Here is a 230,686-nt window from a genome sequence, read left to right as displayed (position 1 = left end):
GTTGGCTAGCATTTTCCCCATTTTTTTCATGCGGCTCATTTTTCATGGCGTCCATTTGCTGCGCCACACAATACACAATGCGCTCGTCACCAAAGGCGTTTGCCAATACTTTTTCGCTGGCGATACCGTTTAGGGCAGAAACAATCAGCGTATTGGCGCCAAGTTGACTTTTGATGAGCGGTAATACCTCATGTAACTGATAAAATTTGGTACACACCATCACCAAATCGGCAGGACTTAGGTTTGAATGAGGGCTTTCATTTGGTGTGACATAGTTGAGTGTTAATGGCTCGCCATTTACCAATAAACCTTGCTGTTGGTAGCGGTTGACACGGTCTCTATCGGCGACGATACGCAAGTTCTCAAAAGGCATGTTTGGGGCTAATAGACTTGTAAATAACGCCCCTAATGAGCCAAATCCAACAATGGCAATAATCGGTGAATCGTTCATCTTTTTTCCTGTTATTTTGCGACATTGATTAGAGTTGTGATAAAGTTTAGCAGATTTTTGCACGTATTTTAAAAAAGGAATCACAATGAAATTATTAAAAATGGCTGTGTTCATGGGTTGTTTATAGACTGCTTATGAAAAATCAGCAACAAACTTTGCAAGAGCTAATGCCAGCATTTGAGCAAAAAATTGAAAAAATCACCCAATCAGCTCAAAAAACCACCCAAACCATTAACCATAAAGCAAGTAAGAAATAATGAATCTATCCAATGTTAACAATGCTTCATCTTCATTAAACGGCGCTTATTTTGTCACAGGTACCGACACCGAAATCGGTAAAACCACCACCACGGCGCAATTGGTCAAAAGTCTGGCTGAACAAGGCAAAAGTGTATATGCTATCAAGCCAGTCACCGCAGGTTTAGAAACCGATGACAACGGGCAAACATATAGCGATGATGCAAGGCGCATCAATCAATTTGCCAATGTCAAACCACCGCTGTCTGTCATTGCGCCTATCCAGCTAGCGACTCCTTGCTCACCGCATATCGCCGCGCAGCTTGATGGCGTGACACTCACCAACACCCAATTAGTCGATACCATCAATAACGCCATCGCAGCCTATCCTGCCGATGTGATTTTGGTTGAAGGGGCAGGCGGCTGGTTTACGCCTATTAATGAACAAGAAACGCTTGCTGATGTGGCAGCCGCGCTCAAATACCCTGTGATTATGGTCGTCGGTATCAAGCTTGGTAGCCTTAATCATGCCATGCTAACCCTACAAGCAATTTGGCAAGCAGGGCTAAAAGTCGCTGTGGTTATTTTTAATCAATTACAGACCGACACGCCTTTTGTCGATGCGCAAATTGACTGGTTGGGTCAGCAAATTTTACGCCAGTCTGTTGGGTATCAAAACAAGCCACCCTTGATGGTGAAACAAGGCGTTTTAACCCATTAAATTTTTATCCAATCACATTGCTTTTTGGCATAAGTTATGGTATAAATAGCGGCTTTAAATTTACTAGCGATTTTTTGACGCTTGCTTAAAATGGTTTTGATTGACGCAAGTCAAGTGACTAGCCGTGAGTAGCTAATTTTAAGTACGCCGCCAAAAGATTAATTATTGATTCAAACTGAGATACTCAACACTAGAATCGTTGAAACCCTAGCTTTTTTTAGCTTCAATGATATGCGAGATGTGCGAGTATCAGTTGTGACAGGCTTGAGCAGCCCTCAAGCACACCGATTAGGAGTAAGCCATGTCTCGAGTATGCCAAGTGACTGGAAAACGCCCAGCGGTAGGTAACAATGTTTCTCACGCAAACAACAAAACCCGCCGTCGTTTTCTACCAAATCTACACACCCATCGTTTTTGGGTAGAGAGCGAAAACCGCTTTGTTAAGCTTCGCTTGACTACCAAAGGTATGCGTATCATTGATAAAGTTGGTATTGACCAAGTTTTAACTGATATGCGTGCTCGTGGCGAAAAAATCTAATTTTTGCCTTTTCATATTCTTAGGGAGCAATTGCGATGCGTGATAAAATCAAATTAGTTTCAACTGCAGGTACGGGTTATTTTTACACCACGACCAAAAACAAACGTACCATGCCAAACAAAATGGAAATCAAAAAATTTGATCCAGTGGTACGTCAACATGTTGTATTCAAAGAAGCTAAAATCAAATAATTGACTGACACAGTCTATTTGACGCGCTATTTGATAAAAAAGTGGGTAACTCAGGTTAACCCACTTTTTTTATGTGCAAAAATTATAAAATCGCTAAAAAATTGGCAGAAAATATCAATTCTACCTAATCGCTACCGCGATGGATGGTAAGACGAGTTGCAAGGCATCTTGGCAGCTGAAACAGCTACAACGGTTTATGTTACTTGTGCAGTTGGTGGCTACTTAAGGTATGGGCATCGCTAGTAGCACTGGCGGCAGTCGATGGCGCTATTACAACCGCAGGTAAGGGTTTGAGACTGTTTTCAAATTCTGGCAATCTCGCTTTAATAGCCTCACCCATCACCAATTGCGGCTCAGACGGCTCAAAGCCCATCATTTTTTCCCGTTCAGCAATGCGTTTACTGGCGGCTTCAAACGCAGGTTGAAAACGGCGAAGCTTGGGTAAGCTTTCAGCAAAAAATGCTTGTCCAAAGTAAGTATATTCGGCTTCATTAGAACAGCCAAACGATGATTTGTTCGCCGCTGAGGCAGTAATGACGAGGGTGTCTGGCGATTTTAACTCATTGATAAACGAGCCAGAATAACAGGCGGATACCACAATGACGCGCCATTTAATGCCAGATTTATCCAATGATTGGCGTAGCCATTTGGCATCGACATTATCGAGCGCTAGCGGTGGGTTGGACATCTCAATCACCTTGTCACCCCCATGCGAGGTCAAGGTCAAAAATAGCACGTCTTCATTGACATCCATTTTTTTGGCGATACTTTGCAAGGCGCGTTCAATACTGGTTTTACTGGCAATCGGTAGCGCAGACAGGGTGTTGGCGTTGTTAATGAGTTCCACCGAGCGTCCTGCTGTGCCAAATTGATGGTCAAAGTAATCTTTGGTCAGCTCAATTTCTGACCGGAACACATCTTGCTCGCCATGACCTGCAACACCCATAAAGTACCAATCATGTATAGTCGGGCGTTGCGGCTGCACGTTATTTAGCATATCCGCCAGAAGCTCAGGCTGCGCATAAAACGCCGCTTCAGTGACCACAGGTTCGACGGGGTTAGATTGAAAAATCGGCTCAGATTGCACGTTTTTTTGCCAAACACTGAGTACGGCAAACGCACCTAGCATAATCAGGACACGCTCAATCCATGACCAGCGTAATTGATTGCCAAAAATCCATAGCAGCGATAACGACTGCCAGACAAACGCCAATACGAACACAATACCAATCGTATCAAACGTCCATTCAGGTAGCCAGCCCAAGTCTGATATAAACTGAATCAGACTTTGCACCAGCATCATGAAAGTATCAGCACATAGCCACAAAATCGCCGGCACAAAAATCAGCATGGCATTAAAATGCCGTTTGGCAAGAATCAATCCTACCACCAACATCACCATCGGCCATACCAAATAACTAATCAGCCCTTGTGGATTAAAATGGGTGGCATCTTCAGCCACCAACCACGAGAACAGCAAATTACTCGCCAGTGCCGTCAATCCAAACAACAAAAACTGCCATACAGTGGGCTTGACCCAATAAAACGCGCGTTTTGAACCTATTAGCATGTGACCCGTGGCACGGATATTGGCGATGACGTTATGTGAAAAACGTTTGAGCGGGGTTAAATCAAGATCGGTAAGAGAAGTTGGCAAAATATCCACACTATTGAAAGGCTGATTCTAAATCGGTAGGCAAGTAGCGATAAAATAATAATACAAAATAGCGATGGGGTGTTAACAACTTTCTCAATCATTCGGGTTTAGAATGTTAACTATCAACGCTAGCAAATCATACACCTAAAAATTAATTTATCTAAAAAAGCTAATAAATGAATAAAATTTTCTATTAAATTAAAATTATGAAATTATTTATCATAATAATAGATTATATGATATAATAAAATATATGGTATGATGGTATTGTAGGCTATTTTGCTTGGTTTAAGTGTGGTATATTTCATAAATAAAAGATGGTATTAAAAAGAGTTTTAGACAGATGATAGTATTTAACCAATTTAAAAAATTTTTGGCACACGATATGGCTGCGGGTATCGTGTTGGCGTTTGCCGCTGTGTTGGCGATGGTGGTAGCAAACTCTCCGATGAGTGACATATACGAGCACTTTTTGCATCTGACTATTTCGATAAAAATCGGCTCTTTTAGTATCGATCATCACTTATTACATTGGATTAACGATGGCTTGATGGTGGTGTTTTTCTTTTTAGTGGGGCTTGAGCTCAAGCGGGAAATGCTAGTGGGTGAGCTATCAGAGGTCAAAAAAGTCGTCTTGCCTGCGATTGCTGCGGTCGGTGGTATGATGGTACCTGCGATTTTTTATGCCGCATTCAATTATCAGCACGCAGATTTGATGAAAGGTTGGGCGATTCCGGCGGCGACAGATATCGCGTTTGCCTTAGGTGTGCTGACGTTACTGGGCAATCGCGTGCCCGCCGCGCTCAAAGTATTCTTGGCATCGATTGCTATTTTTGATGATATCGGTGCGATTATCATTATTGCGTTATTTTACTCATCGGGTTTGTCGATGGCGGCACTGGCTTGGGTTGGGGTATGTTTGGTGATATTGTGGCTGATGAATCGCTTTAACATCACACGCACCACCGCTTATATAATGATTGGCGTTTTGCTATGGGCGGCCATGTTAAAGTCGGGGCTACATGCGACGCTTGCTGGTGTGCTGCTTGCGCTATTTATCCCAATGACAGACAACAAGCACCCTGAGCATTCACCGCTCGAATCGGTTGAACATGATTTGCAGGACACAGTCAGCTTTATTATTTTACCGATTTTTGCGTTTGCCAATGCGGGCATTTATCTAGGTGGTACGGGGCTGTCCTCGCTGTTTCATACGGTACCGCTCGGTATCGCCCTAGGATTGCTGCTAGGCAAACCGATTGGGGTGATGTTATTTAGTTGGCTTGGCGTCAAGCTTGGGTTAGCTAGCTTGCCTACCAATGTTGACTGGCGACAAGTATTTGGCGTGGGGATTTTATGTGGTATTGGCTTTACCATGAGTTTGTTTATTGGTGGGCTTGCCTTTGCGGGACTTGAGGTCAAACCGTTTGACGAACGACTTGGCATTATTTTAGGGTCATTATTGGCAGGTATGCTAGGGTATTTTTATCTTAAGAAAGTCTTACCAACCCAAGCGCTGACACAGCCGGTGACTAATCCTGAAGACCATACCTATATTCGCTAAACTATTTACCCAAGGGTAGTGTAACGATAAATAAAATCTACAAATGATAGCAACGAATATTGCTATCATTTTTTTATATCAATAATAAGGAAAACACCATGCTAACTAACAAGATAATGGGTAAAAAAGCCGCATGGTTGGGCGGGGGTGTGGCGATAATTGGTCTATTGGCAAGTTGCGCCAGCGTGGCGTACCAATCGCTGCAAAATGGTAAGTTAAGCGATATCAAAGAAAGCATTGATAGTGTACCCAAAAAAACGCTGACGCTAAACGGCACCTTTACCCAAAGCTTAGAGCAATCTGAATTTAATGACGGTACCACCAAATACCATGTATTTGACCCAAACAACCTGTTAGCCGAGTATGCCAAAGCGCAAGGTCAAACGGGCGTGTCGATTAGTTTACCTGTCTGCATTGAAGGGCGAATAACTGAAAAAGGACGTTACGGACATTTAGGAAAATATCCGTATGAGCTGTGGGTGGATAAAATTTGCCAGTCCTAGACCAGGCCTAGATAAGCCGCTTGTCTGACCCTCAATTATTGACGATCAGGATCAATTTCAACCAAATCAATGGGCTGGGTATGCAGCGAACCATCTTGAATCGCAGTCTGTAGCGGATACTTGATGCGCTCTTCGGCGATGATTTGTCGCGACACATGTTGAATCAACTGACGTAACCAACGATGCGCAGGGTGATGCTGTAATAGCGGCGACCACGCCATCGTCAATTCAAACTCTGGAATAAAAAATGGCGGCTCTTTAATCACGATATCATCATTATTTGCTTGCATGCGCGCCACCCGAGTCGGTAGTGTAGCAATTAAGTCTTTATTGGCGGTGAGCATCGCAGGCATCTGATAATGACGGGTAAAGACACTGATTTGACGTTTCTGACCGAGACGTTGTAACGCCGCATCAATTGAGCCAAGTCCACCAGATTTTTCGGGATTCACCCCAAAACCCACACCCATGCCTGTTTTAGAAACCCAAACGTGCTGAGCTTTAAGATAATTTTTGAGGTTAAAGCGATTGACATACGGACTATCAGCCGACAACAAACAACTAAAAGTATCACGCCAAATCAGCACTTGGTGAAAGCTTTGCGGTACCTCGTTAAAACGATTAATCGCCAAATCAACACGCCCTTGTTCCATATCTCGATACGACACATCTGAAGGCGTCAAAAAGTCCAAAATCACGTTTGGGGCTTCACTGCGCAGCGCTTTGACCAATCTAGGCACCAGCGTCGCTTCGGCATAATCTGACGTCATAATCCGAAACACACGACTTGAGGTATAAGGACGAAACTCAGTACGCGGCTCTAATAACTGGGTTAAATCCGCTAACAATTCGCGAACGCGCGGCTGTAATTCAAGCGCTCGCTCCGTCGGCGTCATGCCTTCAGATGAGCGAATCAACAAGGGATCATTAAACAACTTACGCAAACGACGTAAGATATTACTCATGGCGGGCTGGGTAATGCCGAGTTGCTCAGAGGCTCTGGTGACGTTTTTTTCTCGAAGTAACACATCAAGATGCACCAAAAGGTTCAAATCCACACGTTGTAAATCCATAAATTACTGTTTGTCTAGTTAAAAGTTAAGAAAAAAAGGCTAAAACCGCTAGTTTTAATAGGACTAAAACCTAGCAATAAAATTTAAGTTATTGATTGTATTATACTATATTTTAAATAAATACTAAAGATACGAATCATTAAATAGCTAAATCATGAATTAAAGGGTATAGTGCATTCATTCCATTATTTAAGCCAACTTAAAGCTTTATTAGTGCCAAAATAGAATTCTTAATTTTAACAGACTATTTAATATCACTGTAAGAAATATCACGTATTTTGTTAAAAAAATTGTTAGACTATTTTGGATATGTGGCTTGTTTCTTAAACATTATGTATATTTTCGGTGTTTAACACTTGCTAAATATTGGCTTATTTAAGACTTTTGCTATTATCACAACAATCATCCTAAGTTTTTTTATCCCACCGTCCTCAACAGGAGACTGCTATGTCAACTTACGTTTCAGCGATTGACCATATCCGTGAACTAAAAGCCAAATATGGTAACTGGAAAAACATCAGCGAAAATGATGCTGCGCGTTTGGTTATCCAAAACCGTTTCAAAACAGGTTTAGAAATCGCTCAATACACTGCCGACATCATGCGTCGTGATATGGCAGCTTATGATGCTGACAAATCAAAATACACCCAGTCTCTTGGTGCATGGCATGGCTTTATCGGTCAACAAACCATGTATGCGGTAAAAAAATACTTCGGTACTACTGAACGTAAATATATCTACCTTTCAGGTTGGATGGTTGCTGCGCTTCGCTCAGAATTTGGTCCACTACCTGACCAATCTATGCACGAAAAAACCGCTGTGCCAAAATTAATCGAAGAAATCTACACTTTCTTACGTCAAGCGGACGAAAAAGTATTAAACGATTACTTCCGTGAATTAAATGCGGCGCAAGAAGCAGGTCAAGACACTAAAGCTATCTTAGACAAAATTAACAACTTTGAATCACACATCGTGCCAATCATCGCTGACATCGATGCAGGTTTTGGTAACGAAGAAGCGACTTACTTGCTCACCAAACAAATGATCCAAGCCGGTGCTTGTGCTATCCAAGTTGAAAACCAAGTATCAGACGCCAAACAATGTGGTCACCAAGATGGTAAAGTCACCGTACCACACGAAGACTTCATCTCAAAACTCAACGCGATTCGTTATGCGTTCTTAGAGCTTGGCATTGACAACGGTATCATCGTTGCCCGTACTGACTCTGAAGGTGCATCATTAACGCAAAAACTTCCTGTGTCACGTGAGCCAGGCGATCTTGCTTCACAATACTTAGACTTCTTAGAAGTTGAAGAAGTGACTTTAGAAAATGCAAGCGAGTACGATGTTCTATTAAAACGTGATGGCAAATTGGTTCGCCCAACTCGTATGCCAAACGGCTTGTACTCATTCCGCGAAGGCACCAACATTGACCGCGTGGTACTTGACTGTGTGACTGCCCTTGAGAACGGTGCTGATCTACTATGGATTGAAACACCAACACCAGACGTCGCGCACATCAAATCAATGACTGACCGTATCGTTGCGCAAGTGCCAGATGCTAAGCTTGTTTACAACAACAGCCCATCATTCAACTGGACGCTTAACTTCCGTAAACAAGTCATCGCAAAATGGGAAAAAGAAGGCAAAGACATCTCAGCTTACGACAAAGCGAACTTAATGTCTGCTGACTACGACAACACTGAGTTGAATACCGCTGCTGATGAACTAGCGCGTACCTTCCAAGCTGATGCATCACGTGAAGCCTGTGTATTCCACCACTTGATCACCCTGCCTACTTTCCACACTGCGGCATTAAGTACGCACCAGTTGGCAAAAGGTTACTTCGGTGATAAAGGTATGCTAGCTTACGTTGAAGAAGTACAACGTAAAGAACTTCGCGAAGGCGTTGCTGCGGTTAAGCACCAAGCCATGGCAGGTTCTGACATCGGTGATGATCACAAAGAAATCTTCTCAGGTGAAATGGCACTTAAAGCGGGCGGCGCCAAAAACACTGCCAACCAATTTGGTCACTAATGCTTCATTGGCTGATTGATTAATCAATTAACAAAAACACCTCACGGCATGTGGGGTGTTTTTTTATGAGCGGATAAAATTAAATGGTCTGCATAATTTCTTGATAGCGAAGTTGGAATTTTTTGATAAAATCAATGGTGGTCTGAATACCCATAAACAAAATAATATACGGGTTTAAACTATTTTCGTTCGACAGCTCAACCGCTTTATCACTTGGATATTCACTGATAAGTAACATGTCTTGCTGGCGCTGGGCTTGGATATCCGCAAGTTGTTGTTCAAAGTTTGGCTCTGCTAGTATATAACTACTGGAGTCATAGGATTTGATATCACTTAAATATTGAATACAAATCGACTCCAAATCTGCCCAGCGATAAGTTTCGGTTTCACGTACCAAATTTTCAATACTATTGACCAATTCATCCAAGGCTTGATAATAGTACCAAATCAACGGCTTGCGCGGGTCATCGGTCAAGCGCGCTGAGGCATTAAATAAGTGCTGTAAATTAGTAAATGCTAGCGTTTCGGGAATAGGCTCATGAATACCAATAAGCTGCTGGGGGACTTTGGCGTCAGGCGCCGCGGGCAAATCAGGCGAGCGGCTTAAATTAGCGCGACCCTCACGGTCAGATTGCGCCACGGGAGTTTGCTCTGATTCTATGCCCAGTAGTTGATTAACGCGGTTTAGATAAGTATTCATGTTAAGCGTAATCAAACTATCATGACTGTGCAGGCGCGCGAAGGCATAAGAGATTTCTTTTCTCGCTTCATAGGCGTCCATCAGGTTGCTCATGTTTTCTTCACGCTGATAGGTAATCGCATTTAAAAACAAACCTGCGGATACCACCCCAATGGTGGCTTCAATCATCACAAACGCCCGCGTAAAGGTGTTGGTTGGTGTGATATCGCCAAACCCGGTGGTGGTCACCGTGATGGTACTAAAATACATGGCTTCCAAAAAGCCCACGTTTTCATGGTTAAACTGCATATTTGGCAAGGTACTGTACAAAAAGCCAAATAGCGGAATCAGCGTCAAATAGATAGTGCCATACACAGCAGGCGGCAACGAAAAAATATCATCGCGCACGATAGGTTTAGCAAGCTTATTGAGGGTAAAGGTTTGTGGGGTGTTACGGGTTGATATGATTGGTTTAGTGGGCTTTTGCGCAAGTGGTTTCATAAGCTGCCTAAGTTTTTTTGCTTTAGACTAGCATACCCATTCAAAAAGAAACATAGTATTGTAGTAACCCTGATGGACCACAGGATAAAGGGCTCAAACCAAAAATGCCACTATTGGTAGAAAAATGAAAAAAGCCAACTTGCTTATTATCGAATCAAAGAAAGCTAGGCAGGTAAGAGATGAATACTGAGTTATTGTGGTGAATGACGCCAAACATATCAATAACGCCGCTATTCATCTTTAAAATAGGGTTGCAATAAATACAACCCTAGTAACACTAGTAAAAAAGTTACTGGCACTATCAATTGGCTAGATTCACTTCCCATGCTTGATGGGAAGTCTAAAAATATGGGAAGTGTAAAAATAAGCAGTGTAACATTAGTGCTGACCTAGCAAATCCTTTTTCATCTCAAGTGATATAGGATTATCGCCTAACCAAGCACGAAGAATAGCTTGGTCAAAGCCTTCTTCTTTGATATAAGGAAGATCGCCAACCTCATCATAATTTAAACGAACGCCATGCTCTGGCGAAAACTCAATCGTAAACATCGCCCCTTCTTTGATGGTGTTGGTTTTGAACAACTCACCAAACACGTCATCAATCACTGAGGCGATTTTCTGATATTCTTTTGCGCTACTATTCGCTCTGATGCCATCTTTGAAGGCATTTTCCAGTAACGAGCCTTTGATATTGCGGCGAGACACCATGCGCAATTGCTTGGCATAGCGTGAGGTAATGGCTGTTTCGGCATCTTCAGTCATTTCACCCAAGTATAGGGCAATATCATAGATACCAATCATAAATTTACTGCGAGCGCTAATACCATTTCGCACGCAGATTTGACCATCTAGTTTTAGGGTAGGGGGAAATAGGGTCTCAAGATCGTTGGTTTTTCCTTTAAATAAAATCATCCTAGCATCCTTATCGTTCCTTGACGTTTTTTTGTCCCTGGATAGTGTCGCAATATCCTTATCTCGCTTCATTGTGTAAATATTAGGGCGAAATGTAAAGTATTATCAATGAATAGCAAGTCATAGAGTGATGATTGGTTAAAAAAAGGGTTAGACGACAACGTACTAACCCTTACCGCTAAACTTAAGCTTGTAACAAACCTACGCTGGTAACAAACTTAGGCTTGCAACATCGGTTTTAAGAATCGCCCTGTGTGTGAGCGCGCGTTTTGCGCCACATCTTCTGGCGTGCCCTCAGCGATAATCTCACCACCGCCCGAACCGCCCTCAGGGCCCAAATCCACAATCCAGTCGGCTGTCTTAATCACATCGAGATTATGCTCAATCACCACCACGGTATTGCCTCGGTCACGTAGCGTATGCAAGATGTCTAAGAGCTTGGCGATATCATGGAAATGCAAACCTGTCGTCGGCTCATCGAGCACATACAAGGTCTGACCGGTATCGCGTTTGGACAGCTCTTTGGCAAGTTTCACCCGTTGCGCCTCACCACCTGAAAGCGTAGGCGCAGACTGACCCAAGCGAATATAACCCAAGCCGACTTCTTGTAAGGCTTGCAAACGGCGGTAAATTGCCGGAATCGCCTCAAAAAATTCTGCCGCATCTTCCACCGTCATATTGAGCACGTCATTGATATTTTTGCCCTTATAGGTGATTTCCAGGGTTTCACGGTTGTAGCGTTTGCCTTGACACGCATCGCAAGGCACATACATATCAGGCAAAAAGTGCATCTCAACCTTAATCAAACCATCGCCTTGGCAGGTTTCACAGCGCCCGCCTTTCACGTTGAAGCTAAAGCGCCCTGCTTGATAGCCACGAGCTTTGGACTCGGGTACTTGGGCGAATAGGTCACGAATCGGACTAAATACCCCCGTGTAAGTCGCAGGATTGGAGCGAGGGGTACGCCCAATCGGGCTTTGGTCGATATCGACGACTTTATCTAAATGTTCTAGCCCAGTGATACTGTCAAACTCTTCGGCAACATGCGTGGTAGCGTTATTGAGCTGTGTGGTCGCTAGTGGCAATAAGGTGCGGTTGATTAAGGTCGATTTGCCCGAACCCGACACGCCTGTGATGGCAGTAAACACACCAATCGGCAAGTTTAAAGTCACGTTTTTAAGGTTGTTACCTTTTGCCCCTGTCAAGGTCAGCATCAACGGTTTGGCTTCGACTTTACCTTTTTTGGCTTTTTCTTTCTTCTCGCTTTCCGCTTTTTTCGCTTGGTTTTTGGTTAACGGAATGGCGGAGTCGTGCATTTTTTCATATTTATCGTCATTGGCGACTTTGGCTCGGTGACGCACGGTTGGCACTGCGATTTTCTTTTTACCCGATAAATATTGCCCCGTCAATGAGTCAGGATTTTTGGCAATGTCTTTTGCCGTCCCTTCTGCAATGATACTGCCACCATGCACACCAGCACCCACACCCACATCGATGATATGGTCGGCTAGGCGAATGGCATCCTCGTCATGCTCGACGACAATCACGGTATTGCCCAAATCACGTAAGCGAGTCAACGTTTGCAGCAGTCGGTCATTGTCACGTTGGTGCAAGCCGATTGATGGCTCATCGAGTACATACATCACGCCCATCAAGCCTGCCCCGATTTGGCTAGCAAGGCGTATGCGCTGAGCTTCACCGCCCGATAGGGTTTCGGCAGAGCGGGCAAGGGTGAGATAATCCAAGCCCACACTCACCAAAAATTCCAACCGCTCACGGATCTCTTTGATGATTTTGGCGGCGATTTCGCCTTTTGCGCCCTCGAGTTTTAATTGCTCGTAATACGCCATTGCTTCGCCAATTGATAGCTTGACCATTTCGGCAATGGTACGGTCACTGACTTCGACATGGCGAGCGATTTCGTTTAAGCGTGAGCCGTGACAGGCATCGCAGGTAGCATCAGCAAGGTATTTGGCAAGCTCATCTCGCACGATATTGCTTTGCGTGGTGCGATAACGGCGCTCCATATACGGCAACACCCCTTCAAATGGCACGGTTTTGGTGGATTTGCGCCCCCGTTCATCGACAAAGTTAAAAGTCATTTTGTCTTTACCAGAGCCGTGTAAAATGACATCTTTGTGCTTTTTATCCAGTTGTTGCCAAGGCGCTTCCATATCAATGCCATAATGCTCGGCAACGGTGGTCAGCAAGCCAAAATAATAGGCGTGGCGTTTATCCCAGCCTTGAATCGCCCCTTGGTTAAGCGATTTTTCAGGATGTCCGATAATTTTTTCGGCAGCGAAATATTGGCGTTTGCCCAAGCCATCACACACGGGACACGCGCCATAGGGGTTGTTAAAACTAAACAATTTTGGTTCAAGCTCAGCAACCGAGCGATCGCAGACAGGGCAGCTATGTTTGGCGGACAAAATTTTATCCTCAAACTCAGCGTCCATGTCATGCAAGATAGCAATATCGCTACCGAGTCGCAAGGCAGTCTCCAAGCTTTCGGCAACCCGATTACCCAAGTCATCGCGCACTTTGAAGCGGTCAACCACCACATCAATGGTGTGTTTAAAGGTTTTGGCAAGCGGTGGCACATCGTCAATGTCATAAATTTCGCCATCGACCCGCAGCCGTACAAAGCCTTGCCCTTTTAGCTGTTCCATTAACTGGATATGCTCGCCTTTGCGGTCATCGACGACGCGCGCGAGAATCATCAACTTGGTGTCTTCAGGCAATGCCATGACGGTATCGACCATTTCGGTGACGGTTTGCGCGACCATCGGCAGGTGGTGTTCTGGGCACATGGGCGTGCCAACACGGGCGTACAGCAGACGCAAATAGTCATAAATCTCGGTAATCGTCCCCACCGTGGAGCGGGGATTATGGTTAGTGGATTTTTGCTCGATGGCGATGGCAGGTGACAGCCCTTCGATGCTATCGACTTCGGGCTTTTCCATTTGTGATAAAAACTGGCGTGCGTAAGCCGATAAGCTCTCGACGTAGCGGCGTTGTCCTTCGGCGTATAGGGTGTCAAAGGCTAGGCTAGACTTGCCCGAGCCTGATAAACCTGTGATGACGACGAGTTTGTCGCGGGGGATGTCGATGTCGATGTTTTTGAGATTGTGGGTGCGTGCGCCACGGATTTTGATTGCGTCGTGCTGTGCCATATTGAGCTTCTTATTGTGTGTTTTTGAGTGGGAAATTTGGGTAAAAAGATGGGGTTTTAATGGGGGAATTGGGTGGGGGTTTCAAGAAAAAGTTCGGAATAAAAAATGGAGGAGATAATTATAAAAAATGATTGTAAAGGCTATATAAATTAAATAGAATGATTGTTGCTACAATATATCTATAATGTTAAAAATTATTTAAAGGTATTTAAAATGAACAAGGGATTATTTGTCACAGCAGTTTCTTTACTACTTACAGCTTGCGGAGGAGGTTCTGATAGCGGTTCATCACCTTCTACCCACTCAAACACCACAATCAATAATCCAACCTTATCAAAACTACAAGTTAATAATCCTGAGATTGGTCAAATCTTACAATTAGGTTCAACCACTTCAACTGATATTAATTCAAGTATAGTAGATAAAAAATATTATGGAAAATATGCCTATTGTTATGATCTAGAATGTAACGAACTACGAGTTGGTGAGTTGAATTTCGTTATCAGACAGGATGGTTCGAACCTTAAGCTAGCAGATATAAACGTTGATATGCTAGGAAAAATTTATTTTGATAATCAAGAAGTTCCTCATTATCAAAAATTATCGACTGGGGGAGTCGGTTTAGCTAATTCTAGCTTAACGCTCAAGGATACTTTCACCAAGAGATATAATTTGAAACTAGCACCTGCAAACTCAACTGAAGATAAACTACCTACAGTAGATATTCAAGTGTATTTTAATAATGATGGAATGCATATGGCAGGAGCAGAGCATGATCACCTGTTTGTTGCTCAACAAATGCAGAGTGCGCCAATAGGATGGGGGCAGTTAGTGAATAAGCAACCAGTTTTAGGAACATGGAAATACTATGAAACCGATGTTAATCTCCGTGTGACAGACAAATCATCTGTAGAATTCTTGAATGATGAAATTTTGAAAATTGGTAATATTTCACCTTCATCATTGCTAGTATCAGATATGTATGGCAAGTGGAATGGATATTACGCCAATATTGGGGCTGGCTATTTACTAGGTTCTACTGATGATGGCAACAAATTAAAAAAAGATGGTTCTAACTACGATGGTATCGGCGCAATGATGATTACTGCTCCTGATAATCAGTTCGCTATTGGTTATGACGGTTTGTCAGATAGCTCATTCTTACTGTTTAGATAGTAATTAGCTTATTAAAAAATCGCTCAACCGAGCGATTTTTTATTTTTTATAAAAACCTTAAACCTTGCTATACTTGATTGAATTAAGGAAAAAGAAAATTTGAGACAATAACATGGCAACGTTAACCCAAGAACAAACCGACTTCTTAAAAAGCCACCATATCCCAATGGACAAAACCTTTGACGCCAGCGGACTATCGAGTAAAGAATACAAAGCCAAAATGAAAGAAAACGGCGCGCTCGTTGCCTACGGTGTACCGCCCTGCCCAAAAGGTCATACCCTCAAAAACAAACAAGCCAACTGCCTACAATGCAACCCCCAAGCCATCGCATCGCTCAAACGCCAAGCCACCCCAGGAGAGCTCTATATCGCCGTCTCACCCAGTCAGCTGCTTGTCAAAATCAGCCTCGTTGAAAACGCGAGCGATATCATCCAGCAACTAAATAGTGAAAATCATGCCGAAATCAACGATTGGGCATTAGCGATGACAGGTCGCACCGACTCCATCGGACAAATGGAAAATCACTTGCAGCAGCGCCTTGCCGACTACCAAGTACCCAGAAGACTCACTGCCGATGGCAAAACCACCAAAGCCTCTGGCGTGTACGACGTCGATGTGCATGACGCGCTTGAAGTAATTAATGAAATGCCTTTTACCCTAAGCGAAATTGATAACGCCGTGATGGACGATTTTCACGCACGCTATAGCGATAAACAGCTTCGCGAGCAGCAGCAAGCTGAGCAGTTAGCCATCGAAGAAGCAGCGCGTAAACAAGCAGAACTTGCCGAACAAGCGCGACAAAAACAGGCTAAGCTTGAACAGCAGCGCCAACTACAACAACAAGCCAAACAGCAAAAATTGGCACAAAAGCAACAACGCCAACAGCAACTTGACGCCAAAAAAGCGCAAAAACAGCAAAAAATCGCTACCCAAGTGAAGCATAGCCCGTTAGATGGCGTACTGGTGGCTACCCCAAAATCATCAGCTATCAAATCATCATCTATCAAGCAGTCACCGCAAGGATTTTTTGACAACCAAAAAAATGTGATGTGGCTGATGATTGCTATCGCGGTGATTTTAGCCATCATGGTAACCGCTTACGCAATGCTAAAATAATGGGGCTGAAACAATAAAGCCAAAGTAATGGGGCTAAAATAATTTTTATTGCCAATAAATTCTCCCTGATAAAAATTAGGCATATAATAAGCCGTTTTTGGCAAAATTTTGTGAGCCACAATGTCAGTGAAATCAACGTCAGTAAAATCCACGTCAGTAAAACCAACGTCGAGAAATATAAGTCACAACTCCGCCATGAATGCATCGGAAAAGAAAGCGATTGTGGGGTTGGGCGGTATCTTTGCTTTGCGAATGCTCGGACTATTTATGATTGTGCCTGTGTTTGCAGTGTATGGCACACAATATGCACACGCCACACCGTTTTTGATTGGATTGGCGATTGGTATCTATGGCTTAGGGCAGGCGATTTTTCAGATTCCCATGAGTTTTTTGGCGGACAAATATCCGCGTAAACCGATTATCATTGCAGGGTTATTGGTATTTGCGCTTGGGGGAGCGATTTGCGCCTTATCAACAGACATCTATATGGTGATACTGGGGCGTTTGATTGCAGGCAGTGGTGCGGTTTCAGCGGTAGTGATGGCACTACTCGCGGATGTGACCCGTGAAGAGCATCGTACCAAAGCGATGGCAACCATGGGGCTGACCATTGCCATGTCGGTGATGGTCGCATTTGGGCTCGGTCCGATTTTGACGCATGTGCTCGATATCTCAGGCTTGTTCTGGGTGACAGTGGCGTCCGCTATTTTCGCCATTGGCTTACTGTGGATCGTGCCCACCCCAAATCGGGTACTAAAGCACAATCTCAATAATCACTCAGTTAAAGCACAGTTTGCTGACGTATTAAAAATTGGTGATATTAACCGGTTGCACTTGGCGATTTTTGCGCTGCATCTGTCAATGACAGCGATGTTTACCTTATTGCCGCACCAGTTTCATGATGTGCTCGGCTTGACGGTGGCGCAGCAAGGTTTTGTGTATTTGCCGTTACTATTATTGGGCTTTATCATTGCGGTTCCATTGATTATCATTGCAGAAAAAAAACGGCAAATGCGCGCCGTGTTTTTGGCGTCTTTAGCAACCTTGGTGGCGGGATTGGTATTTTTGGCGGTGGCTAGTCAGACCATCGTGGGTTTAATTATTGGGCTTGCGGTTTATTACATCGGCTTTAATAGCCTTGAGGCGACTATTCCGTCTTGGATTTCCAAACGCGCGCCCGTTGCCAACAAAGCGACGGCAATGGGTATTAACTCATCTGCACAGTTTTTGGGTGCTTTTGTAGGCGGTGCCATGGGCGGTATTTTGCTGACCAAACCGATGTGGCTGTCATGGACGGTGCTCGCCATTGTGACTGTCATTGCGTTATTGTTTATCCTGCCGATTGCATCCCCACCGTATTTGACCAGCCTAACGATTACCCTGCCAACAGATATCGACACAACTGCATGGTCACAGCAAATTTTGGCGATTGACGGCGTGGATGAGATAGTGATGATGCCAAAAGAAAACATTGCTTATCTCAAACTGGATAAAGAAAAATTGACCGATGACACGCGACAGTATTTGTCACATCTTACCGGTCAGACGCTAGCAATTTGATGCAAAGTCTAGTAAAGTAATAGCATTGTACTTGCGCTAAATCTGCAAAGATTTGGCTAAAAACACTAGAAAACTATTAAGAACGGCATCAAGAAAGTTATCAAAAAATTCATCAAAAAAGTTATCAAGGAAATTCTATGCGCGGCGTAAATAAAGTAATTATTGTAGGCAACCTTGGTTCAGATCCTGAAGTCAAACAATTTGCCAATGGCGGTAGCGTGACGCGTATCGCCGTGGCAACAAGTGAGCAGTGGAATGACAAACAAACAGGTGAGCGCCGTGAGCAAACCGAATGGCACCGTATTTCATTGTTTAATAAACTCGGTGAAATTGCAGCGCAATACCTGCGTAAAGGTAGCCAAGTCTATATCGAAGGTAGCCTTCGCACCAATAAATACACCGACCAAAATGGCGTAGAGCGTTATGCCACAGAGATTCGTGCCGACCAAATGCAAATGCTTGGCACAGCAGGCGGCGTTCAAGGTGGTATTGCTAATAACAACAATGCCGGCACAACCTACCAAAACCAGCCCCAAGGTGGTCATAATCAAGTTGGCTACAACCAAGGTGGCAACCAAGCGCCCAATCATTTTGGCGGCTATCCAAACCAAAATAATGCCCAAGCTGCGCCACAAGCGGGTCAAAATGCAGGATTTGGCAATAACCCATTTATGAATGGTAACCAAGCGCCACAAGGGGCAAATACAGGAAATAATCCGCCTGCCCAAAATCCTCAACAAAACCCAGCCATGGCAATGCCAAAACCAGGCGCAGTTGATGATGATATCCCGTTCTAGACTCTAAATTTTACTAGGTTTAAAAAAATCCTTGCACAGTCACACTGTCGCAAGGATTTTTTATGCCGTTTTTTCTGATAGTAGCCTGCTAGTAAGGTGCAGCGTCTAAGATGCAGATTTAAGTTACAGGGTTTAAGGCGCAGGGTTCGGGTGTAAGGTCTGCACCGCTTCGATATCAGCCAATACCTCTTGGGACAATACCAAGTCTACGGACGCGATATTGCTGGCTAGTTGCTGAGTGGTGGTTGCCCCAATGATGTTGGCAGTCACAAACGAGCGGCTATTGACAAACGCCAGTGCCATTTGTGCCATATCTAGATTATGTTTTTTAGCGACTTCGGCATAGGCTTGGGTGGCTTGCTGCGCTTGCTCATTCAAATAACGGGTAAAATGGCTATAAAGGCTCAAACGACTATTGGCAGGCTTGTTACCGCCCAAATATTTGCCTGATAACACCCCAAAGGCTAGCGGTGAGTAGGCAAGTAGCCCAATTTGCTCGCGGTGACTAATTTCTGCCAGTCCCACTTCATACAAGCGATTGAGTAAACTATATGGATTTTGTATGGTGATAGGTCTAGCAAGCCCATGTTTATCGGCTTCTGCTAAGTAGCGCATGACCCCCCAAGGGGTGTCATTGGATAACCCATAAGCGCGGATTCGACCTTTGGTGATTTCATCATTGAGTGCTTCGATGGTTTCCAAAAATGGCGTCAATTCTTTGGTGTCTTGCTGCGCCATACTTTCTGTATAGCCACGTTGACCAAAAAAGTTGGTCTGACGCTCTGGCCAGTGTAGCTGATAAATATCGATATGGTCGGTTTGCAAACGCTGTAGATTGCTATCTAATGCCGCACGAATAGTTTCTTTATCAAACTTGGTATTGCCATCGCGCAAAAAGTCATTGCGAGAGATTTTACTCGCCAATACCACATCATTTCGCTTGCCTGTCTTGGCAAACCAGCTACCCATAAACCGCTCCGTATTACCCTGCTTGTCTTTATCAGGGGGTGATGGATACATCTCTGCGGTATCCCAAAAATTCACACCTTGGGCAAGGGCATAATCCATTTGTTCATGGGCATCCTGCTCGCTGTTTTGCTGTCCCCAGGTCATCGTGCCTAAGCAAATTTTGGAGACGCTATCGCCCAGTTGTGGCAATGTATCAAATTGCATGCTATTTTCCTTGTGTTTTGCATGATAGTTTTAACCAGCTTAGTGAGGTGATTGTAGCAAACTCATGGTGATAAAGTCGGTTGCAAATTGTAGTGAGTATGGCAGGTAGCCGCAATAAACAGTCTGCCCAAAACAAGCCTGACAAAATTTTGATTTTTTATGGATTGACATTACAACGCAATAAAAATCAGTTATGATAAAGCGTTTGATTTTAGTTAGAAAAATATTCGAGCGTTGGCGCAGAGTGGGTTCAAAATTTTGCGCTAATGGCAATTTTTATCCTGCATGAATTATTTGATTGTTGATTAATCTGCTTATGGATTGCGTCACTTTATTGATGTCAAAAATATTGGTGTCAAAAATCATTGTAAAAAGGTATTCAAGTTTGGCAAGTGTCAATTCATTACGTCCGACAAAACTATGGTGGCTGGTAGGTCTGGTTTTGCTTTGCTTAAGCTTGTTGATTCAGCTACCTGCAGCGTGGTTGCTGCAAAAATTTGCCCCAAACAACCCTTACTTGCAGCAAATATCCGGCAACCTTTGGCAAGGTCAAGCCAATTGGCAAATCAATGCGCGCCCCAATACGCCGCTGGCGGGTAGTGTCGATTGGCGCTGGCAACCGTGGCATTTATTGATGGGCAAACTGGGTATGGCAGTCGATATCCGCTCTGGCAAAACCGACTTGCAAGGGGTGGTCAAATTCAATAAAACCAGCTGGCAAGCCAATGATTTCAACGGCAAAATCAGCCATGACACATTGGCGCAGTTGGTCAGTTGGCAATTACCCGACACACCGATTACCATCAAAGAAGTGTCAATTGAAAAAAATAAGCAAGGTTATCAAACCGCCAAAGGCAGCATGAATTGGGCAGGCGGTGATTTGGGGTATCCCACAGGCGGCAAAACCTACCTCATCAAACTCCCCACCATGCAAGGCAACTTAAGCGCAGATAAAGCCAGTGTGCAGCCAGCAGACAACAATGGTGCCAATAGTAGCAACAAGGCAGCGCAAGGTAAAAGCTTGCATTTAGCCCTTACTACACCGCAAGCCGAGCGATTGGGGGATTTTTATCTTGACCAAGATAATATGATAGATGTGTCATTGACCCAGCGGCTGCTCAAAAATATGCCAGCGTACCAAGGCAAAGGGGCTGATGACAGTGTGGTGGTGTCCATTCGCCAACCTTTGACCAGTATGGGTAATTAGAGACTCAGCGATGATAGCAGATATGATAAAAGCCACCCAGCGCCCCTCGTTGAGCCGTAAAACAACGACTGGTAAATTTGTGCCGATGGCGGTGGTGGAAAAACTGTATCCTTGGTTGCTACTGGCAGCTATTTTTTGGTTGGTGTGGCAATTAAGCCAAGCAATTTGGCTGGTGGTTGCACCGCCCAAAGCACCCGCACTCACCCCAGTGCCCTTACAGCCGAACTTGGTCGCACAATCTGCCAATAGCAATGCGTTGGATTTTTTTGCGCAGCCAACTGCCCCGCAAGCACCGGCAGCGACACCCCCAGATATTAAAGTGGTGGGCGTGACCATTGCCACCCCGGAGAGTCAATCGTATGCAATTTTGACCGCCAATGGTAAAACCTTAAGCTATCGTATCAACGACATGATTGATGGCAGTGGTTATAAATTGGTTAAAGTCGCAGCCGATTTTGTAATAGTGGCAGATGCAAGCGGTCAAACCAGTAAAGTGCCATTTGGGCAACCGTTTTTTCTTGACCAAAGCGAGGCTATCAGAGCCAAAGCGCAAGCCAACGGTGCTGCAGGCGTGGGTAACAGCTCAAATATGGGACAATCCCCCACACCAAGCTTAGTCGGGGCTGCGCCACAAGCGATTGGCGGCGCGCCAGTGGCTACAGGCGATCCCCATGATCGAGAGGATTCTGCGCCCAATATGGCGACGTCGAATGGTGGCAGTACCTCGCCAAGCGGTGCAAGCTCAGCCATTGGCGGGGCGATTCAAGGGCTTCAGCAAAATGCCGCAGGGTATCTAAGCCAAATGGGTGTGGCAGCGACAGGACAAGGCTATTTGGTGACCGATGCGATGTCCGCAGGACTAAAAAACCGTCTGGGGCTACAAACAGGGGATAAAGTCCTCTCCGTCAATGGACAAAACGTGGGTCAAAACCCAACGCAAGATGCCCAGCTACTACGTCAAGTGCAACAAGCAGGACAAGCGCAAATCCAAGTTCAGCGCGGCGACCAAGTCGTGACAGTACGCCAGTCATTTTGATAAAAGATAGTAAAAAGCTACAGACGTCATCGCTACGTGAGACACAGTCGGTGATATGCGTTAAAAATTGATAAGGTAAATTATGAAATACCCAACCATGCTAAAGCCACTATTTTTGAGCACGACACTGGCTATGAGTATCAGTTTGCTTAGCAGTGGTCTGTCAGCTGCCCATGCAGCAACTGGCTATAAAGTGCATTTGCAAGACGCTGATATCAAGGCGTTTATCGACCAAATTGCCACCATTACGCAAAAGAACTTTGTGCTAGACCCACGCATTAATGGCAATGTGACGGTGATTTCAAACAAGCCCTTATCCCGTCAAGAAGTGTATGACTTGTTTTTAGCCGTGATGAAAGTCAATGGCATTGTAGCGATTGATCGCGGGCTGACCACAGAGCTGGTCCCTGATACCGTTGCCAAGCAAGCAGGGGTGGATGTGGACTTGCGGGGTAATACCGCAGGTAGCCAAATGGCGACCCGCATCTATTATCTCACCAATACCAATGCCAATGACATCTTAAACGTCATCCGTCCGATGATGCCGCCGTATGCCAATGCCGCTGTGGTGCCAAATGTCAATGCGATTATCCTCTCTGACCGCGCCGACAGCCTCAATCAATACGCAAAATTGATTAGCGATCTTGATAGCAATATGAATGACAAGCTGACCATTATTCCGCTGCGTCATGTAGATGCCAAGCGCATGATGGATTTATTAAGCTCACTGACAGGTACGGGCGGTGGTACAGCGCCAGCTGCTGCGGGTCAATCAGGGCAGCCTACTGTGGCATCAACCGGTGGTAGCCTGATCAATATCATTGCCGACCCGATTTCTGATAGGCTGCTAGTCAAAGGTAGTGCCGAGATGACAGCCAAAGTACAGCGGATGGTAGAGCAGTTAGACACCGTGCCGACGCAACGTCTCAGTGGGCTTCGTGTGTTTCGTCTAAAATATGCCAGTGCCACCCATATTGCAGAAATGCTACGCGGACTGCTTGCCTATCAATCCATCAATAGCTCAGGTGACCAAACCACTTTGCAAGCAAGCTCAATGTTTCAATCTAGTAGCGATACCAGTAATAATAGCGCAGCGACCACCAGCAATACCGCAGCGTCACCGACAGGCTCACCGCTAAATACCTCCTCCACTAGTAACACAACGACTACGCAAAACAACGGCTATCAAGGTAGACCTTTTAGCATTATCGCTGACCAAACCCAAAATTCCGTCATCGTCAATGCCAACCCAGAGTTAATGGTAGAAATCGAAAACGCTATTAATGAGCTAGATACCCGCCGTGACCAAGTGTTGATTCAAGCAGCGATCATGGAAATCTCAGGCAATGATACCCAGCAACTTGGCGTGCAATGGGCAATGGGCAACGCCAACAGCGGCGTAGGGGTGATTAACTTTAATAATATCGGTGCATCCGCAGTAGGTCTGGCATCTGAGATATTAAGCAAAACCCCAGGTACGGCGGCAGCATCGGTGGCAGGCGCGCTGTTGGGGATTGGTACGAGTAAAACCGATAGTAACGGGAATCGTGAGTTTTATGGCGCGATTTTGCAAGCCATCAATAAAACCAATAATGCCAATCTGTTATCCATGCCCTCTATTTTGACGTTGGATAATGAAAAAGCCAATATTTTGGTAGGGCAGAACGTGCCATTTGTGACCGGCTCTTATACCACGGCAAGTAACTCATCAACCACGCCGTTTCAAACCGTGAGCCGTCAAGATGTCGGTATCAATCTTAATGTCATTCCGCATATTGGTGATAATGGTTCAGTGCGACTTGAGATTTCGCAGGAAGTGTCCTCCATTGTCGACGGTACCCTCAATAACGTGAGCGGTGTCGTCACCAACAAGAATTTAATCAAAACCACTATTTTAGCGGATAACCAACAAACCGTGGCACTGGGTGGGTTGATGCGGGATAACAGCACCTATGGTCAGCAAAAAGTCCCAGGATTGGGTGATGCACCGATTATTGGTAATTTATTTCGCTCAAAAAGCAAAAACTCGGACAAAACCAATCTGATTGTATTTTTACAGCCGACCATTTTGCGAAATGGTAGCGCGGTGGCAAGTGTGACCGAAAAAAGCTTAGACGGTATTCGTACCATGCAACTGGTAATTGATAAAAACGGTACGCTCAAACAAATCCCACTTAATATCAATGCCATGTTCCCCAATACCAACAGGGTGCAAAATGGCGTCAAATTGCCAACAGACGACCTGGTTACCCCAGCCGAGCAAAGCTTATCAAACACGCCAAGAGTGTATGCCAATGGTGTCGATATCGTCACGCCCGTGTCATCAAACGTGCCTCGCCAAAGCAGTTCATCTACCACAACCGTGAGTCGCCCAGCGAACAGTACCGTTACTCAAGCGACCATCACCCAAGCACCCATTACCCAATCTACCGTCACCCAATCTACAGGGCAGACAGGGCAGAGCGCAAAAATAGCGCAAACGCCTGTGGTGATTGCGACCCCGCCTGTGGTGATTGCGACGCCGCCTGCGGTGCAGACCATTACCGTGACAAATCCCTAAAAATGTCCCATAATGCCAAGCATAATGATACTATTAAATACCCCTTAGGAGTAGGAGACTTGCATGGATAATCATCAAACTAATGCAGTAAATACGATGAACCTTACCGAAAACTCACAAGGCACTTCATGGCAACTCATTGGACTGTCACCAGCGTTGGCGGATTTAACCATAGATATTGATAAAAGCTTAAGCATAGGGCGTAGCGATAGCAATAATTTGGTGTTAGCAACCTCACAAATCTCTCGCCAACACGCCAAAATTAACCGTATTGGTGAGCAGCTGTATGTGCAAGACCTAGGCTCAAGCAATGGTACCTTTATCAATGGTGAGCGTATCGGTACAGAAGCCCATGCTTTGCAAGCCACCGATGAACTTGCCTTTGCTGACTTGGTATTTTTGGTGGTAAATGCCCCAGTCAATGCACTGGATGATGATAGTTTTCTCGATAGTTTACAAGACATTGAGAACTTCACACCCACCACTGACATTCATACCCAAACTGAATCGACTGCATCGGTTGAGCCATCATCACTGAACGCTGCAGCCAACACCGCGCCTGTGATAGATGTCGTTACCACGCAAGATTTTTTACCTAGCGAGCAGCTGACCAACACTCACGTCGAACAATCCGTACCTTCTACACCGACAACAACAGTCGATGTAGCAAGCGTTGATAACCCACCATCGCCGATAGTTAATACACCGTCTCAGACGCCTGTCGTCACTGAGGCAATACCATCACAACCCGTTGTCCCATCGGTTCAGGTCTCAGCCGTTCAGCCAGCGCAACCATTGCCTGTGAGCACAGTAGAAGCTGATGCAATCAAACCTGCGGCAAAGAAAAACGCCACAGTCGCGATAATAATCGTGGTGCTTATTGCGCTGATTATTGCATCCGTGTTGTTGATGTATTAGGGTTTAGGTAGCAAATAAGCGGCGCAAGGCACCTAACATGCGGATTTAAATCAGTAAATTCACGTTTTAGCAAAAAAAATGAAAAAAAACTAAAAAAACGCTTGCAAGATTAAAAATATTTGCTAAAATGCTCACCACTTTCAAGCGATACGCCGGCTTAGCTCAGTTGGTAGAGCAACTGACTTGTAATCAGTAGGTCGCCAGTTCGACTCCGGCAGCCGGCACCATCCTTTAACACATCGTGTTAAGCGTACCTTGAAAGACAACTATGGTGGGGTTCCCGAGCGGTCAAAGGGGACGGACTGTAAATCCGTTGCGAGAGCTTCGAAGGTTCGAATCCTTCCCCCACCACCATTTGCCTGCTATTGTTATCTGAATATTCCCTAATCACGTTAACAGTAAGTCCAGAATGCCTGGGCGGGTCGCATTGCGGGTGTAGTTTAGTGGTAGAACTTCAGCCTTCCAAGCTGATCGTGCGGGTTCGATTCCCGCCACCCGCTCCATTATTCTAAACCAAAGTTTTGCTCATATAGCTCAGAGGTAGAGCACTCCCTTGGTAAGGGAGAGGTCCCGAGTTCAACTCTCGGTATGAGCTCCAGTTTTATAGAAAATACATTGAGATAAACCAAAAAATAGTTGAGGCAGCACAGATGTGTTGCCTTTTATTTTAGCAATAACAAAAAAGTTTGACCATAAAGATGAAGGCTATGGAAAAAACTTGAAATTTATGTTAAATTTGCTATTTTAGTGACCTAGCAACACTCAAATTGGCAACACCAGCACTGGCAATACAGATACACCAGTTGGTTTATAGCTTTGAGCTAGGGTATTGCTAACAGTTTAACAATGATCAGAGGATTAAATTATGGCAAAGGCCAAGTTTGAACGTACTAAACCACACGTTAACGTAGGCACCATTGGACACGTTGACCATGGTAAAACAACCCTAACAGCTGCGATTGCGACTGTAGCAGCAAAACACAACGGTGGTGAAGCCAAAGACTATGCGTCAATTGACTCAGCCCCTGAAGAAAAAGCCCGTGGTATCACCATCAACACCTCACACATTGAATATGACACCCAAGCGCGTCACTACGCACACGTAGACTGTCCTGGCCATGCTGACTATGTTAAAAACATGATCACCGGTGCCGCACAGATGGACGGCGCCATCCTAGTCGTATCAGCCACTGACGGCCCAATGCCACAAACCCGTGAACACATCCTACTATCACGCCAAGTAGGTGTACCATACATCATGGTATTCATGAACAAATGTGACATGGTTGATGACGAAGAACTACTAGAACTTGTCGAAATGGAAGTACGTGAACTACTATCAAGCTACGACTTCCCTGGCGATGACACCCCAATCATCAAAGGTTCTGCCCTAGAAGCCCTAAACGGCGGCGAAGGCAAATACGGTGAACCAGCCGTACTAGAACTACTTGACACCCTAGACAGCTACATCCCAGAACCAGAACGTGCGATTGACAAACCATTCTTGATGCCAATCGAAGACGTATTCTCAATCTCTGGTCGTGGTACAGTCGTAACAGGTCGTGTAGAATCAGGCGTCATCAAAGTTGGTGAAGAAATTGAAATCGTTGGTATCAAACCAACCGCAAAAACCACCTGTACTGGCGTTGAAATGTTCCGTAAACTGCTAGACGAAGGTCGTGCAGGCGAGAACTGTGGTGTACTACTACGTGGTACCAAACGTGAAGACGTACAACGTGGTCAAGTATTGGCTAAACCAGGTTCAATCAAACCACACACCAAATTTGACGCAGAAGTATATGTACTATCAAAAGAAGAAGGTGGTCGTCACACTCCATTCTTAAATGGTTACCGTCCACAATTCTACTTCCGTACTACCGACGTAACTGGCGCAATCCAATTACCAGAAGGTACAGAGATGGTAATGCCTGGCGATAACGTTGAAATGAACGTAGAGTTAATCCACCCAATCGCAATGGACCAAGGCTTACGCTTTGCAATCCGTGAAGGTGGCCGTACTGTAGGTGCGGGTGTTGTTGCTAAAGTTAACGACTAATCGTTAATATGCATACAAAAGAGTCACTTCGGTGGCTCTTTTTTTATGGAAATAAATTATGACTGCAATACAGATATATAACTTAGATAAAACGAGTACACAAGATAATGCTTCGGAGCAGGTACTGGCGCAGCTGGCACAAATTGAATCCGAGCTGTTTGTCCACGATGCTTGGTCGGCCGCGCAAATCAATTCACTGCTCGCGCAGCCATTTAACCATATAATTTATGCAACAGACGAGCTGAATCAGCGATTGGTCGGCTATTGTTTTTACAGCCACATATTTGAAGATAGTGAAATTTTAAGAATCGGAACTTGTCTTGATTATCAACAGCAAGGTATTGCAAGCCAATTGTTAACAGCTATGGCGCAAATGTGCCAAGCAACGGGTGCCGAGCGGGTGCTGTTAGAGGTAAGAGAAGATAATCATGCTGCCATTGCATTTTATCAAAAACATGGATTTGAACAGATTGCCGTTCGCAAAAATTACTACGATAATCATGACATGACCAAAACCCATGCATTAATTATGCAGCGCAAATTAAATACTAAATTAAACGCTAAGTAGTATTCCACATATTTAGATAATGTGCTTTTATCGCCTGTTGAAGCAGTGGTTCAACTTGCGCGGCTGTGACAGCCTCATCGAAGCGATACCACTGTTGATTGATTAATAATTCAGTGGGATAAAAACGCGATTTATACGCCATCTTATCCGAATCTGGTACCCAAAAACCTAAATACAAATACGGTAATCCAAGACGTTTAACATAATCAATCTGGGTAAGTATCGCAAGGGTGCCTAAACTATTTATGGTTGCATCGGGATCATAGAAAGTATAGACCGCTGATATGCCGTCATCTAATTGGTCGCAAACTGCTACCATGACTAATTCATCATGAAGCCAAAACTCCATAAAAAATGACTGGGTAAAGCTATATTGTAAAAACTGTTTAAACCCTTGTAAATTGGGTGGATACATATCGCCGTCACTATGGCGAGCGCAGATATAGCGAGCATATAGCATAAAATGCGATTCATCGGCATCGTCACAAGCCGTAATTACCACATCCATCTCGTGCGATTTTTGCCATAGTTTGCGCTGGGTACGATTGGGTTCAAACTCGTTAACTACTACACGTGTAGAGATACAGCGTTGACAATGAAAGCATACAGGGCGATATAGATGTTGTCCACTACGCCGATACCCGAGCCGTGAAAACTGAGAAAAAATAGGCGTACTTAAACGTTCATCCTTTGCTAATTCAATCAGTTCTAAACGTGCGGCACGATCCGGCAAATAACTACATTGATGCAGCGGCGTCAATTGGCTGGTCAGTGCCAGACTGGTAGGAGGATGGGGTGGTTTTAACGTCATTAGTGCTTTTAAATACCCTTAACTTACCTAGGCTTGCGCAGTTGGAGGTAGGTAATAAGTCATCAAATCCTCATTTAACAGTTGATTAAGTGGCAATTTTTGACCGCAAATCGATGACCAATCAATACTCGGTAGCGATAATTGTTGCGCAAGCCCAGCTAAAAATTCCGCTCTGGGTAGGATGGATGCCCCTAAACGCAGCAAATGTGGGTTAGGCAACTGACAGTCCACCCAAGCAAATTGGGAATGCGCACACAGCTGCATTAACACAAAAAAAGCCGCTTTAGATGCATCTGTGACTCGGTGAAACATACTTTCACCAAAAAATGCTTGTCCTAGCTTTAGCCCATAGAGACCACCAATCAGCTCATCATCATCCCAAATCTCGACACTGTAAGCCACTTGCTCGGCATGTAGCGCCGTATACGCTTCAATCATAGCGGGACTGATCCAAGTGGCTGATGTAGAAGCTTGGGCATAGGCACGGGTGTCGGCACAGGCGGCAATAACCTTAGCAAAGGCAAGGTTGAGGGAAAACGTCCAACCTGCATTTTTGATTCGCCGTTTTAGGGTTTTACTGGCGCAAAAATCGCTAGGATAAATAATACAGCGCGGGTCAGGCGACCACCAAGCGATGGGCTCGCCTTCATTAAACCAAGGAAACATGCCTTGGCGATAAGCACACACTAAGGTATCAGCCGCCAAATCACCTCCCAGCGCAATTAACCCTTCACCGTCAGGGTCTGCCGCCATCGGGTCGGGAAATTGATAACGGCAAACGAAAGGGCGTTGTAAGGGGTGGTGATTTGGCAATGGCATCGTTCAAGACATTAGCTAAACAGCAGAGGTGTTGGCTGATACCGTGGTATTGGCATTCGCTAGATTAACGATATCTAAATATTTTTCTGCATCCAACGCCGCCATACAGCCCGTAGCTGCCGAGGTAATCGCTTGGCGATAGATATGGTCTGCCACATCCCCACAGGCAAACACGCCTTCGACACTTGTCGCTGTCGCATTGCCATCTAGACCGCTTTTGACCACGATATAACCATTATTCATCTCAAGCTGATCTTGGAAAATATCGGTGTTGGGTTTGTGCCCAATCGCCACGAACATACCAGGCGCGTTGATGGTTTTGGTAGACTGGTCTTGCAGGTTTTCAATCACCACACCTGTCACGCCTGCGTCATCGCCCACCACTTCTTTGACTTGGCTGTTCCATTCGATGGTCACATTGCCATTTTTTTGTTTTTCAAATAATTGGTCTTGCAGAATTTTTTCTGATTTTAATTTATCACGTCGATGCACTAGGGTGACGTGACTTGCGATATTTGATAGATATAAAGCTTCTTCAACCGCCGTGTTGCCACCGCCAATCACCACCACAGGTTTGCCGCGGTAGAAGAACCCATCACAGGTCGCACAGGCAGAGACGCCAAGCCCCATAAATTTTTGTTCAGAGGCGAGACCCAAGTATTGGGCTGATGCCCCTGTCGCTACAATGAGTGCATCACACGTGTAAGTGGCGCTATTGCCGACTAAGGTGAAAGGTCGCTGACTTAGGTTCACTTGGTGGATATGGTCATACACCAACTGGGTGCCAAAACGCTCGGCATGGGCTTGCATGCGTACCATCAAGTCAGGACCTGTCAAGCCTTGTGGATCGCCAGGCCAGTTATCAACTTCAGTGGTGGTAGTCAACTGACCGCCAGTCTGCATACCGGTGATAATGACCGGTTTTAAATTGGCGCGCGCTGCATACACGGCAGCAGAATAACCCGCTGGACCTGAACCTAAAATAATAAGCTGGTGATGGATAATTTCTGACATACGTCTTTCCTAACAATCGCTGAATAATAAACTAAATAATAAAATAGGCTAATTTTTGATTCATAAGTAAGATAGGGGCTAACATCGAAAATAGCAAGTAAATGTTATTTTTATAACAGATTCATCGCGCAATCAAAGCTCAAGCAACGCTCAAAAATGGCGTTAGCTTGTTATCAAAAAAATACCCTAACATTCGGCTTTGTTGGCTCAAACTGCATTTATCATAGGGCTTGAATTGGCTGATTTCACAAAGCAATTTTTCGCAAAAAAAGCTCAGCAACTCACCACTGAGATTTGATATGATAGTCGATTAAAAGGGTGATTTTAATCAACGTTTTTCCCAAAATCATTGTTTTTTCACAATCATTATCAGTCAGTCATGGCGCAGCAAAGCGTTGGCTTACGGCTTATCCAAAGCAGGTTCAAATTCAAAGGTAAATTGCGTTGTCTTATTATATTCGTCAAAGTGTGCTTACGATTATCTGGCTAATCGTGGCATTGTTGTTAGTCATGTCCCTCATCAGTTATTCTGCCAATGATCCCAGTTGGTCGCATATCAGTAGTGCGGCAAATGAAGTCAGTAACTTGGCAGGCACGGGTGGTGCTTGGCTGGCTGATATTTTGTATGCGTTTTTGGGCGCGGCAAGCTGGTGGCTCATTGTCATTGCCTGTTATGAAGCTTGGAATGTATGGCGCCATGATGTAGAGCCTAATGGCTTGTTACGTTTTTTGGGTTATATCTTTTTAATAATTGCCACCGCAGGTCTGACAGGGGTGTTATCGTTTGGCTGGTTGGCGCAAGGCATGATAGGGCAAATCGTGGGCAACGGGCTTAGTAGTTTATTAACCTACTGGGGGACTTTGCTGTTTTTATTGGTGTTTATTGCCATCACCGTGACGTTTACCTTTGATTTACATTGGCATGAGATTTTATCAGGTCAAGCTATTCGCAGTCGCCTACAGGCTGAAGCCGCAGATGAAGAAACCAATACTGAATTCAAACAAGAAGCACGCCAAGCAAAACCAAACGACACCGCGCAACTGCCTTTGCCTTTAGCCTCTCATGACACAGAACAAGCGGCTTATGACAGTAGTCATCTAGCGGATGATGAGGCGTTTGTCGGTAGTCCACTCGATGCGTTTTTGGATGAAACGGGTTTTAGTGAAATCAAAGATTATGAATGGCTCGAAGAAAACGATGCCACCAATCCATTTAAACCCGTCAGCTCAACCTATGTAGCAAACACCAAGCTGACCAAAAAACTCGATGAAAAACTGCAAAGTGAAATAATAAAAAAACCGTTTAAAATGCCTACCTTGAACAGACCCCATTTGATACAGGTAGATTCGCAAATCACTCAACCAACTCACACAAAGCAGCCTAGTGTAGATAGTGTAGATGTATCACCAGCTATGCCAACTATCGATGACGCATCTATGATATCTGCTATGTCTGCCGCAGGCACAGGGGAGCTAGCGGATAAACAAACCTCTGAGTCGATGACGGGTGTAGAGATGGCTGAACAGGACGCGGCTATTGGGTCGTCAGATTTGGATCATTTAGCGGATAGCGTAGATGCTAGATATGACTTATCACAAAATCCTGTGCTAGAGCCATCATTCGAGGGCATTCAGACAGAGGACATTGAAGCAGAAAGTATTGAAGCAGAAGGTGCAGAAGGTATTGAAACACCAACCCCCTCAGTCGCATCGTTATTGGGTATGCGACAAGTCCCAGCGCAAGCCGTCACCCAGATTACTGGCACCGATATTGCTGCCACCGAGATTGATGCCGCCGAGATTGATACCAATGAGATTACCCCTTCAATACCGACCCACAGCCGTTCGGTGGAGTCTGAGCTACTCGACCAAATTGAACAGCCTATAGCCACGCAGGTCAATCAGCCGCTTGATATCAATGATGATAGCCTGTTTAGTCAGAAATCGCGTGCCATGCAAACCGCAGCTTATCGTGCTAATTTAAGCCCGTTACCTGAGTTATCGCTGCTTGATTTGCCTGACCCTGACCGCAAGCCAAGCTACAGCCGCGAACAGTTGCAGCAGTTGTCAGCGCTGTTAGAAATCAAGCTACAAGAGTTTAATATCAAAGCAGAAGTGGTCAATGCGCAAATGGGTCCGGTGGTGACACGCTTTGAAGTGTCGCTGGCGCCAGGGCTTAAAGCAAGCAAGGTAACAGGTATTGCCAAAGACTTGGCTCGGTCGCTATCTATGGCATCGGTGCGTGTGGTGGAAGTCATTCCAGGTAAACCTTATATCGGTATCGAAGTGCCCAATCCGCAGCGCCAAATGGTACGACTCATCGAACTGCTGAAAACAGAGGCTTATCAAGACCCCGATGGCTTAATTAGCATGGCAATGGGCAAAGATATTGCAGGTAGACCGATTATTGCGGATTTGGCGAAAGCGCCACACATGCTAGTCGCAGGTACCACAGGTTCGGGTAAATCAGTGTTGGTGAATTCGCTGTTATTGTCAATGCTGCTCAAATACACACCAGCGCAGCTGCGATTGATTTTGATTGACCCCAAACAGCTTGAGCTTGCCAACTACGGCGATATTCCGCATCTGCTCACCCCCGTAGTCACCGATATGACCGAAGCAGCCAGTGCTTTGGCATGGAGTGTAGCGGAGATGGAGCGTCGTTATCAGCTAATGTCATTATTCAAAGTGCGTAAGCTTGATGAATTCAACAAAAAAATCATGGCAGCCGAACAAAATGGTGAGCCGTTACTAGATCCGCTTTGGCGACCCAATGACAGTGTCAGCCAAGATAGAGCGCCAAAATTAAAACCGTTACCACAAATTGTGATTGTAGCGGATGAGTTTGCCGACATGATTATGCAGGTGGGCAAACAAGCCGAGGAGTTGATTACCCGTTTGGCGCAAAAATCGCGTGCCGCAGGGATTCATTTGATTTTGGCGACCCAGCGCCCATCGGTGGATGTGATTACCGGCTTGATTAAAGCCAATATTCCCGTCCGTGCCGCACTTCGTGTCAACTCAAAAGTCGACTCGCGTACCATTTTGGATGCCGGTGGCGCAGAGGATATGCTTGGGCATGGGGATATGCTGTTTTTAGGACCTGGTCAAATCGAGCCTAACCGTGTACATGGTGCTTTTATCAGCGATGCGGAAGTCAACCGTGTATGTGATGCATGGCGCGAGCGTGGCGCACCTAATTATATTGATAATATGTTCGATAATTTTGAGCTAAGCTCTGCGCCAAGTGGTGGCGATGCTAGCGGATCTAGCAATGGCGAAGAAGACCCGCTGTATGATGACGTGGTGGCGTTTTTGCTCGAAACCCGTAAAGTCTCTGCATCAAGCATTCAGCGCAAATTTAGTATCGGCTATAACCGCGCAGCACGTATTGTTGATGCCATGGAAGAGGCGGGCTTGGTGAGCGGCATGACCAAAAGTGGTAAACGTGAGCTATTAATGTAGAGGTTAGACAAAATAAAAAAGGTGCGATTTATGCACCTTTTTTATTTAACGTTTTGAGCGGTTATGGGTTTATTTAGTCTATGGTATTTTGCGCTGCGACTACGACAATTTCTAATTTCCACAAAGGATTAACCAACTCAGCTTTGACTGTCGCACGGGTAGGCTTTGGGCAATCGGTTAGCCAGTCGCCCCACATGCTATTCACCACCTCAAAATCCGCCAAATCCTTGATAAAAATCTGAGCAGTTAGCAGACGTGATTTGTCGCTATTGGCTTTGGCGAGCATGGCGTCGATATTGTCTAGCACTTCTTTGGTTTGTGTGTGGATATCGGCAGTGTCGGTATTTGGCACTTGTCCTGCGAGGTACACCACGTGGTTAAAAATGGTAATTTCACTTAGATAGTCATTGCTATCGAATCGTTGAATGTGTGCGGTCATGGTGTTTTCCTTGTACTTGTAAATGGATAAATGTTATTTATGCATAGTCTTTTCAAATGCTATTTACAGGTATTTCTGAAAGAGAATAGATACTAGGCATAACGCTGTAACGATAAGCCATCAATGCGAATGTCAGGCGTTTTGCCGAGCACCAAATCGCTGATTAATTTGCCAGAGCCACACGCCATTGTCCAACCCAATGTGCCATGTCCTGTGTTTAAAAATAAATTGCGATACCGAGTCGCACCAATGATGGGCGTGCTATCGGGGGTCATCGGACGTAGCCCCGTCCAAAAACTTGCGTTTGGCAAATCACCGCCTGCGAATAAGTCCTGCGTGACCATTTCGAGTGTAGCACGGCGCTGGGGGTTTAGCGTTATATCAAAACCACTTAATTCTGCCATACCGCCCACGCGAATGCGGTTGTCAAAGCGAGTAATGGCGATTTTATAGGTTTCATCAAGCACCGTTGATTGGGGCGCTAAATCAGCATTGATAATCGGCACAGTCAGCGAATAGCCTTTGACAGGATATACAGGCAGATTAAGCTGTAGCGGTTGCAAAAGCGCCCGCGAATAACTGCCCAACGCCAATACATACTGGTCTGCGGTTAATAACTCACCATTTACTATCACCCCTTTAATCGCCCCAGCGTCGACTACCAGTTTTTCGATGGTTTGATTGTATAAAAAATTCACCCCTAGCGCTTTGGCTTGTTGCTCTAATGCTTGGCAAAACAAAAAGCAATCGCCTGTTTCATCATGCGGCAAATGCAATCCACCAACCAGCTTATCAGTGGCATTTGCCAACGCGGGCTCAATATCAGCCAACGCCTTGCTGTTGTCAATCAGCTTAAAAGGCACGCCTGAATCTTGCAACACCTTAATATCTTGCTGTACAGCCTCTAGTTGGGCGGGTTTACGAAAAACTTGTAAGGTACCTTGTGAGCGGTTTTCGTAGCTAATGCCGGTGTCTTGACGCAGCTGCTGCAGACAGTCGCGGCTGTATTCTGCCACTCGTACCATACGCTCTTTGTTGATGGCATAGCGCTTGGCATTACAGTTTTTGAGCATTTGTAGCATCCATTGTAACTGCCACAGACTACCATCTAATTTGATGGCTAAAGGGGCGTGTTGTTGAAATAACCATTTAACCGCCTTCAATGGGATACCAGGGGCTGCCCAAGGGGTAGAGTAGCCTGGGGAGATTTGCCCAGCATTGCCAAAACTGGTTTCTTGTGCGGCACCTGCTTGGCGGTCAATCACCGTGACTTCTACACCTTGCCTGGCTAAATAATAGGCACTTGTCACCCCAATCACGCCACTACCCAGTACCAATACGCGCATACCCACCCCCAATATCTGCTTAATTATCAGTTAATTTTGCTAGTATAAGTAAAGTTTTGCAGTGAATTTTGCTGTTTTTGTGCTAGAATTTTGCTGATATTATCGGTTTTATCATGTCAATCATCAAAAAACAGGGTTTTCATTTTGCTATGCGTACTTTAGACCGTACCGACCGTTTAATCCTTGAAATCTTGCAACAGCAAGCCCGAATTTCTATCAGCGAATTGGCTGCTAGAGTTAACCTATCAACCACGCCTTGCTCAGACCGAGTTAAACGGCTGGAGCGTGAAGGTATTATCACAGGTTATCATGCGCGGTTAAATCCCAATTTAATCAATAAAAGCTTGTTGGTATTTTTGGAGATAAAGTTATCCACCAAGTCAGGTGATGTCTTTGAGCAAGTGAGCAAAAAACTGTCAGAAATTCCAGAGATACTGGAATGTCATTTGATTTCGGGTGAGTTTGATTTTTTGGTCAAAGCGCGGCTAAAAGAGATGAGTTCTTACCGCAAGTTACTAGGCAATATCTTAAAACAATTGCCAGCGGCGGTAGAAACCCACAGCTTGATTGTGATGGAAGAGATTAAAGAAAGCTTGCATTTGGATGTGACAGTGACATAACTGTCGTGCAAGCTTTACGATATATGCTTTGTGATAAATGCTTTGCGACAGATAAAAAAAAGACTGCCAAATCGCAGTCCTTTTATGTTGTCCAACCTTAGAATCTTGGAAATTAGAGTTTTGGAAACTCTAGCGACCAGTGGTTGACGAGTGGATAGCGACGTTCACGCCCAAAGGCGCGGTGGGTAATCTTGGTGCCAATCGCTGCTTGACGACGTTTGTATTCATTGCGGTCTACCATGCTGAGTACTTTTTTCACCATGTCTTTATCATAACCGGCTTCTACAATCGCATCATACCCAAAGTCGCGATCGATATACAGCTCCAGCATTTTATCGAGGGTATCATAATCAGGCAGACTGTCTTGGTCTTTTTGGTCAGGGCGAAGCTCGGCAGAAGGCGGACGCGTAATCACACGCTCAGGAATCACCGGCGTTTCTTCTAGGCGGTTGCGATAGTTGGCGAGGGCGTATACTTGGGTTTTATACACATCTTTTAAGACATCAAATCCGCCTGCCATATCCCCATACAATGTCGCATAGCCCACGGCCATCTCTGATTTGTTGCCAGTGGTGATAACTAGATGACCAAATTTGTTGGACAATGCCATCAAAATCATGCCACGCGCACGGGCTTGGATATTTTCTTCCGTGGTGTCGGCGGTGGTATTGCTAAACATCGGCTCTAGCGTATGACGCATGCCTTCAACAGCGGCATGAATCGGGCACACGGTATAAGACACGTTGAGTCGGTGTGCCTGCGTCTGCGCATCTTGTAGGCTGATTTGCGAGGTGTACTCATAGGGCATCATGACCGCATAAACTTTATCCGCACCCAGTGCATCAACGGCGATACATAGCGTGAGCGCCGAGTCTATCCCGCCTGACAAACCAACCAATACGCCTTTAAAGCCAGAATGATTGACATAATCACGCAAGCCGACAACCAGCGCTTGATAAGTTTCAGCGATTTGGCTGAGCGCAAGCGGTGATTTGCGCTGTTCTGATAATATCACTTGACCGCTTTGGGCATCGTGACGAGCAACCACATACAGGGTATGCTGCAAAAATCTTGGTGCTTCTTGCACGATTTTACCTTGAGCGTTGACGACCATCGAGCCGCCATCAAACACCAAGTCATCCTGACCGCCCACGCTATTGGCATACACAATCGGGATATTGTGCTCAGTGGCACGACTTTTTAATAAAGCCTTACGTTGTTCTTGCTTGTTTTGCTCAAAGGGTGAGGCATTGAGGCTGATGATGATTTCCGCACCTTTTTCTTTGAGTGCGCGAATGGGAGCGTCTTGCCATAAGTCTTCGCAGATAAGTAGTCCGATGGTCAGCCCTTGATAGTCAAACAACACTTGGTTGTGACCGGTATTAAAATAGCGGCGTTCGTCAAACACGCCATAGTTTGGCAAACATTGTTTGTGATAAAAGCCTTTTTGCTGACCATTGTGAATGATAGCCACTGAGTTAAACGTGCCATTGGGGTCAATGTGCGGATAACCCACTAGCATCACGATGTCTTTTACTGTGTAGAGCACTTCAAAAGCAAGTTTCACACGTGAGGCAAGACTTGGACGTAATAACAAATCTTCCGGCGGATAACCCAGCAGTGACAACTCAGGAAAGACAATGATATTAGCCCCCTTGTCACGGGCATCTTTAGCCAGCTCTACCATTTTTTTGGCATTATTGATGACATCACCGACTATAAATTGCTGCTGTGCCACCGCAATTTTTAGCCCCACCATAGAATCTGCTTGGCTAATCTGTTGGCTAGCCGGTTGGCTTGATGGCTGAGAGGTTGACTGAGAAACTGATTGAGAAGTTGGCTGAGCAGGTTTTTGAGAAACTGGCTGTGGGTTTGCTGGTTGGTTTGGCGCATTGCTAGTATCAGCCGTGGGCGCATGGTTTGGCGTAGTAGCTTCGGTGGTCATTGACTCACTCGGCAGCTGCGTTGGTACGCTATCATCTGGGGTTAAATCAAGGTGTGACATGAAAAATCCTTCAGTAAAAATTTGTTATGGGGTCGTCCCTTTAGTCATATCCGTCTAAAACGGTATGCAAGCATCATGCCGCTATTATAATTATGGGTGGCAACAGCGATGGCATTACAAGATAAAATTATTCTACATTATATCGCTTTGTGATATGTTTACAATTGCAATCTTTAGACGCTACCACTGAAAAATGCTGCAACTGGTAAAATTAGCCTAAACATAGCATGAATAACCCATCAATGCGCGATTTTTTGCCGTATAATCAAACCTTACAATGCTAATTAACAGGCAGTCATAACTCTTAATTGGCAACGATGATTCGTTCATTAGACAATGAGGTGAAGCGATGTTTACCGCAATTTTTGTGGTTTTGGTGATTATGGGACTTAGCTGGGTTGGGATGAAATGGATGTATCCGCGACCACCACAAGGCTACTTGCGACCGCAGCCAGGCGAGAGTACCGAGCTGCGAGCGTGTGATTATTGCCATCATACCTTGGCAGAGTGGCGAGGGATTGTAGAAGGGGATAAGTTCTTTTGTAATCAACAACACCAAGCGGATTTTCATGCTGGCAAACACTACCAGCGCGCGCAAAATTAGTCGAATTTTATTTTACACTAAATACGTTAGGCAAAACGGGCAACGTCTGCTAACATTTTCCCCACCAGGTCTTGCGCTTGGCTTTCGTTTTCTTGATAGCGTTGTAAGTTTTCTGATTTTTCAAACAAGGTCAACGCGCACAGTACCAATAATTGTTCTTGGGGTAGCTGAGGCGCTTGGCGGCGTACCTCTTGCATAAACTGGTTAATATAGCTTGCCGCACGCTGCAACGCAGGCTCTTCCGATTCTGGGCAGTTGATGGTATAGCTACGACCATTGATCAGGATATCAACTTTTTTAATGCTTTGGGCAGATGCCATAAGATTTTCCTAACGTATTCAAATGTTTTAAACATCACTAAGGCTGGCTATGGGGGCGGGTTAGTTTTCGCTGTCAATTTTTGCCAAGCGCTCTAACACAAGCTTGGTATGCTCTGCCGCAACGCGATTTTTTTCAATCAGTTTTTGATTTTGTGCGGTAAAAATCTGTAATTGGTTTTGGGTTTGTTCGTATTCGGTACTTAGCATGTTGTGAGATTCGGCAAGTGACTGATAGCGCTGCTCAAGTGCTTGATACTCTTCGGCTTGTCTGGCAAGTTGTTGTTCCAAATTTTGCTGCAGTTGTTTGCGGCTATCAAGCTCAGCTTGTACCGCTTGCAATTGGTCTGCGGTAATGGTTGGCTGTGCTTTAATACGGGTTAGCTCGCTACTGGCGAATTGATATTTATCGCGAAGCTTAGTCAATGCGGTTTGTAGCTGGGTCAGTTGGTCAATTAGGGTGCTCATGATATGATGTCTAGCCAGTAATCGAGTGAATAATCGAGTGAATAATCAAGTAAATCATCAAGAGCGATATGATGGGCGCTCATTGACATGAATAGCAAAAGGTTTTTTTAGTATAACTATAGCGTGAAGGCTTAAAATTTGAGTGATACTTATATTATTTTACCACTTTAATAATGCCATAGTTGACCGCATTAAGGCTAGTATTATCTCAATGTTGATATAATTTTTTGTGAAAAAAGGGTAAAGCGATGGATGATTATATTTCGGGTTGGCAGGATTGGACACAAGCATTTGAGGATTGGCATGACGTCACCATTAGTGAGTTACATGGGCTAATTTCAGGGGTACTCAGTGTGTGTGATGCGCCAACCGAGCAAGAGTGGCAACTGCTACTGACTGAGCTGAGCTTTACCGAGCTTGAGCCAAAAGCGTTAGAGATAGTGACCGAAGAGGGCGAGGATATGGTGGCGGTGTTAACCGACGATGCCGATAGCTATCAGTTTATGCCGCTTTTGCCCGATGATGACCATCCACTGTATGAGCGTTTGATGGCACTTAAGAACTGGGCAAATGGCTTTTTGACAGGCTTTGGTGTCACCGATAGTGCGCTGCGCCCTGAAGAAAATAACCTATTTAATGACTTGGCAAAAATCGGCGCGCTGCGGATTGATGTGTATGATGAGGCGCTGCAAGGGACAGACAATGCTGAAGGCGAAGTTGAATATATGGAGCTACTTGAGTTTGTGCGCATGATTCCTGTGAGTGTGTCACAAGGGCGAGTGCGTAAATCAGTCGCCAAGTTGCCGCTCATCGCAGGATTTGCCATGAATCGCCCTGTGGGTAAAGCCCAAGAGATTGATGAGGCGCATTTGGATTTTATTGAGCAGCTACGGGATGATGAACTCGATTGGGAAGCAGAAAAAGAGACCAATGATGATTTTGTTACCCATATGGTTATAGATGCCATGACCGGTAAAAAGCCGAATTGATGCTAACACCCTATTTCGACTAGATTTACCCTGATAGGCTGTTTTAATGGTTTAAAATTTGAGAAAAATGGAACGACTATGGGCTATCCATCCAACGCCGTAGACTGGTTAACAAAACTGATTGGTTTTAATACTGTCAGTCGCTACTCCAATTTGCAATTGATTGAGTATGTGGCGGGCTATTGTGAGCAGTTGGGGTTGTCGCCACGTTTGACTTTTAATGCTGATAATACCAAAGCCAACCTCTTTGTGACTGTACCTGCGATGGGTAAGGGTGATACCGTAATGACAGGGGGTTTTGTGTTTTCGGGGCATACCGATGTGGTGCCCGTTGATGGGCAGGCATGGGATACTGATCCGTTTGTGGCGACCATTGTGGAAGATAAGCTATACGGGCGTGGGGCTTGTGATATGAAAGGCTTTATTGCTTGCGCCTTAACCCTGTTGCCCACTGTGGTGCAAGCAAGCCGCAATAGGATGCTCAACAAACCGATTCATCTGGCATTGTCGTATGATGAAGAAGTGGGTTGTTTGGGTGCGCCATTACTGCTTGCAGATTTAAAAGCGCAAAATATTAAGCCCGACTACTGTATCGTCGGTGAGCCGACCATGATGAGAATGGTCACCGCGCATAAAGGTATCCAAGTGTATCGCTGCCGCGTGCATGGCAAATCCGTGCATTCATCGCTGACCCCGCAAGGCGTCAATGCCATCAGCTATGCTAGCAAAATTATCAATTTTATTGATGAACTTGCCGAACAATTGCAACAACGTAACGACCAAGACATGGCGTTTGACGTACCATTTTCGACCTTGTCAGTGGGCACTATTACCGGCGGTACGGCAACAAATATCGTGCCCAACCTGTGCGAATTCACCTTTGATTACCGTAATTTGCCGCACATGAATGAAAGCCAAGTGATTGAGCCGATTCGCGCCTTTATCAAAACCCTTGAGCCTAAGATGCACGCCATTGACAGCGACACGGGCATTGAGCTAACTCGCAACGAAAATGTCCCTGCGATGACCGATAAAGATAGCCAAGCCTTGCAACAGCTTATAGAAAATTTGGTGGATGAACAGCAACGTCACAAAGTGGCGTATGCCACCGAAGGCGGGCAGTTTACCAATGCAGGTATTCCGACGGTGATTTGCGGACCTGGCGATATTGGCAATGCCCATAAAGCCAATGAGTTTGTCAGTCTAAACCAATTAGCAAAATGCGAAAGTTTCTTACAGCAAATTCTTCAACAATGCTGTGACAGCCATTAATTTTTTTGGAAATATCATGTCAAATCAATTAACCATACAGTTGTTGCCAAAGCTCCCCCAAAGCGAATTTGCCAAACGCCGTGCCAAACTTGCTGAAGCCTTGCCAAACAATAGCATTGCGATTTTGCAAACCGCACCCGCGCATATCCGCAACAACGATGCTGAGTACAAATACCGCGCCGACAGCAGTTTTTTCTACCTGACAGGCTTTGCCGAGCCAGAGTCCGTCATGGTTTTGGAAAAAACTGACCATAATATCAAATACACTTTATTTTTACGTGAAAAAGACAAACTACGTGAGATTTGGGATGGTAAAAGGGTGGGGCTTGAGGGTGCGACCGCAGATTTTGGCGCGGATAAAGCGATTGCCATTGGCAGAATTGATGAGGTGATGCCAACCCTGATTTTTGGTAAAAAACACGTGTTTGCCCGCTTTAATAATGAGCTGATTGGCTGGCTTAATCAAGCCAAGCAACTGCAGCGTGGCGAAGGTTTAGTCGATACCATCACCAATATTGACAGCCTTATCAATGAAATGCGGCTGATAAAAGATGAGTCTGAAATTGCGCGCATGAAAGTCGCCGCCCAAATCAGTGCTTACGGGCATATTCGCGCCATGCAAAGCGTGGCACCCATGATGCAAAAAAATCAGGGCAATGAAAGCAGACTGGAAGCTGAAGTTAATTATGCTTTTGCCCAATACGGCTGCGTACCCTCTTATAATAGTATCGTGGCTGGCGGGGACAATGCCAATATTTTGCATTATGTCGAAAACGACCAACCGCTGCACGATGGCGACTTGGTGATGATAGATGCGGGCGCCGAATATCAACATTATGCCGGCGATATCAGCCGTACTTTTCCTGTGAGTGGCAAGTTCAGCGACGTGCAAAAACAGGTGTATGATATTGTGCTAAATGCCAATATCGCCGCCATCAACAGCCTAAAAGCAGGTGAGCATGGCAAAATCCATCATGAAACTGCGCTCAAAGTACTGACCCAAGGCTTGATTGAGTTGGGGATTTTGACAGGTGATGTCGATGAGTTGATTGCTGATAAAGCCTACTTGCCGTTTTATATGCACGGCACAGGGCATTGGCTTGGCTTAGATGTCCACGATGCAGGGCGCTATACTGGCGACGACGGTAAACCCAGAAAGCTTGAAAAAGGCATGGTGATTACCGTAGAGCCAGGCTTGTATTTTGCCCATGACAATGCATTGGTACCCGAGAAATATCGGGGTATAGGGATTCGGATTGAGGATGATGTGGTCATTACCGAGGGTGAGCCGCTGGTTCTCACCCGTGACGTACCAAAGACAACGGCCGCGATTGAAGCGCTAATGCAGCAAAAAGTGGATTCATAGATAGATTGATAGAGGCAAAGAAAAAAAATAGAAAAAAGAAAAGCCCAAGACAGTTGGGCTTTTTTAGGGTCAATCGTTTACCGGGATGTTAGGCATCAGCTGGCGGATGTGCCAAATGTTCGATTTTATCTTCGGGCAAGTTTGTCAATAAATGGATGCGCTGAGAGAGTTGGCGTAATACTTGGCTAAAGGCGGCTTTTTCCACCTCACTATGGGCTGATACACTGTCCGTATCATTGATATGCCAATGTGCAGTCAGTGGGAATTTGCCATCAATGTCCGCATGTTGTTGTAAAGAATTGCACAGCCCAATCACCAAATCAATCTTTGGCGCGTTGTCTTGTAAAAACTGCTTGACGGATTTGGGCGCTAAGCCTGTGACGTCATAACCTTCTTGTTTTAATACCTCAAGCGTGAATGGATGCGCGCTAGGGGATGGCTCAACGCCTGCGCTATAGGCTACAAAACGGTCACCACCAATTTTATTCAAAATAGCTTCTGCCATTAGGCTACGGCTAGCATTGTGCTTGCACAAGAACAACACGTTATAAGGCTGCGTCATCAATAAATCCCTTGTCATCATTCTGCGAACGGTCAGCACGTTTGGGCGTGCAATTTTTGAAAATGAAATTTTACCGTTAATGGCAAAAAATTGCTATCAACATCCCCACAATTGTGCAAGTTTAAACCGTTGACATTAACCGCTAAGTTTTGCCAGCAATTCGCCATCAAATAGGTGAAAAAATTATTGATTCCAAAAAGTAATATTTAGGATAAAAATAATTTGCGTTTAATGAATTTTAAAAAAACCATTTTAAATATTTGATTTTATTATATTTTGTTTAACTGCAAAAAAATAATGACTTGCTTGTATAACTTTTGGTTGGGTTTTGTGAAAAGAAAGTTTGACATTAACTATTGATTCATGAAAAATCTACATACTGCAAGATTCTCGTTGCAATTTTTTCATTTATTTACATTCGATTAGGGAGGGATTATGAGCACTAATCACAAGTCGTCTCATTCCCAGTGGAGCTCAAAGATTGGGTTTTTAATGGCTGCCGTGGGTTCTGCGGTCGGTCTCGGTAGTATTTGGAAGTTTCCTTACATGACAGGCGATAGCGGTGGCTCGGCATTTGTTATCGTGTTTATCATCAGTATCGCGCTTATTGGTTTTCCAGTGTTGGTCACTGAATGGCTGATTGGTCGCCGTGGACAAAGTAACCCAGCGGCAAGTTTTCGCAAAGCGGCGATAGCCAATAACACGTCACCTGCTTGGAGTCTGCTTGGCTACTTTGGTATTTTAGCCGCTTTTATGATTTTGTCATTTTATAGTGTGATTGGCGGCTGGTCGCTTAATTACACCTTAAAAGCGGGTATCAATGCATTTGGTGGTCTCAATGCCGATGCCACTGGCAAAATTTTTGAGACGATGTTAGCCAATCCAACCGAAATGACGTTGTGGCACACGGCGTTTATGGGCTTGACGGCGCTAATTGTTGCAGGTGGTGTATCAGCAGGTATTGAGAAAGCATCAAAAATCATGATGCCTGCGTTAGCTTTTATCCTATTATTTATCGTGGGATATAATGCGATTAATATGGATTTTGCCAAAGGCGCAGAGTTTTTGTTTAAGTTTGACTTGCAGCGTATGCAGGAAGTTGGTGTGGGTAAAGTGCTGATGGCAGCGCTAGGACATGCGTTCTTCTGTCTGTCACTGGGTATGGCGATCATGGTGAGTTATGGTTCATACCTAAAACAAGATGTTGATTTATTGGCAACCGCGCGTACGGTGATTATTTGGGATATTATCTTCTCATTGGCGGCAGGTCTTGCGATTTTCCCAATTTTATTTAGCAATCATCTGGATCCAGCGGCAGGTCCCGGTTTGGTGTTTGTGACCTTGCCAATCGCCTTTGGTCAAATGAGCCTAGGTGTGGTGGTGGGTACTTTATTCTTCTTGTTATTGACTTTTGCGGCATTGACGTCGTCGATTTCAATTCTTGAACCCATTGTCGAGTTCTTGGAAGAAAAAACCCCAATGAGCCGTAAAATCTGCACGCTAGTAGGGGCAGTGGCAACGTGGGCAGTGGGTGTACTTGCGTTATTGTCATTCAATAAATTGTCTGATTTTGCGGTATTTACTATCCACAAAAACGGTAAAGACATCCCACAAGGTATCTTTGACGCGCTAGATTATACGTCCAGTAAAATCATGCTACCTTTGATTGGTTTGGGTACCATTATCCTCATCGGCTGGTTTATCAACCAAGAATCGGTAAAACGTGAATTGGGGCTAGATGGCATGAAATGGACTATTTGGCAAATTGTGGTAAAATTTGTCGCACCGATTGGTATCATCGCTGTATTTTTAACGGAGTTACTGGGTTAATCCCAATAGCTTTATCCCCATCGTTTTATGTAGTTAATTGCTCACAATAAAAAACCCCGGATCATCGGGGTTTTTTTCTTTCACTGAAACATTAATCAGTGCCATATTCTTGGCGTTTTGTGGCAAAAAAGCGCTCAAGTCGATCCATCGCTTCATGCAAATCTGATGCATTGGGCAAAAATACCACGCGAAAATGGTCAGGTGCATGCCAGTTAAAACCCGTACCTTGTACCATCAAGACTTTTTCTTGTAGTAATAATTCCATCATAAACTGCATGTCATCTTCGATTGGATAAATGTCACGGTCAATTTTTGGGAAACAATAAAATGCCCCTTGTGGCATGGTACATGAGATACCTTTAATGGCATTTAAGCGCTCGATAGCGATGTTGCGCTGCTGATACAGGCGACCGGTTGGTGCGGTCAAGGCTTGCATACTTTGATAACCACCCATCGCCGTTTGAATCGCGTATTGTGAGGGCACGTTGGCACACAGCCGCATCGATGATAGCATGGTTAACCCTTCAATAAAATCAGCCGCATGGTGTTTTTTACCCGATAACATCATCCAGCCTGAGCGAAAACCTGCGATACGGTGCGACTTTGACAAGCCATTGTACGAGATAACCAAGCAGTTTTTGGCAAGGGTGCACAACGGTACATGCACGGCATCATCATACAGCACGCGGTCATAAATCTCATCCGCCATCAGTACAAGCCCGTGTTTTTCTGCCAGTGCCACGATTTTTTTTAAATTTTCGGTAGAGTAAAGCGCGCCTGTTGGGTTGTTTGGGTTGATGACCACAATGCCTTTGGTGCGCTCATTGATTTTGCTTTCGATATCAGCAATATCTGGCTGCCAGTTGTCTGCTTCATTACACAAATAATGAACCGCTTTACCCCCTGCCAAATTCGTCGCCGCTGTCCAAAGCGGGTAGTCAGGCATTGGAATCAGCACTTCATCGCCATCATCCAGTAACGCTTGCATGGTCATCACAATCAGTTCAGAGACGCCGTTGCCCAAATACACATCGGCAACGTCTACGGCTTCTAACAATCCTTTGGCTTGGTAATACTGCAAAATCGCTTTACGCGCGGCAAAAATCCCTTGAGAGTCTGAATAGCCAATCGCATTGGGCAAATTCATCGCCACATCTGATAAAATCTCTTGCGGTGCTTCAAACCCAAATGGGGCAGGGTTGCCGACATTGAGTTTGATGATTTTATGACCTTGTGTCTCCATGCGGTTGGCAGTTTGTAGCAAAGGACCGCGAATGTCATAGCACACGTTTTGCAGTTTGTTGGATTTGTTCAAAGTTTTCATGGTAGATACATCACTACTAGGTTTGGGATTGGGTTTGGGATTGGGTTTGGGATTAGGGTTGGGAGGGTTGGGTTGAAAATTGGTAGCAGCAGGCGTCGTCGGTTGAGCCGTTTGACCCTGCCACGAGTTCGCTTGATTGGCATCGCTTGATGCTTGTGCTACAGTAGTATCATTGAGCGTATGCGCTGCGAACGCTTGGGTGTTGACGTTATGACTTTCCACCCCAGTACCCGATAGCAAATAGCTTTCGCTGCAGCCCAACAAACTGGCAAGCACAGGCAGTTTATTGGACACGATGCCATTGGAACCGCGCTCCCAATTAGAAATCGCGGCACGGCTAACTTTAGCACCAGCTTGGGTCATTAAATCGGCAAGTTCAGCAGTGGTCAAACCTTTGCTTTTACGCAGCTGCGTCAAGCGTTGTCCAGCCGATAGTTTAGCATCAGTGAGCATAGCGGGGGATTCCGGTTGAATATCAATGAATTTTATCGATATTTTGTCAGAAATACTGACAAAGTTAAAGGGTAAATATTGGCGGATAACTGCCAATAGATAAACTACGCTTGTCAGCATAATAATGCAAGAAAAACTTACAATTTTTTAACTAACAACTTTTTAACTAACAACAAGGAGATTTGCTATGGAAGATTTTTACCAATTGTCCGCGACCGATATTCGAGGTCAGCTATTTGATTTTGACACCCTTAGAGGTAAAGTCGTATTGATTGTGAATACCGCGAGCAAATGTGGTTTTACCCCACAGTTTGAGGGCTTAGAAAAGCTATACCAAGCTTACAAAGACCAAGGATTGGTGGTGTTGGGTTTTCCCTGCAACCAATTTGGTCAGCAAGATCCTGGCAATGAAGCGCAAATTAGTGAGTTTTGCCAAATCAATTATGGCGTGACCTTTCCGATGATGGCGAAAGTTGACGTCAATGGTAAAGATACCCATCCTGTGTATCAGTTTTTAAAATCACAGCCACAGGGTAAGGGTATGTTGGGCGACGCCATCAAATGGAACTTTACCAAGTTTTTAGTTGACGCACATGGTAGAGTCGTAGATCGTTTTGCACCGACCAAAGCCCCCCAAGACCTTGAGACGGATATCAAAGCACTACTGGCGCAACCGTGAGAAAAGGCGGAAGAGAAAAAATAAAAAGGATTTAATTGGGGGAATTAAATCCTTTGGGTGACAAGCGATAGAGACATTGTTATTATTGTTATCTTATTATTCTTATTGTTAGCTATGACCTTGCTGGCCATGTAGGTATGATAAGGTTTTTATGTGACAACCACATGACATGCTCAGCAAAATTTTTTAAAAATTTTAATATTTGCCAAAAAAAATCGTTGACAGCAAAAATAAATTCTCTATAATACCCACCACAGACGATGGGTCGTTAGCTCAGTTGGTAGAGCGTCTGCCTTACACGCAGAATGTCGGCGGTTCGAATCCGTCACGACCCACCAATTTGACAAGTTTGGGTCATCGTCGCCAACTACCGTGCAGTGGTAGTTCAGTTGGTTAGAATACCGGCCTGTCACGCCGGGGGTCGCGGGTTCGAGTCCCGTCCGCTGCGCCACTTATTTTAGTGGATTTAAAAACGAAATTTTTAAAGTTTTATGCCTCAAATCTCCCCTGATTTGAGGTTTTTTTTGGCTTAAATTTTACACCAAGCTATTGATTTTAAAAAATATATTGTTTTATAAATTTTTATCTTGATGTGATTAGGAAAATTGATTTTGATTGTTAAGTTGAAAAGATATCTATTTTTAATATTTAAATAAAACTAACGTGACCAAACGCTTGTGACTAAAACTGACCATTTTGTGACCAAAAATTTTGGCTTACGGTCTGTAGGGTCACCCGCCAACTATTAAAACCAATTGTTAAAATATAAAAAGTACAGTAAAAATTCAAAGGCAGATTTCATTACAAGCTGTCAGGCAACCAAAATTCATGCAATCGAACAACCAAGTCTCGCATTTTATGGCATGATCTATACCGCAATATCCCCATCGCCCACTACCAAATTGTCAATGCGTTTTCCCCTAACCCAGTCATTGAAAGCATCCGATTATCCAACGGGGTCATAGCCCAGACGAGGCGTCAGTTAGTTAAATTAAACCAGATAGATAGGTAACAAATGTTGAATTATAAACTTTATAATTATAGTAAATTATTAAATAAAATTAATTAATCCTATTTTGTATATTCTATTAAAATGTTACAGTATGTTAATATATATATCCTTTATAATCAAAAACTTAGTTTTGTTTTTATAGTATATAAGCCTTGTGAAATCTTGCTGTAATTTGAAATATTGTAAATAATTTGTTAAGGTTGCTTTCCAGTTAATCTAATGAAAAGATATCTTTATGAGTTCTGTGAAAGTCGAAAAATTCGGCCCTTTCCCTCGGGTTAATCGTCCTGTTTTTATTGCCTCCGCATTGCTGATTGTCGGATTTATTATTTTTGGTTCGTTATTTGGTGAGTTGGCAGGTGAAGTTTTTAACCAACTGCAGTCTTTTATTACCCACCGTTTTCGTTGGCTTTTTATCATTTTGATGAATGTCGCGGTGGTGTTTAGCCTATATATTGCCTTGAGTCGTTATGGCGATATTCGGCTTGGGCATCAAACAGAGCATCCTGAGTATAGCTTACTGTCATGGTTTGGGATGCTGTTTAGTGCGGGGATTGGGATTGGTCTGTTGTATTGGGGGACGGCAGAGCCGTTATATCATTTTATGTCGCCTCCGATGGGGCAAGCCGAAACCGTAGAAGCGGCTAAACAAGCGATGAGTATTTCGTTTTTGCATTGGGGGATTCATGCGTGGGCGTTGTATTGTGTCGTAGCATTGTCATTGGCGTATTTTCATTATCGCCGTGGCTTGCCGTTGTCGATTCGCTCGGTACTGTACCCATTGATTGGTCAAAAAATCTATGGCAAATGGGGGCATGTGGTTGATACCCTTGCGGTGTTTGGCACGATGTTTGGGGTGGTGACATCTTTGGGGCTAGGGGCGATGCAAATCAACGCAGGCTTTAGCAATGTGTTTGGTATTCCCAACAACGTCCCGGTACAGCTTTGTTTGATTGCAATTATTACCGCGATGGCGACCTTATCAGTGATGATGGGACTGGATAAAGGGATTAAACGCTTAAGCGATATCAATATTGTGCTGACTGTGTTGCTGCTTGGGTTTATGTTATTGTTTGGTCCGACTCAGTTTATCATCGATAGTTTTATTGAAAATATCGGCAATTATGTCAGTCAACTTATTCCGCTAGGATTTTGGAGTGAGGCGTATAGCAATACGGATTGGCAGGCAAATTGGACGATTTTTTATTGGGCATGGTGGGTGAGTTGGTCGCCATTTGTGGGAATTTTTGTGGCGCGTATTTCTCGGGGTCGTACTATTAGAGAGTTTATTTTTGGGGTGTTATTTATCCCGATGCTGTTGTTGTTCTTTTGGTTTACCACTTTTGGCGGTAGCGCGGTACACATGGAATTGATGGGCAATTATGGGCTGATAGAAGCAGTCAAAGCCGATTATGGTAGTGCGATTTTTAAACTGATTGAATATTATCCTTTAACCAAGCCTTTGACGCTGGTGATTGTGGTGATGATTATGTTGTGGTTTGTCACTTCGTCAGATTCGGCAAGTCTTGTGATTGATATGCTCACGGCAGGCGGCGATACCAATCCGCCAAAAATCCAGCGGTTATTTTGGGCATTGAGCCAAGGGGTGATTGCTGCGGTGCTATTGGTAGCAGGGGGGTTATCTGCGTTGCAAGCGGTCGCGATTATTGCAGGCTTTCCGTTTGCCATCGTGGTGTTTGTGATGATGTATTGTCTATGGCGAGGGCTAACACGCGATAGATTGACCTTGTACCGTAATCAACAGTGGTATATCACGGCAGAGTCTGCTGAGCATAATTCAGCAAATGAGTTTATTGATGAGCATTTATTGTTAGGTCCGCCCGTGGTAGTTAAAGATGAGTGATATTGTTTTTCTTGATTAACATAAATAGACGGGTGCAAGCATCGCAAAGCTGATGCCTGTCTAGGCAGTCAAGCAATGGGCGTTAATTGACAGATTGACAGCCTAGACATGCGTTACAAACAAAAACGCTATAATAAATGCCTAATCTATGGCAATATTTGATATGCCCATAAAATTGTATACCCATAAAATAATGAGGAAACCCCAATGAGCAAGCCTGAAAAACCTTTTATTGCGCTTAATATCGCAATCTTAACTGTATCAGACACCCGCAGTTTAGAAGAAGATACCTCTGGTAAATACCTAGCCGATAGCCTTGTCGAATCAGGGCATACCCTAGCGGAGCGAGCCATACGCACCGATGATATTTATCAAATCCGTGCTATCGTGAGTCAATGGATTGCCGACCCTGAGATTCACGCTATCATTACCACAGGCGGGACAGGTTTTTATATCCGTGACCAAATCCCTGAAGCCCTAAGCCCGCTGTTTGATAAAGAAGTACAAGGTTTTGGTGAGATGTTTCGCGCGTTATCTCGTGATGAAATCGGCATGTCAACCTTGCAATCTCGTGCGCTAGCAGGCATGGCGAATAATACGGTGATTTTTTGTTTACCTGGCTCCTCGGGTGCCTGTCGCACGGGCTGGGAAGGCATCATCAAAGAACAGCTCGACAACCGTACCCGTCCGTGTAACTTTGTGCCGCATCTGATGCGTGAAAATCCAAAACATGACCATTAAATTGGCAGGGGTGGTGATTTTGGCGGGGGGTGAATCATCTCGGATGGGTTCACCCAAGGCGCTATTAAGCTTGCCAAATGGCGAGACTTTGCTTGATTTTCATATTCGTCATGCCAAACGCTTAAATGTCCCTGTGATGGTGGCGGATAATGGTAAGCGTTTATGCCATGATACAACCGTCAAAATCATTGATGATTATCTGCCAAATCAACAAAATGGCAAAGGGGCAGGGGCGTTATCCGCCATGGCAAGTGCCATGAATCAGGTCATGTCTCCTTACCATTATTTACTGGTGATAAGCTGTGATAGTTTGGTTCATGCCCATCAAGTTTTTGATAAATTGCGTTATGCGGTAACCGATAATGAAGCGGTGATTTATTTAAAAGCTGAAAAGGATTATCCATTGTTGGGTTTGTATCGTACGGATTTATTAATAAAATTAAACGATTATTTGGATAAGGGTCAGCGCGCAGTGATGAAATTTTTGGCGGATAAAAAAATACAAACCGCTGCACTGCCGAATGAATGGATAACTTTAGCAAATTTTAATACCAAAAATGAATTTGATTTGGCGTTGAACTCACTCAATGAAATAGGATAAATAGGTCAAATTTTGGGAAATTACTCGCCTTAACAGGATATAAAATAATTTTAACAATTAAGGGTATGAGTTAAAATTTAGGCATGGTAATTGCATTTTTAAATTACCTTGTTTGATTATGTTGGAAAACTGCTATGCCGTCAATCAGTAGCCCTGTGAGTGTTGAATTTTTTCCCCATGACAGCGTGAAAGAAAATCGTTTTGACCTTCTTACAACCCCCAAACATGCAAAACCTGTACAAAATCAGGGCAAAGTGTATCTGGTTGGTGCAGGTACAGGCGACCCTGAACTCTTGACCATCAAAGCTTATAAAACCATCTTGCAAGCGGATGTGATTTGTTATGACAATCTGGTGAGTGATGAGATTTTGGCACTTAACACAACGGCAGAAAAAATCTATGTGGGTAAAAAATGCCACAAGCACAGCATGTCCCAGCAAGACATCAATGGCTTATTGGTCACCCTAGCGCAACAAGGCAAAACTATTGTACGCTTAAAGTCGGGTGACCCGTTTATCTTTGGGCGTGGCGGTGAAGAAATGCAAACCGTGATTGGTGCAGGGGTGGCGTGTGAATCGATTGCTGGCATTACCACCGCGCTAGCAGTCGCCAATAGCATCAATATTCCGCTCACCCATCGCGACTATGCGCAATCCGTCAAATTTGTGACAGGATTCTTGAAGGCCGACACGCCAAATGAACAATATGCAGAGCTGCTTGCCGATAATCAAACCGTGGTGTTTTATATGGGATTAAATACCTTGCCAAATTTAACCCAAGGTCTGTTACAAGCGGGTAAATCAGCCGATACACCATTTGCGATTATTGCCAATGTTAGTCGTCCTAACGAGCAAGTTTTGGTGGGTACGCTAAGCACTATTCAAGCATTGCAAAATGACGCTAAACTGCCATCGCCTGCGGTGATGATTATGGGCGAAGTCGTATCACTATATAATGAGTTAAATGCCAGTCGGCAATATTATCAACAATTAGTGGTGTAGTTTGATTGGGGTAAAGATAAAGGGGCATGATTTCTATACCCCTTTATATATTGTCGGCATTTAGTTAAATAAACACAGCGCCATGATTGACCTTAACTGGATACGATCTTAACGAAACTCGCTCATCATCAAGACACTTACCTGTTGCCAAGTCAAAGCGTTGTTTGTACATGGGTGATGCGACATATCGTACCTTTTTTCCGTCAATTTCACAGCTACCGAGTAGTCCACGAGAGATAACATTGGCTTGGCTAAAAGGGTCAAAGTTGTGCATGGCAAAAACGTCATCATTTTGGGTACGAAAGATGGCAACTTGTTCGCCGCCCACTAATGCACATACGCCTGTTTCGGGAATGATATCGTCAATTTTACAGATTTCGTTCATCGTAATTTTCCATTGTTTTGATTGAAAATGGCATGCTAAATTAGCGCCATTTTGCTATGGTTGACCATTAAGCAAGCTCGATGTCCGCTTGGGCGGCAATAGCGTTGTAAGCCAATCCTTGCTTTTCCTCAGCCGTTGCAGGACGAATTTGGCTCCGTTCTTCGACAAATACCACGTTGTCATCGACTTTGTCACTGTTGATAAAGTGCTTAAAGCGTTTTAAACGTTCTGGGTCAGACAGGGTGGTTTTCCATTCGCATTGGTACGCGTCAATGTCCGCTTGCATTTGGGCTTCGAGCTCTTCGGCAATACCCAGGCTATCATTGATGACCACCTGTTGAATGTACTCAAGCCCGCCTTCCATTTTCTCACGCCATACCGATGTGCGTTGTAAGCGGTCGCCTGTTTTTATGTAGAACATTAAGAAACGATCGATATATTTAATTAACGTTGCTTTGTCCAAGTCACTGGCAAATAGTTCAGCATGTCTAGGACGCATGCCGCCATTGCCACAGACATATAGATTCCAGCCATTTTCAGTGGCAATAATACCAACGTCTTTGCCCTGGGCTTCAGCACATTCACGGGTACAGCCTGATACGCCAAATTTGATTTTATGCGGGGCACGTAAGCCTTTATAGCGGTTTTCCAGTTCGATCGCCAAGCCAACGCTATCATCCACCCCATAGCGACACCATGTGCTACCGACGCAAGATTTGACGGTACGCAAAGACTTGCCATAGGCATGCCCTGTTTCAAAACCTGCATTTATTAAACGTTCCCAAATATCGGGCAATTGGTCACTACGAGCACCAAATAAATCCACACGTTGCCCACCAGTGATTTTGGTGTAAAGTCCAAAATCTCGAGCCACTTCGCCCAGTACGATGAGTTTTTCGGCGGTAATTTCACCGCCCGCAATACGCGGTACGACTGAGTAAGTACCATCTTTTTGGATATTCCCCAAGAAAGCGTCATTGGTGTCTTGCAGCGCAACCAGTGGTTTATCAAGAATATAGTCATTCCAGCAAGACGCCAAAATCGAGCCAATCGTTGGTTTACAAATTTCACAGCCATCGCCGTGTCCGTGTCTTTCAATCATCTCTTCAAAGGTGTGGATATTGCTGACGCGCACCAAGTGATACAACTCTTGGCGAGAGTAAGCGAAATGCCCGCAGATGTGATTTTTGACTTCAATACCACGTTTTTTGAGTTCTGACACTAAGGTATCTTTGACAATTTGGGCGCAGCCGCCACAGCCTGTGCTGGCTTTGGTACAGACTTTAATGTCTTCATACGTGAGGGCGCCATTGTCCACTGCTGCGCAGATTTGACCTTTACTGACGTTATAACATGAGCATAGGGTAGCGGTATCGGGCAGATTCTCCACCCCCATAACGGGTTTTTCGACATTTGGTAAAATCAAGCTTTCAGGTTGTAGGGGTAAATCAATACCATTTAAAAATAACTGGAGCAAGTTGCTGTAATCTTCCGTATCACCCACAAGTACCGCACCGAGCAAGCGTTTGCCATCGTCCGAGGTGACTAACTTTTTATACACGCCTGTTTTTGGGTTTTGGTAGACAAAGCTTAAACTGTCTTTGATTTTGCCATGGGCATCGCCAATACTGCCGACATCGACGCCCATGAGTTTAAGTTTGGTACTCATGTCCGCACCGTCAAATAGGCTGTCATGCTCACCTGCTATTTGTGAGGCACATACGCTTGCCATGGTGTAGCCTGGAGCAACCAGCCCGTAGATTTTGTTATCCCATAATGCACATTCTCCAATCGCATAAATATCTGGCTCGCTTGTTTGACATCTGTCATCAATGACGATACCGCCACGTTCGCCAAGTTTTAGCCCAGAATCTCGTGCCATAGTATCTTCAGGGCGAATCCCAGCACTAAATAGAATCAAATCGGTATCAAGCAAGCTACCATCAGCAAATTGCATGGTTAAAAAACTGGCGTCATCGTCATGGTTATCGATGATTTGCTGAGTATTTTTACCGGTTAGTACCGTAACGCCCAAGTCTTCGATTTTTTTCTTCAGTAGTTCACCCCCTGCCGCATCAAGCTGAACGCCCATCAATTGTGGGGCAAACTCGACTACATAGGTGGTTAAACCCAGTGTTACCAAGGCTTTGGCGGCTTCTAATCCCAATAAGCCACCGCCAACCACTACACCACGTTGAACACGTGGATTGTCCGCAGTTGCTAAAATAGCATCTAAGTCTTCAATGGTGCGATAGACATGACAGTGCGCATGTTGATTGCCTTTAACAGGCGGGACAAAAGGATAAGAGCCAGTGGCGAGTACCAATTTATCAAACTCAAGCGTATTGCCCTTGATTGTTGTGACGATTTTACTTTGCGCATCAATGTGGTTAACCGCTTCACCTAAATGCAAAGTGATGCCTGCTTGCTCATAGTGCGCTAAATCGACCAAGTTTAATTGACTGGCATCTTTATGTTCAAAATAACTGGATAAATAGACACGGTCATAGGCAGGGCGTTTTTCTGCACTAAATACATGAATCTGATAAATTTGGTGCAAGTTTTTTTCAATCGCTTTTTCGATAAAGTGATGACCGACCATACCGTTACCGATGACAATGAGATTTTTCATGTATTTATCCCTTCTAACGAAACATTGGCTTTTTGACTAGGATAATGACTGGCTTTTGGCGTGTATTATCCCAAGTTTTTCTATACTGTTATATAAGCAAACTTTATGCCAATATTTAAATTAACTATAAATTTCAATGGGTTAAAAAATATAGGTTAATTGTCTATCAAGCATAACCTAAATTACATTGTTAGTGATTTAACGCAACCATTAGCCAAGTGATGAGCAACAGCACCGTTAATATGCCACTGACCAGTTGCCAAAATAGTACAGGATGTTTGTCAATCAGCGGCTGCTTGGCTTTATCGTCGGCATGGCTTTTGGGGTCAAGGTCGGTGAGAAAATCGCCAATGCTCTGATAGCGGCGGTTGCTATCTGCTTGCAGCGCACGAATCAGCACGTCATTGACCCAAAATGGTAAATCCGTGCGCAATTGTCGCACGTTTTTGAACGCCAGTTTTTGGGTAGTTTGGGCGGTCATCGTAGTGGTCAAGGTATCGACATCAAACGGCTGTAGCCCCGTCAGCATCTCATAAGTCACCACCCCCAGCGAGAAAATATCGGAATACACCCCTTTTGGTGCATCGCTAAAATATTCGGGGGCAATATAATGCAAATCGCCCACAGGCGGTGTATGTGCTGTTTTTAGGAGCAACGAACCAACCGAACCAAAGTCAATGAGCTTGATATGACCCGATGGCAGCAGCATAATATTTTCGGGCTTGATATCTTGATGGAGTAGATAATTCCGGTGCATGGCTCGCAGCGCCATGCCGATTTGATTGACAATAGTAAAGGTTTGGGCAACCGATAACGGCGGCTGGGTGTCGATAAATTCACGCAAGCTCATGCCTTGCAAAAATTCGGTGACATGGTACAGATATTGGCTATTCATCGGCTTGGGGTAAAATTTTAGTAAGCTTGGGTGATTGAGGCTTAACCCTATTTTTTCTTCTTTTAAAAACAGCCGTAAAAATCCGCTATCGTCTTCATAGTAAGCAGACGGCACTTTGATAATACGCTGATTATCGCCTGTGTCAGCGGTGTTATCGGTTGCCAAATACACGCTACTGCGTGGGGTGTTTTGCACCACTTTGTCAATGGTAAAATGATCAAGCTTGTCGCCGACAGTCAGCACAGGTGGAATGCGTAAACGGGTAACGGCATGACGACTGTCTGTATGTTCGGCAAGGTCAGCTTTGTCAAAATCTGCATTCGCCAAAATTCTCGCAACTTTTGGCAAGACGGCTATCATCACGCAACTGACATTGTCATTACTGCCATTTTCCAATGCCACCTGACACAAGGTTTCTGGCAAATTTTCTAAGTCGAAGGTGGTGGAATTATCCAGCGCCAACAATTTGCCCAATGCCGATTGGGTGAGTAACAATAATTCATCATCACCGATAAATTCATACACGCCATCGGTCATTATCAAAAACACATCTTCGGGCAACACATCAATTTGGGCAAGTTGTAATTCTACTTGGGCATCTGCGCCAAGTGCAGCGGCTAAGGCGCCTTTGTCTCGCCCTCGTTTGTGTCTGTGGTCTTGGGTGAGTACGCGCAGTTTGTTGTGTCGTAGCCGATAGATACGGCTGTCACCCGTGTGAAATAACACTGCCGCATGCTCGGATAATAAAGGCTCGGTAAACAGCAGACCAGATAAGGTTGAGAGTAATTTGGGCAAATACCGCTGCGAGGCTGAATCAAAGCTGTCATGGTGATCACTAAAATACAAAAAATCATTGATAATATGCACGCTTTTGGTGAGCATTTGGGCAAGCGTTTCGGCACTGTTGTTATTCAATGAATCGCTAGTAACAGGGCTAGTAACAGGGTTTGTTACCATGTCAGCTTGGTGCATGGTCAATTGGTCGATCAGCGTATCAATCACCCATTGGCTGGCGAGCTTTGGTTGTCCGCAGCTGCTGACGCCATCAGCTAAAGCGGTGACTTGCCATGCAAGCTGAGCGGCGCTGCTATCCCTTGTTGGCACCAGCGTTTGCACCGTCAAGGTGTCTTGGTTTTCCGCTTTGCGCCCTGCATGACTAGCAGCACGGGTCAGCAGTTGCGGCAAGGATTGTGGTAAGGATTGAGAACTGGCGGGATTTTGCTGAATGGCTTTTGACATGGGTTTTTCCTTACTAGCACGGTTGCTACGCATTGTGCAAAAATGAAAAAAGGGTATACACCCTTTTTTGCCTTACTAACTAGACTTCCTTGTCCGCTGTCGACTGTTTTTTGGTTGGATTTAGTGAGCGATTACGCTATCGCAATTCGCTCAATCGTGCCATCTTCGTGCACTTCGACCATATGTCCTTGTGGCTCGCTCAGGAAGGTCGCGCCAATAAAGGCAATCCCTGCAAAAATCGCGAGGGTAATAAAGAATCCTGTTGGCGATACCATAGAGAAAATAGTCAAAAACAACACCCCACCTACGTTACCATAGGCACCCGCCATACCAGCAATTTGCCCTGTCATACGGCGTTGAATGAGCGGAACCACTGAATACACTGCACCGCATGCTGCTTGCACAAATACAGAAGTAAGCAGCACGATTGCCACTGCACCCGCCAATGGTAACTTGGTCATTTGCGTCATTAGCAGATAACCCACCGTTTGCCCTGCCAATGCAATCATCAATACTTTACGACGACCGACCGCATCGGACATAAAACCACCGCCAGGACGAGCAAATAAATTCATCACCGCAAAACAGCCTGCAGTCAACCCTGCTAAAGTATGCGATACACCATAGTTGGTAATAAAAAATTGCGGCAACATCGACACCACTGCCAACTCAGAGCCAAAACATGCCAAATACGCCATGTCTAAAATCGCCACTTGTTTGAACTGATAACCATATTCTGGATTTACCGCAGGGCGAGATGTATCAAATAAATGCTTATTGACTGACCAGATTTTGATATATTGATAGACTACAAGCACCGCCACCACCGCATATGCCAGCATGGTTTGATTAGCGGTTAATAATTTTAATCCGCTAGGTGACAAACGCCACGCCAACAAAAACAAAATCGCATAAACCGGTAAAATCATCACCGCATAAAAGTAAAAGTCTGCCTTGTTTGATACTTCCAAGCCGCCTGATTTTTTTGGTTTAAAATAAGTCGCGCCTTTGGGTGTATCACTGACGCCACGATAAAAAATGACCGAATAAACAATCGCAATCACGCCTGTGGTAGCAATCGCATACCGCCAACCGTCTGCACCGCCATACATTAAGGCAAGAATCGGCATCGACATCGACGCTACTGCCGCCCCAAAATTGCCCCAACCGCCGTACACCCCTTCTGCCGAGCCGACTTCATTGACAGGAAACCATTCTGAAATCAAACGAATCCCAACCACAAATCCTGCACCGACAAAACCTAGCAAAAATCGCCCAATCGCCAGCATTTGGAAACTTTGAGCAAAAGCAAACACAAAACACAAAAAACCGCTAATCAACAACACAGCACTATATGAACGCTTGGGGCCGTATCTATCGACCATCGCGCCGATTAGCAAACGAGCAGGAATGGTCAAAGCCACGTTGAGCATCAAGATCGCTTTGACTTGTCCATCGCTCAAATGAAAATATTGTTTGATGGTTGGCATCAATGCCACATGAGCAAACCAAATTAAAAAGGTGACGAAAAAAGCAAACCAGGTGTAATGTAACACCTTGATACGGGGTAATTTCATAGCAAACAGCGGTAAACGTTGGGGCATCTGCTTCTCCTTTAAGTAAGCCTGTATGGTTCACGGTAATAAGGTAAAAGCAATATTTATGCCATCATCATAAACTTTTGTTTTTGCAATATTTTTTTGAATGCCCCACCAATTAGCTATTTTGCTGTGAAAAAACTTTCACCGATTGGCATAAATGATAAAAATTTGACGCCGTACTGCACTATTTTGGTAAGTAATCGGTAAGGTAAAAGAATAATGCAAATTAATAGCCAAGAAACTGTCTAAAAATATTTTAAAAACCGTCAAACAGTCATGCACAGTTAAAGAGATTAAATTCAAAGAGTGGTCAACATCCATCACACTGTCCGACAAATAATAGCCAAAATTTAAAACACCATAAAAAACAGTAAAAAAAAACGGTTTAAAACGGTTGGCATAGATTTTGAATTATTAAATTTTAAAGTGCTAGATTCTAAAGTATTAAATATCGGGTCGGATAAGCAAGGTCAGCCAAATAATGCAACACACACACATTCTTATCATAGGGGCAGGGATGGCAGGGACACGCTTTGCCATGCAGTATGCCAAAAGCAGACTGAGTACCCACAGCGGACTGGGGGTTGACAGTCAAGGCGAGCAAAGTCGAGATGAGTTTGCTATCACGCTTATCAACAGCGAGCCATATGCAGGCTATAACCGTATTATGCTATCGCCTGTATTGGCAGGGGAAAAACGCTTCGCTGAGATTTATCTATTTTCTCAAGAGGAGTACGCCAACCATAACATCACTGTAAAGACAGGTTGCACTGTTAGCGATATCAATCTTGCTGCTCATCAGGTCATCACCGACAGTGGCGAAACTATCGGCTATGACAAATTGGTGTTTGCCACAGGTTCAACGCCATTTATTTTGCCATTGCCCAACCATAGCGCAAAAGGCGTCATGGGTTTTCGTACCAAAGCCGATGTGGATGCTATGCTAGATATCGCAAAAAACAATCATAATGGCAAAAAATCTCCAAAATGTCTGGTTATCGGCGGTGGATTACTCGGTCTTGAGGCTGCTAATGCTTTGGTACAACAGGGAGCGAAAGTCACTGTGGTACATGGGGCAGGCTATTTACTCAATCGCCAACTGGATAAAACCGCTGCCGATTTACTGCAAACTTACTTTGAAAACAAAGGTATTGAGTTTGTGCTCAACGCCAACTCCCAAGCGATTTGTGTGGATGAGGATAACCAGGTTACTGGACTAACTTACACGGATAATGTCGACACATCCATCCCTGCCAAAACCATTGACAGCGATTGCATTATCATGACTGTCGGCGTGCGACCCAATATTGCCCTTGCGCAACAGGTCGGTATCAGTTGCGAGCGGGGGATTTTGGTTGATAACCAAATGCGAACCCATACCCCAGACGTGTATGCGATTGGCGAGTGTGTACAGTTTGACAACCAGCTATTTGGGCTCGTCGCACCTGTGTATGAGCAAGCCAATATTCTGCTACATACCTTAAACGAGCAGCCAGGCAGCACCTCGCCCGTGTTTAGCATACAACCAACGGCAACCAAACTAAAGGTCTCGGGCGTGGCGTTATTTTCGGCAGGTGATATCGATGTGAGTCACGACTGCGAGCAGTTGATTTATCAAGACCCTAGCCATAGCATCTACCAAAAAATCACCGTAAAAGACAACCGTATTTTATCTGCAGTGCTATATGGTGATGTACAAGAGGGCGGTTGGTTTTTTGAACTGATTCAAAATCAACAAGATATTTCAGCCATCAAAGATAAATTACTGTTTGGCAAAGCGTTTTGTGAAGAGTTGCTGGCGGGCTGATCTGACTGGTAGAAATTAAAAATAGTAAAAGGTTAACGTGTGACAACAACTATACAACATTTAGCACCACAAAAATCCCCCCCGACACAAGTCAAAACCACCTGTGCCTATTGTGGTGTTGGCTGTGGCGTGTTGGCGACGATTGATGAGAATACCCAACACGTCAGCATTGACGGTGATCCAACCCATCCTGCCAACTTTGGAAAATTATGCTCCAAAGGCAAAGCGTTGGGCGATACGCTCGATCGTGACCGTCGTTTGGCCCATCCGATGATTCATGGCGAGGCAGTCGATTGGGATACCGCCACCGATTTTGTTGCTAAATCATTGCAACAGACCATTGATGAATACGGCGCCGACAGCGTTATGCTATATGTATCGGGACAACTGCTCACCGAAGATTATTACGTGGCAAACAAATTTACTAAAGGTTTTTTGGGTACCAATAATTTGGACTCCAATTCTCGACTGTGTATGTCATCAGCGGTGGCTGGCTACAAGCGAGCATTTGGCTCGGACACTGTGCCTTGTAATTATGAAGACATCGAAAACAGCGACCTATTTATCATTATCGGTTCGAATATGGCGTGGTGTCATCCGATTTTATTTGGTCGGTTAAAATCCAGCAAACAAGCCAATGCCAACAAAAAAATCGTGGTAATTGACCCGCGAGCCACTGACAGCACCGCGATTGCTGACTTGCATTTGCCGATTCGCTCCGGCACAGATACCCATTTATTTGTCGGACTACTCAATTACTTGCACCAAAACGGCTATGCCAATCACGATTATCTCAGGCATTGTGACAATCTTGCTGATGCGCTTGCAGCCAGTGACAGTTGGACGATTAAAAAAGTTGCCAAAATCTGCGGTGTCAACGAAAGTGATTTAACCGAGTTTTACCAATTGTTTGCCACTACCACGAAAACCGTGAGTTTTTACTCCATGGGTGTCAATCAAGCCAGTAATGGCACTGATAAGGTGAATAGCATTATCAATTGCCACCTTTATACAGGCAAACTGGGTTTTGAAGGGGCAGGGGCATTCTCAATTACAGGACAGCCCAATGCCATGGGTGGGCGAGAGGTCGGGGCGTTAGCCAATCTGCTTGCCAGTCATTTTGAGCTCAAAAACAGCGACCATCGTCAAACAGTAGCCAACTTTTGGCAAGCACCGACTAGTATTAGTGGTAAAGATGGTATCAAGGCAACCCAATGTGCCGATGCTATTTTGGAGGGGCAAATTAAAGCGATTTGGATTATGGCGACCAATCCTGTGGTCAGTCTGCCAGAAGCAGACAAATTTGCCATGGCGTTACAGCAATGCCCACTGGTCATCGTGTCTGACTGCTCAAAAGACAGCGACACGCTCGACTTTGCTCATGTGGCTTTGCCCGCGCAAGGCTGGAGTGAAAAATCAGGCACGGTCACCAACAGCGAACGCCGTATCTCTCGTCAGCGCCGCTTAGTCACCCCATTTGCTGATGCCAAGCCCGACTGGTGGATAGTCAGCCAAGTAGCACAGAAAATGGGTTTTGTGGGTTTTGATTACACCCACGACTACCAAGTGTTTGCCGAACACGCTCGGCTTAGTGGCGAGAAGAATGGCGGTGAAAAAAATACAGATAGTCGAAGTTTTAATATCAGCCATTTAGCCAATATTAGCCAAAACGATTATGATAACTTGGCACCGTTTCAGTGGGGTCAACCGCATTATTTTGGACTACAAAAACAAGACGCACACACCACTATCGGCACAACTTATACCGATACCCAAAAACTGCATTTTGTCACCGTTAATCCTGCGGTACCCAAGTCATTGCCTGATGAGCAATATCCAATGGTGCTTAACACAGGTCGCTCGCGTGACCAATGGCATACCATGACCCGCACAGGGATTGCCCCACAGCTCAATCAGCATTTACCGCACCCACTGGTTGCGATTCACCCGAGTGACGCCAAACCTTTGGGTGTACAAAATAACGATTTTGTGCAAATTAACAGTCCCAATGGTACTATCTTAGTGCGGGCGGATGTGACTGAAAAGCAACGCCAAGGCGATGTATTTATACCTATGCACTGGAATCAGCACTTTGCCGCCAATGCGCGTGTCGGTAAGCTTATCAGCAATCATCATGACCCCTTTTCACAGCAACCGCAGCTCAAGCACCAACCTGTCAGGCTGCAAAAGCTGACCATGCAAGCATTTGGATGGTTATTGATTGATAAACATTGTGATGAAAACCTGCTAACTTGGCTCGAATCGCCAGATATGACTTATTGGGTGCGTAATCGCCAGTCAAACAGTAGCCAGTATTTTTTTGCCATTGATAATCAGTCTGCGTTCATGACAACTTGGTTTGATAAGCAATATTGGCAACAGCAGTTAAGTGTATGGCTCAATCAACCAGCGCAAGCCTACAACTTTGATATTATCCATTATCAACATATTGATACCGATAACACCAGCCAAGATTTACGCCTTGCGATATTGCAAAATGGGCAAGTCCATGCGCTAGTATTTTTGAGCACCCACGAGCATAAACTACCCACCCATAACTGGCTAGATAGCCAATTTGGCAGAAGTCTTGATAGCCATACGCGTAAATGGCTACTAATGGGCAAACCTGCCACGGGTTTTATTGATACAGGGCGGATTGTTTGCTCTTGTATGTCAGTGGGTGAAAACACCATTGTTGAGACAATAAAAAAATATCACTGTAAAACCGTCGTTGAGGTTGGTAAACATTGCAAAGCAGGCACCAATTGTGGCTCCTGTATAGGAGAGATTAGCAAAATTTTGGCGGGGTGAAATTGTTATAACTTGTTGAAAGGATCATTGGGCGAACTTTAAGCCACGGTAAGATTTAGTGCACAAACTCACAGGGGCGCAGATTTATAATTTCGCTTGTTGTTGCCTGATTTTACTTGGTGACTCATTGATAACTAGCTTTAGACATTCAAAAAAAGAGGAGAAGAATTGAAAATATTAATTGATAATGATTATCATTTATATTATTCTTACCGCTTTGTAACGCTTCTCTTTTTTTATATATCTGAGTGATTTTATGAATACTGCCAATGCTAGTTTACCGCCGCGTGGTGCTTTGCGCTATTTAAGTCTGTGTGTATTAACCACCCTTTATTCACCGTTGGTAACAGCGAGTGAGCCAGAACCCGTCACTACTTTGCAGACCATTACTTTTAATGCCCGTCAATATACCCCAGCCAAACAAACTGAGAACGTCCGCCATGACAGCTCAGTCAAGGTACAGCAAGCTGATTTACTCAATCAATATTTACCGACGGTTGCTGGGGTGAATGTCGGTGGCACTTCGGGGATGGATCAGCATATTTATATTCGCGGTTTGGGCTCAGACAATGCAGGCAGTGCCTTAAAAATCACTGTGGATGGGGTGCGCCAACCGGAAACGCGCGGCTTTCACCATGCCGGGATTAGTGGACTTGATCCAGATTTGTATAAAACAACAGAGGTGTCAGTGGGTAATAACTCGGTGACTTTGGGCAATAATGCCATCGGTGGCGGTGTGGCGTTTACCACGGTGGATGCACAGGACTTGCTACTACCTGATCAAAAAATGGGGGCAAAGGTTAAACTGGGCTATGCCAGTAACGATCACCAATTTCAACGAAGCTTAACTACCTATGCCAAACCCAATGAGCAGTTGGACATGATTGTGTCTTATGGTGAGCGTGACAGCGATGGCGGCGAAGATGGCAAAAGCAACCATATCCAAGGTGATGATATTACTATCAAAAGTATACTAGCCAAAGTCAATGTGATGCCGGCAGAAGGTCACAAAATTACTGCCAGTTACCAAAGCTATGATAATGACGGCAACTATCCATTTCGCCCCAATATCGGCTACCAAGCCAATTTACCCAATAATATTCATCCTGGCTACACCAATAATGAAACCTATGCACTCGGCTATGAGTATAAACCGCATAGCAATTTTGAGCTAAACAGCAAAATTTATCATTTAACCAATGAAGCGCTGTCGCAAGGACTGCGCGGAACGACCCCCATGCGTATAGCCACGTCAGGCAAAACCGATGGCATGACGGCAAGTATCAAACAGCAACTGACGCAGCATCATGGTGACCATGCTTTGACACATACGCTCAACTATGGGGTAGAAGGCTATAAAAAATCAGCGACGTTAGAGAGTAGTGATATCACAGAAGACGCTACCAGCGTAGGGGTGTACTTACAAGACCGAATCGAGTTGGGACGATTTGCGCTGACGCCTGGCGTGCGCTTTGACCATTATAAGCCGTCAGAGCGCTTAAGCAGTGACGACTATAATCAAGTGTCGGGCGCAATAGCAGGGGAATTTAAACTGACGCCAAATCACAGCTTATTTGCCAGTTATACCCAATTGTTTAATGGACCACCCTTACCAGAAACCATCCACCAATCTGGGCAAACCTTCGTCAATAAAGACATCGAAGCAGAAACAGGCGCAAACGCAGAGCTGGGTATCAGTAGCCGTTTTCAGGGGGTGTTTGACAGTCAAGACAGTATGTCGCTGACCGCCAAAGTCTTTGATACCCAGTATGACAATAAAATCGACCGCATAACAGGCATTGACTGTACCACAGGTAACTCAGTGACAGACGGGCAATGTGCTAGCTACATCAATGCCGGCGAGACTACCGTCAAAGGCTATGAGCTGAGCGCAAAATATCGGCTAAACAATATGCGCTTGAATGCAGGCTATGCCCATGCCAAAAGCGATACCGAGCAAGGCTACCAACTCAATAAAGACTCAGGCGATCAGTTAAACCTTGGCTTTAATTATGACCTCAATGACCGATTTAGCCTTGGAAGTGCCATCCGCCATGTCAAAGGTTTAACGCGTCGCACCAGCGCTACTGCCGTCGCTGATTTGCCAAGTTTTACCACCTATGATGTATTTGGTAGCTATCGTCCAAGCACTTTACCACAATTAACTGTGGATGCTGGCGTGTATAACCTTACAGATGCCTACTACTATGAGCACGTATCCAATACCGGTGATAAAGCCATGGGACGCAATGTCAAAGTAGCGCTAAGTTATCAGTTTTAAATTGAATGGGTGATAACCATCAGCATGATGGATTGCCCATTGCGGTTTAATATTTTCACAAAATATTGCAGAAAAATTTTAATTATGTCCAAAATCCAATTTTTTACTCGCCCTACTTCCACAAGGTTTGGCGGGGTATCAAGACAATTGCCTAGGGTCTTCATCGGTGTAACCGAAAACGGCATTTTGCGTAAGGTAGTCATCCTACTCGATACTGTAGGTTATCAATAACCTTGTGCTAGTTTTGCCCAAGGTAAAGCTAACACAAAGCGAAGATAAAAAAGTATGAGGTTTTAAAGTTACTTAATTTTAAAGTTACTTTATCTTAAAGTCATTTGATTTTAAAATTATTAGATTTTAAATTTGCTTAAATTAAAGTCGTTGGATTTTATTGTAAAGTCGCTGGTTAAATTAAGCCTAATTTTTAATATTTTTGTTGATAATGATTATCATTTATACTAACATTTAAAGTTAGTTTTTATATTTATCGTGTTATAGGAATGATTATGGATTTTGCAAATTACTGGCAATATACAGATGTAGTGACCAAGACGTTATTTTTTGTGTTAATTGTTTTATCGATGCTGTCTTGGATTACAGGTATTTTACGTATCTTAAATAGCCAAAAAATTGCTAAGACAGTGTCGCAAGATTTGACTCAGCAAATTTACCAACAGCAATCTCAACTCGCCACCTTATCTCTAGACAATCAAAAATTGGTCACTGAGCAGCAGTTACTGCAACAGCTCAATCGCTACCGTTTTGCCAGTGAGCAGGGCTTAAATATCCTTGGCACGACCGCTGCCATTGCCCCTTTTATTGGGCTATTTGGTACCGTGTGGGGGATTTTTCATGCGTTGCATAGCATTGCTAAATCAGGTCAAGCCGGACTTGGTCAAGTCGCAGGACCGGTTGGGGAGGCTTTGATTATGACTGGGCTTGGGCTTGCGGTAGCGATTCCTGCGGTCATTATGTACAATGTCATAGTACGAATTAATCGCAAAGCCATGCACCAAGCGAATGACACGGCGCATACCTTGCTTGCCAACGTGTTGATGAATTCTTCCAGCCAAGTTACGCAAACTAGTTTAGCCGCTCAACCCCATTTGCAAACCAGCTCGCAGCCCAAGCAACAAACTAACGCCGCTGACTTAATGCTGAAAAACGCCTAACCTTGACCCATCGCTAAACAGATAAATAGATAAACAGGGAATAACTTATGGCATTTCAACTCGGTGATGACGCTTCGACGGGCATGAATGAAATCAATCTGATTCCACTGATTGATATCATGCTGGTCTTGATGATTATTTTTTTGGTCACGGCAACGGTAATCAATCCCAGTGTGCCGCTAAATTTGCCCAAAACCTCGGCACAAGTCAATGAAGCCCCGCCAAAAATGATACAAGTGAGCATTGATAAAGATGGCAAGATTTTTTGGGATGATGCCAGTGTCAGTTTGGCGCAATTAAACACGCGCTTTGCCGAACAAGGCAAATTAAGCGAGACCCCAAGCATTCAGCTGCGAGTCGATAAAGACAGTCGATATGATACCGTCGCGCAAATCCTAGCAATAGCGAGCGAAAACAAGCTAACCAAGATTGCGTTTGTCAGTGAATAACCTGATTGAGAAAATTTTTATTGATAATAAGAATAATTATCATTATTATATAGGAAAATTTATCAACGAGGTGCGTATGTTTGTGTGTATCTGTAATGCCGTCAAAGAAAGTCAAATCAAAACAGCCATTGAACAAGGTCATGACAACTTAGAGGCATTACAAGCTGAGCTTGATGTGGCTACTTGTTGTGGCGGCTGTCAGCCAATGATTGAAGGTTATCTTGAAGAGTACGCGCAGAGCATCAATAACTATACGCACCTATTTATTGAAGTTGCCTAATGTATTAACGTTGCCTAATGACCTGTTAGCGTACACACCCAAGCTTATTCATTAATCTCAATGAATGAGCGACTGACAAATATTGTAAATTATTTACTGCGGTGAATTGTTTTTAACGTCACTTTAATTTAGTATTTCAGATAATACCCAACCTTTGTTTCTGTTCATTTTTCAAGGATATACCCATGAAAGGCAGCCAAGCTGTTATTGATTATCTAAATTTCTTAATTAGTGGTGAACTGGGGGCTCGTGACCAGTACTTTATTCATGCGCAAATGTATCATGAATGGCATTATCTAAAACTTCATACGCGTATGCATCATGAAATGGAAGAAGAAAGCGATCATGCGCGTGCCTTAATCAATCGGGTGTTGATGCTAGAAGGCACACCCAATATGAAAGTTGCCGATATCAATATTGGTCATGATGTGCCAAGTATGCTACAAGCCGATCTACAGCTTGAGTATGCGGTTCGTCAACATCTCAAAGACGGCATTGCGCTTTGTGAGCAAGAGCAAGACTATGTAACCCGTGAGATTTTGGTCGCCCAATTGGTAGATACCGAAGAAGACCATGCCCATTGGTTAGAGCAGCAGTTAAGACTGATTGATATGATGGGACTAGCCAATTATCTGCAATCCCAACTCGGTGACATCTCTGAATAAGGCGACCAAGCAATAAGGCAACTAAGGTAAACATTATGCAAGTCGATAAAGAAATTCTAAGAGCGCTAAACCAAGTTTTGGGTCAGGCATTGATTGCTATTAACCAATACTTCTTACACGCACGTATCGCCAAAAACTGGGGACTGAGTGAACTCAATGAAAAATTGTATCATCAGTCGATTCATGAGATGAAATGGGCAGATGACCTCATTGAGCGTATTTTAATGCTAGATGGGCTGCCAAACTTGCAAGAGCTTGGCAAAATTTTAATCGGTGAAAATGTCGCTGAAATTTTGCGTTGTGATTTGCAACTCGAGTATCAAAAAACTGACATCATCAAAAATGCGATTGCTTTATGTGAGCAGAAACGTGATTTTGTCTCTCGCAAATTATTGATTAAACTTAAAGACGGGAGTGAAGAGCACATTGATTGGCTAGAAACGCAAATGGAACTGGTGACCTCGATGGGCATCGAAAATTATACGCAAAGTTTATTAGAATCATAGCGCGTATTAGCGTGTCGGAATAACTGTATGAACCATCAATATACCCAAGCCGCGTTGATTTCTGTCATCTCTATATTGATGGCATGGCTTGTCATCATCTTAGTGGCAGTACTTTATTGATTATCGTTTTAGTTATTGAGTTTGGCATATTGGCACAGCCAAGATGATGAGTGATTTCGGCTGGCAGTTTTCGTTCTGCCAGCCGTTTGGTGAGTTACTTTAAAGGGCATTTTTACCCAAGATATGTTTTAAAATATGGGTTTTACAAGGTGTGTTTTAGAAGTTTTCTAGTACAATTTTGCCTTTTGACTTGCCTGATTCAAGTAGCTTATGTGCCTTCTCCAAGTTTGCAGCGTTAATTTTGCCTAGATTTTGGTTGAGGGTACTTCTAATTTTTTGCTGGTCAACTAATTGGGCAACCTGTTGCAACAGTTCACCTTGCTTTTCGATATCATCGGTTTCATACATTGAACGGGTGAACATGAGCTCCCAATGGATAGAAATAGATTTAGTCTTAAACGGCATAATATCAAAGGTTTGTGGATCATCGATCAATCCAAGCTTACCTTGGGGTGCAATCAGAGAAAATATTTGCTTGATATAGGTGTCTGTATGATTGGTAGAGAAAACATATTTGGGTTTTTCAATACCTAGTGCTTCGATTTGTTCGTTTAAATCTTTGCTATGATCAATGACATGGTCGGCACCCAATGATTCCACCCAAGATTTAGTCTCTTCACGTGACGCTGTGGTTATCACAGTCAGATTGGTTTTTGCTTTTAGGAGTTGGATAGCGATTGAGCCTACACCGCCTGCACCACCAATAATCAAAATACTGCCAACTTCTGTTTCTGAAATTTGAAACCGATCAAATAACATTTCCCATGCGGTGATAGCAGTTAATGGCAATGCTGCGGCTTCTGCATTAGATACTGTAATGGGTTTAAGACTGATGATGCGCTCATCGACTGCTTGAAACTCAGCATTACTACCATCTCGGGTTAAATCGCCCGCATACCAAACAGAATCTCCTACTTTAAACGAGGTAACTTTTGAGCCAACTTCGATAATTTCCCCAACGGCATCCCAACCTAAAATACGATTATTTGCTTCAGACGAATTTTTTCTCACTTTGGTATCAACGGGGTTCACAGAGATTGCCTGAACTTTTACCAGTACATCACGTTCCTTAAGCGTAGGCTTCGCTTTTTCAATATCTACCAATGAATTTTTAAAATCATCATGGTTATTTATAACATACGATACGGCTTTCATAGATTTGTCCTTTTGTAATAGTGGATTTAATAGCGGGTTAGTTTAATTAAATGCAGTGTTTTTAGTGTATTGCAGATAGGCTGGCTTGGGTCAGTCAGTCTAATCTGATAGAATTAATGAAAGATAGTCGATATTCTGAGTCTATGCTAAAGGTGCAAGGTCAAGGGCGCTAGTTAAGGTCATAGCTTTTGCGCCTGTGTTTTCGCCAAAAATAGCCGTTGGTAAAATGCCGTCATTTATTGTTGTACCAGTGTACCCAATCAAAGGTGGCGAGTGCAACATCATTTACACCTTATCACTTATGCTTGTTTCTTTGTTATGGTTAAAGCAAGGTTATAGTTAAAGCACAAGCATAAAGGAAGTAATATCAGTATCAAATTTAAGCTGATACAGACATTCCCCACGACCTAAAGCATAAATGTTTATGTAACCTTTATACAACAAAGCTATGCGCTAAAGCCGTTTGACATGAATATAACAGTGGTTTAGACTCAATTTTGATGCTAGTCAATGTCGGCTAGTCAATATTGGAGTATTAGTGATGGTTAAAACCGCTTTATATGTCCGTCTTGAAGCTAAACCAGGTAAAGAACAACAAGTAGAAGATTTCCTAAAAGCTGGTCTGCCTATCGTCAATGAAGAACCTGCCACAGTTGCATGGTTTGGTCTACGCCTTGGCCCTTCAACCTTTGGTATTTTTGATGCATTCCCTGATGAAGCAGGTCGCGAGGCTCATTTATCGGGCAAGGTTGCCGCCGCTTTGATGGCTCAAGCAGATGAACTATTTTCAGAACCGCCTTCTATTGAAAAAGTAGATGTGTTGGCGAGTAAACTACCAGGTTAGACTGATGCTTAAATTCTCTAAAGCGCTGCCTGTCATTTGATATTCTAGATGATACGCTAGGTAGCGTTTTATTGCATCAGTCTAGTTAAATCAGTCAACTAGCTAGTCGTTGATGCCGTTTTTTACCTATTTTTTATCATCACGCCTCGCTGACTAAATATACGTCAGAACGCTATTTTCTAAACTAGCCAATATCAAGCAGCCTGTAGGCTTAATTTCACACGTTTTGTCAATGCTATCAAGAATGCAAGGCTATTAAATAACAGCTACTCAATAATGGCTACCAGATAACAGCTATCAAATAACGGGTTAATTTGCTCGGTATTTTGCATTTTGCACATACGAACTATCGCTGTGCTCATGTAGCAATAACCCAAATTCTAAAAACTATCAGAGAAAATAACATGAAAATTTTACTTGTTCTGACCTCACATGACAAACTCGGCAATACTGGTAAGAAAACAGGTTTTTGGCTAGAAGAACTTGCAGCACCGTATTACACCTTTATTGATGCGGGTGCTGAAGTTACCCTAGCATCACCTCAAGGTGGGCAGCCACCACTAGATCCGAAAAGTAATTTGGCCGATGCACAAACTGAAACCACGCATCGCTTTGAAGCAGATCCCGTAGCAATGCAAGCATTGGCACAGACCCATAAACTTAGCGAAATTTCTATCGCTGATTATGATGCCGTGTTTTACCCAGGCGGGCATGGTCCATTGTGGGATTTGGCAGAAGATCCGATTTCAATTGCTCTGATTGAACAAGCGATTGAGTCAGGAAAATCCGTTGCTACAGTTTGTCACGCCCCAGGTGTTCTTCGTCATGTAAAAACCAGTGATGGCAAGCCTTTGGTCAGCGGTAAATCTGTGACAGGTTTTACCAATACTGAAGAAGAAGCGGTAGGATTGACCGAAGTTGTACCGTTTTTAGTCGAAGATATGCTCAAAGAAAAAGGTGGTCATTATTCTAAAGCAGGTGACTGGCAAGTGTATGTCCAAGTAGATGGTTTACTAATTACTGGACAAAATCCTGCCTCTTCTGCTGCAACCGCCAGCGCACTACTTGAATTGTTAAATAAGGAGTAGCCCATGTCTGCGTATGTGGTATTTACCCGTGAGCAAACTACGGACGCTGAGGAACTGGCGCAATATGCACAAAAAGCGCCGCTTGCTCGGGAAGGTCGTGAGCTAACACCCTTGGCTTTTTATGGTCAATTAGAAGTGCTTGAAGGCAATGAAATTGAAGGCGCTGTTATTCTACGCTTTCCTGATATGGCAGCCGCGCGAGACTGGTATCACAGTCCCATATATCAAGAAGCATTACAACATCGCCTAAAAGGGGCGAATTATCGTGCCTTTATCATTGAAGGTGTTGAAGACGCTATTTAAAAAAAGCACTTTAAGAAAAATCACTGCTATCAGATGTACTAACCTACAAGTTAGTACGTGAGTGATACGCATTGCTATCAAGTTGGTGTCATAGCAGCCCAGTCATACTAATGATTGGGCTGCCATTACAATTTTTGCAGCTATCATTGTCGTGAAGCCAAGATAGTGAAGCTAAATTATTGAGGTTAGGTTAGTGGGATTGAGCCAGCAAAGTTAACTTTTAAGACTGTCCACGTTTTAATAAAAACGCTGTCGCTTTTAGCGCTTGATGTAATGGTGTTTTATCTTTTTGCAGCTTACTTAATAACGCTGCACCCATCCACATTTGGTAAGTCACTTGGGCTACCGTCAAGGCATCAGTATCTGCTTGGATAGACCCATCTTGCTTGCCCAAAACGATGACTTCAGCAATCCGCTGAATTAACTTATCGACGCCATCGGACATAATAGCGCGCATATCTTCAGATAGGTCAGCGACTTCTGCAGCAAGTTTTACAATTAAACAGCTATCTGCCCAACTACATGGCGCATCAGGATCTTCAATCCACAGGTTAAAATACCCGATTAGTTTTTGATAAGCGGATTGGTCGCTACGCCATAGTTCATCTAAACGGCGTTGGTAATTATCTACATAATACTGTACCAATTCACAGCCGAAAGACTCTTTAGATTTGAAGTAATGATAAAATGAACCTTTAGGGATCTCGCAGCTTTGTAAAATTTCTTGTAATCCCACACCGCTAAAACCTTTATGCAAAATCAGGTCAGAACTGGTGTTAAGAATGTGTAAGCGTTTTGCTTCAGACTTCTTGATAGGGGCAGACTCCATAGTTATTGTGTACGCTATTATAAAAAATAGACCAGTCGTATAGTTTTTATTATAACTTATCTACAATGAATGTAAAGACGTTTTCATTGAATGTGTTAACTATTAACATCAATAATTCAATATAAAACAAGTATTTATATAAAATTAGATAGTGATTAGGTGATTGATTCAAACAGTCAAAACCCAATCACATGAGTATGGATTTAGAAGTATGGTTTTAAAATAGGGATTGACGCTAATTGCTATTTAATCATTGCAAGCTAAAAAATAAAAAACCACTGAGGTTTAATGTACCTAAGTGGTTGTTTTATATGGTGGGCCCACACAGACTTGAACTGTGGACCAAAGGATTATGAGTCCTCTGCTCTAACCAACTGAGCTATAGGCCCGAAAGGGTAGTGTCGCAAATATTGCTAAGCAAATTTGTCAAAACTAGGCTGATTATAATACCTTAAAAAATTATTTTTGCAATGTGGAAATGGATAATTTTATGCAAAACGCTGATTAAATCAGCATAAAATTGTCTCACCGAATACGCATTATTTGTCTTGTGTCACCGCAATCATCACACCCATATATTTATTGTCATTGCGTGACAGCGTCTGACTATACAATGCCGAGGCACTACCGCCATCCAAAAACAACGCATTGTCACAGCCCAATTGCGATTTGAACAAATCGGCAAACTCATAAAAGCTGACAGGGGTATCGCTTATCACAAATTTGACGCGGCTAGGATTGCGACCACACACGCCAACACCATTGCGGTACTTTCTCGAGGTACTATTGGCATCAAATGCCGGATGGATGTTACCATTGATGACTAGCATGGGTCCAGATTGGGTGGCGAAGGTCGGTTTTGCACCGCTTGCCAGTTTTTTTGCCATGCTTTGACTTTCAGTGATATAAAAACCTTGACGGTCTTGCCAAAATACCCCATTGGGCATTAGGTGAAAGTTACCACCGCCCTGCTTGAGATTTAGGGCTCGGATTTGCTTGCCATTGATGACCGTATACCCAATCGGCGCAAAATTGCCATCGTACATCCCGGCATTCATCGCAAACAACAAGGTTTTGGCAGGTTGCTGGCTTGCCAAATAATCGCGAAGGGTAGTAAAGGTGAGTAATAATGGGTGGCTCGCGGACGAGGGATTTTGCCAATGTAGTGAAAAATTCGCCGCGTTTTTAGCATCAAGCTCGCAGATACTATAGTCGAACGGCTGGCTTTTTCGCTGACAATCTGGCATGGTTTTGACAGTAAACTGACGTGCCAAACCGATACTTGCCACCAATAATAGCGCCAAGCATAGGCTGACAACAACCGCTTGTGTTTTTGTGATATTTGAGAGCGTCATACCATTGAGAGAAAATTTAAGCTATTGGCTACTATATCATAGTTGCGTATCACAGAATATATCCGCCATTTATTACAAAAAACTCGTTCAACTTGATATTCTAGCAATTTCGACTTAACAGTGATGAATTAAACTAGTTTTTGCCCTCAATATCATTATAATAGGCAACTAAGAACAGCACCCCGCGTTTATTCAAATCTTCAAATCACGATTTGACAGAGCCATCGGGCAGGGTATGGGCTGTTTTTACAGTTTCTAGCACTTAAAATCATAATCCCCTTCAATTTTAAAGGAATTTAACATGGCCATTGAACGTACGTTATCAATTATCAAACCTGACGCAGTTGCAGGCAACCACATTGGCGAAATCTACAGTCGTTTTGAAAAAGCAGGCTTAAAAATTGTGGCAGCAAAAATGTTGCATTTAGACAACGAAAAGGCGGGCGGTTTCTACGCTGAGCACAAAGAGCGTCCGTTTTACAACGATTTAGTCTCTTTCATGACTTCAGGTCCAGTGGTTGTATCAGTACTTGAAGGGGAAAACGCAGTGGCTAACCACCGTGAAATCATGGGCGCTACCAATCCAAAAGACGCCGCTGAAGGTACGATTCGTCGTGACTTTGCAAACAGCATTGATGAAAACGCGGTTCACGGTTCAGACTCAACCACATCTGCAGCCCGTGAAATCAGCTATTTTTTCAATGACAATGAAGTTTGCCCACGTACGCGTTAATCTTGACATAACAAAAAACGGCTTAAATTTTAAGCCGTTTTTTTATTGTCTATCACTCAGATGGCTTATCATTAAAAAGTGGCAATGCAAAATCAAGGATGCAAAATTAATATTAATAGTTTTATTAAGGAAACTAAAGAAACTTAATTTAACAATTCATAACAAAGAGCACATAGAGCACAGGCGCAAATCCGCTAAAATAAAGTCATAACGACATAAATACAAACTTTGTTGACTACGATATTAATAAGACAGAATCAGTAAGACAAAAAATAAAATAAAAAACGATAAAAATAAAAAAAGCCATAATTTGGCGTTATGGCTAACATCAGTAAAACAAAGAAGAAGAAAGCAACAATAAAAATAACAACAAGTAGTGCATTACCCACTCCCATCAAGTTCCCCACTTGATGGGTTTATTTTTATATTATATAACGTTATATAATAAAATACCATAGCAATTTACTAGGATTTATCAATTTTTTTAGACGTTATACGGCAAATCTCGTTTGACACCCAATTTTTAATTCAAGCAGTGATAGTAGCTGGTTATGCCAAGTTTTTATTCAAAGTCGTTATTCGAATGCTATTCAAAATCGTTATCCAAAGTTTTTATTCTAAGCTGTTATTCAAAGCTTTTATTTAAGGCATCCTAACTACTTGTAAATCATGCTTTAACCGTTAAAATAGAGCCCATTAAAACAGTCACTGTTAGAATAGACACGGCTAAACCACACACAATAGCTCCCCAAAATCACGACAGCAAGATAAAAAATAGGATTAACCATGATAAGAATCGGTCAGGGCATTGACGTCCATGCCTTTGTTAATGACGGCACAGAAAACCAATTCATAACATTAGGCGGGGTACAAATTCCCCATACCCACAGTTTGCTTGCGCATTCTGATGGCGATGTGGTGCTACATGCGTTGTGTGATGCGTTGCTTGGTGCATTGGCACTTGGCGATATTGGGCAGTTTTTCCCAGATACCGATGAGCGTTTTCGCAATATAGATTCGACCATTTTGCTAAACCAAGTGTACCAGTTTATCCAATCAAAAGGCTTTGCGCTTATTAATGCCGACATCACTATCATGGCGGAGCGTCCAAAACTATTGCCTTATCGTAACGAGATTCAATCGCGTATTGCCGGTGTCATGGGCTGCGCGATTGACCAAATCAGCGTCAAAGCCACCACGACTGAAAAGCTTGGGTTTACCGGTCGTCAAGAAGGGATCATGGTAAGCTGTGTGGTGTTGCTTGAACAAGTGACTTCATCAAATTAATGGAATTTGCGGGTGATTTTGCTGCTGACTTTTTTGGGGTGGGCATCTTGAATGTTTACTTTCAATAACCATTATAGCGTATAATAGCAACCCTGCACTCATTATTAGTGAGTCAAATTCTAGCTGCGAAGATAGCGCTCTACTTTAAAGGGCTTGATAAAGGAATTTCATATGACTGATATGAACCAAACTGACATCGAACAAACCATCCGTGACCAAATCGCTCAACACAGCGTATTGCTTTACATGAAAGGCACGCCACAGTTTCCACAATGCGGTTTTTCTGCGCGTGCGGTGGATGTGCTAACCCAAATTGGCCGCCCATTTGCGTTTGTCAATATTCTTGAAAACCCAGAAATCCGTGCAACTTTGCCACAAATTGCTAACTGGCCAACTTTCCCACAATTATGGGTGGCAGGTGAGCTGATTGGCGGCAGTGATATTATCTATCAAATGTTCCAAGACGGTGAATTACAGCCTCTAATTGAAGCCAATAGCCCAGCGGTTTAGTTTTACTACGAGTGGGTTAAGGTTATTTCTTTTTTTAACGTTTTTGTTGTCATGTATCCATAACCATGTATCAAGTCCTAGCACGCAAATATCGTCCAAAAAACTTCCATGAGCTGCTGGGACAAGAACATGTGTCCAAAGCATTAATCAATGCCATCCATAACCAGCGCTTGCATCATGCTTATCTATTTACGGGTACGCGCGGCGTCGGCAAAACTACCATTGCGCGTATTTTGGCAAAATGCCTTAACTGTGAGACAGGGGTGACAAGCGAGCCTTGTGGCGTATGTGGTGTATGCCAATCCATCGATAGTGGTCGCTTTATTGATTTGATTGAGATTGATGCGGCATCACGTACCAAAGTTGAAGATACCCGTGAATTACTCGACAACGTACCCTATGCACCAACGCAAGGTCGCTACAAAGTCTATCTAATTGATGAAGTGCATATGCTATCGACGCATAGTTTTAATGCGCTACTCAAAACCCTCGAAGAGCCGCCAGCGCATGTGAAGTTTCTGCTTGCGACCACAGACCCACAAAAACTGCCCATTACCATCATCTCCCGTTGTCTGCAATTTGTCCTTAGACCTTTGCCGCAAGTGGCGTTAGCTCAATATCTTGGTACGATTCTGAACAAAGAGCAAATTAGCTACGAGCCTGATGCCTTATGGCAGCTATCGAGCAGTGCCAAAGGCTCCGTGCGCGATGCATTGTCACTGACAGATCAAGCCATTGCGTTTGGCAATGGCAATGTCACAGATGAAGTGATTCGCCAGATGCTTGGTTTAATTGACCAAGCCGATGTCATCGCTATCCTTGCTAATATTTATCAGCAAAATACCCAACAGCTGACGCAGGCTATTCAGCTTCTGCGTGAGCAGGTGGTGGATGCCAAAGCCGTATTTGACAGGTTGGCTGAGACGCTACATCAATTGGCCATTTTGCAGGCCTTGCCAAATTTTGATTTGCAAATCAATCGCCAGCAAAGCGAGCAATTGCAACAACTGGCTCAGCAGTTACCCGCAGAGCTATTACAACTATATTATGACATTGTGGTAAAAAGCCGTGAAAACTTGGCATTAGCCAATACGCCGATGCAAGCGCTAGAGATGTGTTTGCTCCGCTTGATGGCGTTCAAGCCGCTTCGTCGTAATCAAATCCCGCTTCGCCCGCCAATCGCTAATAATCCTGAGTCTCAAAGTCTTGATTCTCAAAGCCCTGATTTTAAAATTGTCGACACAACGCCTAGCGAAGCCATACAAGGCGCAAAGTCTTCAGTGCTGGCTGAAGATAGCTTACAACTAACTTCGGAGCAGAGTGATAACAACTTATCGGATGACAATCTGCTCAAATCTGCGTCAAACGTTGATAGCATTCAACAAATCATTGAAGAAAGCATTCAACAAGGCACTGAACAACAGGCATTTAATAATAGCCATTTAATAGCTATCGATGAAGCCGCGTTCAATACCACCACACAGCAAACGCCCACCCTAGAAGACGATGCCAATCGCTTATCTGACTTGCAATCCAGTGTCAGTCATCATGGAACTAGCGTGCATGGTATTGTTACCGCACCTGCTATGGTTACGGAAGATAGCAACCCGATAAAAAAAAATGAGCCACCGCCAATCGCCGTAGCTACCAATGTTAATGTTAATGCTGATAATACCCAACATACGAGGGGGGTAGATGGTAGTGATATTGCTGATATATCGCCACTGGCGTTGCTAAAACCCACTGATGTACCGCTTGAGGGCGAGTGGACGCCTGCCAAATGGGATTATTGGGTGTTTAATGCCCGTGAGCAAGGCTGGCTCGATGATGATGAATTAGTGCTTGCCAAACGCGGGGTTATGACGGGCGAGATTCATGGGGTTAGCCAATTTGTCACTGAACAAAGCTTTTTGACCCATACCGCAACTTTTGATAATTTTTGCCAAAAACTTCGACAGCTTTTTGAGGGAATTGATATTCGTTTGGCGGAGTCGACCAACAATTTTCAAGCGCTAGAGAAATTGAAACCAGAAGCGCTACAAGAAGCCCGCGAAAAACTAGCGTTACAACAAGCTACTCATCAGCTTGAACAACAAGCAGTTACGCAGGCACTGTTGCAGCAAAACGCCTCGATTAGCTCTGTTAAGTTAATTCAATAACTGAATTTAATTTATATAAATTCTAGTTTTTACTTTTTTAACAGACGAATAATTGAAGAGAACCAATATTTGTTAAGGAAATCAATAAAATACAATATTAAATAGTTGAAAAAATATTAATAATTTTAGTTAATAAATTCCGATGTCGTTTAATTTATCTTGCTAATAACGTATAATACATCAGCTTTTAAAAGTGACTTTGATTAAGTGATAAAATTGGGTGAAATATGCTTGATAATTTAAGAGGCATGGCGGTTTTTGCAAGTGTTGTACGTCATGGTTCATTTAGTGGTGCTGCAAAAGAACTGGGCATAACAACAAGTGCGGTTAGTCAACAAATCCGCTCGTTAGAAAACGATATGGGTGTGGTGTTATTGCATCGCTCAACTCGTAAGTTAAGCTTAACAGAAGCAGGTACTAGTTTTTATGAGAGTGCCAAAGATGTGGTTGCGGCAGCCGAACAAGGTCGTATCCGTGTCAATCAATTACGCGATGAGTTAGCAGGGAACTTACGCATTGCGACCACGCCAGAATTGGGTGTGAATCATATTTTACCGGCGCTGTCGACTTGGATTTCGGCGCATGATGATTTAACCATCCATTTTGAAGCGGATAATCAGTATGTTGACTTGATTGAAGAGCGTATCGATATCGCCCTTCGGATGTCACCAAACCTTAATGACAGTAGTTTATCGGCGTTTCCTTTAACCGAGATACGTCAGCTGCTGGTGGCTTCACCGCATTTTTTACGTCAAAATGAAAAATTGACCGAACCAAAAGATTTGGCCAAACTCAATATGATTGGTATTAGCCTTATCAAAGATCCCAATCAAGTCGATATGGTGAATGTGGAAACAGGTAAAAAATCACGCGTGCGTATGCCAACGCGTATTCAAACCAACAACATTATGCTTGCCACGACCCTTGCCAAAGAAGGACATGGCGTTGCCCGTATCATGTCACTAGATATCCAAAAAGAATTGGCAAATGGCGATTTAGTGGAAGTATTGCCAGGTTACCAGTTACCAAGTTATATGCTGTATGCAGTAACACCCAGACATGAACAACAACCTGCGAAGGTGACGCGCTGTCTTGAAGTGTTGACCAAGTATTTTGCTAAAGTTTAATGGTTGGACTGTCAGTAGTATCAATAATTAGTAGCAATAAACAGTTGAATAAAAAACAGTGTAATAAAAAGCGAATAGTGAAGGCTATTCGCTTTTTTATTGATGCTGATAGCCGCTAAGGTTGTCTGTCAGGCGGCGGGGTGACGCCATAGCGAGCGAGATGTTGATGCAGGATGCGACGTAACTCCAAAATCGCCTGCGGGCTGGTATGAACATTGTGACGACCGGTAAGCACTTTTTCAGATTCCACGCCTTCTAAATGCGAGCTGTTGTACGGCACAATACCATCAGAGACACGGTCGGTTGCGCCATATTTCACCGATTCTAAGAGTTGCTTTTTCTCATCTAGGCTTTGTTTGGCTTGCGCCAGACTCGTGGTGTTATACAGCTTGGTCTCTGTGGCGGGTCTAACGCTCGACGTCGTATTGTTATTTTTCGAAGATGTTATGGATGCCGATACATCATCAGTAGTGCTATTGGCTGCCTTAGCGGTAAGCTGTTCGAGCGCATTGGACAAATCTTTATCATCAGTGGCGATGATGTTATTGACCGCAACATTGGGCGCGATGGTGACATCTGCCGTTAATTGGTTAAAGTAAGAGCGGCTGCTCAACTGGCTGGCGCCATTTTCCAAAAATAGCTGTGCCAGCGGATTGCTTGAAACCACGCCTTCAGTAAATAGCGAATTTAAATTGTCATACACGGTGTGGATAAATCCTGCCGGTAGTGAGATGATACGGCGCAAACTGCGAGTAAACCAGCGATCGGCATAATCGGTACCGCGAAATGGCGAAGAGATAAAAATCGCGCGATCGACTTGCGGCAGGGCTTGAAGTTTGAAGCGGTCACTGAGCGTTTTATTTTGCGCATGACGGACAAATGCCGCGTAGCCTGCTGAAAAATTATTCATCTGTGAGTAATTGGCAACCAGCGATTCGACTTTGGGCGTTAAGTCATCATTTGATACCAACAAACGCCCAATCACCCCACCCATACTATGACCAATCAGCACCGCATGTTGACTGGCAACGTCCTGCTGCTTAGGATCGACAATTTTAAAAGTGCGTTCAATCAAGTCATAAATTTGGTGGCGGTTTTCTAGCATCGGGATATTGGTGGGATAAAAAATCTGCCAAACTTGGAAGTTTTCGCGAAGTTTTGGGTCATTAAAAATGTCATTGGTCAGTCCAATCCAAGTTTCAGGACTCGATGCCAACCCATGCATCATGATAATCACGCGTTTATTAGGATTGTAAGGCTCAAGCATAAATAAATGCGGCTGGGTTTGCTGATACGGCGAGGAAAACATACTAAAATAACTGATATTGCCTAGGCGATTGTCCTGTGACCACAAGCCGTAGGCTGCCGAAAAATTCGCCGATAGCGCAAAATCTTTGTTGAGAATAGAGACACTTTTAAACTGATAGGGATTATAAATATTAAGCGAAAAATCGGTGGTTTTTTGCAACTCATCAATGCTATTGCCTTTGGGCACCAACACCGCGGTCATAGGCAAATGCCCTGATTGGTGGATACGTTCTTCTAACGGTGTATCATTGGCATAGTGTTGCAACAAGTCAATAATCACCGCCCTATTGATGCGACTATTGAGTAGCGCCACATAATTGATACCAAAGCCATCGCGGCGACTGATGGTATTAAATTTTGATAAATTAATCTGGTAGCTTGAAATCAACTTCATCGATGCCGATTTGTCAGTAAACGGCTGTCCATTGATACTGACACGCAGGTTGTTGCGAGTGATTTGATAATTTTCTGCCATTTTTTGATGATACAAGCGATCACCTAACGCATCGATGGCAGCGTAATACAAGTCCTGAATTTGGGTATCGCGTTGTTTTGGCAGATAATACAATTGTGACGGTTGTTGATTGACGACGGTTGGATTGAGGATATCATACATCAAATAAATGTAAGAAAACCGAATCGATTGCAGCATATCGTCTTGAAAGGCGATAGTACAAGAAATTTCATCGGGTTTGGGCGCTACAATGTCGGTCTTGCCAACCAAATTTTTGGCATAGTCTGTGGCCAAATCTTTTGGCGGATTGGTACAAGTTTTGGCTTGCTGGCGCTGCTGGGCAGAGGCGTAAAACAGCTCACTAATTGCGCCATAAATCCCTTTATCGGAATTAAGATCCGCTTGCTTGAGCGTCACTACACAGGCAGGCATATTTGCCAAGCATTTTTCTTCATCTAAACCTGCCTGCACTAAACGGCTTTTGGTGTCAGAACTCAAGCGGCTGCCTGATAACACGCTGACGCGCTGATCCATGATGGCTCTTGCAGTATCGCGGCTACCGATTTTGGTGGTGGCGCAGCCAGTAAGGGTGATGATAGTAACCAATGTCGTCGCCGTGATGAGAGACTTTTGACAAAATCTAGTAGATTGGTTTGTTAGCGGCATGATGATTTACTCGGCTAAAATAGCGCAAAAAAGAATAGAGCAACGATAGATAGCACAAAAAAATGTAGCGCAAAAAATCTGCCTATCACTGAATGATAGGCTGAAAAAAATCACCATGGTAAAATTCAACTATAATGGTGAATTAGCATGGTGACTTAGCAGTGATATTAAACCACGGCTAGGGTATGAACGCAAAAAATTATTGAACGACTTTTGCAGGGATATCCCAAATGTAGTATTTACCGCTATTGACGATGCGTAATTGCTCATCGATATATGGATTGTCTGGGTTTTTGGCTTTAAATTCCGTTAACCGTTGAATGGCGCGGTCTTTTTTGTCATCCAATAAATCTGCTTGCGCCAAACTTTGCGTAGCTTCTAGATAGCCCATTTTTTCGGCTTTTTCTAAGTATTTGGCACCTTCTTTAAAACCGCCACCCTCAGCGAGCATTGCGCCATATAAGAAGTTGGCTTCTGCCGTGTCATTGAGCCGCACGGCACGGGCGATATAATTGCCTGCACGCACGGCATAATCAGAACCTAAATCCAGATTGCGACCCATCGCATTGAGTTTTGCTGCACGCAGTAGCACCTCATAAGAGGCATTTGGATTTTGTGCGTAGGTCTCAATCCATGCGGTCAATGATTTGAGTCGCTCAGTGGTGTTGTAGCGCTCAGTACGGCTCGAAAAAACAGGGGGATAGTGGCGTGCCATTGGGGTAGCATAAGTAATAAAATCGTCTAACACGCTGACATCTAACTGTGTACTATTATCCGTGGTTCGTGGAATCAAAACGGTTTTTACTGTTGAGATATTACTAAGCGTTAAAGTTGGCAGTGGGATATTGGCAAGATTTTGCGCTGAAATATCCGTGCCTACCAATTGTACGCTGTTGGTAGATGGATACATCACGTTGGCAACCGTGGGGGCGGTCAAGACAGGCACTATCATTGAACCTGTATTTGAGGTGGCTGACGGGGGTGTCATTTGCGGGGTAGTATCCTTCACGCTATTGCTGACCGTATCAGCAGATTTCTCGGTTGATTTGTTGGTAGTTTTGGCTTTGGTCACCGTGGTTTTTTTAGTGGCTGTTGTCTGGGTAGCGGGTTTTGCCGTGGTGGTTTTGGTGGTGGTCGTCTTGGTCGTTGTTTTTGCGGTTGCCGTTGCAGCCATCGCTACAGTGGCATTGGTTGCCATCAAAATAGCTAAGGTGTAGGTTAGGGGGGTATAGGCTAGGGGTTTTACCATGTGAGTCATTGAAATTTCCTTAAAAAATTGGGTGGGATGGATTGCAAAAATCAGTCAGCTTATCCCATAGCAACAATGTAAAGCAATAATGTAAAAATACTATCAAAAAAAAATAAAGTTATTGTTATATTTTTACGCGAAAACAGCGCGATTAAGCAAGGTTATAGCAATAAACACGCCAGCCAACGATTGAGGCTGTCAGTCATGCTCATTTAAACACGTTCGGTTAAACACGCTTAGTTAAAGATGCTTGGTTAAATATGATACGCCACCGTTTTCATGCAGTTAGCCAAAAAACGCATCGTAGTTTTGATGGGTAGTGGCAATGGGCTGGCGCCTGATTCGACTGCTTTATCACGGTGATGTAATTCTTCTTTATCCATTTGGCTTAAAATCTCAGCACTGCGTTTATCTTGTGCAGGCAGCTTACCAAGATGGCTGTGCAAATGCTCGCTGACTTGGGTTTCTGTCTCTGCGACAAACCCCAGACTAAACTCATCAGAAATCAATCCTGCTACCGCACCCATGCCAAACGATAGCCCATACCAAAGCGGACTAAAAATACTGGGATGGCTACCCAATTCATTTAACCGCGTCTCACACCACACCAAGTGGTCAATCTCCTCTAGCGCAGATTGGTGCATGGCTTTTTTCACTGTTGCTTGCTTAGCGGTAAATGCTTGACCATGATACAGTCCTTGCGCGCACACTTCGCCCGTGTGATTGATACGCATGAGACCTGCGACATGACGCGCTTCTTCCACGGACAGTTTTGGCACATCGGGGCTAGAGACAGGCAAAGGACGGGTGCTAAGATTGCTGTTTGGAATAAACGAGCGAATCGCCCGATCAAAGAAGACAATATTGCGGTCTAGCTTACTGAGTGATAGGTCATTTTGTACTGGTTCAATCGACATAGGCGCTCTATTCAAAGTGTTTCCAATCGCTATTATGCGCAGAATATGGTGTTAATTCTACTCAATATCACAACTTTTGACTAGCAAATCTATGTAGATGATGGGCGATTTGGCTATTTTATAAAAATCCCGTGACAGGCTAGGCAATTACGGGATGTTGTGTGATAACGATATATTATACGGGTGGTAATTGTGAACGGTAAGCTTCTGCAAAGTTATGACCGGTTAAGGCTTCAGTCGCTTTGACCGTGACATAGCTACCTGGGGCATCGCCATAAGTTGGGATTTCTTTACCTTGGCTATTTTGACCGACAATACGGGCATTGATTTCGTTGCCCTCAAATGGTTTGATCCAGTCATGCCATCTTGTCCACCATGTGTCTTTAACATAGGTGGCGTCTTTGTACCATTGGTCAGCGTCCGCAGGGTAGTTGTCGTTGGTGTAGTAACCATATTTACTACCTGGGGGGTTCATGATACCCGCAATATGACCCGATTCCCCCAACACAAATACTTTTTCACCGCCAAATACTTGCGTGCCTGCGTAACAGCTTTTCCATTTTGCGATATGGTCTTGCAAGGTTGCGACCATAAACACGGGAGTTTTAACTTTTGATAAGTCAATTTTCACGCCGTCAATTTCAACCCCACCCGGTTTACGCAGCAAGTTGTTGATATAGAACTCACGCAGTAAAAAATGGTGCAGGGCAGCAGTCACGTTGGTACAGTCTGAATTCCAGTATAACAAGTCAAAAGGTACGGGCCGCTCGCCTTTTAGGTAGTTTTGTACGTAGTAGTTCCAGTATAGGCTGTTCTCACGGAGTAGGCTAAATGACACGCCCATCATTCGCCCATCAAACACGCCTTTGTCAGCGTTCTGCTTGTCAATCGCCGCAACGATTTTGTCATCGATAAAGACGCCGATATCACCTGGATCTGAGAAGTCAATAATAGTCGCCCAAAGTGTCGCACTGGCAATGCGGCTTTCTTGCTTGGTCGCGGCAAGATAGCCTAGCGTCAATGCTGTCAACATACCCCCAATACAATAACCTGTAATATTGATGGTTTTTTCACCCGTGATGGCTTCAATTTGATCCATCGCTGCAAGCACGCCGTCTTTCATGTAAGTGCTCATGCCAACATTTTTGTACTCAGGCGTCGGGTTCGCCCAAGAGATGACATAAACCGTATGGCCTTCGTTGACTGCCCAATGCACAAACGAGTTGTTCTCACGTAAGTCCATGATGTAGAATTTGTTGATCCAAGGCGGCACCATCAACAACGGACGTTGTTTTACTTTTTCGGTTGAAGGGTCATACTGGATGAGCTGCATCATGTGGTTTTCAAATACCACTTTACCTTTTGAGGTGGCGATGTTGTCACCCACCCGAAACGCACTCTGGTCAGTCATACGGATATTGAGTGTATCAGCGCTGTTACCCATGTCCTCAGCCAACTGCTTCATCCCTTGAACGAGATTTTGCCCCCGACTTTCGATGGTCAAACGTAGTACCTCTGGGTTGGTCATTAAGAAGTTGGTTGGGGCTACTGCATTGATCCATTGGCGGGTAAAAAAAGCCAAGCGTTGACGGGTTTTTTCATCAATACCTTCAACGCCATCAATCGCATCCATCATCGCTTGGGTAGTTAGTAAATAATACTGTTTGAGGAAGTTAAAAATAGGATTGTCTTCCCATTCTTCATCATTAAACCGTTTATCGCCTTTTTCAGGACTTGCCACTGGGTCGATTTTTTTACCGGCAAATTGTTGTAGTGTGTTTTGCCACAAGTGCATTTGGTCTTTAAACAACTGCAATTGGTCTTCAACCATCGTGCCTGGGTGATTGGTCACCATTTGACCCATTTTACGCCAGCCATCCATTAAGTCCATCATGATGGAGGTATTGGTGTACTGCGGCGCTTGGTTGGCACGCATCGATTGCTGTGCAATTTGTTGGCTCAGTTTGGTCATATTGCCAAAAAATTCGCTATAGAATTCACCGACCGCGGGATTGTAAGGCGGAATACTAGAGGCCATGTGAGCAAATGGATTGGTTTTGCTCAAAAAATCCAGCGGATTTTGCGGCAGATTAAAGGCGTTGGTTCCAAAGTTGCTAAAAGGATTGCTACCAAAACCAAATGCATTATTACCAAAGGGAAAATTGGCAAATGGGGTGTAGCCAAAAGCATTGGTATTGGTATTCTCTGCGCTTTGGGTGTTGGAATCATTGCTATTTGAAGCGCTATTTGAAGCATTGTCGCTTGAGGAATGGGCGTTCGCTCCTTGATATTGGGTGTCTTTATTGTCTGCCATGATAAGTCCCGTTATTATGATGTGCTTGATAAGAATTCGCTGTGAATACGCACGCTTACTTAAAAATATGGTGGATTAGGCATCTGTCTAATCCACCACTTTTATAGATTCATAAGCCGCCATTCATCTATCAGGTAACACATAAATAGCGGTTTATAAATGATACAGTCTTAAGAATGACTACGATGCATCAAACTAATTATTTTGCTGCAGGGGTTGTTTTTGCTGCAGGTTTTGCCGCTTCGCTATTTTGTGTTTGTGGTGCATCATTAGCGGTGCGGGTTGCCGCAGCAGTCACGTTAGTCGCAGCTTTGTTCATGTTTTGGGTGGTTTGTTTAACCGCTTCTGACATTTGGTTTGCCGCTTTATGCATGTTTTCGTTCACTTTGCGGTTAAAGTCTTCTGCCGTTTTTGATGCGTTGCTAGCAGCGCTTTGCATCGCATCTTGCATACTGGATGCATTTTGGCTATAGATTTCATTCATCGCTGACATGACTTCATTACGGATTTCATTGCCAAGCTCAGTCAAACGCTGTGCATCTGACAACATTTTTTGACCCAATTGGTTGAGCAGCTCAGTTTGTTTTTGGTTGAAGCTTGAAGCCGCTTCTGGAGAGTCAACAGAAGAAACATTGCGAAGTTGCTCAAGACCCATTTCTGAGTAATGGCGCATTGTTTCTAAAGAAAAGTCAGTCATTTTTTCCGCATTTCGTAACATCGCTTGGTTGAAGCGAGACCATGGTGCGTACATTTGACGTGAACCATCTTTCATTTTATCCATAAAATCGTTGTTCATAATTGACCTCATTAGGCTACCAGAAAAAACAAGAAGGGTATTGAAGAATACCAAGTTGCGATACATTTTCTAATCAAAAATATGACTAAAATGAATGTGATAAGATTTAAGCATAGTCTATTTGCTTGATATTACAATATCATGAAAGATGGCTAAATTAAACCTTGCGAGGAGCTTAAAAGTAAAAAACAATCGCTATTTATGTTAATATTTGTAATAATATAATCAACTAGACATTAAGAGTCGGTAACCGATAAAAATCGGTTATATCTTACCATTCATCCTAAAAATAGTTGACAGGTTTGTCACTTTTAATTATCGGTTTCTATCGTGATTGCCTGCTCAAGCGATAAAGCCAATTCAAGTTGCTCATCGGTCAGTTTTGCAAAATGTCTTTTTTGGTCAGCAAATCTGGCACCACGTTGAGTGCACAATCGGTCAAGGTCAAAAGCTTGTGATACGTGGGACTTTCCATTAACCACACGTGGCTCATACGGCGCTCGGTGCGTAGGTTTTGGGTTTTATCGACCAGAACACCCATTAACTCATCGGTATGCACTGAACCTTTGATGATAAAGTCGGCTTGCTGTTCACGAACCATTTTTGCGGCGATTTCAACTGCGTCATGGCTATGCTCAGCATCCACCAACATAAAGCCTGAAATATCTAAATGGGCGTCAGTAGCGGCTTTTTCGATTTTGTGTTTTGGACCGACCAAAATCGGGGTGATGATGTGGTGCTGATGTGCTTGAATACAAGATTGCAAAATGATATCGGTAGTAGGGTGCACCACCACGGCAGGGACAGGCGAGACAAAGCGCCCTTGCGCTAAAAGCTGCGAAAGTTTGGTTAACATCGTGTTGCCCTTATGAGTTGACATAAATAACACTGCGCACTTAGATTTTGATTAAGCGAGCGGTAAACATTGACATAAAACAGTATGAACCCATGACATGACAGCAAGATGAATCGGTTTATAAATCGGTTGTTGCGATAGGTTTGCCTCGCCGCTTAACTTATTAGCTTAACTTAACTTAACTTAACTTATTTTAACTTAATTTAGCTTAACCAAAGCTAGCCTGCGTCAACTAATCTTGGTAATACCGGCACCGATAATTTTACTGATGCCCCCTGTTTGCGGCACTACTTGGATTTGACTACTGATTCTATCTTTCAGCGCCTGAATATGGGAAATCACGCCAATTAGCTTGCCCGATTGCTGTAGGTTGGTTAGGGTGTCGAGCGCTACATCGAGTGCTTCTTCATCCAGCGTACCAAAGCCTTCATCCAAAAACAGCGAATCTACTTGCATGCGGTGACTGGCCATATTTGACAGTCCCAATGCAAGCGACAAGCTGATAATAAAACTCTCACCGCCTGATAGATTTTTACTGGTGCGGATTTGCCCGCCTTGGTAATTGTCCATCACATTGAGCATCAAGGGCTGCTCGCTATCAGCTATCAGCAAATAACGGTCGCTCATTTTTTTGAGCTGTTCATTGGCATGGGCAACCATGATATTAAAGGTCAAGCCTTGGGCAAAGTTACGGAATTTTTTGCCATCGCTTGAACCAATCAATTGATGCAATACCTTCCATTCTTCGGTATGGTTGCGCTGTTGGTTGATGGCATCTAATAGTTGCTGCTGATTTTGTTTGAGGGCTTCATTGGCTGCTAGCTGCTGTTCAACGGCGCCCAATTGTTTTTGCTGCTCGCTAAATTGCTGTTGTAATTGCCCAAGCGCATCAAGCAATTGTTCAAGTGACAGCGCAGTTTGGGGATGATTGAGTAACTGCTGCTGTATGCGTTTGGCTTCAGACAGTAGGTTATGATTGCGCTGCTGACTATCATGGAGTTGATTGGCAAGCTGTTGTAAGCGTTCCCGCTCGGTATCGACCAAAACCGCAGCGCGATAATCCGCCTCATCCATAAAACCCAATGTCGCAAAACGCTGCTGAATATCGGCTTGTAGGCTTTGCTGGGCAATTTTTAGTTGGGTGGTGCTAGTGGTCAAAGATGCGATTTGTTGTTGCAAAATCTGCAGCTGACTTAGCTGCTCATGAAAGGCTGTTTGGCTGGTTTGATAATCCTGCAAAGCCTGATTTTTTGCTTGGATTAACGCGTGAGAGACGATGTCTACCGCTTGTTCGCCAAACAAGGCGTATCGCTGCACCTGTAGGTCACTAATTTCTTGCGACAGCGCTTGCTGTCGCTGACGGACTTGGTGTTGATTTTGGGTTAGATGTTGCTGATCTGCCACCAATCGGGTGAGCGCTTGCTCAATCCCTGTGATGGTGTCATTGATATGGCTAAGCTTAGTTTCTAATCCTTGATAGCGCTGCAAAAGTTGCGCAAGGGTATCGATATGCTGATTTAATTGGGCATTCACATCCTGTGTGGTAGCAAAACTAAAAGTGCGGTCGCGCGTTGCAAACGGCATCAGCAACTTGTCGATGCGCTGCATTATTTGATGTTGTTTATCGGCGATAACCAATTGCTGGGCATCAATATCGCGGATTCTGTCTTGGCGATGTTGCTGCTGATTGTGTAGCACGGTTTGTTGCTGCAAAACCTCATGGTATTGCTCGCTCAGTTTTGCTAATCGCTGCTGGGTTTGCTGCTGCTCGGATTGTACAGCTTCGATTTGCGTCAGTGAATCTTGCAGCGCTGCCAAAGATTGATGATTGTTGGTTTGTTGAGCCTTGATTATCGTCGCCAATGTTTGAAGGGCTTGGCGGTCTATATCGTCATCGGTGCTGGGGGCTGCAAAGGGCGGCAACGCTTCAATTACCTGTTGTACAGGCTGAGCGTGTATAAGGTGTTGGCTGGCAAGCTGTAATTGATTTAATAAGCGTTGATTGTGTGCCTGTAGGTGCTGCAAATGCTCATTGCGCTGTTGCTGGTTATTTGTGAGTGCATGTTCTTTAAGCAATAACTGCTGTAATTGGTGATTGATGTCATCAAGCCGTTGTTTGGCAATCGCTAATTGTTGCTCTGTATCATCAGGTGTGTAGGGCTGATGGGTGGCGAAAGGATGCGCGGTTGATCCACACAGCGGGCAAGGTTCGCCGTGGCGTAATTTATCGCGCTCCTCGGTCAAATCTTGAATTTTTGCCAATAAAATCAAGTTGCGATTTAACAGTTCGGCAGTCTGCTCGGCGGCTTGTTGCTGCTGCTCGCTAGTTAGTCGTTGGCTAGCAATCTGAGCCAATTGAGTTTGACCCTCGGCTAACTGCTGCACAAATTGTTGATAGTGTTGTAGGTTGGTTTGCCAAGTCTGCACATCGCTTTGCATGGCGGCAAGCTGCTGGTTGGTTTGCCAATAAGTTTCAACCTGCTGGCGCAAGACTGCCGCTGATTGCCCTTGTGTCAGATGATATAAGTGACTAGTTTGGTTTTCTAAGTTTTGTCGATGCTCAGAAATTTGTGATTGCAACTGCGTGAGCTGTGATTTTAGAGCGCAGGCTTGCTGCTCATTGTGCTTAAACTCACCTTGTAACTGCTGCCGTTCGGTGGCGAATGCTTGCACTTGTTGGCTGAGTGCTTGGCTAGATTCCTGTAGTTGGGTAAGGGAGGCCAATGTTTGAGGCAAGGTTGTTGCCTCAGGGATTTGCTGCCGCGCTTGAATAAGCTGTTCACGCTGTGTTTGCTGGCTAACAAGCTGCTGCTGCTGACTGTCAATGCTTTGGGCATTATGCGCCAATTGCTCACCAAGCTGTGACAACTGCTGTGCAATCTCTTGAGCGTACTGATTTTTTTGCCCAAGGGTAGTGTCAAGCTTGCGCACTTGGTTTAATAACGGTTGGGCTTGTTGCCAGTCGGTTTCGGTTTGCTGGGCTTGTGCTTGACGCTCATCTTGGTTTTTTTGAGCAAGTTGGTAATTGCGTTCGGCCGTGGGTAGCTGGTGTTGGTAACCCGCAAGCTCACTGAGCTGTGCACTCAATAAATCACGCTGATAATCCAGTTTTTTAATATCACCCGACACTTCAAGGGCTTTTAGTGCGCGCTGTAGTCGGGTTTTTTGTGGGGCAAATTGGCTTTCTTGCTCGGCAAGGTCGCGTGCTTCATGCTTAAGCTTATGGATTTGGTGCGTGTATGCGTCAAGGTTTTGTCGCCATAGCTTATCAGACTCGATTTTAGTCATGGCGGTTTTGGTTTCATTGAGGATGTCAATCAGGGCGTTTTTTTGTGAGGTTAGGCTTTGTACTTCTTCATCAGATAACACCGTCATGCCTGATAAGCGATCGGTGAGGGTCTTAAGTTCAGCGTCTGATTGGGTTTTAAACTCATGTACTTTTTTTGAGATATCGCCATAGATTTCGGTGCCGGTGATTTCTTCGAGCAGATTGGAGCGCTCATCGCTATTGGCTTGCAAAAAAGCAGCAAAACTGCCTTGCGCCAGTAGCATGGCACGGGTAAAACGGTCAAAATCCATGCCGGTGAATTCAGCGACCAGTTTTCTAGTTTTTCTGGTTTGGGTTTCAAGCGGTGGTAAATCTGCAGCTTCATCGGTAAAAGGGGCGATTTCGTGCATTGGCGATTGCAAGTTGCCTTCGGGGTTTTTTCTGGCGCGCTTTTGTAGCCAAGTACAGCGATAACTGCCACTTTTGGTGGCAAAAATCACTTCACTCAAACATTCGCCAGTATGGCGTGACATGAGGTCATTTTTGCTTTGGGTAATCTCACCCAAGCGTGGCGTCGCACCGTATAAGGCAAGACAAATGGCATCTAAAATGGTGCTTTTACCCGCCCCTGTCGAGCCTGTGATGGCAAAAATACCTTCATCAGCATAGGCGGCATGACGAAAGTCAATTTCCCATTCGCCTTGCAATGAATTAAGGTTTTGAAAGCGTAGCTTTAAGATTCTCATTGATGACCCCCTTGCAAGCTTTCAAGCACTTCAGTATATTTTGACCATAGCATGGGTTTTTGCTCTTCTAGCACTTGATGGGCAATTAGACAGCGTTCAAATACTTGTGTTGGGTTTAATTCTTCAAGCGACTCATCCATGCGCTGGCTTTGCATCACCTGATCGCGTTTTTGCTGATTTTTGATGCGTAGTACTTCAAGCCTAGAGTCTTTAACCAGTTCTGCAATTTTTTCTGATAAATCACCCACGACTTCTTCCCCGTCATACACCACTTCAAGCCAAACCGATTGTTGGGAATTTTTTAGGCTGTGTAAGCTAGTTTTGATGGTTTGCCAATCGCCTTTGAGCGTTTGTATGGGTTGGAACACAGGAACAGGCAGTGATTGCAGGAGGGTAGTATCGCTAAGCTTGGCTATATTGTAAGGTTGCCCAATAATTTGTCCATTAGGTTGCCCACTGAGATGATCACTGGGTGTATCATATCCTGCTTTATAGCTCGCTTGTGCGTCAATAGCTACTTCAATCTCAGCCTCTGCATTTATCGCGCCAAGCATGGATGATTCAGGCAACTCTTCATCCGCAAATAAATCCATCGACGTATGGCTCACACTTTTGCGTTTTTTGACAGGGGTTGGCGCAGAGACAAGCGGTTTTTTTTGAATGGTTAAAGTCTGTAATGGCTGTGACAGTAGGTCAGGCTTGGCATCAAATCGCAGCAAATGCACTTGTTTTTGCTGGCGACTTTCGCCAAAACCCATGGCAATGGGTGAGCCAGCGTAACGGATGTGTGGTTGTCCGCCAACCACTTGCGGGATATGCAAATGCCCAAGCGCCACATAGTCAATCTGTGGGTGGAAAATCTCGGCACCGATACTACCGAGTGAGCCGACATACAAATCACGCACCCCATCGCCTTCCATCGTTTGCCCGCCCACAGTAAATAAATGCCCCGTTGCCACAATCGGAATGGTACGCTTATATTTGGCTTTGAGCTGCGCTTGTTGCGCAATCGCAATATCGGCAATCTGTGCATAATGGGCTTTGATGCCTTGGGCAAGTTTGCGTTCTTTATCATCAAGGCGTTCGCCATGCCCGACGGTTCGCACATCACGGTCACGCAAGTAGGGCACTGCCATGACAATGAGCTCAGGTTGCCCTAATTTATCTGATAACGTAATCACTTCATCAGTCGGCGTATCTGTCATACTACCGATGATATGGATGTTAAAGGCTTTGAGTAGCTGTTTGGGCGCCTCCAAAAAACTGGCTGAATCATGGTTGCCCGCTACGATAATCACATGGCGGCAATCGGTATGGCAAACTTGACTTAAAAAATCATAATATAAATTTTGCGCTTGGTTGCTGGGCGCGGTGGTATCAAAAATATCCCCTGCAATCAGTAGCACATCGACTTTTTGCTCACGCAGCGTCTGTAACTGCCAGTCTAAAAACTGCTTAAATTCATCGTAGCGTGGCTTACCATAAAGCCTACGACCCAAATGCCAATCTGATGTATGTAATAAAGTGAGCATAAAAAATTATGCCTCTGTGGCGGGCTTCGCTGAAGTCATGGACTCAGAATCTGCGATGGCTAGCGAAGCAGACGCCGATTCGCTATCGTGTAACCCTTGGGCAAACAAGCGACCCAATAGATTCACATCATCGACCCGCGCATAGTTGAGACGGGTGACAAACGCCAAGCGGCGATGCGGACCGGCTTCATTGAGCGGCACTAACGACACATTGTCAGTTTGCTGGCGCACTTGCCCAGCTGCCATTTGCGGCACTAGCGTGGTGCCCATACCGCTGATAGCCATTTGAATCAACGTATGCAGGCTTGCTTCACTAAAGGCGTGTTTGACGCGGCTTTTATCCAAATGACATACCGATAGCGCATGATCGGTCAAACAATGTCCTTCGCCTAGCAGCATCAAGTTACTGTTGGCTAACTCATCGGCATTGATGCTAGGTAAGTTGGCATGTTTACTTTCTTTAGCAAATACCGCCAAAAACGTCTCTGACCAAAACTCAAATGATAACAAGCCGTCAGTATTGTAAGGCAGCGCAATAATGGCGGTATCAATCGCGCCATAACGGACTTTTTCAAGCAATCGCTCAGTTTGTTCTTCTACCACATTGAGCTGAAACTGTGGGAATTGTTGGCGCAGTAGCGGCAATACCTTGGGCAGCAAAAACGGCGCAATGGTTGGGATGATACCAATCGTCATCGGGTAGGCGAGTGGGGTTTGGTGCGTCTGGGCGCGGGTCACCAAATCATTGACTTCGGCAAATATCCGCGTAGCTCGCTCAAGAATTTCTTCCCCAATCGGGGTGATTAGCACTTGTTTGTTGTTACGCTCAAAAATTTGGGTGTCAAGCTGCTTTTCCAGCTCTGCAATCCCCAAGCTTAAAGCAGATTGTGAGATATTACACTCTTCTGCTGCCCGTTTAAAATGCTTGTATTTGGCAACTGCCAATGCAAATTCTAATTGTCGTAATGTAATCATGGTTTGAATTTTAACCTTTAAAATAGCGTAAAATCTTCGCTAACGCGTTTTAGTTAAAGATAAATAAAAAGATGAAAAGGTAAAAAAACTGACGGCTACCCTAGCAAACAACACGCAAAAGATGCATGCTAAAAGCTTCAATTAACCGAATCATTTCAAATTTAGTTTACCATTTTTGTGTGCTTTTACGAGGGGAATCTTTTTTAATCTATCATTAATTTGGTCTTGACAGTAAACTCATTATCGAGCCTTTCAAAATAATTACAAGATAGCCTAAAGATTGAAACTACAAGGCAAAAACCTCAAGGTTAATTTAAAAAATTAATCAATAAATTAAAAACTTTAAACTAGACTGAATCTTAAATTGTACTAAGATAGACCCATCGATAACAACGTTTGGTGTGTAAAAAATAACAACCGCCTATAGCCTAAAAAGCTAAGAGCCTAAAAAGCTAGGTTGCCAATGACATCAAATTTGTGTTATCAATATAGCACTCACTGATTTGGCTTTGTCAAATGGTGATGTTGCTAAATTTTTAACCACAACAATAGCTTATATAAGGAAAAATCCATGGCTGCAATTATCAACCAAACCATTCCAGAATTCAAAACTCAAGCATATGTGAATGGTGAATTCAAAGAAATATCATCAGATGACGTTAAAGGCAAATGGGCAGTGTTTTTCTTCTACCCACATGACTTTACTTTTGTTTGCCCAACTGAACTTGAAGACATGGCAGACCACTACGAAGAAATCAAAGCATTAGGCGCGGAAGTTTATGCGGTATCGACAGACACCCATTTTGTACACAAAGCATGGGCAGATGCGTCACCTGCAATCGCTAAAGTAAAATACCCAATGCTTGGCGATGGTACTGGTAAAATCACCCGCGGCTTTAACGTGATGATTGAAGAAGACAACGCTGCGCTTCGTGGTACTTTCTTGGTAGACCCAGACGGTAAAATCAAAGTGGCAGAAATTCATGACTTAGGTATCGGTCGTTCTGCCAAAGACTTAATCCGTAAAATCCAAGCCGCTCAATACGTGCGTGACAACGACGGTGAAGTATGTCCAGCGGCCTGGGAAAAAGGTAAAGAAACCTTAAAACCAAGCCTAGATTTAGTGGGTAAAATCTAATCTTGATGGTCTAATGTTTTATTGACTGACAATTAGATAAAGTTAAAAACCTCAAATTGAAAGATTTGGGGTTTTTTTATTCAACTACTGTTGTTAACAATGATAAAATCAGCTTCTTTGAAGCTTGAGAAAATAACCATGGATAGCGCACAAACCACTCACCAAACTGGCAGTCAGACCACAAGTAGCCATTATGCCTTGCTTTGGGCAGGGGCAGCTGTGTCAATCGCTGAGATTTTAACGGGCACCTACCTTGCGCCGTTGGGGTGGGAGCGCGGCTTGTTAGCCATCGTCATTGGGCATATGATAGGTGGAGTGCTATTTTTTCTAGTCGGCTATATTGGGGCAACCCAACGCAAAAGTGCCATGGAAACGGTGAAGGGTAGTTTTGGTTTTCAAGGTGGGATGCTTTTTGCTTTGCTAAATGTTGTGCAATTGGTCGGTTGGACAGCCATCATGATTTATGATGGGGCATTGGCGGTCAATGGGATTTGGGCTATCGGACAAGCGGCCTGGTGTGGTGTGATTGGCGCGCTGATTGTGCTGTGGCTGTGGATGGGCAACCGCTTCTTTGGCAAAATCAATGCGTTGGCGGTAGCTGGGTTATTTATGTTAACGCTTATTTTGTCGTTTAAATTATTTAAGTTAGCCGCTGGGGATGTGGCAGCGACAAAAGACGTGGCAGCAGCGATGAGCTTTGGGGCAGCCGTGGAGCTCGCGGTCATTATGCCATTATCATGGTTGCCACTGGTGAGTGATTATACTCGCCATGCGCAAAATCCTTTGCAAGCGACACTCGTGAGCACCGTGAGCTATGGGGTGATGAGTGCGTGGATGTATGCGATTGGACTGGGCATGGCGTTGTATACCCAAACGTCGGATTTTGCCCAAATGCTATTACAGCTTGGATTGGGCGTGGCAGGGTTATTGTTGATTGTGCTCGCGACGGTGACAACCACGTTTTTGGATGCGTACTCGGCAGGCGTGTCGGGTGTGTCGCTGTGGCAAAAACTTCCAGAAAAAGGCTTGGCAATTGGCATTACCCTCATCTGTGCCATCGCAGCGATGCTGTTTCCCATGGATGATATCACTGAATTTTTATACTTTTTAGGCTCGGTGTTTGCGCCAATGGCAGCCATTCAAATTGTGGACTTTTTTATTTTAAAAAATACCGATATTAAACAGCGTTTTAATGTCAAAAATTTGATTGTCTGGGCGATTGGTTTTTGCTTGTACCGTTATTGGCTTGCCCATCCACTCGATATCGGGAATACCTTGCCGGTGATTATGGTGACGATGCTGCTATGCTTCTTGGTTAATGTATTCACAAAAAAATAATGCCGTCAGCCACGCTTAAAACAGTTTTTTTACAGTCCAATTTTCTTAAAGTAGGGTTGATTGGTTGATTTAAGCCTTACACTCGCTATCAATAGCAAAAGCCCTGTCACAACGAACAGGGCTTTAATCAATAAAATCGAACTTAGCTTAGAACTTATTTGTTTTTATTGTCTTCTAAGATTTTGTAGATTTCATCCTTTAATTGCAGTTTTTGTTTTTTTAATGCTTCAATTTCGTCGTCACGGCTGCCTGCTGCAACAGGATCTTTTTCTAGGTTAATGATTTGAGCATCTAATTCGTTGTGTTTATCAAATAATTTTTCAAAGTGTTTATCAGAAGTTTTTAGTTTGCTAATAAGTTCGCGATGTTCTGGAAACATAGTCCTTTCCTTTTTTTGGTTGTATGTGAAAAATAATGCAAAGGGGTCAATACATAAGACAAATTTGATTGAGTTGGTATATTGCATTTGTCTTATTAGCATTGTAACGAAAAATTGTAGGGTTGACTATACGCTAATCGGTAACAATTGGTGAGGGGGGAAAAGCCATACTATCAATGCACTTAAGTAATTTATCTATTAATATTTTGTTATATAAAATAATAAACGTTTTGTTTTTTAAAACATAGCTATCAACTTTCTTAGATTGTCAAAGCCCACAAAAATCACAATAATAAGGTTAACACAATGACTTATCCAATGACTAGAAGGAAAATACCATGTTAGATCAAGGTTTATTAGATGCAGTGAAAAGTTATAGCGAACGTATGACTCGCCCGATTGAGTTTGTGTTGGGTGAGGGTGAACATGAACAGCGCGCTGAACTGGTGGATTTTTTGACCCAAATTGCAGGCACTACTGATAAGATTAGTTTGAGTCAACAATTCGATGCCAATCTATCACCGATGAGTTTTAAAATCCGTAGCCAAGACAAAGATACGGGTATCATTTTTAGTGGTATTCCCGGTGGTCACGAGTTTACCTCATTGATTTTGGCTATTTTACAATCAGGTGGCAGTGAGCTCAAACTTGACCCAGGTATTCAAAATATCATTAAGGCGATTAAACAACCGCTAAAATTTGAAACTTTCGTCTCGTTGTCTTGCCACAACTGTCCTGACGTGGTGCAAGCGCTAAACCAATTTGCGTTACTCAATGACAACATCAGCAATGAAATGATTGATGGTGGTGTGTTCCAAGACATGATTAACGAGCGCAATATCCAAGGCGTACCTGCGGTATATTTAAATGGCAAACCTTTTGCCAATGGTAAAATTGACACTGCCAAACTCATCGAGAAACTGCAACAGCAATATCCAGATTTGATGAGTGCTGCAGCAGTAGCCGAACAGCTTGAGGAGCAAGATGTGACCATCATCGGTGGCGGACCTGCGGGTGTGGCGGCTGCCATTTATGTGGCACGTAAAGGCTTAAAAGTGACCATGGTAGCTGATCGTATCGGTGGGCAAGTGAAAGATACCCAAGATATCGAAAACTTGATTTCAATCCCATTGACCAATGGTAATGAATTATCTGCCAATTTTGTCAAACATATTACCACTTATAGTATCACGGTCAAAGAAATGGTAAGCGTGACATCCATCACCGAAAATTCTGCACAAATAAATGAGCAAGGCGAGGATAAGCTAACCTACCAAATTACGCTCAATACCGGTGAAAGTTTCGCAACTCGTGCGATTATCGTAGCGACGGGGGCAAAATGGCGTAAGCTTAACATCAAAGGTGAAGATGAAAATATCGGTAGCGGCGTCGCATACTGTCCGCACTGTGATGGTCCGTTCTTTAAAGGCAAAGACGTGGCAGTTGTGGGCGGTGGTAACTCAGGGATTGAAGCGGCAATTGACTTGGCAGGCATTGTCAAACACGTGACAGTGTTAGAATTTGCTGACACGCTCAAAGCAGACCAAGTATTGATTAATAAAGCCAAAGAGCGCGATAATATCGATATCATGACGAGTGTAGCGAGCCAAGAGGTTAAAGCAACTGATGGTAAAGTCAGTTCGCTGATTTATCAAGACCGTACCACCGGTGAAAACAAAGAATTGCCCCTATCTGCTATCTTTGTGCAAATCGGACTGGTGCCAAACTCGGAAGTGGTCAAAGATTTGGTACAGGTGACCAAATTTGGTGAAATCGAAATCAATGAGAAATGCCAAACCAACAAACCCGGAATTTTTGCCTGTGGTGATGTCACTACCGTGCCATTTAAGCAAATTAATATTGCGATGGGCGAAGGTAGTAAAGCGGCACTCAGTGCGTTTGAATACCTTATGTTGCAATAATTTTTCACCTTTTTTTTTAGTTATTTTTCAAAAAAAGCCAAACCTCATAGTTTGGCTTTTTTTTGGCGGGCAATTTTTTTTGGCGAGTAACTTTTTTTGGCGGGCAATATGGTGTTGCCTTGTCAGTCTATATTGGCGCGGTAGGCATACTACCCAAAATCCGCTACAATAACTTGCAAACTATTAATAGCGATTTAAAGGAATAAATCATGACAACAGCAAATACTTCATCCATCAAGCAGGTGACGGTAGCCGGCGGCGGCGTACTGGGTTCTCAAATCGCCATGCAAAACGCCTTTTTTGGCTTTAACGTCACAATCTTTGATAAAGAACCCGAAAAGGTCAAAGAGCGCATCGCAAAACTCATGCCCATCTACGCCAAATTCTATGACAAAAGCCCAGTACAAGCCCAAGTAATCACCCATGCGATTCGCTATGTGACTGACTTAGGCGAAGCAGTGGCACAGGCTGATTTGGTGATCGAAGCCTTACCAGAAGTCCTCGATATCAAAAATGAATTTTATAAGGCCCTGGCAAAGGTAGCCCCTAGCCACACGATTTTTGCCAGTAACAGCTCAACGTTGATTCCTAGCCAAATGGTCGAGGCTACAGGTCGCCCCGATAAATTTTTGGCGTTACACTTTGCCAACCGTATCTGGGTGAACAACACCGCAGAAGTCATGGGCTCAGCGCATACCGACCCTGCGGTATTTGACAGCATTGTTGCTTATGCCAAAGCCATTGGCATGGTGGCGTTACCACTCAATAAAGAACAGCCTGGCTATATCTTAAATACCCTATTAGTGCCTTTTTTAAATGCCGGCATGCACTTGTATGCCAATGACATTGCCGATCCCCAGACCGTTGACAAAACCTGGATGATTGGCACAGGCGCACCGATGGGACCGTTTGCCATGATGGATATCGTAGGGGTTAATACCATTGTTAATATCAGCCAGCAAAAAGCCAAAACAGGCTCAAAAACTGCCGAGCGATTTATCCAAAAACTGCAAACCGAACTGATCGATAAAGGTCGCACAGGGTTTGAAGTGGGGAAGGGTTTTTATGATTATCCAAACCCGGCTTATAAAGACCCTGATTTTTTAAAATAAACCTCAAAAAAGTTTAAAAGTCAGTATTTGAAAGTCAGTAGATGACAAAAGCCTATTGACCTAACATGGGCTTGGTTTTTTTATTGCGGCAGCACCCACGGCTAGCACTTGCCAAAGCCAACAATTTACCCCAAAATGATAAAAAATTGTTGCCAAAAACCGCCCGATGAAGCCAACCATAGCCCAACAAATCAACACCTTATTATATTATTTGCAGACCAAACAGACACCGCCGTTTGAGATACTGTTTTGGGAAAACTTGCAAAAGATTGACTTTGATTATTCAGCCAACAGCCTACAACAACTTAGTCGGTTTTTTGCAGCAATGGCAAAACGCCACATTCAATTGCCACAATTATTGGCAAACCAAAGCGGGCAAGCACTTGTGGTAGCGCTCGCCGCCTATATTGCAGACTATTTAGCCAAAACCACCGGGCAACCGATTGCTTGGTATGACTATGACAGGATGTCAGCGCAGCTGGCACGGCAAAATAAGTACCCCACCCAGTCACAGTTACCTGCCGATTTTTACGCGTCACTCACCGCGCGCATCGGGCATAAGGTATATTGCCAACCGCTTAAGTTATTACCAGATTTGTTGCAGGGTAAGGACGTGTTGCCACAGTTTATTGCCCAGATGACGCAGACCCTCTATCAGCAATCGCAAGTCAACTTATTGCAATCGCCTGAGGCAGTGTGTCAGGGCTATTTGGCAAAAGTGAAAACAGGCAAACTACAAGACGATGCTATCGCATTTTCTACCTATTTGGCAGCGGTGAATTTTGATCATAGCCGTGATAGTTTGGTGCAAATTGATGAGGCGTTATCGGCTATTCAGCAGGCGTTTGGGTTTACGCAAGCGGATTATCTGGACTTTTTGCAAGACGCCTCACGTCAAGCATTTTGCTATTTGCTGGGGTTTTATATTGGCGTGACCAGCAGTCGCTTGGTAAATGCGCCCGTGCGCTGGGTATCTTTTGCGCAGATGTATGACAGCTTGGGCGAGGAGTTTACTGAATGCCTTGAGCATAGTTTTGTGCTGCTGTTTGAGGACTGCTATCGCACGCCAATGCTGGTAGTGACCAATCGGTTATTTGGACTTGCTAGCAATTTTCCGACCACCGCTGCTGAGTTTGCGGATATTGTGCAGCGGCAAAATGCAGGTCACCTAGCGGTTTATCCTTATCAAGACGCTGTCAAATCTACCGCTGACTTGCCAGCGCATTGGACGTCAGCCATGCAGGTGGCGGGTGCTTTAGTGGCGTCTGTGCTATCAAGGCTATCACAAGGTCAGCCGATTTTACCTTCTGTCTATCAAGCCCATAGCAGCGACAATAAAGCCGATGAATTAACCGCATTTAATCCATCTAATATTAAGTTGTTATCACCTAGCGATACGGATTTAGCCACAGTTACAGCCACAGATACAGACACGGTGATTGATAGCCTCTACCAAACGCTGCATCAAAATCCACAATTAGCCCCCATAATCGTCGGCTGTTTTGATAGCTATACCAATTTGCCGATGGGGCGTACTGAAGGGATCGTGATTGAGATATGGGTGTATGAAAACCCTCGCTTACAGCTGCAGCTTGTGTTGCCGTATCAGTCTGCCAATGATTGGCACAGTCTAAAAATTTATCCGTTAGTCAGTCATCAAAACGGCGCACAAACAGCGCTTACCTCGGAACAAATAACCGCGTTAACCACGCACTTTTACCAAGCGCTGTTAAGCGCACCTTCACAAAATACCGCGGTCAAAACGCTGTGGCAAGATGCCTATGTCAATCAACTGGATAGCTGGGTATTGCCGCCCAAAGACCAGCGTATCCAGCAACAAAACGCGCAGCTGGTGACGCATTTTGATTTTGCGCTATTGCCGATACTCGATAATCAAACCAATGTGAATATGGCAGCTTTTGACTATACCAGCATTGATTGGCGCGGGTTTGATTTGGCGAAACATATTTTGCAAACCAGCCACCACGAGCAAAGCTATTTGCAAGTATACGCCAGTGATAACTTGATTAAAGATGAACTGTATCGGCAAGTAGAAGCGACTGAGGATTTATATCGCTATGGCAAAGTGGTGTGGGGCGTGGTGATAAAATCTGATGCAGAGTTAACCAAGCCTATGTCAGAAAAAGAACGAGACACGCCTTTTGCCAACTATCGGGTGAGTTGTGCCGACATTTTGTTTGATCCAAGCGGGCAAGCAAGGGTAGAAGACTTGCAAGCCAAGGCAAGTCAATTAATGGATGCGGTTGGCACAGTCAATCAGCCTTCAAATACTACGCCCGACGTAGCGTTTTATCAATTACATTGCCAAGACCACACATCTAGGGTATTTAATTTGGCTTATCCAGCCAGTATCGCAGTGACAAACTATCGGATAACTACAAGTTGGATTTGGCGGCGTCATTTGCCCAATGGCATGTTATCAAACAGCGTAGTGCCCATTATTATTCATACTAATGCTTACCAAAATAAAGCCGAGCAGGGCGAAATTATGGTATTGCCTAGCCAATTGTGGGATAAAGCCTATTATCATTACTGGCTAAGCTTGGCTTATGAGCAGTTTGGGCAAAATTATGATTTACTTCCCTATATCCACTGGCAGCAAAAATACGCACAGGATAGCACCGATGTCGCAATCCAAAAGCGGCTATGGCCAAAATTTAAACCCAACCGAGCACCTAATCGAGCACCTAGCCGAGAACAAAGTTCAGCTATCGGATTGATGTCAGACAAGCTAGAAAATCCAATGTCAGCTACTGCTAAGCAACAAGCAACTATTCAACAAGCTGCTATTCAACAAACGACTGGGCAAAAACTTGCTGATGTACAGCCAACTTTACAGCCATCGATAGCGTCAACATCACAGGCAGCCCAGACACCAAAAGCGCCGCCACCATCCTCACTATCCAATGAGTTGACGCAGCAACTTATGAATGACAAGCTGCGCTTACAAACCCAATTATCTACCAAAGATACAGCCAAAGATAAAAAACTCCTAGTGATTGCTATCGGTGGGGTGCTTGTTTTGATTATCATGGTGATATTGGTCAAAATGATGCGATAAATTTGCCCAATTTTTATTTGAAAAAAGTCAGCATACGCATCAAAAGGTCATAAAAATTTGTTATGCTAACGGTCTGTAAGTTGGATTATGACAACAAAAAGAAAGATAGGGATACAATATGAAAATTATTGCTGATGGCAATATTGCTCATTTAAGCGATTTTTTTAATGAACACACTTTAGGGCGACCCATCGAATTGATTGCGATGGCAGGACGCGAGATTGACGCGGCTGTGATAGATGAGTATCAGCCTGATATTTTGCTGGTACGTTCCGTCACGCCTGTCAACAAGCTGTTATTAGACAACAATAAAAGCGTCAAATTTGTCGGTAGTACCACCATCGGCATTGACCATGTCGATGTGGAATACCTCGCCAAGCGCGGTATCATTTTTGCCTATGCCGCTGGCTGTAGTAAACACTCGGTTGCACAATATGTGGTGGCAGCGATTGCCAATTTGCGCCCTGACTATTTTTTCAAACCCATCAACCTTGGGATTATTGGGGTGGGCAATATCGGTAATACGCTAGCGCAATATGCGATTTCCTATGGCTGGAATGTGCTGGGTTATGACCCACTCAAACCACCGTCGGTAGTCAACAACGCCAAACTTGAAACTGTACTGCAAGAAAGCAATGTGATTAGCTTTCACGTGCCGCTGACGCATGCGCACAACAGCTCATATCCCACCCATCACGACTATCTGATGACCCAAGCACGCTGGCAAACCGTATCCGACACTGCCATCATCATCAATACCTCGCGCGGTGAAGTGCTCGGTCGTGATGATATTGTCGCAAGCCCGAATGTGTGTGTGCTCGATGTGTTTGAACACGAGCCCAATATCGATGCAGAGCTGCTCAAAGCCTGTAGTATCGTTACCCCGCATATCGCAGGTTATACTCTAGAAGGCAAACTTAGGGGTACACAGTTTGTCTATAATGCCTTATGCAAATATTTACAGGTTGCCCCAACGGTTGATTTTCATAGCTTGATGCCAGCTGAAGTGCCGCTGTTTCAAGAAGTGCATAACCCACTCAAAGACCACGAGCGCCACCAACTGCTCAATAAAATTCCTGTGATGTATGATATCAAAGCCGATGACAAGCGTTTACGTAGTGTGGCAAACGCAAACGGTGATATTGAAGGCAAAGACTTTGATAACCTGCGTAAAAATTATCCGCTGCGCCGTGAATGGCAATCATACGTGTTCAAAATTTGATAAAAATGTTCACCATGACATAAAGCAAAAATAGCCAGTATGGGAAAATACTAGCTATTTTTTTTGGGTCTGCTAATATTGTCGCAAATCCACCTATCCAAACTGCTATGTCAACCACTTATCAACCTACTTGCACCCTACAAACCGCCCAAGCCCGTGCTGCGATGTACGCCACCATTCGCCAGTTTTTTGCCGAGCGACAGGTGCTAGAAGTGCAAACCCCAGTGATGTCACAGGCGGGCAACACCGATATATTTTTGCAATCCGTCTCTAGCAATGTCACTGTGAGTGACCATCCAACAACCTATTATCTGCACACCTCACCCGAATTTGCCATGAAGCGTCTATTGGCAGATTGGCAAGTGCCGATGTACCAGATTTGCCCCGTGTTTCGCGACAACGAAATTGGCAGCCGCCACAACATTGAATTTACCATGCTTGAATGGTATCGTCCCAATTTTAGCTTGGATGAACTGGCAAAAGAGACCAACGATTTGGTGTCCGCGGTACTCGGCTATCCGGTGATTTTTGACCATTATCGCTATGTGGATGCCTTTATGGATTTTGTTAAAATTCATCCCTTCAACGCCAGTTGCGATACCCTCAAAGCCATCGCCAAAGATAATGGTCTTAACATTGATTTGGGGGAGGATCACCAAGGCTGGTTAGATTTGTTATTTAGTCATTTGGTGGAGCCTAATTTGGGAAAAGCGCTACCGACACTCATCTACGATTATCCTGTCGCCACTGCCGCGCTTGCCAAGACGGTCACAGACAAAGATGGCAATCGGGTAGCTAGACGCTTTGAGCTGTATATCAATGGTCTTGAAATCGCCAACGCGTATGATGAGCTGGCTGATGGACAAGCGCTGCGTCTGCGCTTTGATGAAGACAATGTGGCGCGTAAAAAACGCGGGCTACCTGTGATGCCAATTGACGAGAACCTGCTGGCAGCTTGTGATGCCCTGCCAGCTTGTAGTGGCATTGCGCTTGGCATCGATCGACTGCTGATGATTAAAACGGGCAAAACCCATATCCGCGATGTCATCGCTTTACCCACCCCTCACGCCTAACAGCAGTGAACTCAAAAAAATAGGAATTGATATGAAAATTTGGCATTTATTTTTGGGGCTGATGGCAGGCTTGGGCATCCCGATTCAAGCGGCGATTAATACCCGATTGGGCGCAATGTTTGGTGGTCAACCGCTAATGGCAGCATTCGTATCGTTTACGGTTGGCGCGCTATTATTGTTCTTGGTGTCTTTGCTATTTGTCGATTGGCAAGCGGTACAATCGGGTTTATCAGACATGCAAATCAGTGATTGGTGGAAATGGCTTGGCGGTGCGCTGGGCGCGTTTTTTGTTTTTGCGTCGATTTTTTTAGCACCAAAAATCGGTGTTGCCAATACGGTGTTTTTATTTATTTTAGGTCAGCTGGTCATGGGCATGGTGGTGGATAGCTTGGGTTTATTTGGTATGCCTGTTAAAACCCTGCATTGGAGTAAATTTTTGGGGATTGTATTGATGCTGGTGGGCGTATCGCTTTTTATGTTTGGACAAAAATGGTTTGCTAAGTCGTCATAATGCTACGTTTAGGTCAATGTTCAAACCCAATCGCTAATTGCTGGATGTAGTCATTGAATTTGTGTCCATCTTGCGAACCAATCATAAAGGCATTGGGAATAGACTCATCCATACCCAATAACATCACTACGCCAAAATCCTCAGCTTGAAAATAGCGCTCATGCGGCTGCCGCAGTTCGATGATTTCACTGGCGATATGCTGTAATTTTTCATTCAAATCGGCTGGAATTGACCGTCCATCAAAATCATAAATTTGGGCATGGTGTTTTAATCCCCCATTGACGCCATTAATAATCGCTTGCGCCAGTAAAAACTCCGCTAACGGTAATTCATCAAACCAATGAATCTCGCTTTGTTCAATCGCATCAAAGTTGCGGCTCATTTGCACCATCGGGTTATGCTGCTTTTTTGGGCTTAGGGCATCTATATGAATGCCCCAAACGGCATCATCATCGCAGGTTTTGCCAATGACGAGATGGTCGCCCAAGCGTTCTAACGGCAATAAGCAAAGGTGATTAAAGCCACTATTGAGACTAGCAATATTGCCTAAAGCCAATAAATAATGATACAAACCTGCAGGTAATTGAACGCCCAAGGCCTGCTCATTTTGTTCAATCATCGCCTGACTGACACCCAGCGGTTCGGAGTGATTTTCCAGTTGATACAATAACTTAATAGCACTAATAGGGTTTAGCATAATCAACTAGCGAATCCAAGCGTTCAAAATATTGGCAAAGGCTTGTTTGTCTTTGTCGCTATAGGGGGCTTGTCCACCTTGCTGTGAAGGTTCTAACACGCCCGTACTGCGCATGGTATCCATAAAATCGCGCATATTAAGCTTTTGCTTGATGTTGTCTTTGTCATACACAAAACCGCGAGAGGTGACTACCTTGGCGCCTTTTTCAATGCAGTCATTGGCAAGTGGGATATCGCTGGTGATGACCACATCACCCGCCACACAGTGCGCTGCGATATAGTCATCTGCTTTATCAAAACCGCCTTCGACCACTGTCATCTGCAAAACTGGCAACCGCGGCAAAGCAATGCCGCGATTGGCGACAAAAATCGTCGTCGTCTGCGTGCGCTCCGCAGTTTTGATGATGATTTGCTTGGCAATATTGGGAATTGCGTCAGCGTCTATCCACAGGGTGATTTTTGCTGTCATGGTTTTCACTAAAAAGGATTAGTCGTCTAGCAAATCAAGCTGTTTGGCAGATTGGAATAACACGTTTGAGCGGTTGCCCGAACGACAGAACATAAACACGGGTTTTTCTGCTTGATTAAAAATCTCGGCAAACTGCTCAACTTGCTCACGGGTTAATTGACCACCAACGACCGGTAGATAATGATAGGCGAGCCCTGCTTGCTGTGCTTTAGTAGCGATATCTGTTTGCAGCGGTTGGTTGAGTTCTTCGCCATCGGGGCGGTTGTTGATGATGGTTTTAAAGCCTTGCGCCCCGATTTTGTCAACTTGCTGTGGCTCAATTTGACCATAAAAAACAGTATTGTTTGGCATGTTGTGTTTCCTTATAAAGTTAGCGATAAAGTTAGCGTTGATTATTCATGTTTTTACTGACTGCGACAAGTATATTTATTGGGTTAATTGTTTAACCGCTTGTTGCGTACTTAAAAATACCTTGCCTGTTAATTTTTGAATCACATCGGTTTTTTCAATCACATCCATCACAGGCCCTTTGACTTCCGAAAAATGTAGGGCGATAGCTTGAGCTGCCAAATTTTGGTTTAAATTGATGAGCATATCTTGTGCCGTCAAATCAATATGATTGACTGCCGATAACATCAGCACCAGATTTTTAGTCTGTGAATGACTGGCAATTGCTTGCTCAATAAACTGTAGTACGGACTGGGCATTACCATAAAACAGACTTTCATCAATGCGAATGATCAACAAATCATCAAACTGGGTTACTGCATGGCGTGCAACATTACGAAAATGCCCGGTATCACCGATTTGACCGACAATCGCGATATGCGGATGGCTGGTTTGCCAAATCAGGCCTGCAAAGGAGGCTAACAGCCCCGCCACCAAGCCAATATTTAGCCCAAACAATAACACACCTGTGAGTGCCACGCCAAATGCCAGTGCATCGAGTTTGTCATAGCGCAGCGCTTGCTTGAGCGTTTGTACATCAATCATACTGATAATCACTGACATGATAATAGCGCCCAATATGGCATAGGGAAGTGGCTCTAAAGTCTGGCTAAAAAACAGCAGCACCAATGCCATCACCAGTACCGATAACATACTGGCAAGCGGACTTTGCGCGCCCGCATCGACATTTACCGCGGTGCGTGAGAAGCCACCGACAATGGTAAACGACTGAAAAAACGCCCCTGCAATATTGGCAAAACCCAACCCTTTAAGTTCCAGATTAGCATCGTAAGCTTCATGGCGTTGTCGCGCAAATGAGCTGGCAACCGAGTTGCTAGAGACAAACGCAATCAGCGCCATCAATCCTGCTGCAGGCAATAGATTGATGAGTTCTACGGGCGAAATCTGATAAAACGGCAGCACAAAATGCGGCAAACCACTGGGTACATCCGCCACTGTGCGAATACCGATAGCGGCAAAATTGCCAAATTGACTGGCGATAATACCGATTGCCAGCACCGCAAGGGGTAACATACGCGTGATGACCTCAATGATTTTGGGGGCTAATAAAGGCTTGAGCCAAGTTTTAAGATAATAGCGGTTGATAAACAGTACGGTGAATGCCGCAACACCGACCATCAAGGTGGGCACGTGCAACTCACGGCGGTGAAACAAAAAAGTTTCAACATTCTCTAGCAGTGAATTGCCACTGATCGCGATACCCGTCACATATTTGATTTGCCCGACCAAAATCAAAATCGCCGCACCACTAATAAACCCTGCCGTCACGCCACGGCTAATAAACTGGGTAATCCAGCCGAGCCGAAACACGCTTGCTAGCCACAATAGTGCCCCTGTTATCAGCGCCAAAAATGACGCCATAATGGCGTAATGCATCGGTGGTAATTCGTTATAGGGCTGCAGCGCTTGTGCGGTCATAATCGCAGTAATCGCCACAGGACCGACGGCATTGACCGAGCTTGCGCCAATCCACGCATACACCAGTACCGGTACAATCGCCGAGTATAATCCATACACAGGGGGCAACCCTGACAGCATGGCATAACCCAAACTTTGCGGAATCACCAAAATACCCACGATAACACCCGCCAACAAATCTTGACTGAGATTTGCCTTGTTATAGTGCGTTACCCAGTGGGGTAAGCGTCGCAAGTTGGCTGCATGTAATGGCAAGGTGGTTATCCCGATACAGTGGTTACTCTGATAAATTAGTGTCCGATAAATTAGCTTCCAATAAATTCCAATAAACTAGCAGACTGGTTAGCTTTAGATTTAATTATTTTGTCTGACAAAAGCGATCATACAGTACATTGAGGATTGCCAAGGCATCCTCACTGGCGACTGAATAATAGATTTGTTTGCCCTCGCGGCGGGTGTTGACCAACCCATCTTTACGCAAAATCCCCAATTGCTGCGACAGACTTGGTTGACCCAGTCCCACTTTCTCTTCAAGCTGGCTCACACAATGCTCACCTTGCGTCAATTGACACAGCAGCATCAAGCGGTCAGGATGAGATAACGACTTTAACAACTGGCTGGCTTTTCCTGCAGCAGCGTGCATTTGCTCGAGCATGGTTGCATCCATCGACACAGGCGCATCGGGCTGCGGTTCGGCAATTTCAGACATGACTTTCCCCCAAGGTGTTTTGATCGCTGATACGCAACGCCTGATACTAACTGCTGCTACCATCAAACTTATCACATAATTTTAAAATCAATAAACGTTTGCGCCAATACAATATATTGAAAAACATATTATAAAATAATATAATGAATTGAGCAACGCCTTGCAATGCGGCTATTATACAAAAGTATAAAGTGTTTTTTCAGTTGAAATTGCCATAAAGATATGCCAAAAGCGTTTTTAGATAACAGGAAAACTTATGAACATTCATTCTTTTTTAGACAAAGACACTGAAACTTTTACCCACGTTCTAGTTGATGAAGCTAGCAAACACTGTGCCATCATCGACCCAGTATTGGATTTTGACCCCGCAGCCGGCAAAATTAGCTATGACAATGCCAATAATGTCATTGGGTTTGTCAAATCACAAGGGTTGACCTTGGACTATATCATCGAAACCCACGCCCATGCCGATCATTTATCGTCCGCGCCTTATATCAAGGCGCAATTAGGCGGTAAAATAGTGATCGGTAAATATATCGATAAAGTGCAAAAAACCTTTAAAACCATTTTTAACTTTGACGACCTAGACACCGATGCCAGTCAATTTGATATTTTGACTGAGGAAGGCAGCGAGTTAACACTGGGTGATTTGAGCATTACAGCCATGCATGTACCGGGTCATACCCCAGCCGATATGGCATATAAAGTGACGGATAAAAGCGGGAACAAAGAAAAAATTGCGGTATTTGTCGGGGATACTATTTTTGCCCCTGATGTCGGCTCTGCACGCTGTGACTTTCCTCATGGTAGTGCCGAGGATTTGTATGACTCGATTCAGCGTTTATTAGCCTTGCCCGATGATACCCTGCTGTATCTTTGCCATGATTACCCACCCAAGGGCGGGCGTGAGCATATCGCAACGGTTTGTGTCGGTGAGCAAAAATTACGCAACATTCATGTCAAACAAGGGACGCCTAAAGCAGAGTTTGTACGAATGCGTAACCAACGTGACAAAACACTTGCAATGCCACGTTTGATTTTGCCATCAGTACAAGTTAACATCAATGCAGGTGAATTGCCAAAACCAGAAAACAATGGCGTTCGCTACCTTAAAATTCCCTTAAATCAATTATCATAAAATAAGGAAAATAATAAATGAAAACCAATGTGGGCAACAAAGAGCGTATCGCGCGTGTTGTGGCAGGTCTAGCTTTACTAAAATCAGCGAAAAGCAAAAAGATGAAAATGCTTGGCTTAATACCCTTAGTATCGGGTGCGACAGGTCATTGTCCTTGTTATAGCATGCTAGGTATCAACACCGCTAAATCAGCAGCAGATAGCAAAAAGCACTCTAAAGTGCAATCCAAAGACCATGCTAAAGATAGCGCTGATGACAAAAGCACCGTGATTGACAGTGTCATGCAAACAGCTGAAACCTTAAAAGAAACAGTTCAAGAAAAAGCAGCCACGCTTAAAGAGACTGCTCAGGAAAAAATAGAAGAACTTGCAGACGCCAAGAAAGCTGACGATGCAGACAAAGCGGAAAAGTCAGAACAATCAGAAAAAAAAGAGGCTTAATCTAGGCGGCTTTAATTTAAGCGAATGTGACATTCGTTATAGCCTAATAAAAGACTGAGAAAAGGCATCCGTTTGGGTGCCTTTTTTCGTTATACTAGCTTTTATCATTTTCAAGACAAACACAACTCAATGAAAAATACAGCGGTCAAATTTTGCGGCTTTACCCAACTTGAAGATATTACAAATGCGGTCAATCTTGGCATCGATGCAGTGGGTTTTGTATTTTATGAGCCAAGTCCGCGAGCGGTAACCGCCGAGCAAGCCTGTGAGCTTGCCAAAGCGGTGCCTGCGTTTACCACGGTGGTGGCACTCGTGGTTAATATGCCCGAGCAAGAATTGGTTTATCTATCGCATCACGTGCCGTTTGATATCGTGCAGTTTCACGGGGATGAATCGCCGCGAGAATGCAAGCTGATGGCGGATAGAATTAATAAACGCTGGATAAAAGCATTACGTATCAGCCATGATGACACCACGCAGACGATTGTCACCCAAATCCAAGCGCTTAAAGACTTTGGCGCCTGTAGCGTGCTACTTGACGCCTATCATCCCGATAAATTTGGCGGAACGGGCGATAGTTTTGATTGGGAAAAAATCCCTAAACACTCGCCACTGCCGATTATTTTGGCGGGGGGATTGACCGCAGACAATGTGGGTGACGCAATTACACAAACAGGCGTGTATGGCGTGGATGTCAGTGGCGGTATTGAATCGGCGAAAGGGGTGAAAAGTTTGGCGAAAATGACAGGTTTTTTAGCTAAAGTGAGGAATTAAATGAGTATCGGTAAAATTGTACGCTGGCACGATGACAAAGGTTTTGGCTTTGTAAAATCTGATGATTTGGATAAAGATGTATTTGTGCATATTTCGGCTTTTCCCCCTAATTCACTTCGTCCAAAAGTTGGTGATGATGTCGTTTTTCAAGTTGAAAATACGCCAAAAGGGTTACAGGTGACTAGAGCAAGATATAAAGATCAACTAAATGATAATGTTTCGACAAATGCTCAAAAAGGAAACCTTTACTTAGAATTAGAGCGAGATGACAATATTTCTCGACGTAAAGATAGTGATATGTCTTTCCCAAAAAAATCCCATAGGCATAGACAATCAAAATTACCAAATAATAAGCCAAAAGGTTTGTTTAGTTCTCTATTTGGTCTTTTAGCAATTGCTTGCCTTATCTATTACGGCTATCAGAATTTGTCAAATCGTTCAGAATATACTAATTCGCAAGTATCTAAGCAAACACTTGCTAATATAGAGCAACAAAAATCGGTTAATAATACCAATTTCAAATGTGATGGTAGACAACATTGTAGCCAAATGAATTCACGTGAAGAAGCTGAATGGTTTTCACAAAATTGCCCTGATACTAAAATGGATGGTGATAAAGATGGTGATGTCTGTGAAAACGATAGTCGTTGGTAACATTTTAAGTAAGTCAAACATTAACATTGCAATTTCAGCAAAATACTTTATACTAGCGTTCTAGTACGATAGAACAAAAAACTACAGGTGAAAAATGAATATCTTGGTCACAGGCGTAACCGCAGGGTTTGGCAAAGCGATTGCCGAATTACTCATCTCAAAAGGTCATACCGTCATCGGCACTGGCAGACGCCAAGAAAAACTGGACGAACTACAGAGCCAACTGGGCGATAACTTTATCCCGCTAAACTTTGACGTATCAGACTTGCCCGCCACCAAAACCGCGCTACAAACTTTGCCAAATGATTTGCTTAACAACATCGACGTACTGGTCAATAACGCAGGATTGGCACTGGGACTTGAACCCGCGGATAAAACAGACTTTGCTGATTGGCAACAAATGGTCAATACCAATATTCTAGGCTTGATTCATTTAACCCATGAAATTTTACCTTTGATGGTCGCCAATAACGACGGTTACATTATTAATTTAAGCTCAACCGCAGGCAATTATCCGTATTTTGGTGGTAATGTGTATGGCGCGACCAAAGCCTTTGTGACCCAGTTTAGCCTAAACTTACGTGCCGATTTGGTCGGTAAAAATATCCGTGTCAGTAATATCGAGCCAGGACTATGTGGTGGCACAGAGTTTAGCAATATTCGCTTTCATGGCGATGACGCCAAAGCTGCCCAAGTTTATGACAGCGTGCAGTATGTCACCCCTCAAGATATCGCCAATATGGTGGCATGGCTGATTGAACAGCCCAAACACGTCAATATCAACCGTATCGAAGTCATGCCAACCGCACAAACCTTTGCAGGCTTAAAAGTCGTTAAAGATTTATAAAATTAGAGAGAAAATAATGAACATTCAAAACCCAACTGAAGTAAAAGACTTCAATCAATACCCAGATGCCAGCGGACATTTTGGCATTCATGGGGGACGCTTTGTCTCTGAAACCCTGATGGCAGCACTGGAACAACTTGAGCATATCTATAACACTGCCAAAGCTGACCCCGAATTTTGGAAAGCCTTTCAAGACGACTTGGTCAATTACGTTGGCAGACCAACGCCACTTTATCATGCCAAGCGCCTAAGTGACGACATTGGCGGCGCGCAAATTTATCTTAAACGTGAAGACTTAAACCACACAGGCGCTCACAAAGTCAACAACACCATCGGTCAAGCCTTGCTTGCCAAAATGGTCGGCAAAAAACGCATCATTGCCGAGACAGGTGCAGGGCAACATGGCGTAGCAACTGCCACCATCGCAGCGCGTCTAGGCTTAGAGTGCGTGGTGTATATGGGCGCGGATGATGTCGAGCGCCAAGCCATGAACGTGTATCGTATGCGCTTGCTTGGGGCGACAGTGGTACCTGTCACCTCGGGTACTCGCACGCTCAAAGACGCCATGAATGAAGCCATGCGTGACTGGGTCACCAATGTCGATAGCACTTATTATGTCATTGGCACTGTCGCAGGCCCGCACCCATACCCCATGCTGGTGCGTGACTTTCAAGCGATTATCGGCAAAGAAGCCAAACTACAACACTACCAAAAAACAGGCAAACTGCCCGATGCGTTGGTCGCCTGTGTCGGTGGCGGTAGTAATGCCATCGGACTGTTTTATGACTTTTTGAATGATAAAGACGTCAAAATGTATGGTATCGAAGCCGGCGGTGATGGGGTCGAGACAGGCAACCATGCTGCACCACTTACCGTCGGTCGAGTGGGCGTATTACACGGCAACCGCACGTATTTGATGGCGGATGATGATGGGCAGATTTTGGGCACTCATTCGATTTCAGCAGGGCTGGATTACCCGGGCGTGGGTCCTGAGCATAGTTTCTTAAAGGATATCGACCGTGTGCAGTACGTACCTTGTACCGATGAAGAAGCGATGCACGGGTTTCGTGAATGTACCCAAAAAGAAGGCATTATTCCTGCACTAGAAAGCTCGCACGCCATTGCGTATGCGTTGAAACTTGCCAAAACCATGAGCAAAGACCAGTCGATTATTGTCAATCTGTCGGGGCGTGGGGATAAGGATTTGCACACGGTCATGAAACATGATGGGATTGAGATTTGATTGATGCAGATTAATTTTACGATAGTTATTGCCTATGTTTCAGCCATCATTTTATTTTTAGGAACGCCTGGACCTGTCACGGTGATGGTCGCTAACACCAGCGTCAAACATGGTATCAAAGCAGGTATTGCCACCATTGCTGGTACCAATAGCGCATCACTCATTTTGATTGGCGCATCGTTTGCGGTGATTCAAGGCATATTTGCCATCAGCGAACAAGCGCTACTGTGGCTGACGTTGTTTGGTTCTTTGTATGTGCTATATTTTGCTATCAATATTTTAAAAGACCGCGTTAATTTAGAACAAGTGGCTGCCTTGCCAAGGCAGGAGAGTAAACACCATTTTAAAGATGGGTTTATTGTTGGCATTTCAAACCCCAAAGATATTTTGTTTTTTATCGCATTTTTTCCGCTATTTTTTGCGATTAGCAATGATAAAGTCTTAAGTATAGCGTTACTGGTTGGGATTTGGATGCTGCTTGACTATGGGATTTTAAGTATATATGCCGTAATGTTTTCCAAAATCAAAAGTAATAAATTGGCAAATGTTATCAATAAATTATCTGGACTGGTTTTGACGTGCGTGGCTGTATATGCCAGTGTGATGACCGCATGCAAACTATATCTTGGTACAAAAATAATTAGCCATCACTAAATAAAATTTGTTGAGAGTATATTTATGACAACCCGAATTGAAACCACATTTAACACGTTACGAGAGCAAAACAAAAAAGCTTTAATTCCTTATGTGATGGCAGGCGACCCAAACCCAAGTGTTACCGTCAGCTTACTGCATGAACTCGTTGACCACGGCGCAGACGTCATCGAAGTTGGCTTGCCATTTTCCGACCCGATGGCAGACGGTGAAACTATCGCACTCGCAGGCGAGCGCGCAATGGCAGGTGGCACCAGTACCCGCCAAGCGATTGAGATGGTAAAAGCGTTTCGTAAAACCAACACCACCACGCCAGTGCTAGTCATGGGCTATCTGAATCCGATTGAAATCATCGGTTATGACAAGTTTATTAGCCTTTGTCAAGATGCAGGGATTGACGGTGTTTTGATGGTCGATTTACCGCCACAAGAAGCGGGCGATTTTACCCAAAAACTCGCCAATTCCGCAATGAACGAAATCTTTTTACTTGCGCCAACCACCTTGCCAGAACGCCGCGAGCAAGTGTTAAAACATGGCGGAGGTTTTATCTATTATGTATCGGTCAAAGGCGTGACAGGCTCAAAAGCATTGGATGCCCAAGATGTGGGCGAGCACGTCCAAGCGATTAAAGCACAAACTGCTTTGCCTGTGTGTGTTGGTTTTGGTATTCGTGATGGTGCATCGGCAAAAGCAGTCGGACAATATGCGGATGGTGTGATTGTGGGTAGTGAGCTAGTGAAAAACTTTGCGGATGTGGGCAATGATGAACAGAAAATTGCCCATGCCAAAAAAGCTATCTTAGATAAAATGGATGAGCTAAGAGAAGCGATTGACAGTCTTGAGTGATAGAATGGTTTGAGGTATTTGAGGTTAATCATTTCATTTATTGCTAAAATCAGTTAGCATACGCATTATAAAATGAGTTTGTACTTGTACACTCAAAAAACTACTATTCATTGGCACTCTTAAATTGCACTGTTAATAGGGACTTATTATGAGCACTGATATGAAGCCTCAACCGATGGGACAGACACTGGAAGAAACTTGGTTAAAACGCCCATTACCCACCATCAAGCCGCGTGCCAAGCAAATACTGACGGCGGTTGAGACCGAACCATCGACTCAATGTCCCAACTGTAATTCAATCATCACCAATACGGCGCTGATTTTTAATAATTATGTCTGCCCATCGTGTGATGAACATCTTAGCATGACCGCCCGCACGCGTCTGAACTGGTTTTTTGACCAAGTAGATGATGAGCTAGGGCAGCAGTACCAAGCAGGCAATCCATTAGACTTTGTCGATAGTAAACCTTACCCAACACGAATGAGCGAAGCGCAAGCCAAGACAGGCGAAACCGAAGCGCTTATCGTTATGAAAGGCAAACTTCAGCGGCTACCCGTGGTGGCTTGTGCGTTTGATTTTGCTTTTATGGGTGGCTCCATGGGCTCTGTGGTAGGCGATCGATTCGTGCTCGCTGCCGAGACGGCGCTCAAAGAACAAATCCCGCTGGTGTGTTTTGCCGCATCGGGTGGCGCCCGTATGCAAGAGGGCTTGTTATCACTCATGCAGATGGCGCGTACGGCCGCAGCGATTGAGAAACTCAAACACGCCAATATTCCTTATATTGTGGTGCTGACCAATCCTGTGTATGGCGGTGTAACGGCATCGCTTGCTATGTTAGGCGATATCCATTTGGCGGAGCCCAAAGCCATGATTGGTTTTGCGGGCAAACGGGTGATTGAACAAACCGTTCGCGAGGTACTGGGCGAGCCCTTCCAGCGCGCTGAGTTTTTGGTAGAGCATGGTGTGGTCGATCAAGTCGTTCATCGTCTACAAATGAAAGAAACGATTCATCGTTTACTCAAAAAAATGACCTATTTTCGTCAGGCTCACTAATTCATTATTATCACGGTTTTATCCATGCAACAGTCAAACTCACCATCTCCATTGCCGCCTAGCGTTTCAAGCTCGTTAACCGAGTGGCTAAACTATATGCAAGGCATCCATGTGTCCGCGATTGATATGGGGCTTGAGCGGGTGATGCCCGTATTTCAAGCATTGGGTATAAAGCAAACCGATGCCTTTGTATTTACTGTGGCAGGCACCAATGGCAAAGGCTCAACCACCGCCACTATTGCCGAGATCTGTCAACAAGCAGGCTATAAAACCGCTTTATATCAATCGCCGCATTTACTGGTGTTTAACGAGCGTGTCAGAATCAATGGAGAAATGGTCGATGACCAAACTTTGATTGATGCGTTTGCCAAAATCGAGCAGGCGAGATTGGATTGTGGGTTGACGCTGTCATTTTTTGAAATGACGACGCTTGCCGCGTTTTTAATTTTTGCCCAAAACCACTGTGATGTCTGGGTATTGGAAGTGGGCTTAGGCGGCCGCCTCGATGTCGTTAATGTCATCGAGCCAAACCTTGCGGTGATTACCAATGTGGGTATCGACCATGTCGAATGGCTCGGCGACACCCGTGAAAAAATAGCCGTAGAAAAAGCCGGTATTTTGCGTGATAACCTCACATTGGTATATGGCGAAACCGATATGCCATCAACCATCGCGCCTTTGATTGCACAGCACCATGCCCATTTGCTACAGTATGGCAAAGATTATGGCTACCGCCATACTGAGGCGGCAGCGACATGGCAATATAGCAATAGCGCAGTGACTTTATCGTTGCCTATCCCCAATTTGTCTTTGCACAATACCGCAACGGCTATCACCGCCATCTTAGCCAGCCCATTAACCATAACCCAAGACCACATCCAAGCTGCGTTACCAAAGGTAAAATTGGCAGGGCGTTTTGACAGCAGACGCATGTCAGCTCGCCAATGGGTGTTTGACGTTGCCCACAATGAGCATGGGATGAAGTTTTTGCTCAAGCAGTTGGCGCCGTATGTGCATGCCTACCAACGCCAGCATCCAACCGCCAAATTGCATTTGGTCATATCCATGCTCGCTGATAAAGACATCGAGCCGGTGCTCGCGCAGCTACAGCAATTCTCTCAGACGGTAATGCCGATTGACAGTGTTCACAGCGGCGTTATATCTCACCCTAGAGCCAGTAGTCAAGAACGCTTAACTGAGTTGTTGCCACGCTACTTTAATTCTGTGTCTATTTTTGAGGATTTGAATTTGGCGACTCAATCTGTGATTGACCAAAGCCAAGATAATGACCTGATTTTGGTGTGTGGTTCTTTTTATACCATCAGCGGTGTATTGACCAGCCAATCACTCAGTGAATAACGAATTTGTGCGTCAAATGATTTTACTTTTCAAAATTTTCAGTTAATATCTCAATAATGGTGAAAACTGCTAACGCGAATTTTGCTATGATTAGTCAAAATTCGTTGATTTTTATAGGTTGAAAAAATCATTTATCAAGACACATAAACTAGGGTATTTGGCATGAAATTTTCTAAGCAAGCATTATTGGGTACAACGGTATTGTTAGGCGGTAGCGTGTTGTTATATGCCACTATGCACCAAGTCTTGAACGCGCCTGCCAAACCTGCAGCCAATAGCCAACAAGTTATCGCTAAACCCACGACAGATAAACAATCAGCAATCAGCAACGAGCCACTCACCGCCGATATCGCAACCGAAAAAAATTTACTGGCGCAAAAACAAAAAGAACGCGAGCAACGGGTCGCTGCGCAAGAACAACAAGCCCAGCAATACATGACCGAGCAACAGCGGATTGAAGCGGAAGCTTTGGCGCGTAGCCGTGCTGAAAATCAACTGTATGCCAACAAAAATGCCACCAATACCAATTCGGTGGTTGCCAGCTCAGTGACCGCGATTACCCAACCTGTGGTAAAGCCCCGACCCGTTGACACGGTCGCCGCGCCACCACCAACGCAAGCTGCAGTACCCAATACCGTACAAAATACTGCACAGAGCCAAAGCGCTGCGCAAACTCGAAGCGCTACGCAAACTAAAGAACAAGCAGCTACGCCAAAGCCTGCAGTGACAGCACCCGCCGTCGCACAGCCGCAGCCCGTGGCAAAAGCCACCCCTAGCAATCCTGGCACCTATCAAGTTAAGGCAGGCGAGGGGTTGATAGGGTTATCACGTCGCTACAATGTGCCAGTCGACGTATTGGCAAGCGTCAATAATCTCAACACAACCAGCAATTTACGTGTCGGGCAAACTATCACCATCCCGACTGCGGCACAAGTCAACCGTATCACCCAACAAACTCAAGCGCGAGAGCAACAACGTCAAAATGAGATGGCCCGCAAAAAGCAAGAAGAGCAGTTAAAAGAGCAAAAACGTCAACAAGAAATCGCCCAGAAAAAACTAGAAGCTCAGCAACAAGCCCAAAAAAAACAAGCATTCCAAGCGGCACAAGACAATTTAAGGCAGGCGCGTCAGACAGTGAAACAAACGGATGCCAAAGGTACGTTTGGGGTACAAGTTGCATTGGCAACCGACGAGAAAAAAGCCAATGAAATCACCCAAAAATTACAAGCGGCAGGCTACAAAGTCAAAACCACCCAAACGAGCAAAGGGGTACGTATTGTCGTAGGTCCAGAAAAAGGCAAAGTCGCTGCCTTGGCGCTCAAAGACAAGCTCAATAACGATAGCCGCGTGGATGTCAATAGTGGCTGGGTGCTTTACTGGTAAGCCTATTTAACCTTTTGAAGCCAAACTATGCAAACAAGGCCAAACAACCCAAACAATGCGACATTTTGTGTCGCATTGTTTGTCTATGTGCTTGTGAAAATCACCCAATAGAGGAATAATGCTCCCTTGTGGTAATTATCCTATAGATATGAGTGTGTGGTTAGTGTGACAATTTTTTTAGTGTTAGCGTTTGTGGTGTTTATCCTGTTAGTATTTGCATTTCGTAGTAGTGGTAGTAGCCGTGAAGAGGTTATTAAGCCAGTTCGGGGAGATGAATTAGCGGTATGGCCGTTTGAGCCGATGCCGATTATGACACCGACCGAAGTGATATTTTTTAATCGCTTGCAGCAAGCCGTGCCTGAGCTGATTATTTTTGGGCAAGTACAGCTATCACGTATTATCATGCCAAATGACGATGACGATACTGACCAAGGCTTTTGGTTTAATCGTATTTGCCGTATGAGTGTTGACTATGTGCTGGTCGATCAAGACAAGCAAACCGTACTATTGGCAATTGAATTAGACGACTGGACGCACAATACTCGCCGCCGTCAGCAGCAAGACGAAAAAAAAGACAAAGCGCTGTTGAGTGCAGGCATTTCGATATTACGAATCGATGGCGAAGCCATGCCGGATGCTGCGCTTTTACGCCGTAAAATCTTAGCAGTGATAGGGTAAGATTAAAATCGCAAAAAACTATAGAAAGTGTTGCATTCAAAAAAAAACTCGCTATAATACTCAAACTCAACATAGGCGATTAGTTCAATTGGTAGAGCGTCGGTCTCCAAAACCGAATGTTGGGGGTTCGAGTCCCTCATCGCCTGCCACATTTTAGTTAGGTTAGCGTGTACGCTGTATTCTAATAATAAAATACGTTTTAATGATAGACAGGGCAGCCTTATGAAACAAATGCTAGAGAAAAAACTAGCAGAGCTCAATGGCAAAAGGATGTCTGGTGAAAAAGTGGTTGTCCACCAACCTGCTGCTATTGAGATTGCCAAACGACACTCCCCTAAAGATTTTGCCCTGTGGATTTTTGCTTTTGTTGCATTAATCAGTGCAACTTTAGTCAATCAATATTTACCCGCATATTGGCAACCCGCTAGCAGTTTATGGACGCGCGTGGTTGTTATTGCTGGACTAATCATTGCTGCATTATTGGCACTGGCATTGACCAACCAAGGCAGTGCTTTTAAAACGCTGTTGCAAGATTCTCGCGTTGAATTACGCCGTGTGACTTGGCCGACCAAACAAGAAACCCTTGAATACACTTGGCAAGTTGCGGTAGTGGCTGGGATATTAGCCTTTATTGTGTGGTTATTAGATACCGTATTTAGCCAATTGATTCAATACGTCATTGGTCAATAGCAAAAATTTAGCCAAACCCTTTTATTTGACCCACATCTGTGGGTTTTTATCTATCTAGCAATATCAATATTTTACCTGCATTGCTCATATTTGGTATAGTAGGCGATGTGTTTAGCAATGAATTAGAGGAAGATTATCCATGCGTTGGTATATCGTACAAGCATTTTCAGGCTTTGAAAAACAAGTGCAGCGTTCATTAATTGAACGTATCAATCGCAGCGAATATAAAGAATCGTTTGGTCAAGTACTCGTCCCAACCGAAGAAGTTATCGAAATGCGAGATGGCAAAAAACGCAAATCCGAGCGTAAATTCTTCCCAGGTTACGTATTGATTGAAATGGATATGAACGACAATACATGGCACTTAGTTAAAGACTGTCCACGTGTGATGGGCTTTATTGGCGGTACGCCAGAAAATCCTGCGCCGATTACCCCAAAAGAAGCCGATACCATTTTAAATCGTTTAAATACCAACGAAAACAAACCCCGTCCAAAAACCTTATTTGAGCCAGGTGAAGAAGTGTTGGTCATCGATGGTCCGTTTACCGAGTTTAGAGGCTTGGTAGAAAAAGTGGATTACGAAAAATCACGCTTACAGTTGACCGTCAATGTCTTTAACCGTCCAACCCCGGTTGAGCTAGAGTTTAAACAAGTAGAAAAAATTAACTAGTATTTGATAGTTTGTCTTTTTCATGGGTTTTAGCCCTAAAATTGTAACTAAGTGCCAAATTTAGCAATTTTTGCTTTACCTAAGTAAAAATTCGCTTATAATATGGCACTTTATTTTTTTCTGTTGTCTGTTAGATTGACAATATCACCCGGGGAGCCGGATTACCATTTGATGAATGGGAGTCTAGCGCTATTACCCATAACAGGAGTCTATCATGGCTAAAAAGATTGATGGTTACATCAAACTACAAGTGCCAGCTGGTAAAGCTAATCCATCACCACCTATTGGTCCAGCATTGGGTCAAAAAGGTGTGAACATCATGGCATTCTGTAAAGAGTTCAACGCAGCTACTTCTAGCATGGAACCAGGTCTACCTGTTCCTGTTGAAATCACTGTTTACAACGACAAATCGTTCACCTTCATCATGAAGTCACCACCAGCGGCGTTCTTAATTCGCAAAGCTGCAGGTGCTGCCAAAGGTTCAGGCGTACCGAACAAAACTAAAGTGGGTAAAGTCAACCGCGCACAGTTAGAAGAAATTGCTAACACCAAAAACGCTGACTTAACTGCTGCTGACTTAGAATCTGCGGTTCGCACATTGGCGGGTACTGCTCGCTCAATGGGTATTGACGTGGAGGGTGTGTAAATGGCTAAATTAACTAAACGTCAAAAAGCAATCGCTGAAAGTTATGATGCGAACAAACAATACACATTGGCTGAAGCGGTGGAAATTCTAAATAAATTGCCACCAGCAAAATTCAAAGAGTCAATCGATATTGCTATCAATCTAGGCGTTGACCCACGTAAATCTGACCAAGTGGTTCGTGGTGCTACTAACCTGCCTGCAGGTACCGGTAAAACCAAACGCGTTGCCGTGTTTGCACAAGGTGCAGCAGCGGATGCAGCTAAAGAAGCGGGTGCTGATATCGTAGGTTTTGAAGACCTAGCAGAAAGCATCAAAGCGGGTAACATGGACTTTGATGTTGTGATTGCGTCGCCTGATGCAATGCGCGTTGTTGGTCAATTAGGTACAATTTTAGGTCCACGTGGCTTAATGCCAAACCCTAAAGTAGGTACAGTTACCCCTAACGTTGTTGAAGCGGTTAAAAATACCAAAGCGGGTCAGGCAACTTACCGTGTTGATAAAGCAGGTATTATCCATACCACGATTGGTCAAGTAGGTTTTAGTGCTGAACAAATCGAGCAAAATGCGTCTGCATTAATCGCTGATTTGAAAAAAGCAAAACCTGCGACCTCAAAAGGTATTTATATCAAAAAAATCACCCTATCAAGCACGATGGGCCCTGGTATCAACTTAGATCCAGTACCTTATCGTAATGCTTAAGCTATCACGCTTGATGGTAGATTTTTAATATATTTTAAATTTAGTTCAGCACAAACGGGTTGTGCTGTCTAAGACCGTAGGTTCTATTGGTTTAATCATAATTCTATTGGCTTAATCGTAAATAGTTTAATTGTGAAAGTTTTTCACAGCCTACGCAGACGGGATGGCAGTTTAATTTATCATTGACTGCCACCGTATCGGAGTGATAATAAGTTGTACTTTAACTTATTATATTAACTAGGTTTATTGGTGCCCTAAGTTAATCATAACTAGGAAACTGATAATATGGAGACAACCCATGGCATTAAATCTTCAAGACAAACAAGCGATTGTTGCTGAAGTAAGTGAATCTGCCAAAGGTGCCCTTTCTGCTGTTGTTGCCGATGCTCGTGGCGTGACAGTAGGTAAAATGACCCAACTGCGTAAAGAAGCTCGTGCAGCGGGTGTTGATATGCGTATCGTGCGTAATACTTTATTACGTCGTGCGTTAGAAGACACTAACTACACTGTGTTAAATGACGTATTTGTAGGTCCAACACTTATCGCATTCTCAACTGAACATCCAGGTGCTGCGGCACGTTTGTTCAAAGAATTTGCTAAAACAAACGATAAGTTTGAAATTAAAGGTGCAGCTTTTGAAGGCGAGTTTATCGCTGCTAAAGATATCGATCGTTTAGCAAGCTTACCAACTTACGACGAAGCGATTGCGCGCTTAATGGGTACGATGAAAGAAGCCGCTGCAGGCAAATTTGTTCGTACTTTGGCAGCATTACGCGACAAAATGCAAGGTGAAGGCGAAGCAGCTTAATTTATTTAAGCAAACTCACCTACGCTTAGCATTTTTTAAACCAAATTCACTTATTTAGGAATACACATCATGGCATTAACTAACCAAGAAATTCTTGATGCAATCGCTGAAAAATCAGTAATGGAAATTGTAGATCTTATCTCTGCAATGGAAGAAAAATTTGGCGTATCAGCCGCTGCACTAGCAGCAGCACCTGCAGCAGCCGGTGACGCACCTGCAGCAGAAGAAAAAGACGACTTCAACGTCGTATTAACTGGCGCTGGCGACAAGAAAGTAGCTGTTATTAAAGCAGTTCGCGAAATCACTGGCTTGGGCTTAAAAGAAGCTAAAGACCTAGTTGAAGGCGCACCACAAACTGTTAAAGAAGGCGTAGCGAAAGCTGAAGCTGAAGAATTGAAGAAAAAATTAGAAGAAGCAGGCGCATCAGTAGAATTGAAATAATTCTCGCACCTAAGTTTTCTAAACTTCAAAAAGCCATTATTGCACTTGCAATAATGGCTTTTTTTTATTATAATCATTCTCTTGACCTTTCGTGTCTGATTGAATATAAGATGGCACACGCACCAAGGACAGAATTGTTCCATGCAAGTTAGAAAGTCTGGTAATGCGTAAAAAAACTTGAGCTAAATACCCCAAAGGTGTTTGGCTTTTTGTCGTCTCTACAGTTTTTGTTTGTATCGATTTTATATTATAGCGCTGATTGGGTTATGCATCCTGTGATGATTAACTTATCCGCTGATTGAGCAAGGTTTTAAGATTTCCGTTAGGAAATTGGATTTAAGTTGGTGACCTAAGACTGTAGGGATTGGGTCATCAAATCTTTTAAAAATAGATTCCATCGTTAATAAATGCGCAAAAAACTTAATTTCCCAACAGGAAATGTGGTGATTTGCGGCTTTATCAGTGCATAGCGGTATCAGTGCACTGAAGTATTGATAGATGGGTAGGCATTAACGCTTTGAATGTTTAAGGACTTTTAATGGCATACTCGTATACTGAAAAAAAACGCATTCGTAAAAGTTTTGCAAAGTTGCCCACCGTCATGGATGTGCCATACTTATTGGCCATCCAAGTTGACTCGTATGAGCAATTTTTGCAAGAAAATAAAAAGCCAAAAGGTCGGGAAAACATTGGTTTACAAGCCGCTTTTAATTCTATTTTCCCTATTGAAAGCCATACTGGCAATGCCGAGCTACAATTTGTTGAATACTATCTAGGTACACCAGAGTTTGATGTGCGCGAATGTATTTTACGTGGTTCAACCTATGCAGCGCCATTACGTGTCAAAATCCGTTTGGTCATCAAAGACAAAGATGTTAAAGACAAAGATGCTAAAGCGGCAATTAAAGATATCCGTGAACAAAGCGTCTATATGGGCGAAATCCCATTGATGACGGAAAACGGTACCTTTGTGATTAATGGTACTGAGCGCGTCATCGTATCGCAATTACACCGTTCACCAGGCGTATTCTTTGACCATGACAAAGGCAAATCACATTCAAGCGGTAAAGTGCTGTATAACGCCCGTATTATTCCTTACCGTGGTTCATGGTTAGACTTTGAATTTGATGCCAAAGACTTGGTGTTTGCTCGTATTGACCGCCGCCGTAAATTATTGGCAACGGTGATTTTGCATGCGATTGGAATGAATACACAGCAAATTTTAGATGCGTTTTATGAAAAAACCCACGTCTATAAAGGTGATGAGCAATTTGAAATCGATCTTGTCACTGATCGTTTACGCGGTGAAATGGCGCAGTTTGAAATCGTTTCACCGGATGGCGAAGTGATTGTCGAACAGGGTAAACGTATTAACGCGCGCGCGATTCGTAAAATCGAACAAGCCGGTATGACTAAACTGCCCGTGCCTGATGAATACTTGTATGAGCGTATTTTGGCACAAGATATCGTTGTGGATGATGAAGTCATTGCACGCGCTAACCAATTGCTTGACCACGAGACTTTGGTCAAAATCAGCAATAACGGTATTAAAGAATTTGATATTTTATTCACTAACGATATCGATCATGGTTCATACATCGCCGATACACTGCGCGCGGATACTGCGATGAGCCGTGAAGAAGCGTTGATTGAAATCTACAAAGTGATGCGTCCAGGTGAACCACCAACACTCGATACGGCTGAAAAACTGTTTGAATCGATGTTTTTTAACGCAGACCGCTATGATTTATCAAATGTCGGTCGCATGAAGTTCAACCGTCGTTTGGGCCGTGCCTATGAGCCAACCAATGACCCTGATGTGCAGCGTGAACGCAGTGTGTTGACCAACGAAGATATTATTGACGTATTAAAAATGTTGATTGAAATTCGTGATGGTCGTGGGGTAGTGGACGATATTGACCATTTAGGTAACCGCCGTGTCCGTTCAGTCGGTGAGATGACAGAAAATCAATTTCGCGTGGGTCTAGTCCGTGTTGAGCGTGCTGTTAAAGAGCGTTTAAGCTCAGCTGAAACAGATAACTTATCACCACAAGATTTGATCAACTCAAAACCTGTGGCAGCCGCCATTAAAGAGTTCTTTGGTTCATCACAATTGTCACAATTCATGGACCAAAACAACCCGTTGTCAGAAATCACCCATAAGCGTCGTGTTTCTGCATTAGGTCCAGGTGGTTTAACACGTGAACGTGCAGGCTTTGAAGTCCGTGACGTACACCAAACCCATTATGGTCGTGTATGTCCGATTGAAACCCCTGAGGGTCCAAACATCGGTCTAATCAACTCACTAGCTGTTTATGCTAAAACCAATGAATTTGGTTTCTTAGAAACCCCTTATCGTAAAGTAGTCGACGGTAAAGTAACGGATGAAATCGAGTATTTATCAGCGATTGAAGAAGTGGGTACTGTGATTGCACAAGCGGATTCGCCGATTGACCAAAGCGGTCAGTTGACAGAAGATTATGTCTCTGTGCGTAACTATGGTGAATTTGTACGTATGGCACCAGAGAAAGTGACACATATGGACGTATCACCGCGTCAGGTGGTGTCTGTGGCAGCAAGTTTGATTCCATTCTTGGAACATGACGATGCCAACCGTGCCTTGATGGGTTCAAACATGCAGCGCCAAGCGGTACCCACTTTACGTTCTGACAAACCTCTGGTTGGTACGGGTATGGAGCGTCACGTTGCCCGTGACTCAGGTGTGTGTGTGACTGCCAAACGTGGCGGTGTCATTATGGACGTGGATGCGAGCCGTGTCGTTGTAAAAGTGAATGAAGATGAAATGCAAGCGGGCGAAGCGGGCATTGATATCTACAACTTAATCAAATACACCCGTTCAAACCAAAATACCTGTATCAACCAACGCATTATCGTTAATCAAGGTGATGTCATTGCGCGTGGGGATATCTTGGCTGATGGTCCATCAACCGATTTGGGTGAGTTGGCATTGGGTCAAAACATGCGTGTGGCGTTCATGCCTTGGAACGGTTACAACTTCGAAGACTCGATTTTGTTATCTGAGCGTGTGGTTAAAGAAGATCGTTTTACCACCATTCACATCCAAGAATTGACCTGTGTGGCGCGTGATACCAAATTGGGTACAGAAGAAATCACTGCCGATATTCCAAACGTGGGTGAAGCAGCCCTAGCTAATTTGGATGAAGCAGGTATTGTCTATATTGGTGCGGAAGTGCAAGGTGGCGATATCTTAGTGGGTAAAGTGACACCAAAAGGTGAAACCCAGCTCACTCCTGAAGAAAAACTACTTCGTGCAATTTTCGGCGAAAAAGCCGCTGACGTTAAAGATACGTCGTTACGCGTTCCTTCTTCTACCAAAGGTACGGTAATTGACGTCCAAGTCTTTACCCGTGATGGCGTAGAAAAAGACAGCCGTGCGCAAGCTATCGAAAAAGCCCAGCTTGATAGCTATCGTAAAGACTTAAAAGAAGAATTGCGTATCTTTGAAAACGCGGCACGTGGTCGCATTATTTCATTGCTTGACGGTCAAACTGTCAGTGGTGGCGCGGGCTTAAAATCAGGTACGGTGTTGAGTGAAGACTCAATGCAAGATATGTCGCTTGAAACATTGCTTGATATTCAGCCAACCCAAGAAGATACCGCAGAGCGTTTATCACAAATTGGTGATTTCTTAACCGATAAACAAAAAGAAATCGATGAAAAATTCACTGAGAAAAAACGCAAATTAACGGCAGGTGATGACTTAACGCATGGCGTGCAAAAAATCGTCAAAGTGTACTTGGCCGTGAAACGTCGTATTCAGCCAGGTGACAAAATGGCGGGTCGTCATGGTAACAAAGGGGTGGTATCACGTATCATGCCGATTGAAGACATGCCATATGATGAAAACGGCAACCCAGTGGATGTGGTACTAAACCCACTAGGCGTACCATCGCGTATGAACGTCGGTCAGATTCTAGAAACTCACTTAGGCGGCGCAGCACGTGGTTTGGGTATCAAAATTGACGAGATGATCAAACAACAAGCGGCAGTTGCTGAGTTACGTGATTTCTTAGACAAAATCTATAACCAAATTGGCGGCGAGCAAGTGGACTTGGGCAGCATGAGTGATGACGAAATCATTGCTATGTCAAAAAATCTACGTGCTGGCGTACCAATGGGTACCGCAGTATTTGATGGCGCTAAAGAACAGCAAATCAAAGGCTTGCTAGAATTAGCGGGTATGCCAACCTCAGGTCAGCAAGTATTGTTTGATGGTCGTACCGGTCAACAGTTTGATCGTCCGGTGACCGTAGGTTATATGTACATGCTCAAACTCAACCACTTGGTTGACGACAAAATGCACGCACGTTCAACGGGTTCTTACTCACTGGTTACCCAGCAACCATTGGGTGGTAAAGCCCAGTTTGGTGGTCAGCGCTTCGGTGAGATGGAAGTGTGGGCGCTTGAAGCTTACGGTGCTGCTTATACATTGCAAGAGATGTTGACGGTGAAATCCGATGACGTCGAAGGTCGTACCCGCATGTACAAAAACATCGTCGATGGTGAACAGAACATGTCAGCCGGTATGCCAGAATCGTTCAACGTATTGACCAAAGAGATTAAGTCATTGGGTATCAATATTGAGTTAAAAGATCATAGCAAAAGTAAAAACTAAGTCATGATTGTGAGTATGGCGGCTTTAAACGTCGCCATACTCAAACTCAATAGTTTACCTTTTTAATGACAAACGAATAAAAATTAACCTTAAATTGAAAGTCAATCTGTAGCGACCTTCAATTTAATCGATGGAGAAGCAGTTTGAAAGACTTATTAGACATCATGAAAAGCCCTGCCGACTCTGGTAACCAAGAGTTCGACAGCATTCAAATTTCTCTTGCCTCACCTGACACCATCAAATCTTGGTCGCATGGGGAAGTTAAAAAGCCTGAAACCATCAACTATCGTACTTTCAAACCAGAACGTGATGGTCTTTTTTGTGCCAAAATTTTTGGACCTGTTAAAGACTACGAATGCTTGTGTGGTAAATACAAACGCCGTAAATTCCAAGGCGTGATCTGTGAAAAATGTGGTGTTGAAGTGACCGCCGCCAAAGTACGCCGTGAGCGTATGGGTCATATTGAGCTGGCAAGCCCAGTTGCGCATATTTGGTTCTTAAAATCATTACCAAGCCGTATTGGTCTATTACTTGATATGACTTTGCGTGATATCGAGCGCGTACTGTATTTTGAAAGCTATGTCGTGACTGACCCAGGTTTAACTACCCTTGAAAAATATCAGTTGCTCGATGATGAAGATTACTTCAAAGCACTTGAAGAGTTTGGTGATGAATTCACCGCGAAAATGGGTGCTGAAGCGGTGCAAGACTTGCTGCGTGATATTGATGTAGATTTGGAAATCGACCAGTTACGTGAAGAAATTCCTAACACGGGTTCAGAAACCAAACTGAAAAAAATGTCAAAACGCCTAAAATTGCTTGAGTCATTCCGTGATTCAAACAATAAGCCTGAATGGATGGTAATGACCGTATTACCTGTATTGCCACCCGATTTGCGTCCATTGGTACCGCTTGAAGGGGGGCGTTTTGCCACTTCAGACTTAAATGATTTATATCGCCGCGTCATTAACCGTAACAACCGTTTAAAACGCTTGTTGGAGCTCAATGCGCCTGACATCATCGTACGTAATGAAAAACGTATGTTACAAGAGTCAGTGGATGCGCTGCTTGACAACGGTCGTCGCGGTCGTGCGATTACGGGTAGCAACAAACGTCCTTTGAAATCTTTAGCTGACATGATTAAAGGTAAACAAGGTCGTTTCCGTCAAAACTTACTGGGTAAACGTGTTGACTATTCAGGTCGTTCGGTCATTACCGTGGGTCCATACCTGCGTCTACACCAATGTGGTTTGCCTAAAAAAATGGCACTTGAGCTGTTCAAACCCTTTACTTATGCCAAACTTTTGCAAAATGGTATTGCGACTACTATCAAAGCCGCTAAGAAAATGGTTGAGCGTGAGGAACCGGCAGTGTGGGATATGCTTGCCAGCGTGATTCGTGAACACCCAGTGCTACTAAACCGTGCACCGACCCTCCATCGTTTGGGCTTACAAGCATTTGAGCCTGTACTGATTGAAGGTAAAGCAATTCAGCTACATCCGCTAGTTTGTAGCGCGTTCAACGCCGACTTTGATGGTGACCAAATGGCGGTACACGTACCCTTAACTTTGGAGGCCCAGCTTGAAGCCCGTGCCTTGATGATGTCAACCAACAACATCTTGTCACCTGCCAATGGTGAGCCAATCATCACGCCATCACAAGACGTGGTATTGGGGTTGTATTACATCAGCCGTTCGCATATCAATGCCAAAGGCGAAAACATGACTTTCTCAAACGTGAAGGAAGTGTATCGCGCCCTAGGTACCGGTGATTTAAGCGTCAATGCCAAAATTAAAGTACGCATTGAAGAAACCACGTATGATGAAGAAGGCAATGCCAATAGCGTTACTAAAATGGTTGACACCGTTGCCGGCCGCTGTTTAATTTGGAATATCACCCCAAAAGGTATGAGCTTTGACGAAGTCAACAAAGAGATGACCAAGAAAAACATCGCTCGCCTTATCAATTCTTGCTACCGCAAAATGGGCGTGAAAGACAGCGTCATGTTTGCTGACCAATTGATGTATTTGGGTTTTGCCCAAGCAACGTTGTCAGGCGTATCCATTGGTATGGAAGATATGCTCATTCCACCTACCAAAAACAAAATCATCGAAGCGGCGGATGCGGAAGTTCGTGAGATTGAAAGCCAGTTTGAACAAGGTTTCGTGACCGCGGGTGAACGTTATAACAAAGTCATTGATATTTGGTCACGTACCAATGACCAAATCGCCAAAGCGATGATGGATAACCTATCACAAGATACCGTTATCAATAGCCAAGGTGAAGCGGAAAAAGAAAAATCGTTTAACTCGATTTATATCATGTCGGATTCAGGTGCGCGTGGTAGTGCGGCGCAGATTCGTCAGTTGGCAGGTATGCGTGGTCTGATGGCAAAACCAGACGGCTCGATTATTGAAACCCCAATTAAAGCTAACTTCCGTGAAGGCTTAAGCGTTTTACAGTACTTTATCTCGACGCACGGTGCCCGTAAAGGTCTAGCGGATACGGCACTCAAAACAGCAAACTCAGGTTACTTAACCCGTCGCTTGGTTGACGTTGCGCAAGATTTGGTTATCACCCAGCCTGATTGTGGTACCGATAAAGGTATCTTGATGAAGCCACACATTGAGGGTGGTGAAATCATTGAACAATTGGCTGACCGCGTGCTAGGCCGAGTCACCGCCAAAGATGTGATGTCAAATAAAACAGGCGAACTAGCCATCCCATCAGGTACCTTGCTGGATGAGCATTGGGTAAAAGTACTTGATGAACATGGTATTGACGAAGTTTGGGTACGTTCTGTGATTACTTGTGAAGTGCCACATGGTGTCTGTTCACAATGTTATGGTCGTGACTTAGCACGTGGTCACCGCGTCAATATTGGTGAGTCTGTGGGTGTTATGGCGGCGCAATCAATCGGTGAGCCGGGTACCCAGCTAACCATGCGTACCTTCCACGTGGGGGGTGCCGCGAGCGCCGCAGCCGTGGAAAACAGTATTCAGGTTAATAAAGGCGGTACTGTTCGCTTCCAAAACTTGAAATCTGTAAGCCATGCCGATGGTCATTTGGTAGTGGTCTCTCGCTCTGCAGAAATTAGTATTACCGATGAATTGGGCCGTGAGCGTGAGCGCTATAAAGCACCGTATGGTTCGTCAATTTTAGTGGCGGATGGCACCGAAGTTACCCCAGGTCAAACCATTGGTAAATGGGACCCCCACACCCATCCAATCATTACCGAGGTATCAGGTACCGCACGCTTTAGCGAAATCACCGATGGTTTAACAGCCACCATGAAAATCGATGAAGCAACGGGCATGAGCTCATACGAAATCTTGGCAACCAAAGACCGTCCAAGCTCAGGTAAAGATTTACGTCCTGCGATTATCCTTGATACCAAAGAGGGTAAAGAAGTGGTGTATTTCTTACCACAGCAAACCATTATTCGTGTGCGTGAAGGCGATGAGGTAACAACAGGTTCGATTTTAGGTCGTGTACCACAAGAATCATCAGGTACCAAAGATATTACCGGTGGTCTACCGCGTGTTGCTGACTTATTTGAAGCGCGTCGTCCAAAAGATCATGCGATTATGGCGGAAATGAGTGGTACAGTAAGCTTTGGTAAAGACACCAAAGGTAAAAACCGCTTTATTATTACCAATGATGATGGCGAAGTACATGAAGAGTTGATTCCAAAATGGCGTCAAATCAACGTGTTTGAGGGTGAACGTGTTGAGCGTGGCGAGGTGATTGCCGATGGTCCACAAAACCCACACGATATTTTACGCTTAAAAGGTGAAACTGAGCTTGCCAACTACATCGTCAATGAAGTACAAGACGTTTACCGCTTACAAGGGGTAAAAATCAACGACAAGCATATTGAAGTGATTATTCGTCAGATGCTACGTAAAGTTGAAGTTACCGATGGCGGTGATTCAAGCTACTTCAAAGGTGACCAAGCTGAATACGCTGATATCGTCGCCATGAACAAAAAACTCGACGAAGAAAACAAATTCCCAGTCAAGTTTGACCGTTTATTGCTCGGTATCACCAAAGCCTCATTGGCAACTGAAAGCTTTATTTCTGCGGCGTCATTCCAAGAGACAACGCGCGTATTGACGGCGGCAGCAGTTACTGGCAAGATTGATGACTTACGTGGTCTAAAAGAAAACGTGGTTGTCGGTCGCTTGGTACCATCAGGTACTGGTTTAGCTTACCATGCCCAGCGTCTAGAGAGCGGTAAAACCACCGCTACAGAAGCTACTGAAAATCAGCAGCTAGAAGCACTAGACACCTTGTTTGCCGAAAACATGGAGCCTGCGTCAATGTCATTTGAAGACAAATTTGCTGAAGAGTTTAATAGCCAAGATGCAAAATAAAGGTTAAATAATCGTTAATCAGTCATAAAAAGGCCGGTGCTTGCAACTGGCCTTTTTTTTCATCAAAATATCCGTATCAAATGTCTAAGGAAACAATATGGCAGGTCGTGTTGCACGTTATCAAGCAGATAGAACCAATCAAAAAATGTATTTTTGCCGAATTTATTGTCAGCAAGCTGAACAGACGCCAAAAGGGCAATTACAGGAAGCACATATTGAAAGTGCGCTCATGCATTTGTACGGCGGCTATTTGGCATTTTTACAAGAAGTAGCACGCTATTATAATTTAACTATGCTAAACCCCAGTCTGCAATCAATTAGTGATGCGTTGGAGGCTAAAACCCAAGTATCACCTGAAGTCATGCGGTTAAAGCAACTATTAGCTAATGATTATTTGGGGGATATCGAAAAAGCATGGCAGCAAATTATCTATAAACCTGTGCCACAAAATCTTGGAAATGAGAGTGATGAAAGCAATAAAAATGCCAAATTGCCGGTGATTGATGTTATGGCAAGTCCATCAAGTACCAATATTTCAGTCGATATGATTCGCCAATGGCGTGGCGATTTGGTGGATACGATCGATAGTTTGCGAGAAGGGATGATTGAATTTTAATTGTTTAATCAACCTTGGTGCTTAGCAAAGACCATAAAAAAGCTCGATGATTAATCGAGCTTTTTTATTAATGCCTCATTCATTCAGTGATTTATTGCTATTTAACTGAGCGTAGTTGATATTGTTACCCGTTGTTGGCATCGTTACGGATGCTTGTTCCTCAGGACGTTTTCGGGTAACCGCTTGCGGGGGTTTACTGTCATCACGGGTGATTTCATTGCCCTTGCTATCGACGCGTCTAGTACCATTATCAGTAAGCTCAATGGTTTCCTGCTCTTGTTTTTTGGATTTGGCGCGATTATTCACTGATACCCATTCCACAGGTTGACCTTTGAGCATTTTAGAAGTGAAATCCATCCAAATAGGTAGCGCCGCCACGCCACCAAATTCTTTTTTACCCATACCGATAGGTTGGTCAAAACCGACCCAAACTGTCGTCACCATTCTGGGGTTGATACCGGCAAACCACGCATCTTTGGCATCATTGGTAGTACCTGTCTTGCCACCCAAATCTGAGCGACCTAACGCCCGCGCCTTAACCGCGGTACCGCGCTGGATGACATCACGTAAGATATTGGCCATTTGGAATGCCACATTAGAAGAAAGAATACGGGGCGCTTGCTGCGCTGGAATATACTGAATAGGCATGGGTTTTAGCTTATCAGTGTCGGGGCCGGCATCATATAGTTGCGCTTCAAGGGACGCTTGGCGTGCTAGCATTTGCTGAGTGCTGGCTTCTAATGCCGCTTCTTCTTTGCTAAGTTTTTTCTTATCTTGTTTGTTTAAACTGTCTTTTTCGTTGGTTTTAGCCAGTGGGTTTGCGTTGAATAAATCAGATTTTTCAGTCGCTTTATCGCCTGCTTGCGTGTCTTTACTTTGGCCACTTAACAAAGCAGTTTGTTGTTCTTGGAAGGCGGTTAAGTTATCTTCATTGGTTTGCTGTAAATCATTGTTAAAACATACTGCACAGGCTTGTTTTGGATTGGCTTGGTATTGCAGCTTACCGTTGTAGTCAAAAATTTGCTGAATAAAATAAGGTTGAATACGGTGACCGCCGTTGGCAAAGGTCGCATAGCCCGTAGCCATCTGTAATGGGGTCGCTTCACCAGAACCGAGTGCCAATGACAACGTGTTTGGCATGCGTTCTTTTTCCAACCCAAATTCATTGAGTAGCTCACGCGTATCAGAGATACCCGCTGAACGTAGTACCCGAATTGATACTAGGTTACGTGATAGGTATAAACCTTTACGCAGTGGAATCATCCCCAAATTGCGCCCATCTGAGTTCTTGGGTTTCCAAGAACCGACGGTCAATGGATCATCAGATATCATGGTGTCTGGGCTAAAGCCTTTTTCTAAGGCGGTGGCGTAGACTAATGGTTTGATGGTTGATCCCGGCTGACGATAGCCTTGAATCGCGCGGTTAAATTTACTTTTATTAAAATCAAAGCCACCAACGACCGCAAGTAACGCGCCAGTTTCTGGATTGACAGATACTAGGCTACCTTCAACGGCTGGAATTTGTACCAAGCTCCAGCTGCTGTTGTCAGCATTTGATGTCACATACACAATATCATGCAGATTGACGATGTTGTTGGAGATAAATGCTGAGTTTGGATTGCGGTAGTGCAGCGTCGCCCAGCGCATGTTTGACCAAGGCACTTTAATCTGAGTGCCGTCTTTCATGACCGCATCAAAGCCATTGCCAGGATAAACTTTGGTGACTTCAACGGGATAAAAAGAATGGATAACTGGGAAGTTGGCAAGCTTGCCAAGTTTCTGCTTATCTTTTGTATTAGCAGGGGCGCCGCGCCAACCGTGGCGGCGATCATACGCAAATAGACCGCGTTTAATGGCGTTTTCTGCAATTTCTTGTGCTTCACTATTAATGGTAAGCTTTACGCGCCAGCCCGAATTAATGACAGCTTCGCCATATTGCTCTACCAATGAGGCACGGGTCATTTCTGCCAAATACGGTAAGTTTTTATCAAGCTTTGCTTGGTATAGGCGCAGTCCAATGGGTGCGGCAACCGCTTCGTCGTGTTGCGCTTGGCTAATTGCGCCATTTTTAAGCATCTGACCCAAAATCCAGTTGCGCCGCTCTAACGCGCGCTCAGGGTTGGCAACAGGATTGTATTTGGATGGCGCTTTTGGCAGACCTGCAATCATTGCCATTTCTGCAATGGTTAGGTTATTTAATGATTTACTATAATATTGCTTAGCGGCAGCTTTAATCCCATACGCACCTTGACCTAGATAGATTTTATTAACATATAAGGTCATGATGTCTTGTTTAGACAGCTTTTCTTCAATTTTGCGGGCTAAAAATAACTCCGTTAATTTACGATTAAGGGTACGTTCGGAGGATAAAAAATAATTTTTGGCAACCTGTTGGGTAATCGTTGACCCACCTGTTTGGCTATCGTCGTCGCTAACCGCTTCGGTCAGTGCGCGCCCAATACCCTTAATACTGATACCACTGTGCTGAAAAAATGACGAATCTTCGGCTGCTAAAAAAGCATTCACCATATTTTTGGGAATTTGCTCATAACTCACTGGCAGAGACATATCATTACCGTATTGACCAATTAATTGGTTATCCTCGGTATAGATTTGTAGTGGCATTGACAGCTTGGCTTTTTTAAGGTCATCTAAGCTTGGTAGGCTAGGTGAGATATACATCGCCATACCATAAAAACCGATGGGGAAAGCTAATACCAAAATAAAAAGAAACGCTAAAATTGCAACCAAAAGATTGAGTAAAAATTTCATCCAAGTAAAGGTAGCAGCAGTCGACTGGGTCATAAAGTCATTAGCTCAAAGCAAAATAAAGCTTTATTATACCTAAAAAAATTTGAGTTCTGTGAAAAATCTATTTTGCTTTTCGCTTGTTTTTAAACCAGCTAATAAATTAGTCATAACTAAAGGTTGAATCAAATAAATTTCTAAAGTATTGTAGCGTAGTAAAAATCACGTTACTGAACTTAGTATACAAGGAACAAACTTGTGAGGTTATTTACAAAAAACAACAAGCTAGTCGTTGGGGTAGATATCACCACCACTGCGATCAAAATGGTTGAAATAACACGGCAGCAAGGTCTATTTCATTTAAGAAATTACGGCATTGAACCGTTACCCCGCGGTGCTGTTGTTGATAAAAATATTGTAGATATTGAAGCGGTCAGTGACGCCCTCGCAAGATTATCTCGTAGCAGAGGTTTTTCCAGTAAACATATCGCGACAGCCGTAGCAAGCTCTTCGGTTATTAGCAAAATCATTGAGATGGAAGCGGATCTCACAGAGCTTGAACGAGAATCCCTTATACGTCTAGATGCTGACCAATATATTCCCTATCCTTTATCAGAAGTTAATTTAGATTTTGAAGTGATTGGCCCTTCAGCTACGCCTGATATGTGTAAGGTATTATTAGTTGCCTCTCGCACTGAAAACGTTGACCAACGTGTCGACGCGGGTGCTTTGGCGGGGCTGGATACTAAAATTGTGGATGTGGAGTCTTACGCAGTTGAACGCGCCTTTCAATTGATGGTCGATAGCTTGCCAGGTCAACCTCAGCATATAGCCCTTATTGATATCGGGCACAGCCAAACCACGCTTTATATTGCAAAGGACGGGGAGTTTGTATACAGCCGTGAACAGCTTTTTGGCGGTGCCCAGTTAACTGAAAGTATTCAAAATCGTTATGGTTTGACGTTCGAGGAGGCGATGATTAATAAGCGCACCCTGTCATTGCCAGATGATTACTATACGGATGTGTTACTGCCATTTTTAGATGCCATTGTGCAGCAAATTACCCGCTCGCTGCAGTTTTATTTTTCATCCAGCCAAAATAGCCAAGTAGACTATATTTTGTTGGGTGGTGGTAGTGCCAGCATTGCGGGTCTAGCGAACATGGTTGAACAAAAACTTGGTACCCGCACAGGTATTGCCAATGCATTTTCAAATATGACGATTAATAACCATATCAACACTGAATTACTGATTATGGATGCGCCAAGCCTGATGGCGGCTTGTGGCTTGGCGTTACGGAGTTTTGATTAATGGCAAAGATTAACTTACTTCCTTGGCGTCAAGAACTTCGTGAACAAAGAAACCGTGAGTTTATGACTTTAGTGGTTGCGGTATTATTATTATCACTACTCGGTGCCTTTGCGGCATGGAGTTACTATAAAAATACCCTAGAAAACCAGCAGCTTGCTAATGAACGCATCAAACAAGAAAACGCTAATTTAGACAAGGCGTTAAAAGAAATCGCAACCCTTGAGCAGCAGCGTGATGATATCATTGCGCGTATGAGAGTGATTCAAGACTTGCAAGGCCGTCGCCCTGTCCCTGTCCGTATTTGGGAAGATATTGCCAGAATTATCCCCGCACAAATGTATTTAACCAGTATGAAGCGTGAAGCTGATACCATCACCTTTACCGGTCAAGCCGACAACCCGAATGTGATTTCAACATTTATGCGCAGTCTTGATGGAACCCAGTGGTTAGAAAAATCGGCGGTGGTCAGTATACAGCAGCCCAATGCAGTGGCTTATCAAGCACCCACACCCGCACCTGCTGCTGGTAACATCAGTGCTAGCAGTACCAGCGCAACATTACCAGAAGCCAATTACGTGACTTTTGTGGTAACAACCATGGTTAAGCAAACCGACATCGCCAGCGCCACCGCTGCAAGTGGCGTTGCGGCAAGTGCGAGTAAGGAGAAATAACGGTGAAATTAACCAATCCGCTAAAAAGACCGAAACTCGTCAAAAAACCCGTTCACATTACCGCAAAAAAATCGTTTGATGTTAAAGCCTTTACCGAAAGCTTTAAATCCCTAGACCAAAATAATTATGGTAGCTGGCCTGTGCCTGTTAAGGTTACCGTATTGCTATTTATGGTTGCTGTTATCGCCTTTTTAACTTGGTTTCTACCGATTAGTACCAAACGTGATGAGATTGCCGCTGCCGAAGCCGAGCAGCAAACCTTGTTAGATGAATATCGCCAAAAAGAATCCAAAGCACGTCATCTAAAAGAATATCAAGCGCAAGTATCAAAAATGCAGTCTGATTTTAAAGAACTGCTCAATCAATTACCCAAAGACACCCGTATTTCTGACTTGGTGGATGGCATTAATATGGTTGGTGTGGGCAGTAACATTAAATTTCAGGATATTAAAGTTGAACCCGAAGTCTCCCAAGAATTCTTTATTGAGCAGCCAATTCGTATTGCCGCTTTAGGAGATTATCACCAATTTGGCTCATTCATTAGTGGTCTAGCTAAACTACCTCGGATTATTACCCTGCATGACTTTGAGGTCACCAACCCTAGTCCTAGCCTAGACAAGCTACCAGAAACCAATCTTGTTTTGAACGTTAAAACTTATCGTTCAAAAGAGCTAAATGAAGAAGAATTAAAGAAGGCACAAAAAGATAATCAAAAAAATTCAGCGGGACCTGACAATAAGGAAGCGAATAATGGCAATTAATAAAAAACCGCTCTCTATTTGCTTAGCCCTATTAGCCCTGTTATCTGGCTGTACCGACCGTGTGGGTTTGGCAGAGCAACAAATGCAGGACATCCGTAACCAGCCTGCGCAACCGGTAAAGCCACCACCGACACCCGAAGTGGTACAGGAGTTTAATTATAGCGCTTCACCGCTGCGTAGTCCATTTATGCCGCCCAGTTTAATGCTGCAAGCCAATCAAGTACAGCAAATGAAAGGGGTGAGACCGGATGTGTCCCGACTCAAAGAGCCACTTGAACAATTTGAGTTGAATGAGCTTACCTATAAAGGTACGATGGTGTCATCATCTGGCGAGGTGTATGGTCTTGTGCAACGCCCAGATGGGGGGATTGCCAGTGTCAAAGTGGGTAATTATATGGGTAAAAATGAGGGGCGTATTGCAGAGATTACGCCAACCCAAATTAACTTAATTGAAATCATACCAGACAGTCGTGTCGGCTATGTCGAAAAAGCAAACTCAATTGTTGCCGCAGTTAGTCAATAAAACAAAGGGATAATTCAATGAATTTTAATGCCTATCCATTTCGAACTTCAACGTCTAAGCTTGCGGTAGCGATGAGTGCGATGTTAGTATCTAGCAGTGTGTTTGCAGCTGATACCATTAGAAATATCTCGGTTACCACGCCGAGCGCTGTGCTAACAGAACTCAATATCGACTTCGCTAACAGTGCTGTGACGCCGACGGCTTATGAACTTGCCTCACCCACACGATTGGTGTTGGATTTCCCCAATGTGAATAATCAAATTGCATCACGGATGCAAACTTATAACCAAGGCTATGTCAAAAATATCACCACGCTGACCAATGACAGTATGACACGTATGATTATTGAGTTGTCAAATCAAGCGACCTTTAGTACACGTGTGATTAATAATCGCCTGGTAGTATCAATGCAGCCGAAAACCACAGCAGCTACCAATCCAGCTATCGTTACACCTGTGGTGACTACAGCGGCCGTTGTGAGTCAGCCCGCGGTGGTAACGCCTGCTGCCGTAGTGACTGAAGCTGCGCCTGTGATTGCTACACCGCCACCTGTGGTCGTGCAAACGCCGCCACCTGTTGCCGTCGTGACCCAAACACCAAAAACCGCCCCACCAGCCAATACGATGGTAGTCAAAGTCAATCCTTTATTAAATCCTGCTGCCGCCGTTGTTCAACAATACAACTATGATGGTCTAGCGGCGATTAATTTTAATGGCACCTCGAACGGCGGCGGTAATATTAGCATTAATTTGGTAAATGACAGCATCCCTGTGGATGTGCAGCGCATGGGTGATGAGTTAGTCATTCGTCTGACAGGTGCTACCATTCCCAGTCGCCTGCAAAAACAAATGACCGTAGGTAACGGCTTGGTGCGTGATGTTATCGCAACCAACCAAGGACGCAATGGCGTGATTCGTATTACCATGACAGGCGATTATGACTATAGAGCCTTTCAAACAGGTAATCAGCTAAATATCAATATCGATCCCCCCAAACGTCTGCGCGAGCCGACCCTTGAGGAGCGTACCTATAGCGGGGCGCCTTTATCACTAGAGTTTCAAGATGTCAGCGTGCGTACGATTTTAGAAGTGTTGGCACAACATACCAATACCAATATTGTTGCCAGTGACAGCGTCAGTGGTAATATTACCTTGCGTCTGATTAACGTGCCTTGGGATCAAGCCCTAGATATTATCCTAAAAAGTAAAAATTTGGATAAACGGGTTAATGGTAATGTAATTTGGGTGGCACCCGCGGCAGAACTTGCCAAACAAGAAGCCGATGAGTTAAAAGCGCAACAAGAGAAAAAAGTATTAGACCCACTGCGTACCGAATATATCCGACTCAACTATGCTAAAGCAGAAAATGTACGAACATTGATTGAAGCAGGCAGAGCAACATCCGATCGTTCGAGCAGCAATACCTCACTGTTAACAGACAGAGGTACAGTTACAATCGATGCCAGAACCAACACCTTGATTGTTAAAGATACCGCTGAAACCATCAGCAATATCCGTGATTTGATTAGTAAAATCGATATCGCCGTCAAACAAGTGATGATTGAAGCCCGCATTGTGAGTGCGACAGACACCTTTAGTAAAGAACTTGGGGTAAAATGGGGTATTTTATCACAAGGCGCGGCAAGTAATCGTAACCTGCTGGTGGGCGGTAATTTAAGTACCATTGATAGCCTTAAGACTTATACCACAGCTACAAATTCAGACGGTACTACCTATCCAGTCTATAGCGGTATCACTGCCGCTAATAACCTCAGTGTCAATTTGGGGGCAACCAACGCAGCAGGTTCGATTGCCTTTGGCTTGTTGAGTATTTCAGATTTACTATTAGATTTAGAGTTGTCAGCCATGCAAGCGGATAACAAGGGTGAAGTCATCTCCAGTCCAAAAGTGCTAACCGCCGACAAACAAACCGCCAAAATCATGTCAGGCACACAAATCCCTTATCAAGAAGCCTCTGCCAGTGGGGCGACCTCAACGAGCTTTGTCGAAGCGGCATTGAGTCTTGAAGTAACCCCTAATATTACCCCTGAAGGTCGTATTGGCATGGATTTGAGTATTGAAAATGGTTCGCCAACTATCGTCAATGGTGCGACAGCGATTTCTAAAGATTCGATTAAAACCAACGTGGTCGTCGATGATGGTCAAACGGTTGTGCTCGGTGGCGTGTTTAAAAATACCTTAGGTAATGATGTGACTAAAATCCCTTTCTTAGGGGATTTACCTTATGTTGATCGCTTCTTTAAACGCACCTCAAAAAGCAATAACAAGCAAGAATTATTGATTTTTGTGACCCCAAAATTGGTGAATGACACGGGTCGTATCAATTAATTGACAACCCAACAGACGCTTTGCATAACAAAATAGTCTTATAGCGCATTGCCACAAATCACAGTATAATGTTTTCAATATATTATAGAGTGATTTGTGGTTTTTTTATGGAGTGTAATCAACCTAAGCCGTTAATTATTTTGATTGGTCCGATGGGTGCGGGTAAGACCACAATTGGTAAACTGTTGGCGCAGCAACTTGGATTTACGTTTTATGACAGTGATCAGGAAATAGAACGCGTCTCGGGCGCGAGTATTAGCTGGATTTTTGAAAAAGAGGGTGAAGTAGGATTTCGTCAACGCGAAACACGTGTACTTGATAAACTAACCCATCTCGATCATGTCGTACTAGCCACAGGCGGTGGGGCAGTAACGATCGCTGAAAATCACCATTTTTTAAAACGTGGGATTATCATCTATTTGCGCGCAGAAGTTGACATTCAGTATGAACGCACTTGTCGTGACCGCAACCGTCCGTTATTACAAATAGACAATCCTAAGCAAAAGTTAACCGAACTGTTTTGTAAACGTGACCCAATTTATCAGCAGCTTGCTGACATCACCGTTGTTACGGGTCACAGTTCCCCAAAAAAAATGGTGCATGATATTTTGCTGCAATTGCAAGACGCCAATATAACTGTCTAAATGTAGCACTGTAGATATGACAAGCTAATTGATGACAACCTGCTAGATGACAAAAAGATAATATTGATATGAGTACTGCCATGCGCCGTGAGTTAATTGTCCATACACGTTCACACGACTATCCCATTTTTATTGGGGAAAACCTCATCGAAACCTTTGATTTTGCTGACTATATTGGCGGCAAACAAGTATTGGTTGTCACCAATGAGACAGTTGCACCCTTATATCTTGATAAACTCGTTGCACGTCTGCCTGCCGATAAACTCGTTAAAACTTGTATTTTACCTGATGGTGAGCAATATAAAACCCAGCAAAGCATTGATAGTATTTATGATCAGTTGATGGAAAATCACTTTAACCGTGACTGTACGCTGATAGCGCTTGGTGGTGGCGTCATTGGTGATATGGTGGGTTTTGCAGCAGCAAGTTTTATGCGCGGTGTGAATTTTATCCAAATTCCCACAACGTTGTTATCGCAAGTGGATTCTAGCGTCGGCGGCAAGACAGGCATCAATCATCGCTTGGGAAAAAATATGATTGGCGCGTTTTGGCAGCCGCGTCTTGTTTTGGCAGATATGACCACCTTAAAAACCTTGCCACCGCGTGAACTATCAGCAGGGTTAGCAGAAGTCATTAAATACGCGTTAATCGGCGATGTGGGGTTTTTGGCTTGGCTTGAAACCCATATGACATCGTTACGCGCGCTCGATTTGAATTTGTTAGCCCAAGCGGTACTGATTTCTTGCCAGCATAAAGCAGATATTGTGGCGCAAGATGAGTTTGAAGCCAATAAGCGTGCGCTGCTTAATTTTGGTCATACCTTTGGTCATGTGATTGAAACGCATGAAGGTTATGGCAATTGGCTGCACGGTGAAGCAGTCGCGGTAGGCATGATTCAAGCGATGCAGTTGTCACAAAAACAAGGGTGGCTTAGCGCGGATGATGTTGACAGAGCCAGCTCTTTAATCGCCCGTGCTGATTTACCCACCCATCCGCCAGCCATTGAGGTCAATACGGCGCTGGATTTGATGGGTCATGATAAAAAAGTCAAATCCGGCAAAATTCGTCTAGTATTACTAGAAAAATTGGGACAAGCGGTATTGACGTCAGCGTATGATCCAGCGTTACTGACAGATGTACTGGCTTTGACTGACAAACCTAATTGATATAAATTTTATAGATGGGTTAAAGCGTCATAGCGGGCGTTAACCTTACCTCGGACAGAAGGTTGTTTTATGGTGCATTCTTTATCTACGCTGTATCGTTCATGGGCATTTAAAGTGACCACTTGGCTGATTTTAGCGGCGATTGCAGGCGGCTTGACGGTCATGGTGTGGATTGCCTCTGCAGTAAAGCCTGCCAAAAGTGCGGTGAAAGTAGCAAGTAATGCCAATCAAAATCAAGATCCCACCGCGCTACTATTGGCAAAAACACCTGAAGAGCTTAATACTGAAGTTAGACCCATCAAATTTGATGCGGTGATTCGTGATATGCGCAACTATCCCAAAGAATTTAAGGACAGTCGCTTTATCAAGGCCAATAACGGGAAATGGACAGTTCAAGTCATGAACGTGGTGGAGCACGAAGTGGTCACCGATTACCTAAATAGCCGTGACGATCGTGATAAATTTAATTATTTTCGTATCGTCGATGCCCATAACCAAAAACGCTTTGTGGTCACTTATGGCGTATTTGGCTCAGTACAAGAAGCGGTTGGCGCAGCTAAAGTAGTGAATTTTAATTTACCAAAAGAAGTTAAGGCATTTCCTGAAGAATTTAAAATGTATGCCCCACAAATGGATGAGTATGAAGTCGCGCCGCCCCTTCGTGATGTCGGTAAGACAGCCGCGCGGGAAGTCAAGCTAAACGCCACACCAAAATTATTGCCCGCACCAAAAGCTAAAGTTGAACGGCAACCACAAGCTGCGACCCCCACAGCAGCAGAACCCAAACGCGTAGCACCAAAAACCAGCATTGAAAAGTCAGTCAATCCGCAAGAGACCCTTTCTATTCAAGAAGGTAAAGTGATTGCTGAAAGCAACAGTAACGACTCAAATACCACCCGTTCAGAACCAAAAGTTATCAATAGCAAGAATGATAATGCTGACGTTAAACCCAAACAAACCCCTAGCAAGCCGGCTGAAGAAAAGCCAAAATCCAAAGAAGCCTCAAAAGATAGCATGGGCGAGTTAATCAAGCAGAAGTCCCAAGCTAACTAGTGAGGTTAGACGGGTTGGTTGGTTTTGGGGTTCAAATAACAGTGGATTTTTTTACCCTTTTTCGTTAATATAACGAAGGGTGCCATTTTTATTTCTTATGGTGTATATAGATAACAAACATGACGGTTATCTATTCCAATCTTTTATGATTCAATAGCAAACATTGCACATATTTATAGTATGCCCATTTCTTTGCTACCAGCTTGTTAAGGGAACACGCTTATGTCTTCAAATCAGTATTCAGATCAGCATAATCTTTACCAACCCGATGTGTTCAAAGACAACTGTGGGTTTGGTTTGATTGCGCATACCCATGGTGAAGCTAGTCATGACTTAGTGCAAACAGCGATTCATAGTTTAAGTTGTATGACCCACCGCGGTGGCGTGGCAGCCGATGGTAAGACAGGCGATGGTTGTGGTTTATTGATTGCGACGCCCAAAGTATTTTTTAAAAAAATCGCTTCAGACAATGGCTTTACTCTAAACGAAATTTTTGCTGTCGGCACGGTATTTGTTAACCTTGATAAAGCATTAGCACAGCATAGCCAAGATACCCTAAGCGAAGCGATTGAAGCACAAGGTTTGCTAGTCGCTGGCTGGCGTGATGTGCCGGTTGATTTAAGTATCGTCGGTGACATTGCCCGTGAATCACTCCCAGGCTTTAAACAAATTTTAGTCAATTGCCCCATCAATATGGACGAGGCAACGTTCAACCGTAAATTATTCGTTGCGCGCCGCAAAGCAGAAATCGAACTGAAAGATGACCCATTATTTTATGTGACGTCATTGACCTCACAAGTGGTTATCTATAAAGGCTTGGTGATGCCTGCTGATTTGCCCGCGTTCTTCTTGGATTTGCAAGACGAACGTTTGGCGTCACACATTGTGGTATTCCACCAACGTTTCTCAACCAATACCCTGCCAAGATGGCCATTAGCACAGCCTTTTCGCTATCTTGCCCACAATGGTGAATTAAACACGATTGATGGTAACCGTGACTGGGCGGTCGCTCGTACGCCAAAATTTGTCACCGATTTGATTCCAGAGCTGCAAGAATTACAGCCACTAGTCAACCGTGTGGGCTCTGACTCATCAAGCTTAGACAATATGCTTGAAGTACTGGTGTCAGGGGGCATGGATTTATTCCGTGCGCTTTCTATCCTTGTGCCGCCAGCATGGCAAAATGTTGACACGATGGACATGGATTTACGCGCGTTTTATGAGTTTTACTCACAGCATATGGAAGCGTGGGATGGTCCAGCCGGTCTAGTCATCCAAGATGGTCGCTATGCGGTTTGTATGCTTGACCGCAATGGTTTGCGTCCATCACGTTGGGTGACTACCAAAAATGGCTATATCACCGTGGCTTCAGAAATCGGCACTTGGGATTATCAACCTGAAGACGTGATTGCTAAAGGTCGCGTCGGACCGGGGCAAATGCTAGTGATTGACACCGAAACTGGTAACATCATGGACACCAAAGCAGTGGGTCGTCAGCTGAAAAAAGCCCACCCATATCGCCTATGGTTACGGGAAAATGCGGTACGTCTACGGGATGATGAACAGCTAGAAGAAAAAGCTTACGAGCAACGTGAAACAGGCGAGAACCTGTTAGCACTGCAAAAAATGTTTCATATCACCAATGAAGAACGCACAGAAATCATCCGTCCTTCAGCCGAAAACGGTCAAGAAGCCGTTGGTTCAATGGGGGATGATACCCCGATGGCGGTACTGTCAAAACAAGTTCGTCACGTGGCTGATTTCTTCCGTCAACAATTTGCTCAGGTTACCAACCCACCAATCGATCCTCTGCGCGAAGCGATTGTCATGTCATTGGAAACTTGTTTGGGTAGCGAAAAGAATATTTTTGAACCCACGCCAGACCATGCCAACCGTATCGTGTTGTCATCGCCTGTGTTGTCATCGAGCAAAATGATGCAACTGCGCAGCGTCACAAAACCAGGTTTTGAAATTGAAACCATTGATTTAAATTATGATGAATCAATGCCATTAGACGATGCCATCAAACACATCTGTGAGCAAGCTGCACAAGCGGTACGTGCAGGTAAAGTATTGATTGTATTATCTGACCGCAATATCGAGAAAGGTAAAGTACCTGCCAATGCCATTATGGTGACAGGTGCGGTGCATCATCACTTGATTAATGTGGGTTTACGCGCAGATGCCAACTTAATCATCGAAACAGGTTTGGTACGTGATTCGCACCAATTAGCGGTCTTGTTAGGGTTTGGTGCTACCGCGGTTTATCCATACTTGGCTTACAATGTGATTGCAGACTTGGTCGATAAAGGCGACTTGCTTGGTGACCCGTTGTACGCCAAAAACAACTTCCGCAAAAGCTTGGATAAAGGCTTGTTAAAAATCCTATCAAAAATGGGTATTTCGACCGTCTCTTCTTACCGCGGTGCGCAATTGTTCGAAGCGGTGGGTTTATCAGAAGAAGTGGTTGAGCTTTGTTTTACTGGGGTTGAAAGCCGTATCTCAGGTGCCACGTTTGACGATTTGGCGATTGACCAACAAATCTTGGCAAAAAATGCCTTTACCAAACGTGTACCGCTTGACCAAGGCGGCTTGTTAAAATTCGTCTTTAACAAAGAATACCACGCCTTCAACCCAGATGTGATTCAAGCACTACATAAAGCGGTACGCACAGGCGACTACAACAACTACAAAGAATATGCGTCTATTGTCAACAGCCGCCCTGTCGCGACGTTACGTGATTTGCTGCAGTTAGATACCAGTAAATCCATCAGTGTTGATGACGTTGAGCCTATTGAACAAATCCTAAAACGCTTTGACTCAGCAGGTATGTCATTAGGCGCCTTGTCGCCAGAGGCACACGAGGCGATTGCAACCGCGATGAACACGATTGGCGGACGTTCAAACTCGGGTGAGGGCGGTGAAGATCCTACGCGTTATGGCACGATTCGTAACTCAAAAATCAAACAAGTCGCCTCAGGTCGTTTTGGGGTCACACCGGCTTACTTGCGTTCTGCAGAAGTCATGCAGATTAAAATCGCGCAGGGGGCAAAACCCGGTGAAGGCGGTCAGTTACCCGGTGGTAAAGTAAATAGCTTAATTGCGCGTTTGCGTTACTCAGTGCCAGGTGTGACCTTGATTTCACCGCCACCGCATCATGATATTTATTCGATTGAAGACTTGGCGCAGCTAATTTTTGACTTAAAGCAAGTCAATCCAAACGCGCTTGTGTCAGTCAAATTGGTATCACGCCCAGGTGTAGGTACCATTGCAACGGGTGTGGCAAAAGCGTATGCCGATTTGATTACCATTTCAGGGTATGATGGTGGTACCGCAGCATCTCCTTTGTCGTCAATTCACTATGCAGGCTCGCCTTGGGAGCTAGGTTTATCTGAAGCGCATCAATCGCTTCGTGTCAACGGGTTACGTCATAAAGTACGCGTGCAAACAGATGGTGGTCTAAAAACGGGTTTAGACGTAGTCAAAGCAGCAATACTGGGAGCAGAAAGTTTTGGTTTTGGTACCACGCCAATGATTGCCGTGGGCTGTAAATACCTGCGTATCTGTCACCTAAACAACTGCCCAACGGGCGTGGCAACGCAAAAATCAGAACTGCGCGATGAGCATTTCATCGGTGAAGCCGAAATGCTGATTAATTTCTTTAGATTTGTGGCACAAGAAACCCGTGAATGGTTGGCCGCATTGGGCGTGCGTTCAATGGAAGAGCTTGTGGGTCGCACCGACTTACTATCAGTCATGTCAGGCACTACCAACAAGCAACAACACTTGAACCTAGCGCCGCTATTATTTACCCATAGCAAAGGCGATGGCAAACCACAAACCTGCCAAGTTGAGCGCAATGAGCCATTTGACAAAGGCTTGCTCGCTGAACAAATGGTTATTGATATGATGGATACCATCAAATCAGCCAAAGGCGGTGACTTTAGCTATCGTATTGGCAACTGTGACCGTTCTATCGGTGCGCGTATCTCAGGGGAGATTGCTGCGCTGCATGGCAACAATGGTATGGCAAGCGCGCCAATCAACTTACACTTAACCGGCACTGCGGGTCAAAGTTTAGGTGTGTGGAATGCAGGCGGCTTGAACATTAAGCTTGAGGGGGATGCCAACGACTACGTCGGTAAAGGCATGGCAGGGGGTGAAATCGTGATTTACCCACCAAAAGGCTCGACGTTTGCTAGCCAGCAAACCGCTATCATCGGTAACACTTGTTTGTATGGTGCCACAAGCGGTCATCTATATGCAGCAGGTACTGCCGGTGAACGTTTTGCAGTTCGTAATTCAGGTTGTTTTGCAGTGGTTGAAGGTACCGGTGACCACTGCTGTGAATACATGACCGGCGGTGTGGTGACGGTGTTGGGTAAAACAGGGCTAAACTTCGGTGCTGGTATGACAGGCGGTTTTGCTTACGTGCTTGATTTAGATGGCGATTTCTTTGACCGTTGTAACCATGAGCTTATCGATATGCATCGTATCTCAAGTGAGCAAACAGAAAATCACCGTATCAACTTGATGTCGATTATCAAAACTCACGTGGCAAAAACAGGTAGCCAATGGGGTCAAACCATCCTTGATGACTTTGAGCATTATGTTCGTAAGTTCTATTTGGTCAAACCAAAAGCCGCGAACATTACTTCGCTACTAAAAACGACCATGGCAGACCCACAATAAGCGATTGTGTAGCATAATTTGATGATATTGGATTGCTAAAGGTAGCGCGTGACCAGCGCTCTACCTTTAACTTAAATTTTAAAAGTTCGCTGTCAAGCAGGTCGGTATACAGTAAATCGCTGGATACCACTCACTTAGGAGCATTGCTTTAGGAGCATTGGGGCATGGCAAAACGATTACACAACGATTTTCAGTTTTTAGACGTCGCACGTGTCGACCCTTCAAAAAAAGATATTAATACCCGTACTCATGAGTTTGTTGAGATTTACTATCCATTCGAGCAAGACCAGGTGACTGACCAAGCGCACCGCTGTCTTGAATGTGGTAACCCTTATTGTGAATGGAAATGTCCCGTTCACAACTACATTCCAAACTGGTTAAAACTGGCTACCGAAGGTCATATTTTCCAAGCGGCAGATTTATGCCACCAAACCAACACGTTGCCAGAAGTCTGTGGGCGAGTATGTCCTCAAGACCGTCTGTGTGAAGGGGCTTGTACCCTCAATGACGGCTTTGGGGCGGTCACCATTGGGAACGTGGAAAAATACATCACCGATACTGCGTTTGCGCTAGGCTGGCGTCCAGATATGAGCGGTGTGACTTGGACGGATAAAAAAGTTGCGGTGATTGGCGCAGGTCCTGCGGGTCTTGGCTGTGCTGACATATTAGTACGTAATGGCGTCAAACCTGTGGTATTTGACAAACGCCCTGAAATTGGCGGACTACTGACCTTTGGTATTCCAGAATTTAAAATGGAAAAAAATGTCATGCGTCGCCGCCGCGAAGTCTTCGAAAGCATGGGCATTGAATTTCGTTTAAATACCGAGATCGGTAAAGATGTCACCATTGATGAATTACTCTCTGAGTATGACGCGGTGTTTATGGGCATGGGTACCTATACCTATATGCGTGGCGGTTATGCCGGTGAAGAGTTATCTGGCGTGTATGATGCGTTAGATTTTTTAATCGCAAACGTCAACCGCTGCCAAGGTTGGGAAACGAACCCACAAGAGTACATCGACTTACAAGGTAAAAAAGTGGTCGTCCTTGGCGGTGGTGATACCGCGATGGACTGTAACCGTACCAGTATCCGCCAAGGTGCAACTTCTGTGACTTGTGCCTACCGCCGTGATGAAGAGAATATGCCAGGCTCACGCCGTGAAGTGCGTAACGCGCGTGAAGAAGGCGTGCAGTTTTTATTTAACCGTCAGCCGATTGAAATTATCGGTTTAAACGGTAAAGTAACCGGTGTTAAAGTAGTGACCACTAAACTTGGCGAACCTGACAACCGTGGTCGCCGCAGCCCAGAGCCTATTCCCAATTCAGAAGAAATCTTGCCAGCCGATGCGGTGATTATGGCATTTGGTTTCCGTACTAGCCCGGCTGAGTGGTTTACCACCCAAGGCATCGAAATGGATAATAGTGGACGGGTGATTGCGCCTGAATTACAAACCTATAAGTACCAAACTAAGAATCCAAAAATCTTCGCAGGTGGCGATATGGTTCGGGGTTCAGACTTGGTGGTAACCGCGATTTGGGAAGGTCGTGAGGCTGCTAAAGGTATCCTAGATTACCTGGATGTTTAAGCGCAAACCTTTTTTAGCTAAGGATTGCTGTTAATTACGCCAAAAAAACCCAATATTGATTGGGTTTTTTTACAGGTAAATTTCGGTGCGTTTTTGTTCACTTTGGGCTATTATGTCGCATAAATTCATCATACTACTAGGTCAATGACATGCCATTTGCGCAGCATTTTCGTCCCGCTACTTGGGCAAAATTACGGTGTCAACATGCCAATCTTTATCAAATCGATGAGCAGCTGTTTCGTAGTGAGCAGCTGACGCCCGATGATATCGGTATTATCCAGCAGTACGGCATCAATACCCTTATCAATTTACGATTTTTTGATCGCGATGATAACGAAGAAAATTTAGCCAACTTACCGCTGACCTTTATCAATCACCCATTGATGACTTGGGCGATTAAGCCGCAGCAACTTGCTGAAATTTTGTATGATATTTTGTGGCACCAAGCGCGTGGCGACAAGGTGCTCGTGCATTGTTATCATGGCTCAGATCGCACGGGTATTACCGTTGCTATGTATCGCATTTTGGTACAAAACTGGACGATTGAGCATGCCAAAATAGAAATGCAGGACGGCGGGTATGGCTTTCACTGGATTTGGATTAATATCAGCAATTTATTGACCGAGAAAAAAGTGCAAGAAGTGCAACACGCTTTGTTAGCGCTACAACGCCAAAAGCCTATTATTAGCCAACCTTAAAACCCATCAAGCGACATTAACTTTGGATAGCCTGTGAATATCAAACGACTGTTAGGTGAAACCATTATCTATGGTATCGGTGCGATTTTACCCCGTGTCATTACCTTTTTACTCAATCCGTTGTATATCAATTACATCGATAAAGAAGCCTTTGCTATTTTTACCAGCCTATATGCCTGGATTGCTTTTATCAATATTGTGCTCACTTTTGGTTTTGAAACATCTTATTTTCGCTTTTCAGGAGAAGATAAAACAGGCGCCGCCGAAAAAAATGTGTTTAGCACGGCGTTTTGGTTTATTGCCATGTTGGCAGGCGGTTTTTTGGTCATGGTGTTGCTGTTTAGCAATCCATTATCAATGCTGATGGATTATGGCAGTCATCCTGAATTTTTGCGTTGGTTTGCTTGGATTGCGTTTTTTGATGCGATTTGTACCATTCCGTTTGCTTGGCTACGTTATCACAACCAGCCTGTGAAGTATTCAGTGGTGCGGGTAGTGTCGATTTTGATACAGACTGTGGTGGTTATTGCGCTATTTCGCTTTGTGCCCATTGAGGCTGCCAAAAGTTTCGGTTTGACCGAGCAAGTGGCGTATCCGTTTTTTGCCAATTTAGTTGCCAGTCTCGCCACTTTTATGATGCTGTTTCCGATTATCAAAAAAGTACGTTTACATTTTGATAAAGCCTTGTTCAAACGTATGATTCGTTATTCTTATCCGGTCATGCTGGCAGGGTTGGCGTTTATGGTGAATGAAAACTTCGATAAAATCATTCAATATTATATGATTGATAAAGGCGATGCGGGGGCATACGGTGGCTGCTACAAATTGGCGGTGTTAATGACTTTGTTTGTGACCGCGTATCGGATGGGGATTGAGCCGTTTTTATTTAAACAAATGCACCATGCCAATGCCAAACATACTTATGCCATGATGACAGAGTACTTTGCTTTATTTGCATCAGTAGTGGCGCTTGGTATTATTGCCAATATTTCATGGCTCAAACGGTTATTTATCACCGATCCCAGTTATTGGACAGCGATTAATATCGTACCGATTATCGTCATTGCGAATCTATGTTTTGGGATTTATTACAACCTATCAACTTGGTATAAGGTAACTGACCGTACTGGGATTGGCTCAGCCATCTCGTGGCTTGGGGCGGGACTGACTATTTTGCTCCATATGCTGTTTTTAAAACAATACGGCTTTATGGTGTCGGCGTGGGTGACGCTTTTTGTTTACTTCCTCATGATGATAGTATCGTACGCGCTTGGACAGCATTTTTATCCGATACCTTACCAAACCAAAAAAATCGTTTTCTTTTTGGGCACGCTGATGCTGTTTAGCGTGATAATCGTCAGTGCTTTTCAAATGAATTTTTGGTTATCCAATACCTTATTACTGGTCTATATTGGCTTAATCGGCTATAGCGAGCGCGCGCTGTTAAAACGTTTGGTAAAAGCAAAAGCGTCATGAATGAACCTTAATAAGATTTTAATGGGTATAAGTATTTAATTTAGCCAAATTATCCTTATATTAATTACTAGTCGCAATTGATTCACCTTGCGCAAAAAAGTTTGCTATAGTAACAGCAGGAGAATCAATGAATTGCTACTTACCTGTGATAGACAGGGGTAAGTCATCTCATGAGAAGGAGTTTTTCATGCAACAATCAAGTATGCCACAAGCAACTACCCAGCTAGCCAATCCTCTATTAGCGAATAATGAGCAACTAGTAGCAGTGTCTGCCAAAGACATTGTCAAACAACATCTCGATAAACTCGGTATACCCCAAGATATTCAGATTGACGATGCCGAATTTGCAGAAAAAAAACAGCGCATTGCCGATTTGTTAAAACAGCATAATGCCACGTTGATTGCTCACTATTATACCGACCCAAAAATCCAAGCAATTGCCGAAGCCACAGGCGGTATCGTGTCGGATAGTCTAGAGATGGCGCGGTTTGGGCGTGATAGTGATGCCGATGTGCTGATCGTTGCAGGTGTCAAATTCATGGGTGAGACCGCTAAAATCCTAAGTCCTGCAAAAACGGTATTAATGCCAACGCTAGAAGCCACTTGCTCACTAGATTTGGGTTGTCCGATTGAAGACTTTAGCGCGTTTTGTGACCAGCATCCTGACCGTACTGTGGTGGTGTATGCCAACACCTCAGCGGCTGTTAAAGCGCGGGCAGATTGGGTGGTGACATCGAGTATCGCGGTTGAGCTCATTGACCATCTAGACAGCCAAGGTGAAAAAATCATTTGGGCACCTGACCAGCATTTGGGGCGTTATATCCAGCAAAAAGTGGGCGCAGATATGCTGCTGTGGGATGGCGCTTGTATCGTGCATGAAGAGTTCCGTAGCCGTAGCCTAAAAACTATGAAAGAGATGTACCCCGATGCGGCGGTGCTAGTGCACCCTGAATCACCGATTGAGATGACCCAAATGGCAGATGCCGTGGGTAGCACCAGTCAGCTGATTAAAGCGGCGCAAACCCTACCGCACAAGATGTTCATCGTCGCGACCGATCGCGGTATTTTTTATAAAATGCAGCAAGCCGCACCAGATAAGGTGTTTATCGAAGCGCCGACGCGTGGCGAAGGTGCAACCTGTCGTTCATGTGCACACTGCCCGTGGATGGCGATGAATGATTTAGACCAAATCATCCATGCACTGGAGAAAGTAGGCACACCTGATGCCGTACCACACGAGATTTTTGTGGATGCGCAGCTAATCGAACAAGCTAAAAAACCCCTAGATCGAATGCTCGCGTTTGGCGCCACGCTCAAAAGATAGGCGTTAACAACCACAACCTGTTTTTAAAATATTGAAAAAAGTCGTTGACAGCCTAACTAACTTGCTTTAATATACGCACCACTTAGCGATGATAGCCTTTAAGATTACCGTTGCTAAGGTGTTGAAGTAACAATTAAAGCCTAGTTAGGCAATCGGAGTGTAGCACAGCTTGGTAGTGCACCTGGTTTGGGACCAGGGGGTCGAAGGTTCGAATCCTTTCACTCCGACCATTCATTCTTTAAACTTACCCAAGTTGAAAAGATGAATCAAGAGCCGAGCAGGCTTTTTTTATGCGCCTGTAGCTCAGTTGGATAGAGCACCCGCCTTCTAAGTGGGTGGTCACAGGTTCGAATCCTGTCAGGCGCGCATTTTGCTAGTCTGTAAAACCTACCTTATGGCGGATGTAGCTCAGTTGGTAGAGCCCCGGGTTGTGATCTCGGTTGTCGTGGGTTCGAGTCCCATCATTCGCCCCATATTCTAAAAAAGCCCTTAACTCATTGAGCTAAGGGCTTTTTTTATGCCTTATCTATTTATCGCGTTTGCAAATTTATTATAAAAAAACAACGGTTTTGCTACACCTTTTTATGATGAACAATTATCTATTTTATATACTAGGGTCATATAGTGTACTAGAAGATAAGCTGGTAAAGGTAAATTGGCAATAGCGTAACTTTAGCTGATAACAAACCTAACATAAAATGGTGTGAGCGTATGAATATGATACGAAGTACAGCGATATTTTTATAACATCTGGAGTCAGTTAAGTAGTGAGCATCTGCAAAAAATGATTGGTCAATTACGCTATGTCAATTGATAAATCTGCCCTATAAAAAAATAGCGATAAAAAAAGCAACGTTGCCGCGTTGCTTTTTTTGAAAATTGCTTTTTTTCGAATTTGTTTTTTTGAATTTGATTTTTTTAAAGTGGCTTGTTTCAAATTTCCTTGTTTTAAGCAAAGTCATGCAAAGAAATTTTCTAGCACCTTACGCTGACTGCTTTGCCAGTGTGACCAGTCTTTGGCAGAGTCCGCCAGTGAGCCCCGCCAGCCTTTGATATTGCCTTTCATGGTAGATAACCGATGTTGGCTGGTGGTATTGAGCAGTGTCGGCTGTTTTTGCAAACGCTCAAGCGCGACCAAGGCAGCAGGGCGGTCATTACACAATAGTCCCATATCGCAACCTGCCGTTAAAGCAGCGGCAATACGGTCACCTGCATCACCTGCAACATGTGCCGCTTTCATCGACAGGTCATCGGAGAACAATACCCCATTAAACCCTAATTTGCCACGAATAATTTGCTGCAGCCAAATCGATGAAAACCCTGCAGGTTTGTTATCAACTGTGCTAAATACCACATGAGCGGGCATGAGTGCATCCAGTAGCGGCTTGTTGCGAATAAATGGCTGCATATCGTATTGGCGAATCTCATCATAATTGCGCTCATCGGTGGCATCATCCACATGAGAATCCGGGGCAACTGAGCCGTGACCAGGAAAATGCTTGCCCGTGGTTGCCATTCCTGCAAGCTTCATGCCGCGCATGAATTCAGCAGATAAGGCAGTGATTGCAATCGGATGGGCGTGAAACGCGCGATCACCAATGACGCGGCTCACCCCATTGATATCAAGTACAGGCGCAAAACTAAAATCAATCCCAACCGCTAAGACTTCGCTTGCCATCAAATAGCCTGCGCAATAAGCGAGATCAAGCGCAGTGATAGGGTCATGCTCAAACCTTTCACCGAGTTTACCCATCGCAGGTAGCGGCGAAAAACCGGCGCGTAAGCGTGCGACACGTCCACCTTCTTGGTCAACCGCAATTAAAATATTGGGCTTGATGGCACGCATACTATCGGTCAGTTCGCGCACTTGCTCAGGGCTTTCTACATTGCGCCCAAACAAAATCACGCCGCCAACTTCCGGTTGGCGTAGCAGTGCTTCATCTGCTAGGCTAAGCGCTGTGCCTTCAATATCGAGCATGAGTTGACCGACTGCTTGCATGCGGTAATCCTTCTGGGTATTGCTTGCCGTCAACGGTTAGATATAGTTGGCGGCAGAAAAATTTTGAAAAAACATAGCATACGCTTTTTTTGATAAAAATGCGAATAGCTGACGGGCGATTATTATTAGTGAATATTACTGACGGTTAAGCCGTGACGGTGGCGGCAACAAACTGATATCACTCACCCGACAAGGATTGATATCAATCCCGCCGCGGCGTGTGTACCATGCGCGTACCATGAGCGTTTTTGGCGCAAAGGCTTGAGTTAAATCACTAAAAATCTGCTCCACGCATTGTTCATGAAAGCCATTATGCTGACGAAAGCTCAAAATATACTCAAGCAGTCCTGCTTGGTCAATCGGTTGGCTATCTATCTGAATCTCCAGTGTTCCCCAATCTGGCTGATTGGTGACAGGGCAGTTTGAACGCAGCAGATGCGAATGCAAAATTTGTAACTGGCTATCAGAGGCGCCTTGATGGGCAACGGTTAAGCTTGAAGGATCAACGTCACTGACAATGGCGATTTTTTTATCGCTACTATCCAACGCGTTATCAATGCAATCACCCTGTGGCGCGCTGATAGGTAAGCTATTTGCGATGTTTACCTCAAAAATCTCAAGCGTCACATCGGTTTTTAGACAAGCCGATAAGTCTTTTTCCACCGCTGCTTTAACAGCTTGTTGGTTATCAAATTCAGTGAAATTTAGGCTATTAAAATAAAGTTTGAGTGATTTTGATTCGACAATATAGTCTGATGTGGCAGGGATGGCAAGGCGCACCATTGCCACCTGTGAAATACCGTGCGAATTCAGCCAAGACATTTCAAAAACCTGCCACCAGTCCATGCCGATGCTTAAGGCGTCAGCAGGCAGCGCTAGCTTCGCCCGTCCTAATGCGCGCGGAATGGGGTAGAGCATATCGGGGGCATAGGTTTTTGGGTAGCTAGTGGATTGACCCAAAATACCGTGAGTTTCAAGTGGTTTCATATTTTTTTAATTTAACTAAGTTATCTAAGTTATAAACGAACGCGTGAGCCATCTTTGAGTAAATAGTAGGCAATGCCATAAAATATCGCGGTAAAAATCCCAATCGCCACCAAAGATGACCATACATTGACATCTGAATGACCCAAAATACCATAGCGAAAAGCATTGACCATATAAACAATGGGGTTTAGTAGCGATATGTTTTGCCAAAATCCTGATAAATCTTTAAGTGAATAAAACACGCCGCCTAGATACGTCAAGGGTGTCAACACAAAACTGGGTACGATGGAAATATCATCAAACGAGCGCGCAAATACCGCATTAATCATACCGCCCAGTGAAAATAATGCCGAGGTCATCACCACGGTAAAAATCGTGACAAACGCATGCACCAGTGATAACTGAGTAAAAAACAACGCGAGCACCGTCACAATCGCGCCAATGGTCAACCCCCGAAACAAACCGCCCGCGATAAAGCCCAGTAAAATGGTATGTTTAGAAATCGGACTGACCAGCATCTCTTCGATATTACCATGAAACTTGGTGGCAAAAAAACTCGATACCACATTGGAGTAGCTATTGGTAATCACCGACATCATAATCAAGCCAGGCACGATAAACTGCATGTAGGAGACACCGCCCATATCGCCAACGCGCGCGCCAATCATTTTACCAAAGATGATAAAATACAAACTCATGGTGATGGCAGGGGGCAACAGCGTTTGCGGCCAAATGCGAAGAATTCGGCGGATTTCCTTGACTAACAAGGTGTTAAATGCGACCAACTGGTGCTGAAAATCCATGTTAATTCTCCAATTTTTCAGTCAAATTATTTTCAACAATCCCTAAAAACAGCTCTTCAAGGCGATTGGCTTTGTTACGCATACTCGCTACCTGAATATTTTGAGCAGTTAACTGGGCAAAGACATCATTTAAACTGTCGCCTTTTTTGAGCGTGACTTCAAGGGTCAACGGGTCTGGCTGCTTGGTTTTTACCACATTGGTTAAAGCAATTGATGACAGATAAGGTTGCGCCAAATCAAACACAAAGCTTTCCACATCAAGGCTGGTAAGCAAACTTTTCATATCGGTATTGATACGAATTTCACCCTGGTCAAGGATAGCAATGTTTTTACACAGCTGCTCAGCTTCTTCTAGGTAATGGGTGGTTAAAATAATGGTCGTACCTTCTTCCGTGTTAATTTGCTGCATAAAATCCCACATCGAGCGGCGCAGTTCAATATCGACCCCTGCAGTCGGCTCATCCAAAATCAGCAGTTTGGGATGGTGCATTAAAGCACGCGCAATCATCAAACGGCGTTTCATACCGCCAGAGAGCATGCGCGCTTTGTCATCGCGTTTTTCCCAAAGCCCCAACGCTTTAAGGAGTTTTTCGGCATGCGGGCGAGATTCCTTGGCAGGTATACCGAAATAGCCCGCTTGGGCAATCAAAATATCTTCGATTTTTTCAAACTGCATAAAGTTAAATTCTTGCGGCACCACACCTAAGAACTGCTTGGCTTTGGCAGGCTGTTTAAGCAAATCTACCCCAAAAATTTCTACCGAGCCTGAGCTGGGTTTAAATAGCGAGCTGATAATACCAATGGTAGTGGATTTACCCGCACCATTGGGACCGAGTAGGGCAAAAAATCCACCTTGGGGTACGGTCAAATCAATGCCTTTGAGTGCGGCAAAACCATTTGGATAGGTTTTGGTGAGCTGGGTGATTTTTAGAGCAGGGATGGTAGTGTCAAAATTTGCCATAGCAATGCAGGTTCTGGTTAAAGGTGAGACCTTAATGGGGATGGGTTGGACAGTTTAAAGATTTGAATGCACTAAGTTAAGTTAAATTATATCAATGATACAATTAAAAAAGCCTATCAGTTGATAGGCTTCATCTGGACTAAAAATGACTATTTGGATTGAGACACCATATAATCAACCGCATTGGTCACTTCCACATCTAGCAAATCAGCGTTACCGCCTTTAGCTGGCATGGCATTAAAGCCTTGTAGCGCGTGTTGGTGAAGGGTAGCGGTACCTTTAGCGATACGGGGACCCCAAGCGCCTTTATCACCAAATTTTGGTGCACCTAACAGACCTGCAGTATGACAAGTATGGCAAACACCTTCATAAATTACTTTGCCTTCACGTGGTTTATCTGGATCAGCGGCACCCAATGCAGCGGCAATAGTGATATCACACTCTTTACCTTCAAAACAAACTTTACCTTGTGGGGCAATACGTGCGATTAGATTTGGGTATAATGCAACCAATTTTGCAACTTGAGGTGGGTCTTCAGGTGCTTTTTCTGCTTCCTTTTTTGCGGGAGCGGCAGAGGATGCAGGGGCTGAAGCAGTTGCAGTACTTGAGGCTGTCGCGGTACTTGAAGCGCTAGCGGTAGCTGATGCCGCTGCAGGGGCACTGGCTTTATCCTCAGCTTGGCTGACAGCGATACCCGCAAGACTTAGCATAGTAACCGCTGATAACATCACTACTTTTTTCATTCGTCACGTTCTCTCAAACAGGTGAATTAAATTATCGTAATACTTTTAAAACGGACAATATGAGCCATTAGATTGCTCGATTGTATCCGTTGATGCGATAAATGTTACATAGATTTATTTTCCATACTATTATAAGGGAAAATTATCTGAAAAAGCTATGCTTATTTGATGTGTGCTATCAACTTTGCCGAGCAGTTTTTAGCAGTAATTTTGATGATTTGCTTATTGTACGAAAAGTTTGCTAAAATAGCCCACTGCTTTTTTTCAATCCCAATCAAAGCGTTCGTAGCTCAACTGGATAGAGTACAGGTCTCCGAAGCCTGTGGCGTGGGTTCGAGTCCCGCCGAGCGCACCATTCTTAATGCCTAAATTATTGATTTCATGAGGATTTTAATTTATTCATGTTTTTATGGATACATAATAGGCGATACATATCCATTGGTAGAATGTAATTGCTTGTATGACTGCCCATAGTGAACGATAATCTTTTGCAATTCGATCAGCAACTCGGCGGCTCTATTTTTAACTTCTGTTGGGTGTTTTTTGGTTTTCATAAGGGTATTGTCTCAAGGTTTTAGGTCTCCGACAATTCCGGGGCGGTTCACCTTTATTGACGGCTTGTAGGCAGGTGAGTGATCAGCAGCCCCACGGTTTCGCCCAATATGGCAACATCTGTGGGTGAGTAGACCAACACACGCTCTTGACTAGCAAGCTGCACTTCATAAACCACATGACTGCCTTTAAACTGCTTGGCGGTAATCAACCCATTAACCGCGCTGTTTGTTTGGGGTACCACCGATAGCCATTCTGGTCGAATCAGCACTTGGTGACTGTCTGCAAAATAAGGATAATTGCTCATTGGCAACGCACCGATTGCGGTCAGCAACTCATTGCCATGTTGCCGCGCCTGTAGAAAGCTGCCTTTGCCGACAAATTTTGCCACCGTGGCGGTGCTGGGGGCTTGATACAATTGAATTGGCGTGTCCCATTGCTGCAATCGACCATCTGCCAACATACCGATTTTATCGGCTATCATAAAGGCTTCTTGCTGGTCATGGGTCACCACAATGGCGCTGATTTGTTTGGCTTTAAGTAGCTGCTGAATGCTCATCGCCAACGCTTCTCGCATATCGGCATCGAGACTTGAGAATGGCTCATCAAACAAAATCAGCTGCGGATTGGGGGCAATCGCCCGTGCCAATGCCACCCGCTGCTGCTGCCCGCCAGATAATTCATGCGGGTAGCGACATGCTAAATGTTCCAGTCCTATCAAGGTAAGTAAAGCATCAATGTTGCCCTGTCTGTCAGTTTTTGACAAGTGTTGAAGCCCAAAACCAATGTTGTCTGCCACCGTCAAATGCGGAAACAGCGCATAATCCTGAAACACAATGCCAATCTGGCGCTGATAAGCAGGGATATTGATGTGGGTGCGGCTATCAAATAGCGTCCGCTTGCCAAATTGAATTGAGCCTGCTGTCGGGGTTTCAAAACCTGCAATGCAGCGTAGCAGGCTGGTTTTACCACAGCCAGATTGACCGACCAAACACGCAATTTGCCCTTGCGGCAACTCAAAACTAATCTGATCGAGGACGGTTTTGCTAGACGGGTGATAACTGAGCGATAACTCATTCACAGTCAAATGCGCATCCGATACTGCGTTCTGCGATAAATCATTGAAGTTCATGTTACGTTACTTTCCTTGGAAAACAAAATCACGGGCAGCAGTCCCGCTAGTATAATGACCAGTGCAGGCAATGCGGCTTGCTGAAACTGCCCTTCCATGGTAAAGGCATAAATTCGCACCGCGAGTGTGTCCCAGTCACTAGGTCGGGTCATCAGCGTGATGGGCATTTCTTTCATCAAATCGACAAACACCATGAGTATGGCAACGCCTAGTGAACTTTTGACCAAAGGGATATACAAACGGCGAATCAACGCAACACCGCGCACATTGAGGATGACTGCCGACTCCACAAGACTTGGGCGGACACGCTCAAAACCTGCCTCAATGCTCGACACTGCCAGCGCCAAAAAGCGAATAATATAGGCTAAAAGCATCACAATTAACGAGCCTTTAATGACAGCGGTCGTACCATCACTGACGGGCAAAAATTGTAATAACAGATTGTCCATCGCTGCAATTGGGATAAAAATACCAATCGCCAATACCGAACCGGGGATGGCATAGCCGAGCGTGGTAATACGCATCAAAATCGTGGCAAACAATGACTTATCACTGCGCTTGGCAATCACAAGTAGCAATGCCACAACCATGACCAATACCGCACCAACAAGCCCAATCACTAATGAATTGCCCATCGGCTGGAGCAACGCGCTCACATCGCCCTGCTGCCAATGCGCGACCACCCAAACAATCAACTGGATGACAGGTAGCACAAAGCTGACCAGCAAAATCACACCGCAATACATCGTTGTCAGCCAACCCAAACCCCTAGGTAGCGGCTTTGGCTGGATTGCCGTGGATTTTTTGGTGGCAAATTGACGGCGGCCGCGACTCAGCTGCTCCAGCACAATCATGACAAATACAAATAGCACCAGTAAAGAAGCCAGTTGTTTGGCAGTATCAATGGAAAAAAAGCCAAACCAAGCTTGATAAATAGCAGTAGTAAAGGTTTCTACCCCAAAGACAGATACCGCACCAAAATCTGCGAGGACTTCCATCATCGCCAGCAGCAAGCCACCCATGAGCCATGGACGCGCCATCGGTAGGGCAATTTTGAGTAACGATTCGCGTGGCGTCAAGCCAAGCGATGCGCCCATCTCCAGCGCCTGTTGCCCCATACTGGTAAAGGCGTTGCGAGCGAGAAGATACACATAGGGATAAAACGCTAGTATCAGCACAATCGATAATCCCCAAATATTGCGGATATCGGGCAGTCCTTGTGCAAACCCCTGCTGCTCTCGCAAATAGGTACTCATCGCACCTGTATAGTCAAACATACCCAATTGCACAAACGCCAATACGTAGGCAGGTACAGTAAGTGGCAGCATCATCGCCCAAAAAAATAGCTTACGTCCTGGAAACTGGTACATCGCCGTTAGCCATGCGGTGGTCACGCCAAGTAGCAAAATCCCGACGGACGTCGTGATTAGCAATATCAGGGTGTTTTTAAGTAGTAACCCCAACTGATAATCAAGCAAAAACTGCCAAATCTCTTGGTCAATCTCACCAAAGCTAGTAAGTACCACCAAAAGCGGCAGCAATACTAGAGTCGAACATAGCACCAGCCAAAACCGAGCCAAACCAATACCCTTATTCATGTGCACCCAAATCGTTAACCTTAATGTAAATAATAATTATTATCGTTTAAATAAATATTCTATATTATACTACGAAACCAATACGTTTGGCGGCGATTTTAATTTGCACCGTCGCATCGTTAAGGTCTGCTTTTTAGTAGGGTATTCGGTATAATTTTTTAGGACGAATAAAAGGGTAAATTATGAAACGCTTAATGGCTTTTGGCATGTTGATGGGCGCGGTAACACCTGCGCTAGCAAGTGATCTGGTGATTTATTCGGCGCGTGCTGATAATTTGTTGAAGCCGATTGTGGCAAAATACGAGCAGCAAACAGGCGTAAAAATCAAGCTGGTCAACGATAAAGCAGGCGTACTGATCGAAAAAATTAAAGCAGAAGGTGCTAATACCCCAGCTGACTTACTCATCACCGTCGATGGCGGTAACTTATGGCAAGCGGCGCAAGAAAACATCTTAAGACCTGTCAATTCAAAAGTACTTGAAACCAATATCCCGCCGCAATTCCAAGACCCACAAAATCGTTGGTTTGGTATGTCAGTGCGCGCCCGTACCATTTTTTACAACCCAACCAAAATCAATCCAAGCCAGCTATCAACTTACGCAGATTTATCTACCCCCAAGTGGAAAGGCAAGCTGTGTTTAAGAACGTCGGACAATGTCTATAACCAATCTTTGGTTGCCACCATGATTCAGCACAACGGCTTACCACAAATGGAGCGTATTTTAAAAGGTTGGGTCAGTAATCTAGCCACCGCGCCATTTGCTAATGATACAGCGCTGCTTGAAGCAATTGACGCAGGTCGCTGTGATGTCGGTATCGCCAATACTTACTACTATGGTCGGCTGCTTGATACCAAGCCAAACATTAAGGTCAAACCCTATTTTGCCAACCAAAAATGGCAAGGCACCCATGTCAATGTATCGGGTATTGGCGTAGTTAAACACAGCAAAAACGCGGCACAAGCACAAAAATTTATGGAATGGCTCAGTGGCGCAGAGGCGCAAAATTTATTTGCTGACTTGAACAGTGAATACCCAGCCAACCCACGCATCGCACCAGATCCAAAAGTCGCCAGATGGGGCAGCTTTAAGCAGGATATTATCAATGTATCCGTGGCTGGTAAAAACCAACGCCATGCGATTATGCTAATGAAAAAAGCGGGTTATAAATAAACACGGTATTCACAGGCGGGTTGTCAATTTGGGCTTGTTGCCACTGGGCAAAGCCCTCGGTGATATTGCCAAATCGCTGTTGCGCAAAGGATTGAATAATATTGTGCGTTGCCGTCAATCCTTCGGCGAATAATTTGTTTTTCTTAGTTATTTTTAAATTTTAATTCATCATAGATATTCTGTAGGTGAATTATTATGTAAAAACCTTTATATTCTGTAAAATAATATTAACAATATTATATTTTCTAAAACGGAATAGCATTGTAGATTTGCCAGTAATCGCGCTATAACTATGCTAACCAGAAATAAGCTGACCATTCCTATCTAAAATTCGCTACAATATTGCCTTTGATAGTTAATACACTAAAAATCGAGCAATACCATGACAACCAATCTCTCTCAACTGTCACCCACTGCTGTTTGGCAATGGTTTGATCAAATTTGTGCTATTCCACATCCTACTTTTCATGAACACGCTTTGGGTGACTTTATTGTTCAAGCAGTCCAAACCCGCGGACAGCAATACGGGTTAACGGTCAAAAAAGATGAAAAAGGCAATATTTTTATCTATAAGCCAGCAAGCGTACAGCTTGATAGCAATATGGCAAACCATCCTGCGGTGGCTATCCAAGCGCATTTTGACATGGTGGCACAAAAAGGGGAAACCACCAACCATGATTTTATTACTGACCCTATCAAGCCTGTGATTAAAGACGATTGGGTCTGGGCAAGCGATACGACGCTTGGGGCAGATAATGGTATTGGGCTTGCTATGGCATTGGCGGTGGCGTTTAGTGATGATATTGCCCATCCACCGCTTGAGTTGATTTTGACTTGTGAAGAAGAAATCGGCATGGGCGGCGTCCAAGCCATTCACCCTGAGTGGCTGACCGCACCTGCAATGATTAACCTTGACTCAGAAGATGAAGGTGAACTGTTTATTGGCTGTGCTGGTGGGCGTGATGCAACATTTCAGTTAACTTCCTCGCTCATTACCGTAACTGACGATGTCACGCCCATGATGATTAAGGTGAGCGGTTTACAAGGTGGGCACTCTGGCATTGATATTCATAAAGGCTTAGCCAATGCGAACTTATTACTGGCGCGCGTGCTGGCAAGCCTGTTTGGCTCATCGCCTTTTTATCTACAACACTGGACAGGTGGGGTACTGCGAAATGTGATTACGCGTGAAGCCACTGCGGCGGTGTTGGGTGATTTTGACCGTATCAGCCAGTTGCTTCCCACTATCTTGCAAACGCTACAAGCTGAATATAAAATCACGGAACCCAACCTGACCGTGACTGTTGAAAAACTAGTAGCCACGGATGCGCTGTCACCGGCATCTAGCAACTTGTCCGCTCTTAGTATAGCCGACAGTCAGCGTGTGCTTAACTTGCTGCGTAGCCTACCCAATGGCGTGATACGCATGAGCGATAGTTTTGCCGGCGTGGTAGATACATCAATTAGCACGGGCGTGGTTAAGCTTGGACAAACTCACGACAATAATCAAACCGCCACCCTTGAGATACGTTGTCTGATGCGATCTTTGGGTGAAACCCCAAAAGATGACATCGCCCAGCGGCTACAAGCTTTAGCAGATTTGGCAGGGGCAGCGCTAGAGTTAAGCGATGATTATCCAGGCTGGCAACCTGACCCAGATTCTAAGCTATTGGCAGTGGCAAAATCTGTGATGGCGAGTCATTTTGCAGGCGAGCCAAAGCTGCAGGTGATTCATGCCGGTCTTGAATGCGGCATATTTAAAGGTAAAGCGCCAAACATGGACATGATTTCTTTTGGTCCAAATATCCGTGCGGCACACTCACCCAAAGAGCGCGTAGAAATCGCCAGCGTGGCAAAAACTTGGCAGGTGTTATTAGACTTATTAAAAGTCTTGTAATGGCTAATGATTGCTTATGCTGCTATCCCAGTCGCGAAAAAATGTCGTCGCTAAGTTTTTAAATCTATGGTGTTGCGCCTATTTTCTTACACCGCGATACATAAAAAACCCTTGAAAATATTGATTCTCAAGGGTTTAATGATTTTCAAGGATTTATAGGGATGTTGGAGTTTAATGCCTATTATCCCGATGTTTTGGCACTGCTCAGCACGCGTCTTGCTAGTATCACGATAGCCAATACAAATGCCAATAATCCTAGCCATTGGGCAATATTGTCCCAATTGGCAAGTTTAAGCGCCAGCGGTGCATCTGAGCCGCCCGTCGTGACTGACGCGGCAATAATAAACGCCATAATAACGCCAATCAAGCTTTCGCCCACAATTAACCCTGCAGCAAATAACGTACCTTTACGCTCTGCAAGCTTTAAGTTGCGCTCTCGTTGCGCCGCCGCACTGTTTTTGGTGATATGGTTTTTAATCCACCATGCCAACACCGAGCCTATAAAAATCGGCATATTAATGGTAGGTGGCAAATAAATACCCATACCCACTGCCAATACTGGCAAGCTGTATTTACCCGCTGAAGTTTTGCGTAATAAGGTATCAGCGACAATCAGTACCGCACCAATCAGCACACCGATAAGGATAAAGTCCCAGTTCAAATTATGCGCAAAAATCCCTTTGGCAATCGTGGTCATCAAGGTTGCTTGCGGTGCGCCCAAGGCTTGTGAGGCATCCATATCAGGGCGAGGCAATGCCCCAGTAAAGCCATAAGCTTTGTACAGTAGTTCTAAAATAGGGGAGATTACCAATGCACCTACCACGACACCAATCATTAACGCAACTTGCTGACGCCAAGGTGTGGCTTTTACCAAGTAACCCGTTTTTAAGTCTTGCAAATTATCATTTGAAATCGTCGCCACACATAATACCGCCGAACCACAGAATAGCGCCAACGCGGTGACAAATTTGCCATCGCCCGTGGTTAACAATTGCGGATAAGCATTGCCAACCAGCAATAAAATGAGCGAAATCACCACAATCGAGATAATACCAATACCTGAAATTGGGCTAGACGACGATCCAACCAAACCCGCCATATAACCACACGCTGCCGCTACCAAGAAACCAATGATAAAGGTGACCGCAGTACAAACCAATACTAGGAGCCATGCCAAACCCGCTGGCAAGCTTGCATCCGCCACAAACTGATAGAAACTAACTGCCAATAACAACGTCATTACCACCGTCCAACCGATCATGGCTTTGGGCGATAAATCCTGATCCATACGACTGAGGTTTGATGAATTGCCACCTTTGAGCGCCTGCATGGAAATTTTTAATCCCTCAATCATTGGCTTCATTAGCGTGAGTAGCGTCCAAATCGCGGCAACACCAATGGTACCTGCACCGATAAATCGAACATTTTCCTTCCAAATTTTCATGGCAAATGCCGACATTTCCATGTCACTGGGCTGAGGCGTCATGCTCGTCAACATCGGTACCGCTGCACCCCAAGCAATAAGGATACCCAGCAAAATAGCCATACCGCCTGCTACGCCAACTAGGTAACCTGCCCCAAGTAGCGCCAAGGAAAACCCCATGGGTAATTGGGTAATCGCCGAGCCTGCTTTAAACCAGTAGCCTGCCGAATCTGCCAATACCCTGAGTCCACCCGTCAAAAACGCTACAATGCCTGACAACGCGCCACCAATCACAATATCCTTGGCGCCTGTTGAGGCATCTGACTGAGCGGGGGTATCATCTGCGGTGTCCTGTTCGCCTGCCCGCAAAATTTCAGCAGCGGCAACGCCTTCAGGGTAGGGCAAATCACTGTTAACGACCATCGCATAGCGAAGCGGAATAGTAAAAATCACCCCCAAGATGCCGCCAGCGATACATAAAATAGTGGTTTGCCAAAACGGAAACCCTGTCCAATAACCGAGCATTAATAACGCTGGCAACACAAAGATAATGGACGATAAAGTACCTGCCGCAGAAGCTTGGGTTTGTACAATATTATTTTCAAGAATATTGCTATCTTTGGCAAATTTTAAAACCGCCATTGATATCACCGCCGCCGGAATGGACGAGGCAAACGTTAAACCGACTTTAAGTCCAAGATATACATTGGACGCGGTAAAGATGACAGTGATTAATGCCCCAAGAATAATGCCCCTTAGCGTCAATTCTTTGTGATTGGCATACATATCACCGATAGGCTGAACTTGCATGGGCAAATCTCCATGTAAAAGCAAAAGTTAATGGTGAGTAAAAAAAAGCTTATGGATTATACTGCGTTTTATGGCTAAAACAATAATTTTTATCTAGCACCCTCACCCTCGAAACATAGATAAATTGTGAAGTTAAAAAAACGAATGTCACTGTGGGATGGCATTCGTTTTTTTTACAAAAGTTTTTTAAAGCATGGGTGGTTTATAAGTCAATGTCGTACCTAAGAGCCATAATAGAATCAATACCACAGGTATATGAAAAATTAGCTGCGTTACTGTAAAACCCATCACATCTTTGGGTTTGATTTTTAAAATACCTAACATGGGTAACATAAAAAAAGGGTTAATTAAGTTCGGTAGTGCTTCTGCGGCATTATAGACTTGTACCGCCCATCCTAGATGGACTTTTAAATCATTGGCAGCTTGCAACACATAAGGCGCTTCAATAATCCATTTGCCACCGCCTGAAGGAATAAAAAAGCCTAAAATCGCAGAATAAATTCCCATTACCACTGAGAAGGTTTCTTTTGATGCGATCGATACAAAGAATTCTGCAATATAGTGAGATAGCGACAAATCAGCACCATTTAATGCTTTGGTCATGATGAAAGCAATACTACCATACAGGGGAAACTGAATTAGTACACCGGAAATAGCAGGAACCGCTTTCGATACGGCTTCTAAAAAATTTCTTGGCGTGCCATGCAATGCCAGTCCAATCATCAAAAAAATAAAATTGTAAGTATTGAGACTTGAAATAGCGATAATCGGATTACTTTTGGTAAATTCATTAATCATCCAAACTGCACCTAGTAGCACGACTAGCACGGTTAAAATTGGTGAGTTTTCTAACCAGTCTCCAGGGCGCTTACTTTTAACTTCTTTAACCTCGTCATCAAAGGTAATACCAAAATCCTCTACGGTCTTAATGTTGTCACCTTTCGGCGCCGACCAAAACGCGATAGCAATGGATAGCACAATCAAAATCCCTGCCATCAACATCGATTGAGGTAAAAAAATAGTTTCGGTAAAAGGAATCACCCCTGATAAATTGATAATCGAGTCGGGGATACTCTTTTTATTGGCTTGTAGCTGAGCGGCAGAAGAACTAATACCCAATGCCCATGTAGCCCCCATACCAACGACCGCAGCAGCAGCGGCTGCACGGTAATCCATACGCAGTTCTTTACGCTTGGCTAAGGCAATAACCAGTAGCGCAGTTAGTACGGTACTCATCGCCCAGTTGATAAGCGATACCAATAGACTGATAATTGCGACCAAAACAATAGCGCCCGTACCACTTTTAGGCAGACGCGCTAGCATTTCAATGAATTTTTGCACCGGTTTGGAGACTGATACCACAAAGCCGACCACAATCAGCATACACATCTGCAGCGTAAAGGGAATCAAGCTCCAAAATCCGTCACCAAACGCTAATGCGACTTGTTGAGCCGGCGCACCAATTGCCATCGCAGCAATCGCCACGATGATAACACCGAGTGCAGCAAAAACATAAGAATCTGGAAACCATTTTTCTGCCCAATCGCTGACGCGAATGGCAAAACGTTGTAGCATATTTTGAGAAGTTTGCATAAAACATCCTTGTGATAGATTCTTGCCAGAATCTATTGTCCTAATTAAGCGCTTAATCCTATATTTGACTGGCTTTGCTATTGTCTATGCCATTAATAAAGCAACGTCACATTTTTTTTATAGATTGTTTTTACACATTGTTTCTATAATGTTGCAAGATTTTGTTAGCTTACAAACTAAAAAGATTAAGGTCAAGCTAGTAAAATTTTATTTAATAGATAAATAAGTCTAGGCAAAATCTAAAGATTTGGAAACGTTAATCGAAAAATAGGTTAAGGGAAATATCAAAAAAGTGAAATTGTAATAGGGGTGATGTTGCACCTTGATAAAGTTGAGTAAAAATGTCATTACTTACGCAAAATTTTACTTTATTATGTGTCTATTTATTGGCTTAGCATAATCAATGAAGGTTTGTGCTAACTGCGTTGTGATGGAAGTTGAATGATTTTAAACCCCAGTAATACCTCGTTTTCAATTTGGTTGGCAGAAGGGCAGTCAAGCCAGCGTGAGATGCTACTTGCCATGCAAGCCATGAAATGCCAATATAACTTACCCATGACCATCGTGGCGTCTCATCGACAACCACGACCAGAAATCTTAAACTGTGCCGATATAGCGTACCAAGAGCCATCTGAGCCAAGTGAGCGGGTTGAGTTTGTACTTGAACAGGCCAAAAAGCACAATAGCAAAGTGATATTGACAGGGCGCAATAGCCAAGATTACGAAGCCAGACGTCAAGACTTCAAAGCAGCCGGTATTCGGTTATTGACAGGCGCAACTGACACAGCCACGCTTGAATTAATGGACGATAAAGCCGCTTTTACAGCTTTTTGCCAGCAACATGACATCCCTGTGGCAAGTGGCTGGCAGTTTGCTAATACAGATGAGTTAATGGCACTGCTCGCGTTGCATTGTGGGCAGCCGTTATGTGTAAAACCCGTTAAAGGTATATTTGCGCAAGGGTTTTGGCGACTCGATACGGCAGCGGTCGATGCGTGGGATAGTTTTGAGCATTTATACTTTACCGATGCTAAAAAAATTCATCTTGCACAATTTTTACACGCTTATAACCATAGCCAAATGATAACTGACAAACCCATTGCCATGCTGCTGATGCCCTATCTAGCAGGTAAAGAATATTCGATTGATGTGGTATGTGAGACGGGGGAAGTTTTAGCCGCAGTGACGCGCTATAAAGAAGGCAGTGAGCAGCATGTGGGCTATGACGAGACAGTGATGGAACTTGTCAAGCATCTGGTAGCAGCCCTAAAAGCCGATGGTATTGTGAGCATCCAAACCAAGGCTGATGAAAATGGGACGCACAAGGTACTGGAAATCAATAGCCGCGCATCTGGTGGGATTGGTTACACCGATCATGCCTTTGACAACGGCACGATGAATTTAACCCAATTAGCTTTTGCCTATTGGTCAGGCTGTATTACCAAACCGCAGTTGGCAGCGGTACGTGATACCATCACCCCTTGCATCGTGCGCCCGCTGATGACCAGTGTCAAAATCGGCTAACGCAAAAACAACAGGATAATAGACGCCATGACCGAGCAAAAAACCATCTCGCTATCGCGTGGCGAGCTTACTTTACGTTATCAAACCAGCGCGGATTATCAACTCGATGAGTTGTTGGGGTTTGCTGAGCGTATCAATCCCAAGCGCGCATTTTTGTTTGTATCCAAAGTATTGGGGCGACATATTCCGGTATCCCCCGATAATATGCGACAAGCCTTCACCCAGTTGGCAACTCTCATACCCGATGATTTGCCCGAGCCGATTGTGGTGATTGGCATGGCTGAGACCGCAGTCGGACTGTCGGCAGGGGTGCATCAAGTGCTGCAGGCGCGTTATCCGCAGGCTATTTTGCTCAACTCGACGCGGCATGCACAGGCAGGAGAGCTTTTCACCACGTTTAGCGAAGATCATAGTCATGCCAGTGTGCATTTGATTTACCAAAGTGATGACAGCACGCTACAAGCGAACGTTGAAAACGCCAAAACCTTGATTATGGTCGATGACGAAGCCTCCACAGGTAATACCTGTCAAAATGTGGTCAACGCCCTGCGTCAAGCAGGAATGAGTAAGCTTGAGCAAGTGCATTTGGCGACGCTGGTTGATTGGTCACTGGGCAAAAAACTGGGCAAAAAACTGGGGGAAACGGATAGTAATATTTTTAATGACATCGCCTTTTTTCGCCACCATTTGCTCGCAGGAGATTGGACGTGGACAGATAAGGTGAATGCGCCCGCGGTTACCATGCCAAATGTGTCAACCACAGAGGCAGGCAGTCAGCCACTGCTGCCTACCGGCGATTGGGGTAGACAACCGACACGCGATAGTACATCGGGATTGGATTTTTTGCTGCAAGGTTTGCATCATACGCTGAGCCAAAGACAATTGACCCTAGCGTCATTCGCCCATCAAAAAATCTTGGTGCTGGGCAGTAATGAGTTTGTTTGGTTGCCGTTGTTGCTTGCCGAACGCTTGGCGCAGTATCAAGCGGATGTCAAATTTTCTGCCTTAACGCGGTCACCTATCGCCATCCATGCTGATAGCGCCGTGACTAGCGTCATCAAGTTCTTTGACCATTATGGCTTGGGCATGACCAATTTTGTTTACAACGTGACGCCTGAGGCGTGGGATTGGGTGCTGTTGTGCGTGGAAACCCCCCAAGATAGCGTGGATGAGATTTGGCAGCGCTTTGATAATGTCATGGTAATTTCACCGAGAACCAAAACATGACACCCGAAATCTAATACCCAAAATCTGACGCCTGAATTCCGAAAGCTAATCAGCCAAAAAATCGATAATCGATAAAAGTTAAGTTTGATAAAAGTGAGTGTGAATGACCGATTTTTTTAAACCCGAAGCCCGTTTTTTTGAATCAGAAGTCGCGCTAGTCAAGCCTTATGCTTTGATGGATTTGGATGATACCTTGTTTCAAACCCAGCGAAAAATTGCAGCTTGGCAATTGCCAATGGATGGGTTGGTGGCGGCGACCGTCGATAAGCAGAATGCGCCATTGAGCTTTTTGACGCCAAAGCAGCGCCATTTTTTTAATTGGTTATCCCAATCAACGGAGCTCATCCCCGTCACCGCAAGAGATACCACTGAGATTATGCGCGTCAAACTGCCGTTTGATAGTTGGCAAGTTTTAACCCATGGTGCGGTGATTGTAGCACCATCGGGGCAGCTTTGTACGCGTTGGCAGCGGCTAATGGCAGGGCAATTGGTGGCGCTACAACCCAAACTGACCCAGCTTATGGCGCGATTGGCAGGGTTTGAAGCACTGCGTATAACCCCACATTATGAACACTTTATAGTAGACAATAACGCGACGGATTTGATGGTATATGTCGCCATCAAACATCGGCATAAAGACCACGATGCTTTGCTGCAGTTTGCGGCACAGCTGCCGAGTGTGCTAAATGAGGTGGCTGATTTGGGCGATGAGTTTTATATCCATGTCAATGCCAATAACTTGGCAATCTTGCCGCACGTCGTCAACAAGCATCACGCGATGCGTTTTTTGCTCGATTATCATTTGGATAAAAATCGCCCTTGTTTTGGTTTTGGTGATAGCTTGGCGGATTTGCCGTTTTTACAATTATTGGACTGGTATGGCACGCCCAATCGAGGGCAACTGCATGATGCTATCAGTCAAGGGTGTGTATAATCATGACAATTCAGGCGAATTTTTCGGGTAGTTATTTATCTTCTGATGTTACCTTGCTGCTCGATATCGTCCGTGCTGATAGCGTCAATGATATCAGCCCAACGCAAAAAGAAGCGTTAATCCAATCAGGTCAGCGCCATTATTCAGATATGCTGACGCTTGAAAAACCGCCCAGCGCCATGCATGAAGCTTTGTACAATCAAGCATTGATGGCAGGCAAACAGCGCATGGCAAATGATGTCACAAGCCTTGCCTTTAGCTTACATCAGCTATTTCATGCTTGCGTGAGTGCCTCGCAGCCGCTGATATTGGTCAGTCTCGTGCGGGCAGGATTGCCGATTGGAGTCTTGCTACAAAAAGCGCTTAGTGATGCCTCTGCCAGCTATGCGTTAGCCAGTCAGCATTACGGGGTGAGTATCATCCGTGACCGCGGGCTTGACCCTGTTGCCTTGCAATATATTTTGCAGCAGCATCCGCATAGCCCGATTGTGTTTGTCGATGGTTGGACGGGGAAAGGGGCTATCTATGGTGAGTTGCAACGAAGTTTAGCCCAAATCACTGATAAGCGGCAACAAGCGCAACTGTTTCACCAAGGTGACGGGGTGATTCCACTGGTGACGTTGGCAGATCCTGCTGGGGTGGCTTGGCTATCGGCGAGTGATGATGATTGGCTGATGCCGGCAAGTTTGCTCAATAGCACTGTCTCTGGGCTGATATCGCGTACCCTGTATCGTGAGCCCAGTGATGGACTGCACCAAGCAGTGTATTATGACAAGTTACAGCCTTGGGATCGCAGTGGCGAGTTTATCCAAACCATTGATGCGCTGCGTCAGCAAACGCCTTTACCAACGCCGCTAACGGGCAAGTTATTGCCGACTTTTACCACCCAGTCTGTGATAGAGGACTTGGCGGCGCGCTTTGCCATCAGCAATCGTAACCGTATCAAACCCACCATTGCCGAGGCGACCCGCGCGATATTACGGCGCGACCCTGAGTGTGTATTGGTCAATGAGAGGGCAGACGGACAAGATACGGCATTACTGCGGCATCTTTGTGAGGAAAAAAATATTCAAGTAATTGCAGATGCCAGCATTGCACCTTACCAAGCTGTCACCATTATTAAGAACAGAAGCCAATGATAACCGCGTCTTTGCGCTCATCGACCCTGTTAACCGCCCATTTATCCTAATCGCTCTTTTACGCACATTGTACTTTTATGACACTATTACACCCTGTAAATCATTTTTTACCTACGTCTGTTGCGCCGACTATCAATCCCTATCAGCTGGGTGCGACGCTTTATATGCCAGCCACGCGCCAAGATATTTGGCAAATTATTAGCCAGCAAAAATTGGCTGAAATTGACAGTATCGTGATTTGTTTGGAAGATGCGGTAAGTGAAAGTGAAATTCCTGCCGCGCTCGCAAACTTAAAGCAGCTGCTTGCGACATGGGCTCAGCACGCCGAGAGGCATGGTTTTGGCGATGAATCGCGTCAAATTTCACCGCGAGCCTCACGCCCGATGGTGTTTATCCGACCGCGCAACGCCTTGATGCTCACTGAGCTTGCCAGTTGGCAGACGATTGCTTTGGTGAATGGCTTTGTGTTACCAAAAATCGATATGCAAAGCCTTGCCGATTGGCGATTGGCTTGTCAGGCATTGCCATCGACACAGCTATTGATGCCGACCCTTGAGACTCGGCTCATCTTTAACCCGATACACAACCAAGAACTGGCGCTAGCTTTTAGCGAAGGGTTTAGCCAGTCGATTTTGGCACTGCGTATTGGCGGCAATGATTTATTTGCCTCGCTGCGCTTGCGTCGCCCGTCTGATGTGACGATCTATCAAACCCCAGTCGGCATACTCATCTATCAGTTAATTGCGTGTTTTGTGCCGCAGGGTTTTTATTTGACTGCGCCCGTGTTTGAGTATTTGGATAAACCTGCCTTGTTTGCTGAAGAATTGCGTCAAGATGTCGCCTTGGGACTGGTGGGAAAAACCATCATTCACCCTGACCAAATTGCTGCAGTCAAGCAAGCTTTTTATGTCAATGACATAGAGCGCAGTCAAGCCACCGCGATTCTTGCTGCTGATGCCAAGGCGGTGTTCAAGCAAGACAACAGTATGCTTGAGCCAGCCACGCATCGCGCGTGGGCGACCAGTGTGATGCTGCGTGCCAATGTCTAAAAGCTAAGGTTTAACAGCCAAGGTCTAAAAGCCACTGTCTAACAGTTTGTCACATCAAAGTCAGATAACAAATCACTGACCGATAATTGAACAAATTTGCGCTATGATGACGGGTTAGCAGATAACAATAATTAATGATAACAATTTAACTGATAATCAGCATCATGGAAACCTATGCAAGCAAACACTCTCCCCAGTCAGTCAGTGACGGTTATTTTTCAAGGTGGTATCAACGTTCACCAGCTAGGGCAGGGCGGTGATGACGGCAGTGATTTTATGGCTAACGTCGCCAAAACCCGAGCAGCATTGCCCCATGCAACCATTGTATTATCGACTTGGGATACGCTTACGTTGCCCACCGAGTTTGACAGCGCCGACAAATTAGGTATCGATCAGCTGATTTTAAACCCAGATCCTGGTGGTCTACCCAATATCAAATTTGGCTATGACGCCCCTAACAACGTCAATCGACAAATCATCTCCACGCAAGCAGGTCTAAACCAAGTCAGCACCGAATATGCGCTCAAACTACGCACCGATAGCTACTTGCTCAATGACAATCTGCTGCAATTTTATCGCTATTATACCCAACAAGTAACGTTACATTCACAGCGCCATTTATCCTCAAAAAGTAAAGGAACCGACTATTCGCCGATTGTAGTGCCGTCGTTTTTTACCATCGACCCCAGCATGTTTGAGCATATGGCGTTTCATATCAGCGATTGGGCGCAATTTGGCAAGACCGAGCGACTGCAGGCGTTTTGGTCGGCACCGCTGATGAGTCGTGACAATGCCACTTATTTTGAGTCGCATGCACAAGATATCGATGCCAAATTTGCGGACAATACCTTTCGCACGCGGCTTGCTGTCGAGCAGCATATTGCCAGTCATTATGCCAATCAAATCGGCTACGCCGCCACACCAAGCTACTACAATGAACTCAACGAGCAGATTCTAGACGCGCATAAGGCATTTTTGGCGAGTGAAGTGATTGTGCTTGATATGACAGACTACGGGCTGCGGTTACCCAAATACGCGTGGACATTGACCGATGCTTTTATGGCGATGAACTGCATCAGCCATGATGACTGGTATCAGCTGTTTTATCAATATTGGTATCCCAACCAAGTTGACGAAACCCGCTTGGCTCATGCGGATGAACGAGCGGTGATGAAAAGTATTGCCGCGGCAGAGTTTTATCAAAATAGCCCAGTCGATCAACAGCAGATTTTCTCGCGTCTTTATCCCTAAATCTGCTAAATAAAAAAGCTTACCCAACAGATGGTAAGCTTTTTTTCAACAGTTAAACAATTAAACGACAATTTTTAAACATCAACCTTTAAACATGAGCCTTTAAACATCAACCTTTAAACCGTGGGCTTTAAGCGCTTGGTATTCATCCGGCGTACCACAAAAATCAATGTCGTCCTCCGTGATTTTGACATAGCCAACCCGGCCGCCTTGCGCGATTAATAAATTATACATAGGGGCGATATAATATTCGTTGTTAACCGTCAACTGTTGGGCAACCGCTTGTTGAAACAACGATAGATACTGCTGCTTGGATTTAAAATAATATAAGCCATCACTGCAAAGATTGGAGATACGCTGTTTTTCGGTGGTTTTAATCACCCTGTCATCGTCATCGACGGCAATAAATGACCAATGATCGCCTTCGCCTTCAAATACTTCTAAGTAGCCATCAATAGACTCTACCCAGTCAGGTTTTTCAAACCCATAGCGAAAGGTATCGATGTTAAAAATATAAATCGGCTCATCGTCATCAATGCTAGTATCGCCGAGTCCCTGTTCAAGTCCCAGCCCTAGTGCTACTGTTTCAGCTTGTCCTGCTGTCTCGCCATCAAGGATATGAATCATAAAATTGCGCACACCCAAGCGCGTTAATCGCTCAGCAACAAATCGCGGGGTATCATATACATCGCGCACGATAAGCAAAAATAAATCGGTGCTAAAATAGCGCTCAAACGACTTGATTGCCAAATCAAACACAATGGTATCGGCAATCGACAATTGATACTTAGGTACCTCAAAGCCCGCCTTAAAAAAACGACTGCTTAGCCCTGCCATCGGAATTACGAACATGTCACTGCCTCCATCACATACATTTTATATAAACGATATGCATTGAGCAGCATGGCGCGCTGGCGATCGGGTCTATCTGCGTGCAAGGGTAGCATGGATAAGAACAATAACACCACCGCTGGCATGATAGATTCTGTGGTCATGCCATTGACCCAGGTGCCTGCAAAAAATTCTTGCTGGATTTGCTCCAAACGCTTATCAATATCGAATCGTATATTGCTACCACTAGGGCTATCAATAATTTCATAACGCCCTGCGATGATAAAATCATACATACCAATCACAGAATGGGTGAGCTTGGCTAAATCATAGCTTGCATTACCAAAAATACTAAAGTTGCCGTTAGAATCCGTGCCCCGTGGGTCAAAAACTTTTACCCGGCGACCGCGCATGTCATACATAATGTTGCTAAAACATAAATCGCCATGCATGACACTCACGGTGTTTGGCAGTGCCAAGGCTTTGTCGATACAGTCCTGCGCAATCTCTAGCGTACTGCCAAGCATCGTTTCATCATATATCACAGGTTGGTTCAAATCGATATCGGCATCATCGGCATACGCGTACAAGCGCTTTAAGGTTTTTTTATGGTACAAATCTTCGGCATATGATTTGGCAAACCCGGTTTCGATATGGCGATGCACGTCGGACTGATTAGCCATACTAAAAAATTCTTTTAATAGCTGAAAAATATGTTGCCAAAACTCAGTGGTATTTAATCCATGCACATACAACTCATTGAGCGGTAATAACGGCAAAAACTCTAAGCTATAGCTAAACTGTCCGTCCACTTGCTGATAATCAATCAACTGCGGGGTAAAACGTCTAAGTGGCGCAGGGATATGGGTGTACCAATAAATTTCTGCTTCAATCTTGTTATTGTCGTCACTGCTTTTGGTGACAATGCCTTCCCGAATCTGCAGTGAATTAAAGGCCCGTTCGGTGGTCATATTAGCGCGGGCATGAATATAATGCACAAAATTACTGCAGTCATAATACGACTCAATGTTGACCGATTTCATTGGCATCGTCTGTTGGTACAAATAAATCGCCCGCACAAAATTTTTCTTACTAATCGCCAAGGCTTTAATCAACTCCAATCGTGAGGAAAAGGCAAAATAGCCAATCCAATCGGTGGGGTTTTCTTTCATTTTTTTGGTTTGTTGCCAATCGTATTGGCGCGTTTTATCCGACACGCCAATACAATCTGAGCAATCAACTAAGTGTGGTAAAAATACATCCCCTTGGATGATACGAATATGCTGGTATGATTTATCAATGGCTAGATTAAGCACATATAAAATGGTCTCAGCCAATGCCAAATTTTCAGGGATTGTTACCACATCAATGGGAAGTGACTCAATCACTGCTTTTTCATTGAGGGTCAAGGTATAAGCTTCGGGTAGTGACAATAGAATTTTTTCATGGGGGAATTGTTGGCGTACCACATCGACTTGCAGCTGTAATAGTTTTTTATTGCCGATGGGCAGCATGCAAGGTGGAATGCGCCCAATTTCTGCTTCAAATTCGGCATTGACATAGGAAGAGGCGTTAATGAGTATCATGGCGTTAAATTACCTTAAATGTCGTTATTGTTGTTTTTATTTTTTATTAAGGTGTTAAATCAAGTAGCTGGCAAATCTCTGCATAGCTTAGCTTGACTAATTCATCGGGTCGAATAGCTTTGTCATCCACATAAAATCCTTCAAAGCCGCACCAAGGTTTACCCACGTATAATTCATCATACGGGATATCATGTTGTGCCAGCCAATCGATGATAATTGGCAAGGTGTTTTTATTAATAGCGCCAATATTGCCTTGATAGGTGCGCATATTGCGACTGGTATTGATGATAATCGTAAACCCTTGTCGATGGTATTCTTTAAGTTTTTCGACAACTTCGGTGATAGGTTGGGCATTGGCATAGTCGCCGTTTTGTGTGGTGCATAGGGTGTCATCTAGGTCAAAGATTAGCCGCTTCATTGTTATTATGTTCCTAAGATTGCAGTGATAGACTTAAACTAAAAATTTTTGTATTTATAATAAAATCAAGTGTTTGATTGTTATTTTAACTTCAATACCTTAAAACGAATCCCTACCAAATGATATTACTTATTCATTACTTATTGTAATTTTAGGTAAGAATGCGAGAAAAAAATCGATTATAGTGCTTAATCACAATGCTTAACATTGGCTGGAACGCTTTTAACCAATCGATCAATCGATGTTGATAATTTTTGAGAGTAAGTCATAGCACCAAAAATGCGGGAAAAAGCGAGTAAGAGCCTGATAAATCTAAATAATATAGGCTGTGACTTGATGAAAGATTGGCTTTTAGTAACGATAAGCTAACAGGCTAAAAGATTAAAAAGCGAAACAACAGTAAGCAAAAAACCGTGGAAAGGTGCGAAAAATTTATTTGATAGCGACGTAACTATGGACTTTGTACATACGACCCAGTGCGTTTTTCCAGCCACGGGCATAGGGCATAAAGGCTTGGCAATTATCTAAATGATAGCCATAGCCTGCATTGCCATACGCCATCAAAAAACTGCCATCCAAAAAGCCTGACTGCCCTATGACAAAGCCATTACCTTGATTAAATCGCGCTTCAGCACCGTTACCGAGCAAGGTAGCATTGATTGCGGTATAGCCGTGACCCTGATTGTGGTTGGCATTGGCGTGGGTGATATCGATACTGGCGTGATGACGGGCAAAATAGCCACCGATCACGTTTTCATTGCCAAGACTGCGATTAGCCAAAATACGCCCGCCATTGTCAGCAAAATAGCCATAGCCATAATTGCGAAAGGCATTGGTACGTCGGTTGATGCTATTGCAGCTTAGCATGCCATTGTGCAGCGCCAAAAAGCCATGTTTGTTTTCGCTGGCACTGGTATCATGACACCACATCGAGCCATTGGTGAGTGCATAAAACCCTGCGATATGGTTATGTGCAGACACGCTGTTATCGGCATTGATAAAGCCGCTGGATTCCGCGCAAAATCCAAAACCCAACTCTTCATCCAAATGCGCACAGTGATACGCCTCGCATTGCTGGGCATCTATCGAGCCCCCATACGCAAAAAATCCAACATCCCCCGCAAACTGTACAATCACCCCAGGCTCACAGCGAATACTTGAGCCAAAGCGGGCAGCAACCCCATAATAAAACTTATTGATACGGACCTTTGACCCCACGAGCACTTGGCTATTGTAATTGCACATGATACCGGCACCATAGCCTTCATCTTGCCACTGTCCATAGCCCAAAAACGCCTTTGTACCATTGATAGTCATGCCATCGATTTTAAAAATACCATTGCCCCGCTGCATCAAAAAGCCACAGCGGTTATGGGCATCATCAAAATGTAACTGCACCTTATCAGGATTGTCCAAATTGCCAACAATCTCTACCCGATCACTAAAAAAATCAATTTCAACTTGGTCTAGATAATACTCACCATCGGCAATTTTGATTTGGATAAAGCCTTTATCCCCCAAATTATTTAATTGGCTTTTACAATAAGCCAAAGCCGCGTGAATAGTCGGGAATGTTTGCGGCACGTCAATACGTTGCCAACGGTTGGATACTTTTTTAATCATAATAACAGCAAGCTAACAAGTGATATGGTACTCAAAATGAGTAGGTCGACCATACATCGCCAAAAAGCCTAGCGATAGTCAAAGCCATTGCAATTATCTAGGAAATAGCCGCTGTAATATGTTGAGTTTTCTTAGTGAATATGAAGTTTTTTATGACGTTTTAGGTTTTGCCAATTTTTCACTCAACGAATTCGCAACCCAGGCAGGACCAATCAACAAAAATTGTAAGTCTTCAAAAAATGACGGTTTTTTGCCCTCAATTTTGTGACCGACAAATTGCCCAATCCACGCGACCACAAATACGCCAAACCAAAACTTAAACCCAAATGGCAAGATAGCAATCGCTGCCAAGCAAAACAGCACAAACATGCCCATGGCAATAAATAATTGCGTAGACAGACGTAAATAAAACAGCATTACCAAAGCAATCAATACCAACGTAAACGCCGCCTGCCATGACATTCCCATGCCTAAGATACTGGCAAAAATCGTGGGCACGCACAGCCAATGAATTTTTTTATTGATAGGATGTTGGTGGCTCACGGCGTAGTCAGCCAGCCAGCTTTGTAGGGATTTTTTTGAATGAAGCAGGGTCACGCTTGCCATAATCTTCTTCCTTAAAGATAATAAAGACAATGAAAAAAATTGCTGATAAAAAATGGGTGTGAATCCCATCAGTTACCACTAAATCGTATCACACCCTAGTCGTTTGTCAAATCAGCGAATTTACCCTGATAGGTTTTGATATCAGTGGCTTTTGATATCAGGGGCTTTTGATATCAGTGGCTACTTAGGCCAAGCCTTTGGCTTTTTGCTCACTGCGATACCACTCATACAGTCCCACAAACGCATTGATTTGGTACACCATGGTTTGAATGGCAAAAATATAATTTTGCGACATCAAGTTGACAATCAGCCAAACAAAATTCACCAAAATCCATAACCACCAGTTGAAGGAATAGCGTAAAATCATCGTGGCTTGCGCTGTGATGGATAGCACAAATGCCAACACATTAATCCAAAAAAAATCAATCACGCCCAAAAATTTACTGCCATCGTTGGCGACCACACCATAACCCATCGACGCTAGCCAATTATTGACAGTTGGAAATAATGCCAAGCCAATCGCGATAAAGGCAATGGTTACCAACCACACAATTTTATTGGCTGATTTGGGAATCATATTGCCATCGCCATCGGTATTTTTTGACCAATAAAAAATGCCATACAAATGGGTAAAAAAGTTAAACAGCGGCGCAAGCATCAAACCCACCGCACCCGCGGTTCCCTGTACAATGGTTTCACCCGCCGTTGCCAACATACCAAAGCCATTACCCGCGATATTGCGGCGAAAGCTCAGCGATACCACACACAATAGCCCGATAAAAGACACCCCCAAATAAAACCAGTCTAACGCTCGATGTTCTGTGGTCAACCAAAAACCGGTACCCAGTGCAATTATCCCAAAAAAGAACCATGCCACCGTCCATTCTTGTGCCCATTCACCGGTAATTTTATCCAAAATTGCAATTCGCATTTCGCCTCCAACAGTCATTACAACCATAACAACATTTTTTTAATTAAGCTTTAAAAAATAAAACCAAAAATTTTTAGCATATTTACCAAGCATGTCTACAAAATTATTTTATGCCTCGATATCTTGATAGTGGTGAAAAACGTGTGCATCAATAAGCGCAATCGCATCCAAGAATCGCTGATGATAGTCTGGACTATCAATAAACAGCGGCGCAATATGATGACGGGCAAAGATTTGTTTTAAACGATTTTCAAAACGCTCACGCTGGGACTCGCTGCCTAGGGATCGCATCCCATCTGCGACCCAAGGGGTGTTATTGGCAAGCATCAGGGTATAATCTAAGCGAAACTCATCGATACAGGCGGTCAAAAACGGGTGGGTACGCCCTTCATATTCTTCACAGAATGCTTGCGTGGTCACAAAATCTGTATCCACCAAAGTGATTGGGGCAGGGGCAAAGCGTTTAGCGGCGCGTATCGCTTGTTCATGGTCAGTTGCCATGAGCGGATAGTCATCGTATTGCATACCAAGCTCAGTACCCCCCAAATCGGTTTGTACAAACAGCCGTCCCATTTCTAAGCCATAGCTTGCACCATAATAGTTGGCTAATTTATGCAGTAGTGTGGTTTTACCTGAGCTTTCACCACCCACCAATGCCACAGTTTTGGTGTAGTCACCTCGCGCTTGCGGGTGAATGGCTGACCAATACAGCGCGGGGTTATTGTGAATCTTGCGGCTATCAAAACCGCGCTGGCGTGGCGTGGTCACCACGGGTAAATGTAAACCATAATCGACAAACGGATGGGTTTCATCCATAAACACAACCGGGGTTACTACCTCTGCCTTATCGCTAGATGCGCTCAACTTGGGATAACGTTGTTGCAAATCCGCTAATACCGCATTGACCTCATCAACGCTCAAATCTTGATAATTGTCTTCATACGAGGGGGTTACCAAATCAGGTAAAATCTCTATATGCACAAATGGCAAATCAGCAAATGCCATGGTCATCCAGCGCGCTTTGTCTTTCAAATCAATGGAAAAATTTGGATTTGGCGCAGGGTGAGCGGTAATAAAAATATATAACTCTTTGACTTGCCCAGACGCATGCAAAATCGTTCTTACATGCCCCAAATGCAGCGGCTCAAAATGTCCAATAATGATACCCACATCTTGCATCATGCTTTCCTCAACACTTTATCATGGTTTTTTAACTATTCTTTATCGACTTGATTTTTTGATTACTTGGATACATATCCCTAATAAGGATATAAAGTAACGCTATGATAATCGATTAGCCCCGATGAAGTTACAATCGTTTGTAACGCTAGTATCACAATTTGTAAGAATCGGTGCACACGCTACCACACACGCTATATAGCCGCAAAACTGTGCTCGTAATAATCGTTCATGATAATAATGCTGTAGAAAAAGTTACCAAAAGAAACATCATTCTACGTTTTGTCACCCAACTACACCCTGCATTTGCTTATAATAAATCATAACCAAAATGTAGCATCTTCAACCAATAATTTTAGCTGATGGCATTAAGTTTTAAAGGCATTAAATTTTAAAGATGTTAGGTTTTAACTAAGTCGTAAGTGGTTTTCTTTATTTTTAACAGGTAAAAAATTGAATGGCAAATAAACTGGTAAAACTTCATCGCTCTCAGAATCATCGTATGATTGCAGGTGTGATGGGGGGTATTGCAGAGTATTTAGGCTGGAATGTAACATTGGTGCGTTTGTTGTTTGTGATTATCTCAACCGCGAGTGTGGCAGTGCCAGGTATTTTGATATACATCGTGTTATGGATTGTCATGCCAAATGCTACCCAAAGCTCCTATCGTGCGGTTTGATGGGTGTATAGGCGTATTTGTAGCCCAGCTAAACAATTAAAAAAAGAAATATTATGAATAATAACAACTAGCTATAACAATAACTATAAACTTCTCCACTTTTCCTCCTGCCCAGATATTACATTATCTGGGTATTTTTTTAACCTAAAAAAAGCCTTAAGGAAATGCTTAAGGCTTTTGTTCATATTAAAAATCTTGAAAAAATTGACTAAGGCACAAAACGTACAGGCTCGGCAATCACTTGCTGGGCGCGTTCAGCGACTTTATCAAAGCGGTGGATACTGTTACCTTGGTTGTCCACAGCGACGGTCACAGGCATATCTTCTACTTCAAACTCATAAATCGCTTCCATACCTAGCTCTGGGAAGGCAAGTACTTTAGCGCCTTTGATAGCTTTCGATACCAAATAGGCGGCGCCGCCCACTGCAATCAGATAAATTGCGCCATGTTTGGCAATGACTTCACAGGTCGCAGGGCTACGCTCGGATTTACCAATCATCCCAATCAAGCCTTGATCCAAGATTGTATCGGTGAATTTATCCATACGCGTTGAGGTAGTGGGACCCGCAGGACCGACCACTTCATCGCCCACGGCATCGACAGGACCGACATAATAAATAAAGCGATTTTGTAAATCCACGGGCAGCGCTTCGCCTTTGGCAAGCATATCGACCATGCGTTTATGGGCAGCATCACGACCCGTTAAGATTTTACCACTAAGTAGTAAGGTATCACCGATGTTAAACTGACCTAAGGTTTCTTTGGTTAAGTCGTTAACATTGACTTTAATCACATCATCGGAGCCAAAGGACACTTCTGGCCAATCTGATAGGGAAGGTACCGGCAAGGCTGCTTCACCTTGACCGTCTAGGGTAAAGTGAATATGACGAGTCGCCGCACAGTTTGGAATCATGGCAACGGCTTTGCTTGCGGCATGGGTAGGAAAGTCTAGTACTTTTACATCGAGTACCGTAGTCAAGCCGCCAAGACCTTGGGCGCCAACGCCAAGCTCGTTCACTTTGTCATACATATTGAGACGTAAGCGCTCAACGCTATCAAGCTCGGCACCGCTTTGGGCTTTGGCTTGTAACTCATGGATATCAATGTGTTTCATGAGTGAGCGTTTGGCAAGCATCATGGCTTTTTCTGGCGTGCCGCCGACACCGATACCTAAAATACCGGGTGGACACCAACCTGCCCCCATTTGGGGAACGGTTTTTAACACCCATTCTTCAATCGAATCTGAGGGGTTTAGCATCGCAAATTTTGCTTTGTTTTCTGAACCGCCACCTTTTGCGGCACAAATCACATCAACTTTGTCACCCGGTACCACGCTCATGTGAACCACCGCTGGCGTGTTGTCTTTGGTGTTTTGACGTTTGCCAATTGGGTCTACTAGGATGGATGCCCTTAGTGGGTTGTCGGGATTGTTGTAAGCACGGCGTACCCCTTCATTAACCATGTCTTCAACGCTCATCGCTGAGCCTTGCAAGTCCCATTGCACGTTCATACCGATATCAAGGAACACCACCGCACTACCAGTATCTTGGCAAATCGGACGATGACCCATCGCTGACATACGGCTATTGGTGAGGATTTGCCCCATGGCGTTTTTGGCAGATTGGTTGGTTTCTTTTTGCCATGCTTCATATACAGCATCAACGAAGTCTTTTGGGTGATAATAACTGATATATTGAAAGGCGTTGGCGATAGAATTGATAAAGTCGTCTTTCTTGATGACGGTCATTGGCTAGTCCTTTTCACTGGCTAAATAGTGGCGCTATTATAGCATTGTCATTTGCTAGATTGGCAAACAAGATTGGCAAAAGGGCGCAGGAATAAGCGTTTTAAACGGTTAACCGCTAAAATTTTTATCCCATTAAAAAATTATTAACAGTTAATGGATAATACTTGGTAATGCATGATTGAGTAATTGCATAAAACTGGTATGTAGCCAGCCATACATCGCCATAAATCCCACTATTAACACTACATAGCTTGCGGTGATGATTTTACCCTTTAACACCACTAAAGAGGGCGGGATGAATGGGGCAGTGTTAGCAGAGATTGGTCCATCGCCAAGATGATTGGGTTGCCAAGGCGCGCCACTGGCTTTATGGGCGAATAGCTGCTGCTGGCGGATAGCGCGATACTGCATGACGTACACCATACCCAGCAAGCCACCTATAATTGCACCGCCCACATGACTGGCATTATCGATACCGCCCACCAAAAAACCATAGCCCAAATTAATCGCCATCACTATCAGTAACGAGCGAAAATTTAACGCGAAGTTATTGAACGATGTTTTGGTTAGCGCTGTCACCAATAGCGCCATCCCAATGCCCATGATACCACCTGACGCACCGGCACTAATGATTGGCGGCTCACCTGCCATCACGCTATGCAAGCCCAAAAAGTTATTGAGCAAATTGCCGCCAATACCTGATAACAAAAACAACGCTAAAAAATTGACAGCGCCAAACATCCGCTCAGCCACTTGTCCAAAATAATACAAAGCAAACATATTAAACAGCAAATGCATAAAACCAATATGCAAAAACAGGCTGGTCACCAATCGCCACGGGGCTTCACCCAGCGAAAAGGGTAAAAAATTGGCACCCCAAGCAATTAACGATTGATTAGTGGGATTGGTCGGATTGACGCCAAACAATAGCTGTAATGCAAACACCCCAATACAAATTACCACCAGCGCCAACGTGATAGGGTAGTGTTGTAAAGCTTGTTGGATTGGGGATTCAAATGCCATAGCGCGCCTTATGTAAACCAATTTAAGCCAAAATTTCAAAGCAAAAAGCCTGTATAAAATCATTATTATCAATTCACAAACCGCAATTATAGTATGAAATGGTAACAATGTTTTGCAAATCCGTCGCGGTAACCGAGAAAATGATAAGCTAAGCGGGAGGCATTCTTTCCAAATTTTTAGCATCATAAATACAAATCATAGATAAAAATTATAGATACAAAAGGCTTTATGATAAAACGCCAACCCAAACCGCTTGTCATTCTCATTCATGGCTTGCACATGCATGCATGGGCGATGCGACCGCTTGCCAAAAAACTCAGCAAACTCGGCTACGAGTGTCATAGGTTTGGGTATTTTAGCGTCGCGCATAATCTTGCCAATCATAGCCGCCGTTTGCACCGCTGGCTGACCAAACATGAAAAAGCGGATGTGCCAATTTATTTGGTCGGTCATAGTCTTGGCGGGCTGGTTATTCGAGACTTTTTGCAGCGCTATCCACAGTGGCAGATTACTCGCTGTGTGACACTTGGGACGCCGCATAATGGCAGCATCAGTGCCAATAATATCGTCAAAATCCTGCCCAAATTCGTCGGTCGCTCGTATCTGCAGGGGCTAGATGGCAATGCGCCTGCACTCAAAGATGAAGTACAGCTAGGTAGTATTGCGGGGGTTCGTTCGGTGGGGCTTGGCAAAGTGGTATTGCCTCGTAACCGTCAACTTGCCAAGATTGAGCCGCATCTCCAGCCCAATGACGGCACGGTATTTGTGCATGAAACCAAGCTTGCCGCTGCCAAAGACCATATCATTGTCAATGCGTCCCATACTGGACTCCTGATAAATGATGAAGTGGCGATGCAAATCCATCACTTTTTGCAACAAGGGTATTTTTTGCATACAAAAAATTGTTGAGACAAACTAGGGTTAAAAAACTATTCGTTCAAAGTTTTTTTAAGAATTACGTTGGGGCAAAATGCTATAATCATCCAAAGTTTTTTAGGCGCTCTATTGAGCGATGATGTATTTAGCCAGAATCCATCTAGCGATGGTGAGGCAAAGCTGTTGAAGAAGGTTAAGCTGTGTTGAAAGCAAGTGATGGGATGGGTTGTATGATAGGTCATAAGGTGCGTACCAATGTCAATGCGCAGTCATCAGCCATCAGCGCTTTGTTAATTGCCTCGTTGAGTATATCGGGTGCGACCTTAACTGCGTGTAGCCCGTCATCGACGCCGCCATCCACAACGTCACAATCGGCTTCGACCACCGCTTCGACCGCTAATGGCAATAATGCCAGTAATACCAATGCGACACCAAATGCAAGTATTGCGAGTGCGGCTGCTGCAGTGCCCAATCAACTCACGATTTACACCTCCATTGACAAAGCAGCGCTTGAGCCGTTATTAACTAGTTATGCTAGGCAAATCAATGTGCCGATTCATATCGTGCAAGATGAACCAATGTCAATTTTGGCACGGTTAAAAGCAGAAGGTGCCAATAGCCCTGCGGATGTGATTTTGACTGAAGATGCGGGTATTTTTAGTACCGCAGCCGAAGAAGGCTTGTTACAACCCTTTAATGCCGAAAAAGCAGTGGCGCATGTCCCAGAGCGTTACCGTGATCCTGATGGCAATTGGATTGCGTTATCTAGCTACGCACGTACCGCAGTGTATGATAGTCGTGTACTCCATACCAATGATATCTCAAGCTATGCCGACTTGTCTAAATTAAAATGGTCACAAAAACTGTGCCTAAGCCAAGGCAAATACATCCCTAATCAATCACTGGTGGTCAATCTCATCAATAATCTGGGTGATAAACGCACCCAAGAAGTGATGCAAGGCTGGCTTGCCAATCTAAGCATGCCCGTGCTGCTTGATGACAGTGAAGTGCTAAAGGCCATAGAAAGCGGTAAATGCCAAATCGGTCTGGTCAACAGCAACCACTACGGACGCTATCTGCAAGCGCACCCAGATACCCCGATTAAAATCAAATGGATCAATAAGGGCTACGGCGGCGTCAGTACCAACATCACAGGGGTTGCCATTGCGCATGCTGCCAAGCATACCGAGTTGGCGCTGGGGCTGATTGAATGGTTGGCTGCCAAAGATCAGCAATCGCTGTATGCCAGTTTAAGCAATACCTTTCCGATTGACCCTAATGCCGAAGCCTCAGTATTACTCAAGTCTTGGGGGGATATCGAAGTCAGCCCGATACCTGTAAGATTTTATGGCGAAAGACAAGCGCTGGCAGTCGATTCCATGCAGCAAGCGGGTTATTACTAATTAGCTTTACTCACCAAAAAATGCAAATAACGCCCTAGCCATTTATATGGGTCTTGCCCGCTATAGGCGACTTCCATCTCAATTACCGCTTGTGGATTGGTATGCCCACCACGCTTGAGCGGTGAGTAATCATGAAACACCCGTAACCCTGAGGTATGCAAGATTTGGTAATGATGGTCATTAATCCATGCAATCACCTCATCTTTTGCCACCGGGTGATTGGGCGTCAAACTGCCATTATCGGCTTTAAAATCTTTGTTATGTAGTAGATTAAAATTGCCCATCACCAAGTTACGATACACAAAGCTGGCAGGGTTATAAAAACACAGCGATAGCACCCCTTTTTCAGCCCCATCATCGACAAGCCACCGATCAAAAAAATCCATAATTAGTTTGGGCTCAGCCAACCACTCAAGCACCGCATGGCACAGGATTAAATCGTATTTGCCCGTTAATTTATCATCCAATTGCTGATAAGGACAGGTATGCCAGGTGATATTTTGTGCCGCCTCGCCTGCGTTTTGTTTGGCAATCTCAAGCATATTGGCGGAGATGTCATTGATGGTGACGTCATGCCCGTCTTTGGCAAGTTCAATACTGATTTGCGCCAAGCCTGCACCAACATCCAATACGCGAAGCGGTCGGGTGTGTGTCTGTTGCCAGGACTTTACCCAGCCAAAAATATCATGGCGCAGCACCGCTAGGCGGATTTCACCTTTTAAACCGCCGTATATTTTTTTTTCAAAATGCGCGCTGATGTCATCAAAATTGCGGTCTTGGTTCATCATACAAGATTTTTCAATCCGCGCTGTTTTTCGCGTTGATAATCACGCTCTTTTAAAGTGGCGCGTTTATCGTGCAGTTTTTTACCCTTAGCAAGGGCTATTTCGCATTTGACGCGTCCATGACTCCAGTACACTTTGAGCGCCACACAGGTATGACCTTTTTGGTTGACCATCCCAAAGAGCTTATCAATCTCGCGGCGGTGTAGTAGCAGCTTACGGGTGCGAAGGGGGTCAGCGACAATGTGAGTCGATGCCGATAACAGCGGCTGAATGTGCGCGCCAAACAAAAAGGCTTCACCATCTCTAAAAATCACATAGCTTTCGGTGATACGCATTTTACCCGCACGGATGGATTTGACTTCCCAGCCGAGTAGCTCAAGCCCCGCTTCAAAGCTTTCTTCAATAAAATACTCGTGACGCGCTTTTTTGTTGCTAGCAATCAGGCTAGGCATTTTTGGTTTTTTAGTCATTTAGGTTTCCTTGCTGCAACATCGCGGACGTACCCAATGCTGCACAGCGTGTGTTAATCATCTTATTGTAATAATCTTATTACAACAATTGGGTTGCCATAAATCAGTATGACAAGCCGTTTAATATGGCGATAAATCCCAATAAATCAATTCATAGATTTCGATTATTAAATTTAAGTTTTTGATTGCTAGGCGTTACCCTAATTTTTCATTAAGCTTTGGGTAAAATGCTGCAAAGCTGTCATGATAACACGCTAAACACAAATTGATAGTGAGATTTGATTGTTAATTGGGGTCAAATTTTGCTAGGATTAGCAACAAACTAGCAATCTTTGTTTTAGCCGTATTGTTAGCGCCAAATAGCGCCTTATTTATCATAAAGAGACAGCCATGTCAGCAGCCAGCCAGCCACTTGCCACCCCTTATACTAAAATTATCTATCCGGGTACATTTGACCCGATTACCAAAGGGCACCTTGATTTGATTAAACGCGCTTGCCGCCTGTTTGATGAGGTGATTGTCGCGGTGGCGATTGGGCATCATAAAAAACCGCTATTTACTTTAGAGGAACGGATTGGATTGGTAGAAAAAGCCTGTCATGATAAAGGCTTGAGCAATATATCTGTGATTGGCTTTGATGGGTTGTTGGTGGATTTGGCAAAGAATCAACAAGCCACAGGTGTACTGCGTGGATTGCGGGCGATGTCAGATTTTGAGTATGAATTTCAGCTTGCCAATCTCAATCGTGAACTAGACCCAAACTTTGAAGCGGTGTTTTTGACGCCATCGCAGCAATATTCTTTTATCTCCTCAACGCTGGTGCGCGAAATTGGCAAATTAGACGGTGATGTGAGTAAATTTGTACCGCCGTGTGTCGAAGAAGCATTTGAACGAAAAAAACAACAGGGTTGGTAAGTCGTGGTAAAATAAACGTTTCTTGGTAAATGTTTTAAAAGCTATGGCATTAATAATCACTGATGAATGTATCAACTGCGATGTCTGCGAGCCCCTTTGCCCCAACGATGCGATTTATGTGGGCGAGTTGATTTATGAGATTGACCCTGCGCTGTGCACCGAGTGTGTCGGTCATTTTGATGAGCCGCAGTGTTCGCTGTTTTGTCCTGTACCTGATTGTATCCCAAAAGATCCCAACTATCTAGAGACGCCAGCGCAGTTGCTGCTCAAATTTGAGCGCATCACCCAAACTAAAACCAGTCAATAAATTTTCACAACTGCTATTTTCACAGCGTCGATTTTTAACAACGCTATTGTAGATAAGGAATGTCTATGCCCGCCAATAAAGCAGAACTGAGTGCTTTTCTGAAGCAATCTTTCCCCCAAGCCAACTGCCATATCGAATCGGTTGGTAACGGTCAAGCCATTGTATCCCATCCTATCGGTGATGATGAATTACGACCGGGTGGCACGGTATCAGGGCCTGTGATGATGAAAGTGGCCGATGTGGCGCTATATGTGGCTATTTTGGGTGAAATCGGTATCGTGCCATTGGCAGTGACTACCAATCTTAACGTGTCTTTTCTGCGAAAACCCTCTGCACAAGCCAACCTTATCGCCAAATGCCAGCTTATCAAAGTCGGGCGCACGCTTGCGGTAGGCGATGTATTGATTTATTCAGAAGGTGATGACAGACCTGTGGCGCATGCAGTCGGTACGTATGCGTTGCCTGCTGACCGTGACTAAATAGATAAAGCCTGTTATAATGCTTGCCTTGGCAGACCAGACGAACGCTGCTTGCCCCTGTTTACAGTGGGTAAGGGGAGGAAAGTCCGGGCTACACAGGGCAGAGTGCCAGCTAACGGCTGGGGGGCGTAAGCCTACGACAAGTGCAGCAGAGAGTAGACCGCCTTAGCAATAAGGTAAGGGTGAAAGGGTGGGGTAAGAGCCCACCGCATGACTGGTAACAGTTCATGGCAAGGTAAACTCCACTCGTAGCAAGACCAAATAGGTGTCCGTATGGCGTTGCCCGCGTTGGACACGGGTAGGTTGCTTGAGCGTATTGGTAACGATACGCCTAGATGAATGTTCGTCCTAGACAGAACCCGGCTTATCGGTTTGCCATGCTTATTTTAATCAACCTATTGTTATCAATAGGTTTTTTATTTTTGTGGATGACAATAATACCGTTTTAACTTCCTGATTATCATAAAGCGTGATAGCTAACTTAATCTCCCGATTTAGTAGATTTGAGATTAGCCACTAACCTTGAAACGGCAGGGTGAAATTTCGGATACGCATAAAGCGTTTACTAAACAGTGATTTGATAGGTTTTTGCGGCGTGATGTAAGTGATTCTTTGCTCTGACATGATATCAATCAGCTTAACGACTTCTTGCATGTCCCAACTATACACATCAAATGATTCTATAAAAGCATGGTGTTTAAATGCATAGGAATGCTTGGATAAATCAAAACAACCCATAAACCAGTTGTCAAATATGGTATTTGAAATATAGCCTTGACCAATGAGTTTGATATGGGTGTGGCGATCATCTTGTTTTAACGCATGAAGTAAGTTTGCACACGCTAACTCATCGCCTTCATAATACTGAAAAAATTTACCCGCATCGTACAGCAAAAAACCAGTGATACCAGAGCTGGTATTGTTTTTGATAGATTGGTTCAGAATTTGGGTAAACGTATGTTGATTCAACGCCGCAGTCAGCGTTATCTCACTACAATAAGCCATAAAATATTTTTGTGACATCCCAACAGTCCTTGGTAAGTGGTACGTAAATATGAATTCCAAATAATTGCTATTATCTGCTACAGCCGCTTGCAACATTATATAAATTTGCAAATTAAAATAGTCATGATAGTCAATATTAGAAAAAATACCAATTACATTTGTGTTGTAATTCTAAAATCTATCCTATATTTGACCCATATTGTGAGCGAAAAAAAACCGCCTCAATCAGCGGCTTATTAACCCAAAAGCAACCCAAAAACATAAGTAACGCAAAAGTTACTTCAAGGATGGCGGCTGATGAGAGTACCAACGCCTTTATCGGTAAAGACCTCTAGCAAGGTCGCATGCGGGACACGACCATCGACAATCACCGCACTTTTTACCCCGTTTTTTACCGCTTCTAGCGCATAGCTGATTTTTGGAATCATGCCGCCAGAGATAGTGCCATCGGCAATCATCTCATCCACCTTGCTAGGGGTAAGTCCAGTGGCAACATTGCCTTCTTTATCAAGCACCCCTTTGATGTTGGTGAGTAAAATCAGTTTTTCCGCGAGCATGAACTCAGCGACTTTCCCCGCCACCACATCGGCATTGATATTGTAAGTATTGCCTTCATCATCCACGCCAAGCGGTGCGATGACAGGAATAAAGTTAGAGGCAATCATCAAATCAATCACATCACGATTGATGCTGACCACATCACCTACAAATCCCAAGTCAATTTGTTGTTGGTTGCCTTGTTCGTCCGTTTTGCTCATGGGTAATTTTTTAGCGCGAATGAGACTGGCATCTTTACCCGTTAAGCCAATAGCACGACCACCGTGTTTGTTGATGAGATTGACGATAGATTTATTGACGCTACCACCAAGTACCATTTCCACTACATCCATGGTGGCTTTGTCGGTCACTCGCATGCCATCAATACGGTCAGAGCTGCGCCCCAATTCTCTAAGCAAGTTATCGACTTGTGGACCGCCGCCATGGACGACCACAGGATGAATGCCTACGGTTTTTAACATGACGATATCTCTGGCAAAAGAACTTTCTAATATCGGATCAGTCATGGCATTGCCGCCGTATTTGACTACCATTACTTTACCTTCAAAACGTTGGATGTAGGGTAGTGCTTCAGTCAATACGTCAGCGGTATGCATGGCTTGCTCAAGATCTAATGCCATTTCAAATCCTTATATAATTTTGCTAGAGACGTTTTTTAAAATGCGATTTTACAAGCGGTGTTTATACAGGCTGAATTTGTGCGACTTGTTCGGCAAGATTGTCATCAATCGTACGACATAAGTCAACAAAAATAGATTGAATATGCCGCAGCTCAGCGACGTCATTGGCAGAAAAACGCACGGTCAAAAAACTGCCCGTATTTGACTTGCGTAAAATACCAAATCCCTCCGCAAAATCCAAGCGTAACCCATCAATCGTATTGACATTTTTGACCGCAAATGAGGATTTTAATCGTTTAAACGGCTTTTTCCCCAGTGCCGTGATACGGGCAATAACGGTTTGACCATAATGGTTATCCGCAATAGGTAGGTACATATCCGCCGTACTAATGCAAGTGGGCAAACTCGCTAGGATATCGTTAAGGCTGATAGGTTGATGGCTCAGCCAATTGAGCAAGCGGGCAGCCGCATACATGGCATCGTCATGCAGCACAAAATAACCATCGTTAAAAATAAAATGACCTGATAATTCACCTGCAAAAATCGCGTTGTCTGATTTGTTTTGTAGCGACTTTCGCATCAAGCTACTGCCAGTTTTGGTCATCATCGGGGCGGCGCCATGCGAAGCGATGAGATTGGGTACATGATGCGAGCATTTGACATCAAAAATGACTTTTTTAGCAATTGATGTGTCCACACTGGGCAATTCTTCAATGGCAATGCGAGAGAGTAGATAAAGCAAATTGTCAGGGCTAATCATCTGACCCTGTGCATCAATTACCATCACCCGATCGCCATCACCATCAAACGCCAAGCCGATATCTGAGCCTGTAGCTTTGACTGTTTGAGCTAACTGCGTCAAGCGATTGGATTGCGTTGGGTCTGGGTTGCCTTGGGGAAAATTGCCATCGGGGGAGGCGTTTAGCATGATGCAACGATAGCCAAGCTGGCTAAATAAAGTTTGGGCAAAGTCACTGGTCGCACCATGCATACAGTCGATGACAATTTGCTGAGGTGCATGAAAATAGGTAGTTTGAGTGAGTTTAGCTTGATTGATGTGAGTAAAAGCCTGCTCGATAGCCTGGATATAAGTTGCAAAAAAATCCTTGGGCGTTGTATAAGTAGTTTGCCTGATGGCATCAATAAGCCTGTCATCAGGTACCATGGCTTTGTAGCCAATTAAAGCCTCATAAAGCTGCTGCACATCATCACCGCTCGGCGACTCATGATTGATGAGCCATTTAATGCCATTGATATGCTTTTGCGAATGACTGGCGGTGACCATCAGCCCATTACCGGAAAATTGCTGTGCCATAAATGCCATCATCGGTGTGGTTGTCAGTCCCAACCACTGCACTACTAGACCTGCTTGCTGGCAAGCATAGGCGATATATTTGGCAATTTCTTGGCTTTGGTGGCGAGCATCATAACCGATGATAACCGTCGGTTTGGGCGCCGCTAACGTTGGCGTTGTTGCTGTCGTTTGGTGAGCATACACAAAAACCTCGGCAAATGCCCTTGCCAATGACCAGACAAAATCATCGGTAAATAAGGTGACATCACCACGAATATCGTAAGATTTAAAAAGGGATTTTTGCGGAAAAAAAGGATGAATAAACAGAGTATTCATAAAAAAAACATCTAATTGATTTTACACTACCAAAATCATAGCATTGAAATTTGGCAAAATAATTAAATACTCTGTTATAAATTGTTAAAAAAAAATGAGAGAACGGTAACAATTAATGGGTTCCCGTTGAGCCAAAACCGCCTTCACCGCGTACACTGATATCAGAAAACTCCGCTACAATCTCAAAGGTCGGACGTGCAATCGGCACCACCAAGTACTGCGCCATTTTTTCACCAGGTTGTAAGACATAATCGGTTTGACTACGGTTCCAGATAGAGACCATTAATTCGCCTTGGTAATCCGCATCAATCACGCCCGTCAAATTACCGAGGACGATACCATGCTTATGCCCTAGTCCTGAGCGCGGCATGACAAAACCGACATAATCAGGGTCTTGAATATAGATGGCGAGTCCTGTACCAATCAACTGACTTTCACCAGCTTTTATGCTGATAGGCTCATCGATACAAGCACGTAAATCTATGCCCGCCGAGCCGTCTGTTGCCCGATGAGGTAGGGGAAATTTATCATCATTACCAATTTTGGGGTTTAAAATCTTGACTTGTACTTGCTTCATGCTCACCAACTTATCTTAAATTTATAAAAAGATGTATAAAAACCACTCTATTATAAACCTAATTGGCACCATATTGAGCGAATACCAAAGTAAGTTTTCTTAACCAAAAAGAAGAAACCAAAAAAAGAGTAGCGATAAGCTACTCTTTTGTATTGATATCCAGTATTCATCTATTAATTCAATTAGCAATTCAATTAGAATTTATAGTGAGCACCGACAGTGACTAAGTCTGTATCAACTGAAACATTATTTGTTACGTCAACTGAAGGCAGACGCGTATATTCAGCTTCTACAGACGCATTTGGCGAAAGGTTGTAACCTAAACCGACACCACCTGCAAGACCTGACTCGTCATATTTATCATCACCAAAATCAACTTGGGTTTGCGCAATACCTAATTTACCTTTGGCATAAACATTCGATGTTGGGAATTGGTATTTATAAGTACCATATAAACCTGCCGTGTTAGTGCTAATTTCACCTACTTTCGTACCGCTAACTTTTAGATCTTCTTCTGAAGAATCTACATATTCAACTTCTGCACCAAAATTAGGAGTAAAATTATAACCTGCATACACACCATAAGCCGTTTGGTTGTCAGTATCAAGACGGTCAACATCAGTATTAAATTGACCCGCTTTGACACCGACATAAGGTTGACCGGTGTAGCCAACAGTATTGGTTTGATAAAGAGCAGCGTTTGCACCTGCAGTGACAACTGTACCTGCAATTAAAGCTAAAAGGGTTTTATTTAAAGTTTTCATCGTCTTCTCCTTTAGAAGTTTTTTGAAAAGCATCATAACAAGCCATGTAAAATTATTAGTTAAGTTAATTTGAATCTTTGGAATTCAAATATTGCCCTGCTTGTTTTGTTAAAGCCATCATAGCAAAATAAATTTAGATTACTGTCTGTGTTTAACAGGTCGGACGTTAAGTTATGAAATGAAATTTGCCAAAAAGGTAACTAAGCTACTTATTTGAAATTTTTTGTTACATCTCCTATCAAATACCTGTTTTTTAGGAAATATTTAGTTACATTTACTTGGATGCTTGGGTCAAATATTTGTCATACGGGCTGTTTTTGCATAAAAAAAGGACTTAAAGTCACCTTTTTTGCCCTTTCCTCTACGCCCTTTCTTTTATGCCGTTTTTTTATCAATTAATTATTTGGCGGCTTTGCTTTTGAGTAACGCTTGAATATTGGCCAAATAATCATCTGCGGTTTTCTTGGGTTGATGCGCTGCCGCTGATTTTTTCATGCCAGGGGCATCGATATGTTCTGCCGGCAGTTCGTCGATAAATCGGCTAGGGGTGGTGGTTTTCATTTGCCCGCCTGCACGGCGCTGTGCAGCCATCGTCATGGTCAGCTCTTTACGGGCACGGGTAATCCCCACGTACATCAAACGTCGTTCTTCCTCGATGGATTCAGCAATAATGGAGTTTTTATGCGGTAATAACTCTTCTTCAAGTCCCATAATATAGACATAATCAAACTCAAGCCCTTTAGCGGCGTGTAGCGTCATCAGATTGACTTTATTGGTATTTTCCTCTTCCTGTTGCTGCTCTAGCATATCGAGTAACACAAGCTTACGAATGACTGCATCAATGGTGCGATCATCGTCATCATCCGCGCGGTTAATCAGGTTTTGGATACTGGCGTAAAGCGTCTCGATATTATCAATACGAATTTTTTCTTGCTGTGGGGTTTTTGCTTCGCTTCGTACCAAATCAATATAGCCAGTTTCATCAATCATTTGCTTAACCAGCGGCACAGGGTCGGGATGCTGGTATAGCTCTTGGGTATAACGCTCAATAAAATCAGCAAATTCTTTAAGCTCACCACTGGCTTTTTTGGGTAACACATGCGTCAGTCCACTATGACCACTAGCCATCAAGAGCGAGACTTGGTGTTCTTGGGCAAATAGTCCGAGCTTTTCAAGACTGGCAGGTCCAAGCCCACGTTTTGGGGTATTGATAATGCGTAAAAAGGCACTGTCGTCTTCAGGATTTAGAATCAAGCGCAAATAGCTCATGATGTCTTTGATTTCACTACGGGCAAAGAACGACGTGCCGCCCGATAACTTATAAGGAATTTGCAGCTGACGTAGCTGGGCTTCCAACATACGCGCTTGAAAGTTACTACGATACAGTACCGCATAATCTTGCCAGTCATTGGCATTGCGAAGTTTGTGAGTGATAATTTCTTTGGCAACGCGCTCTGCTTCATCATCATCGTTACGACAATTGATGATGCGAATCAGCTCGCCATGCCCTTTATCTGACCATAATTTTTTTTCAAATAAATGCTCATTATTGGTAATCACTGAGTTGGCAGCGTGCAAAATACGCGACGTAGAGCGATAGTTTTGCTCAAGCTTAACCACCTTTAATTTGGGAAAATCCTCTTGCAGCAGTGCCATGTTTTCAGGTTTTGCCCCACGCCATGCATAGATGGATTGGTCATCATCACCCACCACCGTAAAACGCGGCTGCACGCCAACGAGCAGTTTAATCAATTCATATTGCGCGGTATTGGTGTCTTGGTATTCATCTACCAATAGATAGCGTATCCGATTTTGCCATTTGTCACGTACTTGGCTATTTTCTTGCAACAGCCGTGTCGGCATTACAATTAAGTCATCAAAATCCACCGCATTGTAGGCACGTAGGTTACGCTCGTAGAGTTGATACAGCGTTGCAAATAGCATATCTTCAGGGTCGGTCAGCGTATCCGCTGCTTTTTCAGGCGGGATGAGATCGTTTTTCCAATCCGAAATCATTTTGATAGCTTTACCAACCAATTCACGGCTCTCGGCACCGCTCATGTTGTCACGTACCATCAAATCCATCAACAGCCGCTTGCTATCTTCGGCGTCCATGATGGAAAAATTGCCTTTAAGCGGCGTATGCAATAACTCGTAACGTAAAAACTGCAAGCCAAATTGGTGAAACGTCGAGACAGTTAAGCCTTTGGTTTTATCACTTGGCAATAATTTTTGCACACGGGCTTTCATCTCGCGAGCCGCTTTGTTGGTAAAGGTGACCGCAGTGATACGCTCAGCTGGCATTTGGCATTCTTCAATCAGATAAGCGATTTTACGGGTAATCACTGATGTCTTACCCGAACCTGCACCTGCCAGTACCAGCAAGGGTCCAGAGACATATTGCATGGCTTCTTGTTGGCGAGGGTTTAATTGGCTCATAGTCGCTTCCACCGTTAATAAAAGTTGCTCAGTAAAAAATGGACAATCGACTATTATAGTCTAAAGCGCAAAAGATAAGGGCATAGTTGACGGTAAAATTTTAAGAATTAATCCGTGCAATAATCCATAAGCCGGTGGTCATCAATGACTGCCATAAAAAAAAGATGCGGCATCGCATCTTCTATTAATTGAATTGATAACAATATATTAATTATGGGTAGACAATACCACCTGTTGGCTTGGCTGATTTAAGGTACTAACAACCGCATCAGTCGGACTTATCGATGGCTGGCTATCTGTTGTCAAATCGCTTGACAGTTTAAAGCTGAGTGCCAAAAATGACATCATAGCCACTGCCATCATGGCGTTTTTAATTGGGCTATTAGAAATCGAACTATTAGAAATTGGTTCATTACTCATCATCTTATCCTCGATTAATCAGCTAGCAGATACCACTCTCGTCTTTTATTTGTTATTAACCCCATTATCTGCTTATTTTTTTCAAAAATATAATGCCAAAAAGTAATCAATTATTACAAAACGCTAAAAGTGACGCCAAAAAAGGCTCGTCCAAAATTAGTAAGCCAAAATTAGTAAGCTTAGCCAATAGGGGTAAATAAAAGTGTATATTGTTGCTTTACCTTATTGTGCATGAAATTGAGGGATAAACTAAGTTTCTATTTAGTAAATAAATGGGTAAAAAAATAATTAAAGTTAACAGATTTGTTAGTGTCTATGACATTAAGTAACTTTTTATCACGCTTGTTAGCGCGCTCGATGCTTTTAAGTTAATAAATGTAACATAAAAAAAAGCGACACGGATTGATAAGCCAGTGTCGCCTTTAGTTTTAATCAAACTTTAGAACGTTATTGATTGAGCTGCTTGGCGGCTGTCATTGCAAAATAAGTTAAGATACCGTCGGCACCTGCACGGCGAAACCCTAACAGCGATTCCAAAATAACGTCCTCGCTTAACCAGCCGTTTTGTATCGCTGCCATGTGCATGGCATATTCACCTGATACTTGATACGCATAAGTCGGTACGCCAAACGTGTCTTTGACCTCGCGTACCAAATCAAGGTAAGGTTGACCTGGTTTTACCATGACCATGTCCGCGCCTTCTTGGATGTCGAGGGCGACTTCATGCAGGGCTTCGGCGCGATTACCAAAATCCATTTGGTATTGTTTTTTGTGTCCGCCTTTAAGGTTGCCTGCGCTGCCAACGGCATCACGAAACGGTCCATAATAAGCAGATGCGTATTTGGCAGAATACGCCATAATGGCGGTATTAATGAAATTTTCTCCATCCAATGCTTGGCGTAGCGCGGCAATACGCCCATCCATCATATCGCTTGGTGAGATGATGTCTGCGCCTGCCCGGGCGTGGCTCAGGGCTTGTTTGGCGAGGATGTCAACGGTGATGTCATTGAGCACGTAGCCATTGTCATCGACAATACCGTCTTGACCATGACTGGTATAGGGGTCGAGTGCCACATCAGTCATCACCACCATCTCTGGCACAGCATCTTTAATCGCTTTGATAGCAGTGCAGGCAAGACCGTTCTCATCATAGGCGTGTTCAGCCTGTAGCGATTTAAGGCTTGGGCTAATGACAGGGAATAAATCAATGGTGGTGACGCCTAGACTGAGTAATTGCTTGGCATACTCAATCAGCAAGTCTACGCTCAAACGCTCAACGCCTGGCATGCTTGCCACAGCTTGGCGCTGCTGTTTATCCTCAATGACAAACACGGGCGCAATCAGATGCTTGGGTTCAATGCTGGTTTCTTGCACCATGGCGCGGATATTATCGTTGTAACGTAGGCGACGTAAGCGAGTATTGGGGAATGAACGGTTAAAAATATAACTCATGAAGACCTCTGGTTCTCGAGTGAAGCTTATTATCAAATAACGTTATCAAGTAACGCAGAAATTGTATAAGGCTAAATAAGCAAAATTTGCTAGAATGATAATTTTTTAAAAAGCTATCTTACCACAATCTACTTACGCATGGAGGGCACCGTGAGTTTAAACCCTGTAAATGCCAATCAATTAGCCGCTCAGTCATCGACTGACAGCACTAATATGACTGACACGATGTCTAAAGAAAATGACGAGCATTCTGATTTGGCAAACGAGTCGCAACTGCAGCTCAATGAAGACAGTGAGCATCACGCCATCAGCAAACCTAGTATTGATGTGCTAGGGCAGCAGCTCGCTAACATCATGTCGCAAAGCCCGTTTGTGGCGCATACCTTTACTACCTATCATTATGAAGATGGCAAAGTATATGGTAAGGTCAAGTCCAATCCCGCCCTCATCGGCAATCCAAATTTTGAGATTTTGCATGGCGGTATGACGGCGACGCTATTAGATACCATAGGCGGGCTTGAAGGGATGCTTGAAATCTATCGTCGTGACCAAGGCACATTTGAAGAGCAGACCAAAAAAATCAAACGCATGGCAACCGTCGATTTGCGTGTTGATTATCTAGCCCCTGGGCGCGGTCATGAGTTTATGGTCACAGCCGAAGTAATTCGTATGGGACGAAAAGGCTGCACCACGCGGATGATGTTGGTCAATGATGAAGGAAAACTCATCGCGCATGGCATCGCCAGTTATGCGTTTTAAAGCAGCCATTCATAGTAAAAAACCCATAAAAAACCCACAGTAATGTGGGTTTTTTACTATAACAGCTTATGGCTAATCTAATGCACTAGATCTAATGAGCTAGCTCTAATGTATTAGGGTTGAACGGTGGTTGTAGTGGTGGTTTTAGTAGTCACTTGGCTAGGTTAATGGGCTACATCAGTAATTTTTTGCTGGGCATTATTGGCAACCTGTGACAACTTGGTGCTGAAATTTGTATGTTTTTCTATGGGTGTTTCGAGTGGTACATCGCGACTCACGCCGCCACCTAAAACTTGGTATAGCTGGATTTGACTGAGCAATTGCGACTGCTTGGTATTTAGGATATTTTGTTGGCTACTGTAAATCGAACGCTGTGCATCTAATACGCCCAAATAATTGTCCAGACCTGCCTTGAAGCGCGCTTGAACAATTTGATAGTATTTTTGGTTGGCAGCAAGCGACTGGTTGTACGCGGTCAACTGCTGATTTAACGTTGCGCGATTGGCAAATACGTCATTGACTTCTTTAAAAGCGGTTTGAATCGCTTTTTCATAAGTATTTAGCGCTTGTTGTTGCTCGATTTCACTCACTTGGTAGTTGGCCTTACGTAGACCTGCATCAAAAATCGGCAAGCTCACACTCGGTCCAAAACCCCAGCTAAATGCGCCTGTTTTAAACAAATCGCCTAAGCTTGAACTGGCAGCACCCACATTGCCCGATAGGCTAATGATTGGATAAAACGCCGCGCGCGCGGCGTTAATATTTGCCCCTGCGGCTTTTAAGTTATATTCCGCTTGACGCAAATCAGGACGATACAATAACAAATCACTGGGTAAGCCCGTGCCAAAAATACGATTATTGGTGATGCTACTAATGCCCGCTGCAGGTAGTAGGCTATTATCCACCGGGGCGCCTACTAGGTAGCGTAGGGCATTTTGGTTGGTCAACAAATTGGTTTGTGCTTGGGCGATAGACACTTTGGCGGCTTCAACCGCCGCTTGGGCTTGTACGCTAGTTAGCTGCGAATCAAGACCTGCTTTAAAACGCAGCTGGTTAATGCGAAGTGAATCCTGGCGCGTGGCTAAGGTTTGTTTGGCAAGTTGCAGTTGTGCCAGACTATAGCTGTACGCCACATAGCTTTGCGCAATGTTACTAATCAAGCTAATTTGCGCGGCATCTTTGGCAGCAGTGGTGGCAAGATAATTTTGTAAGGCGGCATCTTTGAGGCTCGCAATACGTCCCCAAAAGTCAAACTCGTAGCTTGACATTGCCAGACCGACATTGTAAGTACTACTAGGATTCGCATCTCTTGAATTTGTTGCACCGTAAGAATATGAGCCAGAACTATTGATAGTGGGCACATCGGCGATGTCTTGGATTTGATACTGCGCGCGGGCTTTTTGAATCGCTAAAATCGTGGCACTGATGTCTTTGTTATTGTCTAACCCCAATTGAATCAGTTGTTTTAGCTTGGCATCACTATAAAAATCCTGCCAACGCTGAGACGCGATGCTCGGCTGATTGGTGCCGCTGACGGTCTGACTGTCATAGGTCTCATAAGGCTGATTAATTGCGATATGCGGCTGCGCCACGACAGGCTCAGTTTTGGCTTTTGGAATGGTCTGACAAGCGGTGAGCGATAGTAGGGTGGCTACTATAGCGGTCAGGGGCACTAGGCGAAAGGTAGAATCCATATAACTTACCTGTATAAACATAATGTGTTTGTTATTGTAAAAGATTAAATGGGTAAAATGTTTACCCATTTATGTCTTATTGATGGTTGGATTGTGAACTGTCCTCAGGCTTATAGATGCTCACCTGTGGGGACTGTGTGACAGCGACAGGTTCAGCAGGATTAGGTGAGTAGGGTGATACGGGTTGTAAGTCACCATCATTACCATCATTGGGGTCATGCGGTTTTTTACCTTTAATCAGTGAACGTACCCACACATAGAACACTGGGATAAAGAACACCCCTAGGATAGTTGCACTGACCACGCCGCCTAACACACTTGTACCAATCGCATTTTGGCTACCTGAGCCTGCGCCCGTTGCCAAGAATAAGGGTACCACACCAATACCAAACGCCAATGATGTCATGATAATCGGGCGTAAGCGTTGGCGAGCAGCGACCGTAACCGAGTCATATAGATTATGTCCCAAATCTTGTCGTTCTTTGGCAAATTCAATAATCAAAATCGCATTTTTGGCTGATAAACCGACAACGGTCAGTAGACCCACTTGCAGATAAATATCGTTTGAAAGCCCGCGTAAACCGGTAAACAGCGCAGCACCTAATACCCCAAGTGGCACAACAAGCAGCACTGCAAAGGGAATTGACCAGCTTTCATACAGCGCAGCTAAACATAAGAACACCACGAAAATCGAAATCGCGTACAGCATAGGTGCTTGGGCGCCCGATTTTTTCTCTTCTAATGATAAACCTGTCCATTCATAACTGATGCCTTTTGGCAGTTTGGCAATCATTTGTTCCATCGCAGTCATCGCTTGACCGGTACTAAGTCCTGGCGCTGCGTTGCCTTGCAAGTTCATCGATGACAAGCTGTTATAACGCGTTAGCGTAGGTGAACCATACTGCCATTCACCGGTAGCAAATGAGCTAAACGGAATCATCTGATTATCACTGTTGCGTACATACCACTTGTTGATGTCCTCGGGGGTGGTACGGCTCTCAGCTTCACCTTGCATATACACTTTTTTGATACGACCACGATCCATAAAGTCATTGACGTAGCTACTACCCCAAGCGGTACTAAGAACACTGTTAATCAGGCTCGGCGCGACACCCATCGCAGCAGCAGCATCATAATTGACGTTGACTTTATATTGGGGTGAATCTTCTTGTCCATTTGGACGCACGCCACTGACTTGTTTACTTTGCGCCGCCATGCCCAGTAGCATGTTACGGGCTTGCAGCAAGCCTTCGTGACCTAAGTTGCCGGAGTCTTGTAGCTGCAGATCAAAACCCGTTGCCGTACCCAAACCTTGAATAGCAGGCGGTGAAATGGCATATACTTGGGCTTCATTCACTTGGGTCATAAAATAACCCATGGCACGTTTGGCAATCGATTGCGCGGTATTTTCTTTACCAGGGCGCTCATCCCAATCTTTTAAGCGTACAAATGCCAATCCCATGTTTTGCCCTTGACCGGCAAAACTAAAGCCATTGACCGTAAATACAGACTGCACAAGGTCTTTTTCTTGGGTTTTATAATAGGCGTTGACCTTTTCGATAACCGCTTGCGTTTGATTTTGGGTACTACCGGCAGGCAGTTGCACCAATGTAAACAGCACACCTTGGTCTTCTTCGGGAATAAATGAACTTGGAATACGGGTAAATAAGAACACCAATGCCGCAATCACCAAGGCATAAGGAATCATATATAGCCAGCGCATTTTGATACTGCGACCCACAAAGCTTTCATAGCCTTTACTAAGACGCATAAACATACGGTTAAATGCGCCAAAGAAACCGGTCTGATGCCCGCTGTGTTTGTCATGGGCTTTAGTGCGTTTGAGGATAGTCACACATAGGGCAGGGGTGAAAATCAAGGCAACTAGGGCAGATAGTACCATGCTGCTGATAAGCGTCACTGAGAACTGTCGATAAATCACCCCAGTTGAGCCGCCAAAGAATGCCATCGGTAAAAATACCGCCGACAAAATCAAGGCAATACCAATCACCACTTTACTGATTTCGCGCATCGATTCACGGGTGGCTTCCAGTGGCGTCATGTCTGGATTTTCTTCCAGCAAACGCTCAACGTTTTCGACCACGACAATCGCGTCATCGACTAATAGACCGATGGATAACACCATGGCAAACAGCGTCAACACATTGATGCTATAGCCAAATGCGTACAAAATACCAAACGTACCCAGTATTACCACAGGTACTGCCAACGTAGGAATAATCGTTGCGCGCCAGCTTTGTAAAAACAAGAACATCACTAAGAATACCAGCGCAATCGCTTCAGCAAGTGTTCTGACTACTTCCTCAATCGACAAACGTACAAATGGCGTGGTGTCATAGGCAACTGAGGCTTTTAAGCCCGCAGGAAAATTAGGTTCAAGCTCTTTAAGTTTGGCTTCTACGGCATCACGTGTGCTTAAAGCATTGGCGCCAGATGACAGTGAGATACCGATACCTGCCGCATCTTCGCCATTGTAGCGGGCAATCTCGCTGTAGCTTTCACTACCAATTTCCACTTTGGCGACATCACCCAAGCGAATTTGCGCACCATCTGTATTACTTTTAAGCAAAATATTACGAAATTGCTCTGGGGTTTGTAAGTAACTTTGCACGGTCACTGTGGCATTAATGGCTTGACGGGCTTCGTCAGTGGGTGTTTGTCCTAGCTGACCGGCTGATACTTGCGCGTTTTGCGCTTGAATTGCGCTGGTGATATCCGAGGGTATTAAACCATAGGTACGAAGTTTTTCAGGGTCTAACCAAATACGCATGGCATACGCAGAGCCAAACACATTGACGTTACCTACACCCTCGACACGGCTGAGCTGGTCAACCACGTTGGAGTTGAGATAATCGGCAATATCGGCACGATCCATACTGCCATCTTCAGATGTCATCGCCAGTACCATCAAGAAGCCACTCGTGGACTTATTGACGTTGACCCCCATGCGCTGCACCATCTCTGGCAGCGAACTCATGGCAGATTGCAGTTTGTTTTGGACTTGGACTTGTGCCGTATCGGGATCTGTCCCGTTCTCAAAGGTCAAGGTAATTTGTGCAGCGCCACTGGATGATGAACTTGAGGACATATACATCAATCCATCAAGCCCTTTCATTTTTTGTTCAATCACCTGAGTGACGGAGTCTTCAATGGTTTGGGCAGCGGCACCTGGATAAGTTGCTGAGATACTAATGGTAGGTGGGGCAATACGTGGGTACTGCTCAATCGGTAATTTAAAAATTGCTAAGATACCCATCAGCATGATGAGCATGACAATCACCCAAGCAAAGATGGGTCTATCAATAAAAAAGCGTGACATGATATCTCCCGTGCTTATGGTTGCGCAGTTTTGGCGGTAGTTGAGCTATTTGTTACGGTCGTCTTGGTGGTCGTCGTGGTAGATGCATTGGTCGGTACCGCTGTTGAAGCTGATGTAGACGCCACATAAGGCATGGCTTTGACTTGCTGATCTGGTTTGACTTTGGCGCCGCCAACCATCACCACTTGCTCACCTTGTTTTAGACCGCTAGTGACAATCCATTGACCTTGGTGCGTGCCTTGAACCGTAACTGGGCGTAATTGGATTTTATTATTGGCGTCAACCACATACACGGTTGATTCACCTTTGGCTGTACGATTAATGGCACTTTGTGGTAATAATACGGCATTATTGATAATACCTTGAATCAACTGGGCATTCACCATCATCCCTGGCAACAGCACAAAGTTATCATTGCTAAATACCGCACGCAGATTGACCGTGCCTGTGGTACTATCCACTTTAGCTTCTTCAAAGCGAAGTTGCCCCACCATCGGGTAGGTTGAGCCATCGGCGAGCTTTAACTGAACCTGTGCGGTACGCGGTGTGCTAAGTTTACCAGCCGCAAATTGCTGACGAAGCGCCAATAACTCGGCGGCTGACTGACTGATATCGACATAAATTGGATTGAGCTGAGAAACAGTTACCATCTGCGTCGAGCCCGCAGTGGCAAGCGCACCGACATTGACATTTGAGCGACTGGTGATACCACTAATAGGCGCTTTAACCACAGTACGGCTCATGGTGAGCTGATTGCTATTCACTGATTGCTGTGCGCCGCGAGCCGCTGCTTGGGCGGCATCAATATTGGCTTGTGCCACCCCGACTTGCGCCTGCGCATTTTTAACCGCTGCTTGAGCGGTACGCACGGCGGTTGCCCCTTGGTCATATTCTTGACTTGAGATAGCCTCAGTACCACGTAGCTGTTTTAGACGGTTTAAATTGGTTTGAGCCAGCGCAAGTTCGGCTTGGCGGGTTTCTAGCACCGCTAAGGCATTATTATAGTTGGCTTTTGCGGTATTGACACTAGCAAGGCTTTGGTCAAGGCTTGCGCGACTACCGGCAAGTACACTGGTGTAGCTATCGGTATTGATTTGATATAACGGCTGATTTTGTTTGACAAAAGTGCCTTCGCGAAACAACTGGCGCTCAATAATACCTGACACTTGCGGCGTAACGGTGGCTTGTTGATAGGCGACAACTTTACCTGATAACTCTTTGGTAAGTGGAATCGTTTGGAATGTTACAGGCTGTACATTAACTATTGTGGGTGGCATTTGCGCCTGTGCTCCTGCACCGCCGCCGCCACTTTGTTGCTGGGCTGCTGTGTCTGACTTATTACACCCGATTAATAAGCTACAACTCGCTAATGACACCATGAACAACATTGGGTATCTCATACCAACCTCATAAAAAATAGGGAATCTTTGAAAAAATATTATAAAATAAATGCGACATTGTTGTTGCAATATTTACGATAAGACACAAAACTTTAGGATAACTAAATGATGGCTACATTACTACCCATCTATCGGCAGCGGTTATTTTAAAAAAAAATCTGCAATTGCGAAACCGACAATATTAAACAAAGTAAGTGTTTAAGCAACAATTGTCACCTATTTGTATGGATAAAAATTTTAAAATGTCAAAGCCATTGATAGATTTTTTTAATAAGGAAACATTTACGCATGACTTTAAGTCATAACAAGTCACCTGATTTACGTGTTGTCAAAACCCATAAAGCCATCCGTGAAGCCTTTATCCTGTTGTTGTCCGAGCAGGAGTACAACGATATCGCTATCCAAGCAATTTTGGAGCGCGCCAAAGTCAATCGTGCTACTTTTTATAAATACTACAGTGGTAAGGGTGATTTGGCAAGGCAGATGATTGATGATTTTAAGCAGGAAGTCAGCCAGCTATTTCAAGACAGGCTCAATGCTGATAGTCAAATGCTACAAATGATTATGGAAAATCATTCACAAAAGCTGTTTGAACGCCGCCAACAGATGCTTGCCCTGTGGAAAATCCGTAGCCAACACCACAATCTTTATCATGATATGTTTTTGATGGGTAAACAAAACTTTATTGAACTGGCTAAAAAACAAAAGGCGACCGACTATTTGACGGCAGAGGCGATTGATTACCAAGCCACCATGATGGCCACTATTTTTATGGCAAGTTTGAAATACTATTTTGAAAAAGATTTGCCATTACCGAAGAAATTGCCAGTGGATTGGCAACAAATGCTGGACATCATAAAAAGCTAGCCCAGTTGGCTATCATAACGAAAATGATTAATAAAATAACTTGCTAATACCTCGACCAGTGCCACGGGCATGTCGTGACCAAGCTCATCAATAAGTATCAATTGACTGTGCGCAATATGCTTCGCAAGCGAATACGCATGACTAAATGGAATGAGTTTGTCTTGTTTGCCATGAATGATGAGGGTGGGTTGGTGGATTTGCTTGTCAATATCGACCAGTGACCCCGTCGCCAAAATTGCCAGTAACTGACGCTGCGTACCTTTTGGGTAAAAACGCCGTTTAAACAGTTTTTTAGCTTTGCTGAACGCCGCTTGTTCATCAAAATAATCGGGGCTGGCGATGGTCTTGATGGTTTGCACAAACTGCTGGGTCAATGCGTCAGCATCTTGGCTTTTGGGTAGTGGCTGGGTAAAGGCCTTGATGGCTTCAATGGCGGGTGGGCGAGAAAAGGGTCGATTGTTACTGGTGGATAATAGTCCCAATTTTTCTACTTGGTGTGGATAACGCACCGCCATGATTTGCGCAATCATACCGCCCATCGATTGACCAATCACAAAGTATTTTTTGATGCCTAGCATTTTGAGCAGTTGATAGGCATCTTCTGCCATATCGTACAAATCATACGGAGTTTGCAGGTTTTTAAGCGGTAAACCCAGTCCGAATCTGCCCAGCAATTTGGCTTTATAAATGGGCGAATCATGAGCGGGGGTCAGTTTTTTGTGCTTAAGTTTGCTGGATTTGCCTATGTCGCGATTGTCAAATCGCACGACCCGAAAGCCAGCATTGATTAACGCATAGCAAAATTCATTGGGCCATACCAAGCTTTGCGCGCCTAGCCCCATAATCAGTACGATGGTAGGGTGAGTAGGGTCGCCACCGACTTCAACGTAGAATTTATACTTTGGGGTGCGCACCTTGGCGGCTTGCATAAAATCCGCGTGTTTGGAAGGTCGAAATTTAATGTCGATGGTGGCAGGGTTAGCAGGGTCGATGGTGGCAAGTGATTGAATGGTGTCTAATGCCGATTGCGCTTGAATTTTTTTGGCTTTATCTTCGATAACTTGTTGTTTAATATCGGGTAATGAAGAGGGGGTGGTATTAGACATACAGCGTCCATAATTAAAAAGCTAACCATCAAAAAGCCATCAATCAAAAAACTATCAAAAATTAGCAAACTTGTATGACGATTTAATGACGTATGATTTACCGCGCCTCGAATTGGACATCAAACTAATCACCACCCAGCCTTTATTAATAATTAATAAAGCCGTTGGCTAGCAAGCGTCATCAAATCGAGTAAACCTTGGCGATATCGTGAATCAGGTAAGGTCAGCACGGCTTGTCTAGCAATCTCGCTTTCTTGCATCGCTTTGTCACGGCAGTACGCCAGTGCGCCGCTGTTTTTGACAATCTCAATAATCTCGCCCGTGTCTTGCACTTCACCTGTCTGAATAGCAATCCGTAATTTTTCATGCGTATGACCCGTGGTCATTTCAAGCGCTTTAATCAGCGGCAAGGTGGGCTTGCCCTCAGCAATATCATCACCCACGTTTTTGCCGAGCACCTCACTATCACCGACAAAGTCTAAGATATCATCAATAATTTGGAAGGCATTACCAAAGTGCTGACCAAATTTGGCGAAGGCGTCATTGTATTCAGGGCGATTTTCCAAAATAGCCACGCCTTGACTTGCCATCATAAATAGCCGAGAGGTTTTACCGTCAATGATTTTCATATAATCGGCTTCGGTGGCTTGGGGGTCATGCTGATGTTGTAGCTGTAATACTTCCCCTTCAGCGATATCACAGGTGCCATCTGAGAATAACTGCAATAACGGCAATGAGCCAAAACCCACCAAAAGATTAAATGAACGGGCAATCAGATAGTCACCGACCAATACAGCCGTTGCATTATCCCACGTTGCATTCGCAGTCGGCTTACCGCGGCGCATGCCTGATGCATCAATCACATCGTCATGTACTAACGTTGCGGTATGTAGCATCTCAGTGATTGCGCCCAAATGCATCGCAGCTTGTGAGGGTTGGTCGTTACAAATACGTGAGCAAAGCAGCGAAATTAAAGGGCGCATACGCTTACCGCCTGCGTTGATGACATGCTGACTCACCGACATGACCAGTTTGACTTTTGAGCTTAGACTGCCATACACCTGCTTATCCATAATCTCGAAATCGTCAGCGATAATAGATTGAATCTGCTGATAGGTGACAGGCGTGCTGTTACTGTCTTTGGTAACAACATTGATAGCAGTAGATGTAGGATTTAATTGTTCATTGTCTAGCATAGGTTGGCTCAAAGCTTGGAGTGAAAATTCGTGAAATTTGGCTTGTGGTGAAAGTCGGCAAAATCATACCATACTGCCGTTTTTTGTGTAAGTTATTGCTGTGTATTTTTATTGGCGACTTGTATTACTCAGCATACATGGCGTTGACAAACGCGCAATAATTTATCAGCCAAAATCGACCCCGCATCCGTGAAGTTTTACTTGATTTTAAACAATAAAAACGTTAAAATCGCGACCTTATATTTCCCTGTGTATCCGTCGTAGAAGTGTTATCGCCCTTGGTAGCCACGGTGTACGGGTTTATTGGAGCAACCAAGATGTATGCAGTAATCAAAAGTGGTGGTAAACAACATCGCGTCGTTCAAGATGAATTTTTAAAAGTTGAATTGCTAAAAGCTGAAAAAGGCGATACCATCAAAATTGAAGACGTTTTAATGGTCGTTGATGGCAGCGATATCAAAATTGGTCAACCTGTGGTTGCCGGTGCAGTGGTCGAAGCTGAAGTAGTAGAACATGGTCGTGGCGAAAAAGTACGTATTGTAAAACACAAACGTCGTAAACATTACCATAAAGAACAAGGTCACCGTCAATGGTATACTTTGTTAAAAATCAAAGCAATCACTGCTTAATTGACTATTTCAAACACATTAATCTCTAGGAGACATCGACATGGCACATAAAAAAGCCGCAGGTTCTACCCGTAACGGTCGTGATTCAAACCCAAAAATGCTTGGCGTAAAAATCTTTGGCGGTCAACAAGTTGTTGCTGGTAACATCATTGTACGTCAACGTGGTACAGAATTTCACGCAGGTGAAGGTGTAGGTATGGGTCGTGACCATACATTATTTGCTTTGACTGACGGCGTGGTAAAATTTGCTGTTAAAGGTAAATTCAACCGTCGCTACGTATTTGTTGAAGGCGCAGCTGAATAATCATTCAGCTTGTTGTTAAACAAATCAACCCAATAAGTTGCACTTATTGGGTTTTTTATTGCCTGTATCCCAGCGTCTTAACGGGTTTTGGATAGTCTTGAATGGCTTGGCACTGGTTAGTTATTATCTAGTCAAAACTTTCTTTCTTATCACTCAGCTATTGTTACATTTGTTACAACTTAAACAACAATCATTGCATGGGGCGTCTAGTTGGGTAAGAAAAATTTAGCGACAATATTGGTCAGTGAATTTAGCTTAACTGGTTAATTTTTAATTTATTGATTAGCCTGTTGGGCTAATATTATTTTTGAATACTTTTTCTAAACTTTTAACAATTTTTATTGAATGAGGAACCTACCATGACAACATCTACCAATAAAATTATCAGTAAATTAGCTACCGGTATATTATCAGCATTATTGCTTACCAGTATGCCGATGACAGTCGCCATGCAATCAGCCAATGCTGCTGTCGCCAACTCAGCAAGCGCGGCAACAAACTTAAACAATCTACTCAAAAATGTCAAAAGCATGACGGCTAATTTTAGTCAAACTACCTCTGGCGCAGGTGGTAAGGGATTGAGTAAGGTATCAAGAAATTTCTCAGGTACTATGGCTGTGCAACGCCCAAACCAGTTTCGTTGGCAGATTGATGGTACAGCGTCGCAGTTAATTGTTGCCAATGGCAATACGCTTTGGGTGTATGATAAAGACTTAAATCAAGCGACCAAGCAAAGCGTGAGCAATCAAGTCGGGGATACCCCAGCACTGATTTTGTCAGGTGACCCAAGCAAAATCGCCAATAGTTTTAATGTGACCCAGCCGATTGCCTCAAAAAATTATTACGTGCTGTATCCAAAAAGTGGCAATGCCAACTTTAAAAGCTTAGGCATCGCTTTTAATAGCGGTAATCCTGTGATGATGGTATTAAATGATAATTTGGGACAAACCACCACTATTCGATTCTCCAATGTGAAACGCAATGCCTCAATTGCCAGTAATCAATTTAGCTTCACACCACCTAAAGGCGTTGATGTGATTAACCAATAAGGTATTTAACTATTTCATTAAATACCTTATTTAAATGATTTTTGGCTGATAAACCCTGCTTACGGCAGGGTTTTTTTGCTAAAGTGTTGCTATTTAATTAACGGTTAATTAACGGAAGATTGAAGCCTGCTACTAGCATTTTTTACATAAAATGAGTAAACTATCCGTGTTTTAGCCAGTTAACAGCAATATATAGTTACTTTTGTTAAAATACGCATTTTTATAAAGTGATGTAATGCCACTTTATATTAGGTTTTCATCGTGGTTTTAGCAATATATTTGACTAGCCTGTTTAGTAACTAGCCAATCACTCACCGATTACAATAATGGTCAATGGATGTGCAGCGGGGCAGCTTGTTAGCTGGTACGAGGTAATCTTAAGGAAAATAGTTCTTAAGACGTTATCTGCCATCGTCTTTGTGATATTACGCTTGAGCCAGACGGGCTTGGTGGAAGTATCAAAAATATCGTCCCAACTTGAATTGCTTAACCTACGTAACGGTTAGTCGTATTGCCCAGGAGTATCCTCATGATTCCAGTCATTGATTGGTCTGCAATTGTATTTATTTTGGCAGCCATAGGACTTTGTATTTTCATGCTTGTTGTACCAAGATTGTTAGGTGGTACTTCTAAAGGCTTTCAAAAGCAAGAAAATTTCGAGTCGGGTGTGGTCAGTGCTGGTTCTGCCAGAATCCGTTTATCTGCAAAATTCTATATCGTCGCTATCTTCTTTATTATCTTTGACTTAGAAGCATTATATCTATATACCTATGCGGTATCGGTCAGAGAAGCAGGTTGGCTGGGATTTTGGACCGTTGTGCTGTTTGTGGTAGAGCTGTTAATCGGTTTATATTATCTGCTCAAACTAGGGGCACTTAACTGGTCACCTGCAGACAAAAAGCCAAAACCAAAACGTTTGGCTGCTGCGCCTGCGGGCTTTAATCTGGCGGATATTACCCGCTTTAATGGTGTTGAAGAGTTAGAAATTGACCCTACTGGTAAAATCCCGGCCCAGTTGTCTGGCGCAATGAACCAAAACCCAAACAATAACGCTGTAAAATAATAATCCGACTTTGTAATCTGTGTTGCAAGGTCGTTTGCATTTGTAGTGATATAGAGCGAAATCCTGCTTTAAAAATCAAGGTGATCGAGCATTATGAAATATACATTAACCAAAGCCAATCCAGATGCCGACAGATTTCCAGACCAAACCCGTCAAATTATTGACGAAGAGGAAGTCAATAAAAACGTCGTCATGACGCGATTAGAAGATTTGACCCATAGCCTTGCCAACTGGGGCCGTAAGCATTCATTGTGGCCATTTAACTTTGGCACCTCGTGCTGCTATGTGGAGTACGCAACGACATTGACAGGCGTGCATGACTTGTCGCGCTTTGGCGCTGAGGTTATTCGTGCGTCACCGCGCCAAGCTGACGTGATGATTGTGGCAGGTACTTGCTTTATGAAGATGGCGCCTGTTATTCAGCGTCTCTACGAGCAAATGCTGGAGCCTAAATGGGTCATCTCTATGGGTGCCTGTGCCAATTCAGGCGGTATGTACGATGTGTATTCAGTGGTGCAAGGCGTTGATAAAATCATTCCCGTCGATGTGTATATCCCTGGTTGCCCCCCACGTCCAGAAGCCTTAATTCAAGCCATCATGCTGCTGCAAGAATCGATTACTAAAGAACGTCGTCCACTCGGTATTCATGTCAATGACCAAGGTATCTACCAACCTGTCATGCAGCCAGAACGTGACCGTAAACAAGCCGATCGCATCGCGGTCAAAAATCTACGCAGCCCAGATAACATTGAGTAATGCTAGAGATTGATTAATGCTAGAGTCAATCTCTGGATAGATTTAGGATGAATTTTCGCTAAGTAAAAGCTTATCGAATTGCGTTCAAAACAAAAAAGGTATTCCACTACCTTCTTAATAATTGTGAATGAGGAAAGTGCCACTCATGGTAACGGTAACTGATAATCAAGCACAAACTGATGTCCCAGCAGTGATTGCAGAATTAAATCGCAAGTTTGAGGGGCAGTTTGTTGTACAAAAAACCTTTGACGCTTTTCCCACTATTTGGGTCAGCCGTGAACAGGTCATCGAAGTACTCCTGTACCTTCGCACCTTGCCACAGCCTTACGTGATGTTACTGGATATCTCAGCGATTGATGAGCGCTTACGCCAGCATCGTAAAGACAGGGATGGCAATGCCTTACCTGACAGTGATTTCACCGTGTTCTATCATCTAATGTCGTTAGAGCGCAACACAGACATTCGCATCAAAGTGGCGCTCAAAGAAGCTGATTTACACATCCCTACGGCAACCCGTATTTGGCCCAATGCCAACTGGTATGAGCGCGAAGCGTGGGATATGTTTGGTATTACCTTTGATGGTCACCCCCATTTAACCCGTATTTTATTGCCAAAATACTGGGAAGGTCATCCACTGCGTAAAGAATACGCCTCTCGTGCAACTGAAGTACCGCCTTATTATCTCGATAAAGGCAAGCAGATGTTTGAGCAGGAGAACCTACGATTTGTCCCCGAAGAGTGGGGCATGAAACGTAGTGGCCGTGACGAAGACTTTATGTTCCTAAACTTGGGTCCTAACCATCCTTCTGCGCACGGTGCATTTCGCGTTGTGCTTCAGCTAGACGGCGAGGAAGTCATCGACTGTATCCCAGACATTGGTTATCACCATCGCGGCGCTGAAAAAATCGCCGAACGTCAAACTTGGCATTCATTCATTCCTTACACTGACCGTATCGATTATCTTGGGGGGGTGATGAATGAATTACCGTACCTCATGTCAGTGGAAAAATTGGCAGGCATTACGGTACCAGACCGCGCGAATACCATTCGTATCATGATGAGTGAGTTCTTCCGTATCACCAATAATTTGCTGTACTGGGGTACCTTTATTCAAGATGCGGGCGGTATGACGCCAGTATTTTATATGTTCGCCGACCGTCAAAAAGCGTATGATGTGATTGAAGCGGTAACCGGTTATCGTATGCACCCAGCGTGGTTTCGTATCGGCGGTACCGCGATGGACTTGCCAAACGGCTGGCACAAACTGGTTCGTGAATTCTTAGATTGGATGCCAAAACGTATCGATGAATACGTCAAAGCTACTATGAAAAACAAGGTGTTACAATTGCGTACCCAAAACGTTGCCCAATATGATGCTAAATCTGCACTGGCTTGGGGCGTATCAGGTCATGGTCTACGTGCCACCGGTATCCCTTACGATGTGCGTAAAGCGCGTCCTTATCTTGGCTATGAAAATTTTGATTTTGAAGTACCCATTGAGTTTAATGGCGATGCATATGACCGCTGTTTGGTCAAAATTGAAGAGATTCGTCAGTCACTGCGTATCATTGAGCAATGTCTTAACAACATGCCAATGGGGGCATACAAAGCCGATCACCCACTGGCTGTACCACCGCCCAAAGACCGCACCTTAAATGACATTGAGACTTTGATTAACCACTTTATCTCAGTATCGTGGGGTCCGGTCATGCCAGAAGGCGAGTCCTCCTTTATGGTGGAAGCAGTGAAAGGTATTACCAACTATTATATTACGTCTGATCGCTCAACCATGAGTTACCGTACCCGTATTCGTACACCGACCTTTGCGCATTTACAGCAAATGCCGTCAGTCATTAATGGTAGCTTGGTTTCTGACTTAATTATTTATCTAGCGTCGATTGACGTTGTTATGGCAGACGTTGACCGTTAGGAGAAAACCACCGATGAAGATTGTAACTGATAAAACCCCAAAGGTGGATGTCGCAAGCATTCTAACCGAAGCAGAAATTCACGACATTCATGAATTTATGCATCACTACCCACAAAGCCGCGCGGCATCACTTGATGCGCTAAAAATTGTCCAACGCCGTAACGGCTGGGTGGATGATGCACAAGTCAACGCGATTGCTAATATTTTAAAAATCCCAGTCACCGATGTGGAAGGGGTTGCAACATTTTATAACCGTATCTACCGTTCACCAGTTGGTCGTCATGTGATTTTGGTCTGTGACTCAATTGGGTGTTATCTGGTAGGGGCAGAGAATTTAGGTCAGGCTTTTGAGCGCACCTTAGGCATTAGTTTTGGTCAAACTACCCCAGACAATCGTTTTACCTTATTACCCATTTGTTGTTTGGGTAACTGTGATAAAGGTCCAGCGGTTTTGATTGATGAAGATACCTACGGTCCTGTCCAAATTGAAGAGATTGCTGAATTGCTGGAGCAATACGCATGAATATAACCCGTCAAATTAATAATCGAAAAATTGGCAAATCACCCAGTCAATTGGGCGAGCAAAGCATTCCTATTTATGGTGACAAAGCGACAGCCACCAGTGAGACCAAGCCCCTGACTTGGCGTTTGGCGCATTATGACTCAGTGCTAGATTTGGCAACTTATGAAAGCCTAAAAGGGTTTGAAGGTTTAAAAAATGCCTTGGCTAAATCTGCCAAAGAAGTGGGCAACATGATTAAAGATGCCAACGTGCGTGGACGTGGCGGTGCAGGCTTTAATGCAGGTCTTAAATGGACCTTTATGACGCCACCGGATGGCGGACCCCGTTACTTGATTTGTAACGCAGATGAGATGGAGCCAGGCACATTTAAAGACCGTCTATTGATGGAGCGCCTACCATTTCAGCTGATTGAAGGGATGATTATCTCAGGTTATGCCATTGGCGCAACCGCAGGGTATATTTTTATCCGTGGTGAGTATATTGAAGCCGCCAAACGTCTAAATAATGCATTGGATGAATGCCGTGCCAAAGGGTATTTAGGTGATAATATCCTAGGTTCAGGCTATAGCTTTGATTTACATGTGCATACCGGTGCAGGTCGTTATATCTGTGGTGAAGAGACGGCGCTCATTAACTCGCTTGAAGGTCGCCGTGCCAATCCACGTACTAAGCCACCCTTCCCGCAAGTATCAGGGGCATGGGGTCGTCCCACTGTGGTCAATAACGTAGAGTCTTTAAACAACATGCCGGGTATCATGCTGCATGGCGTAGAATGGTATAAAGGCTTGGCACAAGGCAAATCAGAAAACCCCGGCACCAAAATCATGGGTTGTTCAGGTCTAGTCAATGATCCAGGGCTATGGGAACTGCCATTTGGTACTACCGCTCGCGAAATTATTTTTGATTATGCCAAAGGCATGAAAGACGGTCGTAAACTAAAGGCTTGGTTACCAGGCGGTGCATCAACTGACTTCTTAACCGCCAGTGACGAGCATTTAGACCTGCCAATGGACTTTGAACCCATCATGAAAGCGGGTAGCCGTTTAGGTACCTGCTTGATTATGGTGGTAGATGAATCGCAAGATATGGTGTCATTGTCGCTCAATTTGCAAAAATTCTTTGCCCGTGAATCCTGCGGTTGGTGTACGCCTTGCCGTGATGGGTTGCCGTGGGGGGTCAAAACCTTGCATGCCATCGATACAGGCAATGGTCAACCTGTCGATATTGACGTATTGCGCCAATTGACCAAAGATTTGTGGTTAGGTAAAACCTTCTGCGCCCACGCACCTGGGGCAGTTGAGCCATTACAAAGTGCGTTAAAATACTTTTTACCAGAATTTGAAGCCAAAATTGGTAACAATGTGGCGCCTGAAGAACAATTGTCCCCAACGGGCGTGCCTTCATCTGCAAACAGCGGAAAAGTTGAAGTGTATCAACCGGGTAAGACCACCAATGGGCAATCAGTGTAAGGAATTAGCATGGCAATTATTCATATAGACGGTCAAGACGTCGAAGTTGATGGTGCCGATAACTTGCTACAAGCTTGTTTATCGCTTGGCATCGATATCCCTTATTTTTGTTATCACCCTGCATTGGGCTCGGTGGGTTCTTGCCGCCAATGTGCCGTCAAGCAATATAATAACAAAGAAGATTATGAAGCGGGTCGTGGTCGTTTGGTCATGTCGTGTATGGTCAATCCGACCCCAGACATGTGGATCTCAGTGACGGATGCAGAAGTGAAAAACTTCCGTAAAAGCTTGGTTGAGTTCTTAATGACTAACCACCCCCATGACTGTCCAACCTGTGAAGAGGGCGGTCATTGTCACTTGCAAGATATGACCTACATGTCAGGTCACAATCATCGTAAATACCGCTTTACTAAACGTACCCACCAAAACCAAGACTTGGGTCCATTTATCAATCATGAGATGAACCGCTGTATCGCCTGTTATCGCTGTGTGCGTTATTACAAAGACTATGCAGGTGGTGAAGATTTGGGCGTTTACGCATCAGCAAGCCGTGTGTACTTTGGTCGTGATAAAGACGGTCAGTTTGAAAGTGAATTCTCAGGTAACCTTACCGAAGTTTGTCCAACTGGGGTATTTACCGACAAAACTCACTCAGAGCGCTACAATCGTAAATGGGACATGCAATATGCCCCAAGCATTTGTCATGGCTGTTCGGCAGGTTGTAATATCTCAGCGGGTGAGCGCTATGGTGAATTGCGCCGTATCGAAAACCGTTTTAATGGGGAAGTCAACGCTTACTTCTTATGTGACCGTGGTCGTTTCGGCTATGGCTATGTTAACCGCCAAGACCGCCCAATTCAAGCGGTTGAAACACTAAGCGGTAAACAAACCAATCTGAGCATTGACCATACTATCGATACCATCAAAAACCGGTTACAAGGCAAAAAAGCCATCGGTATTGGTTCACCTGTTGCCAGCCTTGAATCAAACTATGCGCTCAAACGCTTAGTCGGTGCCGAAAATTTTAGCATTGGTATTAGCAAACAAGAAAAAACTGTGGTACAAAAATGTATCGATGTGTTGACCACAGAAAATATCCATAATCCAAGCATGCGTGAGATTGAGGATTATGATGCGGTATTGATTTTGGGTGAAGATATTACCCAAACCAGTCCACGTATTGCACTGGCAGTACGCCAAGCGGCAAAAAATCGCGCCAAACAAATGGCAGATGCGCTAAAAACGCCAGATTTCTTGGCAGAGCCTGTGGCTCGTATCGGTCAAAAAGACTACAGCCCAATCTTTATTGTGGATGTCAAAGATACACGCCTTGATGATATCGCTGAAGTAAGCTGCGTCGCTACGCCAAGCGATATCGCTGAACTAGGCTTTAGCATTGCTGAACAAATGAAAAATTTGGCTACTTCACAATTACCAAAAGATTTGGTCATCGATGAAGACGATAATGCTGATATGCAAGCATTTGCTAAACATATCGCGCAGACGCTGCTTAAAGCAACCAAGCCCCTTATCATCTCAGGCTCGTCACTGTACCACACCGCCATCATAGAAGCGGCGGCACAAATTGCCAATATCGCTGAGCAAAAACGCGGTGAAGTGGTCATCTATGAAAAAGGCGTGGTTGACGCCCACAACGTCCAAGTGGATGCAGAGATTGCCAAAATCGATGCAGAACAAGCCAAGCTCAAACAAGAGATGGATGAAGCGGCATTTGCTGAACAAGCTAAGCAGGTTAAACGCCCAAGCCGTATGAACCCGACCAAAGGCTATCAAGAAAAAGCGGGCTTGTACTTGTCAGTACCTGCTGCCAATAGCATAGGCGTCAACTTACTCGGTGGTAAAGCGATTGATGAATTAGGTGATGATGCCGATGTGGTGATTGTCATGGAAAATGACATCAGCCGCCGCCTAACCGCTGAGCAAATGAACCAATTGCTAATCAATAAATCATTGATTGTACTCGATCATGAAGCTTACCAATGGCATAACCATGCAGACGTGATGGTGCCTGTAGCAACTTTTGCAGAAGCGGACGGTACACTAATCTCAGCAGAAGGTCGTGCACAGCGTTTCTTCCAAGTTTATGATCCTGTTTACTATCGCCCACAAAGCATGGTAAAAGAAAGCTGGCGTTGGTTACATGCAGTAGAGTCTGAGCTCAATGGCCGTGCGATTGACTGGACGCAGCTTGATGATGTGATTACTGCGGTCGCAGACACCAATCCACAATTAGCCGCAATCAGACAAGCAGCGCCATCAGCCGATTACCGTATTACTGGTCTAAAAGTCGCGCGTGAGCCACGCCGTTATTCCGGTCGTACAGCGATGCGTGCACCGATTTCTGTGCATGAGCCAGAGCAGCCGAAAGATATCGATACGGGCCTAACCTTCTCACAAGAAGGTTATGTGGGCACCCAAACGGATTCATCAATGATCCCATTTGCTTGGTCAGCAGGTTGGAACTCACCGCAAGCTTGGAATAAATACCAAGATAAAGTGGGTGGTCATCTAAAACATGGCGATCCAGGGGTGCGTATTTTTGATGCGTTAACCGCATTGCCAAAACGTGAGTATATTGCGCCTGCGGCAGCTAGCCAACAAGGTTCCACCCAGCTAGTACCTGTGTATAATATTTTTGCGAGTGATGAACTCACTGCCCGTAGTGAAGTGGTCGCCTCACAATTGCTGCCAGCTGCCTTTAGTGTATCAACGGATGATGCCGATAAATGGCAATTGCAATCAGGTGATATGTTAACCGTCACAGTGAAGGGTGTAGCGACCACATTACCTGTGCAGCTTGTCGATTATTTAGCCGAAAGCTGTGTGGGCTATCCTGTGGGTCAGGCGGGTGAATTAGAAGCCCTGCTAGCACAACCCCATACGGACATCAGTATCGTAAAATCAGCAACTACCAACACTGTCACCCAAGCGGTACCACCAGCAGCTAATAATGGTGGCTTGACAGCTCAAGTAACTCCAGGGGAGGGGGTATAATGGATTATTCTGTTAGACAGATGCCCGATTTACCTGCATGGCTGGCTGGGGTAATGTCCCCTGAAGTTTGGTCAATTGTATTTTTGGCAGTGCAATCAATTGTTATTTTCTTGGCGGTGGTGATTTTTGCCGCGTTGATGATTCCTTATGAACGTCGCATGTTGGCACTGTGGCAAGACCGTTATGGTCCAAACCGTGTGGGTTGGCAAGGTTCGCTACAAGTTGCCGCAGATATGCTTAAAATCTTCTTTAAAGAAGACTGGACCCCCAAATTTGCCGATAAATTTATTTTTATCTTGGCGCCTGCGATTTCATTGTTTACCGCTTTAGCCGCTTATATCATTGTGCCGGTTACGCCATCACTCGGTGGCGCAGACTGGAGCATCGGTATTTTATTCTTTTTTGCGATGGCAGGGTTGGCGGTTTATGCGGTGATGTTTGGTGGCTGGGCATCAGCCAATAAATATGCCTTGCTCGGTGGTCTACGCTCTGCTGCCCAAACCATTAGTTATGAAGTCTTTCTCGGATTATCGCTAATGGGTGTGGTGGCGTTGGCAGGGTCATTTAACTTACGCGATATCGTATACTCACAAGCCGGTGGTTTTTGGCACTGGAATGTGTTTGGTCAAATTTTAGGGTTTTTAACCTTTATGGTCGCAGGTGTGGCAGTCACCCACCGTTTCCCATTTGACCAGCCAGAAGCAGAGCAAGAATTGGCAGAAGGTTACCACGTTGAATACTCAGGTATGAAATTTGGTATGTTCTTTGTCGGCGAGTATGTGAACATCGTGTTGGTATCGTCGCTGATTACTATTTTATTCTTTGGTGGTTGGTTGCCATTATTTGATGGACTGAGTTTTATCCCGCCGATTATTTGGTTCATGTTAAAAACGCTATTTTTCATGACCATGTTTGTATTGGCGCGTGGGGCGCTGATGCGTCCACGTTATGACCAAGTAATGAACTTTGGCTGGAAAATTTGTCTACCCATTACCTTGATTAATTTACTCGCGACGGCGGCCTATGTATTATGGCGCACCCATGGTGTAGGGTAAGGTGGAGATTAACGTATGTATTTGACTATGGTAAAAAACACGATTACGGGTTTTGGCTCAATTCTGCGCACCCTAATCATGGTCGCAAGTCATGCGACCCGTAAACGTGATACGATTTTATACCCAGAACAACCTGTCCCTGTACCGCCGCGTTTTCGGGGGCGTATTGTACTGACACGTGACCCGGATGGGGATGAGCGCTGTGTGGCCTGTAATTTATGTGCTGTCGCTTGCCCGGTGGGTTGTATTTCACTGCAAAAAGCGGAACGTGAAGACGGACGCTGGTATCCAGAGTTTTTCCGTATTAACTTCTCACGTTGTATCTTTTGTGGTATGTGTGAAGAAGCGTGCCCGACAACGGCTATTCAGATGACGCCAGATTTTGAGCTGGGTGAGTACAACCGTCAAAACTTGGTGTATGAAAAAGAGCATTTGTTAATTTCAGGTCCGGGTAAATTCCCTGACTACAATTATTACCGTGTGACTGGGATGGCGACCAAAGATAAACCTAAAGGGGCACACCAAAATGAGTCTGCACCGATTGATTTACGGAGTTTATTGCCATGATAACCGGAGCAACAATAGGGTTTTATTTATTAGCGATTGTCGCTATTTTGGCTAGTTTGCGCGTGATTACTCGTACCAATCCTGTGCATGCGTTATTAAACATGATTGTCACGCTGTTGGCGTTATCAGGTATTTTCTTTGCCTTAGGTGCGCCATTTGCCGGTGCGCTTGAAATCATCGTTTATGCCGGGGCGATTATGGTATTGTTCGTCTTTGTGGTGATGATGCTAAACTTAGGCACCCAAAGTACCTTAGAAGAAGAAAGCTGGTTATCATCCTCAGCTTGGGCAGTGCCGGCAGGACTTGCATTTATTGTGGGTTTGACTCTGTTTAGTCTGATTGGCATGAAACATGGGTTTGAAGGAGTCATGCCAGCGTTTATTGGGGTGGAGCCAGTTACGGCAAAAATGATCGGTGCCAAATTATTTACTGAATATTTATTGTTGGTCGAAATTGCAGGATTTTTATTACTAGCGGGTTTGGTGGCGGCTTATCATTTGGCAAAATCTGCCTTGGATGATGAAAACGAAAGTCATAACAGTGAGCTTGGTAATACCGTACAACCTGCCTTAACGAATTTTATTGATAAAGAGCCCAGCCAACCGGCTGTGTTACGCGAAGTTCAGGAGGAGAAGGCATAATGGGACACTTTCCATTAGAGCATGTGCCATTAGAGCACGGTCTAATCTTGTCAGCGATTTTGTTTGCCATTGGTTTTTGTGGTGTGATGGTACGACGTAATTTTTTGTTTATGTTGATGAGTCTTGAGATTATGATGAATGCTGCTGCCTTAGCATTTGTAGTGGCAGGTAGTCGCTGGGTCAGTCCTGACGGACAAATTATGTTTATTTTGGTGCTAACTTTGGCAGCCGCTGAAGTTGCAATTGGGTTGGCTATTCTTTTACAGTTTTATCATAAGCGTGGTCATTTAGATGTCGATACGGCAAATGAGATGAAAGGGTGAAATCAAAATGAGTATGTTACCTTTAACCTTTATGCTGCCGCTGATTGGCTTTCTGATTCTAGCGACCATGCGTGACCGCTTAAGCGAAAACGCAGCCGCAGTGGTCGGTGTCGGCAGTATGGGTTTGGCTGCTTTGTGTGCCTTGATGGCAGGCAGTGATTTTTTAATGAACCATCCACAAGGCGCTGTCATTAATCAGCCGTTGTGGACGTGGATGCAAGTCGGTAGTTTTGCCCCGAAATTTGGTCTCATGCTGGATGGTTTGGGCGTGACCATGATGGGCGTGATTACCGGTGTCGGTTTTTTAATTCATATTTTCGCGTCATGGTATATGCGCGGTGAAACAGGCT

General features: G+C 44.3%; 190 protein-coding genes, 12 tRNA genes and 1 other RNA gene (2 of these 203 only partly in view). 129 read left to right on the top strand and 74 right to left on the bottom strand.

What is annotated here, in order from left to right:
- A protein-coding gene (locus tag ACAM37_RS08100; protein ID WP_369625957.1) for a ketopantoate reductase family protein crosses the window boundary here: on the bottom strand, positions 1–451 show its start. Its footprint begins 518 nt before the window's first position; the window shows 451 of its 969 coding nt (coding positions 1–451); it begins with the start codon at positions 449–451; its stop codon lies beyond the left edge, outside the window.
- Between the two features lie 134 nt (positions 452–585).
- On the opposite strand from ACAM37_RS08100, the gene ACAM37_RS08095 reads away from it, so the two are divergent.
- The 4 genes from ACAM37_RS08095 (at position 586) to rpmG (ending at position 2,138) form a co-directional block, all read left to right on the top strand.
- Positions 586–708 (top strand): hypothetical protein, encoded by a 123-nt coding sequence (locus ACAM37_RS08095; protein ID WP_257619932.1) that lies wholly within the window; start codon positions 586–588, stop codon positions 706–708.
- Positions 708–1,409, top strand: coding sequence for a dethiobiotin synthase (gene bioD / locus ACAM37_RS08090; RefSeq protein ID WP_369625956.1), 702 nt, complete (start codon positions 708–710; stop codon positions 1,407–1,409). The genes ACAM37_RS08095 and bioD overlap by 1 nt, the downstream gene beginning before the upstream one ends.
- 301 nt (positions 1,410–1,710) lie before the next feature.
- Positions 1,711–1,947, top strand: a complete 237-nt coding sequence (rpmB, locus tag ACAM37_RS08085) for a 50S ribosomal protein L28 (RefSeq protein ID WP_007116088.1) — start codon at positions 1,711–1,713, stop codon at positions 1,945–1,947.
- A 35-nt stretch (positions 1,948–1,982) separates the two neighbouring features.
- Positions 1,983–2,138 carry a 50S ribosomal protein L33 gene (gene rpmG, locus ACAM37_RS08080; RefSeq protein ID WP_007116087.1) on the top strand — a complete coding sequence of 52 codons (156 nt, stop codon included), beginning with the start codon at positions 1,983–1,985 and terminating at the stop codon, positions 2,136–2,138.
- 199 nt (positions 2,139–2,337) lie between these two features.
- Here rpmG and ACAM37_RS08075 read toward each other — a convergent pair whose 3' ends face one another.
- Complete coding sequence (locus tag ACAM37_RS08075; protein WP_369625955.1) at positions 2,338–3,795, bottom strand: C13 family peptidase; 1,458 nt, start codon at positions 3,793–3,795, stop codon at positions 2,338–2,340.
- A gap of 346 nt (positions 3,796–4,141) precedes the next feature.
- On the opposite strand from ACAM37_RS08075, the gene nhaA reads away from it, so the two are divergent.
- A complete protein-coding gene (nhaA, locus tag ACAM37_RS08070) occupies positions 4,142–5,359 on the top strand; it encodes a Na+/H+ antiporter NhaA (RefSeq protein WP_472826343.1) in 1,218 nt (405 codons plus the stop codon).
- Between the two features lie 98 nt (positions 5,360–5,457).
- The gene (locus tag ACAM37_RS08065) at positions 5,458–5,862 is read left to right on the top strand and encodes a hypothetical protein (RefSeq protein WP_369625953.1); all 405 of its coding nucleotides are present in this window, start codon (positions 5,458–5,460) and stop codon (positions 5,860–5,862) included.
- A 35-nt stretch (positions 5,863–5,897) separates the two neighbouring features.
- Here the strand turns inward: ACAM37_RS08065 and ACAM37_RS08060 are convergent, their stop codons facing one another.
- Positions 5,898–6,935, bottom strand: a complete 1,038-nt coding sequence (locus ACAM37_RS08060) for a LysR family transcriptional regulator (protein WP_007116083.1) — start codon at positions 6,933–6,935, stop codon at positions 5,898–5,900.
- 447 nt (positions 6,936–7,382) lie between these two features.
- On the opposite strand from ACAM37_RS08060, the gene ACAM37_RS08055 reads away from it, so the two are divergent.
- Entirely contained in the window at positions 7,383–8,972 is a 1,590-nt protein-coding gene (locus tag ACAM37_RS08055) for an isocitrate lyase (protein ID WP_007116082.1), read from the top strand.
- Positions 8,973–9,051: 79 nt separating this feature from the next.
- Here the strand turns inward: ACAM37_RS08055 and ACAM37_RS08050 are convergent, their stop codons facing one another.
- From ACAM37_RS08050 to uvrA, 3 genes are all read right to left on the bottom strand, one after another.
- Entirely contained in the window at positions 9,052–10,152 is a 1,101-nt protein-coding gene (locus ACAM37_RS08050) for a potassium channel family protein (protein WP_369625952.1), read from the bottom strand.
- A 378-nt stretch (positions 10,153–10,530) separates the two neighbouring features.
- Entirely contained in the window at positions 10,531–11,064 is a 534-nt protein-coding gene (locus ACAM37_RS08045) for a chalcone isomerase family protein (protein ID WP_159675907.1), read from the bottom strand.
- 218 nt (positions 11,065–11,282) lie between these two features.
- Positions 11,283–14,237 carry an excinuclease ABC subunit UvrA gene (uvrA, locus tag ACAM37_RS08040; RefSeq protein ID WP_369625951.1) on the bottom strand — a complete coding sequence of 985 codons (2,955 nt, stop codon included), beginning with the start codon at positions 14,235–14,237 and terminating at the stop codon, positions 11,283–11,285.
- Between the two features lie 213 nt (positions 14,238–14,450).
- Between uvrA and ACAM37_RS08035 the strand changes: the two genes are divergently transcribed.
- The 4 genes from ACAM37_RS08035 (at position 14,451) to ssb (ending at position 18,887) form a co-directional block, all read left to right on the top strand.
- Positions 14,451–15,413, top strand: a complete 963-nt coding sequence (locus ACAM37_RS08035) for a hypothetical protein (RefSeq protein ID WP_203171482.1) — start codon at positions 14,451–14,453, stop codon at positions 15,411–15,413.
- Positions 15,414–15,525: 112 nt separating this feature from the next.
- A complete protein-coding gene (locus ACAM37_RS08030) occupies positions 15,526–16,530 on the top strand; it encodes a hypothetical protein (protein ID WP_369625950.1) in 1,005 nt (334 codons plus the stop codon).
- A 195-nt stretch (positions 16,531–16,725) separates the two neighbouring features.
- Positions 16,726–18,090: an MFS transporter gene (locus ACAM37_RS08025; RefSeq protein ID WP_369626851.1), complete on the top strand. Its 1,365-nt coding sequence runs from the start codon at positions 16,726–16,728 to the stop codon at positions 18,088–18,090.
- Positions 18,091–18,227: 137 nt separating this feature from the next.
- Positions 18,228–18,887, top strand: a complete 660-nt coding sequence (gene ssb / locus ACAM37_RS08020; RefSeq protein ID WP_369625949.1) for a single-stranded DNA-binding protein — start codon at positions 18,228–18,230, stop codon at positions 18,885–18,887.
- Between the two features lie 132 nt (positions 18,888–19,019).
- On the opposite strand, the gene ACAM37_RS08015 is transcribed toward ssb, so the two are convergent.
- Positions 19,020–20,060, bottom strand: coding sequence for an NADP(H)-dependent aldo-keto reductase (locus ACAM37_RS08015; RefSeq protein ID WP_369625948.1), 1,041 nt, complete (start codon positions 20,058–20,060; stop codon positions 19,020–19,022).
- A 385-nt stretch (positions 20,061–20,445) separates the two neighbouring features.
- On the opposite strand from ACAM37_RS08015, the gene gspN reads away from it, so the two are divergent.
- From gspN to rimI, 10 genes are all read left to right on the top strand, one after another.
- Entirely contained in the window at positions 20,446–21,267 is an 822-nt protein-coding gene (gene gspN / locus ACAM37_RS08010) for a type II secretion system protein N (RefSeq protein WP_227522673.1), read from the top strand.
- Positions 21,268–21,277: 10 nt separating this feature from the next.
- On the top strand, positions 21,278–22,303 hold the full coding sequence (locus ACAM37_RS08005; protein ID WP_369625947.1) for a type II secretion system protein N: 1,026 nt from the start codon (positions 21,278–21,280) through the stop codon (positions 22,301–22,303).
- An 82-nt stretch (positions 22,304–22,385) separates the two neighbouring features.
- Positions 22,386–24,863, top strand: coding sequence for a type II secretion system secretin GspD (gspD, locus tag ACAM37_RS08000; RefSeq protein ID WP_369625946.1), 2,478 nt, complete (start codon positions 22,386–22,388; stop codon positions 24,861–24,863).
- A gap of 63 nt (positions 24,864–24,926) precedes the next feature.
- Positions 24,927–25,781 (top strand): FHA domain-containing protein, encoded by an 855-nt coding sequence (locus ACAM37_RS07995; RefSeq protein ID WP_369625945.1) that lies wholly within the window; start codon positions 24,927–24,929, stop codon positions 25,779–25,781.
- A 151-nt stretch (positions 25,782–25,932) separates the two neighbouring features.
- Positions 25,933–26,008: transfer RNA gene (locus ACAM37_RS07990), tRNA-Thr, on the top strand.
- 43 nt (positions 26,009–26,051) lie between these two features.
- Positions 26,052–26,135 (top strand) — tRNA-Tyr (locus ACAM37_RS07985).
- A gap of 75 nt (positions 26,136–26,210) precedes the next feature.
- Positions 26,211–26,284: transfer RNA gene (locus ACAM37_RS07980), tRNA-Gly, on the top strand.
- A 20-nt stretch (positions 26,285–26,304) separates the two neighbouring features.
- Positions 26,305–26,379 (top strand) — tRNA-Thr (locus ACAM37_RS07975).
- A 267-nt stretch (positions 26,380–26,646) separates the two neighbouring features.
- Positions 26,647–27,837, top strand: coding sequence for an elongation factor Tu (gene tuf / locus ACAM37_RS07970; protein ID WP_007117403.1), 1,191 nt, complete (start codon positions 26,647–26,649; stop codon positions 27,835–27,837).
- Between the two features lie 58 nt (positions 27,838–27,895).
- Positions 27,896–28,405, top strand: coding sequence for a ribosomal protein S18-alanine N-acetyltransferase (gene rimI, locus ACAM37_RS07965; protein WP_369625944.1), 510 nt, complete (start codon positions 27,896–27,898; stop codon positions 28,403–28,405).
- Here the strand turns inward: rimI and ACAM37_RS07960 are convergent.
- The 3 genes from ACAM37_RS07960 to trxB are packed head-to-tail and all read right to left on the bottom strand — an operon-like array spanning position 28,398 to position 31,049.
- Complete coding sequence (locus tag ACAM37_RS07960) at positions 28,398–29,216, bottom strand: arginyltransferase (RefSeq protein ID WP_138018817.1); 819 nt, start codon at positions 29,214–29,216, stop codon at positions 28,398–28,400. The genes rimI and ACAM37_RS07960 overlap by 8 nt on opposite strands.
- Before the next feature lie 27 nt (positions 29,217–29,243).
- Complete coding sequence (aat, locus tag ACAM37_RS07955) at positions 29,244–30,035, bottom strand: leucyl/phenylalanyl-tRNA--protein transferase (protein ID WP_369625943.1); 792 nt, start codon at positions 30,033–30,035, stop codon at positions 29,244–29,246.
- Between the two features lie 15 nt (positions 30,036–30,050).
- On the bottom strand, positions 30,051–31,049 hold the full coding sequence (gene trxB, locus ACAM37_RS07950; RefSeq protein ID WP_099833522.1) for a thioredoxin-disulfide reductase: 999 nt from the start codon (positions 31,047–31,049) through the stop codon (positions 30,051–30,053).
- Positions 31,050–31,493: 444 nt separating this feature from the next.
- Between trxB and ACAM37_RS07945 the strand changes: the two genes are divergently transcribed.
- Positions 31,494–34,514: a DNA translocase FtsK gene (locus ACAM37_RS07945; RefSeq protein ID WP_369625942.1), complete on the top strand. Its 3,021-nt coding sequence runs from the start codon at positions 31,494–31,496 to the stop codon at positions 34,512–34,514.
- A 73-nt stretch (positions 34,515–34,587) separates the two neighbouring features.
- Here ACAM37_RS07945 and ACAM37_RS07940 read toward each other — a convergent pair whose 3' ends face one another.
- Positions 34,588–34,953 carry a RidA family protein gene (locus ACAM37_RS07940; protein WP_065253256.1) on the bottom strand — a complete coding sequence of 122 codons (366 nt, stop codon included), beginning with the start codon at positions 34,951–34,953 and terminating at the stop codon, positions 34,588–34,590.
- A gap of 92 nt (positions 34,954–35,045) precedes the next feature.
- Positions 35,046–36,299 carry a D-amino acid dehydrogenase gene (locus tag ACAM37_RS07935; protein ID WP_369625941.1) on the bottom strand — a complete coding sequence of 418 codons (1,254 nt, stop codon included), beginning with the start codon at positions 36,297–36,299 and terminating at the stop codon, positions 35,046–35,048.
- Between the two features lie 149 nt (positions 36,300–36,448).
- Here ACAM37_RS07935 and ACAM37_RS07930 point away from each other — a divergent pair, with 149 nt between their 5' ends.
- Positions 36,449–36,919: a winged helix-turn-helix transcriptional regulator gene (locus tag ACAM37_RS07930; protein ID WP_050326005.1), complete on the top strand. Its 471-nt coding sequence runs from the start codon at positions 36,449–36,451 to the stop codon at positions 36,917–36,919.
- 112 nt (positions 36,920–37,031) lie between these two features.
- Here ACAM37_RS07930 and ACAM37_RS07925 read toward each other — a convergent pair whose 3' ends face one another.
- Positions 37,032–38,678, bottom strand: coding sequence for an NAD+ synthase (locus ACAM37_RS07925; RefSeq protein ID WP_369626850.1), 1,647 nt, complete (start codon positions 38,676–38,678; stop codon positions 37,032–37,034).
- A gap of 595 nt (positions 38,679–39,273) precedes the next feature.
- Between ACAM37_RS07925 and ACAM37_RS07920 the strand changes: the two genes are divergently transcribed.
- Positions 39,274–39,528 carry a hypothetical protein gene (locus tag ACAM37_RS07920; protein ID WP_369625940.1) on the top strand — a complete coding sequence of 85 codons (255 nt, stop codon included), beginning with the start codon at positions 39,274–39,276 and terminating at the stop codon, positions 39,526–39,528.
- A 26-nt stretch (positions 39,529–39,554) separates the two neighbouring features.
- On the opposite strand, the gene ACAM37_RS07915 is transcribed toward ACAM37_RS07920, so the two are convergent.
- On the bottom strand, positions 39,555–39,848 hold the full coding sequence (locus ACAM37_RS07915) for a cell division protein ZapA (protein ID WP_062333890.1): 294 nt from the start codon (positions 39,846–39,848) through the stop codon (positions 39,555–39,557).
- Between the two features lie 60 nt (positions 39,849–39,908).
- Positions 39,909–40,313 carry a hypothetical protein gene (locus ACAM37_RS07910; RefSeq protein ID WP_369625939.1) on the bottom strand — a complete coding sequence of 135 codons (405 nt, stop codon included), beginning with the start codon at positions 40,311–40,313 and terminating at the stop codon, positions 39,909–39,911.
- 248 nt (positions 40,314–40,561) lie between these two features.
- Between ACAM37_RS07910 and ACAM37_RS07905 the strand changes: the two genes are divergently transcribed.
- From ACAM37_RS07905 to ACAM37_RS07895, 3 genes are all read left to right on the top strand, one after another.
- Positions 40,562–41,302, top strand: a complete 741-nt coding sequence (locus ACAM37_RS07905; RefSeq protein ID WP_369625938.1) for a UPF0149 family protein — start codon at positions 40,562–40,564, stop codon at positions 41,300–41,302.
- Positions 41,303–41,380: 78 nt separating this feature from the next.
- Positions 41,381–42,574 carry an acetylornithine deacetylase gene (gene argE / locus ACAM37_RS07900; protein WP_369625937.1) on the top strand — a complete coding sequence of 398 codons (1,194 nt, stop codon included), beginning with the start codon at positions 41,381–41,383 and terminating at the stop codon, positions 42,572–42,574.
- 16 nt (positions 42,575–42,590) lie between these two features.
- Positions 42,591–43,940, top strand: coding sequence for an aminopeptidase P N-terminal domain-containing protein (locus ACAM37_RS07895; RefSeq protein ID WP_369625936.1), 1,350 nt, complete (start codon positions 42,591–42,593; stop codon positions 43,938–43,940).
- An 88-nt stretch (positions 43,941–44,028) separates the two neighbouring features.
- On the opposite strand, the gene ACAM37_RS07890 is transcribed toward ACAM37_RS07895, so the two are convergent.
- Entirely contained in the window at positions 44,029–44,502 is a 474-nt protein-coding gene (locus ACAM37_RS07890) for an arsenate reductase ArsC (protein ID WP_369625935.1), read from the bottom strand.
- Between the two features lie 435 nt (positions 44,503–44,937).
- On the opposite strand from ACAM37_RS07890, the gene ACAM37_RS07885 reads away from it, so the two are divergent.
- Positions 44,938–46,332: a sodium-dependent transporter gene (locus ACAM37_RS07885; protein WP_369625934.1), complete on the top strand. Its 1,395-nt coding sequence runs from the start codon at positions 44,938–44,940 to the stop codon at positions 46,330–46,332.
- Positions 46,333–46,423: 91 nt separating this feature from the next.
- Here the strand turns inward: ACAM37_RS07885 and ACAM37_RS07880 are convergent, their stop codons facing one another.
- On the bottom strand, positions 46,424–48,109 hold the full coding sequence (locus ACAM37_RS07880; protein WP_369626849.1) for an aminotransferase class I/II-fold pyridoxal phosphate-dependent enzyme: 1,686 nt from the start codon (positions 48,107–48,109) through the stop codon (positions 46,424–46,426).
- Between the two features lie 187 nt (positions 48,110–48,296).
- Between ACAM37_RS07880 and ACAM37_RS07875 the strand changes: the two genes are divergently transcribed.
- From ACAM37_RS07875 to cobA, 7 genes are all read left to right on the top strand, one after another.
- A complete protein-coding gene (locus ACAM37_RS07875) occupies positions 48,297–48,788 on the top strand; it encodes a glutathione peroxidase (RefSeq protein WP_369625933.1) in 492 nt (163 codons plus the stop codon).
- A gap of 262 nt (positions 48,789–49,050) precedes the next feature.
- A tRNA-Val gene (locus tag ACAM37_RS07870) sits at positions 49,051–49,126 on the top strand.
- A gap of 36 nt (positions 49,127–49,162) precedes the next feature.
- Positions 49,163–49,239, top strand: a tRNA-Asp gene (locus ACAM37_RS07865).
- A 796-nt stretch (positions 49,240–50,035) separates the two neighbouring features.
- Entirely contained in the window at positions 50,036–51,664 is a 1,629-nt protein-coding gene (locus ACAM37_RS07860; RefSeq protein WP_065253264.1) for a BCCT family transporter, read from the top strand.
- 207 nt (positions 51,665–51,871) lie between these two features.
- On the top strand, positions 51,872–52,405 hold the full coding sequence (gene moaB, locus ACAM37_RS07855; RefSeq protein ID WP_099807650.1) for a molybdenum cofactor biosynthesis protein B: 534 nt from the start codon (positions 51,872–51,874) through the stop codon (positions 52,403–52,405).
- On the top strand, positions 52,395–53,006 hold the full coding sequence (gene mobA / locus ACAM37_RS07850) for a molybdenum cofactor guanylyltransferase (RefSeq protein WP_050323922.1): 612 nt from the start codon (positions 52,395–52,397) through the stop codon (positions 53,004–53,006). The genes moaB and mobA overlap by 11 nt, the downstream gene beginning before the upstream one ends.
- A 134-nt stretch (positions 53,007–53,140) precedes the next feature.
- Complete coding sequence (cobA, locus tag ACAM37_RS07845) at positions 53,141–54,007, top strand: uroporphyrinogen-III C-methyltransferase (RefSeq protein WP_284035213.1); 867 nt, start codon at positions 53,141–53,143, stop codon at positions 54,005–54,007.
- 64 nt (positions 54,008–54,071) lie between these two features.
- Here the strand turns inward: cobA and nirD are convergent, their stop codons facing one another.
- The 4 genes from nirD to ACAM37_RS07825 form a co-directional block, all read right to left on the bottom strand.
- Positions 54,072–54,392: a nitrite reductase small subunit NirD gene (gene nirD, locus ACAM37_RS07840; RefSeq protein WP_369625932.1), complete on the bottom strand. Its 321-nt coding sequence runs from the start codon at positions 54,390–54,392 to the stop codon at positions 54,072–54,074.
- 67 nt (positions 54,393–54,459) lie between these two features.
- Positions 54,460–57,024, bottom strand: a complete 2,565-nt coding sequence (gene nirB / locus ACAM37_RS07835; RefSeq protein ID WP_369625931.1) for a nitrite reductase large subunit NirB — start codon at positions 57,022–57,024, stop codon at positions 54,460–54,462.
- A 190-nt stretch (positions 57,025–57,214) separates the two neighbouring features.
- Entirely contained in the window at positions 57,215–59,158 is a 1,944-nt protein-coding gene (locus ACAM37_RS07830; RefSeq protein WP_369625930.1) for a bifunctional protein-serine/threonine kinase/phosphatase, read from the bottom strand.
- Positions 59,159–59,289: 131 nt separating this feature from the next.
- Entirely contained in the window at positions 59,290–60,762 is a 1,473-nt protein-coding gene (locus tag ACAM37_RS07825) for an MFS transporter (protein WP_050323933.1), read from the bottom strand.
- 478 nt (positions 60,763–61,240) lie between these two features.
- Between ACAM37_RS07825 and ACAM37_RS07820 the strand changes: the two genes are divergently transcribed.
- The 8 genes from ACAM37_RS07820 (at position 61,241) to bfr (ACAM37_RS07785) (ending at position 70,730) form a co-directional block, all read left to right on the top strand.
- On the top strand, positions 61,241–62,566 hold the full coding sequence (locus ACAM37_RS07820; protein WP_369625929.1) for an NAD(P)/FAD-dependent oxidoreductase: 1,326 nt from the start codon (positions 61,241–61,243) through the stop codon (positions 62,564–62,566).
- Between the two features lie 39 nt (positions 62,567–62,605).
- Positions 62,606–65,377, top strand: coding sequence for a molybdopterin-dependent oxidoreductase (locus tag ACAM37_RS07815; protein ID WP_369625928.1), 2,772 nt, complete (start codon positions 62,606–62,608; stop codon positions 65,375–65,377).
- A 256-nt stretch (positions 65,378–65,633) separates the two neighbouring features.
- Positions 65,634–67,658 (top strand): TonB-dependent receptor domain-containing protein, encoded by a 2,025-nt coding sequence (locus tag ACAM37_RS07810; protein WP_369625927.1) that lies wholly within the window; start codon positions 65,634–65,636, stop codon positions 67,656–67,658.
- A 506-nt stretch (positions 67,659–68,164) separates the two neighbouring features.
- On the top strand, positions 68,165–68,830 hold the full coding sequence (locus tag ACAM37_RS07805) for a MotA/TolQ/ExbB proton channel family protein (RefSeq protein ID WP_076774610.1): 666 nt from the start codon (positions 68,165–68,167) through the stop codon (positions 68,828–68,830).
- Between the two features lie 47 nt (positions 68,831–68,877).
- Positions 68,878–69,279 carry an ExbD/TolR family protein gene (locus ACAM37_RS07800; protein ID WP_369625926.1) on the top strand — a complete coding sequence of 134 codons (402 nt, stop codon included), beginning with the start codon at positions 68,878–68,880 and terminating at the stop codon, positions 69,277–69,279.
- 76 nt (positions 69,280–69,355) lie between these two features.
- Positions 69,356–69,559 carry a (2Fe-2S)-binding protein gene (locus tag ACAM37_RS07795; RefSeq protein ID WP_369625925.1) on the top strand — a complete coding sequence of 68 codons (204 nt, stop codon included), beginning with the start codon at positions 69,356–69,358 and terminating at the stop codon, positions 69,557–69,559.
- A gap of 185 nt (positions 69,560–69,744) precedes the next feature.
- A complete protein-coding gene (bfr, locus tag ACAM37_RS07790) occupies positions 69,745–70,224 on the top strand; it encodes a bacterioferritin (RefSeq protein WP_369625924.1) in 480 nt (159 codons plus the stop codon).
- A gap of 35 nt (positions 70,225–70,259) precedes the next feature.
- On the top strand, positions 70,260–70,730 hold the full coding sequence (gene bfr, locus ACAM37_RS07785; RefSeq protein ID WP_369625923.1) for a bacterioferritin: 471 nt from the start codon (positions 70,260–70,262) through the stop codon (positions 70,728–70,730).
- Positions 70,731–71,006: 276 nt separating this feature from the next.
- Here bfr (ACAM37_RS07785) and ACAM37_RS07780 read toward each other — a convergent pair whose 3' ends face one another.
- Positions 71,007–72,005: a zinc-binding alcohol dehydrogenase family protein gene (locus tag ACAM37_RS07780; protein WP_369625922.1), complete on the bottom strand. Its 999-nt coding sequence runs from the start codon at positions 72,003–72,005 to the stop codon at positions 71,007–71,009.
- Positions 72,006–72,546: 541 nt separating this feature from the next.
- On the opposite strand from ACAM37_RS07780, the gene ACAM37_RS07775 reads away from it, so the two are divergent.
- The 3 genes from ACAM37_RS07775 to ACAM37_RS07765 all read left to right on the top strand — a co-directional run bounded on the left by ACAM37_RS07775 (position 72,547) and on the right by ACAM37_RS07765 (position 74,240).
- Complete coding sequence (locus ACAM37_RS07775) at positions 72,547–72,849, top strand: putative quinol monooxygenase (protein WP_065253682.1); 303 nt, start codon at positions 72,547–72,549, stop codon at positions 72,847–72,849.
- Between the two features lie 404 nt (positions 72,850–73,253).
- Positions 73,254–73,937, top strand: a complete 684-nt coding sequence (locus tag ACAM37_RS07770) for a type 1 glutamine amidotransferase domain-containing protein (RefSeq protein WP_369625921.1) — start codon at positions 73,254–73,256, stop codon at positions 73,935–73,937.
- 3 nt (positions 73,938–73,940) lie between these two features.
- Complete coding sequence (locus ACAM37_RS07765) at positions 73,941–74,240, top strand: DUF1330 domain-containing protein (RefSeq protein WP_004961451.1); 300 nt, start codon at positions 73,941–73,943, stop codon at positions 74,238–74,240.
- Between the two features lie 220 nt (positions 74,241–74,460).
- Here the strand turns inward: ACAM37_RS07765 and ACAM37_RS07760 are convergent, their stop codons facing one another.
- From ACAM37_RS07760 to ACAM37_RS07750, 3 genes are all read right to left on the bottom strand, one after another.
- On the bottom strand, positions 74,461–75,069 hold the full coding sequence (locus tag ACAM37_RS07760; RefSeq protein WP_312114197.1) for a TetR/AcrR family transcriptional regulator: 609 nt from the start codon (positions 75,067–75,069) through the stop codon (positions 74,461–74,463).
- Between the two features lie 312 nt (positions 75,070–75,381).
- A tRNA-Ile gene (locus ACAM37_RS07755) sits at positions 75,382–75,458 on the bottom strand.
- Between the two features lie 150 nt (positions 75,459–75,608).
- Positions 75,609–76,424 carry a phosphodiester glycosidase family protein gene (locus ACAM37_RS07750; protein WP_369625920.1) on the bottom strand — a complete coding sequence of 272 codons (816 nt, stop codon included), beginning with the start codon at positions 76,422–76,424 and terminating at the stop codon, positions 75,609–75,611.
- Positions 76,425–76,725: 301 nt separating this feature from the next.
- Here ACAM37_RS07750 and ndk point away from each other — a divergent pair, with 301 nt between their 5' ends.
- From ndk to ACAM37_RS07725, 5 genes are all read left to right on the top strand, one after another.
- Positions 76,726–77,157, top strand: coding sequence for a nucleoside-diphosphate kinase (ndk, locus tag ACAM37_RS07745; RefSeq protein ID WP_309595723.1), 432 nt, complete (start codon positions 76,726–76,728; stop codon positions 77,155–77,157).
- A gap of 786 nt (positions 77,158–77,943) precedes the next feature.
- Positions 77,944–78,444 (top strand): 2-C-methyl-D-erythritol 2,4-cyclodiphosphate synthase, encoded by a 501-nt coding sequence (gene ispF / locus ACAM37_RS07740; protein ID WP_065253686.1) that lies wholly within the window; start codon positions 77,944–77,946, stop codon positions 78,442–78,444.
- A 171-nt stretch (positions 78,445–78,615) separates the two neighbouring features.
- Entirely contained in the window at positions 78,616–78,954 is a 339-nt protein-coding gene (grxD, locus tag ACAM37_RS07735) for a Grx4 family monothiol glutaredoxin (RefSeq protein ID WP_007116440.1), read from the top strand.
- A 65-nt stretch (positions 78,955–79,019) separates the two neighbouring features.
- A complete protein-coding gene (dnaX, locus tag ACAM37_RS07730) occupies positions 79,020–81,113 on the top strand; it encodes a DNA polymerase III subunit gamma/tau (protein ID WP_369625919.1) in 2,094 nt (697 codons plus the stop codon).
- Positions 81,114–81,340: 227 nt separating this feature from the next.
- Positions 81,341–82,240: a LysR family transcriptional regulator gene (locus ACAM37_RS07725; RefSeq protein WP_219300079.1), complete on the top strand. Its 900-nt coding sequence runs from the start codon at positions 81,341–81,343 to the stop codon at positions 82,238–82,240.
- A 115-nt stretch (positions 82,241–82,355) separates the two neighbouring features.
- On the opposite strand, the gene ACAM37_RS07720 is transcribed toward ACAM37_RS07725, so the two are convergent.
- From ACAM37_RS07720 to ACAM37_RS07680, 9 genes are all read right to left on the bottom strand, one after another.
- Positions 82,356–84,668, bottom strand: a complete 2,313-nt coding sequence (locus ACAM37_RS07720; protein WP_369625918.1) for a lipase family alpha/beta hydrolase — start codon at positions 84,666–84,668, stop codon at positions 82,356–82,358.
- Positions 84,669–84,867: 199 nt separating this feature from the next.
- Positions 84,868–85,926 carry a tetratricopeptide repeat protein gene (locus tag ACAM37_RS07715; protein WP_369625917.1) on the bottom strand — a complete coding sequence of 353 codons (1,059 nt, stop codon included), beginning with the start codon at positions 85,924–85,926 and terminating at the stop codon, positions 84,868–84,870.
- A 245-nt stretch (positions 85,927–86,171) separates the two neighbouring features.
- The gene (gene coq7 / locus ACAM37_RS07710; RefSeq protein ID WP_203171516.1) at positions 86,172–86,834 is read right to left on the bottom strand and encodes a 2-polyprenyl-3-methyl-6-methoxy-1,4-benzoquinone monooxygenase; all 663 of its coding nucleotides are present in this window, start codon (positions 86,832–86,834) and stop codon (positions 86,172–86,174) included.
- Positions 86,835–87,009: 175 nt separating this feature from the next.
- Positions 87,010–89,148, bottom strand: a complete 2,139-nt coding sequence (gene phaC / locus ACAM37_RS07705; RefSeq protein WP_369625916.1) for a class I poly(R)-hydroxyalkanoic acid synthase — start codon at positions 89,146–89,148, stop codon at positions 87,010–87,012.
- Between the two features lie 199 nt (positions 89,149–89,347).
- Positions 89,348–89,944, bottom strand: coding sequence for a phasin family protein (locus ACAM37_RS07700; RefSeq protein WP_157819359.1), 597 nt, complete (start codon positions 89,942–89,944; stop codon positions 89,348–89,350).
- 376 nt (positions 89,945–90,320) lie between these two features.
- A complete protein-coding gene (locus tag ACAM37_RS07695) occupies positions 90,321–90,800 on the bottom strand; it encodes a phosphate acyltransferase (protein WP_219620355.1) in 480 nt (159 codons plus the stop codon).
- 228 nt (positions 90,801–91,028) lie between these two features.
- A complete protein-coding gene (locus ACAM37_RS07690; protein WP_369625915.1) occupies positions 91,029–94,814 on the bottom strand; it encodes an AAA family ATPase in 3,786 nt (1,261 codons plus the stop codon).
- Positions 94,811–96,346, bottom strand: a complete 1,536-nt coding sequence (locus tag ACAM37_RS07685) for an exonuclease SbcCD subunit D C-terminal domain-containing protein (RefSeq protein WP_369625914.1) — start codon at positions 96,344–96,346, stop codon at positions 94,811–94,813. Before ACAM37_RS07685 ends, ACAM37_RS07690 begins: the two co-directional genes overlap by 4 nt.
- A gap of 6 nt (positions 96,347–96,352) precedes the next feature.
- Positions 96,353–97,321, bottom strand: a complete 969-nt coding sequence (locus ACAM37_RS07680) for a hydrogen peroxide-inducible genes activator (RefSeq protein WP_076774576.1) — start codon at positions 97,319–97,321, stop codon at positions 96,353–96,355.
- A gap of 571 nt (positions 97,322–97,892) precedes the next feature.
- On the opposite strand from ACAM37_RS07680, the gene ahpC reads away from it, so the two are divergent.
- Both ahpC and cytX read left to right on the top strand, forming a co-directional pair.
- Positions 97,893–98,459, top strand: coding sequence for an alkyl hydroperoxide reductase subunit C (gene ahpC, locus ACAM37_RS07675; RefSeq protein WP_076774574.1), 567 nt, complete (start codon positions 97,893–97,895; stop codon positions 98,457–98,459).
- 138 nt (positions 98,460–98,597) lie between these two features.
- A complete protein-coding gene (gene cytX / locus ACAM37_RS07670; RefSeq protein ID WP_369625913.1) occupies positions 98,598–99,797 on the top strand; it encodes a putative hydroxymethylpyrimidine transporter CytX in 1,200 nt (399 codons plus the stop codon).
- Positions 99,798–99,951: 154 nt separating this feature from the next.
- Here the strand turns inward: cytX and ACAM37_RS07665 are convergent, their stop codons facing one another.
- Complete coding sequence (locus ACAM37_RS07665; RefSeq protein ID WP_007116424.1) at positions 99,952–100,176, bottom strand: YdcH family protein; 225 nt, start codon at positions 100,174–100,176, stop codon at positions 99,952–99,954.
- Between the two features lie 338 nt (positions 100,177–100,514).
- On the opposite strand from ACAM37_RS07665, the gene ahpF reads away from it, so the two are divergent.
- The 6 genes from ahpF to ACAM37_RS07635 all read left to right on the top strand — a co-directional run bounded on the left by ahpF (position 100,515) and on the right by ACAM37_RS07635 (position 109,098).
- The gene (gene ahpF / locus ACAM37_RS07660) at positions 100,515–102,098 is read left to right on the top strand and encodes an alkyl hydroperoxide reductase subunit F (RefSeq protein ID WP_369625912.1); all 1,584 of its coding nucleotides are present in this window, start codon (positions 100,515–100,517) and stop codon (positions 102,096–102,098) included.
- A 209-nt stretch (positions 102,099–102,307) separates the two neighbouring features.
- Positions 102,308–103,210: a 3-hydroxyacyl-CoA dehydrogenase gene (locus ACAM37_RS07655; RefSeq protein WP_369625911.1), complete on the top strand. Its 903-nt coding sequence runs from the start codon at positions 102,308–102,310 to the stop codon at positions 103,208–103,210.
- A gap of 166 nt (positions 103,211–103,376) precedes the next feature.
- Positions 103,377–106,292: a hypothetical protein gene (locus ACAM37_RS07650; RefSeq protein WP_369625910.1), complete on the top strand. Its 2,916-nt coding sequence runs from the start codon at positions 103,377–103,379 to the stop codon at positions 106,290–106,292.
- A 118-nt stretch (positions 106,293–106,410) separates the two neighbouring features.
- Entirely contained in the window at positions 106,411–107,514 is a 1,104-nt protein-coding gene (locus ACAM37_RS07645; RefSeq protein WP_369625909.1) for a 4-phosphoerythronate dehydrogenase, read from the top strand.
- A 107-nt stretch (positions 107,515–107,621) separates the two neighbouring features.
- The gene (epmA, locus tag ACAM37_RS07640; protein ID WP_312535775.1) at positions 107,622–108,587 is read left to right on the top strand and encodes an EF-P lysine aminoacylase EpmA; all 966 of its coding nucleotides are present in this window, start codon (positions 107,622–107,624) and stop codon (positions 108,585–108,587) included.
- A gap of 31 nt (positions 108,588–108,618) precedes the next feature.
- Positions 108,619–109,098 (top strand): DMT family transporter, encoded by a 480-nt coding sequence (locus tag ACAM37_RS07635; protein ID WP_007116417.1) that lies wholly within the window; start codon positions 108,619–108,621, stop codon positions 109,096–109,098.
- A 13-nt stretch (positions 109,099–109,111) separates the two neighbouring features.
- On the opposite strand, the gene ACAM37_RS07630 is transcribed toward ACAM37_RS07635, so the two are convergent.
- The 5 genes from ACAM37_RS07630 to ACAM37_RS07610 form a co-directional block, all read right to left on the bottom strand.
- The gene (locus ACAM37_RS07630; RefSeq protein ID WP_369625908.1) at positions 109,112–109,795 is read right to left on the bottom strand and encodes a hypothetical protein; all 684 of its coding nucleotides are present in this window, start codon (positions 109,793–109,795) and stop codon (positions 109,112–109,114) included.
- A gap of 6 nt (positions 109,796–109,801) precedes the next feature.
- Positions 109,802–110,251, bottom strand: a complete 450-nt coding sequence (locus ACAM37_RS07625; protein ID WP_050324487.1) for a YaiI/YqxD family protein — start codon at positions 110,249–110,251, stop codon at positions 109,802–109,804.
- Between the two features lie 30 nt (positions 110,252–110,281).
- Positions 110,282–110,614, bottom strand: a complete 333-nt coding sequence (locus ACAM37_RS07620; protein WP_369625907.1) for a protein tyrosine phosphatase family protein — start codon at positions 110,612–110,614, stop codon at positions 110,282–110,284.
- 75 nt (positions 110,615–110,689) lie between these two features.
- On the bottom strand, positions 110,690–112,405 hold the full coding sequence (locus ACAM37_RS07615; protein WP_369625906.1) for a SulP family inorganic anion transporter: 1,716 nt from the start codon (positions 112,403–112,405) through the stop codon (positions 110,690–110,692).
- Positions 112,406–112,508: 103 nt separating this feature from the next.
- Complete coding sequence (locus ACAM37_RS07610) at positions 112,509–112,817, bottom strand: metalloregulator ArsR/SmtB family transcription factor (RefSeq protein ID WP_159772489.1); 309 nt, start codon at positions 112,815–112,817, stop codon at positions 112,509–112,511.
- 298 nt (positions 112,818–113,115) lie between these two features.
- Between ACAM37_RS07610 and ACAM37_RS07605 the strand changes: the two genes are divergently transcribed.
- The 22 genes from ACAM37_RS07605 to ACAM37_RS07500 all read left to right on the top strand — a co-directional run bounded on the left by ACAM37_RS07605 (position 113,116) and on the right by ACAM37_RS07500 (position 137,532).
- Positions 113,116–113,997 carry an MBL fold metallo-hydrolase gene (locus tag ACAM37_RS07605; RefSeq protein ID WP_369625905.1) on the top strand — a complete coding sequence of 294 codons (882 nt, stop codon included), beginning with the start codon at positions 113,116–113,118 and terminating at the stop codon, positions 113,995–113,997.
- 17 nt (positions 113,998–114,014) lie between these two features.
- Complete coding sequence (locus ACAM37_RS07600; protein ID WP_369625904.1) at positions 114,015–114,437, top strand: YgaP family membrane protein; 423 nt, start codon at positions 114,015–114,017, stop codon at positions 114,435–114,437.
- Between the two features lie 129 nt (positions 114,438–114,566).
- A complete protein-coding gene (locus ACAM37_RS07595) occupies positions 114,567–115,211 on the top strand; it encodes a phosphoribosylanthranilate isomerase (RefSeq protein ID WP_369625903.1) in 645 nt (214 codons plus the stop codon).
- Positions 115,212–115,865, top strand: coding sequence for a cold shock domain-containing protein (locus tag ACAM37_RS07590; RefSeq protein WP_369625902.1), 654 nt, complete (start codon positions 115,212–115,214; stop codon positions 115,863–115,865).
- Positions 115,866–115,959: 94 nt separating this feature from the next.
- Positions 115,960–116,712, top strand: a complete 753-nt coding sequence (locus ACAM37_RS07585) for an SDR family NAD(P)-dependent oxidoreductase (protein ID WP_369625901.1) — start codon at positions 115,960–115,962, stop codon at positions 116,710–116,712.
- A gap of 16 nt (positions 116,713–116,728) precedes the next feature.
- Positions 116,729–117,955, top strand: coding sequence for a tryptophan synthase subunit beta (gene trpB / locus ACAM37_RS07580; RefSeq protein WP_095356362.1), 1,227 nt, complete (start codon positions 116,729–116,731; stop codon positions 117,953–117,955).
- 3 nt (positions 117,956–117,958) lie between these two features.
- Positions 117,959–118,609, top strand: coding sequence for a LysE family translocator (locus ACAM37_RS07575; RefSeq protein ID WP_050323989.1), 651 nt, complete (start codon positions 117,959–117,961; stop codon positions 118,607–118,609).
- A gap of 24 nt (positions 118,610–118,633) precedes the next feature.
- Positions 118,634–119,455: a tryptophan synthase subunit alpha gene (gene trpA / locus ACAM37_RS07570; protein ID WP_312385712.1), complete on the top strand. Its 822-nt coding sequence runs from the start codon at positions 118,634–118,636 to the stop codon at positions 119,453–119,455.
- Positions 119,456–119,603: 148 nt separating this feature from the next.
- A complete protein-coding gene (gene accD, locus ACAM37_RS07565) occupies positions 119,604–120,509 on the top strand; it encodes an acetyl-CoA carboxylase, carboxyltransferase subunit beta (protein ID WP_050323991.1) in 906 nt (301 codons plus the stop codon).
- A 24-nt stretch (positions 120,510–120,533) separates the two neighbouring features.
- Positions 120,534–121,868, top strand: coding sequence for a bifunctional tetrahydrofolate synthase/dihydrofolate synthase (gene folC / locus ACAM37_RS07560; RefSeq protein ID WP_369625900.1), 1,335 nt, complete (start codon positions 120,534–120,536; stop codon positions 121,866–121,868).
- 162 nt (positions 121,869–122,030) lie between these two features.
- Entirely contained in the window at positions 122,031–123,251 is a 1,221-nt protein-coding gene (locus ACAM37_RS07555; protein WP_369625899.1) for a LysM peptidoglycan-binding domain-containing protein, read from the top strand.
- A 165-nt stretch (positions 123,252–123,416) separates the two neighbouring features.
- Positions 123,417–123,929: a DUF2726 domain-containing protein gene (locus ACAM37_RS07550; RefSeq protein WP_227716727.1), complete on the top strand. Its 513-nt coding sequence runs from the start codon at positions 123,417–123,419 to the stop codon at positions 123,927–123,929.
- 73 nt (positions 123,930–124,002) lie between these two features.
- A tRNA-Trp gene (locus ACAM37_RS07545) sits at positions 124,003–124,078 on the top strand.
- Positions 124,079–124,151: 73 nt separating this feature from the next.
- On the top strand, positions 124,152–124,619 hold the full coding sequence (gene secE / locus ACAM37_RS07540) for a preprotein translocase subunit SecE (RefSeq protein WP_007116400.1): 468 nt from the start codon (positions 124,152–124,154) through the stop codon (positions 124,617–124,619).
- 139 nt (positions 124,620–124,758) lie between these two features.
- On the top strand, positions 124,759–125,289 hold the full coding sequence (gene nusG, locus ACAM37_RS07535) for a transcription termination/antitermination protein NusG (protein ID WP_007116399.1): 531 nt from the start codon (positions 124,759–124,761) through the stop codon (positions 125,287–125,289).
- 214 nt (positions 125,290–125,503) lie between these two features.
- A complete protein-coding gene (gene rplK, locus ACAM37_RS07530; RefSeq protein WP_007116398.1) occupies positions 125,504–125,935 on the top strand; it encodes a 50S ribosomal protein L11 in 432 nt (143 codons plus the stop codon).
- The gene (gene rplA, locus ACAM37_RS07525) at positions 125,936–126,634 is read left to right on the top strand and encodes a 50S ribosomal protein L1 (protein WP_007116397.1); all 699 of its coding nucleotides are present in this window, start codon (positions 125,936–125,938) and stop codon (positions 126,632–126,634) included.
- A 298-nt stretch (positions 126,635–126,932) separates the two neighbouring features.
- Positions 126,933–127,442: a 50S ribosomal protein L10 gene (gene rplJ / locus ACAM37_RS07520; protein WP_007116396.1), complete on the top strand. Its 510-nt coding sequence runs from the start codon at positions 126,933–126,935 to the stop codon at positions 127,440–127,442.
- A gap of 69 nt (positions 127,443–127,511) precedes the next feature.
- The gene (gene rplL / locus ACAM37_RS07515; protein WP_036597696.1) at positions 127,512–127,883 is read left to right on the top strand and encodes a 50S ribosomal protein L7/L12; all 372 of its coding nucleotides are present in this window, start codon (positions 127,512–127,514) and stop codon (positions 127,881–127,883) included.
- A gap of 538 nt (positions 127,884–128,421) precedes the next feature.
- Positions 128,422–132,540 (top strand): DNA-directed RNA polymerase subunit beta, encoded by a 4,119-nt coding sequence (gene rpoB / locus ACAM37_RS07510; RefSeq protein WP_309593019.1) that lies wholly within the window; start codon positions 128,422–128,424, stop codon positions 132,538–132,540.
- 143 nt (positions 132,541–132,683) lie between these two features.
- Positions 132,684–136,916 carry a DNA-directed RNA polymerase subunit beta' gene (gene rpoC / locus ACAM37_RS07505; protein WP_369625898.1) on the top strand — a complete coding sequence of 1,411 codons (4,233 nt, stop codon included), beginning with the start codon at positions 132,684–132,686 and terminating at the stop codon, positions 136,914–136,916.
- A 97-nt stretch (positions 136,917–137,013) separates the two neighbouring features.
- Positions 137,014–137,532: a DUF6586 family protein gene (locus tag ACAM37_RS07500; protein ID WP_050323998.1), complete on the top strand. Its 519-nt coding sequence runs from the start codon at positions 137,014–137,016 to the stop codon at positions 137,530–137,532.
- 75 nt (positions 137,533–137,607) lie between these two features.
- Here the strand turns inward: ACAM37_RS07500 and ACAM37_RS07495 are convergent, their stop codons facing one another.
- Positions 137,608–140,337, bottom strand: a complete 2,730-nt coding sequence (locus ACAM37_RS07495) for a penicillin-binding protein 1A (RefSeq protein ID WP_369625897.1) — start codon at positions 140,335–140,337, stop codon at positions 137,608–137,610.
- A gap of 201 nt (positions 140,338–140,538) precedes the next feature.
- On the opposite strand from ACAM37_RS07495, the gene ACAM37_RS07490 reads away from it, so the two are divergent.
- The 16 genes from ACAM37_RS07490 to ACAM37_RS07415 all read left to right on the top strand — a co-directional run bounded on the left by ACAM37_RS07490 (position 140,539) and on the right by ACAM37_RS07415 (position 159,006).
- The gene (locus ACAM37_RS07490) at positions 140,539–141,591 is read left to right on the top strand and encodes a pilus assembly protein PilM (RefSeq protein WP_369625896.1); all 1,053 of its coding nucleotides are present in this window, start codon (positions 140,539–140,541) and stop codon (positions 141,589–141,591) included.
- Entirely contained in the window at positions 141,591–142,262 is a 672-nt protein-coding gene (locus tag ACAM37_RS07485) for a PilN domain-containing protein (protein WP_369625895.1), read from the top strand. Before ACAM37_RS07490 ends, ACAM37_RS07485 begins: the two co-directional genes overlap by 1 nt.
- Before the next feature lie 2 nt (positions 142,263–142,264).
- Positions 142,265–143,023, top strand: coding sequence for a type IV pilus inner membrane component PilO (locus tag ACAM37_RS07480; protein ID WP_198510467.1), 759 nt, complete (start codon positions 142,265–142,267; stop codon positions 143,021–143,023).
- Entirely contained in the window at positions 143,013–143,546 is a 534-nt protein-coding gene (locus tag ACAM37_RS07475) for a pilus assembly protein PilP (RefSeq protein WP_065253722.1), read from the top strand. The genes ACAM37_RS07480 and ACAM37_RS07475 overlap by 11 nt, the downstream gene beginning before the upstream one ends.
- Positions 143,547–143,563: 17 nt before the next feature.
- Positions 143,564–145,894 carry a type IV pilus secretin PilQ gene (gene pilQ, locus ACAM37_RS07470; protein ID WP_369625894.1) on the top strand — a complete coding sequence of 777 codons (2,331 nt, stop codon included), beginning with the start codon at positions 143,564–143,566 and terminating at the stop codon, positions 145,892–145,894.
- A 107-nt stretch (positions 145,895–146,001) separates the two neighbouring features.
- Entirely contained in the window at positions 146,002–146,538 is a 537-nt protein-coding gene (locus ACAM37_RS07465; protein WP_076774545.1) for a shikimate kinase, read from the top strand.
- Positions 146,539–146,606: 68 nt separating this feature from the next.
- On the top strand, positions 146,607–147,704 hold the full coding sequence (gene aroB / locus ACAM37_RS07460) for a 3-dehydroquinate synthase (RefSeq protein ID WP_369625893.1): 1,098 nt from the start codon (positions 146,607–146,609) through the stop codon (positions 147,702–147,704).
- A 69-nt stretch (positions 147,705–147,773) separates the two neighbouring features.
- Complete coding sequence (locus ACAM37_RS07455; RefSeq protein WP_369625892.1) at positions 147,774–148,757, top strand: hypothetical protein; 984 nt, start codon at positions 147,774–147,776, stop codon at positions 148,755–148,757.
- Between the two features lie 222 nt (positions 148,758–148,979).
- Positions 148,980–153,449, top strand: coding sequence for a glutamate synthase large subunit (gene gltB, locus ACAM37_RS07450; RefSeq protein ID WP_369625891.1), 4,470 nt, complete (start codon positions 148,980–148,982; stop codon positions 153,447–153,449).
- A 164-nt stretch (positions 153,450–153,613) separates the two neighbouring features.
- Positions 153,614–155,035 (top strand): FAD-dependent oxidoreductase, encoded by a 1,422-nt coding sequence (locus ACAM37_RS07445; protein WP_138018888.1) that lies wholly within the window; start codon positions 153,614–153,616, stop codon positions 155,033–155,035.
- Positions 155,036–155,184: 149 nt separating this feature from the next.
- Positions 155,185–155,733 (top strand): tyrosine-protein phosphatase, encoded by a 549-nt coding sequence (locus tag ACAM37_RS07440; RefSeq protein ID WP_128680624.1) that lies wholly within the window; start codon positions 155,185–155,187, stop codon positions 155,731–155,733.
- A gap of 33 nt (positions 155,734–155,766) precedes the next feature.
- Complete coding sequence (locus ACAM37_RS07435) at positions 155,767–157,209, top strand: lipopolysaccharide biosynthesis protein (protein ID WP_369625890.1); 1,443 nt, start codon at positions 155,767–155,769, stop codon at positions 157,207–157,209.
- A gap of 202 nt (positions 157,210–157,411) precedes the next feature.
- Positions 157,412–158,533: a quinolinate synthase NadA gene (gene nadA / locus ACAM37_RS07430; RefSeq protein ID WP_050772873.1), complete on the top strand. Its 1,122-nt coding sequence runs from the start codon at positions 157,412–157,414 to the stop codon at positions 158,531–158,533.
- A gap of 153 nt (positions 158,534–158,686) precedes the next feature.
- Positions 158,687–158,763 (top strand) — tRNA-Pro (locus ACAM37_RS07425).
- A gap of 62 nt (positions 158,764–158,825) precedes the next feature.
- Positions 158,826–158,899, top strand: a tRNA-Arg gene (locus tag ACAM37_RS07420).
- A gap of 31 nt (positions 158,900–158,930) precedes the next feature.
- Positions 158,931–159,006, top strand: a tRNA-His gene (locus ACAM37_RS07415).
- Positions 159,007–159,491: 485 nt separating this feature from the next.
- On the opposite strand, the gene nagZ is transcribed toward ACAM37_RS07415, so the two are convergent.
- The 5 genes from nagZ to ACAM37_RS07390 form a co-directional block, all read right to left on the bottom strand.
- Positions 159,492–160,532, bottom strand: coding sequence for a beta-N-acetylhexosaminidase (gene nagZ / locus ACAM37_RS07410; protein ID WP_369625889.1), 1,041 nt, complete (start codon positions 160,530–160,532; stop codon positions 159,492–159,494).
- A gap of 135 nt (positions 160,533–160,667) precedes the next feature.
- Complete coding sequence (queF, locus tag ACAM37_RS07405; RefSeq protein ID WP_369625888.1) at positions 160,668–161,519, bottom strand: NADPH-dependent 7-cyano-7-deazaguanine reductase QueF; 852 nt, start codon at positions 161,517–161,519, stop codon at positions 160,668–160,670.
- A 29-nt stretch (positions 161,520–161,548) separates the two neighbouring features.
- Positions 161,549–162,322, bottom strand: a complete 774-nt coding sequence (locus ACAM37_RS07400; RefSeq protein ID WP_159675987.1) for an ABC transporter permease — start codon at positions 162,320–162,322, stop codon at positions 161,549–161,551.
- A 1-nt stretch (position 162,323) separates the two neighbouring features.
- Complete coding sequence (locus ACAM37_RS07395) at positions 162,324–163,283, bottom strand: ABC transporter ATP-binding protein (RefSeq protein ID WP_369625887.1); 960 nt, start codon at positions 163,281–163,283, stop codon at positions 162,324–162,326.
- A gap of 149 nt (positions 163,284–163,432) precedes the next feature.
- Complete coding sequence (locus ACAM37_RS07390) at positions 163,433–164,026, bottom strand: c-type cytochrome (RefSeq protein ID WP_007116371.1); 594 nt, start codon at positions 164,024–164,026, stop codon at positions 163,433–163,435.
- 279 nt (positions 164,027–164,305) lie between these two features.
- On the opposite strand from ACAM37_RS07390, the gene ACAM37_RS07385 reads away from it, so the two are divergent.
- Positions 164,306–164,381: transfer RNA gene (locus ACAM37_RS07385), tRNA-Arg, on the top strand.
- Positions 164,382–164,633: 252 nt separating this feature from the next.
- Here ACAM37_RS07385 and ACAM37_RS07380 read toward each other — a convergent pair.
- Both ACAM37_RS07380 and ACAM37_RS07375 read right to left on the bottom strand, forming a co-directional pair.
- Entirely contained in the window at positions 164,634–165,710 is a 1,077-nt protein-coding gene (locus ACAM37_RS07380; protein ID WP_219298939.1) for an ABC transporter ATP-binding protein, read from the bottom strand.
- Positions 165,707–167,308 (bottom strand): ABC transporter permease, encoded by a 1,602-nt coding sequence (locus tag ACAM37_RS07375; protein WP_369625886.1) that lies wholly within the window; start codon positions 167,306–167,308, stop codon positions 165,707–165,709. Before ACAM37_RS07375 ends, ACAM37_RS07380 begins: the two co-directional genes overlap by 4 nt.
- 182 nt (positions 167,309–167,490) lie before the next feature.
- Between ACAM37_RS07375 and ACAM37_RS07370 the strand changes: the two genes are divergently transcribed.
- Both ACAM37_RS07370 and ACAM37_RS07365 read left to right on the top strand, forming a co-directional pair.
- The gene (locus ACAM37_RS07370; RefSeq protein ID WP_082168221.1) at positions 167,491–168,480 is read left to right on the top strand and encodes an extracellular solute-binding protein; all 990 of its coding nucleotides are present in this window, start codon (positions 167,491–167,493) and stop codon (positions 168,478–168,480) included.
- A gap of 382 nt (positions 168,481–168,862) precedes the next feature.
- Positions 168,863–170,377 carry an aminoacyl-histidine dipeptidase gene (locus ACAM37_RS07365; RefSeq protein WP_369625885.1) on the top strand — a complete coding sequence of 505 codons (1,515 nt, stop codon included), beginning with the start codon at positions 168,863–168,865 and terminating at the stop codon, positions 170,375–170,377.
- 181 nt (positions 170,378–170,558) lie between these two features.
- Here ACAM37_RS07365 and ACAM37_RS07360 read toward each other — a convergent pair whose 3' ends face one another.
- Together ACAM37_RS07360 and ACAM37_RS07355 are read right to left on the bottom strand one after the other, a co-directional pair.
- Complete coding sequence (locus tag ACAM37_RS07360; protein WP_369625884.1) at positions 170,559–172,610, bottom strand: OPT family oligopeptide transporter; 2,052 nt, start codon at positions 172,608–172,610, stop codon at positions 170,559–170,561.
- Positions 172,611–172,796: 186 nt separating this feature from the next.
- On the bottom strand, positions 172,797–174,203 hold the full coding sequence (locus ACAM37_RS07355) for a short-chain fatty acid transporter (RefSeq protein ID WP_369625883.1): 1,407 nt from the start codon (positions 174,201–174,203) through the stop codon (positions 172,797–172,799).
- 441 nt (positions 174,204–174,644) lie between these two features.
- Between ACAM37_RS07355 and ACAM37_RS07350 the strand changes: the two genes are divergently transcribed.
- From ACAM37_RS07350 to ACAM37_RS07325, 6 genes are all read left to right on the top strand, one after another.
- Positions 174,645–175,727 carry an ATP-grasp domain-containing protein gene (locus tag ACAM37_RS07350; protein WP_369625882.1) on the top strand — a complete coding sequence of 361 codons (1,083 nt, stop codon included), beginning with the start codon at positions 174,645–174,647 and terminating at the stop codon, positions 175,725–175,727.
- 27 nt (positions 175,728–175,754) lie between these two features.
- On the top strand, positions 175,755–176,954 hold the full coding sequence (locus tag ACAM37_RS07345) for a phosphoribosyltransferase domain-containing protein (protein ID WP_369625881.1): 1,200 nt from the start codon (positions 175,755–175,757) through the stop codon (positions 176,952–176,954).
- Between the two features lie 103 nt (positions 176,955–177,057).
- Positions 177,058–177,888 (top strand): hypothetical protein, encoded by an 831-nt coding sequence (locus ACAM37_RS07340; protein WP_369625880.1) that lies wholly within the window; start codon positions 177,058–177,060, stop codon positions 177,886–177,888.
- Between the two features lie 2 nt (positions 177,889–177,890).
- Positions 177,891–179,027, top strand: coding sequence for a cysteine protease StiP domain-containing protein (locus tag ACAM37_RS07335; protein ID WP_369625879.1), 1,137 nt, complete (start codon positions 177,891–177,893; stop codon positions 179,025–179,027).
- A 77-nt stretch (positions 179,028–179,104) separates the two neighbouring features.
- Positions 179,105–180,076, top strand: coding sequence for an HpcH/HpaI aldolase/citrate lyase family protein (locus ACAM37_RS07330; RefSeq protein ID WP_369625878.1), 972 nt, complete (start codon positions 179,105–179,107; stop codon positions 180,074–180,076).
- Positions 180,077–180,250: 174 nt separating this feature from the next.
- Positions 180,251–181,327: a WavE lipopolysaccharide synthesis family protein gene (locus ACAM37_RS07325; RefSeq protein WP_369625877.1), complete on the top strand. Its 1,077-nt coding sequence runs from the start codon at positions 180,251–180,253 to the stop codon at positions 181,325–181,327.
- Positions 181,328–181,429: 102 nt separating this feature from the next.
- On the opposite strand, the gene ACAM37_RS07320 is transcribed toward ACAM37_RS07325, so the two are convergent.
- The 7 genes from ACAM37_RS07320 to nadR form a co-directional block, all read right to left on the bottom strand.
- A complete protein-coding gene (locus tag ACAM37_RS07320; RefSeq protein ID WP_369625876.1) occupies positions 181,430–182,179 on the bottom strand; it encodes a glycosyltransferase family 2 protein in 750 nt (249 codons plus the stop codon).
- Positions 182,170–183,744, bottom strand: a complete 1,575-nt coding sequence (locus tag ACAM37_RS07315) for an aminoglycoside phosphotransferase family protein (protein ID WP_369625875.1) — start codon at positions 183,742–183,744, stop codon at positions 182,170–182,172. The genes ACAM37_RS07320 and ACAM37_RS07315 overlap by 10 nt, the downstream gene beginning before the upstream one ends.
- A gap of 46 nt (positions 183,745–183,790) precedes the next feature.
- Entirely contained in the window at positions 183,791–184,162 is a 372-nt protein-coding gene (locus ACAM37_RS07310) for an HAD-IIIC family phosphatase (RefSeq protein WP_369625874.1), read from the bottom strand.
- A gap of 432 nt (positions 184,163–184,594) precedes the next feature.
- On the bottom strand, positions 184,595–185,785 hold the full coding sequence (locus ACAM37_RS07305) for a hypothetical protein (RefSeq protein ID WP_369625873.1): 1,191 nt from the start codon (positions 185,783–185,785) through the stop codon (positions 184,595–184,597).
- A gap of 150 nt (positions 185,786–185,935) precedes the next feature.
- On the bottom strand, positions 185,936–186,391 hold the full coding sequence (locus tag ACAM37_RS07300) for an Mpo1 family 2-hydroxy fatty acid dioxygenase (RefSeq protein WP_099833650.1): 456 nt from the start codon (positions 186,389–186,391) through the stop codon (positions 185,936–185,938).
- Between the two features lie 184 nt (positions 186,392–186,575).
- On the bottom strand, positions 186,576–187,322 hold the full coding sequence (gene pnuC / locus ACAM37_RS07295) for a nicotinamide riboside transporter PnuC (protein WP_309596279.1): 747 nt from the start codon (positions 187,320–187,322) through the stop codon (positions 186,576–186,578).
- 108 nt (positions 187,323–187,430) lie between these two features.
- Entirely contained in the window at positions 187,431–188,504 is a 1,074-nt protein-coding gene (gene nadR, locus ACAM37_RS07290; protein ID WP_320407556.1) for a multifunctional transcriptional regulator/nicotinamide-nucleotide adenylyltransferase/ribosylnicotinamide kinase NadR, read from the bottom strand.
- 454 nt (positions 188,505–188,958) lie between these two features.
- Here nadR and ACAM37_RS07285 point away from each other — a divergent pair, with 454 nt between their 5' ends.
- The gene (locus tag ACAM37_RS07285; RefSeq protein ID WP_101964643.1) at positions 188,959–189,180 is read left to right on the top strand and encodes a PspC domain-containing protein; all 222 of its coding nucleotides are present in this window, start codon (positions 188,959–188,961) and stop codon (positions 189,178–189,180) included.
- A gap of 208 nt (positions 189,181–189,388) precedes the next feature.
- On the opposite strand, the gene ACAM37_RS07280 is transcribed toward ACAM37_RS07285, so the two are convergent.
- Positions 189,389–190,927: a fumarate hydratase gene (locus ACAM37_RS07280; RefSeq protein WP_309596282.1), complete on the bottom strand. Its 1,539-nt coding sequence runs from the start codon at positions 190,925–190,927 to the stop codon at positions 189,389–189,391.
- Positions 190,928–191,077: 150 nt separating this feature from the next.
- On the bottom strand, positions 191,078–191,950 hold the full coding sequence (locus tag ACAM37_RS07275) for a rhomboid family intramembrane serine protease (protein WP_309596283.1): 873 nt from the start codon (positions 191,948–191,950) through the stop codon (positions 191,078–191,080).
- Between the two features lie 228 nt (positions 191,951–192,178).
- On the opposite strand from ACAM37_RS07275, the gene ACAM37_RS07270 reads away from it, so the two are divergent.
- Both ACAM37_RS07270 and ACAM37_RS07265 read left to right on the top strand, forming a co-directional pair.
- Positions 192,179–192,859, top strand: a complete 681-nt coding sequence (locus ACAM37_RS07270; RefSeq protein WP_369625872.1) for an alpha/beta fold hydrolase — start codon at positions 192,179–192,181, stop codon at positions 192,857–192,859.
- A gap of 197 nt (positions 192,860–193,056) precedes the next feature.
- Entirely contained in the window at positions 193,057–194,229 is a 1,173-nt protein-coding gene (locus ACAM37_RS07265; RefSeq protein ID WP_369625871.1) for an extracellular solute-binding protein, read from the top strand.
- Here ACAM37_RS07265 and ACAM37_RS07260 read toward each other — a convergent pair.
- Positions 194,226–195,017 (bottom strand): methyltransferase domain-containing protein, encoded by a 792-nt coding sequence (locus ACAM37_RS07260; RefSeq protein WP_369625870.1) that lies wholly within the window; start codon positions 195,015–195,017, stop codon positions 194,226–194,228. The genes ACAM37_RS07265 and ACAM37_RS07260 overlap by 4 nt on opposite strands.
- Positions 195,014–195,484: an SsrA-binding protein SmpB gene (smpB, locus tag ACAM37_RS07255; protein ID WP_007115442.1), complete on the bottom strand. Its 471-nt coding sequence runs from the start codon at positions 195,482–195,484 to the stop codon at positions 195,014–195,016. Before smpB ends, ACAM37_RS07260 begins: the two co-directional genes overlap by 4 nt.
- 390 nt (positions 195,485–195,874) lie before the next feature.
- Between smpB and coaD the strand changes: the two genes are divergently transcribed.
- The 4 genes from coaD to rnpB all read left to right on the top strand — a co-directional run bounded on the left by coaD (position 195,875) and on the right by rnpB (position 197,568).
- A complete protein-coding gene (gene coaD, locus ACAM37_RS07250; protein WP_135888323.1) occupies positions 195,875–196,399 on the top strand; it encodes a pantetheine-phosphate adenylyltransferase in 525 nt (174 codons plus the stop codon).
- A 43-nt stretch (positions 196,400–196,442) separates the two neighbouring features.
- Complete coding sequence (locus tag ACAM37_RS07245; RefSeq protein WP_007115444.1) at positions 196,443–196,706, top strand: YfhL family 4Fe-4S dicluster ferredoxin; 264 nt, start codon at positions 196,443–196,445, stop codon at positions 196,704–196,706.
- 65 nt (positions 196,707–196,771) lie between these two features.
- Positions 196,772–197,185 (top strand): PaaI family thioesterase, encoded by a 414-nt coding sequence (locus ACAM37_RS07240; protein WP_007115445.1) that lies wholly within the window; start codon positions 196,772–196,774, stop codon positions 197,183–197,185.
- 28 nt (positions 197,186–197,213) lie between these two features.
- Positions 197,214–197,568: RNase P RNA component class A (rnpB, locus tag ACAM37_RS07235), an RNA gene on the top strand.
- Between the two features lie 133 nt (positions 197,569–197,701).
- On the opposite strand, the gene ACAM37_RS07230 is transcribed toward rnpB, so the two are convergent.
- The 8 genes from ACAM37_RS07230 to hemB all read right to left on the bottom strand — a co-directional run bounded on the left by ACAM37_RS07230 (position 197,702) and on the right by hemB (position 206,650).
- The gene (locus tag ACAM37_RS07230; protein ID WP_186303349.1) at positions 197,702–198,208 is read right to left on the bottom strand and encodes a BLUF domain-containing protein; all 507 of its coding nucleotides are present in this window, start codon (positions 198,206–198,208) and stop codon (positions 197,702–197,704) included.
- Positions 198,209–198,471: 263 nt separating this feature from the next.
- Complete coding sequence (gene argB, locus ACAM37_RS07225; protein ID WP_312174781.1) at positions 198,472–199,368, bottom strand: acetylglutamate kinase; 897 nt, start codon at positions 199,366–199,368, stop codon at positions 198,472–198,474.
- A gap of 61 nt (positions 199,369–199,429) precedes the next feature.
- Positions 199,430–200,998, bottom strand: coding sequence for a phosphomannomutase/phosphoglucomutase (locus ACAM37_RS07220; RefSeq protein WP_369625869.1), 1,569 nt, complete (start codon positions 200,996–200,998; stop codon positions 199,430–199,432).
- A 112-nt stretch (positions 200,999–201,110) separates the two neighbouring features.
- Positions 201,111–201,575, bottom strand: a complete 465-nt coding sequence (gene dut / locus ACAM37_RS07215; RefSeq protein WP_369625868.1) for a dUTP diphosphatase — start codon at positions 201,573–201,575, stop codon at positions 201,111–201,113.
- Positions 201,576–201,769: 194 nt separating this feature from the next.
- The gene (locus ACAM37_RS07210; protein WP_369625867.1) at positions 201,770–202,339 is read right to left on the bottom strand and encodes a porin family protein; all 570 of its coding nucleotides are present in this window, start codon (positions 202,337–202,339) and stop codon (positions 201,770–201,772) included.
- Positions 202,340–202,738: 399 nt separating this feature from the next.
- A complete protein-coding gene (locus ACAM37_RS07205) occupies positions 202,739–204,778 on the bottom strand; it encodes a UvrD-helicase domain-containing protein (protein WP_369625866.1) in 2,040 nt (679 codons plus the stop codon).
- 207 nt (positions 204,779–204,985) lie between these two features.
- Complete coding sequence (locus ACAM37_RS07200) at positions 204,986–205,201, bottom strand: hypothetical protein (protein WP_369625865.1); 216 nt, start codon at positions 205,199–205,201, stop codon at positions 204,986–204,988.
- 444 nt (positions 205,202–205,645) lie between these two features.
- Complete coding sequence (gene hemB / locus ACAM37_RS07195) at positions 205,646–206,650, bottom strand: porphobilinogen synthase (RefSeq protein ID WP_369625864.1); 1,005 nt, start codon at positions 206,648–206,650, stop codon at positions 205,646–205,648.
- A gap of 150 nt (positions 206,651–206,800) precedes the next feature.
- Here hemB and ACAM37_RS07190 point away from each other — a divergent pair, with 150 nt between their 5' ends.
- Positions 206,801–207,409, top strand: a complete 609-nt coding sequence (locus tag ACAM37_RS07190) for a thioesterase family protein (RefSeq protein WP_313423856.1) — start codon at positions 206,801–206,803, stop codon at positions 207,407–207,409.
- A 164-nt stretch (positions 207,410–207,573) separates the two neighbouring features.
- On the opposite strand, the gene ACAM37_RS07185 is transcribed toward ACAM37_RS07190, so the two are convergent.
- The 3 genes from ACAM37_RS07185 to ACAM37_RS07175 all read right to left on the bottom strand — a co-directional run bounded on the left by ACAM37_RS07185 (position 207,574) and on the right by ACAM37_RS07175 (position 213,843).
- Positions 207,574–209,103: an efflux transporter outer membrane subunit gene (locus tag ACAM37_RS07185; protein WP_369625863.1), complete on the bottom strand. Its 1,530-nt coding sequence runs from the start codon at positions 209,101–209,103 to the stop codon at positions 207,574–207,576.
- Positions 209,104–209,179: 76 nt separating this feature from the next.
- Complete coding sequence (locus ACAM37_RS07180) at positions 209,180–212,443, bottom strand: efflux RND transporter permease subunit (RefSeq protein WP_369625862.1); 3,264 nt, start codon at positions 212,441–212,443, stop codon at positions 209,180–209,182.
- A 14-nt stretch (positions 212,444–212,457) separates the two neighbouring features.
- The gene (locus ACAM37_RS07175) at positions 212,458–213,843 is read right to left on the bottom strand and encodes an efflux RND transporter periplasmic adaptor subunit (protein WP_369625861.1); all 1,386 of its coding nucleotides are present in this window, start codon (positions 213,841–213,843) and stop codon (positions 212,458–212,460) included.
- 288 nt (positions 213,844–214,131) lie between these two features.
- Here ACAM37_RS07175 and ACAM37_RS07170 point away from each other — a divergent pair, with 288 nt between their 5' ends.
- A complete protein-coding gene (locus ACAM37_RS07170) occupies positions 214,132–214,710 on the top strand; it encodes a TetR/AcrR family transcriptional regulator (RefSeq protein WP_369625860.1) in 579 nt (192 codons plus the stop codon).
- On the opposite strand, the gene ACAM37_RS07165 is transcribed toward ACAM37_RS07170, so the two are convergent.
- Both ACAM37_RS07165 and ACAM37_RS07160 read right to left on the bottom strand, forming a co-directional pair.
- Positions 214,707–215,816: an alpha/beta fold hydrolase gene (locus ACAM37_RS07165; RefSeq protein ID WP_083710736.1), complete on the bottom strand. Its 1,110-nt coding sequence runs from the start codon at positions 215,814–215,816 to the stop codon at positions 214,707–214,709. The two genes, ACAM37_RS07170 and ACAM37_RS07165, sit on opposite strands and share 4 nt — an antisense overlap.
- A gap of 152 nt (positions 215,817–215,968) precedes the next feature.
- Entirely contained in the window at positions 215,969–216,889 is a 921-nt protein-coding gene (locus ACAM37_RS07160) for a polyprenyl synthetase family protein (protein WP_369626848.1), read from the bottom strand.
- 440 nt (positions 216,890–217,329) lie between these two features.
- Here ACAM37_RS07160 and rplU point away from each other — a divergent pair, with 440 nt between their 5' ends.
- The 14 genes from rplU to nuoL form a co-directional block, all read left to right on the top strand.
- Positions 217,330–217,641 carry a 50S ribosomal protein L21 gene (gene rplU, locus ACAM37_RS07155; protein ID WP_062334263.1) on the top strand — a complete coding sequence of 104 codons (312 nt, stop codon included), beginning with the start codon at positions 217,330–217,332 and terminating at the stop codon, positions 217,639–217,641.
- 40 nt (positions 217,642–217,681) lie between these two features.
- Positions 217,682–217,945, top strand: coding sequence for a 50S ribosomal protein L27 (gene rpmA, locus ACAM37_RS07150; RefSeq protein WP_036591251.1), 264 nt, complete (start codon positions 217,682–217,684; stop codon positions 217,943–217,945).
- A 359-nt stretch (positions 217,946–218,304) separates the two neighbouring features.
- On the top strand, positions 218,305–218,994 hold the full coding sequence (gene lolA, locus ACAM37_RS07145; RefSeq protein WP_369625859.1) for an outer membrane lipoprotein periplasmic chaperone LolA: 690 nt from the start codon (positions 218,305–218,307) through the stop codon (positions 218,992–218,994).
- Positions 218,995–219,523: 529 nt separating this feature from the next.
- Positions 219,524–220,057: an NADH-quinone oxidoreductase subunit A gene (ndhC, locus tag ACAM37_RS07140; RefSeq protein WP_472826313.1), complete on the top strand. Its 534-nt coding sequence runs from the start codon at positions 219,524–219,526 to the stop codon at positions 220,055–220,057.
- Positions 220,058–220,150: 93 nt separating this feature from the next.
- Positions 220,151–220,813 carry a NuoB/complex I 20 kDa subunit family protein gene (locus tag ACAM37_RS07135; RefSeq protein WP_135889007.1) on the top strand — a complete coding sequence of 221 codons (663 nt, stop codon included), beginning with the start codon at positions 220,151–220,153 and terminating at the stop codon, positions 220,811–220,813.
- A gap of 145 nt (positions 220,814–220,958) precedes the next feature.
- Positions 220,959–222,743 carry an NADH-quinone oxidoreductase subunit C/D gene (gene nuoC, locus ACAM37_RS07130; protein ID WP_062334274.1) on the top strand — a complete coding sequence of 595 codons (1,785 nt, stop codon included), beginning with the start codon at positions 220,959–220,961 and terminating at the stop codon, positions 222,741–222,743.
- 13 nt (positions 222,744–222,756) lie between these two features.
- Complete coding sequence (gene nuoE / locus ACAM37_RS07125) at positions 222,757–223,266, top strand: NADH-quinone oxidoreductase subunit NuoE (RefSeq protein ID WP_007115470.1); 510 nt, start codon at positions 222,757–222,759, stop codon at positions 223,264–223,266.
- Positions 223,263–224,735, top strand: coding sequence for an NADH-quinone oxidoreductase subunit NuoF (nuoF, locus tag ACAM37_RS07120; RefSeq protein WP_369625858.1), 1,473 nt, complete (start codon positions 223,263–223,265; stop codon positions 224,733–224,735). Before nuoE ends, nuoF begins: the two co-directional genes overlap by 4 nt.
- A 9-nt stretch (positions 224,736–224,744) precedes the next feature.
- A complete protein-coding gene (gene nuoG, locus ACAM37_RS07115; protein ID WP_369625857.1) occupies positions 224,745–227,750 on the top strand; it encodes an NADH-quinone oxidoreductase subunit NuoG in 3,006 nt (1,001 codons plus the stop codon).
- Positions 227,750–228,805 (top strand): NADH-quinone oxidoreductase subunit NuoH, encoded by a 1,056-nt coding sequence (gene nuoH / locus ACAM37_RS07110; protein WP_353609303.1) that lies wholly within the window; start codon positions 227,750–227,752, stop codon positions 228,803–228,805. Before nuoG ends, nuoH begins: the two co-directional genes overlap by 1 nt.
- A 15-nt stretch (positions 228,806–228,820) precedes the next feature.
- Complete coding sequence (gene nuoI / locus ACAM37_RS07105) at positions 228,821–229,372, top strand: NADH-quinone oxidoreductase subunit NuoI (protein ID WP_007115474.1); 552 nt, start codon at positions 228,821–228,823, stop codon at positions 229,370–229,372.
- A complete protein-coding gene (gene nuoJ, locus ACAM37_RS07100) occupies positions 229,369–230,013 on the top strand; it encodes an NADH-quinone oxidoreductase subunit J (RefSeq protein WP_369625856.1) in 645 nt (214 codons plus the stop codon). Before nuoI ends, nuoJ begins: the two co-directional genes overlap by 4 nt.
- Positions 230,013–230,336: an NADH-quinone oxidoreductase subunit NuoK gene (nuoK, locus tag ACAM37_RS07095; protein ID WP_007115476.1), complete on the top strand. Its 324-nt coding sequence runs from the start codon at positions 230,013–230,015 to the stop codon at positions 230,334–230,336. The genes nuoJ and nuoK overlap by 1 nt, the downstream gene beginning before the upstream one ends.
- Positions 230,337–230,343: 7 nt before the next feature.
- Positions 230,344–230,686, top strand: the start of a protein-coding gene (nuoL, locus tag ACAM37_RS07090) for an NADH-quinone oxidoreductase subunit L (protein ID WP_007115477.1). It continues 1,559 nt past the right edge of the window; 343 of the gene's 1,902 nt are visible here — the first part of the coding sequence; it begins with the start codon at positions 230,344–230,346; its stop codon lies beyond the right edge, outside the window.

The organism is Moraxella sp. K23, from assembly GCF_041154765.1.
Lineage (GTDB): Bacteria > Pseudomonadota > Gammaproteobacteria > Pseudomonadales > Moraxellaceae > Faucicola > Faucicola tetraodonis.
Note: the sequence above shows the minus strand (reverse complement) of the source record. Positions and strands in the feature narration are given on the sequence as shown.

Bases quoted from the DNA above. Each gene is read 5' to 3' on its own strand.
- ACAM37_RS07760 (WP_312114197.1), bottom strand. From the start codon at position 75,069: ATGGAGTCTGCCCCTATCAAGAAGTCTGAAGCAAAACGCTTACACATT.
- rplJ (WP_007116396.1), top strand. From the start codon at position 126,933: ATGGCATTAAATCTTCAAGACAAACAAGCGATTGTTGCTGAAGTAAGT.
- ACAM37_RS07645 (WP_369625909.1), top strand. From the start codon at position 106,411: ATGAAAATTATTGCTGATGGCAATATTGCTCATTTAAGCGATTTTTTT.
- ACAM37_RS07330 (WP_369625878.1), top strand. From the start codon at position 179,105: ATGACACTATTACACCCTGTAAATCATTTTTTACCTACGTCTGTTGCG.
- ndhC (WP_472826313.1), top strand. From the start codon at position 219,524: ATGATTCCAGTCATTGATTGGTCTGCAATTGTATTTATTTTGGCAGCC.
- ACAM37_RS07440 (WP_128680624.1), top strand. From the start codon at position 155,185: ATGCCATTTGCGCAGCATTTTCGTCCCGCTACTTGGGCAAAATTACGG.
- bioD (WP_369625956.1), top strand. From the start codon at position 708: ATGAATCTATCCAATGTTAACAATGCTTCATCTTCATTAAACGGCGCT.
- ACAM37_RS07230 (WP_186303349.1), bottom strand. From the start codon at position 198,208: ATGTCACAAAAATATTTTATGGCTTATTGTAGTGAGATAACGCTGACT.
- trpB (WP_095356362.1), top strand. From the start codon at position 116,729: ATGAACATTCAAAACCCAACTGAAGTAAAAGACTTCAATCAATACCCA.
- ACAM37_RS07340 (WP_369625880.1), top strand. From the start codon at position 177,058: ATGACCGATTTTTTTAAACCCGAAGCCCGTTTTTTTGAATCAGAAGTC.
- ACAM37_RS07860 (WP_065253264.1), top strand. From the start codon at position 50,036: ATGAGTTCTGTGAAAGTCGAAAAATTCGGCCCTTTCCCTCGGGTTAAT.
- ACAM37_RS07285 (WP_101964643.1), top strand. From the start codon at position 188,959: ATGGCAAATAAACTGGTAAAACTTCATCGCTCTCAGAATCATCGTATG.
- argE (WP_369625937.1), top strand. From the start codon at position 41,381: ATGGGCTATCCATCCAACGCCGTAGACTGGTTAACAAAACTGATTGGT.
- smpB (WP_007115442.1), bottom strand. From the start codon at position 195,484: ATGACTAAAAAACCAAAAATGCCTAGCCTGATTGCTAGCAACAAAAAA.
- ACAM37_RS07390 (WP_007116371.1), bottom strand. From the start codon at position 164,026: ATGAAAAAAGTAGTGATGTTATCAGCGGTTACTATGCTAAGTCTTGCG.
- ACAM37_RS07210 (WP_369625867.1), bottom strand. From the start codon at position 202,339: ATGAAAACTTTAAATAAAACCCTTTTAGCTTTAATTGCAGGTACAGTT.
- ACAM37_RS07180 (WP_369625862.1), bottom strand. From the start codon at position 212,443: ATGTCACGCTTTTTTATTGATAGACCCATCTTTGCTTGGGTGATTGTC.
- ACAM37_RS08015 (WP_369625948.1), bottom strand. From the start codon at position 20,060: ATGCAATTTGATACATTGCCACAACTGGGCGATAGCGTCTCCAAAATT.
- ACAM37_RS07875 (WP_369625933.1), top strand. From the start codon at position 48,297: ATGGAAGATTTTTACCAATTGTCCGCGACCGATATTCGAGGTCAGCTA.
- nagZ (WP_369625889.1), bottom strand. From the start codon at position 160,532: ATGCAAGCAGTCGGTCAACTCATGCTCGATATTGAAGGCACAGCGCTT.
- ACAM37_RS08005 (WP_369625947.1), top strand. From the start codon at position 21,278: ATGATAGCAGATATGATAAAAGCCACCCAGCGCCCCTCGTTGAGCCGT.
- ACAM37_RS07400 (WP_159675987.1), bottom strand. From the start codon at position 162,322: ATGGATTTTCAGCACCAGTTGGTCGCATTTAACACCTTGTTAGTCAAG.
- ACAM37_RS07365 (WP_369625885.1), top strand. From the start codon at position 168,863: ATGACAACCAATCTCTCTCAACTGTCACCCACTGCTGTTTGGCAATGG.
- rplL (WP_036597696.1), top strand. From the start codon at position 127,512: ATGGCATTAACTAACCAAGAAATTCTTGATGCAATCGCTGAAAAATCA.
- ACAM37_RS07200 (WP_369625865.1), bottom strand. From the start codon at position 205,201: ATGATGAGTAATGAACCAATTTCTAATAGTTCGATTTCTAATAGCCCA.
- nuoK (WP_007115476.1), top strand. From the start codon at position 230,013: ATGGGACACTTTCCATTAGAGCATGTGCCATTAGAGCACGGTCTAATC.
- secE (WP_007116400.1), top strand. From the start codon at position 124,152: ATGAAACAAATGCTAGAGAAAAAACTAGCAGAGCTCAATGGCAAAAGG.
- nuoH (WP_353609303.1), top strand. From the start codon at position 227,750: ATGGATTATTCTGTTAGACAGATGCCCGATTTACCTGCATGGCTGGCT.
- ACAM37_RS07700 (WP_157819359.1), bottom strand. From the start codon at position 89,944: ATGAACAACGATTTTATGGATAAAATGAAAGATGGTTCACGTCAAATG.
- ACAM37_RS07585 (WP_369625901.1), top strand. From the start codon at position 115,960: ATGAATATCTTGGTCACAGGCGTAACCGCAGGGTTTGGCAAAGCGATT.
- ACAM37_RS07775 (WP_065253682.1), top strand. From the start codon at position 72,547: ATGGTTAAAACCGCTTTATATGTCCGTCTTGAAGCTAAACCAGGTAAA.
- ACAM37_RS07590 (WP_369625902.1), top strand. From the start codon at position 115,212: ATGAGTATCGGTAAAATTGTACGCTGGCACGATGACAAAGGTTTTGGC.
- ACAM37_RS07265 (WP_369625871.1), top strand. From the start codon at position 193,057: ATGATAGGTCATAAGGTGCGTACCAATGTCAATGCGCAGTCATCAGCC.
- nuoG (WP_369625857.1), top strand. From the start codon at position 224,745: ATGGCAATTATTCATATAGACGGTCAAGACGTCGAAGTTGATGGTGCC.
- ACAM37_RS07170 (WP_369625860.1), top strand. From the start codon at position 214,132: ATGACTTTAAGTCATAACAAGTCACCTGATTTACGTGTTGTCAAAACC.
- aroB (WP_369625893.1), top strand. From the start codon at position 146,607: ATGAGTACTGCCATGCGCCGTGAGTTAATTGTCCATACACGTTCACAC.
- ACAM37_RS07240 (WP_007115445.1), top strand. From the start codon at position 196,772: ATGCCCGCCAATAAAGCAGAACTGAGTGCTTTTCTGAAGCAATCTTTC.
- ACAM37_RS07305 (WP_369625873.1), bottom strand. From the start codon at position 185,785: ATGATTAAAAAAGTATCCAACCGTTGGCAACGTATTGACGTGCCGCAA.
- ACAM37_RS07355 (WP_369625883.1), bottom strand. From the start codon at position 174,203: ATGCAAACTTCTCAAAATATGCTACAACGTTTTGCCATTCGCGTCAGC.
- ACAM37_RS07895 (WP_369625936.1), top strand. From the start codon at position 42,591: ATGTCAAATCAATTAACCATACAGTTGTTGCCAAAGCTCCCCCAAAGC.
- ACAM37_RS08050 (WP_369625952.1), bottom strand. From the start codon at position 10,152: ATGAAACCACTTGCGCAAAAGCCCACTAAACCAATCATATCAACCCGT.
- ACAM37_RS07635 (WP_007116417.1), top strand. From the start codon at position 108,619: ATGAAAATTTGGCATTTATTTTTGGGGCTGATGGCAGGCTTGGGCATC.
- ACAM37_RS07930 (WP_050326005.1), top strand. From the start codon at position 36,449: ATGCGTACTTTAGACCGTACCGACCGTTTAATCCTTGAAATCTTGCAA.
- ACAM37_RS07920 (WP_369625940.1), top strand. From the start codon at position 39,274: ATGTTTACCGCAATTTTTGTGGTTTTGGTGATTATGGGACTTAGCTGG.
- ACAM37_RS08035 (WP_203171482.1), top strand. From the start codon at position 14,451: ATGAACAAGGGATTATTTGTCACAGCAGTTTCTTTACTACTTACAGCT.
- ACAM37_RS07465 (WP_076774545.1), top strand. From the start codon at position 146,002: ATGGAGTGTAATCAACCTAAGCCGTTAATTATTTTGATTGGTCCGATG.
- phaC (WP_369625916.1), bottom strand. From the start codon at position 89,148: ATGGCAGACAATAAAGACACCCAATATCAAGGAGCGAACGCCCATTCC.
- ACAM37_RS07800 (WP_369625926.1), top strand. From the start codon at position 68,878: ATGGCATTTCAACTCGGTGATGACGCTTCGACGGGCATGAATGAAATC.
- ACAM37_RS07655 (WP_369625911.1), top strand. From the start codon at position 102,308: ATGACAACAGCAAATACTTCATCCATCAAGCAGGTGACGGTAGCCGGC.
- ACAM37_RS08095 (WP_257619932.1), top strand. From the start codon at position 586: ATGAAAAATCAGCAACAAACTTTGCAAGAGCTAATGCCAGCATTTGAG.
- coq7 (WP_203171516.1), bottom strand. From the start codon at position 86,834: ATGTCGATTGAACCAGTACAAAATGACCTATCACTCAGTAAGCTAGAC.
- epmA (WP_312535775.1), top strand. From the start codon at position 107,622: ATGTCAACCACTTATCAACCTACTTGCACCCTACAAACCGCCCAAGCC.
- ACAM37_RS07880 (WP_369626849.1), bottom strand. From the start codon at position 48,109: ATGCTCACTGATGCTAAACTATCGGCTGGACAACGCTTGACGCAGCTG.
- ACAM37_RS07830 (WP_369625930.1), bottom strand. From the start codon at position 59,158: ATGTCAAAAGCCATTCAGCAAAATCCCGCCAGTTCTCAATCCTTACCA.
- ACAM37_RS07380 (WP_219298939.1), bottom strand. From the start codon at position 165,710: ATGAACTTCAATGATTTATCGCAGAACGCAGTATCGGATGCGCATTTG.
- ACAM37_RS07370 (WP_082168221.1), top strand. From the start codon at position 167,491: ATGAAACGCTTAATGGCTTTTGGCATGTTGATGGGCGCGGTAACACCT.
- rpmA (WP_036591251.1), top strand. From the start codon at position 217,682: ATGGCACATAAAAAAGCCGCAGGTTCTACCCGTAACGGTCGTGATTCA.
- ACAM37_RS07455 (WP_369625892.1), top strand. From the start codon at position 147,774: ATGGTGCATTCTTTATCTACGCTGTATCGTTCATGGGCATTTAAAGTG.
- rplK (WP_007116398.1), top strand. From the start codon at position 125,504: ATGGCTAAAAAGATTGATGGTTACATCAAACTACAAGTGCCAGCTGGT.
- hemB (WP_369625864.1), bottom strand. From the start codon at position 206,650: ATGAGTTATATTTTTAACCGTTCATTCCCCAATACTCGCTTACGTCGC.
- nuoF (WP_369625858.1), top strand. From the start codon at position 223,263: ATGAATATAACCCGTCAAATTAATAATCGAAAAATTGGCAAATCACCC.
- ACAM37_RS07765 (WP_004961451.1), top strand. From the start codon at position 73,941: ATGTCTGCGTATGTGGTATTTACCCGTGAGCAAACTACGGACGCTGAG.
- ACAM37_RS07375 (WP_369625886.1), bottom strand. From the start codon at position 167,308: ATGAATAAGGGTATTGGTTTGGCTCGGTTTTGGCTGGTGCTATGTTCG.
- ACAM37_RS07905 (WP_369625938.1), top strand. From the start codon at position 40,562: ATGGATGATTATATTTCGGGTTGGCAGGATTGGACACAAGCATTTGAG.
- ACAM37_RS07680 (WP_076774576.1), bottom strand. From the start codon at position 97,321: ATGATTACATTACGACAATTAGAATTTGCATTGGCAGTTGCCAAATAC.
- nuoI (WP_007115474.1), top strand. From the start codon at position 228,821: ATGTATTTGACTATGGTAAAAAACACGATTACGGGTTTTGGCTCAATT.
- ACAM37_RS07995 (WP_369625945.1), top strand. From the start codon at position 24,927: ATGGATAATCATCAAACTAATGCAGTAAATACGATGAACCTTACCGAA.
- ACAM37_RS07915 (WP_062333890.1), bottom strand. From the start codon at position 39,848: ATGGCATCTGCCCAAAGCATTAAAAAAGTTGATATCCTGATCAATGGT.
- rplU (WP_062334263.1), top strand. From the start codon at position 217,330: ATGTATGCAGTAATCAAAAGTGGTGGTAAACAACATCGCGTCGTTCAA.
- ACAM37_RS07500 (WP_050323998.1), top strand. From the start codon at position 137,014: ATGGCAGGTCGTGTTGCACGTTATCAAGCAGATAGAACCAATCAAAAA.
- ACAM37_RS07165 (WP_083710736.1), bottom strand. From the start codon at position 215,816: ATGTCTAATACCACCCCCTCTTCATTACCCGATATTAAACAACAAGTT.
- ahpC (WP_076774574.1), top strand. From the start codon at position 97,893: ATGGCTGCAATTATCAACCAAACCATTCCAGAATTCAAAACTCAAGCA.
- nadR (WP_320407556.1), bottom strand. From the start codon at position 188,504: ATGATGCAAGATGTGGGTATCATTATTGGACATTTTGAGCCGCTGCAT.
- ACAM37_RS07605 (WP_369625905.1), top strand. From the start codon at position 113,116: ATGAACATTCATTCTTTTTTAGACAAAGACACTGAAACTTTTACCCAC.
- ACAM37_RS07685 (WP_369625914.1), bottom strand. From the start codon at position 96,346: ATGCTCACTTTATTACATACATCAGATTGGCATTTGGGTCGTAGGCTT.
- mobA (WP_050323922.1), top strand. From the start codon at position 52,395: ATGACCATTAAATTGGCAGGGGTGGTGATTTTGGCGGGGGGTGAATCA.
- ACAM37_RS07445 (WP_138018888.1), top strand. From the start codon at position 153,614: ATGGCAAAACGATTACACAACGATTTTCAGTTTTTAGACGTCGCACGT.
- ACAM37_RS08060 (WP_007116083.1), bottom strand. From the start codon at position 6,935: ATGGATTTACAACGTGTGGATTTGAACCTTTTGGTGCATCTTGATGTG.
- dut (WP_369625868.1), bottom strand. From the start codon at position 201,575: ATGAAGCAAGTACAAGTCAAGATTTTAAACCCCAAAATTGGTAATGAT.
- ACAM37_RS07715 (WP_369625917.1), bottom strand. From the start codon at position 85,926: ATGACTCACATGGTAAAACCCCTAGCCTATACCCCCCTAACCTACACC.
- ACAM37_RS07960 (WP_138018817.1), bottom strand. From the start codon at position 29,216: ATGACGTTAAAACCACCCCATCCTCCTACCAGTCTGGCACTGACCAGC.
- ACAM37_RS07935 (WP_369625941.1), bottom strand. From the start codon at position 36,299: ATGCGCGTATTGGTACTGGGTAGTGGCGTGATTGGGGTGACAAGTGCC.
- ACAM37_RS07595 (WP_369625903.1), top strand. From the start codon at position 114,567: ATGAAAAATACAGCGGTCAAATTTTGCGGCTTTACCCAACTTGAAGAT.
- ACAM37_RS07600 (WP_369625904.1), top strand. From the start codon at position 114,015: ATGAAAACCAATGTGGGCAACAAAGAGCGTATCGCGCGTGTTGTGGCA.
- pnuC (WP_309596279.1), bottom strand. From the start codon at position 187,322: ATGCGAATTGCAATTTTGGATAAAATTACCGGTGAATGGGCACAAGAA.
- ssb (WP_369625949.1), top strand. From the start codon at position 18,228: ATGCGCGGCGTAAATAAAGTAATTATTGTAGGCAACCTTGGTTCAGAT.
- gspD (WP_369625946.1), top strand. From the start codon at position 22,386: ATGAAATACCCAACCATGCTAAAGCCACTATTTTTGAGCACGACACTG.
- ACAM37_RS07345 (WP_369625881.1), top strand. From the start codon at position 175,755: ATGACCGAGCAAAAAACCATCTCGCTATCGCGTGGCGAGCTTACTTTA.
- moaB (WP_099807650.1), top strand. From the start codon at position 51,872: ATGAGCAAGCCTGAAAAACCTTTTATTGCGCTTAATATCGCAATCTTA.
- ACAM37_RS07925 (WP_369626850.1), bottom strand. From the start codon at position 38,678: ATGGTGGGGCTAAAAATTGCGGTGGCACAGCAGCAATTTATAGTCGGT.
- rpmG (WP_007116087.1), top strand. From the start codon at position 1,983: ATGCGTGATAAAATCAAATTAGTTTCAACTGCAGGTACGGGTTATTTT.
- ACAM37_RS07770 (WP_369625921.1), top strand. From the start codon at position 73,254: ATGAAAATTTTACTTGTTCTGACCTCACATGACAAACTCGGCAATACT.
- ACAM37_RS08030 (WP_369625950.1), top strand. From the start codon at position 15,526: ATGGCAACGTTAACCCAAGAACAAACCGACTTCTTAAAAAGCCACCAT.
- ACAM37_RS07205 (WP_369625866.1), bottom strand. From the start codon at position 204,778: ATGAGCCAATTAAACCCTCGCCAACAAGAAGCCATGCAATATGTCTCT.
- nirD (WP_369625932.1), bottom strand. From the start codon at position 54,392: ATGAACGAAATCTGTAAAATTGACGATATCATTCCCGAAACAGGCGTA.
- rplA (WP_007116397.1), top strand. From the start codon at position 125,936: ATGGCTAAATTAACTAAACGTCAAAAAGCAATCGCTGAAAGTTATGAT.
- cobA (WP_284035213.1), top strand. From the start codon at position 53,141: ATGCCGTCAATCAGTAGCCCTGTGAGTGTTGAATTTTTTCCCCATGAC.
- ACAM37_RS07320 (WP_369625876.1), bottom strand. From the start codon at position 182,179: ATGTTCGTAATTCCGATGGCAGGGCTAAGCAGTCGTTTTTTTAAGGCG.
- ACAM37_RS07650 (WP_369625910.1), top strand. From the start codon at position 103,377: ATGAAGCCAACCATAGCCCAACAAATCAACACCTTATTATATTATTTG.
- ACAM37_RS07620 (WP_369625907.1), bottom strand. From the start codon at position 110,614: ATGCCAAACAATACTGTTTTTTATGGTCAAATTGAGCCACAGCAAGTT.
- rpmB (WP_007116088.1), top strand. From the start codon at position 1,711: ATGTCTCGAGTATGCCAAGTGACTGGAAAACGCCCAGCGGTAGGTAAC.
- trpA (WP_312385712.1), top strand. From the start codon at position 118,634: ATGACAACCCGAATTGAAACCACATTTAACACGTTACGAGAGCAAAAC.
- coaD (WP_135888323.1), top strand. From the start codon at position 195,875: ATGTCAGCAGCCAGCCAGCCACTTGCCACCCCTTATACTAAAATTATC.
- ahpF (WP_369625912.1), top strand. From the start codon at position 100,515: ATGTTAGATCAAGGTTTATTAGATGCAGTGAAAAGTTATAGCGAACGT.
- ACAM37_RS07395 (WP_369625887.1), bottom strand. From the start codon at position 163,283: ATGGCAAATTTTGACACTACCATCCCTGCTCTAAAAATCACCCAGCTC.
- cytX (WP_369625913.1), top strand. From the start codon at position 98,598: ATGGATAGCGCACAAACCACTCACCAAACTGGCAGTCAGACCACAAGT.
- ACAM37_RS07555 (WP_369625899.1), top strand. From the start codon at position 122,031: ATGAAATTTTCTAAGCAAGCATTATTGGGTACAACGGTATTGTTAGGC.
- ACAM37_RS07805 (WP_076774610.1), top strand. From the start codon at position 68,165: ATGGATTTTGCAAATTACTGGCAATATACAGATGTAGTGACCAAGACG.
- nuoC (WP_062334274.1), top strand. From the start codon at position 220,959: ATGGTAACGGTAACTGATAATCAAGCACAAACTGATGTCCCAGCAGTG.
- ACAM37_RS07750 (WP_369625920.1), bottom strand. From the start codon at position 76,424: ATGACGCTCTCAAATATCACAAAAACACAAGCGGTTGTTGTCAGCCTA.
- ispF (WP_065253686.1), top strand. From the start codon at position 77,944: ATGATAAGAATCGGTCAGGGCATTGACGTCCATGCCTTTGTTAATGAC.
- queF (WP_369625888.1), bottom strand. From the start codon at position 161,519: ATGAAACCACTTGAAACTCACGGTATTTTGGGTCAATCCACTAGCTAC.
- ACAM37_RS07160 (WP_369626848.1), bottom strand. From the start codon at position 216,889: ATGGATAAGCAGGTGTATGGCAGTCTAAGCTCAAAAGTCAAACTGGTC.
- ACAM37_RS07135 (WP_135889007.1), top strand. From the start codon at position 220,151: ATGAAATATACATTAACCAAAGCCAATCCAGATGCCGACAGATTTCCA.
- ACAM37_RS07315 (WP_369625875.1), bottom strand. From the start codon at position 183,744: ATGATACTCATTAACGCCTCTTCCTATGTCAATGCCGAATTTGAAGCA.
- tuf (WP_007117403.1), top strand. From the start codon at position 26,647: ATGGCAAAGGCCAAGTTTGAACGTACTAAACCACACGTTAACGTAGGC.
- ACAM37_RS07185 (WP_369625863.1), bottom strand. From the start codon at position 209,103: ATGGATTCTACCTTTCGCCTAGTGCCCCTGACCGCTATAGTAGCCACC.
- lolA (WP_369625859.1), top strand. From the start codon at position 218,305: ATGACAACATCTACCAATAAAATTATCAGTAAATTAGCTACCGGTATA.
- ACAM37_RS07610 (WP_159772489.1), bottom strand. From the start codon at position 112,817: ATGGATGCAACCATGCTCGAGCAAATGCACGCTGCTGCAGGAAAAGCC.
- ACAM37_RS07275 (WP_309596283.1), bottom strand. From the start codon at position 191,950: ATGGCATTTGAATCCCCAATCCAACAAGCTTTACAACACTACCCTATC.
- ACAM37_RS07940 (WP_065253256.1), bottom strand. From the start codon at position 34,953: ATGACCGCACACATTCAACGATTCGATAGCAATGACTATCTAAGTGAA.
- nadA (WP_050772873.1), top strand. From the start codon at position 157,412: ATGCCACAAGCAACTACCCAGCTAGCCAATCCTCTATTAGCGAATAAT.
- ACAM37_RS07280 (WP_309596282.1), bottom strand. From the start codon at position 190,927: ATGACCGTCATCAAGAAAGACGACTTTATCAATTCTATCGCCAACGCC.
- ACAM37_RS07495 (WP_369625897.1), bottom strand. From the start codon at position 140,337: ATGACCCAGTCGACTGCTGCTACCTTTACTTGGATGAAATTTTTACTC.
- ACAM37_RS07350 (WP_369625882.1), top strand. From the start codon at position 174,645: ATGATTTTAAACCCCAGTAATACCTCGTTTTCAATTTGGTTGGCAGAA.
- ACAM37_RS07820 (WP_369625929.1), top strand. From the start codon at position 61,241: ATGCAACACACACACATTCTTATCATAGGGGCAGGGATGGCAGGGACA.
- pilQ (WP_369625894.1), top strand. From the start codon at position 143,564: ATGAATTTTAATGCCTATCCATTTCGAACTTCAACGTCTAAGCTTGCG.
- ACAM37_RS08065 (WP_369625953.1), top strand. From the start codon at position 5,458: ATGCTAACTAACAAGATAATGGGTAAAAAAGCCGCATGGTTGGGCGGG.
- ACAM37_RS07885 (WP_369625934.1), top strand. From the start codon at position 44,938: ATGAGCACTAATCACAAGTCGTCTCATTCCCAGTGGAGCTCAAAGATT.
- gltB (WP_369625891.1), top strand. From the start codon at position 148,980: ATGTCTTCAAATCAGTATTCAGATCAGCATAATCTTTACCAACCCGAT.
- dnaX (WP_369625919.1), top strand. From the start codon at position 79,020: ATGTATCAAGTCCTAGCACGCAAATATCGTCCAAAAAACTTCCATGAG.
- nuoJ (WP_369625856.1), top strand. From the start codon at position 229,369: ATGATAACCGGAGCAACAATAGGGTTTTATTTATTAGCGATTGTCGCT.
- accD (WP_050323991.1), top strand. From the start codon at position 119,604: ATGAGCACTGATATGAAGCCTCAACCGATGGGACAGACACTGGAAGAA.
- ACAM37_RS08045 (WP_159675907.1), bottom strand. From the start codon at position 11,064: ATGATTTTATTTAAAGGAAAAACCAACGATCTTGAGACCCTATTTCCC.
- ACAM37_RS07485 (WP_369625895.1), top strand. From the start codon at position 141,591: ATGGCAAAGATTAACTTACTTCCTTGGCGTCAAGAACTTCGTGAACAA.
- ACAM37_RS08055 (WP_007116082.1), top strand. From the start codon at position 7,383: ATGTCAACTTACGTTTCAGCGATTGACCATATCCGTGAACTAAAAGCC.
- ACAM37_RS07780 (WP_369625922.1), bottom strand. From the start codon at position 72,005: ATGAAAGCCGTATCGTATGTTATAAATAACCATGATGATTTTAAAAAT.
- ACAM37_RS07245 (WP_007115444.1), top strand. From the start codon at position 196,443: ATGGCATTAATAATCACTGATGAATGTATCAACTGCGATGTCTGCGAG.
- ACAM37_RS07575 (WP_050323989.1), top strand. From the start codon at position 117,959: ATGCAGATTAATTTTACGATAGTTATTGCCTATGTTTCAGCCATCATT.
- ACAM37_RS07825 (WP_050323933.1), bottom strand. From the start codon at position 60,762: ATGCCCCAACGTTTACCGCTGTTTGCTATGAAATTACCCCGTATCAAG.
- uvrA (WP_369625951.1), bottom strand. From the start codon at position 14,237: ATGGCACAGCACGACGCAATCAAAATCCGTGGCGCACGCACCCACAAT.
- ACAM37_RS07220 (WP_369625869.1), bottom strand. From the start codon at position 200,998: ATGAATACTCTGTTTATTCATCCTTTTTTTCCGCAAAAATCCCTTTTT.
- rimI (WP_369625944.1), top strand. From the start codon at position 27,896: ATGACTGCAATACAGATATATAACTTAGATAAAACGAGTACACAAGAT.
- ndk (WP_309595723.1), top strand. From the start codon at position 76,726: ATGGCCATTGAACGTACGTTATCAATTATCAAACCTGACGCAGTTGCA.
- ACAM37_RS07270 (WP_369625872.1), top strand. From the start codon at position 192,179: ATGATAAAACGCCAACCCAAACCGCTTGTCATTCTCATTCATGGCTTG.
- ACAM37_RS07475 (WP_065253722.1), top strand. From the start codon at position 143,013: ATGGCAATTAATAAAAAACCGCTCTCTATTTGCTTAGCCCTATTAGCC.
- nuoE (WP_007115470.1), top strand. From the start codon at position 222,757: ATGAAGATTGTAACTGATAAAACCCCAAAGGTGGATGTCGCAAGCATT.
- ACAM37_RS07300 (WP_099833650.1), bottom strand. From the start codon at position 186,391: ATGGCAAGCGTGACCCTGCTTCATTCAAAAAAATCCCTACAAAGCTGG.
- folC (WP_369625900.1), top strand. From the start codon at position 120,534: ATGCAACAGTCAAACTCACCATCTCCATTGCCGCCTAGCGTTTCAAGC.
- ACAM37_RS07310 (WP_369625874.1), bottom strand. From the start codon at position 184,162: ATGAAGCGGCTAATCTTTGACCTAGATGACACCCTATGCACCACACAA.
- bfr (WP_369625923.1), top strand. From the start codon at position 70,260: ATGCAAGTCGATAAAGAAATTCTAAGAGCGCTAAACCAAGTTTTGGGT.
- ACAM37_RS07335 (WP_369625879.1), top strand. From the start codon at position 177,891: ATGACAATTCAGGCGAATTTTTCGGGTAGTTATTTATCTTCTGATGTT.
- ACAM37_RS07360 (WP_369625884.1), bottom strand. From the start codon at position 172,610: ATGCAAGTTCAGCCTATCGGTGATATGTATGCCAATCACAAAGAATTG.
- aat (WP_369625943.1), bottom strand. From the start codon at position 30,035: ATGCCATTGCCAAATCACCACCCCTTACAACGCCCTTTCGTTTGCCGT.
- grxD (WP_007116440.1), top strand. From the start codon at position 78,616: ATGACTGATATGAACCAAACTGACATCGAACAAACCATCCGTGACCAA.
- ACAM37_RS07910 (WP_369625939.1), bottom strand. From the start codon at position 40,313: ATGAGCACCCTAATTGACCAACTGACCCAGCTACAAACCGCATTGACT.
- ACAM37_RS07720 (WP_369625918.1), bottom strand. From the start codon at position 84,668: ATGCCGCTAACAAACCAATCTACTAGATTTTGTCAAAAGTCTCTCATC.
- ACAM37_RS07175 (WP_369625861.1), bottom strand. From the start codon at position 213,843: ATGAGATACCCAATGTTGTTCATGGTGTCATTAGCGAGTTGTAGCTTA.
- ACAM37_RS07665 (WP_007116424.1), bottom strand. From the start codon at position 100,176: ATGTTTCCAGAACATCGCGAACTTATTAGCAAACTAAAAACTTCTGAT.
- rpoB (WP_309593019.1), top strand. From the start codon at position 128,422: ATGGCATACTCGTATACTGAAAAAAAACGCATTCGTAAAAGTTTTGCA.
- ACAM37_RS07630 (WP_369625908.1), bottom strand. From the start codon at position 109,795: ATGCTAAACCCTATTAGTGCTATTAAGTTATTGTATCAACTGGAAAAT.
- ACAM37_RS07325 (WP_369625877.1), top strand. From the start codon at position 180,251: ATGCAAGCAAACACTCTCCCCAGTCAGTCAGTGACGGTTATTTTTCAA.
- ACAM37_RS08025 (WP_369626851.1), top strand. From the start codon at position 16,726: ATGAATGCATCGGAAAAGAAAGCGATTGTGGGGTTGGGCGGTATCTTT.
- ACAM37_RS07810 (WP_369625927.1), top strand. From the start codon at position 65,634: ATGAATACTGCCAATGCTAGTTTACCGCCGCGTGGTGCTTTGCGCTAT.
- ACAM37_RS07260 (WP_369625870.1), bottom strand. From the start codon at position 195,017: ATGATGAACCAAGACCGCAATTTTGATGACATCAGCGCGCATTTTGAA.
- trxB (WP_099833522.1), bottom strand. From the start codon at position 31,049: ATGTCAGAAATTATCCATCACCAGCTTATTATTTTAGGTTCAGGTCCA.
- ACAM37_RS07725 (WP_219300079.1), top strand. From the start codon at position 81,341: ATGCTTGATAATTTAAGAGGCATGGCGGTTTTTGCAAGTGTTGTACGT.
- ACAM37_RS07795 (WP_369625925.1), top strand. From the start codon at position 69,356: ATGTTTGTGTGTATCTGTAATGCCGTCAAAGAAAGTCAAATCAAAACA.
- bfr (WP_369625924.1), top strand. From the start codon at position 69,745: ATGAAAGGCAGCCAAGCTGTTATTGATTATCTAAATTTCTTAATTAGT.
- nirB (WP_369625931.1), bottom strand. From the start codon at position 57,024: ATGAAAAATCTCATTGTCATCGGTAACGGTATGGTCGGTCATCACTTT.
- ACAM37_RS07890 (WP_369625935.1), bottom strand. From the start codon at position 44,502: ATGACGCAGCCTTATAACGTGTTGTTCTTGTGCAAGCACAATGCTAGC.
- nusG (WP_007116399.1), top strand. From the start codon at position 124,759: ATGCGTTGGTATATCGTACAAGCATTTTCAGGCTTTGAAAAACAAGTG.
- ACAM37_RS07690 (WP_369625915.1), bottom strand. From the start codon at position 94,814: ATGAGAATCTTAAAGCTACGCTTTCAAAACCTTAATTCATTGCAAGGC.
- argB (WP_312174781.1), bottom strand. From the start codon at position 199,368: ATGGCATTAGATCTTGAGCAAGCCATGCATACCGCTGACGTATTGACT.
- ACAM37_RS07695 (WP_219620355.1), bottom strand. From the start codon at position 90,800: ATGTTAACCAAACTTTCGCAGCTTTTAGCGCAAGGGCGCTTTGTCTCG.